The organism is Brevundimonas aurifodinae, from assembly GCF_040195595.1.
In the GTDB taxonomy this organism is placed as follows: Bacteria; Pseudomonadota; Alphaproteobacteria; order Caulobacterales; family Caulobacteraceae; genus Brevundimonas; species Brevundimonas aurifodinae.
The window spans coordinates 55202-275055 of the sequence record NZ_JBEGDD010000001.1 but is presented as its reverse complement, the minus strand read 5'-3'; the positions used below and the strand labels follow the sequence as shown (position 1 = coordinate 275055).

225 protein-coding genes, 1 tRNA gene, 2 pseudogenes and 1 riboswitch (2 of these 229 running past the window's edge) are annotated in these 219854 nt (G+C 69.2%); of the genes and pseudogenes, 111 read left to right on the top strand and 117 right to left on the bottom strand.

What is annotated here, in order from left to right; translation table 11 throughout:
* From ABN401_RS01435 to lpdA, 3 genes are all read left to right on the top strand, one after another.
* Positions 1-411, top strand: the 3' portion of a protein-coding gene (locus ABN401_RS01435) for a hypothetical protein (RefSeq protein WP_349683032.1). It extends 81 nt beyond the left edge of the window; only the last 411 of its 492 coding nucleotides appear in the window; the start codon falls outside the window, past its left edge; it ends in the stop codon at positions 409-411.
* 25 nt (positions 412-436) lie between these two features.
* The gene (locus ABN401_RS01430; RefSeq protein ID WP_349683031.1) at positions 437-943 is read left to right on the top strand and encodes a hypothetical protein; all 507 of its coding nucleotides are present in this window, start codon (positions 437-439) and stop codon (positions 941-943) included.
* Between the two features lie 292 nt (positions 944-1235).
* A complete protein-coding gene (lpdA, locus tag ABN401_RS01425; protein WP_349683030.1) occupies positions 1236-2666 on the top strand; it encodes a dihydrolipoyl dehydrogenase in 1431 nt (476 codons plus the stop codon).
* Here the strand turns inward: lpdA and ABN401_RS01420 are convergent.
* The 3 genes from ABN401_RS01420 to ABN401_RS01410 form a co-directional block, all read right to left on the bottom strand.
* Positions 2663-3613 (bottom strand): retroviral-like aspartic protease family protein, encoded by a 951-nt coding sequence (locus ABN401_RS01420; protein WP_349683029.1) that lies wholly within the window; start codon positions 3611-3613, stop codon positions 2663-2665. The genes lpdA and ABN401_RS01420 overlap by 4 nt on opposite strands.
* 383 nt (positions 3614-3996) lie before the next feature.
* Positions 3997-4884, bottom strand: coding sequence for an alpha/beta fold hydrolase (locus tag ABN401_RS01415; RefSeq protein ID WP_349683028.1), 888 nt, complete (start codon positions 4882-4884; stop codon positions 3997-3999).
* Between the two features lie 46 nt (positions 4885-4930).
* Positions 4931-5416, bottom strand: coding sequence for a Fur family transcriptional regulator (locus ABN401_RS01410; protein WP_349683027.1), 486 nt, complete (start codon positions 5414-5416; stop codon positions 4931-4933).
* A 118-nt stretch (positions 5417-5534) separates the two neighbouring features.
* On the opposite strand from ABN401_RS01410, the gene ABN401_RS01405 reads away from it, so the two are divergent.
* Complete coding sequence (locus ABN401_RS01405; protein WP_349683026.1) at positions 5535-6338, top strand: SapC family protein; 804 nt, start codon at positions 5535-5537, stop codon at positions 6336-6338.
* 72 nt (positions 6339-6410) lie between these two features.
* Here the strand turns inward: ABN401_RS01405 and ABN401_RS01400 are convergent, their stop codons facing one another.
* On the bottom strand, positions 6411-6818 hold the full coding sequence (locus ABN401_RS01400) for a MaoC family dehydratase (protein ID WP_349683025.1): 408 nt from the start codon (positions 6816-6818) through the stop codon (positions 6411-6413).
* A gap of 35 nt (positions 6819-6853) precedes the next feature.
* The gene (locus ABN401_RS01395; RefSeq protein ID WP_349683024.1) at positions 6854-7870 is read right to left on the bottom strand and encodes an NADP-dependent oxidoreductase; all 1017 of its coding nucleotides are present in this window, start codon (positions 7868-7870) and stop codon (positions 6854-6856) included.
* Positions 7871-8300: 430 nt separating this feature from the next.
* Here ABN401_RS01395 and ABN401_RS01390 point away from each other — a divergent pair, with 430 nt between their 5' ends.
* The 5 genes from ABN401_RS01390 to ABN401_RS01370 are packed head-to-tail and all read left to right on the top strand — an operon-like array spanning position 8301 to position 11628.
* Complete coding sequence (locus ABN401_RS01390) at positions 8301-8927, top strand: carbonic anhydrase (RefSeq protein ID WP_349683023.1); 627 nt, start codon at positions 8301-8303, stop codon at positions 8925-8927.
* A gap of 35 nt (positions 8928-8962) precedes the next feature.
* Positions 8963-9208 (top strand): type II toxin-antitoxin system Phd/YefM family antitoxin, encoded by a 246-nt coding sequence (locus ABN401_RS01385; RefSeq protein ID WP_349683022.1) that lies wholly within the window; start codon positions 8963-8965, stop codon positions 9206-9208.
* Positions 9205-9669, top strand: a complete 465-nt coding sequence (locus tag ABN401_RS01380; RefSeq protein WP_349683021.1) for a PIN domain-containing protein — start codon at positions 9205-9207, stop codon at positions 9667-9669. The genes ABN401_RS01385 and ABN401_RS01380 overlap by 4 nt, the downstream gene beginning before the upstream one ends.
* 1 nt (position 9670) lies before the next feature.
* Positions 9671-10315 (top strand): CDP-diacylglycerol--glycerol-3-phosphate 3-phosphatidyltransferase, encoded by a 645-nt coding sequence (gene pgsA, locus ABN401_RS01375; protein ID WP_349683020.1) that lies wholly within the window; start codon positions 9671-9673, stop codon positions 10313-10315.
* On the top strand, positions 10312-11628 hold the full coding sequence (locus ABN401_RS01370) for an SAM-dependent methyltransferase (RefSeq protein ID WP_349683019.1): 1317 nt from the start codon (positions 10312-10314) through the stop codon (positions 11626-11628). Before pgsA ends, ABN401_RS01370 begins: the two co-directional genes overlap by 4 nt.
* Positions 11629-11890: 262 nt before the next feature.
* On the opposite strand, the gene ABN401_RS01365 is transcribed toward ABN401_RS01370, so the two are convergent.
* A complete protein-coding gene (locus ABN401_RS01365) occupies positions 11891-13144 on the bottom strand; it encodes a UbiH/UbiF/VisC/COQ6 family ubiquinone biosynthesis hydroxylase (RefSeq protein ID WP_349683018.1) in 1254 nt (417 codons plus the stop codon).
* Between the two features lie 173 nt (positions 13145-13317).
* Between ABN401_RS01365 and ABN401_RS01360 the strand changes: the two genes are divergently transcribed.
* Entirely contained in the window at positions 13318-15726 is a 2409-nt protein-coding gene (locus tag ABN401_RS01360; protein ID WP_349683017.1) for an FtsK/SpoIIIE family DNA translocase, read from the top strand.
* Between the two features lie 4 nt (positions 15727-15730).
* Here ABN401_RS01360 and ABN401_RS01355 read toward each other — a convergent pair whose 3' ends face one another.
* Complete coding sequence (locus ABN401_RS01355) at positions 15731-16906, bottom strand: acetyl-CoA C-acetyltransferase (RefSeq protein WP_349683016.1); 1176 nt, start codon at positions 16904-16906, stop codon at positions 15731-15733.
* 187 nt (positions 16907-17093) lie between these two features.
* On the opposite strand from ABN401_RS01355, the gene trhA reads away from it, so the two are divergent.
* From trhA to ABN401_RS01340, 3 genes are all read left to right on the top strand, one after another.
* The gene (gene trhA, locus ABN401_RS01350; RefSeq protein WP_349683015.1) at positions 17094-17804 is read left to right on the top strand and encodes a PAQR family membrane homeostasis protein TrhA; all 711 of its coding nucleotides are present in this window, start codon (positions 17094-17096) and stop codon (positions 17802-17804) included.
* A gap of 89 nt (positions 17805-17893) precedes the next feature.
* Positions 17894-18541, top strand: a complete 648-nt coding sequence (gene phaR / locus ABN401_RS01345) for a polyhydroxyalkanoate synthesis repressor PhaR (RefSeq protein WP_349683014.1) — start codon at positions 17894-17896, stop codon at positions 18539-18541.
* 3 nt (positions 18542-18544) lie between these two features.
* Positions 18545-18886, top strand: a complete 342-nt coding sequence (locus ABN401_RS01340; protein WP_349683013.1) for a hypothetical protein — start codon at positions 18545-18547, stop codon at positions 18884-18886.
* Between the two features lie 185 nt (positions 18887-19071).
* On the opposite strand, the gene ABN401_RS01335 is transcribed toward ABN401_RS01340, so the two are convergent.
* Entirely contained in the window at positions 19072-19266 is a 195-nt protein-coding gene (locus ABN401_RS01335; RefSeq protein WP_349683012.1) for a DUF1674 domain-containing protein, read from the bottom strand.
* A gap of 50 nt (positions 19267-19316) precedes the next feature.
* On the opposite strand from ABN401_RS01335, the gene htpX reads away from it, so the two are divergent.
* The 3 genes from htpX (at position 19317) to ABN401_RS01320 (ending at position 22480) form a co-directional block, all read left to right on the top strand.
* Positions 19317-20270: a zinc metalloprotease HtpX gene (gene htpX, locus ABN401_RS01330; RefSeq protein WP_349683011.1), complete on the top strand. Its 954-nt coding sequence runs from the start codon at positions 19317-19319 to the stop codon at positions 20268-20270.
* A 379-nt stretch (positions 20271-20649) separates the two neighbouring features.
* Positions 20650-21876, top strand: coding sequence for an argininosuccinate synthase (locus ABN401_RS01325; RefSeq protein ID WP_349683010.1), 1227 nt, complete (start codon positions 20650-20652; stop codon positions 21874-21876).
* 91 nt (positions 21877-21967) lie between these two features.
* Positions 21968-22480 (top strand): hypothetical protein, encoded by a 513-nt coding sequence (locus ABN401_RS01320; RefSeq protein ID WP_349683009.1) that lies wholly within the window; start codon positions 21968-21970, stop codon positions 22478-22480.
* Between the two features lie 130 nt (positions 22481-22610).
* On the opposite strand, the gene ABN401_RS01315 is transcribed toward ABN401_RS01320, so the two are convergent.
* Complete coding sequence (locus ABN401_RS01315) at positions 22611-23393, bottom strand: SDR family NAD(P)-dependent oxidoreductase (RefSeq protein ID WP_349683008.1); 783 nt, start codon at positions 23391-23393, stop codon at positions 22611-22613.
* A 57-nt stretch (positions 23394-23450) separates the two neighbouring features.
* Between ABN401_RS01315 and ABN401_RS01310 the strand changes: the two genes are divergently transcribed.
* Positions 23451-23843 (top strand): YkvA family protein, encoded by a 393-nt coding sequence (locus tag ABN401_RS01310; RefSeq protein WP_349683007.1) that lies wholly within the window; start codon positions 23451-23453, stop codon positions 23841-23843.
* Here ABN401_RS01310 and ABN401_RS01305 read toward each other — a convergent pair.
* A complete protein-coding gene (locus ABN401_RS01305; protein ID WP_349683006.1) occupies positions 23840-24841 on the bottom strand; it encodes an NADPH:quinone oxidoreductase family protein in 1002 nt (333 codons plus the stop codon). The two genes, ABN401_RS01310 and ABN401_RS01305, sit on opposite strands and share 4 nt — an antisense overlap.
* A gap of 222 nt (positions 24842-25063) precedes the next feature.
* Here ABN401_RS01305 and ABN401_RS01300 point away from each other — a divergent pair, with 222 nt between their 5' ends.
* Positions 25064-25960, top strand: coding sequence for an isoaspartyl peptidase/L-asparaginase family protein (locus ABN401_RS01300; protein WP_349683005.1), 897 nt, complete (start codon positions 25064-25066; stop codon positions 25958-25960).
* Here the strand turns inward: ABN401_RS01300 and ABN401_RS01295 are convergent.
* The 4 genes from ABN401_RS01295 to ABN401_RS01280 form a co-directional block, all read right to left on the bottom strand.
* Positions 25916-26536 carry a hypothetical protein gene (locus ABN401_RS01295; protein WP_349683004.1) on the bottom strand — a complete coding sequence of 207 codons (621 nt, stop codon included), beginning with the start codon at positions 26534-26536 and terminating at the stop codon, positions 25916-25918. The two genes, ABN401_RS01300 and ABN401_RS01295, sit on opposite strands and share 45 nt — an antisense overlap.
* A 121-nt stretch (positions 26537-26657) precedes the next feature.
* Positions 26658-27278 carry an Eco29kI family restriction endonuclease gene (locus ABN401_RS01290; protein WP_349683003.1) on the bottom strand — a complete coding sequence of 207 codons (621 nt, stop codon included), beginning with the start codon at positions 27276-27278 and terminating at the stop codon, positions 26658-26660.
* Positions 27275-28438 (bottom strand): DNA cytosine methyltransferase, encoded by a 1164-nt coding sequence (locus ABN401_RS01285; protein WP_349683002.1) that lies wholly within the window; start codon positions 28436-28438, stop codon positions 27275-27277. The genes ABN401_RS01290 and ABN401_RS01285 overlap by 4 nt, the downstream gene beginning before the upstream one ends.
* A gap of 11 nt (positions 28439-28449) precedes the next feature.
* Positions 28450-28863: a very short patch repair endonuclease gene (locus ABN401_RS01280; RefSeq protein WP_349683001.1), complete on the bottom strand. Its 414-nt coding sequence runs from the start codon at positions 28861-28863 to the stop codon at positions 28450-28452.
* Positions 28864-28994: 131 nt separating this feature from the next.
* Here ABN401_RS01280 and ABN401_RS01275 point away from each other — a divergent pair, with 131 nt between their 5' ends.
* The gene (locus ABN401_RS01275; RefSeq protein ID WP_349683000.1) at positions 28995-31187 is read left to right on the top strand and encodes a Z1 domain-containing protein; all 2193 of its coding nucleotides are present in this window, start codon (positions 28995-28997) and stop codon (positions 31185-31187) included.
* Between the two features lie 23 nt (positions 31188-31210).
* Here the strand turns inward: ABN401_RS01275 and lepA are convergent, their stop codons facing one another.
* A complete protein-coding gene (gene lepA, locus ABN401_RS01270) occupies positions 31211-33019 on the bottom strand; it encodes a translation elongation factor 4 (RefSeq protein ID WP_349682999.1) in 1809 nt (602 codons plus the stop codon).
* A 235-nt stretch (positions 33020-33254) separates the two neighbouring features.
* Here lepA and ABN401_RS01265 point away from each other — a divergent pair, with 235 nt between their 5' ends.
* The 5 genes from ABN401_RS01265 to ABN401_RS01245 all read left to right on the top strand — a co-directional run bounded on the left by ABN401_RS01265 (position 33255) and on the right by ABN401_RS01245 (position 42415).
* Positions 33255-34364, top strand: a complete 1110-nt coding sequence (locus ABN401_RS01265) for an efflux RND transporter periplasmic adaptor subunit (protein ID WP_349682998.1) — start codon at positions 33255-33257, stop codon at positions 34362-34364.
* 3 nt (positions 34365-34367) lie between these two features.
* The gene (locus ABN401_RS01260; RefSeq protein WP_349682997.1) at positions 34368-37556 is read left to right on the top strand and encodes an efflux RND transporter permease subunit; all 3189 of its coding nucleotides are present in this window, start codon (positions 34368-34370) and stop codon (positions 37554-37556) included.
* 138 nt (positions 37557-37694) lie between these two features.
* On the top strand, positions 37695-40706 hold the full coding sequence (locus ABN401_RS01255; protein WP_349682996.1) for a 2-oxoglutarate dehydrogenase E1 component: 3012 nt from the start codon (positions 37695-37697) through the stop codon (positions 40704-40706).
* Between the two features lie 68 nt (positions 40707-40774).
* Positions 40775-42022 carry a 2-oxoglutarate dehydrogenase complex dihydrolipoyllysine-residue succinyltransferase gene (odhB, locus tag ABN401_RS01250; RefSeq protein ID WP_349682995.1) on the top strand — a complete coding sequence of 416 codons (1248 nt, stop codon included), beginning with the start codon at positions 40775-40777 and terminating at the stop codon, positions 42020-42022.
* Positions 42023-42415: a VOC family protein gene (locus ABN401_RS01245; protein ID WP_349682994.1), complete on the top strand. Its 393-nt coding sequence runs from the start codon at positions 42023-42025 to the stop codon at positions 42413-42415.
* Here ABN401_RS01245 and ABN401_RS01240 read toward each other — a convergent pair.
* Positions 42369-43598: a CaiB/BaiF CoA transferase family protein gene (locus ABN401_RS01240; protein WP_349682993.1), complete on the bottom strand. Its 1230-nt coding sequence runs from the start codon at positions 43596-43598 to the stop codon at positions 42369-42371. The two genes, ABN401_RS01245 and ABN401_RS01240, sit on opposite strands and share 47 nt — an antisense overlap.
* Positions 43599-43609: 11 nt before the next feature.
* Positions 43610-43876, bottom strand: a complete 267-nt coding sequence (locus ABN401_RS01235; RefSeq protein ID WP_349682992.1) for a DUF6356 family protein — start codon at positions 43874-43876, stop codon at positions 43610-43612.
* Between the two features lie 144 nt (positions 43877-44020).
* Here ABN401_RS01235 and ABN401_RS01230 point away from each other — a divergent pair, with 144 nt between their 5' ends.
* Together ABN401_RS01230 and ABN401_RS01225 are read left to right on the top strand one after the other, a co-directional pair.
* Complete coding sequence (locus ABN401_RS01230) at positions 44021-45844, top strand: cation:proton antiporter domain-containing protein (RefSeq protein ID WP_349682991.1); 1824 nt, start codon at positions 44021-44023, stop codon at positions 45842-45844.
* A gap of 193 nt (positions 45845-46037) precedes the next feature.
* Positions 46038-46694 (top strand): TetR/AcrR family transcriptional regulator, encoded by a 657-nt coding sequence (locus tag ABN401_RS01225; protein WP_349682990.1) that lies wholly within the window; start codon positions 46038-46040, stop codon positions 46692-46694.
* 4 nt (positions 46695-46698) lie between these two features.
* On the opposite strand, the gene ABN401_RS01220 is transcribed toward ABN401_RS01225, so the two are convergent.
* Positions 46699-47853: an aromatic ring-hydroxylating oxygenase subunit alpha gene (locus ABN401_RS01220; protein WP_349682989.1), complete on the bottom strand. Its 1155-nt coding sequence runs from the start codon at positions 47851-47853 to the stop codon at positions 46699-46701.
* Between the two features lie 93 nt (positions 47854-47946).
* On the opposite strand from ABN401_RS01220, the gene ABN401_RS01215 reads away from it, so the two are divergent.
* Both ABN401_RS01215 and ABN401_RS01210 read left to right on the top strand, forming a co-directional pair.
* Positions 47947-48534 (top strand): GNAT family N-acetyltransferase, encoded by a 588-nt coding sequence (locus ABN401_RS01215; RefSeq protein ID WP_349682988.1) that lies wholly within the window; start codon positions 47947-47949, stop codon positions 48532-48534.
* Positions 48535-48549: 15 nt separating this feature from the next.
* The gene (locus ABN401_RS01210; RefSeq protein ID WP_349682987.1) at positions 48550-50217 is read left to right on the top strand and encodes a putative bifunctional diguanylate cyclase/phosphodiesterase; all 1668 of its coding nucleotides are present in this window, start codon (positions 48550-48552) and stop codon (positions 50215-50217) included.
* Here ABN401_RS01210 and ABN401_RS01205 read toward each other — a convergent pair.
* Positions 50214-50780, bottom strand: a complete 567-nt coding sequence (locus ABN401_RS01205) for a YqgE/AlgH family protein (RefSeq protein WP_349682986.1) — start codon at positions 50778-50780, stop codon at positions 50214-50216. The two genes, ABN401_RS01210 and ABN401_RS01205, sit on opposite strands and share 4 nt — an antisense overlap.
* A 134-nt stretch (positions 50781-50914) precedes the next feature.
* Between ABN401_RS01205 and ABN401_RS01200 the strand changes: the two genes are divergently transcribed.
* The gene (locus ABN401_RS01200) at positions 50915-51400 is read left to right on the top strand and encodes a peroxiredoxin (protein WP_349682985.1); all 486 of its coding nucleotides are present in this window, start codon (positions 50915-50917) and stop codon (positions 51398-51400) included.
* Positions 51401-51548: 148 nt separating this feature from the next.
* Here the strand turns inward: ABN401_RS01200 and ABN401_RS01195 are convergent, their stop codons facing one another.
* Genes ABN401_RS01195 through ABN401_RS01175 form a run of 5 tightly spaced genes read right to left on the bottom strand, consistent with a single transcriptional unit; the run spans position 51549 to position 56219 of the window.
* On the bottom strand, positions 51549-53534 hold the full coding sequence (locus ABN401_RS01195) for an ATP-binding protein (RefSeq protein WP_349682984.1): 1986 nt from the start codon (positions 53532-53534) through the stop codon (positions 51549-51551).
* A 59-nt stretch (positions 53535-53593) separates the two neighbouring features.
* The gene (locus ABN401_RS01190) at positions 53594-54625 is read right to left on the bottom strand and encodes a quinone-dependent dihydroorotate dehydrogenase (protein ID WP_349682983.1); all 1032 of its coding nucleotides are present in this window, start codon (positions 54623-54625) and stop codon (positions 53594-53596) included.
* On the bottom strand, positions 54619-54930 hold the full coding sequence (locus ABN401_RS01185; protein WP_349682982.1) for a DUF952 domain-containing protein: 312 nt from the start codon (positions 54928-54930) through the stop codon (positions 54619-54621). Before ABN401_RS01185 ends, ABN401_RS01190 begins: the two co-directional genes overlap by 7 nt.
* Positions 54930-55442, bottom strand: coding sequence for a SixA phosphatase family protein (locus tag ABN401_RS01180; RefSeq protein ID WP_349682981.1), 513 nt, complete (start codon positions 55440-55442; stop codon positions 54930-54932). The genes ABN401_RS01185 and ABN401_RS01180 overlap by 1 nt, the downstream gene beginning before the upstream one ends.
* 9 nt (positions 55443-55451) lie before the next feature.
* Positions 55452-56219: a methyltransferase domain-containing protein gene (locus tag ABN401_RS01175; RefSeq protein WP_349682980.1), complete on the bottom strand. Its 768-nt coding sequence runs from the start codon at positions 56217-56219 to the stop codon at positions 55452-55454.
* 47 nt (positions 56220-56266) lie between these two features.
* Here ABN401_RS01175 and gloB point away from each other — a divergent pair, with 47 nt between their 5' ends.
* The 3 genes from gloB to ABN401_RS01160 all read left to right on the top strand — a co-directional run bounded on the left by gloB (position 56267) and on the right by ABN401_RS01160 (position 57861).
* Complete coding sequence (gloB, locus tag ABN401_RS01170; protein WP_349682979.1) at positions 56267-56995, top strand: hydroxyacylglutathione hydrolase; 729 nt, start codon at positions 56267-56269, stop codon at positions 56993-56995.
* 112 nt (positions 56996-57107) lie between these two features.
* Positions 57108-57521: an Hsp20 family protein gene (locus tag ABN401_RS01165; RefSeq protein WP_349682978.1), complete on the top strand. Its 414-nt coding sequence runs from the start codon at positions 57108-57110 to the stop codon at positions 57519-57521.
* A gap of 85 nt (positions 57522-57606) precedes the next feature.
* Entirely contained in the window at positions 57607-57861 is a 255-nt protein-coding gene (locus ABN401_RS01160; RefSeq protein ID WP_349682977.1) for a DUF1150 family protein, read from the top strand.
* 21 nt (positions 57862-57882) lie between these two features.
* Here ABN401_RS01160 and ptsN read toward each other — a convergent pair whose 3' ends face one another.
* From ptsN to ABN401_RS01120, 8 genes are all read right to left on the bottom strand, one after another.
* Entirely contained in the window at positions 57883-58347 is a 465-nt protein-coding gene (gene ptsN, locus ABN401_RS01155; RefSeq protein ID WP_349682976.1) for a PTS IIA-like nitrogen regulatory protein PtsN, read from the bottom strand.
* A 99-nt stretch (positions 58348-58446) separates the two neighbouring features.
* Positions 58447-59106 carry a ribosome hibernation-promoting factor, HPF/YfiA family gene (gene hpf, locus ABN401_RS01150; protein WP_349682975.1) on the bottom strand — a complete coding sequence of 220 codons (660 nt, stop codon included), beginning with the start codon at positions 59104-59106 and terminating at the stop codon, positions 58447-58449.
* A 181-nt stretch (positions 59107-59287) separates the two neighbouring features.
* The gene (gene rpoN / locus ABN401_RS01145; RefSeq protein ID WP_490424180.1) at positions 59288-60790 is read right to left on the bottom strand and encodes an RNA polymerase factor sigma-54; all 1503 of its coding nucleotides are present in this window, start codon (positions 60788-60790) and stop codon (positions 59288-59290) included.
* A gap of 110 nt (positions 60791-60900) precedes the next feature.
* On the bottom strand, positions 60901-61701 hold the full coding sequence (lptB, locus tag ABN401_RS01140; protein ID WP_349682973.1) for an LPS export ABC transporter ATP-binding protein: 801 nt from the start codon (positions 61699-61701) through the stop codon (positions 60901-60903).
* Between the two features lie 22 nt (positions 61702-61723).
* Positions 61724-62215, bottom strand: a complete 492-nt coding sequence (locus ABN401_RS01135; RefSeq protein WP_349682972.1) for an LptA/OstA family protein — start codon at positions 62213-62215, stop codon at positions 61724-61726.
* Between the two features lie 2 nt (positions 62216-62217).
* Positions 62218-62877 carry an LPS export ABC transporter periplasmic protein LptC gene (gene lptC, locus ABN401_RS01130; protein WP_349682971.1) on the bottom strand — a complete coding sequence of 220 codons (660 nt, stop codon included), beginning with the start codon at positions 62875-62877 and terminating at the stop codon, positions 62218-62220.
* Positions 62874-63494, bottom strand: coding sequence for a ribonuclease D (locus ABN401_RS01125; protein WP_349682970.1), 621 nt, complete (start codon positions 63492-63494; stop codon positions 62874-62876). Before ABN401_RS01125 ends, lptC begins: the two co-directional genes overlap by 4 nt.
* A gap of 118 nt (positions 63495-63612) precedes the next feature.
* Positions 63613-64071, bottom strand: a complete 459-nt coding sequence (locus tag ABN401_RS01120; protein WP_349682969.1) for a hypothetical protein — start codon at positions 64069-64071, stop codon at positions 63613-63615.
* Positions 64072-64227: 156 nt separating this feature from the next.
* Positions 64228-64403: riboswitch (yybP-ykoY riboswitch) on the top strand.
* A 94-nt stretch (positions 64404-64497) separates the two neighbouring features.
* Between ABN401_RS01120 and ABN401_RS01115 the strand changes: the two genes are divergently transcribed.
* Entirely contained in the window at positions 64498-65064 is a 567-nt protein-coding gene (locus tag ABN401_RS01115; protein ID WP_349683247.1) for a TMEM165/GDT1 family protein, read from the top strand.
* 7 nt (positions 65065-65071) lie between these two features.
* On the opposite strand, the gene ABN401_RS01110 is transcribed toward ABN401_RS01115, so the two are convergent.
* The 6 genes from ABN401_RS01110 to ABN401_RS01085 all read right to left on the bottom strand — a co-directional run bounded on the left by ABN401_RS01110 (position 65072) and on the right by ABN401_RS01085 (position 68789).
* Complete coding sequence (locus ABN401_RS01110) at positions 65072-65653, bottom strand: polysaccharide biosynthesis/export family protein (protein ID WP_349682968.1); 582 nt, start codon at positions 65651-65653, stop codon at positions 65072-65074.
* 87 nt (positions 65654-65740) lie between these two features.
* Positions 65741-66340 carry a class I SAM-dependent methyltransferase gene (locus ABN401_RS01105; RefSeq protein ID WP_349682967.1) on the bottom strand — a complete coding sequence of 200 codons (600 nt, stop codon included), beginning with the start codon at positions 66338-66340 and terminating at the stop codon, positions 65741-65743.
* On the bottom strand, positions 66337-66741 hold the full coding sequence (locus ABN401_RS01100; protein ID WP_349682966.1) for an alpha/beta fold hydrolase: 405 nt from the start codon (positions 66739-66741) through the stop codon (positions 66337-66339). The genes ABN401_RS01105 and ABN401_RS01100 overlap by 4 nt, the downstream gene beginning before the upstream one ends.
* Entirely contained in the window at positions 66729-67268 is a 540-nt protein-coding gene (locus ABN401_RS01095; RefSeq protein ID WP_349682965.1) for an alpha/beta fold hydrolase, read from the bottom strand. Before ABN401_RS01095 ends, ABN401_RS01100 begins: the two co-directional genes overlap by 13 nt.
* 64 nt (positions 67269-67332) lie before the next feature.
* Positions 67333-67800, bottom strand: coding sequence for a MaoC family dehydratase (locus ABN401_RS01090; RefSeq protein ID WP_349682964.1), 468 nt, complete (start codon positions 67798-67800; stop codon positions 67333-67335).
* Positions 67797-68789, bottom strand: a complete 993-nt coding sequence (locus ABN401_RS01085; protein ID WP_349682963.1) for a threonine ammonia-lyase — start codon at positions 68787-68789, stop codon at positions 67797-67799. Before ABN401_RS01085 ends, ABN401_RS01090 begins: the two co-directional genes overlap by 4 nt.
* Before the next feature lie 45 nt (positions 68790-68834).
* On the opposite strand from ABN401_RS01085, the gene glpK reads away from it, so the two are divergent.
* Positions 68835-70355: a glycerol kinase GlpK gene (gene glpK / locus ABN401_RS01080; RefSeq protein ID WP_349682962.1), complete on the top strand. Its 1521-nt coding sequence runs from the start codon at positions 68835-68837 to the stop codon at positions 70353-70355.
* On the top strand, positions 70352-71443 hold the full coding sequence (locus ABN401_RS01075) for a phosphotransferase family protein (RefSeq protein WP_349682961.1): 1092 nt from the start codon (positions 70352-70354) through the stop codon (positions 71441-71443). Before glpK ends, ABN401_RS01075 begins: the two co-directional genes overlap by 4 nt.
* Positions 71444-71595: 152 nt before the next feature.
* Here ABN401_RS01075 and ABN401_RS01070 read toward each other — a convergent pair whose 3' ends face one another.
* The gene (locus ABN401_RS01070) at positions 71596-73758 is read right to left on the bottom strand and encodes a primosomal protein N' (RefSeq protein ID WP_349682960.1); all 2163 of its coding nucleotides are present in this window, start codon (positions 73756-73758) and stop codon (positions 71596-71598) included.
* Positions 73759-73788: 30 nt separating this feature from the next.
* Here ABN401_RS01070 and fsa point away from each other — a divergent pair, with 30 nt between their 5' ends.
* From fsa to ABN401_RS01055, 3 genes are read left to right on the top strand one after another with little or no spacing between them, the layout of a single operon-like run.
* A complete protein-coding gene (gene fsa, locus ABN401_RS01065) occupies positions 73789-74442 on the top strand; it encodes a fructose-6-phosphate aldolase (RefSeq protein ID WP_349682959.1) in 654 nt (217 codons plus the stop codon).
* A gap of 37 nt (positions 74443-74479) precedes the next feature.
* Positions 74480-75205 (top strand): DUF484 family protein, encoded by a 726-nt coding sequence (locus ABN401_RS01060; protein WP_349682958.1) that lies wholly within the window; start codon positions 74480-74482, stop codon positions 75203-75205.
* A gap of 1 nt (position 75206) precedes the next feature.
* Positions 75207-76136, top strand: a complete 930-nt coding sequence (locus ABN401_RS01055; RefSeq protein ID WP_349682957.1) for a tyrosine recombinase XerC — start codon at positions 75207-75209, stop codon at positions 76134-76136.
* 1 nt (position 76137) lies between these two features.
* On the opposite strand, the gene ABN401_RS01050 is transcribed toward ABN401_RS01055, so the two are convergent.
* Positions 76138-76467, bottom strand: coding sequence for a hypothetical protein (locus ABN401_RS01050; RefSeq protein WP_349682956.1), 330 nt, complete (start codon positions 76465-76467; stop codon positions 76138-76140).
* A 111-nt stretch (positions 76468-76578) separates the two neighbouring features.
* On the opposite strand from ABN401_RS01050, the gene ABN401_RS01045 reads away from it, so the two are divergent.
* Both ABN401_RS01045 and ABN401_RS01040 read left to right on the top strand, forming a co-directional pair.
* Positions 76579-77343 (top strand): electron transfer flavoprotein subunit beta/FixA family protein, encoded by a 765-nt coding sequence (locus tag ABN401_RS01045; RefSeq protein ID WP_349682955.1) that lies wholly within the window; start codon positions 76579-76581, stop codon positions 77341-77343.
* Entirely contained in the window at positions 77344-78273 is a 930-nt protein-coding gene (locus ABN401_RS01040) for an electron transfer flavoprotein subunit alpha/FixB family protein (protein WP_349682954.1), read from the top strand. It abuts the gene before it with no gap.
* A gap of 45 nt (positions 78274-78318) precedes the next feature.
* On the opposite strand, the gene ABN401_RS01035 is transcribed toward ABN401_RS01040, so the two are convergent.
* Both ABN401_RS01035 and ABN401_RS01030 read right to left on the bottom strand, forming a co-directional pair.
* Positions 78319-78681: a DUF6481 family protein gene (locus ABN401_RS01035; RefSeq protein WP_349682953.1), complete on the bottom strand. Its 363-nt coding sequence runs from the start codon at positions 78679-78681 to the stop codon at positions 78319-78321.
* Positions 78682-78926: 245 nt separating this feature from the next.
* Entirely contained in the window at positions 78927-79112 is a 186-nt protein-coding gene (locus ABN401_RS01030; RefSeq protein WP_349682952.1) for a hypothetical protein, read from the bottom strand.
* A gap of 434 nt (positions 79113-79546) precedes the next feature.
* Between ABN401_RS01030 and ABN401_RS01025 the strand changes: the two genes are divergently transcribed.
* Complete coding sequence (locus ABN401_RS01025) at positions 79547-80698, top strand: cell wall hydrolase (protein WP_349682951.1); 1152 nt, start codon at positions 79547-79549, stop codon at positions 80696-80698.
* A gap of 16 nt (positions 80699-80714) precedes the next feature.
* On the opposite strand, the gene nadC is transcribed toward ABN401_RS01025, so the two are convergent.
* The 5 genes from nadC to nadA all read right to left on the bottom strand — a co-directional run bounded on the left by nadC (position 80715) and on the right by nadA (position 85586).
* Positions 80715-81584 (bottom strand): carboxylating nicotinate-nucleotide diphosphorylase, encoded by an 870-nt coding sequence (nadC, locus tag ABN401_RS01020; protein WP_349682950.1) that lies wholly within the window; start codon positions 81582-81584, stop codon positions 80715-80717.
* Positions 81581-83092: an L-aspartate oxidase gene (locus ABN401_RS01015; protein WP_349682949.1), complete on the bottom strand. Its 1512-nt coding sequence runs from the start codon at positions 83090-83092 to the stop codon at positions 81581-81583. The genes nadC and ABN401_RS01015 overlap by 4 nt, the downstream gene beginning before the upstream one ends.
* The gene (locus tag ABN401_RS01010; RefSeq protein ID WP_349682948.1) at positions 83089-83940 is read right to left on the bottom strand and encodes a metalloprotease; all 852 of its coding nucleotides are present in this window, start codon (positions 83938-83940) and stop codon (positions 83089-83091) included. The genes ABN401_RS01015 and ABN401_RS01010 overlap by 4 nt, the downstream gene beginning before the upstream one ends.
* Before the next feature lie 34 nt (positions 83941-83974).
* Entirely contained in the window at positions 83975-84430 is a 456-nt protein-coding gene (locus ABN401_RS01005) for a hypothetical protein (RefSeq protein WP_349682947.1), read from the bottom strand.
* 67 nt (positions 84431-84497) lie between these two features.
* On the bottom strand, positions 84498-85586 hold the full coding sequence (gene nadA / locus ABN401_RS01000; protein WP_349683246.1) for a quinolinate synthase NadA: 1089 nt from the start codon (positions 85584-85586) through the stop codon (positions 84498-84500).
* 158 nt (positions 85587-85744) lie between these two features.
* On the opposite strand from nadA, the gene motA reads away from it, so the two are divergent.
* The 5 genes from motA (at position 85745) to ABN401_RS00975 (ending at position 89839) form a co-directional block, all read left to right on the top strand.
* A complete protein-coding gene (motA, locus tag ABN401_RS00995) occupies positions 85745-86614 on the top strand; it encodes a flagellar motor stator protein MotA (RefSeq protein ID WP_349682946.1) in 870 nt (289 codons plus the stop codon).
* A gap of 157 nt (positions 86615-86771) precedes the next feature.
* Positions 86772-87056 carry a hypothetical protein gene (locus ABN401_RS00990; RefSeq protein ID WP_349682945.1) on the top strand — a complete coding sequence of 95 codons (285 nt, stop codon included), beginning with the start codon at positions 86772-86774 and terminating at the stop codon, positions 87054-87056.
* A 193-nt stretch (positions 87057-87249) separates the two neighbouring features.
* On the top strand, positions 87250-87528 hold the full coding sequence (locus tag ABN401_RS00985; protein ID WP_349682944.1) for a hypothetical protein: 279 nt from the start codon (positions 87250-87252) through the stop codon (positions 87526-87528).
* Positions 87529-87632: 104 nt separating this feature from the next.
* Entirely contained in the window at positions 87633-89384 is a 1752-nt protein-coding gene (gene mnmC2, locus ABN401_RS00980) for a tRNA (5-methylaminomethyl-2-thiouridine)(34)-methyltransferase MnmC2 (RefSeq protein ID WP_349682943.1), read from the top strand.
* Between the two features lie 41 nt (positions 89385-89425).
* Positions 89426-89839, top strand: a complete 414-nt coding sequence (locus ABN401_RS00975; RefSeq protein ID WP_349682942.1) for a hypothetical protein — start codon at positions 89426-89428, stop codon at positions 89837-89839.
* On the opposite strand, the gene scpA is transcribed toward ABN401_RS00975, so the two are convergent.
* The 6 genes from scpA to ABN401_RS00945 all read right to left on the bottom strand — a co-directional run bounded on the left by scpA (position 89836) and on the right by ABN401_RS00945 (position 97327).
* Entirely contained in the window at positions 89836-91980 is a 2145-nt protein-coding gene (scpA, locus tag ABN401_RS00970; RefSeq protein WP_349682941.1) for a methylmalonyl-CoA mutase, read from the bottom strand. The genes ABN401_RS00975 and scpA overlap by 4 nt on opposite strands.
* Positions 91981-92136: 156 nt before the next feature.
* The gene (locus ABN401_RS00965; protein WP_349682940.1) at positions 92137-93525 is read right to left on the bottom strand and encodes a methylmalonyl-CoA mutase family protein; all 1389 of its coding nucleotides are present in this window, start codon (positions 93523-93525) and stop codon (positions 92137-92139) included.
* 67 nt (positions 93526-93592) lie between these two features.
* The gene (locus ABN401_RS00960; protein WP_349682939.1) at positions 93593-94951 is read right to left on the bottom strand and encodes an amidohydrolase family protein; all 1359 of its coding nucleotides are present in this window, start codon (positions 94949-94951) and stop codon (positions 93593-93595) included.
* Entirely contained in the window at positions 94951-96432 is a 1482-nt protein-coding gene (locus ABN401_RS00955) for an amidohydrolase (protein WP_349682938.1), read from the bottom strand. The genes ABN401_RS00960 and ABN401_RS00955 overlap by 1 nt, the downstream gene beginning before the upstream one ends.
* Before the next feature lie 191 nt (positions 96433-96623).
* A tRNA-Ala gene (locus ABN401_RS00950) sits at positions 96624-96699 on the bottom strand.
* A gap of 160 nt (positions 96700-96859) precedes the next feature.
* Positions 96860-97327 carry a TIGR02300 family protein gene (locus ABN401_RS00945; protein WP_349682937.1) on the bottom strand — a complete coding sequence of 156 codons (468 nt, stop codon included), beginning with the start codon at positions 97325-97327 and terminating at the stop codon, positions 96860-96862.
* Positions 97328-97462: 135 nt separating this feature from the next.
* On the opposite strand from ABN401_RS00945, the gene aroA reads away from it, so the two are divergent.
* The 5 genes from aroA to mscL all read left to right on the top strand — a co-directional run bounded on the left by aroA (position 97463) and on the right by mscL (position 102285).
* Positions 97463-98776, top strand: coding sequence for a 3-phosphoshikimate 1-carboxyvinyltransferase (gene aroA / locus ABN401_RS00940; protein WP_432763508.1), 1314 nt, complete (start codon positions 97463-97465; stop codon positions 98774-98776).
* A gap of 37 nt (positions 98777-98813) precedes the next feature.
* The gene (locus ABN401_RS00935) at positions 98814-99470 is read left to right on the top strand and encodes a (d)CMP kinase (RefSeq protein WP_349682936.1); all 657 of its coding nucleotides are present in this window, start codon (positions 98814-98816) and stop codon (positions 99468-99470) included.
* Between the two features lie 148 nt (positions 99471-99618).
* The gene (gene rpsA / locus ABN401_RS00930; protein ID WP_349682935.1) at positions 99619-101322 is read left to right on the top strand and encodes a 30S ribosomal protein S1; all 1704 of its coding nucleotides are present in this window, start codon (positions 99619-99621) and stop codon (positions 101320-101322) included.
* A 250-nt stretch (positions 101323-101572) separates the two neighbouring features.
* Complete coding sequence (locus ABN401_RS00925) at positions 101573-101872, top strand: integration host factor subunit beta (protein ID WP_349682934.1); 300 nt, start codon at positions 101573-101575, stop codon at positions 101870-101872.
* Positions 101863-102285, top strand: a complete 423-nt coding sequence (gene mscL / locus ABN401_RS00920; RefSeq protein ID WP_349682933.1) for a large-conductance mechanosensitive channel protein MscL — start codon at positions 101863-101865, stop codon at positions 102283-102285. The genes ABN401_RS00925 and mscL overlap by 10 nt, the downstream gene beginning before the upstream one ends.
* Here the strand turns inward: mscL and ABN401_RS00915 are convergent.
* Together ABN401_RS00915 and ABN401_RS00910 are read right to left on the bottom strand one after the other, a co-directional pair.
* A complete protein-coding gene (locus ABN401_RS00915) occupies positions 102282-103400 on the bottom strand; it encodes an N-acetyltransferase (protein WP_349682932.1) in 1119 nt (372 codons plus the stop codon). The two genes, mscL and ABN401_RS00915, sit on opposite strands and share 4 nt — an antisense overlap.
* Before the next feature lie 112 nt (positions 103401-103512).
* Positions 103513-104259: an SAM-dependent methyltransferase gene (locus tag ABN401_RS00910; RefSeq protein WP_349682931.1), complete on the bottom strand. Its 747-nt coding sequence runs from the start codon at positions 104257-104259 to the stop codon at positions 103513-103515.
* A 121-nt stretch (positions 104260-104380) separates the two neighbouring features.
* Between ABN401_RS00910 and ABN401_RS00905 the strand changes: the two genes are divergently transcribed.
* Genes ABN401_RS00905 through ABN401_RS00890 form a run of 4 tightly spaced genes read left to right on the top strand, consistent with a single transcriptional unit; the run spans position 104381 to position 107382 of the window.
* Positions 104381-105004 (top strand): hypothetical protein, encoded by a 624-nt coding sequence (locus tag ABN401_RS00905; protein ID WP_349682930.1) that lies wholly within the window; start codon positions 104381-104383, stop codon positions 105002-105004.
* A gap of 3 nt (positions 105005-105007) precedes the next feature.
* Entirely contained in the window at positions 105008-105310 is a 303-nt protein-coding gene (locus ABN401_RS00900) for a winged helix-turn-helix domain-containing protein (protein WP_349682929.1), read from the top strand.
* Between the two features lie 45 nt (positions 105311-105355).
* Positions 105356-106135, top strand: a complete 780-nt coding sequence (locus ABN401_RS00895) for a tyrosine-protein phosphatase (RefSeq protein ID WP_349682928.1) — start codon at positions 105356-105358, stop codon at positions 106133-106135.
* Positions 106132-107382, top strand: a complete 1251-nt coding sequence (locus ABN401_RS00890) for an anthranilate synthase component I family protein (RefSeq protein ID WP_349682927.1) — start codon at positions 106132-106134, stop codon at positions 107380-107382. Before ABN401_RS00895 ends, ABN401_RS00890 begins: the two co-directional genes overlap by 4 nt.
* Here the strand turns inward: ABN401_RS00890 and ABN401_RS00885 are convergent.
* The 3 genes from ABN401_RS00885 to ABN401_RS00875 are packed head-to-tail and all read right to left on the bottom strand — an operon-like array spanning position 107379 to position 108888.
* The gene (locus ABN401_RS00885; protein ID WP_349682926.1) at positions 107379-107939 is read right to left on the bottom strand and encodes a TadE/TadG family type IV pilus assembly protein; all 561 of its coding nucleotides are present in this window, start codon (positions 107937-107939) and stop codon (positions 107379-107381) included. The two genes, ABN401_RS00890 and ABN401_RS00885, sit on opposite strands and share 4 nt — an antisense overlap.
* Positions 107932-108474, bottom strand: coding sequence for a TadE/TadG family type IV pilus assembly protein (locus ABN401_RS00880; RefSeq protein ID WP_349682925.1), 543 nt, complete (start codon positions 108472-108474; stop codon positions 107932-107934). Before ABN401_RS00880 ends, ABN401_RS00885 begins: the two co-directional genes overlap by 8 nt.
* Before the next feature lie 3 nt (positions 108475-108477).
* A complete protein-coding gene (locus tag ABN401_RS00875; RefSeq protein WP_349682924.1) occupies positions 108478-108888 on the bottom strand; it encodes a pilus assembly protein N-terminal domain-containing protein in 411 nt (136 codons plus the stop codon).
* Between the two features lie 328 nt (positions 108889-109216).
* Between ABN401_RS00875 and ABN401_RS00870 the strand changes: the two genes are divergently transcribed.
* From ABN401_RS00870 to ABN401_RS00830, 9 genes are all read left to right on the top strand, one after another.
* The gene (locus ABN401_RS00870; RefSeq protein WP_349682923.1) at positions 109217-109387 is read left to right on the top strand and encodes a Flp family type IVb pilin; all 171 of its coding nucleotides are present in this window, start codon (positions 109217-109219) and stop codon (positions 109385-109387) included.
* A gap of 110 nt (positions 109388-109497) precedes the next feature.
* Entirely contained in the window at positions 109498-110010 is a 513-nt protein-coding gene (locus tag ABN401_RS00865; RefSeq protein WP_349682922.1) for an A24 family peptidase, read from the top strand.
* A gap of 96 nt (positions 110011-110106) precedes the next feature.
* Complete coding sequence (gene cpaB, locus ABN401_RS00860; protein ID WP_349682921.1) at positions 110107-111030, top strand: Flp pilus assembly protein CpaB; 924 nt, start codon at positions 110107-110109, stop codon at positions 111028-111030.
* Positions 111031-111038: 8 nt separating this feature from the next.
* The gene (locus ABN401_RS00855; protein WP_349682920.1) at positions 111039-112598 is read left to right on the top strand and encodes a type II and III secretion system protein family protein; all 1560 of its coding nucleotides are present in this window, start codon (positions 111039-111041) and stop codon (positions 112596-112598) included.
* A gap of 8 nt (positions 112599-112606) precedes the next feature.
* Positions 112607-113278 carry a CpaD family pilus assembly protein gene (locus ABN401_RS00850; RefSeq protein WP_349682919.1) on the top strand — a complete coding sequence of 224 codons (672 nt, stop codon included), beginning with the start codon at positions 112607-112609 and terminating at the stop codon, positions 113276-113278.
* A gap of 6 nt (positions 113279-113284) precedes the next feature.
* On the top strand, positions 113285-114829 hold the full coding sequence (locus ABN401_RS00845) for a CpaE/TadZ family protein (protein ID WP_349682918.1): 1545 nt from the start codon (positions 113285-113287) through the stop codon (positions 114827-114829).
* A 3-nt stretch (positions 114830-114832) separates the two neighbouring features.
* On the top strand, positions 114833-116488 hold the full coding sequence (locus ABN401_RS00840) for a TadA family conjugal transfer-associated ATPase (RefSeq protein ID WP_349682917.1): 1656 nt from the start codon (positions 114833-114835) through the stop codon (positions 116486-116488).
* Between the two features lie 5 nt (positions 116489-116493).
* Positions 116494-117474 carry a type II secretion system F family protein gene (locus tag ABN401_RS00835; RefSeq protein ID WP_349682916.1) on the top strand — a complete coding sequence of 327 codons (981 nt, stop codon included), beginning with the start codon at positions 116494-116496 and terminating at the stop codon, positions 117472-117474.
* Between the two features lie 9 nt (positions 117475-117483).
* Entirely contained in the window at positions 117484-118485 is a 1002-nt protein-coding gene (locus ABN401_RS00830; protein WP_349682915.1) for a type II secretion system F family protein, read from the top strand.
* Between the two features lie 25 nt (positions 118486-118510).
* On the opposite strand, the gene ABN401_RS00825 is transcribed toward ABN401_RS00830, so the two are convergent.
* The 3 genes from ABN401_RS00825 to ABN401_RS00815 all read right to left on the bottom strand — a co-directional run bounded on the left by ABN401_RS00825 (position 118511) and on the right by ABN401_RS00815 (position 120820).
* Entirely contained in the window at positions 118511-118945 is a 435-nt protein-coding gene (locus ABN401_RS00825) for an SRPBCC family protein (RefSeq protein WP_349682914.1), read from the bottom strand.
* A gap of 55 nt (positions 118946-119000) precedes the next feature.
* Positions 119001-120290 carry an MFS transporter gene (locus ABN401_RS00820; protein ID WP_349682913.1) on the bottom strand — a complete coding sequence of 430 codons (1290 nt, stop codon included), beginning with the start codon at positions 120288-120290 and terminating at the stop codon, positions 119001-119003.
* Between the two features lie 182 nt (positions 120291-120472).
* Positions 120473-120820: a hypothetical protein gene (locus ABN401_RS00815; RefSeq protein WP_349682912.1), complete on the bottom strand. Its 348-nt coding sequence runs from the start codon at positions 120818-120820 to the stop codon at positions 120473-120475.
* A gap of 96 nt (positions 120821-120916) precedes the next feature.
* Between ABN401_RS00815 and ABN401_RS00810 the strand changes: the two genes are divergently transcribed.
* Positions 120917-122233: an amidohydrolase gene (locus ABN401_RS00810; RefSeq protein ID WP_349682911.1), complete on the top strand. Its 1317-nt coding sequence runs from the start codon at positions 120917-120919 to the stop codon at positions 122231-122233.
* Here ABN401_RS00810 and ABN401_RS00805 read toward each other — a convergent pair.
* The 6 genes from ABN401_RS00805 to rplU all read right to left on the bottom strand — a co-directional run bounded on the left by ABN401_RS00805 (position 122230) and on the right by rplU (position 127287).
* Entirely contained in the window at positions 122230-122415 is a 186-nt protein-coding gene (locus tag ABN401_RS00805; RefSeq protein ID WP_349682910.1) for a hypothetical protein, read from the bottom strand. The genes ABN401_RS00810 and ABN401_RS00805 overlap by 4 nt on opposite strands.
* A complete protein-coding gene (locus tag ABN401_RS00800) occupies positions 122412-123500 on the bottom strand; it encodes a PepSY-associated TM helix domain-containing protein (protein WP_349682909.1) in 1089 nt (362 codons plus the stop codon). The genes ABN401_RS00805 and ABN401_RS00800 overlap by 4 nt, the downstream gene beginning before the upstream one ends.
* Before the next feature lie 5 nt (positions 123501-123505).
* Positions 123506-125656: a TonB-dependent receptor gene (locus ABN401_RS00795; protein ID WP_349682908.1), complete on the bottom strand. Its 2151-nt coding sequence runs from the start codon at positions 125654-125656 to the stop codon at positions 123506-123508.
* 88 nt (positions 125657-125744) lie between these two features.
* Positions 125745-126293, bottom strand: a complete 549-nt coding sequence (locus ABN401_RS00790; protein ID WP_349682907.1) for a GNAT family N-acetyltransferase — start codon at positions 126291-126293, stop codon at positions 125745-125747.
* Positions 126294-126468: 175 nt separating this feature from the next.
* On the bottom strand, positions 126469-126753 hold the full coding sequence (gene rpmA / locus ABN401_RS00785; RefSeq protein WP_349682906.1) for a 50S ribosomal protein L27: 285 nt from the start codon (positions 126751-126753) through the stop codon (positions 126469-126471).
* A 27-nt stretch (positions 126754-126780) separates the two neighbouring features.
* The gene (rplU, locus tag ABN401_RS00780; RefSeq protein ID WP_349682905.1) at positions 126781-127287 is read right to left on the bottom strand and encodes a 50S ribosomal protein L21; all 507 of its coding nucleotides are present in this window, start codon (positions 127285-127287) and stop codon (positions 126781-126783) included.
* 153 nt (positions 127288-127440) lie between these two features.
* On the opposite strand from rplU, the gene uvrC reads away from it, so the two are divergent.
* On the top strand, positions 127441-129345 hold the full coding sequence (gene uvrC / locus ABN401_RS00775) for an excinuclease ABC subunit UvrC (protein ID WP_349682904.1): 1905 nt from the start codon (positions 127441-127443) through the stop codon (positions 129343-129345).
* A 181-nt stretch (positions 129346-129526) separates the two neighbouring features.
* Here uvrC and ABN401_RS00770 read toward each other — a convergent pair whose 3' ends face one another.
* Complete coding sequence (locus ABN401_RS00770; protein ID WP_349682903.1) at positions 129527-129871, bottom strand: GIY-YIG nuclease family protein; 345 nt, start codon at positions 129869-129871, stop codon at positions 129527-129529.
* Between the two features lie 306 nt (positions 129872-130177).
* Between ABN401_RS00770 and ABN401_RS00765 the strand changes: the two genes are divergently transcribed.
* Entirely contained in the window at positions 130178-130903 is a 726-nt protein-coding gene (locus ABN401_RS00765) for a hypothetical protein (RefSeq protein ID WP_349682902.1), read from the top strand.
* Positions 130904-130907: 4 nt separating this feature from the next.
* Here the strand turns inward: ABN401_RS00765 and clpB are convergent, their stop codons facing one another.
* Positions 130908-133496, bottom strand: a complete 2589-nt coding sequence (gene clpB, locus ABN401_RS00760; RefSeq protein WP_349682901.1) for an ATP-dependent chaperone ClpB — start codon at positions 133494-133496, stop codon at positions 130908-130910.
* A 175-nt stretch (positions 133497-133671) separates the two neighbouring features.
* Between clpB and ABN401_RS00755 the strand changes: the two genes are divergently transcribed.
* Positions 133672-134949 carry an ATP-binding protein gene (locus ABN401_RS00755; RefSeq protein ID WP_349682900.1) on the top strand — a complete coding sequence of 426 codons (1278 nt, stop codon included), beginning with the start codon at positions 133672-133674 and terminating at the stop codon, positions 134947-134949.
* 6 nt (positions 134950-134955) lie between these two features.
* On the opposite strand, the gene ABN401_RS00750 is transcribed toward ABN401_RS00755, so the two are convergent.
* Positions 134956-137199, bottom strand: a complete 2244-nt coding sequence (locus tag ABN401_RS00750) for a TonB-dependent receptor domain-containing protein (protein WP_349682899.1) — start codon at positions 137197-137199, stop codon at positions 134956-134958.
* Between the two features lie 298 nt (positions 137200-137497).
* Here ABN401_RS00750 and ABN401_RS00745 point away from each other — a divergent pair, with 298 nt between their 5' ends.
* The 5 genes from ABN401_RS00745 to ABN401_RS00725 all read left to right on the top strand — a co-directional run bounded on the left by ABN401_RS00745 (position 137498) and on the right by ABN401_RS00725 (position 142879).
* On the top strand, positions 137498-138133 hold the full coding sequence (locus ABN401_RS00745) for a LolA family protein (RefSeq protein ID WP_349682898.1): 636 nt from the start codon (positions 137498-137500) through the stop codon (positions 138131-138133).
* Positions 138134-138622: 489 nt separating this feature from the next.
* Complete coding sequence (locus ABN401_RS00740) at positions 138623-139582, top strand: DUF4167 domain-containing protein (RefSeq protein ID WP_349682897.1); 960 nt, start codon at positions 138623-138625, stop codon at positions 139580-139582.
* A gap of 83 nt (positions 139583-139665) precedes the next feature.
* Positions 139666-141003 carry a hybrid sensor histidine kinase/response regulator gene (locus tag ABN401_RS00735; RefSeq protein ID WP_349682896.1) on the top strand — a complete coding sequence of 446 codons (1338 nt, stop codon included), beginning with the start codon at positions 139666-139668 and terminating at the stop codon, positions 141001-141003.
* Entirely contained in the window at positions 141000-141680 is a 681-nt protein-coding gene (locus ABN401_RS00730; protein ID WP_349682895.1) for a DUF4893 domain-containing protein, read from the top strand. The genes ABN401_RS00735 and ABN401_RS00730 overlap by 4 nt, the downstream gene beginning before the upstream one ends.
* A complete protein-coding gene (locus ABN401_RS00725) occupies positions 141677-142879 on the top strand; it encodes an FAD-dependent oxidoreductase (RefSeq protein WP_349683244.1) in 1203 nt (400 codons plus the stop codon). The genes ABN401_RS00730 and ABN401_RS00725 overlap by 4 nt, the downstream gene beginning before the upstream one ends.
* On the opposite strand, the pseudogene ABN401_RS00720 reads toward ABN401_RS00725, so the two are convergent.
* A pseudogene (locus tag ABN401_RS00720) lies at positions 142876-143778 on the bottom strand (serine hydrolase domain-containing protein). The gene ABN401_RS00725 and the pseudogene ABN401_RS00720 overlap by 4 nt on opposite strands.
* Positions 143779-144083: 305 nt before the next feature.
* Complete coding sequence (locus tag ABN401_RS00715; RefSeq protein ID WP_349682894.1) at positions 144084-145373, bottom strand: bifunctional folylpolyglutamate synthase/dihydrofolate synthase; 1290 nt, start codon at positions 145371-145373, stop codon at positions 144084-144086.
* Between the two features lie 188 nt (positions 145374-145561).
* On the opposite strand from ABN401_RS00715, the gene ABN401_RS00710 reads away from it, so the two are divergent.
* Positions 145562-145960 (top strand): DoxX family protein, encoded by a 399-nt coding sequence (locus ABN401_RS00710; protein ID WP_349682893.1) that lies wholly within the window; start codon positions 145562-145564, stop codon positions 145958-145960.
* On the opposite strand, the gene accD is transcribed toward ABN401_RS00710, so the two are convergent.
* From accD to ABN401_RS00665, 9 genes are all read right to left on the bottom strand, one after another.
* The gene (gene accD, locus ABN401_RS00705; RefSeq protein ID WP_349682892.1) at positions 145948-146847 is read right to left on the bottom strand and encodes an acetyl-CoA carboxylase, carboxyltransferase subunit beta; all 900 of its coding nucleotides are present in this window, start codon (positions 146845-146847) and stop codon (positions 145948-145950) included. The genes ABN401_RS00710 and accD overlap by 13 nt on opposite strands.
* Before the next feature lie 10 nt (positions 146848-146857).
* Entirely contained in the window at positions 146858-147688 is an 831-nt protein-coding gene (gene trpA / locus ABN401_RS00700; protein WP_349682891.1) for a tryptophan synthase subunit alpha, read from the bottom strand.
* On the bottom strand, positions 147685-148125 hold the full coding sequence (locus ABN401_RS00695; protein ID WP_349682890.1) for a hypothetical protein: 441 nt from the start codon (positions 148123-148125) through the stop codon (positions 147685-147687). The genes trpA and ABN401_RS00695 overlap by 4 nt, the downstream gene beginning before the upstream one ends.
* Positions 148126-148127: 2 nt before the next feature.
* Positions 148128-149312 (bottom strand): tryptophan synthase subunit beta, encoded by a 1185-nt coding sequence (trpB, locus tag ABN401_RS00690; RefSeq protein ID WP_349683243.1) that lies wholly within the window; start codon positions 149310-149312, stop codon positions 148128-148130.
* Between the two features lie 97 nt (positions 149313-149409).
* The gene (locus ABN401_RS00685; RefSeq protein WP_349682889.1) at positions 149410-150042 is read right to left on the bottom strand and encodes a phosphoribosylanthranilate isomerase; all 633 of its coding nucleotides are present in this window, start codon (positions 150040-150042) and stop codon (positions 149410-149412) included.
* The gene (locus ABN401_RS00680; RefSeq protein WP_349682888.1) at positions 150039-150455 is read right to left on the bottom strand and encodes a type II toxin-antitoxin system VapC family toxin; all 417 of its coding nucleotides are present in this window, start codon (positions 150453-150455) and stop codon (positions 150039-150041) included. Before ABN401_RS00680 ends, ABN401_RS00685 begins: the two co-directional genes overlap by 4 nt.
* Entirely contained in the window at positions 150452-150703 is a 252-nt protein-coding gene (locus tag ABN401_RS00675; RefSeq protein WP_349682887.1) for a type II toxin-antitoxin system Phd/YefM family antitoxin, read from the bottom strand. Before ABN401_RS00675 ends, ABN401_RS00680 begins: the two co-directional genes overlap by 4 nt.
* A 188-nt stretch (positions 150704-150891) precedes the next feature.
* Positions 150892-151581 (bottom strand): pseudouridine synthase, encoded by a 690-nt coding sequence (locus ABN401_RS00670; RefSeq protein WP_349683242.1) that lies wholly within the window; start codon positions 151579-151581, stop codon positions 150892-150894.
* A 38-nt stretch (positions 151582-151619) separates the two neighbouring features.
* Positions 151620-152519 carry a class I SAM-dependent methyltransferase gene (locus ABN401_RS00665; protein ID WP_432763511.1) on the bottom strand — a complete coding sequence of 300 codons (900 nt, stop codon included), beginning with the start codon at positions 152517-152519 and terminating at the stop codon, positions 151620-151622.
* Between the two features lie 100 nt (positions 152520-152619).
* Here ABN401_RS00665 and ABN401_RS00660 point away from each other — a divergent pair, with 100 nt between their 5' ends.
* The 6 genes from ABN401_RS00660 (at position 152620) to ABN401_RS00635 (ending at position 156892) form a co-directional block, all read left to right on the top strand.
* Positions 152620-152874 carry a type II toxin-antitoxin system ParD family antitoxin gene (locus ABN401_RS00660; RefSeq protein ID WP_432763507.1) on the top strand — a complete coding sequence of 85 codons (255 nt, stop codon included), beginning with the start codon at positions 152620-152622 and terminating at the stop codon, positions 152872-152874.
* A complete protein-coding gene (locus tag ABN401_RS00655) occupies positions 152871-153191 on the top strand; it encodes a type II toxin-antitoxin system RelE/ParE family toxin (RefSeq protein WP_349682884.1) in 321 nt (106 codons plus the stop codon). Before ABN401_RS00660 ends, ABN401_RS00655 begins: the two co-directional genes overlap by 4 nt.
* On the top strand, positions 153188-153940 hold the full coding sequence (locus tag ABN401_RS00650; protein ID WP_349682883.1) for a DUF72 domain-containing protein: 753 nt from the start codon (positions 153188-153190) through the stop codon (positions 153938-153940). Before ABN401_RS00655 ends, ABN401_RS00650 begins: the two co-directional genes overlap by 4 nt.
* Positions 153941-154019: 79 nt before the next feature.
* Positions 154020-155078 carry an NAD(P)-dependent alcohol dehydrogenase gene (locus ABN401_RS00645; protein ID WP_349682882.1) on the top strand — a complete coding sequence of 353 codons (1059 nt, stop codon included), beginning with the start codon at positions 154020-154022 and terminating at the stop codon, positions 155076-155078.
* Between the two features lie 241 nt (positions 155079-155319).
* Positions 155320-156045, top strand: a complete 726-nt coding sequence (phbB, locus tag ABN401_RS00640; RefSeq protein WP_349682881.1) for an acetoacetyl-CoA reductase — start codon at positions 155320-155322, stop codon at positions 156043-156045.
* 49 nt (positions 156046-156094) lie between these two features.
* Positions 156095-156892, top strand: a complete 798-nt coding sequence (locus tag ABN401_RS00635; RefSeq protein WP_349682880.1) for a DUF4908 domain-containing protein — start codon at positions 156095-156097, stop codon at positions 156890-156892.
* A gap of 12 nt (positions 156893-156904) precedes the next feature.
* Here the strand turns inward: ABN401_RS00635 and ABN401_RS00630 are convergent, their stop codons facing one another.
* Positions 156905-158581, bottom strand: coding sequence for a thiamine pyrophosphate-binding protein (locus ABN401_RS00630; RefSeq protein ID WP_349682879.1), 1677 nt, complete (start codon positions 158579-158581; stop codon positions 156905-156907).
* Between the two features lie 93 nt (positions 158582-158674).
* On the opposite strand from ABN401_RS00630, the gene ABN401_RS00625 reads away from it, so the two are divergent.
* Together ABN401_RS00625 and ABN401_RS00620 are read left to right on the top strand one after the other, a co-directional pair.
* Positions 158675-158812, top strand: a complete 138-nt coding sequence (locus tag ABN401_RS00625; RefSeq protein ID WP_349682878.1) for an entericidin A/B family lipoprotein — start codon at positions 158675-158677, stop codon at positions 158810-158812.
* A 130-nt stretch (positions 158813-158942) separates the two neighbouring features.
* Positions 158943-159320, top strand: a complete 378-nt coding sequence (locus ABN401_RS00620; RefSeq protein WP_349682877.1) for a YidB family protein — start codon at positions 158943-158945, stop codon at positions 159318-159320.
* Positions 159321-159329: 9 nt separating this feature from the next.
* On the opposite strand, the gene ABN401_RS00615 is transcribed toward ABN401_RS00620, so the two are convergent.
* The gene (locus tag ABN401_RS00615) at positions 159330-160145 is read right to left on the bottom strand and encodes a potassium channel family protein (RefSeq protein WP_349682876.1); all 816 of its coding nucleotides are present in this window, start codon (positions 160143-160145) and stop codon (positions 159330-159332) included.
* Positions 160146-160202: 57 nt separating this feature from the next.
* Here ABN401_RS00615 and dapF point away from each other — a divergent pair, with 57 nt between their 5' ends.
* Positions 160203-161081, top strand: a complete 879-nt coding sequence (gene dapF / locus ABN401_RS00610) for a diaminopimelate epimerase (protein WP_432763506.1) — start codon at positions 160203-160205, stop codon at positions 161079-161081.
* Here dapF and purH read toward each other — a convergent pair.
* Positions 161053-162657 carry a bifunctional phosphoribosylaminoimidazolecarboxamide formyltransferase/IMP cyclohydrolase gene (gene purH, locus ABN401_RS00605; protein WP_349682874.1) on the bottom strand — a complete coding sequence of 535 codons (1605 nt, stop codon included), beginning with the start codon at positions 162655-162657 and terminating at the stop codon, positions 161053-161055. The two genes, dapF and purH, sit on opposite strands and share 29 nt — an antisense overlap.
* A 371-nt stretch (positions 162658-163028) precedes the next feature.
* Here purH and ABN401_RS00600 point away from each other — a divergent pair, with 371 nt between their 5' ends.
* Positions 163029-163364 carry a DUF2794 domain-containing protein gene (locus tag ABN401_RS00600; RefSeq protein WP_349682873.1) on the top strand — a complete coding sequence of 112 codons (336 nt, stop codon included), beginning with the start codon at positions 163029-163031 and terminating at the stop codon, positions 163362-163364.
* Between the two features lie 131 nt (positions 163365-163495).
* Here ABN401_RS00600 and ABN401_RS00595 read toward each other — a convergent pair whose 3' ends face one another.
* Positions 163496-164245, bottom strand: coding sequence for a Bax inhibitor-1/YccA family protein (locus tag ABN401_RS00595; RefSeq protein WP_349682872.1), 750 nt, complete (start codon positions 164243-164245; stop codon positions 163496-163498).
* 151 nt (positions 164246-164396) lie between these two features.
* Between ABN401_RS00595 and thpR the strand changes: the two genes are divergently transcribed.
* From thpR to ABN401_RS00570, 5 genes and pseudogenes are all read left to right on the top strand, one after another.
* Complete coding sequence (gene thpR, locus ABN401_RS00590; RefSeq protein ID WP_349682871.1) at positions 164397-164933, top strand: RNA 2',3'-cyclic phosphodiesterase; 537 nt, start codon at positions 164397-164399, stop codon at positions 164931-164933.
* On the top strand, positions 164930-165487 hold the full coding sequence (locus ABN401_RS00585; protein WP_349683241.1) for a GNAT family N-acetyltransferase: 558 nt from the start codon (positions 164930-164932) through the stop codon (positions 165485-165487). The genes thpR and ABN401_RS00585 overlap by 4 nt, the downstream gene beginning before the upstream one ends.
* A gap of 52 nt (positions 165488-165539) precedes the next feature.
* Complete coding sequence (locus ABN401_RS00580) at positions 165540-166067, top strand: lipocalin family protein (protein ID WP_349682870.1); 528 nt, start codon at positions 165540-165542, stop codon at positions 166065-166067.
* Positions 166068-166204: 137 nt separating this feature from the next.
* A pseudogene (locus ABN401_RS00575) lies at positions 166205-166671 on the top strand (MmcB family DNA repair protein); the annotation flags it as partial.
* A gap of 46 nt (positions 166672-166717) precedes the next feature.
* Positions 166718-169087, top strand: a complete 2370-nt coding sequence (locus ABN401_RS00570) for an NADP-dependent malic enzyme (RefSeq protein WP_349682869.1) — start codon at positions 166718-166720, stop codon at positions 169085-169087.
* A gap of 4 nt (positions 169088-169091) precedes the next feature.
* Here ABN401_RS00570 and ABN401_RS00565 read toward each other — a convergent pair whose 3' ends face one another.
* From ABN401_RS00565 to rdgB, 9 genes are all read right to left on the bottom strand, one after another.
* A complete protein-coding gene (locus tag ABN401_RS00565) occupies positions 169092-170774 on the bottom strand; it encodes an AmpG family muropeptide MFS transporter (RefSeq protein WP_349682868.1) in 1683 nt (560 codons plus the stop codon).
* A 51-nt stretch (positions 170775-170825) separates the two neighbouring features.
* Positions 170826-172355, bottom strand: coding sequence for a response regulator (locus ABN401_RS00560; RefSeq protein WP_349682867.1), 1530 nt, complete (start codon positions 172353-172355; stop codon positions 170826-170828).
* Positions 172356-172509: 154 nt separating this feature from the next.
* Complete coding sequence (locus ABN401_RS00555) at positions 172510-174087, bottom strand: YifB family Mg chelatase-like AAA ATPase (protein WP_349682866.1); 1578 nt, start codon at positions 174085-174087, stop codon at positions 172510-172512.
* A gap of 61 nt (positions 174088-174148) precedes the next feature.
* Complete coding sequence (gene gshB / locus ABN401_RS00550) at positions 174149-175099, bottom strand: glutathione synthase (protein ID WP_349682865.1); 951 nt, start codon at positions 175097-175099, stop codon at positions 174149-174151.
* A gap of 183 nt (positions 175100-175282) precedes the next feature.
* Entirely contained in the window at positions 175283-176098 is an 816-nt protein-coding gene (locus tag ABN401_RS00545) for a transglutaminase family protein (RefSeq protein WP_349682864.1), read from the bottom strand.
* Between the two features lie 51 nt (positions 176099-176149).
* Positions 176150-176557 (bottom strand): YraN family protein, encoded by a 408-nt coding sequence (locus tag ABN401_RS00540; protein WP_349682863.1) that lies wholly within the window; start codon positions 176555-176557, stop codon positions 176150-176152.
* Positions 176554-177429 carry a 16S rRNA (cytidine(1402)-2'-O)-methyltransferase gene (gene rsmI / locus ABN401_RS00535; RefSeq protein WP_349682862.1) on the bottom strand — a complete coding sequence of 292 codons (876 nt, stop codon included), beginning with the start codon at positions 177427-177429 and terminating at the stop codon, positions 176554-176556. The genes ABN401_RS00540 and rsmI overlap by 4 nt, the downstream gene beginning before the upstream one ends.
* Before the next feature lie 49 nt (positions 177430-177478).
* Positions 177479-178633 (bottom strand): radical SAM family heme chaperone HemW, encoded by a 1155-nt coding sequence (gene hemW, locus ABN401_RS00530; protein ID WP_349682861.1) that lies wholly within the window; start codon positions 178631-178633, stop codon positions 177479-177481.
* A complete protein-coding gene (gene rdgB / locus ABN401_RS00525; protein ID WP_349682860.1) occupies positions 178623-179228 on the bottom strand; it encodes an RdgB/HAM1 family non-canonical purine NTP pyrophosphatase in 606 nt (201 codons plus the stop codon). Before rdgB ends, hemW begins: the two co-directional genes overlap by 11 nt.
* A 661-nt stretch (positions 179229-179889) precedes the next feature.
* Here rdgB and ABN401_RS00520 point away from each other — a divergent pair.
* The 3 genes from ABN401_RS00520 to ABN401_RS00510 all read left to right on the top strand — a co-directional run bounded on the left by ABN401_RS00520 (position 179890) and on the right by ABN401_RS00510 (position 181415).
* Positions 179890-180534 carry a DUF2975 domain-containing protein gene (locus tag ABN401_RS00520; protein WP_349682859.1) on the top strand — a complete coding sequence of 215 codons (645 nt, stop codon included), beginning with the start codon at positions 179890-179892 and terminating at the stop codon, positions 180532-180534.
* Positions 180535-180610: 76 nt separating this feature from the next.
* On the top strand, positions 180611-180850 hold the full coding sequence (locus ABN401_RS00515) for a helix-turn-helix domain-containing protein (protein ID WP_349682858.1): 240 nt from the start codon (positions 180611-180613) through the stop codon (positions 180848-180850).
* A gap of 4 nt (positions 180851-180854) precedes the next feature.
* On the top strand, positions 180855-181415 hold the full coding sequence (locus ABN401_RS00510; protein ID WP_349682857.1) for a Smr/MutS family protein: 561 nt from the start codon (positions 180855-180857) through the stop codon (positions 181413-181415).
* Here the strand turns inward: ABN401_RS00510 and ABN401_RS00505 are convergent.
* On the bottom strand, positions 181396-182409 hold the full coding sequence (locus ABN401_RS00505) for an adenosine kinase (protein ID WP_349682856.1): 1014 nt from the start codon (positions 182407-182409) through the stop codon (positions 181396-181398). The two genes, ABN401_RS00510 and ABN401_RS00505, sit on opposite strands and share 20 nt — an antisense overlap.
* Before the next feature lie 80 nt (positions 182410-182489).
* Between ABN401_RS00505 and ABN401_RS00500 the strand changes: the two genes are divergently transcribed.
* Entirely contained in the window at positions 182490-183368 is an 879-nt protein-coding gene (locus tag ABN401_RS00500) for an ATP-grasp domain-containing protein (RefSeq protein ID WP_349682855.1), read from the top strand.
* Here the strand turns inward: ABN401_RS00500 and nth are convergent.
* Together nth and ABN401_RS00490 are read right to left on the bottom strand one after the other, a co-directional pair.
* Positions 183296-184141 (bottom strand): endonuclease III, encoded by an 846-nt coding sequence (gene nth / locus ABN401_RS00495; RefSeq protein ID WP_432763505.1) that lies wholly within the window; start codon positions 184139-184141, stop codon positions 183296-183298. The genes ABN401_RS00500 and nth overlap by 73 nt on opposite strands.
* Positions 184138-185412 carry a flavin monoamine oxidase family protein gene (locus tag ABN401_RS00490; protein ID WP_349682854.1) on the bottom strand — a complete coding sequence of 425 codons (1275 nt, stop codon included), beginning with the start codon at positions 185410-185412 and terminating at the stop codon, positions 184138-184140. The genes nth and ABN401_RS00490 overlap by 4 nt, the downstream gene beginning before the upstream one ends.
* A gap of 101 nt (positions 185413-185513) precedes the next feature.
* Here ABN401_RS00490 and ABN401_RS00485 point away from each other — a divergent pair, with 101 nt between their 5' ends.
* A complete protein-coding gene (locus ABN401_RS00485) occupies positions 185514-186269 on the top strand; it encodes a creatininase family protein (protein WP_349682853.1) in 756 nt (251 codons plus the stop codon).
* Between the two features lie 20 nt (positions 186270-186289).
* Complete coding sequence (locus ABN401_RS00480; RefSeq protein ID WP_349682852.1) at positions 186290-186793, top strand: phasin family protein; 504 nt, start codon at positions 186290-186292, stop codon at positions 186791-186793.
* Between the two features lie 2 nt (positions 186794-186795).
* On the opposite strand, the gene ABN401_RS00475 is transcribed toward ABN401_RS00480, so the two are convergent.
* From ABN401_RS00475 to tsaD, 3 genes are read right to left on the bottom strand one after another with little or no spacing between them, the layout of a single operon-like run.
* Complete coding sequence (locus tag ABN401_RS00475) at positions 186796-187173, bottom strand: Rieske (2Fe-2S) protein (protein WP_349682851.1); 378 nt, start codon at positions 187171-187173, stop codon at positions 186796-186798.
* Complete coding sequence (locus ABN401_RS00470) at positions 187170-188168, bottom strand: NAD(P)H-dependent glycerol-3-phosphate dehydrogenase (protein ID WP_349682850.1); 999 nt, start codon at positions 188166-188168, stop codon at positions 187170-187172. Before ABN401_RS00470 ends, ABN401_RS00475 begins: the two co-directional genes overlap by 4 nt.
* Before the next feature lie 14 nt (positions 188169-188182).
* The gene (tsaD, locus tag ABN401_RS00465; RefSeq protein WP_349683239.1) at positions 188183-189256 is read right to left on the bottom strand and encodes a tRNA (adenosine(37)-N6)-threonylcarbamoyltransferase complex transferase subunit TsaD; all 1074 of its coding nucleotides are present in this window, start codon (positions 189254-189256) and stop codon (positions 188183-188185) included.
* Between the two features lie 203 nt (positions 189257-189459).
* Here tsaD and hemC point away from each other — a divergent pair, with 203 nt between their 5' ends.
* The 5 genes from hemC to cckA all read left to right on the top strand — a co-directional run bounded on the left by hemC (position 189460) and on the right by cckA (position 194992).
* A complete protein-coding gene (gene hemC / locus ABN401_RS00460; RefSeq protein WP_349682849.1) occupies positions 189460-190395 on the top strand; it encodes a hydroxymethylbilane synthase in 936 nt (311 codons plus the stop codon).
* A 125-nt stretch (positions 190396-190520) separates the two neighbouring features.
* Positions 190521-190784 (top strand): flagellar biosynthesis protein FliQ, encoded by a 264-nt coding sequence (gene fliQ, locus ABN401_RS00455; RefSeq protein WP_229476371.1) that lies wholly within the window; start codon positions 190521-190523, stop codon positions 190782-190784.
* Positions 190785-190954: 170 nt separating this feature from the next.
* Positions 190955-191731, top strand: a complete 777-nt coding sequence (gene fliR / locus ABN401_RS00450; RefSeq protein WP_349682848.1) for a flagellar biosynthetic protein FliR — start codon at positions 190955-190957, stop codon at positions 191729-191731.
* On the top strand, positions 191724-192830 hold the full coding sequence (gene flhB, locus ABN401_RS00445) for a flagellar biosynthesis protein FlhB (RefSeq protein ID WP_349682847.1): 1107 nt from the start codon (positions 191724-191726) through the stop codon (positions 192828-192830). The genes fliR and flhB overlap by 8 nt, the downstream gene beginning before the upstream one ends.
* Positions 192831-192931: 101 nt before the next feature.
* Positions 192932-194992 carry a cell cycle histidine kinase CckA gene (gene cckA / locus ABN401_RS00440; RefSeq protein ID WP_432763504.1) on the top strand — a complete coding sequence of 687 codons (2061 nt, stop codon included), beginning with the start codon at positions 192932-192934 and terminating at the stop codon, positions 194990-194992.
* A 168-nt stretch (positions 194993-195160) separates the two neighbouring features.
* Here cckA and sucD read toward each other — a convergent pair whose 3' ends face one another.
* The 7 genes from sucD to ABN401_RS00405 form a co-directional block, all read right to left on the bottom strand.
* Positions 195161-196063 carry a succinate--CoA ligase subunit alpha gene (gene sucD, locus ABN401_RS00435; RefSeq protein ID WP_349682846.1) on the bottom strand — a complete coding sequence of 301 codons (903 nt, stop codon included), beginning with the start codon at positions 196061-196063 and terminating at the stop codon, positions 195161-195163.
* Positions 196064-196081: 18 nt separating this feature from the next.
* A complete protein-coding gene (locus ABN401_RS00430) occupies positions 196082-196507 on the bottom strand; it encodes a PIN domain-containing protein (protein WP_349682845.1) in 426 nt (141 codons plus the stop codon).
* Positions 196491-196754 (bottom strand): DUF6364 family protein, encoded by a 264-nt coding sequence (locus tag ABN401_RS00425; protein WP_349682844.1) that lies wholly within the window; start codon positions 196752-196754, stop codon positions 196491-196493. The genes ABN401_RS00430 and ABN401_RS00425 overlap by 17 nt, the downstream gene beginning before the upstream one ends.
* A 52-nt stretch (positions 196755-196806) precedes the next feature.
* Positions 196807-197397, bottom strand: coding sequence for a hypothetical protein (locus ABN401_RS00420; RefSeq protein ID WP_349682843.1), 591 nt, complete (start codon positions 197395-197397; stop codon positions 196807-196809).
* A complete protein-coding gene (gene sucC, locus ABN401_RS00415; protein WP_349682842.1) occupies positions 197397-198587 on the bottom strand; it encodes an ADP-forming succinate--CoA ligase subunit beta in 1191 nt (396 codons plus the stop codon). The genes ABN401_RS00420 and sucC overlap by 1 nt, the downstream gene beginning before the upstream one ends.
* An 81-nt stretch (positions 198588-198668) precedes the next feature.
* Positions 198669-199979, bottom strand: coding sequence for a spinster family MFS transporter (locus ABN401_RS00410; protein WP_349682841.1), 1311 nt, complete (start codon positions 199977-199979; stop codon positions 198669-198671).
* A 117-nt stretch (positions 199980-200096) separates the two neighbouring features.
* Complete coding sequence (locus ABN401_RS00405; RefSeq protein WP_349682840.1) at positions 200097-202307, bottom strand: TonB-dependent receptor; 2211 nt, start codon at positions 202305-202307, stop codon at positions 200097-200099.
* Positions 202308-202483: 176 nt separating this feature from the next.
* Between ABN401_RS00405 and ABN401_RS00400 the strand changes: the two genes are divergently transcribed.
* Positions 202484-203212 (top strand): TetR/AcrR family transcriptional regulator, encoded by a 729-nt coding sequence (locus ABN401_RS00400; RefSeq protein ID WP_349682839.1) that lies wholly within the window; start codon positions 202484-202486, stop codon positions 203210-203212.
* Here ABN401_RS00400 and ABN401_RS00395 read toward each other — a convergent pair.
* Positions 203199-203648 carry a DUF2141 domain-containing protein gene (locus ABN401_RS00395; RefSeq protein WP_349682838.1) on the bottom strand — a complete coding sequence of 150 codons (450 nt, stop codon included), beginning with the start codon at positions 203646-203648 and terminating at the stop codon, positions 203199-203201. The genes ABN401_RS00400 and ABN401_RS00395 overlap by 14 nt on opposite strands.
* Before the next feature lie 68 nt (positions 203649-203716).
* Here ABN401_RS00395 and ABN401_RS00390 point away from each other — a divergent pair, with 68 nt between their 5' ends.
* Positions 203717-204493 (top strand): LytTR family DNA-binding domain-containing protein, encoded by a 777-nt coding sequence (locus tag ABN401_RS00390; RefSeq protein WP_349682837.1) that lies wholly within the window; start codon positions 203717-203719, stop codon positions 204491-204493.
* 3 nt (positions 204494-204496) lie between these two features.
* On the opposite strand, the gene ABN401_RS00385 is transcribed toward ABN401_RS00390, so the two are convergent.
* Positions 204497-205963, bottom strand: coding sequence for a carotenoid oxygenase family protein (locus ABN401_RS00385; RefSeq protein ID WP_349682836.1), 1467 nt, complete (start codon positions 205961-205963; stop codon positions 204497-204499).
* A 22-nt stretch (positions 205964-205985) separates the two neighbouring features.
* Entirely contained in the window at positions 205986-206405 is a 420-nt protein-coding gene (locus ABN401_RS00380) for a DUF2141 domain-containing protein (RefSeq protein WP_349682835.1), read from the bottom strand.
* Positions 206406-206632: 227 nt separating this feature from the next.
* Here ABN401_RS00380 and ABN401_RS00375 point away from each other — a divergent pair, with 227 nt between their 5' ends.
* On the top strand, positions 206633-207259 hold the full coding sequence (locus tag ABN401_RS00375; protein WP_349682834.1) for a glutathione S-transferase family protein: 627 nt from the start codon (positions 206633-206635) through the stop codon (positions 207257-207259).
* Positions 207260-207302: 43 nt separating this feature from the next.
* Complete coding sequence (locus ABN401_RS00370) at positions 207303-207539, top strand: hypothetical protein (protein WP_349682833.1); 237 nt, start codon at positions 207303-207305, stop codon at positions 207537-207539.
* A gap of 6 nt (positions 207540-207545) precedes the next feature.
* Here ABN401_RS00370 and ABN401_RS00365 read toward each other — a convergent pair whose 3' ends face one another.
* Both ABN401_RS00365 and ABN401_RS00360 read right to left on the bottom strand, forming a co-directional pair.
* Entirely contained in the window at positions 207546-208478 is a 933-nt protein-coding gene (locus ABN401_RS00365) for a Gfo/Idh/MocA family protein (protein WP_349682832.1), read from the bottom strand.
* A gap of 17 nt (positions 208479-208495) precedes the next feature.
* Entirely contained in the window at positions 208496-209656 is a 1161-nt protein-coding gene (locus tag ABN401_RS00360; RefSeq protein ID WP_349682831.1) for a DegT/DnrJ/EryC1/StrS family aminotransferase, read from the bottom strand.
* Between the two features lie 157 nt (positions 209657-209813).
* Here ABN401_RS00360 and ABN401_RS00355 point away from each other — a divergent pair, with 157 nt between their 5' ends.
* Together ABN401_RS00355 and ABN401_RS00350 are read left to right on the top strand one after the other, a co-directional pair.
* Complete coding sequence (locus ABN401_RS00355; protein WP_349682830.1) at positions 209814-210335, top strand: D-glycero-alpha-D-manno-heptose-1,7-bisphosphate 7-phosphatase; 522 nt, start codon at positions 209814-209816, stop codon at positions 210333-210335.
* Positions 210336-210402: 67 nt separating this feature from the next.
* Positions 210403-211284 carry an alpha/beta fold hydrolase gene (locus tag ABN401_RS00350; RefSeq protein WP_349682829.1) on the top strand — a complete coding sequence of 294 codons (882 nt, stop codon included), beginning with the start codon at positions 210403-210405 and terminating at the stop codon, positions 211282-211284.
* Here the strand turns inward: ABN401_RS00350 and ABN401_RS00345 are convergent.
* Positions 211281-211928, bottom strand: coding sequence for a thiamine phosphate synthase (locus ABN401_RS00345; RefSeq protein WP_349682828.1), 648 nt, complete (start codon positions 211926-211928; stop codon positions 211281-211283). The two genes, ABN401_RS00350 and ABN401_RS00345, sit on opposite strands and share 4 nt — an antisense overlap.
* Here ABN401_RS00345 and ABN401_RS00340 point away from each other — a divergent pair.
* A complete protein-coding gene (locus tag ABN401_RS00340; protein ID WP_349682827.1) occupies positions 211927-212646 on the top strand; it encodes a YggS family pyridoxal phosphate-dependent enzyme in 720 nt (239 codons plus the stop codon). The genes ABN401_RS00345 and ABN401_RS00340 overlap by 2 nt on opposite strands.
* Positions 212647-212713: 67 nt before the next feature.
* On the top strand, positions 212714-213400 hold the full coding sequence (locus ABN401_RS00335) for a response regulator transcription factor (protein ID WP_349682826.1): 687 nt from the start codon (positions 212714-212716) through the stop codon (positions 213398-213400).
* A gap of 16 nt (positions 213401-213416) precedes the next feature.
* Here ABN401_RS00335 and ABN401_RS00330 read toward each other — a convergent pair whose 3' ends face one another.
* Positions 213417-214262 (bottom strand): hypothetical protein, encoded by an 846-nt coding sequence (locus ABN401_RS00330; protein ID WP_349682825.1) that lies wholly within the window; start codon positions 214260-214262, stop codon positions 213417-213419.
* Between the two features lie 88 nt (positions 214263-214350).
* Between ABN401_RS00330 and ABN401_RS00325 the strand changes: the two genes are divergently transcribed.
* Entirely contained in the window at positions 214351-215754 is a 1404-nt protein-coding gene (locus ABN401_RS00325; protein ID WP_349682824.1) for an SLC13 family permease, read from the top strand.
* A gap of 108 nt (positions 215755-215862) precedes the next feature.
* Here ABN401_RS00325 and xth read toward each other — a convergent pair whose 3' ends face one another.
* From xth to ABN401_RS00310, 3 genes are read right to left on the bottom strand one after another with little or no spacing between them, the layout of a single operon-like run.
* Positions 215863-216663, bottom strand: a complete 801-nt coding sequence (gene xth / locus ABN401_RS00320; RefSeq protein WP_349683237.1) for an exodeoxyribonuclease III — start codon at positions 216661-216663, stop codon at positions 215863-215865.
* Positions 216660-217544 carry a peptide chain release factor N(5)-glutamine methyltransferase gene (gene prmC / locus ABN401_RS00315; RefSeq protein WP_349682823.1) on the bottom strand — a complete coding sequence of 295 codons (885 nt, stop codon included), beginning with the start codon at positions 217542-217544 and terminating at the stop codon, positions 216660-216662. The genes xth and prmC overlap by 4 nt, the downstream gene beginning before the upstream one ends.
* Positions 217541-218320, bottom strand: coding sequence for an MOSC domain-containing protein (locus ABN401_RS00310; RefSeq protein ID WP_432763503.1), 780 nt, complete (start codon positions 218318-218320; stop codon positions 217541-217543). Before ABN401_RS00310 ends, prmC begins: the two co-directional genes overlap by 4 nt.
* A gap of 79 nt (positions 218321-218399) precedes the next feature.
* Between ABN401_RS00310 and ABN401_RS00305 the strand changes: the two genes are divergently transcribed.
* Both ABN401_RS00305 and ABN401_RS00300 read left to right on the top strand, forming a co-directional pair.
* Positions 218400-219659 carry a YihY/virulence factor BrkB family protein gene (locus tag ABN401_RS00305; RefSeq protein ID WP_349682821.1) on the top strand — a complete coding sequence of 420 codons (1260 nt, stop codon included), beginning with the start codon at positions 218400-218402 and terminating at the stop codon, positions 219657-219659.
* A 5-nt stretch (positions 219660-219664) separates the two neighbouring features.
* Positions 219665-219854, top strand: the 5' portion of a protein-coding gene (locus ABN401_RS00300; RefSeq protein ID WP_349682820.1) for a hypothetical protein. Its footprint extends 53 nt past the window's final position; the window shows 190 of its 243 coding nt (coding positions 1-190); its start codon is at positions 219665-219667; its stop codon lies beyond the right edge, outside the window.

The following is a 219854-nucleotide window of genomic DNA, read 5'->3' as shown; positions in this document are numbered from 1 at the left end:
CTGACGGCGGGAGGGTCCATGGCGGACGCGATCGCCGCGACGACCGCCGAGGCCGGGCGTCTGGGGTGGACGCTGCCCTCCCTCTGGCTCGGCTCGGTGGTCCTGTATCTGATCGCCGCCGTCCTGACAGCCGGAGGGATCGGGGCCGCTCCCGGCGCCTATTTCCTGGCCTTCGGCGCCGAGGTGATCCAGCGCCTGCTGCTCCAGACCACGCCCGACGCGGTCCTGGCCGACACCCCCACCCGGATCGCCGCGGCTCTGGAGCCCTTGAACCTGACCGTCGATCCGGGACCTCTTGCCCTCGCCGCCGCCCTTGCGGTCGGTCTGCTGGTGCTCATGACCGGGGTCTGGCGCGGCCAGAAGGGACAGGCCCTGACGCGGCACTGGACCCGGCCGCCGATCTACGCCTGATCCTTCCACCGTTCGCGAGGCACAGATGAAGTTCGTGCGCATCCTGCTGGTCCTGGCTGTGATCGCCTATGCCGGGTGGCTCGCCTGGCCGTTCCTGACACCTTTTTTCGAGGGTGCCCCGTTCGACGTGGCTCTGGAGCGGGCCCGGGGTCTGATCGAGGCGGGCGCCGGGGTTTCGGGCGCGGCCCTGTGGGTCGGAGCGGTGCTGCTGTATCTGATCGCCGCCGTGATGCTGGGGGCGGGCAATCCGCGCGCGGCCGTCGCCTATTTCCTGGGGTTCCTGGCCGACGCGGTCCTCAGGCTGGCGATCGATCGCTCCGGAGGCGCAGGGCCGGCCGAGGCCTCCCTTCAGGCCGACAGCTATGCCGGTGGCGAACTGGCCCAACGCTCGGCCGAGGCCATGGCCCCCACAGGCCTGCCGATCGACCCGACCTGGCTGATCCTGGGGGTTCTTCTGGTGGTCGGCCTGATCATCGTCGCCGTATCGCGACGGAGGGGTCGACGGCGCCTCCCCGGCCAGCTCGCCGGCTGAGACCGAAGCGCTCCTGCGTCCGAAACTGACGCAGCGTCCTGCTACACGTTCCTCTTCGGTCCAAGGGGTCTCTGCCGCTACTTGGAGTCTCCAACCAGGGACTCCAAACGAACTCGAGGAAAATCAATCGTCTGACATGGGAGTGAGAGTCACTCCCACCCCTGCTGCGCCACGCTCGACCCCGGGCGGAGGCATCCCCATATCGGTCGCGGCGGTTGACCCCGCCGGGTCAGGCGCTAGGACACCCAGCACCGATCCCCTCCCCCTGACCGCGCCTACCCCCGAGGTTTCCATGGCCGAACCCGCAACCGCCCCCGCTCAATACGATGTCGTCATCATCGGCGGCGGGCCGGGCGGCTACAACGCCGCCATCCGCGCGGGCCAGCTGGGCCTCAAGGTCGCCTGCGTCGAGATGCGCGAGACCCTGGGCGGCACCTGCCTGAACGTCGGGTGCATGCCGTCCAAGGCCCTGCTGCACGCGTCGGAACTGTTCGAGGCGGCGTCCAGGGACTTCGCGGGCATCGGCATCGAGGTGACGCCCAGGCTGAACCTGCCGGTCATGATGAAGCAGAAGCAGGACAGCGTGACCGCCCTGACCAAGGGCATCGAGTTCCTGTTCAAGAAGAACAAGGCCGACTGGATCAAGGGACGCGGCCGCATCGCCGGGCCGGGCACGGTCGAGGTCGAGGCCGCCGACGGGTCGAAGACGACACTCAAGGCCAGGGACATCGTCATCGCCACGGGCTCGGAGCCCACGCCCCTGCCCGGCGTCGACTTCGTCGAGGGCAAGGTGGTCGACTCGACCGGCGCCCTGGCCCTGCCCGCCGTGCCCGGGAAGCTGATCGTCGTCGGCGCCGGCATCATCGGTCTGGAGCTCGGCTCGGTCTGGCGGCGTCTCGGGGCCGAGGTGACGGTGGTCGAGTACCTGCCGCGCATCACCCCGGGCATGGACTCAGATCTGGCGACCGCCTTCCAGCGCGCCCTGACCAAACAGGGCATGACCTTCAAGCTGGGCTCGAAGGTGACGGGGTCCAAGGTCACGGACAAGGGCGTCGAACTGACCGTCGAACCGGCTGTTTCAGGCAAGGATGGGGGAGGCGCGGCCGAGACCCTGACCGGCGACGTCGTCCTGGTCGCCATCGGCCGTCGCCCCTATACGGCGGGCCTGGGGCTGGAGACCGTGGGGGTCGAGGTCGACAAGCGCGGCTTCGTCGTCGGCGACCACTTCAAGGTGGCTGACGGCGTCTGGGTCATCGGCGACGTGACCACCGGCCCCATGCTGGCGCACAAGGCCGAAGAGGACGCCGTCGCCGCCATCGAACTGATCGCGGGCAAGGCGGGTCACGTCGACTACAATCTGGTGCCCAGCGTGGTCTACACCTTCCCCGAGGTCGCCTGGGTCGGCAAGACCGAGGACCAGCTGAAGGCCGACGGCGTCGCCTACAAGTCGGGCAAATTCCCCTTCACCGCCAACAGCCGCGCCAAGATCAACCACGAGACCGACGGCTATGCCAAGGTCCTGGCCGACGCCACGACCGACCGTATCCTGGGCGTCCACATCATGGGGCCCCAGGCCGGCGAGATGATCGGCGAGGCTTGCGTGGCCATGGCCTTCGGTGGCGCTTCGGAAGACCTGGCGCGCACCAGCCACGCCCACCCCACCCGCTCCGAGGCCGTCAAACAGGCGGCCATGGGCGTCGAGGGCTGGACGATGCAGGCCTAACCCACCGCGGGAGGAGGCGCGAAGGCGGGACGGACCGGCCCGAAGGCGACGCGTTGCCGCCCATAGTCCAGCGTCACTCGCTGGAACCGGTAGAGCACGTCCGCGCCCAGAAGGATCGCGGGACGATCGCTGAGTCCCAGGGCGCCGAAGGCGTGCAGGTCGGCGAAAAGAAGAGGCGTCGCGCCCAGCTCACGTCCTCCGATGCTCAAGTCGCGAACCCGTCCCAGCCGCGCCCGAAGGGTCTGGCCGGTGACGCCGAACACATCGATCGAGCCGGCCGCGACCGCGACGCCCAGAGCGCTCAGAAGAGCCGGATTGCCGATCGAATACTGGGCACCGGAATCGACGAAGGCCTCGACCGGTCGCCCGTCGATCACCACGTTCAGCAGGATCAGCTGGCCGAAGCGACCGGCTCGCGCTCCCACCCGGATCTCCAGCCGGGTCGACGGCACGAAGGTCACCAGGCCGGGCGTCGAGCCATGGATCCGCACAGTGCGCCGAACCAGATCGAGTTCGAGGCGAAACCGCGACAGGATATCCAGCCCGATCAACCCGTCCGCGGCCAGATCGCCGCGCTGGAACACCGGCGCGACGACCTCATCGAAACGACGCCCTCCAAACGTCAGGCGGGGAATGACGACCGAGGATACCCCGTGCGCCGCCGTGACGCCGTGAACGATCAGCGGAGGGCCGGGCGAAAGCCTCAGGGATTGAGCCAGGTCCGCCGCGATGGCGCTGCGTTCGGCGCCGGTGTCCAGAACGAAGACCGCGCGTCGACTCCCCAGCCGAACCTCGGCGGCCATCCGGGTCAGGATGTTGACGGTCAGGGCCTCGGCCCCGGGCTCGGTCTGGGCGCGGGCGGTTGGCGCGAACAGCCCCGCGGTCGCAAGGCCCGCGATGGCCGAGCGACGGTGGATCGTGGCAGGGCCTGCGTCCCGTTCGCCCACGTTCGCTCCCTCCCTGGAGCCGTCGGGCCCAGGTTATCCCTGTGTCGCCGGGCCGCCTAGACCTTGATCAGCTGAGGAGGAATCGCTTCGCGATTCCGCCGATGCTGTGAATCAAGGTCCAGCGGTTTCCTGGGGCCTGATCCGACCGGAAAACCGCTCACACTTTTCCGGATCAGGCCCTGGGGGGAGCGGGTTACGGTTTCGTCATCCTCGCGTCCGGCCAGGCGTGACAGGCTATCGGCTCAGGACAGGAGGCGTCGATGCTCTCTCTTCTTGTGCGTGCCGCCGCGCTTCAAGCCGCGCCCGCGTCGACCCTTCTGGCGGAACGGGCGGGTCGAAACCTCGGGGCTCAGCCGCCCGGGTGCGACGACGGGACTGAACACCTAGACCGCCGCGTCGAACAGGGCGTCGCGCACCAGGTCGGCCCGGACCATGGGAAACAGGTGGTGGGTGCCGGGCACGGCCTCGGCGGTGACGTTGGCCAGGCCGCGCGGCCGGTCGGGCACCTGGCTGATGGATCCCGTCTCGGCCTTCAGGACCCGGACCGGGCCGCCGTAGTCCCGCATCGCCCGCCAGGGATCGTGGGCCTGGGACATATAGTTCGACGCCTCCCACTCCGGCGCGCAGGCGAGGCGAAAGCCGCCGTCCGGCGTGTCCAGCAAACCGTCGGACAGATAGTCGATCAGCACGGGATCGGGCCATCCCCGAAACGCCCCGCGCCCGCGATAGGCCTCCAGCGCCTGCTCGCGGCTGTCGAACAGCGCCCGGCGGCGGCGCGACGCGCGAACCAGCGGATACCGCTCGCTCAGCCGCCTCAACCCCGGCGCGCGCAGGACGATCGACGTCAGCCCGCCCCAGATGACCGGGTCGAACAGCACCAGCCGCGAGACCCGCTCCGGCGCGCGCGCCGCCGCCAGCAGCGAGGCCGTGCCCCCCATCGAATGCCCCGCCAGAACGACAGGCGGCCCGGGAAAGGCCTCCAGCAGGGCCAGCAGGTCGTCGCGATGATCGCTCCAGTCCCGGCGACCCACCGTCCGGGTCGGCAGCCGTGTGTGGCCATGGCCCCTCAGGTCCGGGGCCAGGATACGGAACGAGGCGGCCAGCGGGGCCAGGATGGAGCGATAGGTCGCCGCGTTGAAGCCGTTGGCGTGACTGAACACCAGATCGACAGGCCGCTTGTTGTCGCCGAAGTCCAGCACGGCCATCTCGCCGCCCCGCTGGGTCAGCGGCACCATCAGGCGGCGGGGCGGAAAAAGCCGGGCGGCGTCCATGCTCCAATCTAGGCGGCCCCGGCTCCGGCCGCCACCTCGCAGCGGCCTATGCGGCGATCCGGCAGGCGGCGCAGCGCCCGTGACCCTCGATCGTGGTCCGCTCCAGCGCATAGCCCGCCGTCTCGGCGGCCCGGCGCAGGGCCTCGCCCTCGGGCGGCGTGACCTCGACCGTCGCCCCGCAGCAATCACAGATCAGGAAGGCGGCGGCATGAGCCCGGTCCCCCACCGAACAGGCCACATAGGCGCTGATCGAGGCGATGCGGTGGGCCAGACCATTGCGCTCCAGGAACTCCAGCGCGCGATAGACGGTCGGCGGCTTGGCGGCGACGCCGTCGGGGCCATAGCGGGCGATCAGGTCGTAGGCCTTCACCGCCTCGCCCGCCTCCAGCAGCAGCTCCAGCACCCGGCGGCGCGGGGCCGTCAGCCGTTCGCCGCCCGAGACGCAGCGGCTCTCGGCTTCGTCCAGGGCCCGCACGATCTGTCCGGGGCTCATCCCGGGCTCGGCGTGGGCATGTCCGCAGGCGTTCGACATGCCCCAGAGCTAGGCTCTGCGGCGCCGTCCCGCAACCTGTTGGAGACCCCGTTTGCGACGCCTGCCCGGTTCGGCTAAGACGCCCCCCTTTCCCGACAACCCAGAGCGCTTTCGCCCCATGACCGACACCACCGCCGCCGCCAACGACCAGGCGCAGCTGGACGGCAACGTCCTGTTCTATTCCAAGCCCGAGCCGCTGTCGGCCGAGATGCACGGCGCGCTGGGCGTCAATCCGGTCGACAAGCCCTATGCCTTCGTCGGCAGCTCGCACGTCGTGCCGATGACCGTGACCGAGTTCGCGCCCGCCGCCCTGTCCTATCCGGTCGTCTTCCTGGGCGACAACAAGCTGCCCGTCGCCGTCATGGGCCTGCGCCAGGGTGAGAACCTGTACATCACCCCGTCGGGCGACTTCCGCCCCGAGGCCTATATCCCCGCCTATGTCCGCCGTTATCCGTTCGTCTTCGCCAACGATCAGCAGCAGCAGCGCATGATCCTGTGCATCGACCGCGGCGCCCCCTTCATCACCGAGGGCGGCCAGGCCCCGCTGTTCGTGGATGGCAAGCCTTCGGACTACGTCAACCAGGCGATGGAGTTCTGCAACAATTTCGAGCAGGAACGCGTCCGCACCGAGAGCTTCGTCAAGCTCTTGACCGATCTGGACCTGTTCGACGTCCGCGAGGCCGTGTTCACGCCGCGCGACGAGAACGGCAACGCCGGCGCGCCCCAGAAGCTGGCCGACTATTTCGCCGTCTCGGAAGAGAAGCTGAAGGCCCTGCCGGCCGAGAAGCTGGCCGAACTGCGCGACAACGGCGCCCTGGGCCAGATTTACGCCCACCTGATCTCGCTGCTGGGCTGGGACCGCCTGATCGCCCTGGCCTTCGACCGCGCCCGCACCACCGGCGAAGTCGCCGGCAACGCCTGATCCGAGGGTCTGGGGTCGAGGGTCGAGGGTCGAAGACGGTCTGCCTCGACCCTCGACCCTCGCATCTCGACCCTACCTCCTGACGAACAACCCCCGCGTCAGGCACGAGAAGACCAGCCGGCCGCCCTCGTCCAGCATGTCGTGCTGGGCGATGACGATGCCCTTCTCGTCGCCCACGGGGTCCTTGCCCATCACCGTCATCCGACCGCGCAGCAGCTCGCCCGCGGGCGGATTGCGCATGAAGCGCAGGCCGTCGACGGCCAGGACCTTGGACTGGGCCCAGCCCGCCGACTTGTCCGACGCCAGCCGGCTCCACAGCGCATAGGTCAGGGCGTCGGGGGCCCCATAGGCGCTGTCCCAGCCGGGCGCGAAATGCTCCACGAACAAGCCGATCGCCGTCTCGTCGACGGCGCAGGCCCCCAGCTGCAGGACCTGGCCGACCTCGAGATCCTCGAAATGGACGTGCAGCGGATCGCTCATGGGATCTCCTCGGGCGGACGGATCGCCCTTCGGCTTTACGGCTCCTCGGACACGCGCACCAGAAGCTTGCCGTCGTGGTCGCCCGTGAACAGCCGGTTCAGCGAGGTGACCGCGCCCTCCAGGCCGTTGTCGACATGGACCTTCCACTGCACCTTGCCCTCGGCCAGCCATGGCCCGACCTCGGCGACGAATTCCCTGGCGCGGGGGCTGTAGTCCATGACCAGGAAGCCCCGCACCGTCATCCGGTGGGTGATCAGACGGCTGAGGTCGGGCGAGGGCGGGCGCTTGGTGGCGTTATAGGCCGAGACCATGCCGCACACGGCCATGCGCGCGCCGATGTTCAGCCGGTTCCAGACCGCGATCATGATGTCGCCACCGACGTTCTCGAAATTCAGGTCGATGCCGTTCGGGGCCAGCCGGTCCAGCGCCGCGCCGACGTCCTCGTTCTTGTAGTCGACGGCCGCGTCGAACCCGAGCTCGCCCGTCAGCCAGGCGCATTTCTCGGGCCCGCCGGCGATGCCGATGACGCGCGCGCCCCTCTGCCTGGCGATCTGGCCGGCGATGGAGCCCACCGCCCCTGCGGCGGCCGACACCACCATCGTCTGGCCCGGCTGGGGCGCCAGCACATCGGTGACCCCGGCCCAGGCGGTCAGGCCGGTCATGCCCAGCACCGACATGTTCGCCGTCAGCGGCAGGCCGGGGAAGCGGTGCACCTTGCTGACGCCGCTGTCCGGCACCACGCCGTAATCGGCCCAGCCGCCCATGGCCGTCGTCACCACGTCGCCGACGGCAAAGCGCGCCGATTTCGACTGCTCGACCACGCCCAGGGTCAGACCGCGCATCACGTCGCCCAGGCCGACCGGCGGCAGATAGCCGACCGCGTCGTTCATCCAGGTCCGGTTGGTCGGGTCCAGCGACAGATAGACGGTCCGCACCAGCACCTGGCCCTCGGCCAGATCCGGCACCGGCGTCGAGACCAGCTCCAGATCGCTGTCCTGCACCAGGCCCTGCGGCCGCTGACGCAGCACCCACTGACGGTTCATCTGGCCCATGGTCGTCTCCGGTTGGTTTCTTTTGGATACGCGCATCATGCCCAGCCGCGCGGCGGGGTGAAAGGGGAAATCCGACCCGGCCAAAAGCGACTGTGGCGGCACGGGCGGAAAACACGGTGCGAACCGTCTGAACCGTCTGAAATCGGTGGGGCGGCGTGGGGTGACATCAATCGCAATCTGGCACGCGCCTGCGTCAGAATCGGACGTGGGAACGGGACGGCGGTGAGGGTCCAGATCAGGCGGCTGACCCTCGCGCCGCGGCAGCGGCCCCGGAAGACGCGTCGGTCAGGACAGGGCCGCGAACTGTTCGACGTTCGGGTGATCCGCAATCCCAGCAGCGTCGCTTCGGCCATGATGCCCAATCTCCACATTGGGGAAGCCGTCGACCCCCACTCTCCCCCCAGCGCCGCCGATTGCCTATACTCGCGGCATGTCGACCGATTCCACCGACCCCCTGATCTCCGGTTACCGTCGCTTCCGCGCCGACCACTGGCCCGCGGCCAAGGCGGAGTACGAGGCCCTGGCCGCCGACGGCCAGACGCCGCACACCCTGATCGTCGCCTGTTCCGACAGCCGCGCCGACCCGGCCCTGATCTTCGACGCCGCGCCGGGCCAGCTGTTCGTGGTCCGGAACGTCGCCAATCTGGTGCCGCCCTATGCGCCCGACGGCCAGCTGCACGGCGTCTCGGCGGCGCTGGAGTTCGGGGTCAAGGTGCTTCAGGTCTCGCGCATCGTCGTCATGGGTCACGCCCATTGCGGCGGCGTGGCGGCCATGCGCGACGGGGCGCCGGAGATCGTCCGGGACTTCGTCGAGCCCTGGATCGCCCAGGGCACCCCCGTCGTCCGCCGCGTCGCCGAGAGCGTCGCGCCCGATCAGGTCGAGGCCGCGACCGAGGAGGCCGTGGTGCGGCTGTCGCTCGACAACCTGCGGACCTTCCCCTGGATCGCCGAGCGAGAGGCCGACGGGCGTCTGGAGCTGACCGGCCTGCATTTCGGCATCGCCGAGGGGATGCTGCGTCGCCTGACGGCGGCAGCCCGGTTCGAACCTCTGGGCTGATTGCGAAAAGTAGTGAAATCCACTACAACACCGGTATGGAACGCTCGATCTCCGCCACCGAAGCCAACCGGGAGTTTTCTCGGCTGCTTGGCGAAGTTTCCGCAGGCCAGACATTCGTGGTGACCGCTCACGGCAAGCCGGTAGCGAAGATGGTTCCGGTCACCGCCGCACAAGTCCCTGACGATGAGCAGTCCAGGCGTGTTCATGCGCTGGTCGATGAACTTCTGGCCCTTCCGCTCCGCGCGCCCGGCCGCATCACGCGCGACGATGGGTACGAGTGAAGATCGCCATCGACACCAATGTCCTCGGGTATGCTGCGGGGATAGGAGAGGATGAGGCAAAGCGCGCCCGAGCCGCCTGGCTTCTGAAAGCGATCCCGGCTTTTCAACTGGTCATGCCCTCGCAGGTGGCTGGCGAGTTTTACAACATCCTGTGCCGCAAGGGCGGGCAGAAGCCCAAGATCGCCACCAAGATCGTCCTGGACTGGGCCGATACGCTCACCTTCGCCGCGCCCGGCCCCGGCACGATGCGCGAGGCGCTTCAAACCGCGTCGTTCCAGAACCTGCAGATCTGGGATTCCTTGATCCTCAATATCGCTTCCGAAGCCGGATGCCGCATCATGCTGTCGGAGGATTTACAGGATGGATTCATCTGCCGAAACGTGACGGTGGTGAACCCCTTCGCCGAGCGTCCTCATCCGTTGTTCGCCTCGGTGCTGGCCACCTTGCCTGAGAGCCCCTGACGTGCCCCACAGTCACCACGCCAACCCGATCCCCAACATCCTGACCGGCCTGCGCCTGGTCGCCGGGGTGGTGATGTTCCTGATCCTGGCCGGGGCGACCGGCGGGGTGCCCATCCTGTCGTCCTATCTCAGCCCCGAGGACCAGTTCGGCCTGTACCGGGCGGCCTTCTACATCTTCGTGGTGGCGGCCTCGACCGACTGGGTCGACGGCTATCTGGCGCGGCGCTGGAACGCCACGACCCGCTGGGGCGCGATTCTGGACCCCATCGCCGACAAGATCCTGGTGACGGGCGCCATCCTGGGCGTGCTGACGAGCGGCAGCGTGCCCCAGATCGCCATTCCCTGCGGCCTGATCCTGTTCCGCGAGTTCGCCGTCTCGGCCCTGCGCGAAACCATCGCCGGGCGGGTGACGCTGGAGGTCACGACCCTGGCCAAGTGGAAGACGACGGTCCAGCTGGTGGCCCTGGGCGCCCAGCTGTTCGCCCGGAACTGGGACGGCTTCGGGCTGGAGTTCGACTACCTGCCGTATTTCCAGCTGTTCGCCGACACCCTGATCTGGTTCGCCGCCATCGCCACGGTCTGGACCGGCTGGCAGTATTTCGACACCGCCCGCAAATCGCTGGCCGAGCCCGACGCCCGACCATGAGCGACGACCGCAGGGTCCAGGCCGCGCGCCGGATCGCCGCCCACATCGCCGGCCACCTCCAGGCCGACCTTTCGCTTCAGCTGTGGACCGGCGAGGTCCTGCCGCTGGGTCCGAACGCGCGCGACGACATCCGCATCGTCCTGGCCGATCCGGCGGCCGTGCGCCGGCTGGTGCTGAAGCCCGGACTGATGACCCTGTTCGAACTCTATGCGACCGGTGACGTCCGCATCGAGGGCGGCAGTCCGCTGGAAGCCGCCGACCGCTGGGACCACGGCCGCGCCGTCCATCTGCCGCGCCGCGTCGACAAGGCCCTGATCGCGCGCGAGCTGATCCCCTTCCTCATCGGCGGCAAGACGCGCGGCGTGGGCGACGCCGCCTTCGACGACACGGGCGAGGTCGGCCAGCGCCAGGACAAGGCGGCCCGGCGCGACAAGGACTTCATCTCGTTCCACTATGATGTCGGCAACGATTTCTACGGCCTCTTCCTGGATCCGGAGATGGTCTATTCCAGCGCCTGTTACGCCGACGACACGACCCCGCTGGAGGAGGCCCAGACGAGGAAGCTGGACCTGATCTGCAGGAAGCTGCGCCTCAGGCCCGGCCAGCGGCTGCTCGACGTCGGCTGCGGCTGGGGCGGCCTGTCCTGCTGGGCGGCCCAACACTATGGCGTCACCGTCCACGGCGTGACGCTGTCGGAGGAGCAGCTGGCCTTCGCCCGCGCCAAGGTCGAGCGGCTGGGCCTGTCGGACAGGATCACGCTCGAACTCCGCGACTATCGCGACCTCGACCTGTCGGATCACTTCGACGCCATCAGCCAGGTCGAGATGTTCGAGCACGTCGGCTTCGCCAACCACGACCGGCACTTCCTGGAGATGAAGCGCCTGCTGAAGCCCGGCGGCCTCTATTTCCACCAGGCCTCGGTGCGGCGCGGTGGCCGCGATCCGTCCAACATCGCCCCCCAGACGAACGCCACCCGCACGATCGGCCGTTTCATCTTCCCGGGCGGAGAGCTGGACACCATCGGCATGACGGTGACCAACCTCGGCCGGCTCGGCTTCGAGGTTCTGGACGTCGAGGACCTGCGCGAGCATTTCCAGCGCACCACCGCCGAATGGTCCCGCCGCCTGATGGCCCGCCGCGGCGAGGCCGTGGCCCTGGTCGGCGAAGAGCGGACCCGGCTGTGGCTGATCTTCTTCGCCATGTGCGCCAAGGGCTTCGAGCGCGGCTCCATCCTGGTCTATCAGACGGTCGCCCAGCGCCGCCGCGCCGGCCCCAGCGGCCTGCCCCTGGATCGCCGCAGCCTCTACGACTGATCCGAAGAAAGCGGTTCATCACAGCGGGCACTGCGGGGTCACGGAGGACACGGCGAGCCCCCTCCCCCCTCGGTCCCGTCTCGTTTCCGGCGATGTCTTGTTAAAGAGCGGCGGCGAAGCCGCCTTTACTGGCACGCGATGTCGGGAACATGCGGTCGGCGACCTCGGACGCCCCTCGGTCCCGCAGTGTCCTTCGTGCTTTCGCTGTGCTCGCTGTGATGAAACCCTCCGGACGGCCCCGCCGCCGAAACGACAGCACTAGTCAGACCCGCTCGCCTCTCAGCAGCCGGGGCAGGTCGCCCGTCGCCCCGCCGGCCTCGCCCATGAAGGCTTTCCGCAGGGGGGCGATCCGGTTGACGGCCGCCATGCCCAGGTCGCGCGCCAGTCGCACCGGGGCGATGTCGTTGGAAAACAGCCGCACGAACCCGTCGAACCCGGCCGCCAGGGCCACGGTGTCGAACCGGCGCCAGCGGGCATAGCGATCCAGCACCGTCTCCGAGCCGATGTCCTCGCCCAGCCGGGCCGCCTCGATCAGCACCTCGGCCAGGGCGGCGGTGTCCTTCAGCCCCATGTTCAGACCTTGTCCCGCGACCGGGTGCACCCCGTGGGCCGCGTCGCCGATCAAGGCGGCGCGCGGCGCGGTGAAGCGCGTCGCCAGTTCCAGCGACAGGGAATAGACGAAGCGCGGCCCCTCCGGCCGGGCCTGGCCCACGAACTCCCCAAACCGCCGCATCAGGTGCGAGCGGAAGGCGGCGTCGGAACAGTCGCGCAAAGCCTCCGCCGCCCGCGTCGTCTCGGTCCACACCAGGCTGGCGCGCTGCTCGGTCAGGGGCAGGATGGCGAAGGGCCCGTGCGGCAGGAAATACTCGTGCGCCACATTGCCGTGGTCGCGGTCCAGCCGCACCGTCGCGACCACGCCCGACTGGCCATAGCCCCAGCCCAGGGTGTCGATGCCTGCGGCCTTGCGGACGACCGAGTTCCGCCCCTCGGCCCCCACGACCAGCGGCGCGCTCAGCACGCGGCCGTCCTTCAGCGTCACGACCGCCACCGCGCCCGACGTCTCGACCGTGTCGACGGCCGCCGGAGCCAGCAGGTCGATGGCGCTCGCCGCGATCACCTCGGCCAGGGCCGCGCGGATACGTCGGTTCTCGACCATATAGCCCAGGGGCTCGCCGCCCGTGGCGTCGCCGACCTCCTCGGCGTCGAAGCGCAGATAGGCGGGCGAGGGAGCCTTGGACGCCGCCCCCGGACGGCGCCCGTCGGTCACCAGGATCCGGTCCATCCGGCAGGCGTGCGGCCGCAGCCGCTCGCCCAGCCCCAGGGCGTCCAGCATCCGGAAGGTCGACCAGGCGACGGCCGTCGACCGCCCGTCGAACGTCTCGGCCAGCTGAACCGGGAACGGCTGCGGATCGATCAGGGCGACCCGCAAGCCCCCGCTCGCCGCCGCCAGCGCGAAGGTCGCGCCCGCGAGGCCGGCGCCGGCGACGATGACGTCATGGGTGTGGGGAGGGGTCATGGCGCGAAGCTAAAGGGTCGAGGGTCGAGGGTCGAGGGTCGGACGTGTCGCGCCCCGGGAGTCGGCGGGAGGGCCTGTTCGACCCTCGAATCTCGACCCTCGACCCTCTCTTCCTAAACAGCCCCTTAACCCTGTCCGGCCGACACTGGCGGCCCGTCCGTCCGGAGCCGTCCATGTCCGCCGCCCTCGCCATCGGTCAGCGCGCCTACCAGAGCGCCCTCATCCTGTGGGACGCGCCCTTCGTGGTGCGTTTTCGCGGCGTGCTGCAGGCTCTGCTGGCGACCCTTCTGGTGGTGGCCCTGGTGTCGTGGAATCCGGCGGATCCCAGCCTGAACGCCGCGTCTTCGGCCGAGCCGACCAACTGGCTGGGATCGAACGGCGCCCTGTTCGCCGACCTGTTCATGCAGTCGATCGGCCTCGCCGCCTGGCCCGCCGCCGCCTTGACCGTCGCCTTCGGCCTCGCCGCCGCCATCGGCGACGCGATCCAGCAGCGGCTGAAGCCCACGCCGCTCAAGGCCCTGGCCGCGACCGGTGGCGTGCTGGCCCTGTCCGGCGCCCTGTCGGCGCTCGCCGAGCCGGGGGCCTGGCCGCTCGCCGCGGGCCTGGGCGGCCTGTGGGGCGACGCGGTCATCGGCCTGTTGCGATCCGCCTTCGCCGCCCTGGACCTGCCGGGGGGCTCCATCGTCGGCGGCCTGATCTTCGGGGGGCTGGGCCTGTGGGCCTGCGGCTTCGCGGTGGGGCTCAGAACGTCGGACTTCGGCGAGGGCGTCGCCTGGGCCTCGGGCCTGCGCCGTTCCGCTGCGCCGTCCGCGCCTTCGGCCGTTCGCCCCCGCCGTCCGACGCCGGAGCCCGAAGTCGCCTCGCCTCGCGCGGCCCGCCACCCTGCGCCCAAACTCGAACTCCCCGACTACGACGACGAGGCCGAGGCCCCCCTGCCGTGGGACGACACCCCGCCGGAGCCCGGCCCGCCGTCGGCCCGCGCCGCGCCCGAACCGCGCGTCGCCGCCCCCAAGCCCGCCAAACCGTCGAAGAAGGCCGTCGACGACGGTCAGGTCGCCTTCGACTTCGTCCGGCCCGAGGGCGATTTCGACCTGCCGCCGCTGGCCATGCTGGCCAAGCCCCAGGCCCGCGTCGGAACGATCGACGAGACGGCGCTGAAGCAGAACGCCAAGATGCTGGAGGGCGTGCTGGCCGAGTTCGGGGTCAAGGGCGTCATCGACCAGATCCGCCCCGGCCCGGTCGTCACACTGTACGAACTGGTCCCTGCGCCAGGCGTGAAGCACGGCCGCGTCGTGGCCCTGTCCGATGACATCGCCCGGTCCATGTCGGCCCGCGCCTGCCGCATCTCTGTGGTGCCGAACCGCAACGCCATCGGCATCGAACTGCCGAACCTGAAGCGCGAAACCGTCTATCTGCGCGATCTCCTGGCGAGCACGGAATACGGCAAGCCCGCCCACCTTCTGCCGCTCGCTCTGGGCGAGACCATCGGCGGCGAGCCCTATGTCGCCGACCTGGCGCGCATGCCGCACCTGCTGATCGCGGGCACCACCGGCTCGGGCAAGTCGGTCGGCGTCAACGCCATGATCCTGTCGATCCTGTACCGGCTCTCGCCGGCCGAATGCCGCTTCATCATGATCGACCCCAAGATGCTGGAGCTGTCGGTCTATGACGGCATCCCGCACCTGCTCGCCCCCGTCGTCACCGATCCCAAGAAGGCCGTCGTCGCGCTGAAATGGACCGTGCGAGAGATGGAGGACCGCTACCGCCGCATGTCCAAGCTCGGCGTCCGCAACGTCGCCAGCTACAACGAGCGCGCCAGGGAGGCCCAGGCCAAGGGCGAGCATTTCGAACGCACGGTCCAGACCGGCTTCGACGAGCAGGGCCGCCCGGTGTTCGAGAGCGAGAAGATTCGCCCCGAGCCCATGCCCTACCTCGTGGTCGTCATGGACGAGATGGCCGACCTGATGCTGGTCGCGGGCAAGGACGTCGAGGGCGCGGTCCAGCGCCTGGCCCAGATGGCGCGCGCCGCCGGCATCCACCTGATCATGGCCACCCAACGCCCCTCGGTCGACGTCATCACCGGCACCATCAAGGCGAACTTCCCGACCCGGATCTCCTTCCAGGTCACCTCCAAGATCGACAGCCGCACCATCCTGGGCGAGCAGGGCGGCGAGCAGCTGCTGGGCCAGGGCGACATGCTCTACATGGCCGGCGGCGGCCGCATCACCCGCCTGCACGGCCCCTTCGTGACGGACCAGGAGGTCGAGGAGGTCTGCAAGCACCTGCGGGCCCAGGCCGAGCCCGACTACCTCGACCTGATCACCGACGACCCGGACGGCGACGGCGACAGCGCCTTCGACGAAGGCGGCAACGGTGGTTCCGGCGACGACTTGTACGACCGCGCCGTGGCCGTGGTGACCCGCGACCGCAAGGCCTCGACCTCCTACGTCCAGCGCCGCCTGCAGATCGGCTACAACCGCGCCGCCTCCCTGATCGAGCGGATGGAACAGGAAGGCGTGGTCAGCCCCGCCAACCACGCCGGCAAGCGCGACATCCTGGCCGGTCCGCCCCCGATGGCCTGAGCCGTCAGGCGCGCTCGACGCACATGGCCACGCCCATGCCGCCGCCAATGCACAGGGTGGCCAGGCCCTTCGACAGGCCTTCGCGCTTCAGCTCGTGCAGCAGGGTGGTCAGGATGCGCGCGCCCGACGCGCCGATCGGGTGACCGATGGCGATGGCCCCGCCGTTGACGTTCACCCTGGCCGGGTCGAGGCCCAGTTCCTTGAGCACGCACAGGCTCTGGGCCGCGAAGGCCTCGTTGGATTCGACCCGGTCCAGGTCGGCGACGCTCCATCCGGCCTTTTCCAGCGCCTTCCTGGACGCGGGGATCGGGCCCGTGCCCATCACCGCCGGATCGACCCCGGCCGTGGCCCAGGACGCGATGCGGGCCAAGGGCTCCAGGCCCCGCGCCGCGGCGTCCTCGGCCGTCATCAGCACCAGGGCGGCGGCGCCGTCGTTCAGGCCGGAGGCGTTGGCGGCCGTGACCGTCCCGTCTTTCGTGAAGGCCGGGCGCAGCTTCTCCATGGAGTCCAGCGTCGCCCCGTGGCGGATGTATTCGTCCTTGTCGACGGTCACGTCGCCCTTCCTGCCCGCGATCACGACCGGCACGATCTCGGCGTCGAACTTTCCGCCCGTCTGGGCCGCCTCGGCCTTGTGCTGGCTGGCGAGGGCGAAGGCGTCCTGGTCGGCGCGGCTGATCTGCCATGTCTCGGCGATGTTCTCGGCGGTCTGGCCCATGTGATAGCCGTTGAAGGCGTCCCACAGGCCGTCCTTGATCATGGTGTCGGTGAACGACAGGTCGCCCATCTTCTGGCCGGAGCGCAGATGCTGGGCGTGCGGGGCCTGGCTCATGCTTTCCTGACCGCCCGCCACGATGACCCGGGCGTCGCCCACCGCGATCTGCTGATAGCCCAGCGCCACCGCCCGCAGGCCCGAACCGCAGATCTGGTTCAGGCTCCAGGCCGGCGTCTCCTTCGGAATCCCCGCGCCCATCGCCGCCTGACGCGCCGGGCCCTGGCCGGCGGCGGCCTGCAGCACATGACCCAGAATGACCTCGTCGACGTCGGCCGGATCGACGCCCGCCCGCTCCAGCGCCGCCCTGATGGCGATCTCGCCCAGCTTCGACGCGGGCAGGGACGACAGGGCCCCGAGGAAGGAGCCGACGGGCGTGCGGGCGGCGGAGACGATGACGACGTCGGTCATGGAGAGAGAGTCCTCGATAATTCAGGCCTCAACTAGCGCGACCGCGCGATAGGCCAACAAACAATTCGTGGCGTTTCTGCCGCATCGGCGCGGTTTCGTCACGTCCCTCGCCGTCGTTCAGGCGAAAGTCATCCTGATGGGGTCATATGCCGGGAACGACAGGCAGAACTGCCGAGTTGGTGCGATCATGCTGGACTTCTTCAAGCGTCACGCCCGTCGCCTCTGCACCCCGGATCAGATCGATCTGGAGGAGCACTATGAGTCCCGCTCCGAACACACCGCCGACCTGGTGGTCCACACCGTCGGCCTGACCCTGGCGGCGGTGGGCGGCGTCGTTCTGGCGGTCCTGTCGGCGATCTACGGCGGCGGCGGGGTGGTGTTCGCCACGGCCATCTACGCCCTGTGCCTGGTGGCCATGCTGACGGCCTCGACCGTCTACAACCTGACCCGGCCCTGCGCGGCCCGGCCGGTGCTGCGCCGGCTGGACGAGGCGGCCATCTTCCTGATGATCGCCGGCAGCTACACCCCCTTCACGACCCAGAGGTTCGAGGGCTGGTGGGCCATAGGCTTCACCCTGGTGGTCTGGACCATCGCCATCGCCGGCGTCGCCGCCAAGATGGTCGCGCCGCGCATCTCCGACGCCTTCTGGAGCGGGGTCTATGTGGTGTTCGGCTGGATCGCCGTGATCGCGCTCAAGCCCATGATCGACACCGTCCATCCCATCGCGCTCGGCCTGCTGGTGCTCGGCGGGCTGATCTACACGGCCGGGGTCTTCTTCTTCATCGCGCCCAAGCTCAAATACCGGCGCGCCATCTGGCATGGCTTCGTCGTGGCCGGTGCGGGGGTTCACTGGGCGGCGGTTCTGGTCGGGGTGGTGCTGGCTCCCAATCTGGCGTGATGAACCCGGCCTGACAAGAAACCGTCATGGGCACTGGCGCGGCGTGCCGCGCTGCGGGATAACCGGTCCACGACAACGAGGATGTGCCCGTGGCCGACAGTGCTCAACCCAACGGCAAGGCGAAGGACGGCGACCCCGTCGTCATCAAGAAATACGCCAACCGCCGCCTCTACAACACCGCCAGCTCCGCCTATGTCACGCTCGACGACCTGGCGCGCATGGTACGCGAGGGGACCGATTTCGTGGTCTTCGACGCCAAGACCAATGAGGATCTGACCCGCCAGATCCTGACCCAGATCATCTTCGAGGAAGAGAGCCGGGGCCAGGCCCTGCTGCCCGTCCAGTTCCTGCGCCAGCTGATCGGCTTCTACGGCGGGCAGATGGAGGGCGTCCTGCCCAGCTATCTGCAGATGTCGCTGGAGAACTTCACCCGCCAGCAGGAGGGTTTCCGCGAGCAGATGACCAAGGCCATGGGCGCCGCGCCCGGGGCCATGGGGGGCGCGATGCTGGGGGGCGGCATGCTGGAGGCGGCGGCCAAGCAGAACATGGCGATGTTCGAACAGGCGCTGAAGATGTTCCCCTTCCCCGCCTACGCTCGTCCGACCGAGGCTCCCGCTTCGTCGGCCGCGCCCACGGCCGCCCCGGCTCCGGCCGATCCTGCCCTGGACGAGATGCGTCGCCAGATGGACGAGATGAAGGCCCAGATCGACCGGCTGGCCGGCGCGCGCGGCGGCTGAGGCATGACCCGCGAGGTCGGCCCCGTCCCGCCCGTCGGCCCGCGCGACCGCCGCGAGGCCCAGCGCCGCGAGACCGAACGCCGGGCGGGCGCCACCGGCCGCGCCCTGGTGCCCCTGACGGACGCGGCGCGGACCGAACCGGCAAAGCCTGCCGACGACACGGCCCCGCTTGATCCCGGCGCCGCCTTCGCCGCCCAGCTGATGGGCCAGACCGGCCAGCGCCGGGGGCTGAAGGGTGGTCCGCCCGTGCTGGACGCCGCCCGCTCCAGCTATCTCGGCAATGAATACTCGGGCGAAAAGGACCGCCGCCCGCCCGCCGGCGTGGTCAAGAAGACCGAGGTCTGAAGCCCGGCGGTCTGAACCGCGGTCGATCTGGCCCGGGGCTTGCAGGGACGCGGGCTCCGATCCCTGCTCCGGACGCGTCCCATGCTCTCCGCCCCCCTCTTGTCGGCCGCCGCCCGCGCCTTCGACATCACCGTCGTCAGCCTGATCTTCGCGGTCCTGCTCTAGGCCGAGCCCGGCCAGCCGGCCTAGAAGTCGATGGCCAGGCCCTTCTTTTCCCAGTCTCCGTAACGGGTCGGTTCCGGCCCCCTCGGGCCTCCGTCCTCGGGCGGCAGGTCCTGAGCCGTCGCCGCCGCCCGGCGGGCCTCGGCCTCGGCCAAGGCGCGCTTTGCGGCGTCGGTCAGAACGCGCGGCGCGGGCTTGGGGGCGGAGTCGTCGGTCATGGGGCCTGCCTCTTGAGCGTCCGGGGATGCTCAACCACATAAGCGTCGTCATGAACCATCTGAAGACCTTCACCCTCATCGCCGTCCTGACCGCCCTGTTCGGCGGCATCGGTCTTGTGATTGGCGGGGCCAACGGCATGCTGATCGCGCTCGTCCTCGCGGGCGGCATGAACCTGTTCAGCTACTGGAACGCCGACAAGATCGTGCTGCGCATGTACCGGGCCCAGATGGTGGACGAGACCCACCCCGACGCCCGCATCCGCGCCTATGTGACCGACACGCTCGACATGGCCCGGCGCGCCGGCCTGCCCCGTCCCAAGGTCGCCATCATCCCCAATGACCAGCCCAACGCCTTCGCCACCGGACGCAACCCCGAGAACGCCGCCGTCTGCGCCACCACCGGCCTGCTCGACATGCTGACGAGGGAAGAGATCCGCGGCGTCATGGCCCACGAACTGGCCCATGTGAAGAACCGCGACACCTTGACCATGACGGTCACGGCGACGCTGGCCGGCGCCATCTCCGCTCTGGCCAACTTCGCCCTGTTCTTCGGGGCCGGCGACCGCGAGCGTCCGGGCGGCATCATCGGCGCGCTGGCCCTGATGCTGCTGGCCCCCATGGCAGCGGGTCTCGTCCAGATGGCGATCAGCCGGGCCCGCGAATACGAGGCCGACCGCGTCGGGGCCGAGATCGCCCAGGACCCCCAGGCCCTGGCCAGCGCCCTGCAGAAGATCGAGGGCTATTCGAAGCGGATCGTGAACCTGACCGCCGAGCGCAATCCGGCGTCGGGCCAGCTGTTCATCATCAACCCGCTGTCGGGCAGGGGGGCGGACAACCTGTTCTCGACCCACCCCAACACCGGCAACCGCGTCCGCGCCCTGATGGAACTCGGCACCAGGATGGGCATGACGCCCCGCGCCGCCTCGACCTTCGTCCCGACGTCGGCCCCGACCACCTCCGTCCCGCTGACGGGCGAGGCGCGTCCGCGCGGGCCGTGGGGCTGAGCTCCGTCGGCGGAGGGGGCAGAGCCGGAGAAAAAGGTTTCATCACAACGAGCACAGCGAAGGCACAACGAACACAACGAGACCGAGCGCGCGTCACGGTCGTCGATTGCTCATTTTTGCCAAAACGCCGGAAATGGACGCTTCGCGTCGATCAGAACCGGGCGGCGTGAGCCGCCATCCCGAATTTGGGTTTGTCCGGCTGAGCGATCGTCGCCCTCGCTACCACTCGGTCCCGTTGTGTCCGTTGTGCCTTCGCTGTGCTCGTTGTGATGAAACCCTTCGCCAGCGTCGCACGCGCTTCGATCCGGGAGAGGCTTGCGCTCGACGCGGCTTCGCCCTTTAAGCGCGCCGAACTCCGCTCCCCCAAGGACCCGCGCCCATGACCCTGCCGCCCGTCAAGAAGGTGGTCCTCGCCTATTCCGGCGGTCTGGACACCTCCATCATCCTCAAATGGCTCCAGACCGAGTACGGCGCCGAGGTGGTGACCTTCACCGCCGACCTGGGCCAGGGCGAGGAACTGGCCCCCGCCCGCGACAAGGCCCTGAAGATGGGCATCAAGCCCGAAAACATCTTCATCGACGACCTGCGCGAGGAGTTCGTGCGCGACTTCGTCTTCCCGATGTTCCGCGCCAACGCCCTGTATGAGGGCCAGTATCTGCTGGGCACCTCGATCGCCCGCCCGCTGATCGCCAAGCGCCAGATCGAGATCGCCCGCATGGTCGGCGCCGACGCGGTCTGTCACGGCGCGACCGGCAAGGGCAACGACCAGGTCCGCTTCGAGCTCGGCTACTATGCGCTGGAGCCCGACATCCGCGTCATCGCCCCCTGGCGCGAGTGGGAGTACCGCTCCCGCGAGGCCCTGCTGGACTTCGCCGAGAAGAACCAGATCCCCATCGCCAAGGACAAGCGCGGCGAGGCCCCCTTCAGCGTCGACGCCAACCTGTTGCACTCGTCCTCGGAGGGCAAGGTGCTGGAGGACCCGAACGTCGAGGCCCCCGAGTTCGTCCACCAGCGCACCATCAGCCCGGAGGACGCGCCGGACACCCCGCACGTCTTCACCATGACCTTCGAGAAGGGCGACGCCGTCGCCATCGACGGCGAGGCCATGTCGCCAGCGACGATCCTGACCAAACTCAACGAACTGGGCCACGACAACGGCGTCGGTCGCCTCGACCTGGTCGAGAACCGCTACGTCGGCATGAAGTCGCGCGGGGTCTATGAGACGCCGGGCGGCACCATCCTGCTGGCCGCCCACCGGGGCATCGAGTCGATCACGCTGGACCGCGGAGCCATGCACCTGAAGGACGAGCTGGCGGTCAAATACGCCCACCTGATCTACAACGGCTTCTGGTTCGCGCCGGAGCGCGAGATGCTCCAGGCCGCGATCGACCACAGCCAGCAGAAGGTCTCCGGCACGGTCCGCATCAAGCTCTACAAGGGCAATGTCAGCGTCATCGGTCGTGAGAGCCCCAACAGCCTCTACGATCAGGATCTGGTCACCTTCGAGGAGGGCGTCCAGGCCTATGACCACAACGACGCGGCCGGCTTCATCAAGCTGAACGCGCTGCGGCTGCGGGTGCTCGCCAAACGCGACCGGCGGGGGTGAGGACGGCACGCGCGGGGCCTTACCGCGATTTCACTTGAGCGGAACGGCGTTGGGGCGGACCTTGCCGCTCGAACAACTCGGAGCCCCCGCCATGATCCGCGTCCTCAGCCTCGCCGCCGCCCTCGCCGTCCTGCCCCTGTCGTCCGCCCTCGCGAGCGATCCCGAGACGGCGTCGGAACGCGCCATCGAAGCCGCCGCCGAAGCCTTCGAGGCGCGGATGGAGACCTTTGGCGACCGCGCCGAGCTCATCGCCGAGGACGAAAGCCTGTCTGAGGACGAACGCGACGCCCGCATCGCCGCCCTGTGGGCCGAATACGCGCCCGAGATCGGTCGCTTCACCGCCGAGATCAGCCGCCACGCCGGCGCGATCGCCCAGCAGGCCCTGGCCAACATCGACGTCGAGGCCCTGGTCGCCGACGCGCTGAATGACCCTGAGGTCCAGTCCGCCATCCAGGCCGGGCAGGGCATGGCCACCAACGGCGCCTGGGCCTCGCAGGATCCCGAGCACATGCAGACCTACGGCCTCGTCGCCCAATACGCGCTCGATCAAGCCGCCGAGGCCGTCACCGAGGCCGAGGCTGAAGCGCCCGAGGCTCCTCAGTAAATCCTCCCCCATTGGGGGAGGTGGCTGCGTAGCGAAGCGGAGCAGACGGAGGGGGCTTGCCGCAGACCCCGCCATTTGCGGATCTCCCCCTCCACCGCTTCGCGGTCCCCCTCCCCCTACGGGTGAGGATTTACCGCGGCGCCATCCGGATCGCGCCGTCCAGGCGGATGCACTCGCCGTTGATGTAGACGTTGCGCGCCAGTTCCAGCACCAGCGACGCATAGTCCGCCGGTGTGCCGAGGCGGCTGGGGAAGGGGATCTGGGCCGCCAGGGCGTCCTGGATCTTCTGGTCCATGCCCGCCATCATCGGCGTCCACATGATGCCCGGCAGGATGGTGTTCACCCGGATGCCTTCCTGGGCCAGGTCCCGCGCGATCGGCAGGGTCATGGCATAGACCCCGCCCTTGGACGCCGAATAGGCCGCCTGGCCCACCTGTCCGTCCTGCGCCGCGACCGAGGCGGTGTTGACGATCAGGCCGCGCTCTCCGTCGTCCATCTTGTCCAGGGTCACCATCCCCGCCGCCGACTGGCTCAGGACGCGGAAGGTGCCGAACAGATTGACCCGCACGGTGCGCTCGAACGGGGCCATGTCGTGGGCCTTGATCTCGCCGGTGTCCTTCTTGCGGCTCACGGTCTTCATGCCGGTGGCGATGCCGGCGCAGTTCACCGTCAGACGCTCCTGCCCATGGGCGGCGCGCGCCTTGTCGAAGCCGGCCGCCACCGAGGCGTCGTCGGTCACGTCGACCGCGCAAAAGACGCCGCCGATCTCGGCCGCCACGGCCTCGCCCTTGTCGGCGTTCATGTCGAACAGGGCGACCTTGATGCCCTGCGCCGCCAGGGCCCGCGCCGTGCCTTCGCCCAGGCCCGAGGCCCCGCCGGTCACCACCGCAGAAATGCCGCTGTCGAGTTTCATGGCGTTCGTCCCTATGTTTGTCTCTGAACCTGTCGAAGTCGGGGGGATTTAGCCGCCATGACCGCAAACGCAAAGCCGACGACGCCCGAACAGGCGATCGACCCCGACCGCGCCCTGCTGCCCGCCGTCCAGCGCGTCAACGAGACCCGCGTCCGCGAGGGCTTCTGGCCCAAGATGGGCCGTGTCGCCGCCCGCATCCCCTTCGCCGGCCAGGTCGTCAGCGTCTACTACGCCGCCCGCGACCCCCAGACGCCCCTGGCCGCCAAGGGCATCATGATGGGGGCGCTGGCCTATTTCGTCCTGCCGGTCGACGCCATTCCCGACGTCCTGGTCGGCATCGGCTTCACCGACGACGCAGCGGTCATCACCGCCGTGCTCGCCACCCTGGGCGCCAACATCAAGCGCCGCCACCGCGAAGCCGCCGAGCGCGCGCTGGACCGGCTGCGCTAACTTTCTACCGTCACCACCACCTTGCCCATCACCGTCCGGTCCGACAGGGCCTGGATCGCCTCGTGGGCGCGCTCCAGCGGGAAGGTGCGGCTCACGCGCGGCTTGATCTTCCTGTCGGCCCACATCTGCATCAGATCGGCCATGTTCGCCTTGTGCCCCGCCGGATCGCGCGCGACGGCCGCGCCCCAGAACACACCGACCACCGACACCGACTTCAGCAGGGTGAGATTGAGCGGAAACGACGGGATCCCTGCCGGGAAGCCGATCACCAGATACCGTCCGCACCAGTCCATCGCCCTCAGCGCCGGTTCGGCATAGTCGCCGCCCACGCCGTCGAACACCACGTCGGGCCCGTCGCGGCCCGAGGCCAGCTTCAGCTCGCCCGACAGCTCCTTCTGGGCCTGCTTGTCCATCGCGCCCGACGGATAGATCAGCCCGTTGTCGGCCCCCAGCTCCAGCGCGAACTGCACCTTGTCGTTGGTCGAGGCCGCCGCGATGACGTGCGCCCCCATGGCCTTGCCCAGTTCGACCGCCGCCGCGCCCACGCCGCCGGCCGCCCCCAGCACCAGCAGCGCCTCGCCCGCCTTCAGGCCCGCCCGGTCCTTCAGCGCGTAGTAGGATGTGCCATAGGTCAGCACCAGCGCCGCCGCCTCCTCGAAGCCCATGCCGTCGGGCATCTTGATGACGCTGTCGGCGCGCACCGCGATCCGCTCGACCAGCCCGCCCCATCCCGGCACGGCGATGACCCGGTCGCCCTTGAACAGGCCCTTCACGCCTTCGCCCACCGCCTCGATCACCCCCGCGACCTCGCCGCCGGGAGCGAAGGGACGCTCCGGCCGGAACTGGTATCTGTCCTCGATGATCAATGTGTCGGGGAAGTTGATGCCCACCGCCTTGACCTCGATCACCACCTCGCCCGCCCTGGGCGTGGGGTCCAGGATGTCCTCCACGACGAGCGACGAGGGACCACCGACGGTTTTCGACAAGACTGCGCGCATGAAGATATCCCCGATGCCGCCCCACATCTTCCGTGCACCCCGGCGAAGGCCGGGGTCCAGATCCAGATCCGCTGGATCGGGCGGCGCTTTCACGCGATATCCCAGCCGCCTTCATCTGTCATCTGGACCCCGGACGAAGTTCATCCTCGGGCTGGCCTCTGGCCAGACCCGGGGGCCGGGGTGCACGGTGAAAAGAAAAAGCTTGAGCCCGGAGAGACGACCATGGCCGCCCCCGCCCTCATCCTGCACGGCGGCGCCGGCGCGCGCCGCTCCCGCGACTATTCCGCCGAGATCGTCCACATGCGCCAGGTGGTCGATACCATCGCCGCCCGCCTTAACGACGGCCTGTCCGCCCTCGACGCCGTGGTCGAGGCGGTGGCCCTGCTGGAGGCGTCCGGCCTCTATGTCGCCGGGCGCGGCTCCTCGCCCAATCTCGCGGGCGAGTACGAACTGGACGCCAGCCTGATGGACGGCCGGACCCGCCGCGCGGGCGCCGTCGCCGCGCTGCAAGGCTATCGCAGCCCCATCCGCGTCGCCCGCGCCGTGATGGACCACACGCCCCACGTCCTGCTCGCCGGCTCCGGCGCCGCCCGCTTCGCCGCCGAACAGGGCCTCGAGCCCATCGACGACCCGGACACCTGGTTCACCCGCGCCGGCCAGGGCGAGGACAATCATCCTCCGGGGCACCCGCCCGGCAAAGCCTCCGCCCTCTCTCACGGCACCGTCGGCTGCTGCGCGCTGGACATCCACGGCCGCCTCGCCGCCGCCACCTCGACCGGCGGCGTCTTCGGAAAGCGGCCCGGCCGGGTGGGCGACACCCCCCTCCCCGCCGCCGGGGTCTGGGCCGACGACGGCGTCGCCGTCTCTTCGACGGGGCAGGGCGAGTATTTCATCCGCACCGCCGCCGCCGCCCGCGTCGGCTGGGCGGTCGAGGGCGGCGCTCCCCTCGATCAGGCCGCCCGCGCGGCCATCGACGGCATCGGCGCGCTGGGCGGCGACGGCGGCCTGATCGCTCTGGACCGCCACGGCCGCCACGCCGACCCCTTCAACAGCCAGGGCATGAAGCGTGCCTGGCTATCCCCCGACGGCGCCGTCGGGGTGGACGTATTCGGCCGCTGAGGCCAGGTCGCCGGCGGCCACCGCCGCCTCGATCGCGCGCAACCGGTCCAGCTCGGACAGGATGACCTCCAGCGCCGCCTGCTCCTGAGGCGAAGACCCCCGCGCCTCCTCCTGCATCGCCGGCTGGGCCGCCAGCCGCGCATAGGTCTCCGCCAGCCCGGCCAGAGCCTTCGCCTCGGCCCAAAGCCGCCCCTTCATCGCCCGCCCGGATGCCAGGGTCGCGACCTGCGCCAGGGCGGCGGGGTCGGCGGCGTCCCCGTCCATCTCGATTCCGGAAAACAGCCGCGCCGCCACCGCCTCGGGCGCATTGCGCCGCGCCTCTTCCAGCTCCGCCTCGCGGGCCAGCGCCTGCCCGATCGCCTGGGCGTCGCCCCAGTCGCGCTTGGTCGCCCCATGCTGGGTCACGCGCTTTCGGACCGCATGCTCCGACACCCGCCACTTGCGCGCCAGAAAGGGCGCCGTCGCCCCTTCCCGATACTCCTTGACGATCAGCTCCCACGTCTCGGTCGACAGCCGATAGTGGGCGGGCCGGTCGGCGGCGGGCGGTGTGGGCGGCAGGGTCGGGTTCATGGTCATGCGCCCCAGTCTGACACCACCGCCCATGCGGGCGCGTTCAGCCCGCCTCGTCAGGCGCGGCCGTTGATCCCACAGGCGAAATCGGCCCGAGCTTGGAGGATAGGCGAGAACAGCGAACGCCTCAGTCGTCCCCCTCGCCCTCCGGCGCAAGCGGCACGGCCTTGCCGGCCAGATAATCCCGCACCCGTTGCTCGAAGACCTCGACCCCCAGCGGATGCGCCGCCAGCATCTCGGCGAAGGTCCGCCCCGGATGCAGCACGTCCCACGGCGAGCGAAACTGCGTCGCCCGCCGCGCGCCCGGCGTCTTGTTGCCGAACCCGTCGATAACGACGTTCCAGACGGGCTGGAAGCTCTCGATCAGCATGTTCTCGCCCAGCGGAATCCAGATGTCGTCGACCACCAGGGCCCGGACCTTGAAGTCGCCCGACTCCAGATTCGTCGCCTGCTGGATCGAGCTGGCGTGCTGGCCCAGCCGGTCGCGCAGGGCCCGCTCCACGCCGGCGTTGGCCCCCAAGCCGCCCTTCCGCCCGCCCTTGGGAATGGCCTTGCCGACATAGATCGGCCGCCCGCCATCGGTGATCGGCGCATAGGCCGCAAACGGCCCGAAATAGTAGATCGCATAGACCCCCGCGCCGCTCAGGTCGCCAAGCTCCCCGAACCCCGCCATCGGCCGCCCCAGCAGCTCGACCTCGATGCTGCGTGCCAAGTTCAGCTTGTCCAGCGGATTGTACGGCTCCGTCACGCCGCGAACCTCAACCGCCGCGCCACGTCCCGCCCCACCATCTCCGCCAGCCTCACCGGCACCGCGTTCCCCAGCTGCCGCATCGTCTCCGTCCACGACCCGTGGAACACATAATCGTCGGGAAAGGTCTGCAGCCGCGCGCTTTCGCGCACCGTGAAGTACCGCACCTCGCCCGTCGGCTTCCTCAGCATGTTCTCCCCGCCCGGCACCCCGTGCACCCCGGCCTTCAGGGTCTTGGCCGGCTCGTCCAGCGGACTGCCCGTGTGCCCCGGATAGCTCCTCGCTCCCGCCTGGAACCGGTGGTTGGCCACCGCTCGCGCCCTGACCGTATCATGCTCGGGATCGGGCAGGTCGTGGATCGCGTCGCGCACCGTCTTCCACGCCTCGCCGACCGGCCGCGCCTCCATCCGCGCCGCCCGCGCGGTCAGGGCCTCGTTCTCCGGCCGGTCCTTCCGCGCCACCCGATGCCGGTCCCAGTACGACCCGTCCCGGTACTGGTCCCAGATCAGGGCCTCGGCCGAATGGGTCTGGATCGGGAAGCTCCACTCCAGGTCCAAGTCGTCACGGAAGCCGACGAACAGCACCCGCTCGCGCTTCTGCGGCACCCCGTGGTTTGCGGCGTTCAACAGCCGCGTCACCAGCCGATAGTTCAGCCCGCCCTTCGCCCCCGATGTGTGGTGCTGCTCCAACCGCGCCAGGTGATCGGCCCAGTCCTCGTCCGCCCGCGCCGTCACCTCGGGGTGGCGCATCTGCAGCTGGATGTACTGGAAATAGTTCTGGAAGCTGGCCCGCGTCAGCCCCTTCACATTCTCGAACACGAAGGCCTTGGGCCGCGCCTCGCGCACCGCGCGGATCGCCTGGGGGAACATGTCGCGCGCGTCGTCATAGGCCTTGTGCTTGCCGCCCATCGAAAACGGCTGGCACGGTGGCCCGCCCGAGATCAGGTCCAGCTTGCCTTCGTGCACGCCGAAATCCACCGTCCGCACGTCGCCCTGTTCCAGCGGCCAGTGGGCCACGACCGATCCGGCCCGCCTCTGGTTCTCGCGGATGGTGTCGCAGGCATAGACGTCGCGTTCGACCACCTGGACCGGATGGAAGCCGGCCCGGTGCAGCCCGATGCCCAGGCCGCCGGCGCCGGCGAACAGTTCGATGGATCGCATGGTCGCTCCGCTCATGCGCCCAAGAATGTTCTAATTCTGTTCTCGAGTGAACCCATGTCGCGCAGCTCGCATTCCCAGATCGTCATCACGTCCCACCCTGCCTCGGCCAGGGCGGCTTCCTTCCGCAGATCGCGCACCCGGTTCCCCTCCAGCTTGGGTCCCCAATAGTCCTGCCGCGATTTGGGCATCCGCGCCAGACGACAGCCGGGGTCCGGATGCCGATGCCAGAAACAGCCGTGCACGAAGATGACCCTGCGCCGTCCGGGAAAGACGAGGTCGGGCGTCCCGGGCAGGTCGCGACGATGCAGACGGAAGCGATAGCCCAAGCCGTGGATCAGGCGGCGGACGGCGAGCTCAGGGCCGGTGTTCTTTCCGCGAACGCGGGACATGCGTTCGGAGCGTGCTGCGGTCGTAAGCGAGTCCATCGACAGATAACGCCGAAAACAGGAATCCTGCGTGCGTCGCAATGCGCCGAGGGCTTCTTTCGAACCCATGGATGTCGCGACCGAATCGGGCGCCTTTGGGTTGTCTATTTTGGTCGTGCTCGGAGAGTGTCATGAACGATATAACATCGGGTGGCTTCTATGAACGGCTTAAGGCCGCGCGCCTCGCCTCCGGCTCAGCCGAAGGCACCGAACTCGAAGCCTGTGTGCAGAACACTGTCCAAGCCCTGTTGTCGTCCGAGACAGACGGACGACGCCCCGGAATGCTGCTTGGGAAAATCCAATCGGGTAAGACGCGCGCTTTCCTTGGGATTGTTGCTTCTGCCTTTGACAACGGATTCGATGTTGCCGTTGTACTTACGAAATGTACCAAGACACTAGCCCAGCAAACCGTAAACCGCATTTCAACAGAGTACAAAGAATTCAGAGACGCTGAGGAGCTCGCGGTTTACGACATTATGAATGTCCCTAATCTTACAGATTGGGAAATCGACGGCCATAAGCTCATATTTGTTGCCAAAAAAGAAGCCAACAATATGAAGCGTCTTCTTAAATTATTCTCTGAAACTCACCCCAAATTGGGAAGTAAGCGCGTCCTGATCGTGGATGATGAGGCTGATTTCGCCTCAATCCGATTCTCGAAGAACAAAGGAACAGGCGAGATTGAGCAAGGTCGTATAGCGGATCGGATCGACGAGCTCAGGCGTGATCTTCCAAATACAGCTGTCCTCCAAGTCACCGCCACTCCATACTCACTGTATCTTCAACCGGACGAATACGAACCCGCTCCGGGCAAGAATTTCACATTTGAACCAAAACGGCCCGCGTTTACACAACTTGTTCCAATTCATGACAGCTACGTCGGTGGAGACGAATACTTTGGGCAACATGATGAAGATGCCCCGGAGTTTTATCTCTGGCACGAGGTGCAAGAGGAGGAACTCACAGCCCTCAAAAAAGAAGATCGCAGGCGAATTCGGTCCGACGAGGCCCTGACCTGCAAAAGGACAGAGGCCTTACGACACGCAATTGTGGGGTTCGTGACAGCATCGGTGATTCGGCGAATGCAGCAGGCGGAAGCGGGCGATGCGCTAAAGCGATACTCAATGATCGTCCACGTCGAGACCGCTCGCGCTTCCCATGCTTGGCAGCACACAGTCTCCAAGGAAATCATCACAGGTATGGGCGATGCCGCGAAGTCGGGAGACGCCATATTCTCTGACTTGGTAGGGAGGGCCATCGACGACTTGTCTCGATCTATCGACGCCGGGGATTATCAGCTCCCACTTAGGGAACAAGTCATAATTAAAGTCAGAGAAGCCTTTCTGAAGGGTGGAGTAGTTACAGAAAGAGTCAACTCAGACAACGATGTCCAAGCGCTCTTAGATGAAAACGCTGAGCTAAAGCTGCGGACGCCGTTCAACGTGTTTATCGGAGGGCAGATTCTGGATAGGGGCATAACTGTCCCCAACCTACTGACGTTCTTCTATGGAAGATCACCAAAAAAAATGCAGCAAGACACTGTGCTCCAGCACGCGCGTATGTACGGCGCAAGGCCTCGCGCTGACCTTGCTGTAAGCCGGTTTTATACGACAGCTTCGAATTTCATCGCGCTTCGCCGAATCCACGAGTTCGACGCAGCGCTGCGCCATGCATTTGTGGTCGGCGCACATGAGCGAGGCGTGGCTTTCGTGATGAAGGATTCCAACGCACGTATCGTGCCCTGTGCGCCAAGTAAGATACTTGTTTCGAATATAGTCGCGTTGCGTCCAAACGGCGCGCTCGTGCCGTTTGGCTTTCAAACCAAGTCAAAGTCGGCCTTGGCAAAAATTGATGGAGCGGTATCAAAGCTTATCCCGTCAGACGCACTAAATGGATTGGGTCAGCCAGTAGAAATTGACTGCGAAGTAGCGGTTGGAATTCTCGACCTTCTCGAAAATGCGTTCGACTTTGAGACCGGGTACGAGTTCGACTGGGAGGCAGCGAGGGCGGCGATCGAGTATTATTCTCGGATAACCACTCCAGAACCGAAGCGGGGAAAATGCTGGCTTTTTGCCGGCACGGGCCGCGAATTGAGTAGGAAACGGGCAAGCGGCCGCTTCTCAGATGCCCCACTGTCCTATCAAGAGCGGACGGCCTTCCGCACGTTGCCAGGCTCGCTGCCAGTTCTTGCTGTTCTGCAACAGGAGGGGGGCGAGGACGCTGGCTGGCGCGGTGCGCCGTTTTGGTGGCCAGTCATCGTAGCGCCAGCGAAATCGATGCCGAGCATTTTTGCGACATCTGTCCGCGACGACCCTGACGACTAGACCATGGTCCTCTTGCTGGCCCCTCAATCCTCATCCATCTTCAGCGCCGCGATGAACGCTTCCTGCGGGATCTCGACCTTGCCGAACTGGCGCATGCGCTTCTTGCCGGCCTTCTGCTTCTCCAGCAGCTTTTTCTTGCGCGTCGCGTCGCCGCCGTAGCATTTGGACGTCACGTCCTTCCTCAGCGCGCGCACGGTCTCGCGGGCGATGATCTTGCCGCCGATGGCGGCCTGGATCGGGATGACGAACATGTGGGGCGGGATCAGCTCCTTCATCTTCTCGACCATGCCCCGGCCGCGCGTCTCGGCCCGGGCGCGGTGGACCAGCATGGACAGGGCGTCGACCGGCTCGGCGTTGACCAGGATCGACATCTTCACCAGGTCGCCGACCTTGTAGTCGGTCAGCTCGTAATCGAAGCTGGCATAGCCCTTCGAGATCGACTTCAGCCGGTCGTAGAAGTCGAAGACGACCTCGTTCAGCGGCAGCTCATAGACCACCAGCGCCCGCGTGCCGACGTAGCTGAGCTCGATCTGGCTGCCGCGCCGGTCCTGGCACAGCTTGATGACGCCGCCCAGGTACTCGTCGGGCGTCAGGATGGTGGCCTTGATCCACGGCTCGCTGATGGTCTCGATCTGCATCACGTCGGGCAGGTCGGCGGGGTTGTGCAGATCGATCTCGGTGCCGTCGCGCTTGCCGATCTTGTAGACGACCGAGGGGGCCGTCGCGATCAGGTCCAGGTTGAACTCGCGGCTCAGGCGCTCCTGGATGATCTCCAGATGCAGCAGACCGAGGAAGCCGCAGCGGAAGCCGAAGCCGAGCGCGGCGCTGGATTCCATCTCGAAGGTGAAGGAGGCGTCGTTCAGCCGCAGCTTGCCGATGGCGGCGCGCAGGTCCTCGAAATCGGCGGCGTCGACCGGGAACAGGCCGCAGAAGACCACGGACTGCACGTCCTTGAACCCTTTCAGGGGCTCGGCCGTGGGGCGTTTCTCGTCGGTGATGGTGTCGCCGACGGCGGCCTGGGCCACCTCCTTGATCTGGGCGGTGATGAAGCCGACCTCGCCGGGGCCCAGCTGGTCCACGGGGGTGTTCTTGGGCAGGAAGACGCCGACCCGGTCGACCAGATGGGTGGTGCCGTGCTGCATCATCTTGATGCGCTGGCCGGCCTTCAGCACGCCGTCGAACACCCGCACCAGCAGGACGACGCCCAGGTAGGGGTCGTACCAGGCGTCGACCAGCATGGCCTTCAGGGGGGCGTCGGGGTCGCCCTTGGGGGCCGGCAGGCGGGTGACGATGGCCTCCAGCACCTCCTCGATGCCGATGCCGGACTTGGCGCTGGCCAGCACCGCGTCCGACGCGTCGATGCCGATCACGTCCTCGATCTGCTGGCGGACCCGGTCGGGCTCGGCGGCGGGCAGGTCGATCTTGTTGAGGACCGGCACGATCTCGTGGTTGTTGTCGATGGCCTGGTAGACATTGGCCAGGGTCTGGGCCTCGACCCCCTGCGACGCGTCCACGACCAGCAAAGAGCCCTCGCACGCCGCCAGCGACCGGCTGACCTCATAGGCGAAGTCCACATGCCCCGGCGTGTCCATCAGGTTCAGGACATACTCCAGCCCGTCCCTGGCCTTGTAGTTCAGACGCACCGTCTGCGCCTTGATCGTGATCCCCCGCTCCTTCTCGATCTCCATCGAGTCCAAAACCTGAGCGCTCATCTCCCGCGCAGTCAGGCCGCCGGTAAACTGAATCAGTCTGTCGGACAGGGTCGATTTGCCGTGGTCGATATGGGCGACCACCGAAAAATTCCGGATGCGTTCAGTGGGGGGTGTCGTCATGGTGCGGCGCGGTTAGCATGGTGGTGGCCGTGCGCCAACGCGGCGAACAGGTCCGGGACGATTGGCCCACGCCAGGCCTCATTACTTCGTCGTAATGAGAGCTGCCGCGTTTGAGCCAAGGGACGTAACGCGGTATGAGGCCGCGCCGGTCATCCGGTGATGACATCGTGGCGCTCCCTCGCCACGCTCCAGAACAACAGGACCGCCCGTGGCCTCAACGTCCTCGACACTTCCCGTGCATCGCGCGCCGACGCTGATTGCCGTCTTGGCGCTGGCGCTGCTGACGGCCGCCTGCGGAGGATCCGAAGGCAAGGAAACGGACGCCGAGGCGCCGAACGCCGTCGGTCAGGCGGTCACGGCCGTGACGGTGACCTCGAGCGATCTGCCCAGGGTCATCAGCGCTTCGGGCACCGTCACCGCCTGGGAGGAAGTCCCTGTCGGGGCCGAGACCGGCGGTCTGGTCGCCACGGCCGTCTATGTCGACGAGGGCGAATATGTCCGGCAGGGCCAGCCCCTGGTTCAGTTGAACGACGCCCTTCTGAGAGCGCAGCTTCGACAGCAGCAGGCGGCGGTCCAGACGGCGGAGGCCAATCTGGCCCGCGATGAGGCGGCCCTGGCCCGGTCCCAGGAGCTGAAGGAGCGCGGGTTCCTGTCGCAGGCTTCGCTGGACACGGCCCTGGCCAACCAGCGCGCCTCTGCCGCCAATCTCGCTTCTGCGCGCGCTTCACTGTCCGAGACCCAGACGCGCGTGGACCAGGCGACCATCCGCGCGCCGGTCTCCGGGCTGATTTCCAGCCGCAGCGTCACGCGCGGCCAGATCGTCGCCGCGGGATCGGAACTGTTCCGCATGGTGCGTGACGGCCGTCTGGAGCTCGACGCCCGGATTCCGGAAGCCGAACTGGCCCTGGTCCGCGCCGGAATGCCCGCCACCATCATTTCGGATCAGGCCGGTCAGGCGTCGGGCGCGGTCCGGATCGTGACGCCCCAGGTCGATCCCGAGACGCGGCTGGGCGTCGCCCGCGTCGCCCTGTCCGGCGGCACGGCGCTGAAGCCCGGCATGTTCGCCCGGGCCGAGATCGACGCCGGCAGCCAGCCCTCGCTGACCGTCCCCGCCGCCGCCGTCGTGTTCCGCGAGAACCGCGCGGGCGTCTATGTTCTGGCGGCGGACTCGACCGTTCGCTTCCAGCCGATCACCGAGGGCGGGCGCAGCGAAGGCCGTGTGGCCATCGCCGCCGGTCTCGAGGCCGGTCAGCGTGTGGTGGTCGAAGGTGCCGGATTCCTGGGCGAGGGCGATCAGGTCCGCGTCGTTCAGGCCGCCGCCGCCGCGTCGGCCGAGGCGCGCTGAGCCATGAACTTCAACAACATCTCGTCCTGGTCGATCCGGAATCCGATCCCGGTCGTGCTGCTGTTCGTCGTGCTGACGGTCGCGGGCATCATCAGCTACGGCCGACTGCCCATCAACAACTTCCCCAATGTCGACCTTCCGATCGTGGCTGTGACGGTCGTCCAGTCCGGCGCGGCGCCGACGGAGCTGGAGACCCAGGTCACCCGCCTGATCGAGGACGCGGTGGCGGGTCTGGGCGAGGTCGACGACATCAACTCGGTCGTCAGCGATTCGGTGTCGACGACCTCGATCACCTTCAATCTGGGCGTCGACCTGGAAAAGGCGACGAACGATGTGCGCAACGCCGTCGCCGGTGTGCGCCAGAACCTGCCCGCCGACGTCCAGGAACCGATCGTCCAGCGCATCGAGTTCACCGCCATTCCGATCGTGACCTATGTGGTCCGGGCCCCGGGCATGAACCCGGAGGAGCTGAGCTGGTTCGTCGACAACACCATCGCCAAGCGCATGCTGTCGGTGGCCGGCGTCAGCCAGGTCAGTCGCGACGGGGGCGTCAATCGCGAGATCCGCGTCAAGCTGGATCCGGAGAAACTGGCCGCCCAGGGCGTCAGCGCCGCGGCGGTGTCGAACCAGCTGCGCGCGGCCAACATCAACCTGCCCGGTGGCCGGGGCGAGATCGGCGGCAACGAACAGGCGATCCGCACCCTGGGGTCCGCCCCCTCTGTCGAGGCTCTGGCGGAAACCCTGATCCCGGTCGGCGGTCGCACCGTGCGGCTGGGCGATCTCGGCGAGGTGACGGACGAATGGTCCGAGCCGCGCGGGCGCGCCCGCTTCAACGGCGAGGAGGTCGTGGCCTTCTCGATCAGCCGGTCGCTCGGTTCGTCCGAGCTCGACGTCTACGAGCGCACCAAGGAACAGGTCGAGGCGTTGGACGAGGAGCTGGCCAACGTCACCATCGAGGAGGTGACCAACACCACCCAGGACGTCATCAACAACTTCCATGCCTCGGTGGAGGCCCTGCTGCTGGGGGCCGGGCTGGCGGTTCTGGTGGTGCTGGTGTTCCTGCGCGACTGGCGCGCGACCCTGATCGCGGCGGTGGCCATGCCGCTGTCGCTGATCCCGACCTTTCTGGTCATGGACCTGACGGGGCAGTCGCTGAACGTCGTGACCCTGCTGGCCCTGTCTCTGACGATCGGCATCCTGGTCGACGACGCCATCGTCGAGATCGAGAACATCGTCCGCCATATCCGGGACGGCAAGGCCCCCTATCCGGCTGCCATCGAAGCCGCCGACGAGATCGGACTGGCGGTCATCGCCACGACGGCGACCCTGATCGCGGTGTTCGCCCCGACGGGCTTCATGCCCGGCGTCGTGGGCCAGTTCTTCAAGAGCTTCGCCATCGCGACCTGCGTCAGCGTCTTCTTCTCTCTGGTCGTGGCGCGCACCCTGACCCCCCTGATGGGCGCCTATATGCTGAAGGCGGATCAGGGCAAGGAGCACGGCGATCCTCGCTGGATGACCGCTTATCTGAAGCTCCTGCGGTGGGGTCTGGGCCACTCCGGGTCCGAGCGGCTGAAGGCCGACCGCGAACGCAAGACCGGCGGCTTCTTTCGGCGGCATTTCGTCTGGCGCGCCTTCGATCACCGCATGTGGGTGATGGGGCTGGGACTGCTGTTCTTCATCTTTTCGCTGTTTCTGGCCTCGCGCCTGCCGTTCGAGTTCATCCCGGTAGAGGACCTCTCGCGCTCGAACGTCACAGTCCAGCTGCCGCCTGGCGCGACCCTGGCAGAGACCGACGCAGCCGTGCAGCGCGTCACCGACGCCCTCAGCGCCCGCGAGGAAGTCCGCTCGGTCTATGCCTCGATCGGCTCAGCCACGACCAGTTTCGGCCCCGGCGGCGGCTCGTCCGCGGGCGAGGTTCGCCGGGCGTCGATCACGGTCAATCTGGTCAAGAAGAGCGAGCGAAGCATCCGCCAGCAGGCCTTCGAACAGGAAATGGGTCCGGTCCTGCGACAGATCCCCGGGGCCCGGGTCCAGTTCGGCCAGGAAGGCGGCGGCGGCGGCCAGGTCTCGATCTCTCTGGTCGGCGACGACGGCGACGTGCTGGAGGACGCCGCGGCGGCGGTCGAGCGCGAGATGCGATCCGTCCCTGGTCTGGCCAACGTCATCTCGACGGCGGCCCTGGTCCGGCCGGAGATCCTGATCACGCCCAAGGGCGACGTGGGGGCTCTGCAGGGCGTCTCGGCCTCGGACATCTCGTCGGTGGCGCGCGTGGCCACCCTGGGTGACGCGGACCAGCTGTTGCCCAAGTTCAATCTGGGCGACCGCCAGGTGCCGATCCGCGTCATGCTGACCGAACAGTCCCGGACCGATCTGGGCCTGCTCGAGAACCTGCAGGTGCCGACGGCGTCGGGAACGACAGTGCCGCTGGCGTCTGTAGCGGACATCAGCTTCGGGGCGGGCCCCAACCAGCTGACGCGTCTGGATCGACGCCGCGTCGCCAGCCTGACGGCCGAGCTGAACGGCATCACCCTGGGCCAGGCGTCCGAACGGGTGGATGCCCTTCCGGCGATGCAGAACCTGCCCGCGGGCGTCAGCCAGGCCGTGTCCGGCGAGCTGGAAAACCTTCAGGAGACGGCGTCGGGCTTCATCTTCGCCATCGTGACCGGCATCCTGCTGATGTATGTGGTCCTGGTCCTGCTTTTCAAAAGCTTCTTTCACCCGATCACCATCCTGGCGGCGCTTCCCGTGTCCTTCGGCGGGGCCTTCTTCCTGCTGCTGGTGACCGGAAAAGCCCTGTCCATGCCGGCCCTGATCGGCATCATCATGCTGACCGGGATCGCGGCCAAGAACTCCATCCTGCTCGTCGACTATGCGATCATCGCCATGCAGCGAGGCATGAACCGCTACGACGCCATCATCGACGCGGCTCACAAGCGCGCCCAGCCGATCATCATGACGACCCTGGCCATGGGTCTGGGCATGCTGCCGATCGCCATGGCCTTCGGCGAGGGCACGGAGTTCCGCTCGCCGATGGCGATCGCCGTGATCGGGGGGCTGATCACCTCGACGGCCCTGTCGCTGATCTTCATCCCGGCGGCGTTCAGCCTGATCGACGGGGTCAAGAGACGCCTGGAGCGTCAGCTGGAGCGTCGTTTCGGCGGACAGCATGCCACCGCCGAGCCTGCCGAGTAGTTTCGAGGCCAGAAAAGTCGGGTTCGGCCCTCGTTCGGTCATGACCCATAAGGAAACAGGGCCTATATGATCCGCGCCGGCCTCACGCGGATGTGACCGCTAACCAACCCCGAGGCCGATGTCGGGACGACGAACACGATGGCGGACGATGCCGGTCGGCTGAACCAGGTCTTTGCCGAGACCAGCTTTCTCTATGGCTCGAACGCCGCCTTCATCGAGGAGCTGCACGACAGATGGGCGGCCGATCCGTCCAGCGTGTCGGCCGAATGGCGCGGCTTCTTCGATCAGTTGAGGGATTCCGCCCAGTCGGTGAAGGCGGCCTCTTCGGCCGCGCCCTGGGGCCGTCCGGCGACGTCGGAACCGACCGAGGCCTCGGCGGTGTTCGATGGTCGCTGGCCCACGCCGAAAGCCGATCCCAAGGCCAGGCCTGCTCCGGTGGCTGCGGCTGCTCCCGGTTCGGCGGGAGTCTCCGCTGAGGAGGTTCGCGCCGCCGCCCACGACTCCATCCGCGTTCTGATGCTGATCCGCAGCTATCGCGTGCGCGGACATCTGGCGGCGACCCTGGATCCGCTGGGCATCGAACAGCCGGGCAGCAATCCCGAGCTGACGCCGGAGTTCTATGGCTTCACCGAGGCCGACATGGACCGGCCGATCTATCTGGACGGCGTGCTGGGCCTGCAGACCGGCACCATCCGCGAGGTCATGGCGATCCTGAAGCGGACCTACTGCGGCAATATCGGCATCCAGTTCATGCACATCGCCGAGCCGGAGGAGAAATCCTGGCTCCAGCAGCGGTTCGAGGGGCCCGACGCCTTCGAGAAGAACGGCTTCACCCAGCAGGGCAAGATCGCCATCCTGAACAAGCTGATCGAGGCCGAAGGCTTCGAGCGGTTCCTGCACAAGCGTTTCCCCGGCACCAAGCGGTTCGGCCTGGACGGTGCCGAGGCCATGGTCCCGGCCATGGAACAGATCATCAAGCGCGGCGGGGCCATGGGCGTCGACGAGATGGTGTTCGGCATGGCTCACCGGGGGCGGCTGAACATGCTGGCCGCCGTCATGGGCAAGCCCTACAAGGCGATCTTCCACGAGTTCCAGGGTGGCTCGTCGGTGCCGTCCGACATCGAGGGCTCGGGCGACGTCAAATACCACATGGGGGCCAGTTCGGACCGGTCGTTCGACGGCAACCGCGTCCACCTGTCCCTGACCGCCAACCCCTCGCACCTGGAGATCGTCAACCCGGTCGTGCTGGGCAAGGCGCGGGCCAAGCAGGCCTTTGACATCCGCGAGGCCAACAAGGGACTGCCGGAGGCGCAATGGGCGCTGGACCGGTCCAAGGTCATGCCGGTCCTGATCCACGGCGACGCCGCCTTCGCCGGTCAGGGCGTCGTGGCCGAATGCTTCGCCCTCATGGGGCTGAAGGGCTATCGCACCGGCGGCACCATGCATTTCGTGGTGAACAACCAGATCGGTTTCACCACCAGCCCTCGTAACAGCCGCTCGACCCCCTATCCGTCGGACGTGGCCCTGATGGTCCAGGCCCCGATCTTCCACGTCAACGGCGATGACCCGGAAGCGGTGGTGTTCGCCGCCAAGGTGGCCACCGAGTTCCGCCAGCTGTTCAAGAAGGACGTGGTGGTGGACATGTTCTGCTACCGCCGGTTCGGCCACAACGAGGGCGACGACCCGACCTTCACCCAGCCCCTGATGTACTCAAAGATCCGGGCCCAGCCTTCGACGCGCGAAATCTATGCCCGGCGGCTGATCGAGGAAGGCGTGCTGACCCAGGCCGACGTCGATGCCGAGGTCGCCCGCTTCGAACAATATCTGGACGAACAGTTCGAGGCCGGAAAGACCTTCCAGGCCGACAAGGCCGACTGGCTGGACGGTCAGTGGAAGGGCGTCGGTCTGCCGGAGGGTGACGAGCGCCGGGGCGAGACCGCCGTGCCCGAGGCCCGGCTGCGCGATCTCGGTCACCGCCTGACGACCGTCCCCAACGACATCGACGTCCACAAGACGCTCAAGCGCGTGCTCGAGGGGCGCCGCGAGACCATCGACAAGGGTCAGAACATCGACTGGGCGACCGCCGAGAGCCTGGCCTTCGCCTCGCTCGTCACCGAGGGCTTCCCGGTGCGCCTGTCGGGCCAGGATTCGGTGCGGGGCACCTTCTCCCAGCGCCATTCCGGCATCGTCGATCAGACGACCGAGGAGCGCTACGTCCCGCTCAACAACCTGAACGCCGACCAGCAGCAGTTCGAGGTGATCGATTCCGCCCTGTCCGAAGAGGCCGTGCTGGGCTTCGAATACGGCTACGCCCTGTCGGACCCCAACACCCTGGTGATGTGGGAGGCCCAGTTCGGCGACTTCGTGAACGGCGCCCAGGTGGTGATCGACCAGTTCATCTCGTCGGGCGAACGGAAGTGGCTACGGATGTGCGGCCTCGTGATGCTGCTGCCCCACGGCTACGAGGGCCAGGGCCCGGAGCATTCATCGGCGCGGCTGGAGCGGTTCCTGCAGCAGTGCGCCGAGGACAACATGCAGGTCGCCAACTGCACCACCCCGGCCAACTATTTCCACATCCTGCGCCGCCAGATGCACCGGCCGTTCAGGAAGCCCCTGATCCTGATGACGCCCAAGTCGCTGCTGCGGCACAAGAAGGCCGTCTCGACCCTGGCGGACATGGCGGAAGGCAGCTCGTTCCACCGGGTCCTGCACGACGACGCCCAGACGCGGCCCGAGGTCTCCGGCATCACGATCAAGGCGGACAAGGACATCCGCCGCGTCGTCCTGTGTTCTGGAAAGGTCTATTACGACCTTCTGGACGCCCGCGAGAAGAAGGTCGCGTCCGGTCAGGGCGGTGACGACGTCTATTTGTTGCGGCTGGAACAGTTCTATCCCTGGCCGATGAAGTCGCTGCTGACCGAACTGGCCCGCTTCCCCCAGGCCGAGGTGGTCTGGTGTCAGGAAGAGCCCAAGAACATGGGTGGCTGGACCTTCGTCGATCCTTGGCTGGAACTGACGCTCGAGAAGCTGGACGTGACGTCCAAACGCGCCCGCTATGTCGGCCGCCCGGCCTCGGCCTCGACCGCCGCGGGCCAGATGAGCCGCCATCTGAAGGAACTCGAGGCCTTCACGACCGAAGCTCTCGCCTGACGGCCTCTCACGCCTGACACACCGCTCGCCTATATACCGACCCGCCTGACACGAACCGGAACCGATCCATGGCCGACATCCTGACCCCCACGCTCGGAGAATCCGTCTCCGAAGCGACCATCGCCAAATGGTCCAAGAAGGTCGGCGACCCGGTCAGGAAGGACGAGATCCTGGTCGAGCTGGAGACCGACAAGGTCTCGCTGGAGGTCGTGTCGCCGTCGGACGGCAGCCTGGCCGAGATCAAGTTCGCCGAGGGCGACACGGTCACGCCGGGCGCGATCCTGGGTTCGGTGACCGAAGGCGCGGTCGCCGCCAAGCCCGCAGACGCCGCGCCGGCGGCCAAGGCCGAACCGGCCCCGGCGAAGCCTGATGCGCCCGCGCCGGGCTCGGCCAATGCCGGGTCCGCCGCCTACAAGGCACCCGCCGGCGACGCGGCGCTTTCGCCCTCGGTCCAGCGCATCGTGACCGAGAACAAGCTCGACCCGTCGGCTATCGCTCCGACCGGGCCCAAGGGCAATATCACCAAGGGCGACGCCCTGGCCGCGATCGGCGGGGCGCCGGCTCCGACCCCGGCGGCGGCGGCACCCGCTGCCTCTTCCGCCCCGCGCGCCGATCATCCGCGCGAGGAGCGGGTCAAGATGACCCGCCTGCGCCAGACCATCGCGCGCCGCCTGAAGGAATCCCAGAACACCGCCGCCCAGCTGACCACCTTCAACGAGGTGGACATGACGGCGGTCATGGCGCTGCGGAACCAGTACAAGGACGCCTTCGAAAAGGCCCACGGCGTCAAGCTGGGCTTCATGTCCTTCTTCACCAAGGCGGTGGTCGCGGCCCTGAAGGAGATCCCGGCGGTCAACGCCGAGATCGACGGCTCTGACATCATCTACAAGAACCACTACGACATCGGCGTGGCCGTCGGCACCGACAAGGGTCTGGTCGTGCCGGTCCTGCGCGACGCCGATCAGCTGACGCTGGCGGGGATCGAGAAGGGCATCGGGGCGCTGGGCAAGGCCGCCCGTGACGGCGACCTGACGCTGGACCAGCTGCAGGGCGGCACCTTCACCATCACCAACGGCGGCACCTACGGCTCGCTGATGTCGACGCCGATCCTGAACGCGCCGCAATCGGGCATCCTGGGCATGCACAACATCGTCCAGCGCCCGATGGCCGTGGACGGTCAGGTCGTGATCCGTCCGATGATGTATCTGGCGCTCAGCTACGATCACCGCATCGTCGACGGCAAGGAGGCGGTGACCTTCCTGGTGCGGGTGAAACAGCTGTTGGAAGATCCGGCGCGGGCGCTGCTGGACCTGTAGATGGCGCCGGCCTTCCATCTGTCGCTGTCTGTCGCAGACCTCGATCGGACGGAGGCCTTCTACACCGGCGCTCTGGGGGCTCGGGTCGGACGCCGGACGCGGGCCTGGATCGATGTTTGGCTTTTCGGCGCGCAGGTCACGGTCTACGCCCGACCCGGCGGCGTCTTGCCCTTGCCTCAGAGGGACACGCTCCATTTCGGAGCGACCCTGGCTTGGGACGACTGGGAAGTGCTCGCCGGCCGGCTGAACGAGGCCAAGGCGATCTTCAGGCTTTCCCCGACCGTCGATGACGCTCGGGGACAGGCCAAGATGATGCTGGTCGACCCAGACGGCTATCTGATCGAGATCAAGGCGTACCGCGATCCCGAGGCGGCGCTGAACCGACCGCTCTGATAGCGGAGGGTCGATCGAGCACCGAGCCGGTGCTGCTGCCGAGCGCCGGGGGTGGTGTGTCGTAGCGGATCGGGGTCGCCGATAGCCGGATCGGGTTGGCCACGGTTCGCACGGGGCCTGACAGGTCGTCGCGCGCCTGCGTGACCTCCAAGGCCCGCTCGATCGCCTGCGGCTCGGCGAAGACCTGTTCGACGGTGTTGATCGGCCCGCAGGGGACACCGGCCGTTTCCAGCGCCTGCATCAGCTCCGCCATGGTCCAGCCCGCCGTGACGGCCGAGATCGTGGCGGCCAGTTCGACGCGGTGTTCGATCCGTCCGGCGTTGGTGGAATAGCGCGCGTCCCCCGCCGGAGCGCCGGCGTCCAGCACGCCGCAAAGCGTCCGGAACTGTCCGTCGTTGCCGACCGCGATCACCACCATGCCGTCCGAACAGGGAAAGGGCTGATAGGGGACCAGGTTGGGGTGGGCGTTGCCCATGCGGGTGGGCGCGACACCGGAGACGAACCAGTTGGTCGCCTGATTGGCCAGCATGGCGGCCTGGACGTCGAACAGGGCGATGTCGATGTGCTGGCCCTGGCCCGTCGCGCGGGCGTGCAGCAGGGCCGCCAGGATGGCGTTGGAGGCATAGAGGCCGGTCGCCAGATCGACCACGGCGACGCCGACCTTCATCGGCTCGGCCCCCGGCGCGCCATCCGGCTGGCCGGTGATCGACATCAGCCCGCCCATGGCCTGGATCATGTAGTCGTATCCGGCCTGCTGGGCGCGCGGGCCGGTCTGGCCGAAGCCGGTGATGGAGCAATAGACGAGGCGCGGATTGATCGCCGCCAGGCTTTTGTAGTCCAGGCCGTATTTCGCCAGTCCGCCGACCTTGAAGTTCTCCACCAGCACGTCCGAGGTGCCCACCAGTCGCCGGATCGTGTCCGCGCCTTCCGCCGTCGCCATGTCCAGCTCGACCGACTTCTTGCCCCGGTTGGCGCACAGGAAATAGGCCGCGTCGCCGCGCGACCCGTCGACCTTCGTCGTGAACGGCGGGCCCCACGCCCGGGTGTCGTCGCCAATGCCCGGCCGTTCGATCTTGATGACCTCGGCCCCCAGGTCGGCCAGCATCTGGGTCGCCCAGGGGCCCGCCAGGACCCTCGACAGGTCGAGCACGCGAACGCCCGAGAGCGCCTGAGGCTGGGTCATGGGCGGGGGTCCTAGAGGCCGGGATCGAAGGCGCCGGCGTCGCGCATCCGGCATTCGCGGGCGATCTGCGCCCGATAGCCCAGGTCGTCCGCCATCCTCTTGATCTCGTCGGACACGGTCGTCTTGTGGACGCCCGGCACCATCGCATGGGCGAAGGCGCAGGCGGTCAGCCGGGCCAGTTTCAGGCCGAAGCGCGAGGCCGCGGCGGCGTGGTGCAGATAGGTCTCGCCCACCTCGCGCGGGTGGTCGGCGAACAGGCGGTTCAGGGTCCGGAGCATGAGGCCAGACTAGACCGGCGAAACGCTTCGCTCCAGTCGTCTCGCTATTCGCCTCGTGCGGGCTTGCGGCACGCCCGCCGAACGGTGACCATGGCTGGTCGGAGGGGCGTCAGACCACCGGCCTATCGACAACCGGGAGACGGCATGGCGGGCGCGCACGGGGGCGGCGGCGAATACAAGGACCTCGTCGTCTTCCTGGCGGCGGCGGGCGTCGTCGTGCCCCTGTTCAGCCGGTGGAAGATCAGCCCGGTGCTGGGTTTCCTGGCCGCCGGTGTCCTGCTGGGGCCGGACGGCTTGGGCCGGTTCTCCGACGTCGTGCCCTGGTTGGGGTTGCTGACGATCTCGGACGCCGAACAGCTGGCGCAACTGTCCGAGCTGGGCGTGGCCTTCCTGCTGTTCATGATCGGACTGGAGCTGTCGTGGGACCGGCTGCGGGCCATGCGGCGGCTGGTCTTTGGCCTGGGCATGAGCCAGATCGCCCTGTGCGCGGCGGTGCTGGCGGGCGGCTTCATGCTGATGGGTCAGCCCCTGGCCAGCGCGGCGGTCCTGGGTCTGGGCCTGTCGCTGTCGTCCACGGCGGTGGTCATGCCTGTCATGGCCGAGCGCAACCGCATGCGCGGCTCGGTCGGGCGCGCGACCTTCGCCACCCTGCTGGCCCAGGATCTCGCGGTCGCGCCCATTCTGGTGACCGTGACGGTGCTGGCGACGCTCGCCATGACGGGTGGCGATCTGGACCCCAGCACGATCGGACGCGCGCTTCTGACCCTGGCCCCTGCCGCCGCAGTCATCGCTCTCCTGGTGGTGGTGGGACGGCTGGGGTTGCGCCCCCTGTTCCGCTCGGTCGCCAAGAGTCGATCCAAGGGCGGCGGCGGCCGTCAGGAGCTGTTCGTCGCCCTGTGCCTGCTGATCGTCGTCGGGGCGGGCGTGGCGGCCGAGGCCGCGGGTCTGTCGATGAGCCTGGGGGCGCTGATCGCAGGCCTGCTGTTGGCCGAGACGGAGTATCGCCGCGAAATCGAGATCAACATCGAGCCCTTCAAGGGCCTGTTGCTGGGCGTCTTCTTCGTCGGGGTCGGCATCGGGCTGGATCTCGACGCCGTGGCCGCCAACCCGGTCGGGGTCTTCGGCCTGGCCCTGGCCCTGACGGCGGTGAAGGCCGGGCTGATCTTCGGCCTGGCCCGGCTTTGGGGCCTGTCGTGGCGCGCCGCGGTCGAGACCGCGCTGGTCCTGGGCCCGGCCGGGGAGTTCGCCTTCGTCATTCTGAACACCGGCCTGGTCGAGGGTATCGCCGACCCCGCCTTCACCCAGGCCGTCCTGGTCTCGGCCACCATCAGCATGTTCAGCGTGCCCCTGATGGCCATGCTGGGCCAGAAGCTGGCGGGCAAGGCTCCGGTCGCCACGGCCCTGATCCCGACAGAGGCGGAGCCCCGCGCGGGCGACGTTCTGATCGTCGGCTTCGGCCGCGTCGGTCGCCTGGTCGCCGAGATGCTGGCCGAGCACGGCCAGAGCTTCATCGCCGTGGACAGCGACGTCTCGACGGTGGCCGCGGCCAGGCGGGACGGCTTCAACGTCTCCTACGGCGACGCCGCGCGGCCGGAGATGCTGAAGCTGTGCGGAATCGACGAGACCCGCGCGGTCGTCGTCACCATGGATGCGCCCGGCAAGGTCGATGAGGTGGTCATCGCCGCCCGAGCCCTGCGCGCGGACCTCCCCGTCATCGCCCGCGCCCGCGATGACCGTCATGCCGCGCGGCTGTATGCCCTCGGCGTCACCGACGCCGTGCCCGAGACGACCGAGGCCAGTCTGCAACTGGCCGAGAACACCCTGGTCGACCTGGGCATACCCATGGGGCTGGTCCTGGCCTCGATCCATGAGCGGCGGGACAAGTTCCGCGCCGTCTTCCAGGAGGCCATCCCCGCAGACCGGCGCGATCGGCCCACACGGGCGCTGCGGGCCAGACTGCAGCCTTAACTCTGTCCACGACCCAATTTGGTCACGCTTTGCTGGTGAAAGCGGCGGCTCCTCCCGGGGCTTGGCCTTGCGAGGGCCGGCCGTGTGCGTCCGCCTTTGTGGATCGCCGCCGGTCTTCCTGCCTTTCCCCTGCCCCTCAACCGGCCTCGCGGCTCTTCCTCCGCGCGGCGTCAGTCACAGAGTATTCGTGTTCATGCGTGAGTCCGCGTCGACCGCCTCTTCCGTCGCCTCCACACCGTCCGGAGAGCCCCGGCTCAACCGGCGTCAGGCCGCCAAGGTGCGCACCCGCCAGAAGGTCCTGGACGCCGCGCGTAACCTGTTCGCCGAGCGCGGCTATGAACCCGCCACCATCCGCGACATCGCCAAGGGTGCCGGCATGTCGACGGGCGCGGTCTTCGCCAACTTCCAGGACAAGGCCGAGCTGTTCGAGGCCGTCCTGACCGAGGACATGGCGGGTCTGGCCGAAACCATGCAGAAGGGCGCCGGCGACGGCTCGACCCGTGATCGCCTGGTGAACGCCCTGTCGGCGGGCTATCACGGCTCGATCGACCAACTGCCGCTGTTCCAGGCCATCGTCGCCCGGTCCTGGTTCCAGCCGGTGGCCGCCGAGACCCGCCAGCGCGCCGCGACCCGCAGCCTGACCGACGTCATCGCCGGAATCCTCCGCCAGGGCGTCGCCGCCGGCGAGTTGAACCAGGACGCCGACGTGCCTCTGCTGACCGAGCTGACGTGGGACGCCTATCTGTCCAACTATCGCCGGGCCGCCTACGACGGCTGGACCGTGGACCAGCTGGCCCGGCACATCGGCCGCCAGGTCGACACCCTGCTGGCGGGCGTGGCGACCAAGTAACCCGCTAGCTCTTCCATCTCAACACGGCGGATTTCACAGGATTGACGAAGCCGCGGCCCTCGCCGCGGCTTTTCGTCCATTCGCGCTTCAGCTGCTGGTACCATTTGGCCTGGGTGTCGGCGTCGTCGATCCAGATCAGGGCGGGGTCATAGCGCAGCCCCTCGTTCTGCAGGTTCACCATCCCCCCGTCCTGCTTCAGGAAGGCGACCACGCCCATCCGCAGGAAAGGCTTGGCGATCCCGAACACCCAGTGGTCGGACCAGAAGATCTGGGTGATGCGCGTCTTGGTCTCCGTCACCGGCGTCAGGCAGGTCAGGGCCAGGACCTGCTTTTCCCCCACCAGAATATGCTCCCAGCGATAGCCGGGCAGGCGGAAGGTGATCTCGGTGGCCGGCGTGCCGCCCAGGATCTTGTAGGCTCGGCTGTTCGACGACGGCGCGTGGCGGACCATGGCGAAGCCCAGGTCACAGGGTTCGAACCGTTTGGACTTCTCGTGCATCGAATGCTCCGAGCGCCACCACCACTGCTGATGAACATAGGGGCCATGGGCGGGATCCATCAGGCCGACGACCGCATGGTCGATGTGACTGTCGAAATCCATCACCTCGACCAGCTTCGCTTCGCCGCCGACGACGCCGGGAAAGGTCGGGGGCGCATGGTCGGGCTCGGCCTCGGAGCGTGGGTCGGCGCGCAGGAAGACGAACACCATCCCCTGGCTCTCGGCCACGGGATAGGACCGCACCCGGATGCGGTCGGCCTCGAAGGCCTGGTCGTCGACCAGCGACGGAATGGCCGCGCAGACGCCGTCGGTGCGAAAACGCCAGCCGTGGTAGGGGCATTCCACGGTCTCGGTGCCGTCCCCGCCGGGATCGCCCTTGTCCACGATGCGGCCCGCCGACAGGGGGGCGGCCCGGTGCGGGCAGATGTCGCGCATGGCGAACAGACAGCCGGCCCGAGTCCTGCCGATCAAGACCGGCTCACCCAGAAGTTCGTGACGCTTCATCTCGCCCGGCCGCACATCGCGCGCGAGGGCCGCGAAATACCAGGTGTCGAGTACGAAGCCGCGACCGAAGCCCTGAGGCGGGGCCTTGGCGTCGGGTCCCGGATCGGCGCTCCGCGCTGTCCGGGATGACAAGGAGGTGGAGCTGTCTGCGGGCATGGCCGCCAGTCTAGGGCCTGACGCGCCGTCGCGAAACCATGCCCGCGGCGTCCTGCCGGAGACACGGCGCCCGACACGCGTTAGTCTTGGGCCATGGCCCTGCTGGACTGGATGACGGAGGCGACCGGTCCCGTAGTGGAGGGCGACGGCGTCCTGCTGCGTCCGCCGCGCGCCGGGGATTTCGCCGCCTGGGCCGATCTGCGCGACCGGTCGCGGGCCTATCTCCAGCCCTGGGAACCGGCCTGGCCCGAGGACGATTTGACGCGCGCCGCCTTTCGCCGCCGTCTGGCCCTCTATGCCCGCGAGATGGACCAGGGCCACGCCTGGCCTCTGTTCGTGCTCGATCCGAAGGGCAAGACATTGTACGGCGCGATCACCCTGTCGAACGTCCGGCGCGGCGTGGCCGAGACCGGGACGCTCGGCTACTGGATCGGCCAGCCCTATGCGGGGCGGGGGCTGGGCACGGCGGCGCTGCGCGCGATGGCGGGCTTCGCCTTCTCGTCCGCGCGGCTGCATCGGCTCGAAGCGGCCTGCCTGCCGGCCAACATCGGCTCGCGACGGGTTCTGGAAAAGGCCGGATTTCGCAAGGAAGGCGAGGCCCGGGCTTATCTTAAAATTAACGGCGTGTGGGCAGACCATCTTCTGTTCGGCCTGGTCTCTGACGAGTTCAAGGCGTCCTGAAGGAATGCCCGCGACGTGACCCCGCGATCCCGCAGCCTGACCTGGGACGCGACCACCGCGATCGAGGCGCTGGCCGCCGCCGACAGCGCCCTGTGGATCTGGACCCCCGCCGAGGACTCGCTGCGTCTGACGGGCGCGACGCGGTCCCTGGGTCTGGGCCCCCTGGCCCCCGATTGCTCGGGCGCGGCCTTCGTCGCCCTGGCTCTGCCGCAGGACCGGGCCCTGGCGGAGCGCATCCTGAAGCCGGCCGAAGAGGGTACAGAAGTCGCTGTCCGCCTGCGCATGCGCGGGTCCGAGACCTGCCTGTGGCGCGGGGTCTGGCTCGAGGATGGACTGCGCGCCGCCGGGATGGTCGCGCTGGAGACCAAGATTTCCGGGTCGGACAAGGACGAGCTGACTGGCCTGCTGGACCGCAAGGCCTTTCTGGCGCGCGTCGGCGAGGCCCTCACGGCCCCCGGCGAGTACGAGATGATCGTGGCCGACGTCGACCGGCTACGCCGGCTGAACGAGGCCCTGGGCCACGAGCGGACCGATCGGGTCATCTCCGCCCTTGGCTCGCGCATGGCCGCCGCTTTCTCCGACGCCGCCTCGTCGGCTCGCATCGGCGAGGATGAGTTCGCCATCATCGTGCCGCGGGGCATTGGCAATGCCGCCGACAGGCTACGGGATGCCCTGGAGCAGCCTCTGCGGGTCGCGGGCTTCGACATCTATCCGACCGTCTCGATCGGCTCGGTCGCCTGCGACGGGGGGCCCGACGCCGCCGACGCCGCCGAACTGCTGCGCCGGGTCGAGCTGGCCGTCGGATCGGCCAAGAAGCTGGGTCGGGGCGGGACCGCCGCCTATGGCCGGGCCCTGGAGAGCGACAGCCTCAGTCGTCTGGCGCTCGAGGCCGACCTCAGGAACGCCTTCGTGCGCGGCGAGATCGAGCCCTTCTTCCAGCCGATCGTGAACCTGAACACCGGGGCGGTGGCCGGGTTCGAGGCTCTGGCCCGATGGCGTCACCCCAAGCGGGGCCTGGTCCCGCCGGACGAGTTCCTGGGCCTGACCGACGAAATGGGCCTGATGAACGATCTGGGGCTGATGATGATGACCCAGTCCGCCCGGCAACTGGCCGAGTGGATCCAGCGCCACCCCACCGCCGGCAGCCTGTTCTGCAGCGTCAACCTGTCGGTCGGGGAGATCGAGCGACCCAATCTGGTCGAGGACGTGGCCCGCGTCATCGCGGAAACCGGCCTGCCGCGCGGCGCTCTTAAGCTGGAGGTCACGGAGGGCGACATCATGCGCGACACGGCGACCGCCGCCGTGATCCTGCAAAAGCTCAAGGACGCGGGCGCCTCCCTGGCGCTCGACGATTTCGGCACCGGGTTTTCGTCCCTGTCCTATCTGGCGCGGCTGCCGTTCGACACGCTCAAGATCGACCGCTATTTCGTCCTGACCATGGACAAGGACGAGGGCTCGGCCAAGATCGTCAAGTCGGTGGTCAATCTGGGCCGCGACCTGTCGCTGGAAGTGGTCGCCGAGGGCGTCGAGAACGCGGGCCTCGCCCGGCTGCTGCTTCAGGCTCAGTGCCATTACGGCCAGGGTTTCGGCTATGCGCCCGCCCTGCCGGCGCAGGAGGCCGAGGTCTATCTGAACGAGAGCCTTTCAGACGGCGCCGCCCCGCTGAAGGCGCGCTCGGGTTAGGCCCGGCCGCTCTGGCTTGACAGGCGGGCGGCGTCCACCCCCAGACCGGCCAGGGCCCGGGTCCACTTTGTGTCGAAATCGGTGTCGAACAGGACGTCCAGGTCCGCCTCTGCGGTCAGCCAGACGTTGTCGGCGATCTCCTCCTCCAGCTGCCCATCGCCCCAACCGGCATAGCCCAGGGCCAGCACCGCGCGGCGCGGGCCCATGGCCAGGTCGGTCATCGCCGCCAAGGCTTCGCGCGTTCCCGTCATGGCCAGGCCGTCGCCGAACGGCGTCGAGGAATCGGCGATCATCCAGTCGTCGGTGTGCAACACGAAGCCGCGCTCGCGCTCCACCGGACCGCCGATCAGCACGGGCCGGTCGTCACCGCCGACGCTGGGCGTCGCCAGCGTCTTGAGCACGGCCTTCAGATCCACGCCCGGCGCGGGCCGGTCGATCCGCAGGCCCATCGCATGGTCCGGCCCGTGGGCGCAGACCACGATGACGGCGTGTTCGAAGCGCGGGTCTCCGATGCCGGGCATGGCGACCAGCAGGCGACCTGTCAGGGATTGGAAGTCGGACATGGGTTGATGATCGGCATGAAGACGGCCTGGCGCAAGACGTTCAGGCGACGCGGGCTTGGCCTTGGTGCCCGCGCGGACTATCTGAACCACAGATGCCCTGAGCGTCCTACTCGACCCTTCCACCGGAGCCTGCCATGACCCTTCAGATCGGCGACAGCCTGCCGTCCGCCACCCTGATGACACCGACCCCGGACGGGCCCCGGCCGATCACGACGGACGAGGTGTTCAAGGGCAAGACCGTCGCCCTGTTCGCCGTCCCGGGGGCCTTCACCCCGACCTGTTCGGCGCGCCACCTGCCGGGGTACGTCGATCACAGGGACGCGCTGAAGGCGAAGGGCGTGGACACCATCGCCTGCCTGTCGGTGAACGATCCCTTCGTCATGGGGGCCTGGGCCGAAAGCCAGGCTGTCAGCGCCGACGATGTCCTGATGCTGGCCGACGGCAACGGCGAGTTCACCCGCGCCATCGACCTGACCATGGACGCCAGCCGGGGCGGCATGGGCCAGCGGTCCAAGCGCTATTCGATGCTGGTCAAGGACGGGGTCATCACCCAGCTGAACATCGAGGAGCCCGGTGTGTTCGAGGTCTCCTCGGCCGAGCATCTCATCGCGCAGATTTAAGGGACGCTACCGCTCACAAGGGCGCTACCGCTCGCGACGCGGTCGCTCGCTGCTTGAGCGCGGGTCGTTGCGCTACCGCTCGCGACGCGGTCGCTCGCTGCTTGAGCGCAGACTAAAGGACCGTCGCTGAGGTCGGGGTTCTCGGTGCTCAGGCGGCGGCGGTCGCGGGTGCCGTGTCCGCCTCGGTCGCGGCTTCGGCAAGGACATGGTTCAGCGCGCCCAGCAGGGTCGCCGGGGTCAGGGGCTTGGACACGAAGTAGTTCATGCCTGCCGCCATGCAGGCGGCGATGTCTTCCGGAGCGGTGTCGGCGGTGACGGCGATCACCGGGACTCCGGCGTTCGGCCCACCCCCGGCGCGCAGGCGCCGTGTGGTCTCGCGTCCGTCCAGCTCAGGCATGCGCACGTCCATGAAGATCACGTCGAAGACGCCCGTCTCGCACTGGGCCAGAGCCGCGAGTCCATCGGCGGCCGAAGCGATGTCGCAGCCCAGCGGCGCCAGGATCAGCTCGACCGCGCGGCGGTTGATGTCGTGATCGTCGACCACCAGGACGCGCAGGGGCCGGTCGTCGCCGTCCTCGTCGCCCACCGTCTCGACCTCCGCGATCGGCTCGGGCTCGGGCTCGGGCACCGCCACGACGACGGGCGTTGGAGGTGTCTCCGGGATCGCATCGACAGCCTTCTCGACGATGGCTTCTTCTCCGGCATCGATCTCGACCTTGGTGGTTCGCGCGGTCGGCTTGCGAGGGGTCAGGCTTCTGACGATGTCGCCGCGCGTGTCGTCGCCAAAAACACGAGGCGCGATCTTGTCGGTCTCGCCCTGCGGCAGGACCAGCGAGATGGTGAAGGAGGCCCCCTCGCCGGGCCGGCTGCGGGCCGTCAGGCGGCCGCCCATCAACTGGATCAGATCGCGACTGATCGACAGCCCCAGGCCGGTGCCGCCGTGCTGGGCGCTGACGCCCGCGGCGGTCTGATCGAAGGGGGTGAACAACCTTTCCAGCTGTTCGGGCGTCATCCCCGGGCCGGTGTCGGCGATCTCGATCAGGACGGCGTGCTCGGCCGGCTCCTCGGGCCATGCTGACAGACGCAGGGTCACAGAGCCCGTCGCGGTGAACTTCATGGCGTTGGAGACCAGATTGTTCAGCACCTGACGAAGCCGCATCGGGTCGCCCTTGACCGAGGCCGGCAAGGAGGCCGCCCCTTCGACCCGCAGCGACAGGCCCTTGGCGCGCGCCTCGCCCTGCCAGAACATCAGGGTCTGGGCGATCAGGCTGCGCAGGTTGAAGTCCACGCTCTCGACCGTCATGTGGCCGGACTCCAGCTTGGCGTGATCCAGCAGGTCGTCCAGCAGGGCCTTCATCATGATGCCGGCGTCGGTGATCAGGGCGGCCTGGGCGCGCGCCGGACCGGTCCCGGCCCCGCGCTCCAGTTCGGCCGCGCCAGTCATGATGGCGCTGATGGGCGTCCTCAGGTCGTGACCGATCGAGGCCAGGAAGACCTGTCTGCTGGCCATGATCCGCTCGGCCTCGGCGCGCTTGCGGTCCGCCTCGAGCCGGGCGGCCGTCTCGGCTTCGGCGGACTTGTTCATGCGGTCCCAGGTGGAGAGGCAATAGACGCCGAAGACGCAGAACGCGACCGTCGCCGCCATCAGGAAGGCGTGGGACGCGCCGTAATAGCTCATCCAGAACGGCACCGAGGCCATGTAAAGGAAGTGCGGCGTGATGGTCACCGCCAGCACGCGCCGCGACCGGGGCGAGTTGATGACGCCATAGATCGCGCCCGATGCGGCCAGAACAGCGGCGCAGACGCCCCCCATCGGTCCGCCCAGCCACCACAAGGGAATGGTCAGACTGCCGAAGGCGGCGGCGTTCAGAAACAGCATGAGATGGCCGAGCGCGTTCCGCCCCGCGCCCATCTGGTCGGTGCGTCCGCTGGTCACGGGGGCGAAAATCCACAGGTCCAGGGCCTGGACCAGGAAGTAGCCGACGCACCAAAGGGCCGAGATCTGCCACCCGAACACCGGCGTGAAGATCAGGGCCGTCGCCAGCCCCATCCCCAGTCGCTGGGTCAAGGCGCGACGACGGGCCCGGATCGCCGGAGCCCAGTCCGGCGTCGTGTCCGTATAGGATTGCGACATGCCCGTCCTCGAAATGAGGCGGCGGCCGCCTCGCATCGCGGGATGATGACCGGTTCGGCCTAACGCTCCGTCAACGTCCGGTTGGCGGCGGCCTCGGCCACGGAGGTGAAGCCGTCGGCGCGGAGCCGCGAGGCCAGGTCGCGCTTGATGCGTCCGATCAGTCCGACGCCGTCATAGATCAACGCCGAATAGACCTGGACGGCGCAAGCCCCGGCCCGAATGCGCCGATAGGCCTCCGCCCCGCTGTCGACCCCGCCGACCGCAATCAGAGGCAGGCGGCCAGCAGCGGCCTCGGCGGCGTGGATCAGGGCCTTATGTGCCTTTTCGCGCAGTGGCGCGCCGGAAAGGCCGCCCGCTTCGGCGCGGTCGGGCGAGGTCAGGCTCGGCGGCCGGTCCAGGGTCGTATTGGACACGATCAGGGCGTCGATCCGGTGCGCCAGGGCGGCCTCGACGATCATGGCGATCTCGGCGGGCGTCAGGTCAGGGGCGATCTTGAGGAAGACGGGCGCTGCGGTGGTCCGCGCCTCGGCCACCCGACCCAGCAGGTCGTCCAGCGCCTCGCGCCCCTGAAGCGCCCTGAGGCCCGGCGTATTGGGCGATGAGATGTTGACGGTGAAATAGTCCGACAGGCCCGCCAGCCTCCTCAGCCCGGCGACATAGTCGGCCGCCCGGTCCTCGGTATCCTTGTTGGCGCCGAGGTTGGCCCCGACCACGACGTCTGTGGGTCGATCCCGAAGGTGACCGGCGAAGACCTCCAGCCCCGCGTTGTTGAAGCCCATGCGATTGATGATCGCCCTGTCCTGCGACAGGCGAAACAGTCGGGGCCTCGGATTGCCGGGCTGGGCGCGCGGCGTCACCGACCCGGCCTCCACAAAGCCGAAGCCCAGACGCGCCAGGCCTCCAAGAGCCTCCGCGTTCTTGTCCAGGCCGGCGGCCAGGCCGATCGGGTTCGTCAGTCTCAGGCCCGCCACGCTGGTCGCCAGGATCGGGTCGTCCGGCGGCGAAGCAGGCAGGGGGGCGTGCTTCAGGGCTCCGATCGCAAGACCGTGGGCGGTTTCGGGGTCCAGGGTGCGGAGCAGAGCCGTCAGCATGCGAACGGCGCCGCCTCGATCACCGCCGTGGTCGGCATCGGGCCATAGATGTGCGGGAAGAGCGCCCCGCCGCGCGACGGCTCCCAGACGACAGCATCGCCCAAGGCTTCCAGATCGACGGTCAGGCGCATGAGGTCCGTTCGACCGGCGAAATGCTTTCTCGCCGTCTCGGCCAGCTGCGCGGCGGTCGACAGGTGGATGTAGCCGTCCGCCCGGTCGACCTCGGAGCCCAGGAAGACGCCCTCGGCCAGGGCGCGTCGCCATTCGGCGGCGTCCAGCAGCTTGTAGACGTAGCGATCCGCCATCAGTCGTCCGCCCCGCCGCCGAAGGCCTTGGGCGTCAGGAAGCCGTCATAGGCGCAGCGGCCCGCCACATCGACCTCGAACGCCGCAGCCGCCCCGGTCGGAAAGCCCCCGGCCAAACGATCCAGGATGGCCGGCGAGGCCGCGCTCTCGGTCAGATACTCCAGCGCCAGGGTATGGACCCCCGGGTTGTGGGCCATGACGAGCAGGCATCCGGCCTGGTCCTCGGCGTCCTCGACCAGACGCCGGATCGTGTCGGGCGAGGCATCGTAAAGGCGCGGTTCGATCCGGACCTCCACATCGCCGAGGGCTTCCTGCACCGCGTCCCAGCTCTGGCGCGTCCGAAGCGCGGGGCTGACCAGCGCCAGGTCGGGGCGGAGCTTTTTCTCGGCCAGCACCCGTCCCATGAGGGCGGCGTCGGCGGTCCCGCGCGCGGTCAGGGCGCGGTCGCGGTCGAGGCCGGAGACGGCGGCGCGCTCGGTCTTGGCGTGGCGCATCAGGATCAGGCGGTGCATGGCCCGCCGTTACAGGGGTTCGCGGCGCGCTTCCACCCCGTCGCCTGTCCGTGGCGTCCGGGTCGCCGGCTGGGGCCGCAGGGCCCCGGCCTCCACCCGAACGCGCGCGCCATGGCCCGAGGGGCGAATGCGCGCATAGGCCTGACGCGTGGCCTCCAGCAGGATCACGCCCGCGAAGCCTGGCGCGATCCGTCGCCCGACCTGTTCGAACCCGTCGGCCATGCCCATCAGCGGGGTCCACGGCGGGACATAGAGAGTCTGGGACCAGGCGGTCGGCTCCAGGCCCGCCGCCCGCACCAGTCGCTCCAGCTGGCCTCGGGTGAACGGTCGCCCGTGCCCGAACGGCGTCCCCTCCGCCCGCGCCCACATGCCGCCGCGCGCCGCCGCAGCCAGGATGATCCGCCCTGCCGGTGCCAGGGCCCGAACGGCCTCGGTCAGCAGCAGCGTCGGATCGTCTGCCTCTTCCAGTGCGTGGACCAGCAGGACGCGGTCGAACGACCCGGCCGCGAACGGCAGCCGTTTGTCGTCGACCAGCAGGGTGCGGTTCCGACCCGCCGACGGCCACAGCTCGACGCCCTGACCCGCAGGCATGGCGGCGATGACGCGTCGCGCGCCGACGAAGGCGTCCAGCCAGGGCGTCGCATAGCCGACGCCCAGGACGTCGCAGCCCTCGGCCTCGCCCCAGGCGTCCTCCAGCCGCTTGGCCAGCAGCCGGCGGACCAGGATGCCGCGGGGCTCGCCGTAGAAGGCGCGAAGATCTTCGATGGCGCGGCGCATGGTCCTGACTATATGGCGGAGACGCCCGCTTCACCAAGGATGACGCCATGCCCCTGACCGTTCACCTGTTCCCGGCCCGCGAGGACAACTACGCCTTCCTGGCCCGGGACGAGGCCACCGGTACTGTGGCCGCGATCGACACGCCGGATGCCCAGGTGATCCTGGATGCGATCCAGCGACTGGGCTGGGGCAGGCTGGACCGGATCATCAACACCCACTGGCACCCCGACCACACCGAGGGCAACGAACGGCTGAAGGCCGAGACAGGCTGCGACATCTGGGGGCCTGAGGAGGTGAAGAAGGTCGCGCTTCTGGATCATGTGGTCGAAGAGGGCGATGTGGTCCGTATCGGCGACACGACCCTGCACGTCACCGCCACGCCCGGTCACACCCTGGGCCACGTCGTCTTCCGCTCGGTGGAGGACCAGATCGCCTTCACAGGCGACACCCTGTTCACCCTGGGCTGCGGTCGCCTGTTCGAGGGCACGCCCGAGCAGATGTGGGACAGTTTGCAGCGCATCGCCGCCTGGCCCGACGAGACGGTGCTGTACGGCGCGCACGAATACACCGCCTCCAACGCCCGCTTCATGGTGACCGTCGATGACCGACCGGAGGCCCGCGCCCACGCCGAGGGCATTTTCACCAGGCGCGCCCTGGGCGAGGCCACGGTGCCGACGACGCTGGGGGTCGAGCGGCGGTTCAACCCCTATCTGACCGCGCGCGACGGGGCCGAGTTCGCCGCGAGGCGCGCCGCCAAGGACGGGTTCAAGGGCTGAAGGGTCCGCTCGCTTGTCGGGCGGCTCAGGGGCCCCCATATCCAGCCCGAGATCAAGGGTCCGCCACTTCCGGGGGCTCCTGGTCGATGTCGCTTCGATCAAGGACTGACTCATGACCGGACGCCCTGTGCTGTTCGACAGCCCCTTTCTGTTGGGCTTCGACCAGACCCGAGCCCTGATCGACCGCGCCGCCAAGGCCGCGGTCGAGAGCTATCCGCCCTACAATGTCGAGCAGACCGGCGCGCATGCCGTGCGCATCTCGCTGGCGGTGGCGGGCTTCACGCCGGACGATCTGGCCATCACTCTTGAGGGCCGCCAACTGACCATCGCCGGCAAGCGTGAGGGGGTGCCCGAGCAGTCCTTTCTGCATCGGGGAATCGCGGCGCGCGGGTTCGTTCGCAGTTTCGTCCTGGCGGATGGGCTGGAAGTTGAGGGTGCGACCCTGGAGCACGGCCTGCTCCACGTCGATCTGAAGCGACCCGAAGAAGCCGCCACGGTGCGGCGCATCCCCATCAGCCTCGGCTGATTTTCACGTTCCAAGGCGACGCTTCGACGCGCCGGCGAACCCGCCGGGCGCTCGGGCGTTCCCGATTTCGAAGGAGGCGGTCCTGATGACGCCCACGATGACGAAAGAAGACTTCCAGGGATTGGGCGCGCCCGACCTGGTCTATGTGCGCGAGATCAGCGCCGCCGATGTGCTGGCCGACACGCCCCTGGCGGACGCCAAGGGTCTGATGATCGACCCCGAGCAGACCCTGTATGCGGTGCATAGTGCCGACGGTGAGCGTCTGGCGGTCATGCTGGATCGCGAGACGGCCTTCGCGGCCGCGGTCGCGCACGAACTGGCCCCCGTCTCCGTCCACTAGGGGCGGGGCTTTCGTCGAAAGTCAGGCGGCGGTCGCGGTATCGTCGCGAACGAACAGGGCGTGAATCGCGTCCACGGTTCGGGCCTGACGCAGTTGCTCGCGCATTTCCGAGGATCTCAACGCGCGCGAGACGGCGGCCAGCGCCCGCAAATGCTCGGCGCCGTCTCGCGGCGGGGCGAAAAGGGCGAACATCAGATCGACGGGCCGGTCGTCCACGGCGTCATAGGCCACGGGTGTGTCGAGGCGCACGAAAACGGCGCGGACCCGATCGATACCCTCCAGTCGCGCGTGCGGCACGGCGACGCCGGAGCCCAGACCCGTGGACCCCAGGGTTTCGCGCTCGAGAAGGGCGTCGAACACCCGCGCTTCTTCCAGATCCAGGGCCTGGGCGGCCACGGAGGCGACGCTGTGCAGAGCCTGCCGCTTGGAAGACGCGCCGCTCTTCAGGACCACTCCGTCCCGGACCAGCAGTTCACCGATATCCATGATCGTCTCGACTCACACTCATACGAGGTTCAGCGGGCCCTTGAGGGGGGAGGCGATGGGCGCGGGCGGTCTAGCCCGATCCGCGCCCGTTTGAAAGGCTTATGCGCCAGAACCGTTTACAGAACCGTGTCCGTTCAACGACACGGTGCGTTCAGGGTCTATCCACCCCACATTGCCGTCCGGCCGACGATAGACCACCGACAGACCTCCGTGGGCGGCGTTCCGGAACATCAGGACAGGATAGCCGGTCATGTCGAGCTCCAGAACCGCGCGTCCGACCGTGATGGTACGGATTTCGGACTGGGTCTCGGCGATGACCATGCCCACCGGGGGAGGCCCGTCTTCGCCCGTGTCTCCGAACACGTCGTCCTCGACAGTATCCGGGTCGCGGAGGACGATGGATCGCGCAACGTCGCGCGCGGCGTTCTCGGTCTTCTCGGGGGACAGCCCCCTGGGGCCGATGTGGTGGTCCTTGAGCCGTCGCTTGTAGCGACGCACCCGCTTTTCGAGCTTCTCGAGACTGTCGGAAAAGGCGGCGTGGGCGTCACCGCCGTGGCCTGTGGTCACAAGGGCCTGGCCCGAAGCGAGGCGGACCCAGCAGTCCACCTTGAAGCCATGACCATCCTTGGAGACCACGACCTCGGCGTCCTGGCCGCCGCGTTCGAAGTATTTTCCGACTCCCTCTTCGAGTTCCTGGGAGATGCGCGAGCCTAACGCTTCGCCGACATCCACGTGCTTGCCGCTGACTTGGACTTGCATAGGAAGCAGAACGCGACCGCCCGACAAAAGTGTCAATCGGGAACGCCGATTTCACAGTCACGCTTTTGCGATCAGCCGCGATCTTAGGCCTGCGCTCAAGCAGCGAGCGACCGCGTCGCGAGCGTTAGCGCGCGAAACCTGCGCTCAAGCAGCGAGCCGCCGTGCGGCGAGCGTTAGCGCGCTAACCCGCCTTCAGCATCCGTCGCCGCTCGACCGAGGATGGAATCCGCAAGGCTTCCCGGTACTTGGCGACGGTTCGGCGCGCGATATCGATGCCGGCTTCTTTCAGGATCTCGACGATGCGGTCGTCGGACAGAACATCGCCGTCGCGGCCCTCGTGGTCGATCATCGACCTGATCCGATGGCGGACGGCCTCGGCCGAATGACTGGCCCCGCCGTCGGTCGCCTGAATGGCCGCGGTGAAGAAGAATTTCAGTTCGAACACTCCGCGCGGCGTCGAGACGTATTTGTTCGAGGTCACCCGGCTGACGGTCGATTCGTGCATTCCGATGGCGTCGGCCACGGTCTTCAGGTTGAGCGGCCGCAGGAACTCGACGCCGAACGCCAGAAAGGCGTCTTGCTGGCGGACGATCTCGGACCCGACCTTCAGGATGGTCTTGGCGCGCTGGTCCAGCGACTTGACCAGCCAGTTGGCCTGGGCCGCGCAGTCGGCGACGAAGGTCTTTTCCGCCTCCGTCCGCGCTCCGGCCGAGACCGAGGCGTGGTAGCGCTTGTCGACCAGCAGGCGGGGCAGGGTGTCGGAGTTCAGCTCGACCTTCCAGCCTCCGGCCGGGTCCGGGCGGACATGGACATCGGGGATCACCGTCTGGGCGATCTCGCCGGCGAAGCCCGCGCCTGGCCGGGGCGTAAGGGCCTTCAGCTCGGAGATCATCTCCGACAGGTCGTCGACGTCGACGCTGCACGCCTTTCGAAGAGCCCCGAGGTCCCGCCGGGCCAGGAGGTCGAGGTTGTCCAGCAGCGCCGCCATGGCCGGGTCGAAGCGGTTTCGCTCGATCAGCTGCAGCTTCAGGCATTCGGGGACGGAGCGCGCCATGACGCCAGTGGGCTCGAACCCGTGGCACACCGCCAGCACCGCCTCGATCCGCTCCAGGCCACAGCCCAGCCGATCGGCCAGTTCTTCCAGTTCGCCGCGCAGGTAGCCGCCGTCGTCGACGCCGTCGATCAGGGCCAGGGCGACGGCATGGTCGGCCGCCGAAAACCCCGCCGAAGACGCTTGCGCCTGCAGGTGCTCCCACAGGGTCGGATCGTGACGCTCGGGCCGCTCGCCGCCGTCGCCGTCGTTGAACGACCCGCCCTTGCCCGCCGCCGACCAGTCCGACAGCCCCGGCTGGGACGCCGCCTCGTCCGACAAACGGTCCGATGTGCGTTCTCCGGGCGTGGCGTCGCCATAGACGTCATCCTCGCGCGCATCGACCGTGGTCGCGCGATCGGAAACCTCGGCATCGGCGAAACTGAGTTCCGCCGCGTCCGCCGCCAGCTCTCGCGCCGGCTCGGGGGCGCTCTCCGGCTCCTCGCGCTGGAGCAGGGGGTTCTTCTCCAACTCGGCCTCGACGTATTCGTCCAGTTCCTGATTAGACAGCTGCAGCAGCTTGATCGCCTGCTGCAGCTGGGGCGTGATAACCAGCCCCTGGCCTTGCCGGATCTCGAGCCGCTGTCCGATCACGCGCTGACGTCCTCGCCGTCCGGCCATGGTGGCCCGGAACTTGCTGTCACGATGGCGCGAAGCGGTTAACGGCGTTCTAAGCGCGGGCGGGCGGCCCTGTCGTGCAGCCCTCAGCCGCGGCCGTAGAGATCGCCCAGATAGACGCGCCGGACCTCGGGGTCGTGGATGACCTCGTCGGCCGTGCCTTCGAACAGGACCTCGCCGTTCGAGATGATCGAGGCGCGGTCGATGATGTCGAGCGTCTCGCGGACGTTGTGGTCGGTGATCAGCACCCCGATGCCCTCCCCCGCCAGATAGCGGATGACCTGGCGGATGTCGGCGATGGCCAGGGGGTCGATGCCGGCGAAGGGTTCGTCCAGCAGCATGAAGCTGGGCCGGCCGGCCAGGGAGCGGGCGATCTCCACCCGCCGTCGCTCGCCACCCGACAGACCGGTGGCCGGCGCATGGCGCAGATGGCCGATGTTCAGGTCTTCCAGCAGCCGGGTGGTCTCGACCTCGATCGCCTTGCCCGAGTGGTTCAGCTCGACCACCGCCATGATGTTCTGTTCCACGGTCATGCCGCGGAAGATCGATGCTTCCTGCGCCAGATAGCCCAGCCCCATGCGGGCGCGCTGGTACATGGGCTGGGCAGTGATGTCCTCGCCGTCCAGCCAGATCGAGCCGCTGTCAGCCGGGATCAGGCCGGTGATCATGTAAAAGCACGTCGTCTTGCCGGCTCCGTTCGGCCCCAGCAACCCCGCCACCTCGCCCCTCTGGACGGTCAGGGAAACGTCGCGCACGACCTGGCGGGCTCCGAACGCCCGGGCGATGTTCTGGACCCGAAGGCCCTTGTCGGGCGCGGGCTCGGGCGACGAGGCCGGTTCGGCCTCGCGTTCCTTCAGGTTCAGGGCGGAGAGTTCCTTGCGCGCCATCCGGTGGATCTGGCCCGAGGGCTCAGTTCGCGCCTTGCGGATAGAAGACGCCCCGCACACGCCCGCCGTTCTGGCCGCCGCCGCCCTCGATGCGGGCCTGGCCCGTATCGACATTGTAGCTCAGGCGTGCGCCGGTCAGGACATTCTGGCCCTGGGTCAGGATGACGTCGCCCGTGACCACGACCGTGGCATCGGCGACGTTGTAGATCGCCCGGTCGCCCCGGATCGTTTCGGTCGGGGTGACGTAGTAGACGTCGCCCGAGGCCTCGATGCGGGTCAGGCCCCCTGAGGCGTCGCGCGCCCCCTCGATGGCGTTGGCCCTCAGGCGCGACTGGCCTTGCGTGATCTCGGCCCTGCCGCGCAAGGAGACGGCGGTGTTGGTCAGTTCACCGGTATCGGCGCCATAGCCGATCGGCTGGTTCGAGGTGTTCGGCCGCGTCTGGGCCATCGCGACGCCGCCCGCCGCGAGCGCGAGGGCGGCCGTGGCCGTCAGCAGGATCCTGGTCGTCGTCATGGTCATCCACCGGAGGCGGCGGCGATCGTGCCCCGCACCTTGTTATCGCCAGAGCCGCTGAACACGACCCGCTGGCCCTGTTCATATATCGCATAGGACGTCGCGGAAATGGTTCCAAGGGGGCCGCGACCCTCTACGCCCTTGTCGCCCGTCACGACACCGGTGGCGGTATCCACGACCGCCTCGGGCGTCGTCAGGACAAAGCCGGAACCGCCGTCCGAGATCCGCACGTTCGGGCCGATGGTCACCGACCGCTCGGCCTCGTTGTAGATGCCGGCGTCCGCCGTCATCTCCGTGACCTTGGCCCCGCCGAGGTTCAGTCTCAGGACGGGGCCGTTCAGCCGAAACCGCCCCGTCGCCGGATCGCGGACCGCGCCTTCCGCGCCGATGACGAAGCTGCGGCCCTCGGCGTCCTGGCCATGGAACATGGGGTTGTCCAGGCGGATGTCCCGCGCCTGGCTGGCCTCGCGCTCGACGCCCGACATCACCGTGCGGAACACCGTCCAGGTCAGGGCACCGCCCGCCAGAACCACGATCAGGATGGGCAGCAGGCGGCGATAGAGCCGGACCCGCTGTGACCGGGCGCGCCAACGCTCGGCCTCGGCCGCCAGTCGCGCCTCGTCGGCCGCCTTCCGGTCAGAGACGGGCCCGAGGTCGCTCATTTGGTCCAGGTGTGGGCGAAGACGTCGTCTTCGAAACCGGCCAGGTCCAGACGGGCCCGGGTCGGCAGGAAGTCGAAACAGGCCTGGGCGATCGCGGCCCGCCCCTCGCGCGCCAGCATTTCGTCCAGGCGGTGCTTGATGGCGTGCAGATGCAGCACATCGGAGGCGGCATACTCCAGCTGCGCCGTCGACAGCTCCGCTGCGCCCCAGTCTGAGGATTGCTGGGCCTTGGACAGGTCGATGCCCGCCAGTTCGCGCGCCACATCCTTCAGCCCGTGCCTGTCGGTATAGGTCCGCGCCAGCTTGGAGGCGATCTTGGTGCAATAGACCGGCCGGGTCTCGACACCGAGATGCAGCTCGACCATGGCGATGTCGAAGCGGCCGAAGTGAAAGATCTTCAGCACGCCCGGATCGGCCATCAGCCGTTTCAGGTTCGGGCAGTCGTATGCGGGCCGATTCAGCCGCACGACATGGGCGTCGCCGTCGCCGGCCGACAGCTGCACGACGCACAGGGGGTCGCGCCCCAGTCGCAGGCCCATGGTCTCGGAATCGACGGCGACCTCGGGCCCGAGGTCCAGGCCGTCGGGCAGGTCGCCTTCGTGAAACTGAACGGTCATGGCGCTTCCTAGCGCAGCCGGGGGGCGGAGGCGATAGGGCCGTCGATCGGCGAACCCTCAAGCGAAAAGGGGGCCCGGACGGTGTCCGGACCCCCAATGTCGTCGTTGCGGCGAAGACCTAGTGTCCGCCGTCGACCGGCGTGCAGACGGTGCCGTCGGTGCAGTCCGAGAAGTGGACCTGCGGCGGCTCGACCAGGATCTCCGACGGCCGCACATGGACCTCCGGACGCTGGACGTAGATCTGGGCCGGCGCGATGCGGATCGGCGGCGCGTCCACATAGACGGGCGGGCCCTGGATGTGGATGGTCGGGCCGGCGACGTGCACCGGACGGCCGACCACCCGGTAGCCGGGCGAGGCGACGTGGATCGCCGGGCCGGCGGGAATGTTGATGGGCGGGCCCCAGCCTCCAGGAGGCGTGTAGCCGCCACCCCCCGTCCAGGGGCCGTAGAAGTCGACGACGCGCGTGCAGGCGCAGGCGTCGCTACCGTGGTGCGGCGCTTCATGGCAGCCATGCCCGTCCGACGCGGGAGCGCCGGAGATCAGCATGGAGGCCACGATCGAGATAATCGGATCCATTGTCAGCTCCCCTCAAGTCCTTGCGAGACCTCACTTTTCCCCTCTCAGGCGAACCCTGGGAGGGGCAGGCGAGCCGCCTAACCAGCGTTATATTAACCATTCTGGACTGTCTACCGCCCGGGTCGCCTTGCCCTTTGGCGTGGCCCGGACTACACGGCGGCCGTCATCGGGGAGTAGTCGCCTGCACCGCTCAGCAGGGCCCGCGTCAACACACTTCCTCTCACCCGGAGAGGATGGCGCGGACGGTTTCGGATCTGAGGCTCTCTTCGCGACAGCCTCGTCCCTCAAGCAGCGAGACGCCGCGCGTCGAGCGTTAGGGACAAAAGAAACCTGACAAGACCGTTGGCTTCGCAGGGTTGATTCCACGCGGGGTCCGGCTGCGAACGCCACAGGTCCGCCCGCCGAGGCCCCGCGAGAGACTGCGTTCTGGACGCCCTGCTGATCTCCATCGGCCTCGTCTCCCTGGCGGAGATCGGGGACAAGACCATGTTGCTGGCGATCGCCCTGGCGGCGACCTGGCGACGACCCACGCCGGTCGTCCTGGGTATTCTGGCCGCGACCCTGGTCAATCACGCCTTCGCCGCCCTCGCCGGCACCCTGGCTGCTCAGTATCTGGACGGGCCGTGGATGCGTTGGGTCGTGGGGATCGCCTTTCTGGGCTTCGCGGTCTGGGCCCTGATCCCCGATACCCTGGACGTCGAGCAGGCCGATGCGGTCGAGATCACCAGCTGGGGCATCTTCTGGACGACGACCGCGGCCTTCTTCCTGGTCGAGATGGGCGACAAGACGCAGATCGCCACGGCCGGCCTGGCCATCCGCTTTGAGAACCTGCCGCTCGTCGTCGCGGGGTCGACCATCGGGATGATGCTGGTCAACGGTCCGGCGGTCTGGCTGGGTGAGGCGGCCGCCGAGCGCCTGCCGCTGCGCTACATCCGCATGGCCGCCGCCGCCGCCTTCGCCGCGACGGGTCTGTGGGTCCTGCTGGCGGGCTAGGGTCGGATCAGAAGAACCGTTCGCCGATACGGATGGTGTCGCCCGGCGCGACCTGTGTTCCGGTGGTCAGCGGGAACTGCTGTTCGCCCGCCGCGTCCGCCCGCTTGATATAGACCCGGCGCGTGTCGGCCCGATAGGTGAAGCCTCCCGCCGTGGCCACCGCGTTCAGGACCGTCAGATTGGCGGTGTAGGGATACTCTCCCGGCGTGTTCACCTCGCCCAGGATGTAGAAGGGCCGATAGTTCAGGACCTCGGCATTGACGCGCGGCTCGGTGATGTAGCCCTGACGCAGAGCGACGGCGATCGCCTCCTGAAGCTCTCCGATGGTCAGGCCCTGGGCCTGGACCTCGCCGATCAAGGGCAGGGAGATCTTGCCCGAGTTGCCGACCAGGAACTCACCGGTCAGGGCCTCTTCGCCAAAGACGTTGACCCGCACCTTGTCGGCCGGGCCCAGGCGATACTCCGGCACGATACGGACGACCTCGCTGCCCTCGGCGATGGCAACCGGGGTCGCGCCCGGGGCGGCGGCGCAGCCCGCGAGCACGAGGCTCATCATCAGGCCGATCAGCCAGGTCAGATATCCACGCATGCCACAATCCCCACGCTCTCCGGGTCTTCTACCGGTCTTGCGGTCTTCGATCCAGTCCGGCGATCGGCGTTCTGGGGCGCGGAGGCCTTATCTCAGGAAAATATGGGGCGGAGCGGTCGCGGCCTTGTCGGGCGCGAACCCTGCGGCCCCCAGGATGGCCTGGTAGGCGGCGGCACCCAGACTGGCGTGATACAGCCGTTCGCCCCGCCACTGACCCAGGCTGACGCCGGCCTCCCCGCCCTCGGTGAGAAGCACGGTCGAGGTCGCCGCCGCATGGTCCAGGATGCGTCCGAGCGCGACGCGCTGGTCGCCGGGGTTCAGGTGGAACAGGCTGTGCCAGACCAGGACGCCGTCGAAGACGCGGCCCAGATCGAAGGTCCGCATGTCGCCGACGATCCATTCCCCGGTCGGCAGCGTCCGGGCGGCGTGGGCGATCAAGCGGGGCGAGGCGTCCACGCCGGTCAGGTGAAGGCCGCGTTCCAGCAAGGCCGCGCCCATCGGCCAGCCCGAGCCGCAACCGACGTCCAGCACGCGGGCCCCGACCGGCAGGGCGGCGACGAACCGGTCCAGCGCCGCGACCTCGTCCAGCGACTTGCCCGGACCGCCGAGGGCGCGACCGCGATCGGCGATCCAGCCCTCGGCCTGTTCGTCATAAAGGCAGACGACGCGTCCGGCCGGGTCGGTCATTCCGCCAGGAAGACGTCCAGTTCGCGGTTGAAGGCCTCGGGCTGGTCGAGGAAGACGAAGTGGGCCGCCTCGTCGATGCGCGTCAGTTCCACACCCGGCAGGGTCGCGAACGACATGCTATAGATGCCGTCTGTCATCTCGGGCGTCATGCCCGGGAAGTCGAAGGCGACATAGACCACCTCGGTCGGCACGGTGATGTTCGCCAGCTCGGGCCGCAGATCGGTGACGATCAGCTCGCGATAGGCGTTGGACGAGACGGTGCGGTCGCTGGCCGCGGTGTCGGCCAGGATCATGGGTTCGGCGGCTTCGTCGCGGACCATGGCGGCGACGGTGGCGGCGGCCTGGGCGCGATAGGCGTCCTCGGGGCTGTTCAGCATCTGGCCGTGAATCATGTCTGCCATGGGCGCGACGCTCTCGGCGGTCGGATTGGTGCCGGGCTGGGCTGGGCGAACATGGCCCCCATGAAGGGCACCATGTCGACGACCATCAGCCGACCGACCGCGTCCGGATGGCGCGCCGCGAGCATCATGCCGATCGTGCCGCCCATCGAGTGGCCAACGACGGCGGGCTTCTCCAGTCCTTGCTCGGCGATATAGCGGGCGATCTCCTCGGCGACGGGCGCGGCGACCGGGCCTTCGGCGTTGCCCTCGACCGGGGCTCCGGCGAAGCCCTGGATGTGGATGCGATGCACCCGCCAGCCGCTGCCCAGATGATCGACCGTGCCCTGCCAGACCTTGGGCGAGGAGCTCAGGCCGGGGATCAGGATGATGTCGCGCACGCCGGGGCCGGCCTCGCCGTCGACGCGGACATGCATGCGGGTCGAGGCGAAGTCGGCGTGCTGATGGGCATGATCGCCGGCCTCGCGTGTCTGGGCGAGGGCGGGAGCGGTGAGACTGAGGGCGGCGGCGCAGACGAGGGCTTTGAACATGGCGAATTCTCCTGTGTGAGGCCCGTATGCGGCATTCACTTTGGAATGTAAAGTGCTTTCTCAGTTAGGCCGAGACCATCTGCATCCCGAGCCATTCCGCGATCAGGGCCGGCTTGTCGCCGCCCTCGATCTCGACGGTCAGTTCGTGTTTCAGCAGCCAGCGGACGACGCCCCCAGAATGACCTTTGTCTTCGGCCGACAGCAGCTTGAACCGTCCCCGCACCTTCGATCCGGCCGGCACGGGGGCCAGGAACCGCAGCTTGTCGAAGCCGTAGTTGACGCCCATCACCACGCCGTCCAGCGGCTTCACAGCGTCATAGGACATGGCCGAGGCGAGGCTGAGCGTGAGAAAGCCGTGCGCGATGGTGCCGCCGAACGGCGTGGCTTTAGCCGCCTCGGGATCGACGTGGATGAACTGCTCGTCCTCGGTGATCCTGGCGAAGGCGTCGATCCGCGCCTGGTCGATCTCGAACCAGCGGCTGACCCCGATTTCGGTGCCGATCAAGGACGGCAGGTCGGCGGGCTTGGTCATGCGGCGGCTCCGGTGAAGCGGTCTTCGATGATGGCGGCGAACAGGCCCGGATCGATGTTGCCGCCGGACAGGACGATGGCGGTGGTCCGGCCTCGAGTTTCGATCTTGCCGGCCAGCACTGCGGCCAGGGCCGCCGCCCCGCCTGGCTCGACCACCAGCTTCAGCGTGCGAAAGGCGTAGCGCACGGCTTCCGCCGCCTCGGCGTCGCTGATGGTCAGGGCACCCTTCAGGACCCGCTGATTGATCGGAAACGTCAGCTCACCCGGGATCGGCGTCTGCAGGGCGTCGCAGATCGACGGCGGTCCCCTGGGATGGCCGACGCGCTCACCGGCCTTCAGGGATCGTGCCGTGTCATCATAATTCTCGGGCTCGACGGCCCAGCTCTCGGTCGCGGGGCTCTGCGCCTCCAGCACCAGATTGATGCCGGCCATCAGCCCGCCGCCGGAGCAGCAACAGACCAGCTGGTCGATCGGCCCGTCCGCCTGGTCGAGGATTTCCAGCGCTGTCGTCCCCTGTCCCTCGATGATGAAGGGATCATCGAAGGGCGGCACCAGAATCGCGTTCTTGTCGCGCGCCAGCTGGGCCCCGATCTCCTCGCGGCTTTCGGTCCAGCGATCGTACAGCCGCACCTCGCCGCCGAACGACTTCACGCCCGCGACCTTGATGGCCGGACTGTCGGCCGGCATCACGATGGTCGCAGCCGTGCCTACCATCCGCGCGGCCGCCGCCACGCCCTGGGCGTGGTTGCCCGACGAAAAGGCCACGACACCGCGTCCCCGCTCCTCGTCGGTCAGGCGGCTGATGCGGTTGTAGGCCCCCCGGAACTTGAACGCCCCGGCGACCTGCATCGTCTCGGCCTTCAACAGGATGCGCCCGCCCATGCGTTCGTTCAGGTCGGGGCTTTCGATCAGGGGGGTGCGAACGGCCGCGCCCTGGATCTGGCGGGCGGCGTCGACGACGCCTTGATAGGAAGCGGTGCGGTCGGCCATGGACGGCGGATTAGCGCATCGTTCGATCCTGCGTAAGGTGGAGCCATGACGAACCCCGCGACGACCTGCATCCTCGCCATCGACCAGGGCACCACCTCCACCCGCGCCATCGCCTTCGAGGTCAGGGAGGATGGGGGTCTGCACCCGGTCGCCCTCAGTCAGATCGAACTGGCCCAGCACTTCCCGGCCTCGGGCTGGGTCGAGCATGACGCCGCCGAGATCTGGACGGCCACCCTCCAGACCTGCCGCGAGGTGATCCGCAAGGCCGGCGGGGTGGGCCGGTTCTCGGCCATCGGCATCACCAATCAGCGCGAGACGGCCGTCGTCTGGGACGCCGCGACCGGAGAGCCCCTGCACCGCGCCATCATCTGGCAGGACAGACGAACGGCCGACGTCACCGCCGGGCTGGCGGCCGGGGGCCACGAGGCTGAGGTCCAGGCCGCGACCGGCCTGATCCTCGACCCCTATTTCTCGGCGACCAAGTTCGCCTGGCTGCTGGACGCGGTCCCCGGCTCCCGCGAGCGCGCCACTCGCCGCGAGGTCCTGCTCGGCACCATCGAGACCTGGCTGATCTGGAAACTGACCGGGGGCGCGAGCCACGTCACCGACGCCACGAACGCCAGCCGCACCTCGCTGATGGACCTTAAGGACCGGGTCTGGCGCGACGACCTGTGCGGGCTGTTCCGCGTGCCGCGCCAAGTCCTGGCTGAAATACGCGACTGCGCAGGGCTGCTGGGAACCACCGACCCGGCCCTGCTGGGACTGGCCCTGCCCATCACGGGGTCGGCGGGCGACCAGCAGGCGGCGCTGGTCGGCCATGGCGCGCTGACGGCGGGCGACGCCAAGATCACCTACGGCACGGGGGCCTTCCTCGTCGCCAACGTCGGAACGGCTCCGGTGGCCTCGACCCGGCGGCTGCTCGGCACCCTGGGCTATGCGGTCGGTGAGGATGCCGCCTATGCGCTGGAGGGCTCCATCTTCTCGGCCGGGGCGGCCATCCAGTGGCTCAGGGATGGCGTCGGAATGATCGCCGACAGCCGCGCCTCCGAGGCCATGGCGCAAGGGCTGAAGAACAACGGCGGCGTCTATCTGGTGCCCGGCTTCACGGGTCTGGGCGCGCCCTGGTGGGAGCCGGAGGTGCGCGGCGCGCTGATCGGTCTGACGAGGGATTCGACCCCCGCCCATTTCGTCCGGGCGGGGCTGGAGGCGCTGGCCTACCAGACCCGTGACCTGCTGGACGCCCTCGCCGCCGACGGCGCGCCGCGTCTGAAGGTGCTCAAGGTCGACGGCGGGGTTACGGCCAACGCCTTCGCCATGCAGTTCGTCGCCGACATCTGCAAGGTCACCGTCGAGCGCCCCGCCTTTCAGGAAATGACGGCGCTGGGCGCGGCGCGGCTCGCGGCCCTGGGGGCCGGGCTGATCGACGATCTGGAGCCGCGCGGAGACGAGGCACCCGCCGTCTGGACGCCGCTCATGCAGCCCGCCGAACGCGAGCGGCTGCTCGGGGGCTGGCGCCGCGCCGTCCGCGCCGCCATTGTCGCGGCGCCAGAATCCGGAAAAGCATGACTGACGCTCTCGACGATCCGCAATCGACCTTCTCCGGCACCCGCGAGGTCGATCCCCGCTATCGCCTCGACGAGGCCGCGCTCGACGCCTGGATGGCCGCCAACGTCGATGGCTACGCAGGCCCCCTGACGGTGCGCCAGTTCAAGGGGGGTCAGTCGAACCCGACCTATGAACTGACCACGCCCTCGGCCGCCTATGTGCTGCGTCGCAAGCCGCCGGGCGTTCTGCTGCCCTCGGCCCACGCCGTGGACCGCGAGTTCACAGTGATCTCGGCGCTGGCCGCCCAGGGATTCCCGGTCGCCCGGCCCCACGCCCTGTGCCTGGACGAGGGTGTCATTGGCTCGATCTTCTACGTCATGGACAAGGTCGAGGGGCGGGTCTTGTGGGACCTGAAGCTGCCCGGCATGACGCCCGAGCAGCGCCGCGCCATCTATGACGCCCAGGTCGACACCCTGGCGGCCCTGCACAGCTTCGAGCCCGATCAGATCGGCCTGTCGGGCTACGGCAAGCCGGGCAACTATTTCGCGCGCCAGGTCGGCCGCTGGACCAAACAGTATCAGGCGTCCCAGACCCATCCGATCCCGGACATGGACCGGCTGATCGCCTTCCTGCCCCAGGGCCTGCCGCCCGAAGGCCCGACCCGGATCGTCCACGGCGACTTCCGCCTCGACAACATGATCCTGGCCCCCGAGTCAGACGAGAATGGCGCGCCCCAGGTCCGCGCGGTACTGGACTGGGAGCTATCGACGCTCGGCGATCCCCTGGCGGATTTCTCGTATCTGCTGATCGCCTGGGCCATTCCCGCGACCCTGCGCAACGGCCTGGCGGGCGCGGACCTCAAGGATCTCGGCATCCCCTCGGTCGAGGAGACGGTCGCCCGCTATGCCGAAAAGTCGGGTTCAGCCCCGCCCGCCAACCTGGACTGGTTGTTCGCCTACAACCTGTTCCGGCTGGCGGCCATCTGCCAGGGCATCGCCGGGCGCGTCCGCGACGGCACGGCCGCCTCAGCCCACGCCAAGACCATGGCCGCCCAGGTCGAGCCCCTGGCCGCCGGAGCTTGGGCGTTCGCGAAGAAGGCGGGGGCGTAGGTCACCTGTTTCCGCTCATCCCCGCGAAAGCGGGGACCCAGTGATTTTGGAGCTCCCGAAGGTGCCGATTGGTTTCGACCCCGGATCGACCCGGCGCGCCTCACTTAAGAACTGGGTCCCCGCTTTCGCGGGGACGAGCGGAAGGGTTGAGGTCACAGAAAACTATACGGATCGACATCCACGCTCAGCCGAACGGACCCCGGCACCTTCACACGGCTCAGCCAGGCCCGCAGGAAGCCCTGAAGGTCCACGTCTCGGTCGGCCCGGACCAGCAGCCGCTTCCTCCGCCGTCCGCGCACCAGCGCCAGGGGCGCGTCGGCCGGGCCATAGACCTCCAGCCGCTCGGCATTGGGAATGACGGCCGCAAGGGCGCCGGCGACCCGCTCCACTGCGGCCGCGTCCTCGCCCGACAGGATGATCGCGGCCAGACGGCCGTGGGGGGGCAGGGACGCCGCTTCCCGCTCGGCCATCTCGGCCTCGATGAAGGCGTCGCGGTCGCCGGCGGCCAGCGCCATCAGCACCGGATGATCCGGCGTCCAGGTCTGGAGCAGGGCCCGCCCCGGCCGATCCGCGCGGCCCGCCCGCCCCGTCGCCTGGGTCAGCAGCTGGAATGTTCGCTCGGCCGCGCGCAGGTCGCCGCCGCGCAGGCCCAGGTCCGCGTCCACCACCCCCACCAGCGTCAGACGCGGAAAATTGTGCCCCTTGGCCGCCGCCTGGGTGGCGACCAGGATGTCGATCTCGCCGTCCGTCATTCGCTGGATCAGGGCCCGCGCCGCCCGCGCGTCCGGCACGGTGTCGGAGCTGAACACCGCCGTCCGCGCGTCCGGAAACAGGGACCGCGCCTCCTCCTCGACCCGCTCCACGCCGGGTCCGACCGAGACCAGGGTGTCCTCCGCCCCGCAGGCCGGACAGTGTTTCGGGCGCGGCGTCGAAAAGCCGGTCAGGTGGCAGACCAGCCGCCCCGTATAGCGATGCTCGACCAGCCAGCTGTCGGTGTCGGGCGCCGTCAGCCGGTGGCCGCATGCCCGGCACAGGACGACCGGCGCATAGCCGCGGCGGTTCAGAAACAGCAGCACCTGCTCGCCCGCCTGAAGCGTCTCGGCCATCGCCTCCTTCAGCGGCGGCGACAGCCACTGATCGCGCTCGGGCGGGGCTTCACGCAGGTCCAGCAGGCGGATGTCCGGCAGGGTCGCCGCCCCGTGTCTCCGCCCCAGCTTCAGCCAGCCGTATCGCCCCTGCCGCGCGTTCCATAGCGTCTCCAGCGACGGCGTGGCCGAGGCCAGGACCACTGTCGCTTCCTCGATCCGGGCCCGCGCCACCGCCAGGTCGCGGCCGTGATAGACGAGGCCGTCCTCCTGCTTGAACGAGCCGTCGTGCTCCTCGTCGACGATCAGCAGTCGCAGCTTCGGGAACGGCAGGAACAGGGCTGACCGGGCCCCGACGACGATGTTGCAGCGGCCCGCGGCGACCGCCTCCCACACCTGTCGCCGACGCGGCGGGGCGACGCCCGAATGCCACTCGGCGGGGGCGGCACCGAACCGGGTGGTAATTCGCACGATCAGGTCCTGGGTCAGGGCGATCTCGGGCAGCAGGATCAGGACCTGCGCCGTCGGATCGGCCCGCAGCGTTCTCGCCACCGCTTCCAGATAGGCCTCGGTCTTGCCCGACCCCGTGACCCCGTCCAGCAGGAAGGCCGAATAGCCGCCCTTCGCCGTCGCGGCCGACACGGACTCGGCCGCCGCCGCCTGATCGGGGTTCAACTCCGCCGGTCGGTGGTCAGGGTTCGGCGGATCGAAGGCAGCGACGGCGGCGATCTCGACGACCTCCAGCACGCCCTCGTCGATCAATCCCTTGACCACGCCCGACGAGACGCCTGCGGCCCGCGCCAGGTCCACCGCCGTCATCGCCCGCTCGCCCAGAGCCTCCAGCACCGTGGTCCGGGCCGCCGTCGGGCGGGCCGGCTGCCGCTCGCCGACGCGGCGGACCCGACGCTCCGGCCGGGGGGCGGGGTTGCGCAGACCCTTCAGCGCCATGGCCGCCATCTCGCCCGGCGGGCTGAGCGTCCAGCGCGCGGCCCATTCGACGAAATCCAGCGTGCCCCCCGGTACGGGCGGATCGGTCAGCCGTTGCTCGACCGCCTTCAGTCGCCGGTTGGAGCCCGTCGTCTCGCGCACCTCGGCCACCACGCCGCGCATCAGCCGGGGCCCCAGTGGCACGGCCACCTGGTCGCCGCGCGCCAGCACCATCGCTTCAGGCACCTCATAGTCGAAGGCCTCGTCCACCGGCAGGGGAATCAGGACCGAGGCGACTTTCACCGGGCCGTCCGCTCGGGTAGACACCGCGCCATGAAACTGTTCCTCGACACTGCGGACGTCGCCGTCATCCGCGAGATGCTGCCCACCGGAATCGTGGACGGCGTCACCACCAATCCGTCGCTGATCGCCAGGTCGGGTCGCGTCATCGCCGAGGTCATCGCCGAGATTTGCGCCCTGGTCGAGGGCCCGATTTCCGCCGAGGCCGTGGCGACCGACTTTGAGACCATGGTCAAGGAAGGCGACAAGCTGGCCGCCATCGCCCCGAATGTCGTCGTCAAACTGCCCCTGACCTGGGACGGGCTGCGCGCGGCGCGGGCGTTCTCGGACAAGGGCATCAAGACCAATGTGACCCTGTGCTTTTCGGTAGCCCAGGCGATGCTGGCCGCCAAGGCGGGCGCGACCTTCGTCTCGCCCTTCGTCGGGCGGCTGGACGACCACGGGGCCGACGGGGGCGAACTGATCGAGGCCATCCGCGTCCTTTACGACACCCACGGCTTCGAGACCCGGATTCTGGCGGCTTCGCTGCGCCATCCGGCCCATGTCGAGGCCGCGGCCCTGGCGGGTGCCGACGCCGCGACCCTCCCGGCCGACACCTTCAAGGCCTTGGTCAAGCACCCGTTAACCGACAAGGGGCTTGATGCCTTCCTGGCCGACTGGGGCAAGACCGGCCAGTCCATTCTCTGATTCGCGGCCCGGCGCCCTCCGGGAGGAGCGCCTTCGCGTGACCACACAGGACCAGACCGCCGACCTGTTCGCAGACCCTCTAGATCGGGAGGGGGAGCCGCATTGGCCCGACGTCCGCGCCTGGCTGCAGGCCAACCCCCAGACCCTGCTGGATGACCGGTCGCTGCTGGAGGAGATCGGCCTGACGGTGCGCGGCAAGAACGTGGTCGAGTTCGGCCGCGCCGCCCTGACCAGGCTGGAAGCCGCCGCCGAGCGCGAGGCGGATGCGCGAAAGCGGATCGAGGACGTGGCCCGCGCCAACTTCGCCGCCCAGACCCAGACCCATGTCGCGGCGCTGGACCTGATGGAGGCGCGCAACCACTCCGACCTCGCCCGTCGCCTCGACGCCGTCGCGGTGGCCCGCTTCGGCCTCAGCGCCGCCGCCGTGGCGATCGAGAAGCCGGGTGGCGTGCCGTTCGGCTGGCGTCCGTTGGAGGCCGGCGGCGTCGACGGCCTGCTGGGCGACCACGGCCTGACCTGGCTGGGGCCGATGTTCCCGGACCTCGACCTGTTCGGCCCGGCGGCCGAAGAGGTAAGGTCAGTCGCCCTGATCCGCATGTCCCTGCATCTGGGGGGCGAACGGGGCGAGCAAGCGCGGCCGGGGCTGGCCGCCTTCGGATCGCCCGAGGCCGAAGGCTTCACCGCCGGCATGGGCTGCGAACTGGTGGCCTTCGTCGCCGGGGTGGTGGCGCGGACCGCCGAGCGCTGGCCGGTCCTCGGCTGAGATGACGGCGTCCGAGGCGGCAGCTGGTGAGGGGTTGGGGGCCTGGCTGGAGCATCTGGCCCACGAGCGCCGCCTGTCGCCCCGGACGCTGGAGGCCTATGGCCACATCGGCCGGACCTGGCTGGCGTTTCTGGAGCGACACCGGGGCGAGCCGCAGCGGCTGTCGGACCTGGGTACGGTCACCGCCGCCGAGGTCCGGGCGCATCTGGCGGAACGGCGCGGGGGCGAGACGCCGCTGAGCGCCCGATCGCTCAGCCAGACCCTGTCGGCCATCCGCACCTTCCACGGCTTTCTGGACCGGCGCTGCGGCGTGCCCACGCCCCAGTTGGCCCTCGTCCGGGGCCCGCGCGTCAAGCCGTCCCTGCCGCGCCCGATCAGCGCCGACCAGGCCCGGGGCCTGCTGGCCGAGCCCGCGCTGGACCCGGAGGCCGAGCCCTGGGAGGCGCTGAGGGACGCGGCGGTGCTAAGCCTGCTCTACGGCTGCGGTCTGCGGATCTCGGAGGCGCTGAGCCTGACCCGCGCCGACGCGCCCCTCCCCGAAACCCTCCGCATCACCGGCAAGGGCGGCAAGACGCGGCAGGTGCCCGTCCTGCCCGCCATGCGTCAGGCGGTGGACCGCGCCGTGGCCGCCCAGCCCTTCCTGCTGGAGCCGACCGACGCCCTGTTCCGAGCGAGGCGCGGCGGACCCCTGTCGGCGCGGCACGTCCAGGCCACGGTCCAGCGGCTGAGGGGGCGGCTCGGCCTGCCCGCCTCGGCCACGCCCCACGCCTTGCGCCACAGTTTCGCGACACATCTGCTGGGCGCCGGCGCGGATCTGCGCAGCATTCAGGAGCTGTTGGGCCACGCCAGCCTGTCGACGACGCAGAAGTACACCGCCGTCGACGCCGCCCATCTGCTGGGGGCCTATGCGTTAGCGCATCCAAGGGCGTGACCTAGCGGTTCAGTTCTTCGCGCTGGCGTTCGATGGCGGCGTCGCGGGCGTCGCTTTCGGCGGCGAGGCGTTCCTCGATCGCCAGGAGCTCGCGATTGGCCGCGTTGGACGCCTCTTCGCGGCTGACGCCTTCGGGACGGCCGGTGATGTCGGGCAGATAGATCGGCGTCAGGCAGCGGCGTTCCTCGGGATACCACCAGCGCCCGTCGCGCGCGCACGCCTCCTGGGGATCGACCCAGAAGCGCTGGACCAGCACCAGACCGCCGACCAGAACCCCGAAGATGGCGAAGAACAGGATCGCCAGGCGGCGCGTGGTCAGAAAACGGTTCATCGCTGGGTTCGCTCTCGCTGCGGCGACCGATCACGCCGCGTTACATTGACAGGCCGTGTCGCCCGTTCCATTCCCTGCCGCAACATTCCGGCGATCCTAGGACTGCACGACATGAAGGTTCTCGTCCCCGTCAAACGGGTGATCGACTATAACGTCAAGGCCCGCGTCAAGGCGGACCAGACCGGCGTCGACCTGGCCAACGTCAAGATGAGCATGAACCCCTTCGACGAAATCGCCGTCGAGGAGGCCGTGCGCCTGAAGGAAGGCAAGGAGCATCACGCGGCGGGCACGGCGAGCGAGATCGTCGTCGTCTCCATCGGCGTGACCCAGGCCCAGGAAACGATCCGCACCGCGCTCGCCATGGGCGCGGACCGCGGCATCCTGATCCAGTCCGACGCCGACCTTGAGCCCCTGGCGGTCGCCAAGCTGCTGGCCGCCGTGGTCGCGGAGGAAAAGCCGGACCTGGTCCTGATGGGCAAGCAGTCCATCGACGGCGACAACAACGCGGTGGGCCAGATGCTGGCGGCCCTGCTGGACTGGCCCCAGGCGACCTTCGCCGCGAAGATCGAGATCGCGGGTGGCGCGGCCAAGGTCACGCGCGAGGTCGACGGCGGCAACCAGACCCTGTCGGCCCCCCTGCCGGCGGTGGTGACGGTGGACCTGCGGCTGAACACCCCGCGCTATGCGTCGCTTCCCAACATCATGAAGGCCAAGAAGAAGGAGATCGCCATGAAAGCGGTCGCCGACTACGGCGTCGACGTCGCGCCGCGCCTGACGGTCAGGAAGGTCACCGCCCCGGCGACCCGCTCGGCCGGGATCAAGGTGGCCGACGCCGCCGAACTGGTTTCCAAGCTCAAGACCGTGGGAGCGCTGTAAATGGCCGTCCTCGTCATCGCCGATCACGACGGTTCGGCCGTCCGCGACACCACCCACAAGACCGTGACGGCCGCCCTGGCCCTGGGCGGAGACGTCGACGTCCTGGTCGTCGGCCAGGGCGCGAAGGCCGCCGCCGACAGCGCCGCCAGGATCGCGGGCGTCAGGAAGGTGCTGCTGGCCGAGAGCGGCGAGCTGGGTCACACCCTGGCCGAGGCCGTGACCGCCACGGTCGTGGGTCTGGCGGACGGCTATGACGCCGTGCTGGCCCCCGCCTCGATGGACGGCAAGAACTATATGCCGCGCATCGCCGCCAAGCTGGACGTCGCGCCGATCTCGGACATCGTCGAGGTAGTGTCGGCCGACACGTTCGTGCGCCCGATCTATGCGGGCAACGCGCTGGAGACGATCCAGACCTCGGACGCCAAGAAGGTCATCACCGTGCGTCCGACCGCCTTCGCGCCGGCGGCCGAGGGCGGCTCGGCCCCGGTCGAGACCGTGTCAGGCACCGACGCGGGCAAGGCGTCCTTCGTCGGCGAGGAGATGGTCAAGTCGGATCGCCCCGAGCTGGGTGCCGCCAAGATCGTCGTGTCCGGCGGACGGGCCTTGGGCTCGGCCGAGGAGTTCCACGCGGTCATGGACCCGCTGGCCGACAAGCTGGGCGCCGCCGTGGGCGCCAGCCGCGCCGCCGTCGACGCTGGCTATGCGCCCAACGACTATCAGGTCGGCCAGACCGGCAAGGTGGTGGCTCCGGCGCTCTACATCGCCATCGGCATCTCGGGCGCGATCCAGCACCTGGCGGGGATGAAGGATTCCAAGGTCATCGTCGCCATCAACAAGGACGCCGACGCGCCGATCTTCCAGGTCGCGGACTACGGCATCGTCGGTGACTACAAGACCGTGGTGCCCGAGCTGATGAACGCCCTGGGCTGAGACGGACAGGCGCGGTGACGGCGCGGGCCGTCACCGTTCATCCGCTCAGCGGCTGCGGGCCTTGCGGGCGGCGTAGCGGGCGTCACGGGCGGCCTTCTGCTCTTCCTTGGTGAGCTGCTTGCGCTCCTTGCGGGCGGCGCGCTTCTCGGCCTCGACGGCTTCCTCGGCCTCGCGCTCGGCGGCCAGACGCGCGGCCTCCTTCTCGGCCTTCTCTCGCCGGATCTCGGCCTTCTCGGCCTCGAGCTTCTGGCGCGCCTCCTCCTTCTCGGCCGCGCGCTTGGCTGCCAGCTTGTCGAATTCGGGATCGGGCGCGGCCGGCTTGGGCTTGAACTTGGCCAGGAGCGCCTTTTTGGCCTCCTGCTGGGTCGTGATGCGATCTGCGAAGCCGGTCTGTTTCAGGTCTCTCATGCGGGAGTTCGGTCGTCCTTGTTGCAAGCGGGGCGGTGTGAAAGCGGAACGTCGCCGGGGCGGCGATGGGGTGGCGCGAAGGCGGTCGCCGTGGGCAAAGCCGAAACGGCGTCGAAAATCAAGGTCAGGTGACGGCAAACACGGGCCCGAGACCCGTTCCGCCGCCGACTGTCGCCTTCAGGTGCGCGTTCGCGTCGGACAGATGGGGACAACCGAACCCATCGCCAACCCGGCAGCGGGCCCTGTCAGTCCGGCTTGGTCGCCTGACCGACCGCCGCGCCGGCCGCGCCGCCCACGGCCGCACCGACGGGACCGGCCACAACCGCGCCGGCGACGGCGCCGGTCGCGGCCCGCTGCTCGATGGTCTGGCCACAGGCGGCCAGGGCGGAGGCGGAGAGAATGAGGGCGATGGGGACGATCAGACGGCGCATGGCGGGGTTCCTCAAGCGGAGCGGTGGACTGCCACGGTGAACGCGACCGTCGGGCGCGGGTTCCGGTACGGCCACCACCCTGAGATCAGGGTCGGGACTTGATGCATGCGAATACAATATCCGAGGGCCGCTAGAACAACAGCGGATCAGCCAAGTGGCCGCCAAAGTTCCGCAAGTGCAAACGGATACGGCTTTCGCGCCAAATGCCCACCACCGCGACACGACCGCGTCGTCTCTCGACTCTGCGACAACTCGCGCCAGGTCCGGATTGCTGCGTTGCAGCACAATCTTGCGAATCAAACACATTGATGCCACATTAACGGGGATAAAGGCCCACCTCCGGAGGTCAGGCGTTCGCCGACCTCCGTTCTTCGCGAAGGACTGGATGTGGCGGGTTGCGCGCCCGGTCCTTTCGCAGACGACCCGGGGGCGACATGTCCGCCCTGCTGAACAGGACGACGCCTTTGCTTGATCCCGCTCCCACGCGCACCGACGCGCGCCCCGACCATGTGGCCCGGCTTCGGCCCACCACGGCGGCGGCGATGTTTGGCGGATTGCTGGGACTGGCGATAGGGTGCGCCTATCTGGGCGGCACCGTGGCCAAGGCAACGACGGTGCGGGCCCAGGCCGAGCGGCTGGAGGGCGCCACTGCCGCCGGCTTCACTGAGGAGGCCCTGGCCGCCGCCGCCGGGGGGCTGGACGCCAGCGCCCTGACCATCGCGCGCCGCCACGACCCCTATATCGTCGCCGGTTCGGCTCAGCGCGACCGTCAGGCCGAGCTGCTGACGGCCCGTCTGGAACAACTTCGCGGCGGCGACGCGCGCGCCGATCTGCGTCGCGCCAGCCTGAGCACCCTGGCCGACAGCGCCCGCCCCTTCCGCCTGTCCAACGCCCTGGACGCCTCGCGCGATCTCGAATGCCTGACCCAGGCCGCTTACTTTGAGGCGCGCGGCGAAGGCTCGGACGGCATGCGGGCCGTGGTCCAGGTGGTCCTGAACCGTGCCCGTCACGGGGCCTTCCCCAACAGCGTCTGCGGCGTGGTGTTCCAGGGTTCGAACCGCCGGGTCGGCTGCCAGTTCAGCTTCACCTGCGACGGCTCCCTGCGGGGCCGCCCCAACCAGGCGGCCTGGAACCGGGCGCGCGACATCGCCTCGGCCGCCCTGTCCGGCGCGGTCTATGCCGGCGTCGGCAACGCCACCCATTTCCACACCACGGCCGTGTCGCCGCGCTGGAGAAACAGCCTGGTGCGCGTGAACCAGGTCGGCAGCCACGTCTTCTACCGCTTCGGCGGACGCGCCGGGTCCTCGACGGCCTTCCGCTATGCGGTCAATTCCTCGACGGGGGCCGAGGTTCAGCGGACCGTCCACGCGGGCATCGATCCGGCCAACTCCCTGCGTCAGGCGGGTCAGGCGATCGCCTATACCGCGCTGCTGGCCCAGGAAGGGCGCACGGAGGACGACGCGCCGACCACGGCTCCCGTCGCCCAGGCCGTCGCGCCCGCTGCTGCCGCTCCGGCTCCGGCCGTGGTGCCCGCGCCGGTCGCAGAAGCCGTGGACAGCGCTTCGGTCGACACGCCCACGGCCTGAGCCGCGCGCGACGCCGTCAGACCGCGTCGAGACCGATATCGAGGACCGGGGCGGAGTGCGTCAGCGCGCCGACCGAAATGACGTCCACGCCGGTCTCGGCGATGGCGCGGACCGTCGACAGGTCGACCCCGCCGGAGGCTTCCAGCACCACGCTGTGACCGGCCTGCACGCGCCGCCGGACCGCCTCGGCCAAGTCGGCGCGTGTGAAATTATCCAGCATGATGACGTCGGGACCTGCGCCCTGGGCGACCAGGGCCAGGGCCTCGTCGAGCTGGGTCAGGCCGTCGACCTCCAGCTCGATCTTCATCAGATGGCCGACATGGGCGCGGGCGGCCCGAACCGCTGCGGTGACGCCACCGCAGACGGCGACGTGGTTGTCCTTGATCAGCACCGCGTCATCCAGCCCGAAGCGGTGATTGACCCCGCCGCCGCAACGCACGGCGTGCTTTTCCAGCGCGCGCAGGCCGGGCGTGGTCTTGCGGGTATCTGCGATGCGCGCGCCTGTGCCCGTGACAGCACCGACATAGGCCCGCGTCAGGGTGGCCACGCCGCAGAGACGGCCCACGAGGTTCAGCGCCGTTCGCTCGGCCGACAGGAAGGCGCGGGCGTCGGCCTCGACCTCGGCCAGGATCGCTCCGGCCTCAAAGGCGTCGCCGTCGGACAATCGCAGGTTGATCCGAGCCGCCGGGTCCATCTCCATGATGGCCAGCCGGACGCAGTCGATCCCCGCCAGGACGCCGGGCTTGCGGGCCGCGAATACGGCCATCATGCGCGATCCCGCGGGGATGCAGGCGGCGGCGGTGACGTCTCCCGCCCGTCCCAGGTCCTCAGCCAGTGTGGCCTGGACGATCGGTCGGATCAGGGTGTCGGGCGGGCCGGGGATCACGCGGCGGCCTTCAGGGATGTCGCCGCCCGTCTCAGCCGGGTGTGGGTCGGGACGGGCGCGGTCTGCGGGAAGTCGCTGCGATAATGGCCCCCCCGGCTCTCGCGCCGGGCCAGGGCCGCGTCGGCGATCAGGCGGGCGGCGACCAGGGCGGGGGGCGCGCCGTGGGCGGCCTCCAGTCGGTCGATCAGCTGCACGAGACGCGTCAGGCCGACGGCGTCGCGCACGACGCCGCAGTCGGCGCTCATGGCGGCGCGCAGTTCCGCGAGGGCGGCGTCTGGCAGGTCCTCGACGATCGGCCCGATCCGCAGCGCTCCGACGCCGATCGCCGCCTGTTCGGCCGCCGCCCGGCCCGTGCGACGACCGAAGGCCGCCGCCTCCAGCAGGGAGTTGGACGCCAGTCGATTGGCCCCGTGTACCCCCGTCGCGGCGCATTCGCCGACGGCGAACAGGCCAGGCAGGCTGGTGCGGCCGTCCGGATCGGCGACGATCCCGCCCATGTGATAGTGGGCCGCCGGGGCCACGGGGATGGGGCTGAGGCGCGGGTCCAGCCCTGCCGCCATACAGGCCGCGAAGACCGCCGGAAACGCCTGGGGGAAATGGTCGCCGATGGCCGCGCGGCAGTCGAGAAACACGCCACGTCCTTCCGCGACGCCAGCGTGGACGGCCCGGGCGACAATGTCGCGGGCCTTGAGGTCGGCGTCGGGTTCGGGCCCGAGCAGATAGCGGCCCTCGGCGTCGATCAGCCGGGCCCCGTCGCCGCGCAGGGCCTCGGTCGCCAGCGGCATGGGGTCCAGGCCGACGTCGATGGCGGTGGGGTGGAACTGAACGAACTCGGGGTCGAGGATCTCGGCCCCCGCCGCCCAGGCCAGGGCCAGACCCTCGCCCTTGAGCGCCATGGGGGTGGTGGTGCGTCCGAACAGGCCGCCCGCGCCGCCGGTGGCCAGGACCACGGCGGAGGCGAGGACCTCGATCAGGTCTCCGTCCTTCTCGATCACCGCGCCGCGTACCCGGCCGGTCGCGTCCTGGATCAGGGTCCGCAGGCGCGCGCCCTCCCAGACGGTGACGTGGTCGGCCACGCGGGCGGCGTCGACCAGGGCCGACAGGATGGCCCGTCCCGCGCCGTCGCCACCGACCCGGGCGACCCGGGCGCGGGAATGGGCCGCCTCCAGGCTGACGGCGAAGTCGCCGGCGGCGTCGCGGTCGAAGGGCGCGCCCAGCGAGGCCAGCCACTCGACCGTGGAGCGGCCGTCGGCGGTCAGGGCCTGCGCGGCCGCGTGATCGACCAGACCGGCGCCGGCGGCCTCGGTGTCCTTGAGGTGAAGCGCGGGCGCGTCGTCGGCGGACAGGGCGGCGGCCACGCCCCCCTGGGCCCAGGCGCTGGAGGCGGCCTCCAGCAGAGGCGCGGGGCTGACGACCAGCACCGGTCGCGGCGCGGCCGACAGGGCGGCGGACAGGCCCGCCAGCCCGCCGCCGATGATCAGCGGCCCGTCATGGACGATCCGGCTCATCGCTCGAAGCCGATGAAGCGGGCGGCGATGTCGAGGGCTCCATCGACGGAGCCGTCCGACAGGGGGAGGAGCACGCCGAGCGCCGTGGCCGCGCACAGGGCGGCGGTGACCAGGAACAGGCCCAGCGACTGGCCCGCCTCGCCCCAGCTCAGCACCCGCTCGCCCGGCCGCCACGCGCCCCGGCGCAGCGAGCCCAGCACGGCGATGCCGAGGAAAATCGCCAGGATGTAGCGGCCGGTGGAGAAGCCCCACCAGACCACCAGCGCCCCGATCAGGATCAGGGCGGCCTTCTCGACCATGGGATCGATGCGGGCCAGGACCGGGCCGAGCGCCTTGGACCCGTCCAGCGGCGGGGCGGGGGCCAGGTTCACCAGATTGATCATGGCGATGAAGAAGGCCCCCAGCATCCAGGCCGGGTCCCCGGTGACGAACCACAGACCGACCGCCGGGATCACGGCCAGGAGCCCAAAGGCGGGGCCCGCCAGCGACACAAGCACCCCGTCCCACTCGGTCTTCGGATTGCGCTGCCCGCGCGCGAGACCGCCGAGGAAGGGGATGATGTAGATCTTGGCCGGGCCCATGCCGAGCCGGTTCATCGCCAGGACGTGGCCGTATTCATGCACGAACAGGCCGAAGATCGCGGCGACCGCCACGACCCAGCTGCCGGTCGTCCACCAGATCAGACCGCCCAGAAGCAGGGTCGAGACCACCGCCCAGGGCAGACTCTGGCCCTTGTCCACGACCGGCGCGCCGGGGGTGGAGGATGTAATGGTCGCGGTGGGCTCAGCGATCACCGGCGTCGGCGCGGGCCGCCCGTCGCGTGAGCCCCAGGGGCCGATATCGCTCATGATCGATCAAGCCCTTGCCTAGGGTCAGCCCCGGTCATCGGGACAAATTCGCCGAATAGTCGGCCGAGATGAACACGATGGCCGTGTCATCCGACGTCGATAGAACCCCTGTCCAGAATCTGTCGCTTCCACTGTGCTGCAGGACGAAGGCGTCGGCACCATAGCTGTCGTACGACGTGCCCCTGACCTCGCATTCGATACGGAGTTCCGCTCCGTTCTGCGTGCCGATGCAGTCCTGATAGGCGAGGCCGACATCCTCTCCTTCATCGTTCTGTTGGTACTGAAGGGCGGCGAGGGTGATGGCATAGCGCCCTGAGGAAAGCGGGCGCGACTCCGCGAAGCCGCTCAGGGTGCTGACGGTCGCGTTGGCCCAGAGATCGTGAGACTGGAACACGAAGCGTCCGCTGAATGACGGGGACTGAGCGGCGGCCGGAGAGGCGGCCAATCCGGCCGCCAGAAGCAGTCCGGCGATCTTGAAGCGGCTCTTCATCATCATCTCCAGGAATGGCCCGGCGCACGCTCGCCGAAGGGCCGGTTCAGAACCAGGCAGGCGGAATTCAGATCAGCTCCACCGGTACATGATGGCGCGCCTTGATCATGTCGTAGCGGGCGGGGACTGCGGGCGGCGGCAGGTCGATCATGCGCTGGACGGCCCGGGCGGCCCTGGGAATCATGTCTTCGGGCACCGTGACCTCGAACGTCATGTCGCGCAGGCAGTCGCGGATGTTCGTGAGCGTGATGCGCTTCATATAGGGGCACAGGTTGCACGGGCCGATGAAGTCGACCTCGGGCACGTCGCCCTTGATGTTGGCCGCCATCGAGCATTCGGTGATCAGCACCACCTGGCGCGGCTTCTTGGCCATGACGTAGTCGGTCATGGCGGCGGTCGAGCCGGCGAAGTCGGCGGCACCCAGCACGTCCTCAGGGCATTCCGGGTGGGCAAGGATCTCGGCGCCCGGATAAGCCTGCCGCATCGCATGGATGTCGTCGGCCTTGAACCGCTCGTGGACGATGCAGCGTCCCTTCCAGGCGATGATGCCGACGGTGGTCTGGGCCGCCACGTTTCGCGCCAAGAACTCGTCGGGGATCAGGATGACGCGGTCGACGCCCCATTCCCTGGCCGCCCATTCGACGACTTGAACCGCATTGGCCGAGGTGCAGCAGATATCGGTCTCGGCCTTCACGTCGGCGGTGGTGTTGACATAGGTCACGACCGGCAGGCCGGGATAGCGCTGCTTGATAAGACGCACATCGGCGCCCGTGATGGCCTCGGCCAGAGAGCACCCCGCCTTCAGGTCGGGGATCAGCACGGTCTTATCGGGGCTCAGGATCTTGGACGTCTCGGCCATGAAGTGGACGCCCGCCTGGACGATCACCTTCGCATCCGACCGGGCCGCTTCCTTGGCGAGGCCCAGGCTGTCGCCGACATAGTCGCCGACGCCGTGATAGATCTCGGGCGTCATGTAGTTGTGGGCCAGGATGACGGCGTCACGATCCTTCTTCAGCGCGTTGATCTCGCTGATCAGGCGCGCCTGGTCGGGCCACTCCATCGGAGTGACGTGGCTCTTGACCTTCTCCCAGACCGGAGCGGTCTCCTGGGCGATGGCCCGATCCAGCTGCAAGGTGACGCCCACAACGGCCTCCAGACCCTTATGCTCAAAGTTAGCATAACCCCGAGCAATATAGGCCGATGACGGAGGGGTGCAAGGCCGTCACCGTGACGCGGGCGGCTCCCGGCCGACAGCAAGCCGCCGTTAAGCATTAACGGCCATGTTTGCGGCTCCTCTCGCGTCCCGGGCTCCTCATGTTCCAGATCATCGGCATCGTCCTGCTCTTCGGCATGGTGTTCGGCGGCTACACCATCGCCGGCGGCAAGATGGGGGTCATCCTGCACTCCCTGCCCTATGAGATGATGATGATCGGCGGCGCGGCGATCGCGGCCCTGGTGATGTCCAACGCGCCTTCGACGCTGAAGGGCGTCGGCGGCGGGTTCGCGCGGGTGTTCGCCGGACCCAAGTGGAAGAAGCAGGACTACAAGGACCTGCTGAGCCTGCTGTTCCAGCTGACCAAGACGATGAAGTCCAAGGGCGTGATCGCCCTGGAAAGCCACATCGAGAAGCCCGCCGAGAGCACCATCTTCCAGAAATACCCCAAGGTGCTGAAGGACCATTTCGCCACCGACTTCATCTGCGACACCCTGCGGATGATGACCATGAACCTGGAGGATCCTCACCAGATCGAGGACGCCATGGAAAAGCAGCTGGAGAAGCACCACCACGAGGCGTTGGAACCCGCCCACGCCCTGCAGAACATGGCCGACGCCCTGCCCGCCCTGGGCATCGTCGCGGCCGTGCTGGGGGTCATCAAGACCATGGCCGCCATCACCGAGCCGCCGGAAGTGCTGGGCGGCATGATCGGCGGCGCCCTGGTCGGCACCTTCCTTGGGGTGTTCCTGGCCTATGGTCTGGTCGGGCCGCTGGCCGCGCGCCTGACCGGAATCACCAACGCGGACGGCTCCTACTACAAGATCATCCAGTCGGTGCTGGTGGCGCACCTGCACGGCAACGCCGCCCAGATCTCGGTCGAGATCGGCCGGGGAGACATCCCCTCCTCGGCCCAGCCGTCGTTCGCCGAAATGGAAGAGGCTCTCTCCGCCGCGCCGACCGAGGCCTGACGGACGGCGCACAAGGACGATCACGGCGGCTCACGTCGCCGTGTAACCTCGTGATCGTTCCCGCCGAAGCCCCGGATGCGTCCAGGGTCCAACCGGGCCGAGGGCGATCTTCCATGGCCGGACACCGTCCGGACCGACCAATCCAGAGGGGTTCCCCATGTCCAACCGCAACCTGATCGCCGTGGTCGCCGCCTCGGCCGCCGCCCTGGCCCTGGCCGCCTGTCAGCCGGCCGCCGAAGAAAAGACCGAAGACGCCATGGCTCCGGCCGAAGGCGCCATGGCGCCCGCCGCTGACGGCGCGATGGCCCCGGCTGCCGATGCGATGGCTCCGGCCGCCGATGGCGCGATGGCGCCCGCCGCCGACGCCATGGCTCCCGCCGCCGACGGCGCGATGGCTCCGGCCGCCGACGCGATGGCGCCGGCCGAGAAGCCCGCCGCCTAAGCGACGCCTCCAGGACCGGGCCGCCTCGCGCGGCCCGGCTCCCTTCAGAGCACGCGCGAGGGTTACCCACGGCGCGGACACGAGCGATCACGAACGCGTGAGGAATTCGCTTGCGATTCCGCTCACGATCTCGTTATGTCGCCGTGACGGGGATTCATGACCCCGTTTGAACCCCTTCTGAAGGATACACATCATGCGCATCGTCGCTCTGATCGCCGCTTCGGCCGCCGCTCTGGCCCTGGCCGCCTGCCAACCCGCCGCCGAAGAAACCGCTGCTGACGCCTCGGCCGACGCCGCTGCCGCCGCCGACACCGCCACGGACGCCGCCGCGACCGCCGACGCCGCCGCCGCTGACGCCGCTGCCGCCGCTGGCGACGCCGCTGCCGCCGCTGGTGCCGCCCCCGCCGCCGACGCCGCCATGGCCCCGGCCGCCGACGCGATGGCCCCGGCTGCTGAAAAGCCCGCCGCCTAAGACCTTTCGGTCTTCAGTCGCTTCGACGGGCTCACGCCCGTCGGGAGAAGGGGTCGCCTCGGCGGCCCCTTTTTCTTTGCCCGCTCTCCTGCTTAGGACCCGTCATGAGCGGTGACCGCGATCCTCGACTGGTCTGGACCGATGCGGGCGAACCCCGCTCTGGCCGGTTCGATGACGTCTATTTCTCCGCCGAGGACGGGCTTGCGGAAAGTCGTGCGGTGTTCCTCAGGGGCTGCGACCTGCCGAATGCCTGGCACGGTCGCGACCACTTCACAGTGGCCGAACTGGGGTTCGGGACCGGGCTGAACATCGTCGCCCTGCTGGACCTGTGGAAACGGACTCGGCCAGAGGGTGCCCGCCTGACCCTCTTTTCCATTGAGGCCTACCCCCTCGGTGTCCAGGAGGCCCGGCGCGCCCTGGCGCAATGGCCGGAGGTGGCCGAGGCTCGCGACGCTCTGCTGGCAAACTGGCCGCCGCCGACGCCCGGGTTCCACCGAATCGATCTGCCCACTTTCGATGCCGTGCTCGATCTTGCGATGGGCGATGCCGCGTGGGCTCTGGATCAGTGGACCGGCCGGGCCGACGCCTGGTTCCTGGACGGTTTCGCACCGTCGACCAATCCACAGATGTGGTCCGACGCCGTGCTGGACGGGATCGCCGCCCGGTCCGCGCCGGACGCCCGCCTGGCGACCTTCACCGTCGCCGGGGCCGTGCGACGGGGATTGGCCGAGCGAGGATTCACCGTCGACAAACGCCCCGGCCACGGCAGGAAGCGCGAGCGGCTGGAGGGACGCAGGCCCGGTCCCGCCCCCGGCGCGCGTCCCCGGCCGAGGGTGGCGGTGATCGGGGCGGGCATCGCGGGGGCCTCCGTGGTGCGCGCGCTGACGGCCGAAGGAATCCGGCCCGTTGTGATCGAGGCCGAGGGGCCGGGGGCCGGGGCCTCCGGCTTTCCGGCGGCCCTGGTCACTCCACGCTTCGACCTGGGGGATGGAGCGATCGCCGCCCTGTTCGCCCAGGCCCTGGAGCGGGCGGGGGGCCTGTATCGCGCGATACCGGGGGCCGTGGTCGCCGAGGGTGTGCGCCAGCGGCCCGCCACAGACCGGGACACCGGCCGCTTCGCCCGCATCGCCGATCAGCCGATCTGGCCGCGGGAATCCATGACGCTTCAGGATGACGGCTCCCTGGCCATGGCGGAGGCCCTGACCGTGCATCCGGCGATGATCCTAGGGGACTGGCTTCAGGGCGTCGAACGGCTGGCCTGGCGGATTGGGGACATCCGGGCGGATGGTGATGGCTGGATCGTCACGGCCGGGAAGGGCCAAACGCTCCGGGCCGACGCCGTGGTGCTCGCCGCGGGCTGGGGCGTGAGCCCACTGGCGCAGGATCTCGCCCTGTCGCCGGTGCGCGGCCAGGCGGACTGGGTTCAGGCCCCCTCGCCCGAGGCCGAGGCCTGGGGCGGCTATGTCGCGCCGACGCCCGACGGCTTCCTGTTCGGGGCCACCCATGACCGGAGCGACGTCGGAACCGAGGTCCGCGCAGCCGACACGCAGCGGAATCTGGCCTCACTGGCCACCCGGTCGCCCGACCTGGCTGCGGCGGCTGTGGCGGGCCCGGGTCAGGCCCGCGCGGCGGTGCGGGCCACGACGCGAGACCGGCTGCCCCTGACCGGGGCGGTCGGTGATCGACCGGGACTGTTCGTCCTGGGCGGACTGGGCTCGCGGGGGTTCTGCCTGGCACCGCTGCTGGCCGAACATGTGGCGGCCCTGATCCTGGATCGGCCTTCGCCCCTGCCCAGGGCCGTGGTTGAACGAGTGTCGCCGGCGCGTCCGGCCGCGCGGACCGTCCCGGAACCTTGACCCCGGGGCGGGGCTTTCGCAGGGTGACCCCGGAGGTTCCCATGACCATCACCCGCGCCCGTCTCGCCAGTCTGATCCTTGCGGCCACTGGCGTGGCCGTCGCTGCGTGCGCCCCGACCGACGGGGCCGCGCCCGTGCCCGGACAGGGCAGCGGCCAGGTCTGTTTCTTCCCGCGTCAGGTGACCAACTTCCGCTTCGCCGACGCCGACACCGTCTATGTTCGGTCGGCCCGCCGCGACGTCTATCGCCTGGCGACCACGGGCTGCCTGGACGGCGAGGCCTCCATATCGATCGCCCTCTTGCCCTTGGGCGGGGGCTCGCGCCTGTGTCCCGGCGACCGGGTCGATATCGTCCTGTCGTCGAACACGATCGGCCAGAACCCCTGCCGGGCCCGGGTCGAGGACCGTTTGACCGAGGCCGAGGTCGAGGCCCTGCCGGATCGCGACCGACCCTAGGCCCTTTGGGCGTAGCCCAGACGCGCGTTCAGCCGGTTGATCAGGTCGATGGCGGTCTCGGCGATGACGGAGCCGGGCGGATAGACGGCGGCCGCCCCCATGTCGATCAGGGTCTGGACGTCGGACGGCGGAATCACCCCCCCGATGGTGATCATGATGTCCGGCCGCCCCAGCTGCTCCAGCTCCGCCTTCAGCTCGGGCAGGAAGGTCAGGTGCCCGGCCGCCAGCGACGAGGCGCCCACGACGTGGACGTTCTTGTCAACCGCGTCCTTCGCGGCCTCAGCCGGCGTCTGGAACAGGGGCCCGGCGGTGACGTCGAAGCCGAGGTCGCCATAGGCGGTGGCGACGACCTTCTGGCCCCGGTCGTGACCGTCCTGGCCCAGTTTGGCGATCAGAATGCGCGGCGGCCCGCCGTCGTTCTCGACGAAGGCGGCGACCATGTCGCGAGCTCTGGAGACGCGGGCGTCGGACCCGGCGGCCCGGCCATAGACCCCCGAGACGGTTTCGACCGTGGCGACGTGGCGACCGAAGGCGGCCTCCAGCGCGTCGGACATCTCGCCGACCGTCGCATGGGCCCGGGCGGCGCGGACGCACAGTTCGAGCAGGTTTTCAGTCCCGCGCGCGCCTTCGGTCAGGGCCGACAGGGCCGCCTGGACCGCCGCCTCGTCGCGCTCGGCGCGCAGGCGCTGCAGCTTCTCGATCTGGCGGACGCGGACCTCGGCGTTGTCGACCTTCAGCACCGGGATGTCGTCGGGCGTGTCCGACAGATAGCGGTTGACCCCCACCACCGTCTGCTGGCTCGTGTCGATCCGGGCCTGGGTGCGGGCGGCGGCCTCCTCGATGCGGCGTTTGGGCAGTCCGGCCTCGATGGCCTTGGCCATGCCGCCCAGTGAGGCGACCTCGGCCATGTGGGCTCGGGCCCGCTCGGCCAGATCGTGGGTCAGGCGCTCGACGAAGAAGCTGCCGCCCCACGGGTCGATGACCCGCGTCAGGCCGGTCTCAAGCTGGAGCAGCAGCTGGGTGTTCCTCGCGATCCGGGCCGAGAAGTCGGTCGGCAGGGCCAGGGCCTCGTCCAGAGAGTTGGTGTGCAGCGACTGGGTCTGGCCCCCCGCCGCCGCCATGGCCTCGACCATGGTGCGGGGGACGTTGTTGAACACATCTTGTGCGGCGAGGCTCCACCCCGATGTCTGGCAGTGGGCGCGAAGGGACAGGCTGCGCGGGTCCCTGGGCGCGAACTCGGCCTGGACCGCTTCGGCCCATAGCAGGCGGCTGGCCCTCAGCTTGGCCACCTCCATGAAGTAGTCCATTCCGACGGCCCAGAAGAAGCTCAGGCGCGGCGCGAACCGGTCCACGTCCATGCCCGCCGCCACGCCCGCGCGGATGTATTCCAGCCCGTCGGCCAGGGTGTAGGCCAGCTCCAGATCGGCGGACGCCCCGGCCTCCTGCATGTGGTAGCCGCTGATGGAGATGGAGTTGAACTTCGGCGTTTCCTTCGCCGTCCACTCGAAGATGTCCGACACGATCCGCATCGAGGGCGCCGGCGGATAGATGTAGGTGTTGCGGACCATGAACTCCTTGAGGATGTCGTTCTGGATGGTGCCGGTCAGGGCGGCGTGCCCCACGCCCTGCTCCTCGGCCGCGACGACGTAGAGGGCGAGGACCGGCAGGACGGCACCGTTCATGGTCATCGACACCGACATCTGGTCCAGCGGGATGCCGTCGAACAGGGTCCGCATGTCCAGGATGGAATCGATCGCGACGCCCGCCATGCCGACGTCGCCCGCCACGCGCGGATGATCGGAATCGTAACCCCGGTGGGTGGCCAGGTCGAAGGCGATCGACAGCCCCTTCTGACCCGCCGCGAGGTTCCTCCGATAGAAGGCGTTCGACGCCTCGGCGGTGGAGAAGCCCGCGTACTGGCGGATGGTCCAGGGGTTGGACGCATACATGGTCGGATAGGGCCCGCGCACATAGGGCGCGAAGCCGGGCAGACCGTCGGCGTGGGCGACGCCTTCGAGCCCGTCGGGGCCATAGGCGGGGGCAATATCGATGCCCTCGGGCGTCGGGACGGCGGTGCCCGTGGGGGCGTCAAGCGGCGACAGGTCGAGCGAAGCGCGGGTCAGGTCGGGATGCTCAGACATCGGCCCCTCCCCCTGCTCCGCTCATCCCGGCGAAAGCCGGGACCCAGTCCTTGAGTAGAGCAGGATGGGTCGATTGATGGCTGCGGCGCCGCCCCGCCGCCCGTGCTCCCAAAGCACTGGGTCCCGGCTTTCGCCGGGATGAGCGGAAGAAATAGGTCATGCTACCTCTCCCTCGAAGGTCTCAGCCCAGCGGACGGGGGTCAGGAGCCTGCAGCGGTCGCCGTCGCCGGGAGCTGAAGGCGGCGGAGCGTCCTCGACCGAGACTGGCCGGACGTCGGCGTCCACGAACTTCGTGACCCCCACCAGATGCACCCCTCCGTCCTGATAGGTCTTCAGCAGAGCCTCGCGGCTCCGCGCCACGCGTTGCTGGATCGCGCCGCCATGGAGTGAGGCGATCAGGCCGCCTTCGCGCTCGATCTTCTGGAACTCGGCCCAGCCGACCTCGGCGAGATCGCGGGTTCGGTGGTCAAGGAACCAGGATCCAGCGGCCGGATCGGCGACGCGGCCGAGACGCGCCTCCTCCATCAGGACCAGCTGAGTGTTCCTCGCCTGCCGCCGGGCGAAGGCGTCGGGACGACCGCGCGCGCGGGAAAAGCCGTCCAGCACCACGGCCTCGGCCCCACCGACGGCACCGGCGAACCCGGCGGCGGTCAGGCGCAGCAGGTTGGGCCAGGGGTCGGTCGCGGCCAGCATCCGCCGTGAGGACCGCGCCTCGATGACGGCGGGCGTCTCGTGGCCCAAGGCACGGCTGAGCGAGCGCCACATCAGCCGGAGCGCCCGGACCCTGGCCAGGCTGTCGAAATACTCGGCGTCGACGCTGACCCCCAGCACCGTGCCCCCCAGCGCGCGCTCGACGGACAGGCCCGCGTCTACGGCCGCGCGGACATAGGTCGCGGCGGCGGCGGCGGCGAAGCCCAGCTCCTGCCCCGCCGACCCGCCGGCCTCGTGCGCCGCGCGGCCCGTGGCGAGGAAAAAGGTCGCTTCCGGATAGGCCCCGGCATGGCGGGCGGCGGTGTTGGCGGCCAGCTCGACGTGGGCCGCGATGGGCCGTGGTGATCCACCGGCCGTGGCGAAGGCGGTCAGGGGGTCCATGTGAAACAGCAGCCGGGCGCGGGGCGACCCCTTGGCGGCGACGGCCAGGGCGTTGGCGGCGTCCGGCCCGTCGATCCCGGCGTGAAGCGCGACCGGGGCCAGTTCCATCGACACGCCGTTCAGGGCGCGGGACAGGGGCTCGGAGTCAGACAGCACCGCGCCCGCCAGGATGACCGACGCCGCCCCGCCTTCGAGGTCGGTCAGGACGGCGGCGTTGACGGCTTCGGGGTCGTCGCCTTCGACCAGGGTCCGCAGGTCCCAGGGGCGGCCGTCGGCGCCGACGGCGCGGGGCGCGAAGACAGCGTCTGCCGCATTGGCGCGGCCATAGAGTGGACGGATCGTCAGGCCGTCGGCGTCGAGGTGGACCAGCCCCTCCAGCGCCCTGCCCTTCAATGCCTTTTCCGCCTCCGCGCGCCAGTCGGTCGGCGTTGGGATGGGGAAGGGCTGGGTCAAGGCGGGCTCCAGGAAATGGCGAGGCGGCCCTTTTGCGACCGCCCGGCCGTCTCGTCCAGAGCGGGCGCTAGTTCCCGTAGGCCAGCGGCAAGCCACCCGCCGGACGGCCGCCGTTGCGATAGCGGTCGCGCAGCAGGATCTGACGGCTATTCAGGGTCTGCTCCTGGCCATTGATGAACTGGGCCGTGACCGAGCTCAGCGGCTCCAGCGGGTCGCCGTCCCAGACCACCACATCGGCGGCGGCCCCGGCACGCAGCTCTCCGAATTGTCCGCCCATACCGAAGATGCGCGCCGGATTGACCGTCAGGGCCGCGATGGCCGCCTCGAACGGCAGGCCGTGCGAGACGGCGTTGCCGGCGTTGAAGCGGGCCTCGCGCGCGCGGTGGACGCCATTGCCCTTGATGGCGATGACCACGCCCGCCGCGTTCAGGACGGCCGCGTTTTCCATCCTCGCCGCCCGGGTCTCGAGGCTGCCGGGCAGGTTGTCGATGGGGTTGAGCAGAACCGGCACGTCGGCCGCCGCGATCTGTGACGCGACCAGCCAGCCCTCGTCGGCGCCGTCCAGGATCAGGTCGATGTCCTCCTCATCGGCCAGACGCAGCACCTGCAGGATGTCGGCGGCGCGGCGCACGGTGACTATCAGAGGCATGTCGCCGTTGGCCACGGGGATCAGGGCCTCCAGATCGGCCCGCGACAGCGACAGGTCGCGCACAGCCGCCCGGTCATAGGCCGCGCGGTTGCGGGCATAGAGGCGGACCTCGGCCAGCGTCTCCTTGAACTGGACGAACTGGGCGCCGCGCGCGCCCCCCGCGATGCCGGCCCCGGCCTCGCCGAAGGGGGCCACCATGGCGATGCGCGGCCGCACCAGGATGTCGGTTCCGGCCGCCAGATGGATCACCGAGGCCTGTCCGGCGAACAGGCTGGGCGACTGAAGGCCCGCCGAGCCGACCCCGGCGAAGTCCGAGTCGTCGACGTGGTGAGAATGGCCGTCGCCGCCGCCCGAGCCGGGATGGTTGGGGATCACCACCGCGCGGGTGATGCCACCCAGCCGGGCGACCGGCAGGGTGAAGGACCAGGGGTCGAGGCCGTAGCTGACGTCGAACGAGGCCGAAATGGTGTTGGCGCTGTTTGACAGATCGTCCGAGCCGCCGACCGAGGAGATCTCCGACGCGCCGAGACCGGCGTCTACGGCGACCAGACCGGGCGTGACGACCGCCCCTTGGGCGTCGATCACACGGGCGCCGGACGGGGCGGCACCCGTTCCGACCGAGACGATGCGGCCGTTCTGGATGACCACCGTGCCGTTCTCGATGACCGAGGTCCCGGTCAGGACCCGCCCGCCTGTGATGGCGGTCAGGTCCTGTGCGAGCGTCGGGGCGGCGGCCAGGGTGGCGGCCGTGGCGAGGAGCGAGATGAGGCGGCGCATCAGCGGGCTCCCGGAGCGATGTTGGCGGCGGCGATGCCGAAGCCGGGCTGGCCCAGCTCGAAGTCGGACAGGGGCTGGTAGCGCGGGTCCATGCGGTCGAAGGTCAGGGCTCCGTCGATGAAGACCTGGTCGGCGCGGGCATAGACGCTGAAGGGGTTGGCGCTCCAGATCACGACGTCGGCGCGCTTGCCGGGTTCCAGCGAGCCGGTCTCGTCGGCGATGCCGATCGAGCGGGCGGCGTTGGAGGTGATCCAGCTGATGGCCCGCTCTTCGGAGATATTGATGCCCGCCCGGCGTCCGGCGGCGACGGCGGCGGCCACTTCCTGGTTCAGGCGCTGGGTCAGCTGGGCGTCGTCGGAATGGATGACGGCGCAGGAGCCGGGGGCCTGGTCGACCAGGGCGGCGTTCTCCTCGACCCCATCCAGGGCCTCCATCTTGAAGCCCCACCAGCCGGTCCACATGTCGGCGCAGATGCCCGCCTCGGCCAGCTGCGGCGCCAGCTTGTAGGCCTCGATGGCGTGGTGGAAAGCGGTGATGCGGAAGCCGAACTCGTCAGCGATGTCCATCATCACGGCCATCTCGTCGGCACGATAGCAGTGATTCTGGACCATGATCGAGCCGTCCAGCACGCCCGCCAGGGTCTCGTTCTGCAGGTTGCGGGTCGGCGGGCTGCCCTCGCCGGTCTCGCGCCACTTGTCCCATTTGTCGCGATAGTCCTGGGCCGCGATGAAGGCCGCGCGATAGCCGGCGACATTGCCCATGCCCGTCGCCGGGCTCTGGTTGCGGCCGCCGTAGACGCGCGACGGATTCTCGCCGCAGGCCATCTTCACGCCGTAGGGCGCCTCGGGGAATTTCATACCCTGCATGGTCACCGAGGGAATGTTGCGGACCGTGACCGACCGCCCGCCGAACAGGTTGGCCGATCCAGGCAGGATCATCAGGGTCGTTACGCCGCCCGCCCGGGCGGTGTTGAAGCCGGGGTCCTGGGGCCAGATGGAGTGTTCGGCCCAGACCTGGGCGGTGTTCGGGCTGGTCGCCTCGTTGCCGTCGCTCATGCCGGTCACGCCCGGCGAGGGATAGACGCCGAGGTGGCTGTGCACATCGATGATGCCCGGCGTCACGAACCGGCCGCGCGCATCAACCACGCGGTGGCCGCCGGGGACCGGGGTGTCGGCCCCGCCGACGACGGCGACGCGGCCATCGGTGACGATGACGACGCCGTTCTCGATCCGCTGATCGGTGCCGGTGAAGACCGTGGCGCCCACGATGGCCATGTTCTCGCGCGGCAGGGGCGCATAGGTCGAGGGGAAGGGATCGGGATTGGCGGCGTAGTCGAGGCCGGCCGGCAGGGCGCGCGCCTGACGCGAGGGACTCTGGGCCTGCCCGGACCCGGACCCGTCCTCGGTGGTGGCGCAGGCGGACAGCGCGAACGCGCAGGCGACCACGGCGAGGCTGGGCCCCCGCAAGGAACGACGGAACATGAAAACCCTCCCCTGTCGCGCCACGCCGCGCGGAACCGGAGGATTACAAGGGCTTCAAAACCCGTCCGTCAAAGGCGGAAACATTACAAGTCTGTAAGAAGCGGAAGTCCGGGCGTCCGGCGCGCCCTCGGGCCGGGTCGGGACCGCGCAAGCAAAGGGGGCCAGCAGTCGCCTGCTGGCCCCCTGGAAACTGGTGGAGCTTAGCGGAGTCGAACCGCTGACCTCTTGCATGCCATGCAAGCGCTCTACCAACTGAGCTAAAGCCCCGAACCTTTCGGCCCGATCGGCCGGGGAAACACTGCCCCCCGGCGAGGCGGCGGAAACTATGTCAGGCCCTATTGGCGATCAAGCCCGCCTGAACCATTTATTTTCGCCGCCTTGAAGGGTCACCGGAGCGGCTCGAAAGCCGCCCCGGCGAACGGTTCGATCAGTCGTCGTCCTTGCCTTTCTTGACCACGTCTTCGTCGAAGGCGTCGTCGTCCTCGTCCTCGATGAAGGGCACGGAATCGTCGTCGTCGTCGTCGGCCAGGACATCGTCGTCGTCATCGCCGTCGCTGGCGCCCATGCCGGGGGCGTCGGGGGCGTCGGCGGCGTCGTCGTCCTCGTCGTCCGGCGTCAGGATCGGCTCGTGGCCCTCCTGGTCGATCTCGGGGGTGGCGACGGCCTCGTCCTCGTCATCCTCGTCGTCGGTCGCCTTCTTCTCGACGACCTGATCCTCGGCCTCGTCGGCCGGGTAGCCTCCGGGACGACCGCGCCGGCTGCGCAGCTTGATGGCCTCTTCAGGATCGAATTCGGTGTCGCATTTGGGGCAGTGGGCAGGGCGACGGCCCAGGTCGTAGAACTTCGCCTGGCAGTTCGGACAGACCTGCTTGGCGCCAAGTTTGGGATCGGCCACGGGGGTGGAGCCTTTGGCTGGTGGGGTGGGATTTCGGGCGCGTCCCTTGCCACCCCCCGGGGCCGCTGTCAAAAGCCCTGTTCGGCCTGACCGCGAGGTCGGCGATCCCCTCAGCCAGCCCGGAGCCCGACGCGGGTGAGCGACGCCCCCCATCTGACCGCGCGTCGTGCCGGCCCCCTGACCGGAACCGTGCGGGCCCCCGGCGACAAGTCGATGTCCCACCGCTCCATGATCCTGGGGGCGATGGCGACGGGCGTGACCGAGGTCGAGGGCCTGCTGGAAGGCGACGATGTCATCGCCACCGCCCGCGCCGCCGAGGCGTTCGGCGCGACGGTGGAGCGCCTCGGTCCCGGCCGCTGGCGGGTGATCGGCCGGGGCGGCCTCGCCTCGCCTTCGGGCGTCATCGACTGCGGCAACGCCGGGACCGGGGTGCGGCTCCTGATGGGAGCGGCGGCGGGATATGGCCTGACCGCGACCTTCGACGGCGATGCCTCTCTGCGCGGGCGGCCCATGGGGCGGGTGACGGATCATCTGGAGCGGATGGGTGCGCGGTTCGACTGGAGCGGCAAGCCGGGCCTCCTGCCCGCCACCCTGAACGGCGGCGGCCTGACGGCGATCGACCATGTGCAGACGGTGGCCTCTGCCCAGGTCAAGTCGGCGATCCTGCTGGCCGGGTTGAACGCCGACGGCGTCACCTCGGTCACCGAGCCCGAGCGGAGCCGCGATCACACCGAGCGGATGCTCCGCGCCTTCGGCGTGACGGTCGATGTCCAGGAGCAGGGCGGAGGCTGGATCATCCGGCTGGCGGGCGGTCAGCGGCTGACGGGCACCGCCGTCGCCGTTCCGGGCGATCCTTCGTCGGCGGCCTTTCCGCTGGCGGCCGGACTGATCGTCCCCGGGTCGTCGGTGACGGTCGAAGGCGTGATGCTGAACCTCTTGCGAACCGGCTTGTTCGAGACCTGGCGCGAGATGGGGGCGGACCTGACCATCGCCAACCGGCGCGTGGCCGGCGGCGAGGACGTGGGCGACATCACGGCGCGGCACTCCGTTCTGAAGGGCGTCGTGGTGCCGGAGACGCGCGCCGCCGCCATGATCGACGAATACCCGATCCTGGCCGCCACGGCCGCCTTCGCCGAGGGGGTCACCGTCATGCGCGGCGTGGGCGAGATGCGCGTCAAGGAGAGCGACCGCATCCGGTTGATGGTCGACGGGCTGCGCGCCTGCGGCGTTGCGGTCGAGGAGGAGCCGGAGGGCTTCATCGTCACCGGCGGTCGCGTGCCGGGCGGCGCGACCGTCCACACCGCCCACGACCACCGCATCGCCATGAGCCACCTGGTGCTGGGGCTGGGGGCCGAGAACGCCGTGACAGTCGACGAGCCGGAGATGATCGCGACCAGCTTTCCGGGGTTCGTCGAGATGATGCGAGGACTGGGCGGGGACGTCGCATGAGGCGTCCAGTGCGCCGCCGTGCTAGCGATACTGGGTCATGACCCGCTCTCTCGTCATTGCCGTCGATGGACCCGCCGCCTCGGGTAAGGGGACCATCGCCTCGCGCCTCGCAGCGCATTACGGCCTGCCGTTCCTCGATACGGGCCTTCTGTACCGCGCCGTCGGACTGGGCGTGATCTCCGGTGGGGGTGATTTGGGCGATGCGGCGGCGGCGGAAGCGGCGGCCCGGGCCCTGGCTCCCGACCGGTTGTCCGATGCTGACGCCCTGACCAGCGGAGATGCGGGCGAAGCGGCCAGCCGGGTCGCCGGCTATCCCGGCGTCCGCGCCGCCCTGCTGGACCTGCAACAGGCCTTCGCCCGCCAGCCCGCCGGTGCCGTGCTGGACGGTCGTGACATCGGCACAGTGATCGCCCCGGACGCCGTCGCCAAGCTGTTCGTCACCGCCACCCCCGAGGTCCGCGCGCGCCGGCGCTGGCGTCAGTTGAACGAGCGCGGCGACCTCATCGCCTATGAGGCCATGCTGGCCGACATCCTGCGGCGCGACGAGCGGGACGCCGGACGGGGCGCGGCCCCCATGGTCCAGGCTCCGGACGCGGTCTTGCTCGATACGACCGAGATGGATATAGAGGCGGCCTTCGATGCGGCCCGCCGTATCGTCGAGGCGGCGCGCGCGAAATACGGCCTTTCGGCCTGATCGCAAATCCAACGCGCCATCCTCGGCCTCCGCGGGCGTTCTGGCACCGATCGCCTCGCCTTCGACGACCTGATTACCCTTGAAACATTCACCTCGCGCGGGGCCGTTCGGTCGCGCGCCACAGCCCTATCGGAAACACCAGAGCTTCATGTCTGATACCCTCAACCCCATGCGCGACGATTTCTCGGCGCTGCTCGACGAACAACTGCAAGGCCGCGATCTCGGCGAAGGCCAGGTCGTGCACGGCCGCGTCGTCGGCATCGAAAAAGACATCATCATCATCGACGTCGGCCTGAAGACCGAGGGCCGCATCCCGGCCCGCGAGTTCGGCATCGGCGAAGGCGCCGTGATCCCCAAGCTGGGCGATGACGTCGAAGTCTATCTGGAGCGCGTCGAGAACGCCCTGGGCGAAGCGGTCATCAGCCGTGACAAGGCCCGCCGCGAGGAAGCCTGGACGCGTCTGGAAGTCGTGTTCGCCGACGGCCATCCGGTCAACGGCACCATCGTGGGCCGCGTGAAGGGTGGCTTCACCGTCGACCTGGGCGGCGCCTCGGCCTTCCTGCCCGGCTCCCAGGTCGACATCCGTCCGGTGCGCGACGTCGGCCCGCTGATGGGCAAGGAACAGCCGTTCCAGATCCTGAAGATGGACCGCCCGCGCGGCAACATCGTCGTCTCGCGTCGCGCTATCCTGGAAGAGGCCCGCGCCGAACAGCGCACCGAGCTGGTCGGCCAGCTGCAAGAGGGCGAAGTCCGCGACGGCGTCGTCAAGAACATCACCGACTACGGCGCGTTCGTGGACCTGGGCGGCATCGACGGCCTGCTGCACGTCACCGACATGAGCTGGAAGCGCGTCTCGCACCCGTCGCAAGTCCTGGCGGTCGGCGACACGGTCAAGGTCCAGATCGTCAAGATCAATCCGGACACCCAGCGCATCAGCCTGGGCATGAAGCAGCTGCAGTCGGATCCGTGGGACGGCGTCGAAGCCAAATACCCGCCGGGCGCCAAATATACCGGCCGCATCACCAACATCACCGACTACGGCGCGTTTGTTGAGCTGGAAGCCGGGGTCGAGGGCCTGGTGCACGTCTCGGAAATGTCCTGGACCAAGAAGAACGTTCACCCGGGCAAGATCGTCTCGACCTCGCAGGAAGTCGATGTGGTCGTGCTGGATGTCGACGCCTCCAAGCGCCGCATCTCGCTGGGCCTGAAGCAGGCCCAGGACAATCCGTGGGACGCCTTCGTGGCCAACAACCCGATCGGCTCCACCGTCGAGGGCGAGGTCAAGAACGCCACCGAGTTCGGCCTGTTCATCGGCCTGGACAACGACATCGACGGCATGGTGCACCTGTCCGACCTGGACTGGAACGTCTCGGGCGAAGAGGCCATCCAGCGCTATCGCAAGGGCGAGATGGTCAAGGCCAAGGTGCTGGACGTCGACGTCGAGAAGGAACGCGTCTCGCTGGGCATCAAGCAGCTGGGCGGCGATCCGGTCGGCGACGGCGACACCTACAAGAAGGGCCAGACCGTCACCGTGACCGTCACCTCCATCGAGACGGGCGGCATCGAGGTCAAGTTCGGCGAGGACGACGCCCCGGTGTCCAGCTTCGTGCGCAAGTCGGACCTGAGCCGCGACCGCAACGAGCAGCGTCCGGAGCGCTTCGCCGTGGGCGACCGCGTCGATGCCCAGATCACCGGCGTCGACAAGGCGACGCGTCGCGTTTCCGTCTCGATCAAGGCCCTGGAAATGGCCGACGAGAAGGAAGCCATCGAACAGTTCGGATCCTCGGATTCGGGCGCCTCGCTGGGCGACATCCTGGGGGCCGCCCTGCGCGAAAAGGCCGGCAAGGAGTAGTCGAACCCGAGGGTTCGAATTCAAGGCACTGATCCGGTGACGGATATTGTAGGCGGCCGGAGCGATCCGGCCGCCTCTTTCTTTGCTCGCGGAATCCGTATGCGGTTTGTGGAATTAACGCTCTTTGGCCGCCCCAATCCGTCGATCAGGCCTTTTTCGCCCGGCGGGCGAAGGCTAGGGTGCCCTGGCAACCGGATTGAAGTTGCACCCGTATATGCTCTCCAGAGCAGGAAAGGGCGGGGGCCTGGACATGATCAAGTCTGAGCTGATCGAGAAGCTGGCGGCCGAGAACACGCATCTGACGCATGCCGAGGTCGAACGGGTCGTCAATGTCGTTCTGGGTCGAATGACCGAGGCGATGTCGGACGGCGGACGCGTGGAGCTTCGCGGCTTCGGGGCGTTCTCGGTGCGGTCGCGGCCGGCGCGGGCCGGGCGGAATCCTCGTACGGGCGAGACCGTCGACGTCCCCGCCAAGAGCGTTCCCTTCTTCAAGAGCGGCAAGGAGCTGCGCGAGCGGTTGAACGCCGGTGGCGACGCCTCATGGGCCTGATCTCCGAGTTCAAGGCGTTCGCCGCCCGGGGCAACGTCGTCGATCTGGCCGTGGGCGTCATCATCGGCGCGGCCTTCGGCAAGATCGTCACCAGCCTGGTCGAACAGGTCGTCATGCCGCCGATCGGCCTGGCGCTCGGCGGGATCGACTTCTCGAACCTGAAGTGGGTGCTGGCCCCCGAGGATTCGACGACCGAAGCCGTCGAAGAGGTCGCCATTCAGTACGGCGCCTTCATCAACACCGTGATCCAGTTCCTGATCGTGGCCTTCGTCGTGTTCCTGATGGTCAGGGCCATCAACAACCTGCGCCGCGCCGAAGCCGCCAAGCCCGATCCCGCTCCGGCAGCCCCCACGCCGGCCGAGGCGCTGCTGGCCGAAATCCGCGACGAACTGAAGGCCCGGCCCCGGGTCTAGGCCGCTTCGCTGAGGGTCGACGCGACCGGGATGGGCCGCAGGCAGACGCCGTAGTCGCCGTCGAACGGGGTCGGGGCCCAGGTCTCGACTCCCTCGACACCGGGTTCGAACCGGGCGTGGCAGTGACCCCAGCCCCCCTCGCGGCGCGCCGTCTGGGCCAGCGGACCGAGGCGACGCAGGAGGTCAGCGTTGACCACTTGAATCCGGACCTTGGCGGCCCCCAGGCCGCGAGCATTGGCCAGCAGGGCTTCCATCAGGGCCGGGATGGCGCCGGGCTCATCGCGCAGGGCGACCAGGTCCACGATCTCCAGCACCGGCGGCTCGATGACGTTGACCTTGGCCATGACCGCCATGGCATAGCCGACGATCGCCTTGCCGCGGTTGAAGGACAGGATGACGGGATCGAGCGTGCGATCCGGGTCGGCGAGCCGCCAGCGCAGCGTCTCGGGGCTGCGGTCGGCGACGATCCTGCCCTCGCTCTTCAACGCCTGCCAGAAGTCGGCGAACCGCGACCGGTCCGCGAAGTCCGTCAGGATCGCCACGCCGGGCGGAAGCGACAGCGGCTCGGGGGTCGCCAGGCGCGGGTTCATCAGACGTTCGCGCGACGGGTCGATCAGGCGCGGCGCGCGACGGTCGACCTCGCGCCACAGCCGGCCACGGGCGCAGGTCAGGGGATCGATGCGCCAGGCGAGCTTCGTCGCATGGGTCGTCTCCGGCCAGGGGTTGAGCTTGTAGCGGGGATACAGCGGGGATGATCTGGGATTGGCGTTCAGGGTGTAGAGCGCGAACAGTCCTTTCTGCTCGGCGAAGGCTCGCAGCAACATGCGGCTGTGGCCCCGGGCGCGCGGCCGCACGATGATCGAAAAGCCGCTGGTGCCATGCAGGACGGCGTCGTCTCGCCAGAAACGCTGGACGAAGTTGCCCGTGAAACCGTCGACCGCGCCCTGATCCGACTCCAGGATCCAGCCGGCGGGGGCATCGACCTCCGACCGCGCCGGATTGCCGTTCAGCCAGCGCCAGCCCGCCGGCGACCGCGTCGGCCAGCCGACCGACCGGTGCAGGGCGTTCACTGTCTCGAGATACTCGTCCTGAACGGGGCGGACCGAATGGGCCATTGTCGTGCTCCACAGCGGGACCCTCCCGCGTTGCGGTGGACGACGAAGCACGAAAGGCGCCAGTTCGCTACCATGGGTTGTTCGTGGGCGGGCGCGCGGATTTGGCTCGCGATCAGCCCTTTCGGAAAAGATACAGCCCGAAACCCAAGTAGGGCCGACCGAAATCGAAGGTCGCCTTGATCTGGTCCGCCCGCAACTTCAGCGCGTCGAGGCCTTCGACGCCGGGGTTGGCGTCCAGCCAGGCGCGGACGCGGGCGTCGGCGGAGGCGAAGAAGCTGTCCCACAGGGGCTGAGGCGAGAGTTCGGCGCAAACGCATTCCAGTCCCGCAGACCGCGCCGCGACCTTCCACCCCTCGTCGGAGGCGTAGATTCCGGACAGCCCGACGACCTGACGCAGGGGCGCCGGCGGCTCGGCCGTCCACACCAGGTCACCCCACAGCACGAAGCCCGGGCTTGCCAGTCGTTGCGCCAGGACCTGGAATATGCCGGACGCCGTGGTCACGGTCGGCCCTCCGATCCGCGTCGTTCCCATCGCCACCATCATGTCGGCCGGCGCGAGGGCGTCCAGCACCTCCGGGGCCTGTCCGCGAACGACGCTCAGTCGATCCGTCAGGCCTTCGGCACGGGCCCGTGCCCCGATGTGCGAGACCATCACCGGATCACGCTCGATCGCATGCACATGATATCCGAAGCGTCGCGCCAGTGCCGCCGACACGCCCCCGGTCCCGGCCCCGATGTCCAGAACCTTGGCACCCGGCGGCAGGTCGGTTCGGGCGGCCGCGGCCTCTACCGCCTCCATCGAGACGGGGTTGGCGACGTCGAGGCCGACGTAGGCGATGTGGTGATAGTCGGGGGCCATGCCCCCTCATAACGAGCGCTGTGGAAATGGTCTCGAGAAAGTGCTTTACATTGCAAAGTATATGCAGGATAGGTGGAGTCACGGAGCGGCATCCCTGCCCACTGATCCTGGAGACACACTGATGACCGACACCAAGGACGAGATCACCGACATCGCCTGGCTGCGTGGCCTGGCCGAAGAGGGAACCCGCACACCGATCCGGGGCGCGTCCATCCTTTTCGCAGCCGGGATGATCTACGGCTTCGCCAGCCTGGCCCACGGGGCCGTGGAGGCGGGGCTCGTCGAGGTGGGAACAGAGGCCTTCGGCTGGATCTGGGGCGTCGCGGTCCTTGCCTTCCTCGCCGCCCTCGTGGTCCTGATCGGACGACTGAAGAGCCAGGGCGGGGTGGAGACCGCCGCCAACCGGGCGTTCGGCATCGTCTGGGCGGCCCTGGGCTGGGGCATCTTCAGCCTGTTCACCTCGCTGATCCTGAGCGATCTGTCGCGCCAGGGCGCGTCCAGCATGGCGGACTGGGCCCTGGTCATCCCCTCCATCATCATGGCCTTCTATGGCGTCGGCTGGGCGGTGACGGCCACCATGGTCCGCTCCCGGCCTCTGTGGGTCCTCGCCCTCGCGTCCTTCGCCGCGGCGCCGGCTTTGGCGGTCCTGTCGGGCAGCCCGGCCCAGTACCTCGCCTATGCCGCAGCCCTGTTCGGCCTGGTGGCGGTGCCCGGCTTCTTTCTCATGCGCGCGGCCAAGGGCTGAGCCATGGCCGACGATTTCGACATCGGGCGGATCGACGACGTGATCCATGGTCGGGTGAGGCTGGGGATCATGGCGATCCTGTCGGGGGTGGAGACCGCCGATTTCGCCACCCTGAAGACGCGGCTTCAGGCCACCGACGGCAATCTGTCGGTGCATCTCAGAAAGCTCGAGGAGGCCGGGTTCGTCGCCGTGACCAAGCGCTTCGTCGGGCGAAAGCCGCTGACGGAGGCGGCCATGACCCCGGACGGTCGCAAGGCCTTCGTCGCCTATCTGGACGCCATGGCGGGACTGGTCTCGCCGCGCTGATCGGTCCCCCTCGCCCGGCGTCCCGCGCGCCCCTATAGGAGGGGCATGGCCGCCCGCATCCACGTCTTCGACGCCCTCGACAACTTCCGCGACTACGGCGGATACGGCACGGCCGCCGGGGCTCTGCTGCGCGCGGACCGGCTGTACCGTTCGGCCCACCACGCAGGCCTGTCGGACGCCGATCTGGAGCGGCTCGCGGTCATCGACTTCGGCACGGTCGTCGACCTGCGCCGCCCGGTCGAGCGGCGCCGTCAGCCGTCCAGACGTCCCGAGGGCTTCAGCGGCGTGGTGATCGAGAGCGATCTGGACGAAGCCGGGGAGGCCCCGCACATCACCTTCCTGAAGACCGCCGACCTGACGCCAGACAGCGGCCGGCGCTTCATGACCGAGACCTATCGCCAACTGCCCTTCGCCCCGGCCCACCTCGACCTGTTCGCACGCTATTTCCGCGCCCTGGCCGACAGCGACCGTCCCGTGCTGATTCACTGCGCGGCGGGCAAGGACCGGACCGGGATACTGGCGGCCCTGACGCATCATCTGCTGGGCGTGACCGACGACGATCTGATGGCGGACTATCTGTTGACCAACACCGCCGTCGACCTGAAGGCGCGGGCTCCCGGCATCGCCGAACAGCTGAAGGCCCTCACCGGGCGGACGGCGTCCCACGACGCGGTGGTGGCCTTCATGGGGGTGGAGGCGGACTATCTGCACGCCGCGATCGCCGCCATGACGGAGCGACACGGATCGGTGGACGGCTATTTGGACCAGGCGCTCGGCGTGGACGCGGCCCTGCGGGACCGGATCGGGGAGCGTCTCGCGGCGTGAGCTCCGACGCGCCTATCGGCTGGATCGAGCCTCTGGATGTCGCGGCCGGGCTGAGGGCGCGGGACGGCGCGCTGTGCCTGCTCTCGGACGGTGGGCCCAACGGGCGATACTCCTATGTCGCGGCGGAACCGGATCGGGTTCGGGTCGAGCCGATGGGGCCGGACGGGCTCGGCGCGGCCGTCGCGACAGGCATGGACCGCAACGTCGTCGGCGTCGTCGCCTACGACTGGGGCGCCCGCCCGGCCACTGGCGCGCGGGAAACGGCCTGGCCGGATCTGATCCTGGCCCGCTATCCGACCATGCTGGTCTTCGATCATCTCGAACGGCGCGTCCGGATTCGCGGCGACACCGCGCGAGCCGGCCGATGGCTGGCCGAGGCGCGACCGCCCGCCCCTTCGGCTCCCCCTGCGGAGGCCTTCGTCGAGGATGCCGCCGACGACCGCTATCGCGCCGCCGTCGCCGACGTCGTCGTCCGCATCGGTGACGGCGAGCTGTTCCAGGCCAATGTCGCGCGCGGCTGGTCGGGGCGGCTGCGGGACGACGCCGATCCGTTAGACGTGTTCGCGCGTCTGGCCGGCGGTCCCGCGCCCTATGGGGCCTGGTGGCGGATCGGGGACCGCGCGCTGGTGTCGAACTCGCCCGAGCTGTTCGTGACGTTCGATCCTGGCGACCATCGGGTCGAGACCCGTCCCATCAAGGGCACCCGGGCGCGATCGGCCGATCCCGCCGAGGACGCCGCCCGCGCCGCCGAGCTGATCGCCAGCGAGAAGGACCGGGCCGAGAACCTGATGATCGTCGACCTGATGCGCAACGACCTGGCCCGGGTCTCGGAACCCGGCAGCGTCGTGGTCGAGCGGCTGTTCGCCCTGGAGAGTTTCGCCACCGTCCATCATCTGGTGTCCACGGTCACGGCCCGGGCGCGGCCCGGGGTCGGCCCCGGTCATGTGCTGCAGGCGATCTTCCCGCCCGGCTCGGTCACCGGGGCCCCCAAGCACCAAGCCATGAAGGTGATCGCCGGGCATGAGCCGCCGCGCGGTCCGTGGTGCGGCAGCCTGTTCATGATCGACGAGGTCGGACGGATGACGGCCTCGGTCCTGATCCGGACGATCGCCCTGTGGCGCGAGGCGGATCGCTGGCGGTTCCGGACACAGGCGGGGGCGGGGATCACCGCCGACAGCGACCCCCAGGCCGAGCTGGAAGAGACCGAGGCCAAGATCGTGGCGATCCGACGCGCCCTTCTGGGTTAGCAGTCGGCGCAGGGAATCTGGTCGGTCAGGCGCGGCCGCAGATAATGCCGGCCCTGGAAACGGGTGGCGTTGGGCAGCAGGGTGTCGAGCGGCGACTGATAGTCATAGGCCGCCTCGCCCATGATGATCATCTCGCCGTTGCCGATCAGTCCGGCGGGCACCGTCTGGACGCCGGTCAGGGGCGTCATGCCGCGGGCGCGGCTCCAGGTCACGCGCGCCACGCCGGTGTTGTCGCGGGTGATGGCGGTCACCCTGATGTCGAGCGGGGCTTCCGGAAACGGCTGCATGATCAGCGAGCCGATATCCATGATGGCGTCGATCTCGTCGCGCGACATGGCGGGCGCGCGGGCGACCATGTCGGCGACCTGCGACGTCGTGTGCACTGTCCGCTTCTGCGCCATATAGGCTTGGCTGAACTCCGCCAGGCCGAAATAGCAGACGATCAGGACCGGCACGACCAGGGCGAATTCGACGGCGGCCACGCCCCGCGCGTCGCCCCCGAACCGGGCCAGCCAGGCACGGCCGCCGTTCGTGACGCGACGCAGGGCCTCAGCCATCGAAGGGCTCGTTGCGGAAGGCGGTGGTGATCGAGATCACGGCGGTCCCCGAATCCAGCCGCGTCAGGGCCTGGGACAGCAAGGGCGTGATGACCGGCTGTTCGTACCAGACCCGGACCAGCATCAGGTCGCCGGCCGCGCCGGGATCGAATTCCCCATCTCCCTCCGCCAGCTCGCCGTCCGCCGTCGGATCGGGGGGATTGGGGTCGCGGAACTGGGGGATGACGCGAACGTCAACCGTCGCGCGGGTTTCGCAGTCGCCGGAGAAGACGCTCATGCCCTGACACAGGGCGGTCTTGAACTGAGCGGACGAGATCGCGCCGCCCTGGGCCTGGCCCGTGCGGACCAGGCGGCTGGCCTGCTGGACGGCGGATTCGGCCATCGAGTCCACCAGGAAGATGATCCCCAGCTCCAGGATGGCGAAGATGACGAAGAAGAAGGGCAGGGCGACGATGGCGAACTCGATCGCCGTCGCGCCTTCGCGCGGCGCGCGGCGTCTCCGACGCATCCAGCGATGGCGAACCGGAGCGGCCATGGCTCAGGGCGTGGGGGCGGCGGCCGCGCCGGTGTTGCGAACCGACGGCGAGCATGAGGCGGCACAGGCCATCTCCGTCGCCTGGGCCCCGCGCCAGACCCGCACCGAGCCGGTCGAGCCACCCGTCACCACGATCTCGCCCTGGAACAGGGTTCGGCCGATGGCGTCCACGGCGATGACCTCGGTCACGCCATAGCCCTTGCCGGTGACGAACAGGGTGTTGGCGTCGACGACGGTCACGTCGGCGATGGCCGGATTGCCGACGATGACGGACGCGGCCGAACCGTTCAGCCCGATGCGGCTGGACCGGTCGATCTCGACGTTCAGTGACTGGGCCTGGGCGACGCCGGCGGCGACCAGCATGGCCATGCCGGCGGCGACGGCGGGAACGAGGCGGGCGAGGCGTCCGACCATGGGGCGTGTCCTTGTCTCTCTCGCAGGCGCGCGAGGCGAGCGCGCAAGATCGACCCGAAGTGTCTACAAAGTCTGAAAGCGCCGGCTTCGATCAATACGCTTCGCCCTGATTAATCGTCATCAACACATGGCGGGAAACAGCCATCCATGGTCAGTGTTCGCGCGGTCGATTTCCCTCTTTCGTAGTGAAGATCGCAGTAACCACGACTTCTGACGTGGCCTTAACCGGTTCGGGTCCATGGTCGCCCTGCGTTTGGGGGACAAGCGGGCGACCGAGCCTCCCAGCCATCGTTGCTCGCTTAGCCAGTTTCACCTGAGAGGAAGTCACATGACCAAGTTCATCACCAAGTTCGTCAAGGACGAGTCGGGCGCCACCGCCATCGAGTACGGCCTGATCGCCGCCCTGATCGCCGTCATCATCATCACGGCCGTCGGCCTGGTCGGCACCCGCCTGAGCCTGGTGTTCGACCGTATCGCGACCTCGCTGACCCTCACCTAAGGTCGCGTTCAGTCTTGAAGTCGGAGGGCCGGCGCGGAAACGCGCCGGCCCTTTGCTTTCGCGAGCCCTCGCACACCCCGAATTAACGCGTCCCGATCCAAGGTTCCCGCATGGACGTCCTGACCCTCGCCCTCCTGAGCATCCTGCCCGCGCTCGTCATCGTCGCCGGCCTGATGGACCTGACGACGATGCGGATCCCGAACTGGATTTCGGGTGCGCTGATCGTGGCCTTCTTCCCGGTCGCCCTGATCGTCGGCCTGCCGCTCGGCACGGTCGGGCTCCACGCCCTGATCGCCGTCGCGGCCCTGTTGCTGGGAATGGCGCTGTTCGCCCTCAGGATCATCGGTGGCGGCGACGCCAAGCTGATGGCCGCCGCCTGTCTGTGGCTGGGCCTGGTGGGATCGGGCATGTTCCTGCTGTGGACGGGCGTCGTCGGCGGCTTCTTCTGCCTGGGCATCCTGGCCGCGAGGGCCTACCTGGCGCCCTATCTGCGCGGCGCGCCGCCGTGGGTCGCCACCCTGATGAGCCCACGCGGCGACATTCCCTATGGCGTGGCGATCTGCGCCGGAGCCCTGATGGCCTTTCCTTCCAGCGCGATGCTGGCGGTCGCCGCCGCCGTCTGATCCGCTTAGGCCGGCGTTAACCCGCGCCCTGCATGGTCGTTAACGGTAGGCCCCGCACACCCTGAGTCGTGCGCCGGGCCGCGCCGGAGACCGTCGATGAAGCCCGCCCGTATCGCCGTCATCTGCATCGCCGCCGTGTCCGCCATCGGCCTGGCGCTCGTCGTGCGCGCCATGGGTTCGTCCTCGGGCGAGCCGACCGCCATGGCCGCGGCCGAGGCCCCCGCCCAGCCCATGGCCAAGGTCCTGGTCGCCGCGCGCGACCTGGCCCCCGGTCAGCGTCTGACCGACGCCGACCTGGAATGGAAGGACTGGCCCGCCGCCGAGGTCAATCCGGCGTTCATCACCGACGGCTCCGTGCCGGTTCCCACCGCCCCCGACGAGGCCGACGCGGAAAAGGCGGAAGAGACCAAGCCGGACGACAGCACCGTCGCCCGGGTCACCCGCGCCGCGACCAGCATGGCCACCGGCGGGGCCAAGGCCGACTATTTCGGCTCGGTCGTGCGTGAACCCATTCTGGCCGGCGAACCGATCATCGGCCGCAAGATCGTGCGCGCCGGAGACAGCGGATACATGGCCGCCTATCTGGAGCCCGGCATGCGGGCCATGGCCATCGGCGTGAGCGTCGAATCCGCGGCCGGCGGATTCATCCTGCCCGGCGACCGGGTCGACGTGATCCTCACCGCCGAGCTCCAGGACAACAGTCCCGATGGCGGCGGTCAGACGCGGCATGCCTCGTCCATCGTGCTTCAGAACGTCAAGGTCCTGGCCGTCGACCAGTCGACCCGCGCCGACGACGACCAGCAGGCGGTGGTCGGCGCGACCGCCACCCTCGAAGTCTCCCCCGGCGATTCCGAAGCCCTGGCCCTGGCCCGCGCGGCGGGCGAGCTGTCCCTGGTCCTGCGTTCCTATGCCGACACCGCCGGGCCGTCCGGCCGCGTGGCCGCGCCGCGCGCTCAACGCGCCGACACCTCGGTCCGCATCTTCCGCGGCGGCGAACCCGAAGTGGTGAGCGTCCCATGAAGGCGTCCATGACGATCTCGATGAAACCGATCCTCGCCGCCGCCTGCGCGGCCCTGATGGTCGCCGCGCCGGTCGCCACGCCGGCCCTCGCGCAGTCCCATGGCGCGACCCAGACGGTCGCGGCCGGGTCGGGCCCGCGCCTGATCAACCTGCCCCGGGGCACCTCCTTCGCCGTCGATCTGCCGGCCGACGCGCGCGACGTGATCGTCTCGAACCCGGCGGTGGCCGAAGCCAATGTCCATTCGCCGCGCCGGATCACCGTGATCGGCATCGCGCCCGGAGAGACCGACGCCGTCTTCCTGGACGCCGCCGGCCGGTCGATCCTGACGCTGCGGGTCCGGGTGGACGCCGGCGTTTCGGCGCTCCAGGACACGCTCAGCCGCGTCGCCCCCGGCTCCCAGGTGCGGGCGGAGGCCGTCAACGACAGCATCATCCTGACCGGTCTGGTCACCAGCGCCGCCGAGTCCGAGCGCATCGCGTCGGTCGCCCGCGCCTTCGTGTCGGTGCCGGAGAAGGTGCTGAACCTGACCACCATCGCCGCGTCGGACCAGGTCACCCTCCGTGTCCGGATCGTCGAAGTCCAGAGGAACGCCATCAAGCAGCTGGGCTTCGACACCAACGCGGTGCTCGGCCGCGTCGGAGAGGCGCAGTTCCTGCTGGGCCAGGTCGCCAGCTTCGGCATCAACGGCTCTCTGCTCGGCGGGTTGGCGGCCAGCGCCGTGCGCGACACGACCCAGCAGCCGCAGCTGGTGATTCCCTGCGCCGCCGGCGTGCAAGGCACCTGCTATGGCGTCATCGACGGCCCGAACAACCGCTACAACATCGAGAACTGGGACACCGCCACCGCGCGCGAGACCGTCGGCGACGACGGGCTCAACCAGGGCGAGGCGACCATCAAGGCGTTCGAGCGCGTGGGCCTGCTGCGGACCCTGGCCGAGCCCAATCTGACCTCGGTCAACGGCGAGAGCGCCAGTTTCCTGGCCGGCGGAGAGTTCCCGGTCCCGACCGGCCGCGACCGCGACGGCAACGTCACCATCGAGTTCAAGCCCTATGGCGTCAGCCTGGCGTTTCGCCCGATCGTCCTGTCCGAAGGCCGCATCTCGCTGCAGATCTCGGCCGAGGTGTCGGAACTGACCCAGGCGGGCGGCATCACCCTGGGAGCCGGGACGGACAATCCGCTCAACATCGCGGGCCTGAACGTTCGCCGCGTCCAGAACACCGTCGAAATGCCGTCGGGCGGCTCCATGATGATCGCGGGCCTGCTGCAGGAATCCAGCCGCCAGGCCATCGACAGCTTCCCCGGCCTGGGCGGTCTGCCGATCCTGGGCCAGCTGTTCCGCTCGCGCGACTATGTCTCGGGCGAGACCGAGCTGGTCGTGATCGTCGAGCCCTTCATCGTCACCCCCACCTCGCGCGACCGGATGCAGACGCCCGCCGACGGGCTGCGCATCGCCTCGGACGCCCAGACGATCTTCTTTGGCCAGCTGAACCAGGCCTATGGCTCGCCGGCTCCGGGCGCGACGACCGCCCCCGCCTGGTCCGGCCCTGTCGGCTATGTGATCGAATGAGCGCCCCGATGATCCGCACCCTGATGCTCGCCGCCGTCTGCGCCGCCGCCCTGTCCGGCTGCGTCGGCCTGCCCGCCGAAGGCACCGGACCCGTGCCCCTGACCCCGACGTCGCGCTACGCCCTGGCGGTCGAGCCGGGCGTCGAACGCATCGCCCTGGCGGTCCACGACGCGGGTCCGTCGGCCAATCAGGCCCGGGCGCTCCAGGACTTCGCCTATCGCTTTTCGGCCGAGGGCGCGCCCGTGCTGCGGGTCGAGGCGCCCTCCGGCGACGACCCCGTGGCCGGCGAGATGGCCTGGAGCGTCAGGAACGCGCTCGAGGCCGCCGGCGTCCCCGGACATCAGGTCCAGGTCGTCACCTATATCGCGCCCGACCCGCGCGCGCCGGTCCTGGTCGGCTTCGACACCGTGCGGGCGTCGGTGCCCCGGTGCGGCACGGAGTGGACCAATCTGGCGCGCACCGCCAACAATGCCGGCCATTCCAACTTCGGCTGCTCTGTGAACGCCAATCTGGCGGCGCAGATCGCCAATCCGCGCGACATCACGACGCCGCGCGCCATGACCCCGCCCGACTCCGGTCGGCGCGCGGTCGTGCTCGACAAATACCGCCAGGGAGAACAGACGGCGGCTGTCATCGAAACCCTGCTCGAGAACGGTCAGGTTTCGGATGCTGTGGACTGACGGCTGATGACGAATGCGTTCGCCTCGCGACCCTATGACCCGCTGGACGACGAGTTCGACGCCGAACTGGACGTCGTTCCCACGCCCGCGCCCCTGGCGGACGGCGACATAAACCCGCGCGAGCCGCTGCAATTCACCGCGCCCGGCGGCCATGATCCCAGTCAAGCCCCCGCGATGCCGGGGGGATCTGTGGTCGCCCATCCGGGCGGCCTGCCCGTGGCCCAGGGGGGGCTGCCCGCCGGGGCCGGCTACAATCCGGTCGGCGATCTGGTTGCGGGCGCCTCGGCGGCGATCGCGCCCCACGCCTTCCAGTCCGGGCTGCAGAACGAAGTCACCATTCCGCGCATCGCCATCCACGTCTTCGCCGAGCGTCAGGATACACTGGCGGCGGCCGAGCGGGCCGGACAGGACCGGCGCATGGCCCGGGCCACCACCCAGATCCGGGTCGGCGGCGTCCCGGCCGCCGTCGACGCCTACAACCACGAGCCGACCCCGCCGCTGATCATCGTGGAATGCATGCAGGACCCGGGTGCCCTGCTGTGGCAGGTCGATCGCCTGGCCGAGGTCTGCGACGCCGGCACCAAGGTCGTGGTGATCGGCGCCACCAACGACATCATCCTGTTCCGGGAACTGATGAAGCGCGGCGTCAGCGAATATCTGGTCGCGCCCGTTCAGCCGCTGCAACTGATCGCCGCCATCGGTGGGCTGTTCTCCGACCCCGCCCAGCCCTTCGTCGGCCGGTCCATCGCCTTCGTAGGGGCGCGCGGCGGCGCGGGCTCGTCGTCGGTGGCGCACAACACCGCCTACGCCATGTCCGAGAAGATCGGAGCCAACACGGTCATCGTCGATTATGACCTGCCGTTCGGCACCGCCGGCCTGGACTTCAACCAGGATCCGCTGTCCGGCGTCGCGGATGCCTTGGGCCAGCCCGATCGTCTGGATCCGGTGCTTCTGGACCGGATGATGGTCCGCTGCACCGACAAGCTGTCGCTGTTCGCCGCGCCCGCCACCCTGGACACCGACTGGGACATCAGCCCCGAGGCGTTCGAGGAGGTCACGACCCAGATCCGGGGCACGGCGCCCTTCATCGTGCTGGATCTCCCGCACATCTGGACCGGCTGGATGCGCCGCACCCTGATCGCCGCCGATGAGGTGGTGGTGGTGGCCACGCCGGACCTGGCGTCGCTGCGCAATGCCAAGAACATGATCGACCTGATCCGCTCGGGTCGGCCGAACGACGCGCCTCCGCGGCTGGTGTTGAACCAGGTCGGCGTGCCGGGACGGCCCGAGATCCCGGCCAAGGATTTCGGCTCGGCCCTGGGGGTTCATCCCAGCCTGTCGATCCCGTTCGACGCCAAGCTGTTCGGCGCGGCGGCCAACAACGGCCAGATGATTCTGGACGCCGGCGCCAAGTCCAAGGCGGCCGAGGCCTTCCAGCTGCTGGCCCAGATCGTGTCGCGGCGCGAGCTGCCGCAGCTCGCCGCGCCCGGGAAGGCCCCCAAGGGCGAGAGCAAGTCCCTGTTCTCGGGCCTGTTCAAGAAGAAGGCCTGATCGGTGTTCGGCAAGCGCACAGCCCAGCCCGGCGGGGGCGTGGAGACGGCCCCCCGGCCCGCGCCTGCTGCCGCGCCTGCGCCTGAGACCACCGCATTCGTCTCGCCCGAGCCCATGGCCCCGCCCCAGCCGGCGCAGGGCCAGCAGACACAGGCGTTCTCCTATACCGCCGAGACCGGGCCTTCCGAGGGCGGTTTCGCGCGCGGCGGCCGCCCCGCCTCGGCCGGTACCTCGCCCGCCGCCGACCGTCTGGACGCCCTGGCCTCCCGGCCCAAGCCAAAGCCCGCCCCGCCCCCGGGCGCCTCGGCTGGACCGGGCCCCAAGGCCACGCCGGGCTTCGAGCAGCTGAAGAAAGCCCAGGCGGTCGCCGAGATCGTCCGAGAACAGAGCGATTATTACCACGCCACGAAGACGACCATCTTCAACGCGCTGATGAACACCATCGACCTGGCCCAGCTGGCCCAGCTGGACACCAAGGCCGCGTCAGAGGAAATCCGCGACATCGTCGCCGAACTGGTGGCGATCAAGAACGTCTCCATGTCGGTCGCCGAGCAGGAGCATCTGGTCCAGGACATCGTCAACGACGTCCTCGGCTACGGCCCGCTGGAGCCCCTGCTGAGCCGCGACGACATCGCCGACATCATGGTCAACGGTGCCGGCCGCGTCTTCATCGAGGTCAACGGCAAGGTCCAGCTGACCAACGTCCGTTTCCGCGACAACGCCCAGCTGATGAACATCTGTCAGCGGATCGTGTCCCAGGTCGGCCGCCGCGTCGACGAGAGCTCGCCCATCTGCGACGCCCGCCTGCCGGATGGTTCGCGCGTCAACGTCATCGCCCCGCCGCTGGCGATCGACGGCGCGACCCTGACCATCCGGAAGTTCAAGAAAGACAAGCTGACGATGAAGAACCTGGTGGAGTACGCCTCCATCAGTCCGGAAGGGGCCCGCGTCCTGGGCGTCATCGGCGCCTGCCGATGCAACCTCGTGATCTCGGGCGGCACGGGCTCGGGCAAGACCACCCTGCTGAACACCCTGACGGCCTTCATCGACCCGACCGAACGCGTCATCACCTGCGAGGACGCCGCCGAACTGCAGCTGCAGCAGCCCCACGTCGTGCGTCTGGAGACCCGGCCGCCGAACCTGGAAGGTCAGGGCATGATCACCATGCGCGACCTGGTCAAGAACTGCCTGCGGATGCGCCCCGAACGGATCATCGTCGGCGAGGTGCGCGGCCCCGAAGCCTTCGACCTGCTCCAGGCCATGAACACCGGCCACGACGGCTCCATGGGCACGCTGCACGCCAACAGCCCGCGCGAAGCCATCAGCCGGATGGAATCGATGATCACCATGGGCGGCTACGGCCTGCCGTCCAAGACCATCCGTGAGATGATCGTCGGCTCGGTGGACGTCATCATCCAGGCGGCGCGCCTGCGCGATGGCTCGCGCCGCATCACCCACATCACCGAGGTCGTCGGTCTGGAAGGCGACGTGATCGTGACCCAGGACCTGTTCGTCTACGAGATCACCGGCGAGGACGAGAACGGCAAGATCGTCGGCCGTCACCGCTCGACCGGCATCGCCCGCCCCCGCTTCTGGGACCGCGCCCGCTACTACGGCCTGGAGCGCGAGCTGGCCGAGGCCCTGGACGCGGCGGAGTAGAGACGATGCTGCCCGTTCTCGCCGCCATCCTGGCCTTCATCACCATCGGCGGACTGGGCTGGGTCTTCGTCGGCGGAGACGATTCCTCGGCCCAGGCGGTCAAGCGCGCCGAGGCCATGGGCATGGGCCAGTCCAAGGCGGCCCGCGTCAAGGCCGCCAAGACCGAGGCCAACACCCCGGAGGCCCGGCGCAAGGCCATCGAGACCCAGCTGAAGGAGGCCGAGCGCAAGGAGCGCAAGGCCCGCATGACCATGGCCGCGCGTCTCCGGCACGCCGGCTTGACGATCAGCATCCGGACCTTCTGGATCATCAGCGGCGGCCTGGCCTTGGTCGCGACCCTGGTCGCCTTCGTCTTCGGCCTGAACATCTTCGTCGCCCTGGGCGCGGGCCTGGTGGCCGGCATCGGCCTGCCGCGCTGGATCGTCGGCTTCATCGGCACCGGCCGGATGAAGAAGTTCGGCCTGGAGTTCCCCAACGCCGTCGACGTCATCGTGCGCGGCATCAAGTCGGGCCTGCCGGTCCACGACTGCTTCAAGATCATCGCCAAGGAGAGCCCCGCGCCCCTTGGGCCCGAGTTCACCAAACTGGTCGAGGGGCTGGGCGTCGGCCTGACCCTGCCCCAGGCGCTGGAGAAGATGTACGAGCGCATTCCGACGCCGGAACTGAAGTTCTTCACCATCGTCATCGCCATTCAGCAGAAGACCGGCGGCAACCTGGCCGAGGCGCTGGGCAATCTGTCGGCGGTGCTCCGTGCCCGGCGCATGATGCGCGAGAAGGTCAAGGCCCTGTCGTCCGAGGCCCTGGCCTCGGCCGGGATCATCGGCTCTCTGCCGCCCGTGGTCATGGCCCTCGTGGGCCTGACGACGCCCGCCTATATGGCGCTGATGTTCACCGATATCCGGGGACAGATCATGCTTCTGGGGTCCGCCATCTGGATGGGCCTCGGCATCTTCGTGATGAAGCGCATGATCTCGTTCAAGATCTAGGAACCGGACATGGGCCTGATCGAAGCCATCGTCGAACCCAGGAACCTGCTCAGCCTCGCCGTGGGCGTGCTGGTGTTCGCCACCCTGATGACCCTGCTCAGCGCGATGACGGGCGGTGTGCAGCTGGACAAGCGGATGCAGGCCGTCTCGACCCGCCGCGACGAGCTGAAGCGCCGCTCGCGCGCCGCCATCGCGGGTGGTCAGGGCGGGCTGCGCCACACCGACGACGGCTTCAAGAAGCGCATCGTCGACCGGCTGAACCTGTCCAAGCTGCTGGAGGACCCCAAGGTCGCAGAACAGATGAGCCAGGCCGGCTTTCGCGGGCCGCGCCCGGTCACGACCTTCTACTTCTTCCGCTTCGCCACGCCGATCTTCTTTCTGCTGTTCAGCGCCATCTACCTGTTCTTCATCAACGACTTCGGCCTGCCGCCGATCACCAAGCTGCCGATGATCATGGGCGCGACGGTGCTGGGATTCTATGGACCCAACCTGTTCATCCAGAACCGGATCACCAAGCGCCGCCAGTCGATCATGCAGGGGTTTCCCGACGCGCTCGACCTGCTGCTGATCTGCGTCGAGGCCGGCATGTCGATCGAGGCCGCGATCGTGAAGGTCAGCCAGGAAATCGGCACCAACTCGGTCGAACTGGCCGAGGAACTGGCCTTGCTTTCGGCCGAGCTCAGCTATCTGCCCGAGCGCCGCATGGCCTATGAGGGCCTGGCCAAGCGAACCAACCACCCCGGCGTCCGCGCCGTCGCCACCGCCATGGTCCAGGCCGAGCAGTACGGCACGCCCCTGGCCTCGGCGCTGCGGACCATGGCCAAGGAGAACCGCGAGCTGCGCCTGTCGGCCGCGGAGAAGAAGGCCGCGGCCCTGCCGGCCCAGCTGACCGTGCCGATGATCCTGTTCTTCCTGCCGGTGCTGTTCGTCGTCATCCTGGGCCCGGCCATCATCCAGATCCAGGATCAGATGAAGACGCCCGACGGCCAGCAGGCCACGGCCTCGAACTGATCGCCCGGGCGGCGCGCGAGAAGCCTCAGCCCCGCTCGGCCTCTGCCCGCAAGCCCTCGGCCACCGCCTCGCACGCCCGGCGCAGCACCAGCCGGTTCTTCTCGTGAAAGCCCTCGCCTCTGAATCCCGAGAAGATGAAGCCGTTCGAGACGATGCAGCTGCGCGTGTCCAGCTGCTCGATCTCGTAATAGCGCAGGACGTTGAACAGCCAGCCCCGCTTCTCGCTGAGGATCAACTGCGCCTCGGGCTGCCATTCGCCGACCGCCAGGGTTGCGCGCCGTTCGCCCAGGTCGGGGATCGCCTCGGTCAGGGTCAGGGCGCCGCCGAAACCGATCCGGCCCTCGACCTGGGTTTCGACCGGATTCCAGCGGTCCCAGCCCGGCAGGTCGGCGATCACGCCCCAGATCCGCTCGGCGCTCTCGCGCACGCCCACCCGCTTCTCGATCCTGAAGATGCTCATGCCAGCGATGTCGCAATCCGGCGGGCGCGATGCAAGCCGGGCCGTTGGTCGCGGCTCAGCGGCCGCCTTCCGGCCCGGGCTGGGAGGCGGGCGGCGTCTCGGGGGACGGTGTGTCGATGCTCAGCGGATTGGGGTCGCGGCGCAGGGTCGCGCTGAACAGGGCCATCACCGTGGCGGCGGCCAGCAGCAGGGCGTTCGCCCCGAACGGCGCGGCCTCGCCCAGGCCGTACAGGGCCACCCCAGCCACCGGCGGCACCAGGAAGCTGAGCCCCGCCAGCGACATCATCAGTCCGGCCACAGCCCCCTGTTCATGCGGCCCCACCGCCAGGGACGACCCCGCGGTGAAGCCCGGCCGCGCGAAGCCGACGCCCATCGACACGGCGGCATAGCCCACGACCACGCCGAAATAGCCGGGCGCGACCATGCTCAGCAGATTGCCCGCCAGGGCCAGCCCCGCCCCCCACCGCATCAGGGCCAGCGGCTGCATCTTCAAGAGCGGGATCAGCCCCCACTGGACCATCAGGGTCGCCGCGGCGCCCGCGAACATGGCCACCCCGATGAAGGCCTGGGCCTGACCGGCGGGCAGTCCGGTCTCGGCCATCTCATCGATGATGTGAAAGCCCAGGACGGCGATGTTCACCGCCTGGGCGCTGGTGACCAAGAGGCCGTACAGCAGGAAGTCACGAACTCTCGGGTCGCGCCAGAGCCCCTTGCCGGCATCACTCCCCCGCGCGGTCGGCCGGCGCGCCACGTCGCCGGACGGCAGCTTCTTCCACACGACCAACAGGACGATCAGCCCGATCAGGGCAAAGGCGTACATGGGTCCCGCCAGACCCACGATCGGCAGGACCAGGAAGGGCGACAGCACCGGCCCGACCACCGTGCCCAGGCCCTGGGCCGAGGCCAGCAGCGACATGGCCTGGGTGCGCTGCCCGGGGCTGGTCCGGTCGGCCACATAGGCCTGGGACGCGATGGGCGCGGCCGAGCCGAGCACGCCATAAACGGTGCGCGCCACCGCCATCAGCACAAAGGCCGTGATCGGGGCCAGCCAGCCCTCCAGCCCGAAGGTGGCGCCCAGGCCGAACCCAGCCATGGACACGACGAAGCCGGTGAGGCCGATCAGGATGACGTTCTTCCTCCCCGCCCGGTCCGACAGCCGCGCCCAGAACGGCGAAGCCACGGTCCACATCAGGGCCGAGATGGCGAAGGCGGCGGCCACCAAGGTGTCGGCCAGACCGAACGCCCGCCCGATGTTCGGCAGCACCGACTGCAGCCCCATGTTTCCCGCCGCCGCGATCAGGCTGACGACGAACAGGATCACGAAGGCAGGCGAGGTGGGGGACATGGGGCAGAGATACTCCAATCCTCCCCCATTGGGGGAGGGGGACCACGAAGTGGTGGTGGGGGCCCACCGCGAATGGCGACGTCTGGTCGAGGCCCCCTCCGTCTCCTCCGCTTCGCTCCGGATTCTTGAGGATCGGCTCGTATACGAGCCGACCGCAAGCCCCCAACGGGGGAGGATTTCGCCTACTCCACCACCCTCAGCGTGGCCTTCAACCGCCGCCCGTCGTCCAGGCCCAGCCGCGCCTTGACCTCGAACAGGTCGGCGCCGGCCGGCACGATCAGCATCTGCTTGGGCTCCATCGCATTGACCGCGATCACCGCGCCCTTGGGGCAGATATCGAAACAGCCTGTCTCGATCACGGCCAGCTCGGCCTTTCGGCCCTTGCCGTCGCCCGGCCTGAGATATTTCTTCAGCGCCTTCTTCAGCGTCTTGTCGCCGTCGGGGCCGAAGCCGCCGTCCAGCTTCTTCTGGCATTTCCTGCAGACCAGGACGACGTCCTTCCAGCGGGTCTTCGAGGTCTTGATGGCCATGGCCGAGACATCGGCTGCGTCGGGTCGATCCGCAAGCGGCTTGCGTCGGCGTGACGCCCCAGCCCATCATCGGCACGTTCATTCAGGGGCTCCGACATGATCCGCATCGCCACCCTCGCCGCGCTGATGGCGCTGACGGCCGCTCCGGCCCTGGCCCAGACGGTCACCGCCGACGAGGTCCGCGCCGCGGCGGACGGCGTCCACGCCGACGTCATCGCCTGGCGCCGCGACCTGCACCAGAACCCGGAGCTGGGCCTTGCCGAGACCCGCACCGCCGCGTTCGTCGCCGAGCGGCTGCGCGGTTTCGGCTTCGACGAGGTGCGCGAGGGCGTGGGGCGCACGGGCGTCGTCGGCGTCCTGCGCGGCACGGGTGAGGGGCCGCAGCGGGTCGTGGCGCTCCGGGCCGACATGGACGCCCTGCCGGTGCTGGAGGCCACGGGTCTGCCCTTCGCCTCGACCGCCACCGGCACCTATCTGGGTCAGACCGTGCCGGTCGCCCACGCGTGCGGCCATGACGCCCACGTCGCCATGCTGCTGGGGGCCGCCGAAATCCTCAGCGAGATGAAGGAGCGGTTCTCCGGCACCATCGTCTTCCTGTTCCAGCCCGCCGAGGAGGGCGTTCCTCCCGGAGAGGAACTGGGCGGGGCGCGGCTGATGATCCAGGCCGGCGCGCTGGAGGATCCCAAGGTCGAGGCCATCTTCGGCCTGCACGTCGTGCCGGGTCGCCCCGGCACCATCTTCTATCGCCCCGAAGGCTTCATGGCCGCGTCGGACCGCGTCGACATCACCCTGACCGGTCGCCAGACCCACGGGGCCTGGCCCTGGCGCGGCATCGACGTCATCGCCGTGGCCGCCAATGTGATCCAGACGGTCAACACCCTGACGGCCCGCACGGTCGACCCGACCACCACCCCCACCGTCTTCACCATCGCCACGGTGGACGCAGGCGTCCGCTACAACATCATCCCGGAAACGGCGGCGATGTCGGGCACATTGCGCACCTTCGACCGCGACCAGCGCGCCGCCCTTGTGGAGCGTGCCGAGGCGGCTATCGGCCATGTCGCCCAGGCCTATGGGGCCACGGCCGAGTTCTCCGTCACCGAGAACGCCGCCCTGGTCTACAACGACGCGCCCCTCTCGGCCTGGCTGGCCCCGGTGCTGGCCGAGGCGGCGGGTGAGGCCAATGTCAATCCGGCCACCCCGGCGACGACGGTGGCCGAGGACTTCTCCTATTTCCAGACCGAGGTGCCTGGCGTCTTCTATCACCTGGGCGGCACCGCCGACGGCGTCGATCCGGCCATGGCCCCGCCGAACCATTCGCCCCAGTTCGACGTCAACGAGGACGTCCTGGTCGTCGGCGTCCGCGCGCATGTGCTGAGCGCCCTGCGGTTCTTGGAGCGGGAGGGCGCCTAGGCTTTCGAGGCCCGGATCCGGGCCCAGACGATCGCCACGACCGCCGTGCCCACAAGGGCCGCGCCCAGGCCGTCCCACAGGCCGTCGGCCAGCAGCGCTCCGACCAGCCCGGTCAGGCCCACGACGAACAAGACCAGGGGCCGGGCGAAGACCTCGATCAGGCTCTGGCGGTGGGTCTTCATGCCCGCCCGCGCCTGCGCCGCGCGATCCACAGATACAGCCCCGACCCCAGGATCACGATGGTGATCAGGTCCAGCGTCGCCCACACCAGCTTCAGGCCCATCCCGCCATAGTCGCCGAAATGCAGCGGCTGGGACAGGCCCAGCGTCGTCACATACCAGGGCGGCTCGGCCACCGCCGCCAGCTGACCCGTCCGCACATCGATCAGGGCCGGCGTGGTCAGGTGCCGGGTCAGGGGCGTGTCGCCGTGGAAGAAGACGGCATAGTGGTGATCGGTCGTATATTCCGTGCCCGGAAAGGCGACGAACTGCAGGGTCCTGCCGGGCAGGGCCGCCCTCGCCCGCTCGACCGCCGCGTCCAGCGAGGCGCGCTGGCCCACCGGCGCGGGCGCGCCATAGGTCCGCGCCAGATCGGCCAGGGCCGTGTCCTTCCACACCGCCAGGATCGGCGTCGCCAGGGTGTTCACCACCCCCGTCAGCCCCACCACCAGCACCCAGGCCGCCGTCGTCGCCCCCGCCAGATTGTGCCAGTCCAGCCAGCGGGTCCGCGCCGTCCTGTTGAGCCTCAGCGTCCCGTAGGGCAGCCGGCGCATGAAGGGGGCGTAGAGTACGATGCCCGACACCGTCGCCGCCACCAGCATCAGCCCCATCAGGCCCAGGAACAGCATCCCCGGCAGGCCCAGGAACATGTCGGTGTGCAGCTGGAGCAGGAACTCGACCAAGGGGTGACCCGCCACCAGGGGCGCGGCCTCGCCGCTGGTCCGGTCGATCGGCTGGAAATTATACTGACCCGCCGGCGCGTCCGGCGCGCGGCTGGTGACGTTCACCACCGGCCGGTCCTCGTCGAAGCTGAGGAAGGCGGGCACGTCGCCGGGATGACGCGCCAGCGCCGTGGTCATGACCGCGTCCAGGCTCAGGACCTCGCCCGGCCGGGCCGGTTGCCACGGTTCGTCCAGCAGCCAGTGGTTCAGCTCGTGGCTGAACACCAGCGGCAGGCCGGTGAGGCACAGCATCAGCAGGAACAGGGTCGAGATCAGGCTCGACCAGGTGTGGACGACCGACCAGGCGCGGATCGTGTCGGGCTTCATCCCGATCAGAACTCCGTCGATACCGCGAACCGCAGGGTGCGCGGGGCCCCCAGCGTCAGATAGTTGGCCCCGGGAAATCCGCCCACGGCGACCCACTGGTTCTCGTCCGTCAGGTTTTCGATCCGGGCCCGGACGGTCAGCGGACGGCCAGCGACCTCGAAGCCGTAGCGCGCGCCCGCGTCCAGCCGCGTCCAGGCGTCCAGCTCGACCGCATTGGCCGCATCGACCGGCTGCTCGCCAGTGTAGACGACCCGGCCTTCCAGCGTCAGGCCCTCGACCTGGGGCACGTCCCATTCGACGTTGACGTTGGCCTGCCACTCGGGCGTGCCGATCGGGCGACGGCCGTCCAGGGCCCCGCCCGAAGTCCGAGTCAGTTCCGCGTCCAGCCAGGTCCAGCCCCCGATCAGGCGCAGACCTTCGCGCGGCTCTCCGTACCAGGACACTTCCAGCCCGGTGTTCTCCTGCTCGCCGTTGGCGCCGAACACGCCGTTCTCGACGAAGGCGCTGGGCTGGGTGATGCGGAACAGGCTGACGGCCCCGCCGAACCGGCCGACGTCGTATTTCAGACCTGCCTCGATCTGCTCGCCCCGGAAGGGGGCCAGGGCCTCGCCTGCATTGGTCACCGGCACCCCGCCGCTGACCGCTGGGGCGATCTGGCCGGGCACCAGGGCCTCGGCGTAGTTGGCGAAGACCGAGATGAACTCGCTGGGTTTATAGATCACGGCGAAGACCGGCGTCGTCGCGTCGCCCTCATAGGCCGACAACGGAGCACCGGTGTTGTAATCATAGGACCGGGTCTCGATCGTCTGGTGACGCACGCCCACGGTGGCCAGCAGCCGGCCGTCGAGGACGCTCATCATATCTGCGACGGCAAAACTCGCGTTGTCGACTCGCTCGGTCACGCCGGGATCGTCCAGGTCGCCACCGACGAAGAAGTCCGCCGCCGGCGGGGCGACGTCGACGGGATTGTACAGGTCGCTGGCAAAGCCCGCGAAGCTGGAGAAGGTATAGGCGTTTTCGGACCGCGACCGGACCTGGGAAGCCGAGGCCACCAGCCGGTGATCGACCCCGCCCGTGGTGATCTCGGCGCGCACGCCGACGTCGCCGGACCACACCGTGTCCTCGCGCGTGTTGTCGAAGCGATAGGCGCTCAGCGAGCCATTCGGGGCGGCCGTGGGGTTGGCCAGGCGGTTCTCCTCCTCGCCGCGCCGCCCGCCGATCGCGGCCCAGGCGGTGACGGTGTCGGACAGGTCGAACTCGCCGCGCGCCACGCCGAACAGCTGACGCTCGTCGGTGAAGGTCCAGGGCTGGGCGACGTTCGCCTCGGCGTCCGGCGCGCGCGGCACGGCGCCGGAGGGCGTCACCGTCGGGCGCGGCGCATCGATGCGGTGGTCCTGATAGCCGACGTCGGCCGAGAACCGCGCGCGGTCCCCGCGCCGGTCCAGCCCCACGCCGATGGCCGTCAGCTTGCGCTCCTCGTCCTCGATCCCGGCCTCGCCGTCGCGGCGGACCAGGTTCAGCCGCGCCCCGTATTCACCGCCCAGGCCGAAGCGACGGGCCACGTCGGCGGCCAGATAGAGCTCGCTCGCCCCCTCCAGCCCCGCGGTCAGCCGGGTGAGGGGCGCGTTCGGCGCACGCTTGGGCGTCAGGTTGAAGGCCCCGCCGATGCCGCTGCCGCCCGCCGCCGCCCCGTTCAGGAAGGCGGTCGCACCGTGGAAGACCTCGACCCGCTCCAGGAACTCGGCCGCCACGAACTGCCGCGGCAGGATGCCGTACAGCCCGTTCAGGGTCATGTCGTCCGAGAACACCGGGAAGCCCCGGATGACGTACAGCTCCTGAAAGTTGCCGAACCCCTTGGACACCCGCACGGCCGGATCGTTCTGAAGCACGTCGCCGACGCTGCGGGCCTGCTGGTTCCTCGCCAGTTCCTCGGTGTAAGCGGTAAAGACAAACGGGGTGTCCAGCGTCTCCAGATTGCCGAACAGCCCGACCCGGCCGCCACGCGCCACCTGTCCGCCCGGATAGGGCGAGGTCAGGGTGACCTGCGAGCCGGTGACGATCACCTCCTCCAGTTGCGCCGCCTCGCCGTCCTGGGCGGAGGCCCCGCCGGTCAGGGCGAGACTGGAGGCGGCGGCGAGGAGGGCGGTGCGGAACATGGGGACGCTCGACAGTGCGAATGAGAACGCGTCGCATTATAGCGTCATCACCTCACTTGCAAGCCGTTCTCAGGTCGCGGCTTCGCGCTCACGCCAGCCAGACCATCATCCGCGTGTCCACCGGTCCGCCCCGGGCTCGGCTGAACCGCTTCTTGGTCTCGCCGGTATAGAGAAACCCCGCCTTTTCCAGCACCCGACCCGACGCCGGATTATCGGCGAAATGGCCGGCCAGCAGGGCCCGGCGCTTCCACCGCTTGCCCGCCCAGACCAAGGCCCCTTCCAGGGCCTCGGTGGCGAAACCCCGCCCCCAGAAGGGCCGCCCGATCCAGTAGCCGGTCTCGGGCGCGCTGCGTTCCAGCCGACCCTCGCCGTCCTCGAACAGGCCCAGGACGCCGACGGGCCCCAGATCCTCGTGCTCGATCAGGAAGGTGTTGGCCCGCGCCGGATCCTGTCCCGCGACCTGGGCCACGAAGGCCTCGGCGTCGCCCTGGCCAAAGGGATGCGGCATGCGGCAGGTCATCCGCGCGATGTCGGGGTCGTTGGCCAGCCGCGCGATCGCGGGGACGTCCAGAGGTCCGGGGGCGCGCAGCAACAGCCGCCGCGTCTCCAGAACCGGAGAGGTTTCGATCACGCACATGGGCCGCCTCGCCTGATGACGTGTCCGCCTCCTTGGGGGAGGGCTCGGGCGGACGTCGAGGCGGGGAACGCGAACGGGGAGCCTGGTGATCCAGACTCCCCGCGGAATATTTCCCTTGGTCCGGATCGGCTGCAGTCCTTGAGAGGAGCAACGCGATCCGAAGGCCGGTTTCGCGTTACTCGGCGGCGAGCGCCTGCTGGTCGTCGTTCGCCGGAAGAATCGAGACGTAACAACGGCCGCCACGTTTGGTGGTGAATTTCACCGAGCCGTGGGCCGTGGCGAACAGGGTGTGGTCGCGGCCCAGGCCGACGTTCTCACCGGGGTGGAAGGTGGTGCCGCGCTGGCGGACCAGGATGTTGCCGGCCAGCACGCGCTCGCCGCCGAACTTCTTCACGCCCAGGCGCTTGGACTCGGAGTCGCGACCGTTGCGCGACGAACCACCGGATTTCTTGTGTGCCATGGGAAGGCTCCCGTTCTCGTACTGATCTTAGGCTTCGTCGGTCGAAGCGGCGGTTTCGGTCTTGGGCGCGGCCTTCTTGGCCGGAGCCTTCTTGGCGGCGGCCTTGGGAGCCTCGGCCTCGACCGGGGCGGCTTCCACGCGGGGAGCCAGGCCTCGGGCGCGGGCGTTGATCTCGGCCTTGGTCATCAGCTCGACCTTGCCGTCCCACTTGGCCTTCTCGCCGGCGCCTTCGATGCCGGTGATGCGCAGGACCGATTCCATCTGGCGATGGCCGTTCGTGCGGCGATAGCCCTGGCGGCGGGTCTTCTTGAAGATCTTGATCTTCTCGCCCTTGCGGGTCTCGATCAGGGTCGCGGCCACCGAGGCACCGTCGATCAGGGGCGCGCCGACGGTCACGCCCTTGTCGCCGCCCAGCATCAGGACGCTGCCCAGGCTCAGGACGTCGCCCGCCTCGCCGGCGAGCTTCTCGACCACGATGGTGTCGCCCGGTTGAACCCGGTACTGCTTGCCGCCGGTTTTGATCACCGCGTACATATTGAGGCCTCGGCTTAACGCGAAAAAGAATGCGCCCGCCGGGTGACCCCGCGGGCGAAGAGCGGCGACATAGACGGCAGGGCCCGAGGAGTCAACGCGAAAGCCCGCCATCCGGCGCGTGACGCGGCCGACGGCCCCCCTATATTGCATCCGATGACCCCGGAGCCGCCCACCCTTGAAACCAGCCTGCCGCTGGTCGCCGCCGACCTGATCCGCGACGAGGCCCGGCGTGCGCCCGACAAGCCCGGCGTCTATCGCATGTATGGCGAGGACGGGACCTGCCTGTACGTCGGCAAGGCCAAGTCCATCAAGAAGCGCATCCTCCAGTACGCCCAGGGCCGGTTCCACACCCAGCGCATCGGCCTGATGGTGTCCCTGACCCGGTCGATGGAGCTGGTGGTCACGGCGTCGGAGACCGAGGCGCTGCTGCTGGAATCCAACTTCATCAAGAAGCTGAAGCCCCGGTTCAACGTGGTGCTGCGCGACGATAAATCCTTCGCCGAACTGATGATCCGAAAGGACCACCGCGCGCCCCAGGTCCGAAAGCATCGCGGCGCCCACACCACCGACGGCGACTATTTCGGCCCCTTCGCCTCGACCTGGGCGGTCAACCGCACCCTGACGACCCTGCAGAAGGCCTTCCTGCTGCGGTCGTGCTCGGACAGTGTCTACGAGACCCGCACGCGGCCCTGCATGCTGCATCAGATCAAACGCTGCTCCGCCCCCTGCACCGGCCTGATCAGCCTGGAGGACTACGGCGACCTGGTCGAGGAGGCCTCGCTGTTCCTGCGCGGGAAGTCGCGCGCCGTCATCGGCCGCCTGTCGCAGGAGATGACCGAGGCCGCCGAGCGCATGGACTTCGAACAGGCCGCCCGCGTGCGCGACCGCATCCGCGCCCTGTCGGCCATCGCCATGGAAAACTCCGTCAACGCCGACGGCGTGGCCGAGGCCGACGTCTTTGCCCTGTTCTCGGAGGGCGGCCAGGCCTGCGTTCAGGTGTTTTTCTATCGCTCGGGCCAGAACTGGGGCGGCCGGGCCTATTTCCCGCGCGTGGACAAGTCGGATACCGACCCGGAGATCCTCGCCGCCTTCCTGGGCCAGTTCTACGAGGACAAGCCCGTCCCCCGCCTGATTCTGTCCAACGTCCGCCCGCATGAGCTGGAACTGCTGGAAGAGGCCTTTTCGATGAAGGCGCGGCTGGTCGACGGCCGCCGGGTCGTTTCGATCGAGCGACCGATGCGCGGCGACCGCAAGGGCCTGGTCGACCACGCCCTGACCAATGCCCGAGAGGCCCTGGGTCGCAAGATGGCCGAGGGCTCGGCCCAGGGCAAAATCCTGGATGAAGTCTGCGAGGCCTTCGGTCTGGAGAGCCGGCCCGAGCGGATCGAGGTCTATGACAACGCCCACATTCAGGGCTCGAACGCTGTCGGCGGCATGATCGTGGCGGGGCCGGAGGGCTTCCAGAAGTCGCAGTACCGAAAGTTCAACATCAAGGACACGGACCTGGCCCCCGGCGACGACTACGGCATGATGCGCGAGGTCATGCGCCGGCGCTTCTCCCGCCTGGTCAGGGACGAGGAGGAAGGCACCGAGGAAGTAATGCGCCCCGACCTGCTGCTGATCGACGGCGGGGCGGGGCAGCTGGCCGAGGTCCAGGCGGTGCTGGCCGATCTGGGGCTGGACGACATCCTGGCCATCGGCGTGGCCAAGGGGCCGGACCGGGACGCCGGGCTGGAGCGGTTCTTCGCGCCCGGCAAGCCACCCTTCATGCTGCCGCTGAAATCGCCGGCCCTCTACTACATCCAGCGCCTGCGCGACGAGGCCCACCGCTTCGCCAACGGGGCCCACGCCAGGCGCCGCTCCATGGACATCAAGAAGAACCCGCTGGACGAGATCGAGGGCGTCGGCCCGGGCCGCAAGCGCGCCCTGCTGCACGCCTTCGGCTCGGCCAAGGGGGTGGGGCGGGCCTCGGTCGTCGATCTGGAGAAGGTCGAAGGCATCAATCGCGCCCTGGCCGAACGCATCCACGGCTTCTTCCACCCCGAGACGCGGCGCTAGGATGGGCCCGACCGCGCACCGTGACACAGGCGGCGGCTGACCGAACCGGCGCGGGACAGCCTGGTTGGACGGACCACGCGACGGCTCACGCCGACTGCAGCATCCGCCTTCTCCCAGCGGGGGAAGGGCGCCGCGAAGCGACGGCGTGGAGACCAGAGGCCCTCGTGGAGACGTGGGGGTCTCAGTCGTCTTCGGGCGGTGGGGTCCAGTTCGGATCGTTGACGGGGTACCAGTCGGCCGCGAGGTCCAGCCATTCGGGATTGGCGTCCTCGATCAGCTTGAGCTTCCAGTCGCGGTTCCATTTCTTCAGCCGCCGTTCGCGCCGGATCGCCTCGACGACCCACTGATGCTGCTCGTACCAGACCAGGTGAACGCAGCCGTGCTCGGCGGAGTAGCCGTCCGGATGGGCGCCGGTCTTGTGATGCCAGACCCGCGCGTGGAGGTTCGAACTCGACCCGATATAGACCCAGCCGTTCCGCCCGCTGGCCATGATGTAGGTCGCGATGAAGGTCCGGTGCGTCCCCATCCGCACAACCTATCCGCACCCCTTCCTCTCGTCATCCTCCGGCGAAGCGCAGCGGAGACCGGGGGACGCAGCGGCGCCGAAGGCGATCTGTTCAGGCACGATGTCAGCCGTCTGCGTCCGCGACAGTTTCGCGCTCCCGCGCGCCGCTGCGTCCCCCAGTCTGCCCCGCGAAGGCGCGGCTTGCCGGAGGATGACGAAAGAGGGAAGGCAACGTAATCAGGGACTATGGAGATCAAAGGCGATTGTCAGATCCTTGTCTTTGTTCGCCCATCGACAACGGCTCGATCCACGACGCTGGAAGCGAGAATGAAATCGTTCCTCAAGTCAGGCGACGGAACAGAGCCTCTAGATAGCAAGGTGTTTTCCGCTTTCCACGGTCAGGGACAGATCGCTGACTATCTGTTGTGGAATCGAGCTTTCATTGCCGAAATGAAGGCTGTGCACGGCTACCCAGCGGCACGCATGAGCCGCCTAGTCATCGAGGAACTGAGAAAAGAGCCAAGGGCTGTGGTTTTTGGAACGGTCGGCGTCCACCGCATCTTCGCAGAACGTCCCGGCGGGTTAGAAGCCAATAGACAGCTAGTAAAAATTGGCGGGCGTCCCATCCGGAAGCTGCTTCAGCAAGCGAATCCCCAGGTCGCCGCAACGCGAGAAAAGCTCAGCCTTCCACAGTCAGCGGGGCTAGCGATCATCCTCGTGGACAGCACTCAGAAGATTGAAGCCTCAGTCGCGGCCTATGCTGTGCGAGACGCTCTGCAAGCAGAGCAACCCGCACTCGATGAGATTGATTTCGTATGGGTTTCGATGGAATCACACGAGCTCAGACTGCCGAATGGCCAAACCGGTTTTCCAGAACTATGCATCTGGCGAGCAGACGGTATAGCCGCATCGGATCGCTACAAAATCGGACAAATGCTTGATGGCTGGGCACACTTCAACGGCTGCGCCCTCGAGTGTCTTGACCACACTGCTGGATGGGAAACGATGCGTCCGGTTGGCGAAGGCTGGCCGCTTTCTCTCGGTCTGGAGTAGGCGTCTAATGCACCCGCGCCTTCCCGATTTCCAGCCCGTCCGCGCCCGCTGACACGGCGATCACCGAGCCGTCCTCCAGCTCTCCGGCCAGCAGCTTCTTGGCCACCCTGTCGACCAGGTCCTTCTGAATCACGCGCTTCAGAGGGCGCGCGCCGTAGACGGGGTCGTAGCCCTTGTCCGCCAGCCAGGCGAGGGCGCCGTCGTCGATTGACAGGGTCAACCGGCGGTCGGCCATCAGCTTTTCCAGGCGGGCCAGCTGGATGCGGACGATGCCGGCCATCTGGTCGCGGCCCAGGCGCCGGAACAGGATGATCTCGTCGATGCGGTTCAGGAACTCGGGCCGGAAATGGGCGCGGACGGCCTCCATGACGAAGGGGCGCACGGCCTCGACGTCGTCGCCCTCGCCCTGATCGGCGAGCGCCGCCGAGCCGAGGTTGGAGGTCATGATCAGCAGGGTGTTCTTGAAGTCGACCACGCGGCCTTGCCCGTCCGTCAGGCGGCCGTCGTCCAGCACCTGCAGCAGGACGTTGAAGACGTCGGGGTGGGCCTTTTCCACCTCGTCGAACAGGACGACCTGATAGGGGCGCCGCCGCACGGCCTCGGTCAGGGCGCCGCCCTCGTCATAGCCGACATAGCCCGGAGGGGCGCCGATCAGGCGGCTGACCGAGTGCTTCTCCATGTATTCCGACATGTCCATGCGGGTGATGGCGGTCTCGTCGTCGAACAGGAAGGCGGCCAGCGCCTTGGTCAGCTCGGTCTTGCCGACGCCGGTGGGGCCCAGGAACAGGAAACTGCCAAGCGGCCGGTTGGGGTCGTTCAGGCCCGCGCGCGCCCGGCGGACGGCGTCGGCGACGGCCTCCAGCGCCGCGTCCTGACCGACGACCCGGCCACGCAGGGCGTCCTCCATCGACAGCAGCTTCTCGCGCTCGCCCTCCAGCATCTTGTCGACGGGGACGCCGGTCCAGCGGCTGACGACGGCGGCGATCTGTTCGGCGTCGACGACCTCGGGCGTCAGGGGGCCGCCGCCGGAGTTCTCATCAGCCTCGGCCTGTGCCAGCTGTTTCTCGATCTGGGGGATCTGGCCATAGGCGATCTCCGACGCGCGGCCAAGGTCGCCGTTCCTCTGGGCCGCCGCCAGTTCGGCGCGCAGGCGGTCGAGCGTCTCGCGCAGCTGGGCACCCTGGCCGACCTTGTCCTTCTCGGCCTTCCAGCGGGCGGTCAGGTCGTCGGACTGGGTCTGGAGGTCGACGATCTCGTCGTCGAGGCGATCCAGCCGCTGGCGAGAGGCGGCGTCGGTCTCCTTCTTCAGGGCCTCGCGCTCGATCTTGAGCTGGACCAGGCGGCGGTCGATCTCGTCCAGGCTCTCGGGCTTGCTGTCGACCGCCATGCGGACGCGCGACCCCGCCTCGTCGATCAGGTCGATGGCCTTGTCGGGCAGGAAGCGGTCGGTGATGTAGCGATTGCTCAGCGTGGCGGCGGCGACGATGGCGCTGTCCGAGATACGGACCCCGTGGTGGACCTCGTACTTCTCCTTGAGGCCGCGCAGGATGGAGACGGTGTCCTCGACCGACGGCTCGTCGATGAAGACCGACTGGAAGCGACGGGCCAGGGCGGCGTCCTTCTCGATATATTTGCGGTATTCATCCAGCGTCGTGGCGCCGACGCAGTGCAGCTCGCCGCGGGCCAGGGCGGGTTTCAGCAGGTTGGAGGCGTCCATGGCGCCATCCGTTTTGCCTGCGCCGACCAGGGTGTGCATCTCGTCGATGAAGAGGATGATCTGGCCTTCCGCGGCCGTGACCTCGCCCAGCACGGCCTTCAGCCGTTCCTCGAACTCGCCGCGGTATTTCGCCCCGGCGATCAGGGAGCCCATGTCGAGCGCCATGACGGTCTTGTCCTTCAGGCTCTCGGGCACGTCGCCGTTGACGATGCGCAGCGCCAGGCCCTCGACGATGGCGGTCTTGCCGACGCCGGGCTCGCCGATCAGGACGGGGTTGTTCTTGGTGCGCCGGGCCAGGACCTGGATGGTGCGGCGGATCTCCTCGTCCCTGCCGATGACGGGGTCGATCTTCTGGTCCCGCGCCGCCTGGGTCAGGTCACGAGCATAGCGTTTCAGGGCGTCATAGGCGTCCTCGGCCCCGGCGGAGTCGGCGGTCTTGCCCTTCCGGACATCGGCGACGGCGGCGTCGAGCTTGTCGGCGGTGACGCCCGACGCTTTCAGGGCGTCGCCGGCCGGGCCGCCTTCGCGGGCGATGGCCGACAGGATGCGTTCGGTGGTGACGAAGGCGTCGCCGGCCTTCTTGGCGGCCTCCTCGGCCTTCGCGAAGACGCGGGCGGTGGCACCGTCCAGATAGAGCTGGCCGGTCGCGCTCTCGACCTGGGGGCGCTTCTTCAGCAGGGCTTCGGCCCCCTCGGCGGCCTTGGCCGGATCGCCGCCGGCAGCGGTGATGAGGTTCCGCGCCAGGCCGTCGCGTTCTTCCAGGAGGACCTTGAGCAGGTGCTCGGGGGCGAACTGCTGGTGCTTTCTGGCAAGCGCCAGGGTTTGGGCCGACTGGACGGCCTGTTTGGCGCGGTCGGAATAGAGGTCGAGATTCATTCGGGTGGCCTATCGCTCGGCGCGCGGCGCCTCGCTGCTTGAGGCCGGTCTCGACCGCCTTGCAAGCGCCGCGCCGCAGGTTCCGCGATGAGGTGGGCGTGTCGGGCGGGGGACACAAGAGCGAAGGGCACGACCCTTGCGGCGGCGGCCTCGAACTCGCTCCAGGAGACCCCTTTTGTCCCGTTTCGAAACCCGGCCCGCGCCTTCCGTCCTTCTGGTCGGCGATGCCCGCATGGCCTTTCCAGTGGCCAGGGCGCTGGACAAGGCCGGGGCGCAGGTGTTCGCCGGCGTGTCGGTGTCGTCGAACTATCTGGAATGGTCCCGGCATCTGGCCGGTTCGTTCCGCCATCCGCCGCTGGAACCCGGCACGGACGAAGCCCTGCCCGTGATCCTGGACTGGCTGGACCAGAGGGGCGGCGTCACAGCCATTCAGCCAGTCAGCGAGGCGGGCTCGCGGCTGATGTCGCGGCACCGGTCGGCGTTTCAGGCGCGGGGGCGGCTGATCATGCCGGAGGCCGTCACTGTCGCGGCCTGTATGGACAAGACCGGCCTGTTTCGCCTGTGCGAGCGGTTGGGCGTGGCGCTGGCACCCTTCCGGCGGGTGACGGGCCTTGCCGAGGCGCGGGCCGCCGCCCGGGCGCTCGGCTTTCCCGTGATCGTCAAGCCGTCGGTGGTCGATGCCGAACTGTTCGGGCGAAAGGCGCTGATCGTGCCGGACGAGCCCAGGCTGGCGGCCCTGATGCCCGCCTGGCCCGAGATCCATCCCGAACTGATCGTGCAGCGCTATGTCACCGGGCCGCGCCACAGCGTCATCTTCACCGCTGACCGGGGGCGGCTGCTGGGAGCGGTCGAGATCCGGGCGGCGCGGACCCACGAACACGACGGCACCGGCTACACCACCTATGGCGTCACGGTCGCGCCCACGCCCCGCGTGCGCGAGGGGGTCGAGCGGCTGGTTCGGGCCCTGGATTACTCATCGACCGGGTGCGCCCAGTTCGTGGTCGATCCGCGCTCGGGCGACCTGACCTTCATGGAGATCAATCCCCGCGTCAGCCTGGCGCGGATCGCCGAGCACGCCGGCCTGCCGCACAGCGTCTGGGGGCTGGAGCTGGCACTGGGACGGCGGATCGCCGGCTGGACGGATCCTTGGTCGGCGCGAACGGACGTCCGCTACGTCTGGACCAAGGGCGACCTGAACCTGATGATGAAGCGGTTCGCGGACGGGGCGGTGGGGCCGGTCGAGGCCGCCCGGAAACTGGCCCGGATCGGGCTGGACGCGGCGACCTGCGTCCACGCCATCTTCGACCCACTGGACCCCGCGCCGGCGATCGGCGTCTACGCCAACCGCTGGATCAAACGGTACCGCGACCATGCGGAATATGATCCCGCCTGGGCGAGGACGCGGTTTCCCGAAGCTTTCGAGGCGGCGGCCCCCCTGCGCGACGCCGCCTGAGGCGGATCAGCCCCCGGTCGGACCCGACGAGAAGTCGAACTGTTCCGGCTGGCGGCGGGGGGCGTTGCCGAGCGTCCAGGTCAGGCCGATGTAGAAGGCCGTCAGGTTGATGTCCTGGTTGAACCGCTCGCGGAAGGCCGGGGTCTCGAACACCGTGTCGTTGTTGAAGGTGCCCAGCACGTCGCGGCCGGTGAAGTTGAACGACAGATGGTCGGTCAGTTTCCTGCGATAGCCGATGTTCAGCATGCCGCCCGCCTCGCGCGTGCCCTGCGCCAGCAGCTGCTCGCCCTGCCAGAAGCCCGAGACCTGGATGAAGTCGTCGGTCGTCGGCTGCCAGCTGAGGCTCAGCCGGCCGCTGGCGAAGGTCCCCTCACGGTTGCCGCCGCCCGGGATGCCGGTCGAATCGATCTCCTGGCGGAACAGGTTGACGGCGCCGCTGTAGCGCAGGGTCTCGGTGAAGCGGCCGTTGGCGGTGACCTCGACCCCCGTGTCACGGCGCGAGCCCAGGTTCTCGGGCCGGGTCAGCAGAACGCCGCCTCCGATGTCGCGGGCGACGTCGGTGAAGGCGCCCGAGGTGTCCCGCAGATAGGCGGTGGCCATGTAGAAGGTCTGGCCCTGACGCAGCTGCCACATGACCTCGAAGGCGTCGGTCTCCTGGGGGGCCAGGTCCGGGTTGCCGGACCGCAGGTTCAGCGGGTCCTGGAAGGCCACGAAGGGGTTCAGCTGCTGGGGCTGGGGCCGCTGGATGCGCCGCGAATAGCTGGCGCGCACGGTCTGGGCTTCCGACAGCTTGTACTGGAGGTGGGCGGTCGGATAGGCCTTGAAATAGTCCTGGCTCGCCGAGACGCCGCCGGTCAGGTCGGTGATTTCCACCTCGGCCTGTTCCAGACGCAGCCCCAGCTGGGCCGAGAACTGTTCGGTCAGGGGGCGCTCCCAGGTGGCGTACCAGGCGTGGACCGTCTGTTCGGCCTCGAAGCGGTTGGAGAAGTTCGGAACCACAGCCAGGCCCGCCTCGGACGGGCCGCGCGAGAAGACGAAGTCCTGTTCCGGTTGCTGAATGTTCAGCTCATAGCCGAGACGCAGCTGCCCCCCTTCGGCGAACGGCCGGACATAGGCGCTGGTCAGGCCCAGGGTGGTCTGGTCGGTCTGCTGCTCGGTCAGCTCATAGAGGTCGGGGGTGACCGGCAGGGCGAAGCGCGACAGGGTCAGGCCGCCGGATTCATTGCCGTTCTCGTCATAGCGCAGCTCGTTGGACCACTCATGGCCCGCGTCGTCGAAGCGGTGCAGCAGGCGGGCGGTCGCCCCCCAGTTCACGAAGTCGAAGTCCACCGAGCCGTCGCGGCGATAGCGGCTGGTGGGCGTGCCGGCGGCGTCACGGGTCTCGAACAGGCCGACCACGTCGCCCTCGCCCGAGAAGGCGACGCCGCGCAGTTCGCCGGTCAGCTGGGTCTTGTCGGTCAGGCGGTATTCGGCGGTGACGCGGCCAAAGGCGCCCGACTGGTCGTTCTCGACCTCCTGATCGGTCGTCGAGGTCGAGATCAGGGCGCCGGTCGTCGGGTTGAACTGTTCCCGGATGCGCTCGAACGAGACACTGACCGGATCGGCGCGATAGCTGACGTCGCCCGACAGGGTCAGCCGGTCCTCCTGGATCGAGCCCGAAGCCCCGGCGTTCCAGCGGCCATCGTCGCCGACGTTGGCGCGGATCGAGCCGGTGGTCTGGCGACCCGGGCGCGGCGCCGTCGACTTGGTGATCAGATTGATGACGCCGCCGGACCCCTCAGGGCTGTAGGCCGCCGACGGATTGGTCATGACCTCGATGCGGGCGTACTGGTCGGCCGGCAGCTGCTGGATGGCCTGGCCCCGCCCGGCGCCCGATAGAATGCCCGAGGGGCGTCCATCGACCAGGATGGTGACGTTGCCGTCGCCCCTCAACGAGACATTGCCTTCGGGATCGACATCGACGGACGGCACGTTGCGCAGCGCGTCGGCCAGACTGCCGGTCGTGGCCTGCAGGTCGTTGGCCAGGCTGTAGCTGACCGAGTCGATCGAGGTCCGGGTATCCTCGGCCCGGGCCGTGACGACGACGTCGGCGACGGTGTCGCTGTCGGGCTCCGGCTCCGCTTGCGCCGGCGGCGGGGCGGGCGCCGTCTGCTGCGGGGCCGGCGTCGCCGGGGCGGTCTGGGCGAGGGCGGGCCCGCCGACGGCGGCCAGGGCAGCGCCGGCCATCAGGACGGTCTTCAATCGGATCATGCGTACAGCCCCCGGCGCAACGCGCGCCCTGTCGATCGCCGCCGTATCAAGCTCGCTCGACGCTCCCTAGTTACTTCGCCGTCATGAATCTCCGCGTGATTTCATAATGTTACGCGCCTGCAATGTTCGTGGCGGGATCGCGGCGCGCAAGGGGTTCGCGCGCGCGACGGAACCTCGAAGCCTGAACGAGGCTTCATCCCGCCGCCGGAATATGGTCAGGGTCGGGCCATGCCCGCGCCGTCCTGGCCCCCTAGACCAGCGGCATAGAAACGGCTCCCGCATGGGAGGAAGGAACAAGATGACGCTTTCGCGCAGAGACCTCGGCTTCGGCATCGCCGCCCTGGCGACCGTCGCGGCCCTGCCCGCCTCGGCCCAGACAGGCCTGGGCCAGGCCGATCGGGCCACCCTGGCCCAGGCCCAGACCTATCTTCAGAACCTGACCGCCGCCCAGGGCACCTTCGTGGAGACCGGTGCCGGAGGCCAGCGCCGTCAGGGCCGCTTCTATCTGCAGCGCCCGGGCCGGATGCGGTTCGAATACACCGACCCCGCCGGCCTGCTGGTCGTGGCGGATGGATCCAACGTCAAACGCTATGATCCGCGGCTGAACGTGTTCCGCCAGGTGCCGCTGGGCGCGACGCCGCTGTCGACCTTCCTGGCGCGCAATGTGCGCTTCGACCAGGGCGTCTCGATCAACCGCGTCACCCGAATGCAGTCGGGCGCCTTCGCCATCACCGCGCGTGACGCCCGCCGGCCCAACGACGGCTCGGTCATCCTGGCCTTCGCGGGCAATCCGCTGCGGCTGCAGGAGTGGACGATCACGGACGCGCAGGGGTCCCGGACCCGGACCCAACTGACCACCCTGACGCCGACGTCCGGCCTCGACGCCGGCCTTTTCCGCCTGGCCGACCCGACTCGTCGACCGGGCCGGAATTGACGGATTCACGACTCGTTGACCGTGTTCGGATCAACACAGGCAAGGCATTGATCGCAGAATTTGACTCATTTCTCGCGGCGTGACACTTTGGACACAGGACGGCCGCGCCGTCCGCTCGCCTTCGGACCTCATCCCCTCCCGGTGGCGGCGAGAGAGACAAGCCTTCCCGCCCTCCGACCCCGTGTCGGAGGGCTTTTTTCACGCCGGAGATCGACCCGCGCGAAACCCCTTGGAAAGCCACGCGTGCCGCGCTAAGTCAGGTCTGTCTCCCACTCAACCGCACCTTCCCGGTCCGCTCCCTGGACCAGTGACGCGCGGCCGGGACGCGCGTGAAGGCCCGGATGGTTCGGGCGCACCACGACGGGCGACAACCGGTCTTTTCGATCATCGCCAACGGGGATGGGCCCCGAGCACGAGCCGAGACCGGACCAGGAACCACGGCCCCTTCCCCCGCTCAGCGCCGGGGACGCCGACCAGCACGGACGTTCGATGAGAGATTTCAAGGGCATGAAGCGCCAGCGCGGCCGCAACCGGAAGCCCGGCGGCGGCAATGCGAACGCGGCCAATCCGAACCGTTCGTGGGATTCCCAAGGCCCCGAGAACATCAAGGTCCGGGGCAACGCCCAGACCGTATACGAACGCTATCAGCAGCTGGCGCGCGACGCCTCCTCGGCGGGCGACCGGGTCCTGGCGGAGAACTATCAACAGCATGCCGAACACTATTTCCGGGTCCTGAGGGCGCTCCAGCCGCAGCGGCCGGTGTCGGAGATCGCCGCGCGCGAACTGTCCAACCAGGGCTTCGACATCGACTTCGAGGACGAGACCGGGGCTCAGGCCGCCGCCTTCCTGGCCGCCCAGCAGGCCGCCGAACGCGACGCCCGGCCCCAGAACGACGGCTCCGGCGAGGCGCCGCGCGAACCGCGTGAGCCCCGCGAATGGCGCGACCGCGACGCGCCGCGCGACACCAACCAGAACCGCGACCAGAACCGCGACGGCCAACCCCGTGATGGCCAGTCTCGCGATGGAGAGCCCCGCGCCGACGGCGAGGCCGGTCAGGGCGGGCGGCGCGAGACCCGCCGCGAACGCTGGGAGCGTCGCCGCGAAGAGCGCAACCGCCGCTTCCAGGCCGAAGGCGGCATCGGCGACGCCCCCGAGGAACGCGATCAGGGCGACGGACCGGAAGGCTCCGACGCGTCCGAACCGTCTCCGGCCGAAGCCACGGCCGCTGAAACGCCTGCGCGCGAGGCCCCCGCTCGCGAGGCTCGCCCCGCGCGCCGCACCCGCACGCCCCGCGCCGAGGAACCGTCGGACGAAGGCGGCAGCGCCCTGCCCGGCTTCCTGACCCGGTCCGCCGCGCCCGCCGCCCCGACACCGGCCGACGATGCCGGCGAGGCCCCGGCCCCGAAGAAGCGCGCGCCGCGCCGCAAGGTCGAGCCCGTCGAGGACTGATCGCTCGCGCCACCTTGGCGCGAGCGATTTACCCTAATGCAACTCTTGCATGTTGTGATCTGTCCCTCGGGAGGGCTCACACGATGCTGTTCACGCTGCTGATTGTCTCCATGGCCCTGGCGGCCGGCTGGGCCGGGGTTCGGCTGTGGCTGGATGCGCGGCATCAGGCCGCCGGATTGGCGGTCCGAAACGCCGACCTGGAGGCCCGCGTCGCTGATCGCACCCAGGCCCTGACCCAGGCGCTCGCGGCCGCCGACGACAGGGCCGCCGCGCTCCAGGCCGCGAACGACGCCAAGTCCGACTTCCTCGCCGGTCTCTCGCATGAGTTGCGCACACCGCTGAACGCGGTCCTGGGCTTCGCCGAACTGCTTCGCATGAACGCCGAGGCCGAGCCCCTGACCCGGCGCCAGGGCCAGGCGGTCGATCAGATCCATGCCTCGGGCCGTCATCTGCTGGCTCTGGTCGACGAGGTGCTGGATCTGGCGCGGATCGAGGCGGGGCGGCTCAGCCTGTCGATCGAGCGGGTCGACCCCCAGCTGGTGGTGCGACAGGTGTGCGATCTGGTCCGGCCCCAGGCCGAGGCGGCCGGCATCACCCTGCGCGCTCCCGATCCGACCGCCGGTCTGGGCGTCGTCGCCGACCGCACGCGGCTGCGTCAGGTGCTGCTGAACCTCCTGACCAACGCCATCAAATACAACCGTCCGGGCGGTCATGTGCTGGTGGAGCTGCGCCAGGGCCCGGACGGCGTCGCCCTGGCGGTCCACGACACCGGCATCGGCCTGCCCGCCGACCGCATGGCCGAACTGTTTCAGCCCTTCAGCCGACTGGGCCGCGAGGACGGCGACACCCCCGGCACGGGCGTCGGCCTGGCCGTGTCGCGTCGTCTGGCCGAGGCCATGGGCGGACGGCTGGAGGCCTCCAGCGCCGAGGGTGAAGGCGCAAGCTTCACCCTGCACCTGCCGCTGGCCCGCGATCCGGCACCGATCGTGGTCGCCTCGCCGATGTCGACGGACGCCCTGCCCGAGGCGGTGATGCTCTATGTCGAGGACAACCCCTCCAACATCGCCCTGATGCGCCATGTCATCCAGGCACTGGGGCCGATCGAGCTGCACATCGCCGAGACCGGGCACGAGGGCCTGGCCCTGGCGCGCGACCTGCGCCCTGACGTGATCGTGCTGGACATCAACCTGCCCGGCCTGTCGGGGTTCGAGCTGAAGGCGCGTCTGGACGGCGACCCGCTGACGCGCGGCATCCCGGTCATGGCCCTGTCGGCGGGGGCCATGCCGGCCGACGTGCGGCGCGGACGCGAGGCGGGCTTTCGCGACTATCTGACCAAGCCTCTGGACATCCGCGCCTTCGCCAAGGCGCTGGATCGGGCCCTGGGCGCGGCCGACGACGCGGAGCGCCCTCGCGCCGCTTGACGCCTCCCGTCGGCTGGGGCTCCCTCTCGGTCATGCGTATCCTTGCCTGTGCCCTGTCCGCCCTGATCGTCGCGTCCTGCGCCTCAATCGCGCCGCCGCCGCCGCCCCCGCCGCCGCCCGGAAGCGGCGGTCAGGCGGTGCTGAGGGACTGGCGCGGCATCGTCACGGCGATCGATCGCGACCGCTACGCCCGGCGCGAGGCCGCCTGGCGGCTGGCGCTGGAGCAGGCGCGGCGGCAGGTGGGCTCGGGCGACCTCGACAGCGTGGGCGACCTGATCGACCCGGGCGCCGTGCGCGGCGACGTCACGCCTCCGGTCGGCGACTATCGCTGCCGGACCGTCAAGCTGGGGTCGCAGGGCGGCGAGGCGGGCCTGGGCTATGTCGTCTACGGCTGGTTCGCCTGCCGGATCGAACAGACCCCGCGCGGGCTGAAGTTCTCCAAGCTGACCGGGTCGCAGCGCCCCAGCGGCCTGCTGTTCCCCGAGACCGACCGCCAGATGGTGATGCTGGGCTCCATGAGCCTGTCGACCGAGCCGCCCGCCAACTCCTATGGCCAGCGCCCGGACCGCGACCTGCTCGCCGTGCTGGAGCGGATCGGACCGCAGCGGTGGCGGCTGGTCCTGCCGTGGCCGCAGTATGAGTCCAACCTCGACCTGATCGAACTGGTCCCCGCCTGAGCCCCCTGCGCGACATCGCCGTCGTCGGGGCCGGGCCGACGGGGCTGGCCCTGGCCCTGCTGCTGAAACGGCGGGGGCACAACGTCGTCGTTCACGAACGCTTCGCCCAAACCCGGCCGATCGGGGCGGGCTTCATGCTGCAGCCGACGGGGCTGCATGTGCTGGACCGGCTGGGCCTGACCGGGCGGGTGGCGGCCCTGGGTCAACCGTTGAACCATATCTTCGGACGCGAGGCGCGGCGGGGCCGGGTGGTGCTGGACGTCAAATATTCGGACCTGGCCACGCCCCGCCCCGACGGACTGAACGCGCTGGGCGTCCACCGGGCGGCCATCTTCCATGTGCTGCACGACGCCTGTCTGGCCGAGGGCGTCGACTTCGTCACAGACCGCGAGATCACGAGCGCCTCGGACGGGCGGATCGTCGACGCCGGGGGCACGGCCAGCGCCGCCTTCGACCTGGTCGTCGACGCCTCGGGCGCGCGCTCGCCGATCGCGCGGGATCTGTTGACGCGCCAGGGCGGACGGCGTTCGGAGCTGGCCTGGGGCGCCGTCTGGGGCACGGTGCCCTGGCCCGGCGCGCCGTTCGACGAAGGCGCGCTGGAACAGGTCTATCGCGGGGCCTCGCGCATGATCGGGGTCCTGCCCTGCGGCTCCCGTCCCGACGGCCCCGACCGGCTGGCGACCTTCTTCTGGAGCCTGAAGCCCGACGACCATCCCGCCTGGGTCGCGGCCGGGATCGATCGCTGGAAGGCCGAGGTGCTCAGCCTGTGGCCCCAGATCGGTCCGGTCCTCGACGCCATCCCGGACGCCGATGCCCTGACCCTGGCGCGTTACGGCCACCACACCCTGTCGCTGCCGGTGGCGGACCGGCTGGCGGTGCTCGGCGATGCGGCTCATTCCACCAGCCCCCAGCTGGGTCAGGGGGTCAATATGGGGCTGCTGGACGCCCTGACCCTGGCCGAGGCCCTCGACACCCACGCCGATCTGGACGAGGCCCTGATAGCCTACGCCCGTATCCGGCGCTGGCATGTGCGGCTGTATCAGGCGCTCAGCTGGGGCTTCACCCCCTTCTACCAGGCCGACGGCAAGGTCCTGCCCTGGGTCCGCGACCATCTGCTGGGCAAGGCCGCGCGCCTGCCGTTCGCCGCGCGGATGCTGGCGGCGACCGTCTCGGGCCTGCTGCTGGACCCGCGGCGCTAGAGGGCGGCCTTCAGGGTGGTCAGGAAGGCCAGCCGTTCGTCGGACCGCTCCCGGCTGGTCGCCGCGGGCCAGGCCGACAGGAAGACGACCACCAGCCGCCGCTCGGGATCGACGTGGATCATCTGGCCGAAGATGCCCGCGGCCTCGAACTGGGCCCCCTCGGCCCGGGTCCACCATTGCGCCCCATAGCCCCGGTCGCTCTCGGGAAAGTCGACCATCTGAGCCGTCGCCCGCTCGAACCAGCGGCGGTCGGCGATCTGTCCGCCGGGCACCGCGCCGCGCTCCAAGGCCATCAGCCCGACCCGGCCCCAGTCGCGCAACCGGGCCGAGACGCAGCAGCCCCCGGCCTCCTTGCCCTGGGCGTCGAGCATCCAGAAGGCCGGGCCCTCCATGCCCGCCGGATCCCAGACCTTCTCCTTCAAATACTCCGCCAGCGGCCGCCCCGTCGCCCGTGCGATCAGCACCCCGATCAGATTGGTCTCGCCGGTGTTGTAGTGCCACCGCTCGCCCGGCGGATGCTCGCGCGGCAGGCCTCACAGATAGGACACCGTCGCGTCCAGGTCCGCGGGCGGCGGCGTCAGATAGAAGCGCGCCACGTCCGAACTGGCGTCGGCATAGTCCTCGTTCCAGCGCGCACCCGAGGTCATTGTCAGGACGTGGGCGATCTGCACCCCGTCATAGGCGCCGCCCGCCAGTTCGGGGATGTAGTCGGTTACCAGATCATAGGGGCTGCGGATCGATCCGTCGGCCAGGGCCGCCCCGACCAGGGTCGAGGTCAGGGACTTGGTCATCGAGAAACTGTCCCAGTGATCCTCAGCCGTCAGCCCCAGCCCATAGCGTTCCAGCCTCACCCGCCCGTCCTGGATCACCAGCAGACCCGCGACCCGCTGCGCCTGCATGAAGGCGGTCGAATCGATCGCCAGCGGCTCGCCCTGCGGCAGGGGACGCGGGGTCGGCGACGGCTCGATCCGGGCATGGGGGATCAGCTCGGGCATGCGCCGCAGATCCTGCTCGCGCCGCTCGGCGGGCCAGAACAGCACCTGCAGGTCGGCCGGCAGGGGCGGCGGCGTCTGGGCGATCGCCGGGGCGGAAAGCCCAAGGGTGGCGATGACGAGGCCAAGCAGGGAGCGACGGATCATGAAGGAACCTCCAAGGCCCGAAGCTTCTGCCGTTCTCGACCCGAATGTCAAGCGACCTTTACGTCTCAGCTCGGCCAGGTCGCCGGGTCGGCCCCCAGGACCTCGCCCGCCAGATACAGGGAGCCGCAGATCACCACCCGACCCGCGCCCAGGCTGAGCGCCCGCGCCAGGGCCGACCGCACCGAGGGCGCGGCCTGGGCCCCCAGGCCATGCCCGCGCGCCACCGCCGCCAGGGCCTCGGGCTCGGCCGCCGCCCCGTCGAAGCCGACGGTGAAGATGTGGGCCCCGCTGTCCTTCAGGGCCTCGAAGAAGCCGCCGTGATCCTTGTTGGCCAGCATGCCGACGATCAGGGCCAGCGGCCGGGGCGCGCGCGCCTGGCGCTCCGCCAGGCTCTGGGCCAGGGCCCGGGCGGCGTGCGGATTGTGCCCCCCGTCCAGCCACAGCTCGGCCCCCCCCTGCTCGCCGGCGGCCTTGGCGCGCGCGCCATAGGGACCCGCCGTCAACCGTTGCATCCGGGCGGGCCAGCGCGCCGCCGCGATGCCCTCGGCGATCGCCGTCTCGGGCAGGTCCAGTTCCAGGGCGACGGCGGCCGCCAGACCCGCATTGGCGATCTGGTGCGGCCCGATCAAGGCGGGCGCGGGCAGGTCCAGGAACCGCTCGGTGTTCTGGAACACCATGCCGCCCCGCTCGCCCCAGGCGTCGAAGTCGGTGCCCATGACGGTCAGCGGCGTATGCACCGCCGCCGCCCGCGCCTCGATCACCGCCATGGCCGTCTCGGACTGGCGCGCCACGATGCCCCGCGCCCCGGCCTTGAGGATCCCCGCTTTCTCGCCCGCGATCCCGGCGATGTCGGTGCCCAGGAACTCGGCGTGGTCCAGATCGACCGGCGCGATCACGCTCAGCAGGGGCCGCTCGATGACGTTGGTCGCGTCCAGGCTCCCGCCCAGGCCCACCTCGACGATGGCCAGATCGGCGGGCGTCTTTGACATGGCGACGAAGGCGGCGGCCGTGGCGCTCTCGAAAACGGTCGTCTCCACGCCCCGCACCGCCTCGATCCGGTCCAGGATGCGCGACAGGGCCTCGTCGGAGATCAGCTCTCCGGCCAGCCGGATGCGCTCGTTGAACCGCACCAGATGCGGCGAGGTATAGACGTGGACACGCAACCCCGCCGCCTCGGCCATCGCCCGCAGGAAGGCCACGGTCGATCCCTTGCCGTTGGTCCCCGCCACATGGATCACCGGCGGCAGGCTGAGCTGCGGCTGCCCCAGCACGGCGCACAGCGTCCGCATCCGGTCCAGCGACAGGTCGATCTTCTGGGGGTGGCGCGCGCGCAGCCGGGCGGAGACGGGGTCCATGATGTCTTCTATCCTACCCTCTCCCGGAGGGAGAGGGGTTGAGGCTCGGAGAGCGAAGCCCGAAAGGGTGAGGGGATCTGCCCTCACCGGCTCCCTCCGTAACCCCTCACCCTTTCGCGTCTCCAATCGCTGCGCTCCTGGACGCTCAAGCCCTCTCCCACTGGGAGAGGGAAGCGGTATGACAAGCCATGCCCATCCGCACCGTCCTCCGCCCGATCGTCGCCACCGCCTTTCTCGCGGCCGGTGTCCTTCATCTGCTGACACCCGCCCCGTTCCTCGGCATCACGCCCGGCTGGGTGCCGGTCGCCCCGACCGTCATCGCCCTGACCGGCCTTGCCGAGATCGCCGGAGCCGTCGGCCTGACGGTCCCGCGCCTGCGCCGGGCGGCCGGCCTCGGCCTGGCGCTGTATGCCGTCTGCGTCTTCCCGGCCAACATCCAGCACGCGATCGACGATCTGGCGCGCGCCGAGCCCCTGCTCGGCTGGGCCTATCATGGTCCCCGGCTACTGCTTCAGCCGGTGATCGTCTGGCTGTGCCTGTGGGTCGGCGAGGTGACGACCTGGCCGTGGCGGCGTCAGGCCGCCTGACGCCGTCCATCCATCAGCATCGACAGGATCCGGCCCAGAGTCTCGGGCAGGTCGGCGCGGGGGACCACGCGGTCGACCATGCCCTTTTCCTGCAGATACTCCGACCGCTGGAAGCCCGGCGGCAGTTTCTCGCGGATGGTCGTCTCGATCACGCGCGGCCCGGCGAACCCGATCAGGGCCCCCGGCTCGGCCAGATGCACATCGCCCAGCATGGCGTATGACGCCGTCACGCCCCCCGTGGTCGGGTCTGTCAGGACCACGACATAGGGCAGCTGCGCCGCCTTCAGCTCCTGGACCGCCAGGGTGGTGCGGGCCATCTGCATCAGGCTCAGCGCGCCCTCCTGCATCCGCGCTCCACCGGCGGCGGTGAAGCAGACCAGCGGCACGCCGCGCGCGACGGCCGCCTTGGCCGCCGCGATGAAGCCCTCGCCCGCCGCCATGCCCAGCGACCCGCCCATGAAGGCGAAGTCCTGAACGACCGCCACGGCCGGGGTGCCGTCGATGTCGCCATAGCCGATGGACATGGCGTCCTTCAGGCCGGTGGCCTTCCTCGCCGCGATCAGCCGCTCGCGATACGGCTTGCCGTCCGAGAACTTCAACGGGTCCTCGGCCACCTCTGGGCTGGCGATCGGCTCATAGCTGCCGCCATCGAAGGTGTAGCCCAGCCGCTGGGTGGCATTGATACGCATGTGGCGGCCGGACGGCGTGACCCACAGGGCCGCCTCCAGGTCGGGGCGATACAGCATGTCGCCCGAATCCGGATCCTTGACCCACAGATTGTCTGGCGTGTCGCGCCGGCTGACGATCTTGCGAACGCCCGGGGCGAAGCGGCTCAGCCAGCCGCCGCGTTTCTCTTGAGGAACCTTGGGAGGGGTCTTGTCGGCCATCGGCGCGCTCTTAGACGGTTTCTGTGACCCGCGCACCCCGCACGGCGTCGCCCAGGGCCCGAACCTTGGCCAGCACGCGCGCCGGGGCGGGCTCTCCGGCCTCCAGCGCCGCCGCCACCTCGTCGACCAGCACGGAGCCGGCCACCACCGCGTCGGCGACCCGGGCGATCTCGGCCGCGCGTTCCGGCGTCTTGACCCCGAACCCGACCGCGACCGGCAGGCCCGAGGCGCGGCGCACTCGTTCCACCGCCGGGGCGACCGACGCAGACTGCGCCTCCTTGACGCCTGTCACGCCCGCGACCGAGACATAGTAGACGAAGCCCGAGGTCCGCCGCGCGATCACCTCCAGCCGCGCATCGTCCGACGTCGGCGTGGCCAGCCGGATCAGCGACAGCTGTTCGGCGTCCAGCGCGTCGCTCAGGGGATCGGCCTCTTCCGGCGGACAATCGACGATGATGACCCCGTCCACGCCGGCCGCCGCCGCGTCGTACGCGAAGGCGGCATAGCCATAGGTCTCCAGCGGGTTGAGATAGCCCATGAGGATCAGGGGGGTCTCCGCATCGCCGTCGCGGAAGGCGCGCGCGAGATCCAGCGTCCCCCTCAGCGTCAACCCGGCCTTGAGGCCCCGCAGCGCCGCGCGCTGGATCGGGGGGCCCTCGGCCATCGGATCGCTGAAAGGAAAGCCCAGTTCGATGATGTCGGCCCCCGCGGCGGGCAGGCCACGCAGGATCTCAAGCGCCTCATCGCGTGAGGGATCGCCTGCCATGACATAGGCGACGAACCCCGCCCGGCCCTCGGCCTTCAGGGCGGCGAAGCGCGCATCGATGCGGCCGGTCGTCATTGGGGGGTCGCCGGGGTCGCGGGCGTCCCGGCCGGCGGCTGGGGCGCGCAGATGTCGCCGGGGATGGTGCCCAGCGCCAGATAGGCCGGAGCCGCCGGGGCCGGGACCTGCCGGTCGTCGGCGAAAGCCTGCAGTTGGAAGGCGTCGCAGCCTCCGCCCTCGCGACGGCGCACATAGACCACCCGGTTGTCGTCGCCGTGTGCCGCGTTCCAGCCCTGGGCGGCGAAGGCGGCGTTCCAGACGTCGGCGACGGCCGCCGCCGCCGCCTGGGTCGTGACGAAACAGCTGGCCAGCTGGGTCAGGGCCGGCCGGCCCCCGCAGGTCGGATCGGCCGCCAGGCCCTCGACCGCCGGAACGTCGACGTCCAGCGCCGGCGCCTGGGTCGGGGTCGCCGCCTGGCCCGCCAGCAGGGCCGCCATCAGGATCGAAACGCTCATGCTCACAACTCCACGCCCAGATGCTTCGCCACGGCGAAGATGTCCTTGTCGCCCCGCCCGCACATGTTCAGCACCACGTCGCCGTCCTTGCCGATCTCGGCGGCGATCTCGCCGATGCGCGCCAGGGCGTGGCTCGGCTCCAGCGCCGGAATGATGCCTTCCAGCTGCGAGCACAGCTGGAACTGTTCCAGCGCCTCGACGTCCGTCGCAGACCGGTACTCGGCCCGGCCGATGTCCTTCAGCCAGGCGTGCTCGGGCCCGATGCCGGGATAGTCCAGCCCGGCGGAGATCGAGTGGCCCTCCAGGATCTGACCGTCCTCGTCCTGAAGCAGATAGGTGCGGTTGCCGTGCAGCACGCCCGGCCGCCCGCCCTGCAGCGAGGCCGCGTGGTCCGGCCCGTCAAGCCCGCGCCCGGCCGCCTCGACCCCGATCAGGCGCACGCCCGCGTCCTCGATGAAGGGGTGGAACAGGCCGATGGCGTTCGATCCCCCGCCGATGGCCGCGACCAGGGCGTCGGGCAGCTTGCCGCGCCGGGCCTGCATCTGGACCTTTGCCTCGCGCCCGATCACCGACTGGAAGTCGCGGACCATCGTCGGATAGGGGTGCGGCCCCGCCGCCGTGCCGATCAGATAGTAGGTGTCGGCGACATTGGTGACCCAGTCGCGCAGGGCCTCGTTCATCGCGTCCTTGAGCGTGCCGCGCCCGCTGGTCACCGGAATGACCTCGGCGCCCAGCAGTTTCATGCGGAACACGTTGGGCGACTGCCGCTCCACGTCCGCCGCGCCCATATAGACCACGCATTGAAGGCCGAAGCGGGCGCAGACCGTCGCCGTCGCCACGCCATGCTGGCCGGCGCCGGTCTCGGCGATGATCCGCTTCTTGCCCATCCGCATGGCCAGCAGGATCTGGCCCATGCAATTGTTGATCTTGTGCGCGCCCGTGTGGTTCAGCTCGTCGCGCTTGAACCAGATCTTGGCCCCGCCATGATGCTCGGTCAGACGCTCGGCGAAATACAGCGGGCTGGGCCGACCGACGTAGTGGGTCAGGAAGTCATCCAGCTCGGCCTGAAAGCTCGGGTCCGCCTTGCAGGCCTCATAGGCCCGGTTCAGCTCCAGCACGAGCGGCATCAGGGTCTCGGCCACGAACCGCCCGCCATAGGGGCCGAAGCGGCCGTCGGCGTCGGGCATGCCATATCTGTTGGGAATGGCCTGGTTGGGAATGATGGCGTTCACGGACGTCAGCCTCGGGTGGGGCAGGGGCCGAAATGCGGCCGGGCGGAAACGATCAGGCCACGGCCTTCAGAAAGGCCGCGATCCGGGCGGCGTCCTTAACACCCGGCGCGCTTTCCACGCCAGAGGACACATCCAGCAGGGGCGCGCCGCTGATCGCCGCAGCCTGGGTCGCATTGTCGGGGTTCAGCCCACCCGCCAGAAACCAGTCCCGCCGGAACGACCGCCCTTGCATCATCGCCCAGTCGAACGACGCCCCGACCCCGCCGGGCAGGTCCGAACCCTCGGGCGGCCGGGCGTCGAACATCAGGTGATCGACGTGATCTTCCCAGTCCGCGGCGGCGTCGAGGTCGCCTGCGTCCCGGACCGGCAGCACCCTGATGATCCCCGCCCCGGTCAGCGTCCGCGCCTGATGCGCCCGCTGGACGGTCTCGCGCCCGTGCAGCTGAATGTAGTCGGGCCTGAGGTGCGCCCCGATCCGGCTCAGCAGGTCGTCGTCGGCATCGACCGTCACCGCCACGATCTTCGCCCGCCCCCGCGCCCGCTCGAACAGCGGCCGCGCGTCCTCCGGCGAGATGTCGCGCGGGCTCTTGCCAAAGAACACCGCCCCGACGAAGGCCGCGCCGTGATCCAGCGCCGCGTCCAGCGTGTCGGCCGTCGTCAGGCCGCAGATTTTCACGCGGGTCATGCCTCCACGACCTGAAGACCCGCCTCGCGGGCGGCTCGAGCGAGCTCGATATCAAACGTGAACATGGCCGCTCCCAGTCGTTCCGCGATGACCAGATGCAGGGCGTCGGGCGCGCGCAGCTTCCCGTCCATTATGATCCGGGTGCGCGCAGACTGATGATCGGACGGGCGCAAGGCCGTCGCGCCGCCTATGCGATCGGTGAACTCGTCGATGGCGTGATCCAGCACCGGGATGAGCGCCACCGAGAGTTCGCCGCGGCGCGCCTTGGCGCGAATCGCGCCGCTGAACTCGGCCACCGTCCAATCGCTGACGAGCCAGTCGTCGCCTTGCTGGATCCGGCGCTGGGCCCGCTCGGACTCAGGCTCCACGGTCAGCGCCGCGACCAGAACGCTCGTATCGAGATAGACGGTCAATACCGGTAGTCGTCGCGCATGGCCTTGACGGTGTCCCTCAGCCCGGAGGTCGGCGTTCGTCCCGCCTCTCTGAGGCGTCTCATCCAGTCTCCGTCGATGGGTTGAGCGGATCGAGCCTCCGGTTCGATCGGGACGACCCGCGCCACCGCGCGGCCGCGCCGGGTGATGACGACGGCTTCGCCTTCCAGCATCCGATTGATCAGGCGCGGAAGCTGATCCTTCGCCTGCGCCATGGAATATTCGCTCATGACCGAAACATAGCCATCTAGATGGCCATTGTCGAGATCACCCTCTGCATAGCTCGGCGTCCGGGTCGCTGCCGCCTCGCACCTCCGCCGCCACGATCCGGCTGGCGATGACGGAGTAGGTGATGCCGTTGCCGCCCAAGCCCATGGTAGAAGCGGAGCCGTAAATTGCCTCGAGCGTCGCGGTTGCGTCAGGCGAAGATGGCGGCGACCTCGGCCTCGGTCGCGCGCCGCCACGCTCCGGGCTCCAGATCGGCCGGAAGCGCCAGCCCGCCCAGCCGTTCGCGGTGCAGGGCCTCGACGTGGTTGCCCACCGCCGCGAACATCCGCCGCACCTGATGATACCGCCCCTCGGTCACGGTCAGCCGCGCCTCGGTCGCCGTGATCGGCTCCAGCACCGCCGGGGCCAGCGGCTTGTCCTCGCCCTCCAGCACCAGGGTCCCCGAGGCGAACAGCGCGCCCTCCGTCCCGACCAGGGGCCGCGCCAGGGTCGCGTGATAGACCTTGGCCACATGGCGCTTGGGGCTGATGACCCGGTGCAGCAGGTCGCCGTCGTCGGTCAGCAGCAACAGGCCGCTCGTCTGCTTGTCCAGCCGGCCGATGGTCGAGATCGACGGGTCGCGCCGCCGCCAGCGGTCGGGCAGGACGTCATAGACCAGCGCCCCGTCCTCCTTGTGTGAACAGGTCATGCCCAGGGGCTTGTTCAGGATCAGCACCAGCCCCGGCGGCGGATCGACCGGCCGCCCGTCGATCACCATCCGCTCGGCCAGATCCGGCGTCACCGGAATGCGCCGGCTGACATCGGTCAGATCGACCCCGTCCAGCACGATCCCGCCGACCTTGCCCAGCCGCGCGATCTCGGCCCGCGAGCCATAGCCCATGGAGGACAGCAGCTTGTCGACCCGGGCGGTGGGGGTCTTCACTTGACGGCCTCGAACAGCTTGTAGCCGCCCCGGTCGGCGACCGGCCGAACCCGCTTGAAGGCCGCGTTCAGCTCGGCCTCATAGGGCAGGTGACGGTTGGCCACGAGCCACAGCACCCCGCCGGTCTTCAGCATCCCGGCCGCCTTGCGGCTGAAGGCCTGACCCAGCCGCCGATCCTCGGCCCCGCCGTCGTGGAAGGGCGGGTTGGAGACCACGAAGGCCAGATCGCCGCTGTCCGCAAGCGTCCGCGCATCGGCCCATTGAAAGGTCGCGCGCGGGTCATCGACGTTTCGCCTCGCGGCCTCGATCGCACGCCGATCCAGGTCGACCAGCCGCAGCGACGTGACGCCCGGGGCTCGCAAGACCACCGTCGCCAGGGCCCCATAGCCGCACCCCAGGTCCGCCCCTGCGCCCTTCAGCTCCGGCATATGGGCCGCCAGCAAGGCCGAGCCTGCATCGATCCGGTCCCAGGCGAAAACGCCGGGCTGCGACCACGCCTCCAGCCCCTCGACCTTTTGCAGCGCGCCGGCCGCGATCGCCGCGTCCAGCCCCATCACCGCGTCCGGCTTCACCACGACACAGCGCCGATGATGCGCCTTGGCGCTCTCGCCGACCTCCAGACCGAAGCCTTCCAGCTCCTTCCTAAGCCGCGACCCGCCCCGGTCCTTGGGCGCCATGACGTCCAGCCGTCCGCCCACCTTCAGCACCCGCAGCCCCTGCGCCAGGACATAGCGGCGCTCCAGCACCCCTGGTGGCGCATAGATCATCGCCGCCTCGACCGAACCATCGGCGAGACTTTCCAGCGCGGTCGAACCGGGGATCAGGGGCGAGGTCTGGGTGGCGTCGCCGGGCGGGTCGAACGCCAGCGGCGGCCGGCCATAGAGCAGGGTGATCATCGGCGGGTGATAGCGGGTCGCGGCGGGGGGCGAAACCTTCGCCGCCTCGACAGGGTTGCCAAGGTTTGCCATGATCAACCCGACGACACGGAGTTCGCAGATGGCCACGATGAACATCTCCCTGCCCGATCCGATGAAGGCCTGGGTCGAGGAACAATCCAGGGACGGCCGATATGCCAACGCCAGCGACTATGTCCGGGACCTGATCCGGCGCGATCAGGTCAAGGCGGAAAAGATCGCCAACATGCAGCGCTTGATCGACGAGGGCCGCGCGTCGGGCGTCAGCGATCGGACCATGGCGGACATCAAGGCGGAAGCCCTCGCCCGTATCGCGAAGCGGAACGCCGCTGCGTGAAGCGTCACCGCACGTCTCGCGAGGCTGACGAGGATCTCATCGCCATCTACGAACAGGGCTACGATCGCTTTGGACCCCGACAGGCCGGTCGGTATCTGGATGAGCTGGAGAGAGTGTTCGTAACGCTCGTGGATTTCCCGGGGCTTGGCCGCCTTCGGACGGAGCATCACCCAGCAGTGCGGATCTTTCCGTTCAACGCCCACGTCCTCGTCTATGAGGCGGACGATGACGGCGTGCTCATCGTCCGAGTCCGGCACGGGCGCGAAGACTGGCGAAGCGACCCGCGAGGGTCGGAAACCGAGCGGAAGCAATCATGACCCACCCCATCCGTGTCGGCGTCGGCGGCTGGACCTATGAGCCGTGGCGCGGCGACTTCTACCCCCTCGACCTGACCCAGAAGCGCGAGCTGGAGTTCGCCAGCCGGGCGCTCAGCTCCATCGAGATCAACGGCACCTACTATTCGACCTTCAAGCCCGACAGCTGGATGAAGTGGCGCGACGAGACGCCCGACGGCTTCGTCTTCTCGGTCAAGGCCAGCCGCTACTGCACCAACCGCAAGGTGCTGGCCGACATGGGCGAGTCCATGGACCGCTTCCTGGGCCAGGGGCTGACGGCGCTGGGCGACAAGCTGGGCCCCATCAACTGGCAGTTCATGGGCACGAAGAAATTCGACGCCGAGGATTTCGAAGGCTTCCTCAAGCTGCTGCCTCAGGAACGCGAAGGGGTTCGCCTGCGTCACGCCCTGGAGGTCCGCAATCCCACCTTCGACACACCCGCCTTCTACGATCTGGCGGCGAAGTACGGCGCGGCCATCGTCTATGCCGAGGACGACGAGGCCCCCGAATGGCCCCGCATCGACCAGCCGACCGCGGACTTCACATACGCCCGCCTGATGTCCAGCCGCGAGGACGAGCCGACCGGCATGACCTCGGCCGAGCTCGACGCTGTCGCCGCCCGGACCCGCGCCTGGGCGAAGCGGGGCGAGGTCTTCGCCTATTTCATCGCCGGGGCGAAGGTGCGCAATCCTGCGGCCGCCCAGGCCCTGATCGGCAAGCTGGCCGGTTAATCTCGGCACGCCGGTTGCCACGGGGCGGGCCCGGCCACATTTACGCCGTCACGTCCCCGCCAGCCGAGAGAATGCCCCCATGCCGATCGCCACACGCGCCTTCGCCGCCGTCGCCGCCGACAAGCCGCTGGAGCCCTACAGCTTCGACCGGCGCGACCCCGGCCCGGACGACGTGGCCATCGACGTCCATTTCTGCGGCGTCTGCCACTCCGACCTGCACGTCGCCACCAACGACCTGGGCAACACCCGCTATCCCATCGTGCCGGGCCATGAGGTCGCGGGCGTCGTGTCCGCCGTCGGCGCGAACGTCACCCGCTTCAAGGTCGGCGACCGCGTCGGCGTCGGCTGCATGGTCGACAGCTGCCGTGTCTGCGAGCCCTGCAAGATGGGCGAGGAACAGTACTGCGTCCCCGGCATGACCCAGACCTATGGCTCGCCCGACCCAAAGGGCGCGCCCGTCAACCAGACGATTACACAGGGCGGCTATTCCGACCACATCACCGTCGATCAGGCCTACGTCCTGTCCATCCCGGATTCGATCCCGCTGGAGGCCGCTGCCCCCCTGCTGTGCGCCGGCATCACGACCTATTCGCCGCTGAAGGAATGGAAGATCGGCCCGGGCTCGAAGGTCGCCGTCGTCGGCCTGGGTGGTCTCGGACACATGGCGGTGAAGCAGGCGGCGGCGCTCGGGGCCGAGGTCACCGTGCTGTCGACCTCGGACCGCAAGAAGGCCGACGCCGAGCGGATGGGGGCGAAGCACTTCCTGATCAACTCCGACAAGGCGGCCATGCAGGCGGCCGGCGAGACGTTCGACCTCATCATCAACACCGTTTCAGCGACGCATGAGATCGCCAGCCACATCCAGCTCCTGGCGCGCGACGGCACCATGGTCATGCTGGGCCTGACCACCGAGGGCCTGCCGGTCTATGCCCTGCCTCTGCTGTGGCGTCGCCGCCGCATCGCCGGCTCGCTGATCGGCGGCATCCGCGAGACCCAGGAGATGCTCGACTTCTGCGCCGAGCACGGCATCGCGTCGGACGTCGAGGTCATCGCCCCGTCGGAGATCAACACCGCCTACGAGCGGATGGGCCGCTCGGACGTACGGTACCGGTTCGTGCTGGACATGGCCCGGCTCTGATCCTCACCCGCGCAGCGGGGGAGGGGGACCGCCGCGCGCTTGCGCGGGGGTGGAGGGGGCGGCTCCAGACGCGATGTGCGCGTCCGCCCCCTCCACCACGCTTCGCGCGGTCCCCCTCCCCCGTTTCGCTTCGCTGCACGGTGGAGGATTTCCTACCCTCGACCCTCGACCCTCCGCCCGCTACACCTTGTCTCGAACAGGCCCCGCACCAGACGGGTCCGTCAGGGACAGGAAACGACAGATGGCGCGCGTGGCATTGGTCACCGGGGGCACCCGGGGCATCGGCAAGGCGATCGTTCAACGATTGAAGGAAGACGGCATGGCCGTCGCCGCCGGCTATTCCGGCAACACCGAAGCCGCCGAGGCCACGGCCCGCGAGCTGGGCGTCATGGTGGTCAAGGGCAACGTCGGCTCGTTCGAGGACTGCCAGCGCGCCGTGGCCGAGGTCGAGGCCGAGCTCGGCCCGATCGACACCCTGATCAACAACGCCGGCATCACCCGCGACGGCTTCTTTCACAAGATGAGCCACGACCAGTGGTCCGACGTCATCCGGGTCAACATGGACAGCGTGTTCAACATGACACGGCAGGTGATCAACGGCATGCGCGACCGGGGCTTCGGCCGGATCGTCAACATCTCCTCGATCAACGGCCAGAAGGGCCAGATCGGCCAGGCCAACTATTCGGCCGCCAAGGCCGGGATGATCGGCTTCACCAAGGCCCTGGCGCTTGAAAACGCTCGCAAAGGCGTCACCGTCAACTGTATCGCGCCCGGCTATATCGACACCGAGATGGTCGGCGCGATGGACCAGAAGGTGCTGGACTCGATCATCGCCCAGATCCCCGTGGGCCGCCTGGGCAAGGGCGAGGAGATCGCCGACATGGTGTCCTGGCTGGCGGGCGAGCGTGCCGGATATGTCACAGGCTGCACCCTGTCGCTGAACGGCGGTCAGTATCTGGTCGGCTAGGTCGCCGTCTGCCCAAAATCCGCCCCGCGTCCGGCGCAACGCTGGGTCCATGAGATGCACGGTCAGGGTCGAGGCGGCGCGATCGCCGCTCCCGGCGGCGATGGCGTTCGCCGTCGCCGCGCTGGCGGCCCCGATTCTGATCGCCCTGCCCACCCCTTCCGAAGCCCAGGTGCGGGGCAACGCCCAGGCCGAGGCCAGCCGCGCCCTCGCCATACGCCCCTCCCGCGCGGGCCAGCCGCCGTCGGGCCGATACGTCTCCGAGAGCGGCGAGGCCTTCATCTTCGACGGAACCGGGGCGCTTCCGCTGTTCCGTTTCGAGCGCCGGGCCGAGACCTGGGTGCTGCGCCCCACGCCCGCCCCGCGCGGCGATGTCATCTACAGGAACGACAGCGGGACCCAGATCCTGCGCGTCACCCACGGCGGCGGCATCACCCTGTACACCGTCCGCGCGCCGGGCGGCTCTCCGGCCTCGATCACGGGTGGCGCCGAGCCTTTGACCCTGCCGACCCTGGGGCCGGTGCGTTTGTTCAGCCTGATGAACCAGCGCGGCAGCCTGGTCAGCCAGGCCCTGGGGCGTCTCGTCGTCATCAATCTGACAGGCGAGCAGTCCGAGGCCCTGATGGTCGACGCCCTGGTGGTGACGACCGAGGCGGTCATCCGCATGGCGCGGTCGCCGACCTTCCGCGGGTCCCTCGGCGACCTGCGCAGCATCACCCTGGTGGAGGGCCGCCGCGCCTCGGTCACCTTCCGCGACGGCGACCTGCGGGTGATCGTCAATCCGGACCAGAGCCTGGCCGGTCGTCCCTCGTCCTCGACCATCATCCGCGCCGTCGCCGACGGGGGCTGAGAGGGGCCCCGATCAGCCCGCCCGCAGGCCGCTGATGGTCCGGTTGGGCGCGATGTCCTCGGCCGAGGTGATCAGGTGCACCAGCGCCGGCACACCGCCGGACCCCGCCGCTTCGCGCGCCGCTTCTAGCGCCCGGGCAAAGTCCTCGGTCCGCTCGCAGCGCACGCCGAAAGCCCCGAACGCCCGCGCATAGGCCACGAAGTCCGGATTCTTCAGGTCCGTCGCCACCACCCGGCCGGGATAGTGGCCCTCCTGGTGCATCCGAATGGTGCCATAGGTGCCGTTATCGACCACGATCACCACGACGTTGATCCCGTGCTGCACGGCCGTGGCCAGTTCCTGACCGGTCATCAGGAAGTCGCCGTCGCCCGCGACGCAGACGACTTCTTGATCGGGATGGATCGACTTGGCCGCGATCGCCGCCGGATAGCCGTAGCCCATGGCTCCGGAGGTCGGAGCCAGCTGGGTCCGGCAGGCGCGGTGTCGATAGAAGCGGTGCAGCCAGGCGGCGAAGTTTCCCGCGCCGTTGGTCACGATGGCGTCGGCCGGCAAGGCCTCGCCCAGATGCGCCATGCACTCGGCCATATTGACCGCGCCCGTCACCGCCACCGGCGTCGAAAAGGCCTGATAGTGGTCGTGCGCCGCCCGTGCCTGATCGTGCCAGGTCCGCCCCGGCTCCAGCGTGGCCAGGGCCTCGGCCGCCAGACTGTTGTCGGCCACGGCGCTCATCAGCGTCGGCCAGACCCGCCCCAGCTCCTCGGCGCCGGGATGGATATGGACCAGGGTCAGCGCCGTGTGCGCCCGATCGAACAAGGTGTAGCCCTGGGTGGGGTTCTCCCCCAGCCGCGCGCCGATGGCGATCAGCAGGTCGGCGTCCCGCGCCCGCTTCATCAACTCCGGATTGCACCCCAGCCCCAGGTCGCCGGCATAGTTCGTCCGGGCGTTCGACAGGATGTCCTTTCGCCGGAACGACAGGGCGACCGGCAGGCCCAGACGCTCGGACCAGTCGCCGATCACGGCCGCCGCCTCGTCGGTCCAGCCCGACCCCCCCAGCACCAGCAGCGGCCGCTCGGCCCAGGCCAGCCGCGCGCCCAGGTCGGCCAGGAACCCCGCGTCCAACCCCGCCTTCGCCGGCACCACCGCCCGTACGGGCTCGGGCCCGCCGTCGGCATGCAGCAGGTCCTCGGGCAGGCCGATCACCACCGGCCCCATCCGCCCCTGCAGCGCCGTGGCGAAGGCCCGCTCGACGATCTCGACCGTCCGCTCCGGGCTCTCGATCTCGGTCGCCCATTTGGCCAGGCCGCCGAACACCTCGCGGTAATCGACCTCCTGAAAGGCGCCCCGGCCCCGGTCCGACAGGGCGATCTGGCCCACGAACAGGATCATCGGCGTCGAATCCTGATGCGCCGTGTGCACCCCGATGGAGGCATGGGTCGCCCCCGGCCCCCGTGTGACCATGCAGACGCCGGGCCGCCCCGTCAGCTTGCCATACGCCTCGGCCATGTTCGCCGCGCCCGCCTCATGCCGGCACGTCACCACCTCGATCCCGGGGTGATCCACCAGGGCGTCCAGCACCGCCAGATAGCTCTCGCCCGGCACGCAGAAGACCCGCGTCACCCCGTTCAGGACCAGGGTCTCGACGAGGCGACGGGCGGCGGTTCCGGGGGGCTGAAGTCGGGTCTGTGTCATGATCAGCGCACTAGCAGACGCGACCACCCGGGGCCATGGAACCGTATGGCGACGCTTCGAGTTATCGGAGCTTCGCCATTTGGAGTTTCCACCATGAAGAAGATCGTCACCCTGTCCCTGATCGCCGCCGCCATGGCCGTGTCGGCCTGCAACACCGTCGCCGGCGTCGGCCGCGACGTCCAGGCCGTCGGCGGCGCCGTCGCCTCGGGCGCCGAAGAAGCCAAAAACTGATCCTTCGACCCCGGCCGATCGATCTGGAAAGCCCGCCGCGCCCCGGCGGGCTTTTTCGTCTTCACCCTATCGCGACATGACTGCGTCACCGTAACGCGCCAGTCTGATCCCTCACCGGCGGAGAGCGATCATGGGACTGATGGACAGCGTGCTGAACGGCCTGGGCGATCAGGCGGCGGGCGGTCTGGGCGACCTGCTGCAGAGCCAGGGCGGCGTCGCCGGCTTGGCCGAACGCTTCGGCGGGGCGGGTCTGGCCGACACGATCCAGTCCTGGATCGGCACCGGGGCCAACGCCAATATCACCCCGGAACAGATCGCCCAGGTGCTGGGCTCCGGCCCCATCGCCGACTTCGCCGCACGCCTGGGCATCTCGCCCGAACAGGCGTCCGAGACCCTGGCCGGCCTCCTGCCCGAGGCGGTCGATCGGCTGACGCCGGGCGGTCAGGTTCCGGGTAGCCAGAGCGGGGGCGGAATCGCCGACCTCATCGGCGGCTTCCTGCGGCGCTGAACCGGTCGATCAACGGCCCTCGTCGGGGATGCACAGGATGTTGCCGCACGCCTTGCAGTGGACCGCGTCCGGATCGTGGACCTGCAGGCCGCAGCGTTCGCACGGAAACTTGACCTTGTGCGGCCGCAGCAGGGCCTGACCCAGCCGCACGAACAGCGTCACCCCCGCCAGCATGATGACGATCGACACGATCCGCCCCCAGGGTCCGGGCAGCAGGACGTCGCCGTATCCGGTCGTGGTCAGGCTGGTCACGGTGAAATACAGGGCGTCGATCCACCCCGACAGCCCCTCGGTCTTGCCCAGGAAGGCGGTGTAGACGAACCCCGTCGCCACGAAGACGAAGGTGACCAGCGCGGTCAGGGCCTTGGTCACCCCCTCCACCTCGGTATCGTCGTAGCGCCGGCCGATCGTGCGCCAGAAGAAGTCGGAGTTGATCAGGGTCCAGAGCCTGAGCACCCGCAGGAAGCCCAGATTGAACAGCCAGGCCGGGAACAGCAGGGTCGCCAGGATGAAGATATCGACCCAGACGATCGGCCGTCTCAGCCAGTCCTTGATGTCCGAATAGCAAAGCGCCCGCGCCGCCAGGTCCGCCGCCAGCAGGGCCGCGATCAGATAGTCGATGACGTAGAAGGCCAGGGGCTGGTCGCGCAACAGGGGCGCGGCGATGAAGAAGGCGATGATCAGCAGATCGACCACCAGCACCGCCAGCCGGAACCGTACCGCCGTCTTCGAGCCGCCATGGTACAGCGCCCTCAGCCGCGCTCTCAGTCGCCACCCCGGGCGGTCCGATCCATTGCCCTGCGGGGTCGTGTCGGTGGTGGCCATGCCCTGTCCTAACGCGCGTCGCTCGCCTTCGGAACCGCCCGGCCCTATATGCCGCGCATGAGCGGGCGTCCCTTCGTCAAGATGAATGGCTGCGGCAACGACTTCGTCGTGGTCGACGCCCTGTCGCGCCCCTTCGCCCCCGATGCGGAACAGGTCCGCGCCCTGTCGGACCGCCGCACAGGCCAGGGATTCGACCAGCTGATCGCCATCGAACCGTCGCGGCCGGAACAGCCGACCGCCGACGCCTTCATGCGCGTCTGGAACGCCGACGGCGGGGCGGTCCAGACCTGCGGCAACGCCCTTCGCTGCATCGGCTGGATGCTGATGGAGGCCTCAGGCACCGACAGCGTCGTCATCGACACCCTGGGCGGCCCCACCGTGGCCCGCCGCGCCGGTCCCGATCGCATCACCGTCGACATGGGCCCGCCCCGTCTCGACTGGACCCAGATCCCCCTGTCCGAAGAAATGGACACCCGCGGCATCGAGCTTCAGATCGGCCCGATCGACGCGCCGCTGATCCACACCCCCGGGGCGGTCTCGATGGGCAATCCGCACGTCGTCTTCTTCACCGACCGGCTGGACGACGCCTTCGTCACCGGCTCCGGCTCCCTGATCGAGCATCACCCCCTGTTCCCGGAGGGCGTCAACGTCGGCTTCGCCCATGTGCTGGCACCCGACCGCATCCGGCTGCGGGTCTGGGAACGCGGCGCGGGCCTGACGAAAGCGTGTGGAACGGGGGCCTGCGCCGCCCTGGTCGCGGCGCACCGCCGGGGCCTGACCGGCCGCCGGGCCACCGTCGTCGTCGACGGCGGCGAGCTCGACATCGACTGGGACGAAACCACCGGCCACGTCCTCATGACCGGTCCCGTGGAGGTCGAACGGACGGGGACGCTGTCGGTCTATGCGATCAGTGGCGGAATACCCGCACGCCGGTGAACGCCATCGCCAGGTTCAGCTCGTCCGCCGCCGCGATCACCTCGTCGTCCCGGATCGATCCGCCCGGCTGGATGATCGCCGTCGCCCCCGCCTGCGCCGCCTCGATCAGGCCGTCCGCGAAGGGGAAGAAGGCCTCGGACGCGCAGGCGGAACCCTGGGCCAGCGAGTGCGCCAGCCCCTTGGCCTCGCCCGCCTCGCGCGCCCGGATGGCAGCGATGCGCGCACTGTCGCGCCGGTTCATCTGGCCCGCGCCGATGCCGGCGGTCTGGCCGTCCTTGGCATAGACGATGGCGTTGGACTTGACGTGCTTGGCCACGGTGAGGGCGAACAGCATGTCCTCGACCTCCTGCGGCGTCGGCTGGCGCCGCGTGACGATCTTCAGGTCGGCGGGGGCGATGCGGCTGACGTCGCGGGACTGCACCAGGAAGCCCCCCGCCACCGAGCGGAACACCTCTCCGGCCGCCAGCGGATCAGGCAGGCCGTCGGTCAGCAGCAGGCGCAGGTTCTTCTTGGCGGCGAAGGCGGCGCGCGCCTCCTCATCCGCACCCGGCGCGATGACCACCTCGGTGAAGATGTCGGTGATGGCCCGGGCGTCGGCGCCGGTGAGTCCACGGTTGACGGCGATCACCCCGCCAAAGGCCGAGACGGCGTCGCCCTCGAGCGCGCGTTGATAGGCGTCGGCCAGATCGCGACCCACGGCCACCCCGCACGGATTGGCGTGCTTGACGATGACGCAGGCCGGGGCCTCGAACTCGGCGACCAGCTCATAGGCCGCGTCGGCATCGGCGATGTTGTTGTAGCCCAGCTCCTTGCCCTGGACCTGCTCGGCGCGGGCCACGCCGGGCCGAACCTCTCCCGTGCGATAGAAGGCCCCGGTCTGGTGCGGGTTCTCGCCGTATCGCAGCGTCTGGGCCAGCGAACCGGCCATCGACTTCCGCGCCGGGGCCCCGTCCTCGACCTGGCCCGCGAACCAGCCGGACACCGCCGCGTCATAGGCCGCCGTCCGCGCGAAGGCCCGCGCCGCCAGCCGCTTCCTCAGCGCCAGCGAGGTCGTCCCGTCGGCCTTCACCGCCGCCACGATCTCCGCGATCGAGGCCGCGTCGACCGCCACCGCGACATAGCCATGGTTCTTGGCCCCCGAGCGGATCATGGCCGGCCCGCCGATGTCGATGTTCTCGACCGCGCTGGCGAAATCGCCACCGCCCGCAATCGTTGACTCGAACGGATAGAGGTCGATCCAGACGATATCGATGGGGCCGATCCCGTGGGCCTCCATCGCCGCCCTGTGCTCACCGGCGTCGCGCACGCCCAGCAGGCCGCCGTGGACCACCGGGTGCAGGGTCTTGACCCGCCCGTCCATCATCTCCGGAAAGCCGGTCAGATCGGCCACATCCTTCACCGGCAGGCCGAACCCCGCGATCGCCGCCCGCGTGCCGCCGGTCGAGATCAGCTCCACCCCCGCCGCGTGCAGGGCCCGCGCCGCCGCTTCAAGCCCCCCCTTGTCGGACAGGGAGATCAGCGCCCGGACCGGACGGACGGCGTCGGGGGCGGGCGGAAAGTCGGGGGCGGCGGGCATGGCGGGCTTCCGAAGCGGGGAGAGGGAGGGGCGCGCGGCCCTTAGCATCCCGCGCGGCGGCCCGTCACCTGACCCCCGGACAGCAAAACGCCCGCCGTGCCGGAGGGGGGGGAGGAGGCAGGGCGGGCGTCTCGCTTTGGAGGAAGCGTCGGCCCGGCGGAGCCCTTCGTGGACTCATCCAGGGGGGCTGGGGGGGCTGTTCAGGATCCGGGACGCTTCCGAACTCCGTCAGGCCGACACTGGATATCTCGCGCCCACATCTGTTCGCCGAAGGACCGAAACGGGGCCTTTTCGTGTCGTGGCGAATTTTCCGTTCACGGTGGCTTCTGGGCGCGCTGGCGTTTGTTTCCCGGCCGCCTAGACTGGCCGCGATGAGCCTCGATCCCTCGCCTCCTGTCGGCGCGTCCGCCTCGGTCTTCTTCGACCGGCGCGAGCTCGATCCGATCCTGCGTGTCTACGGCCGCATGGTGGCCCAGGGCGAGTGGCGCGACTACGCCATCCTGGGGGGCCGGGACGCCGCCGAGTTCGCCGTGTTCCGCCGGTCGGGCGACGCCCCGGCCTACCGCATCGAGAAGCGCCCGGCGCTACAGACCCGCCAGGGCCAGTGGGCCGTCATCGGCGAGGGTGGCCAGGTCCTGCGCCGCGGCCGCGACCTGCCCCAGGTCCTGCGCGTCTTCGACAGCCGCAGGTTCCAGGTCGTCGAATAGAAAAAGGGCCCCGGCGTCACCGCCGAGGCCCTTCCTTCTCATGGCCTACGCTCGCCTCGCGGAGGCTCGCGACTTGAGGCCCGTTCTTGGTCGCCTATCCTCGCCTCGCGGAGGCTCGCGACTTGAGGCCGCTATTCCCGGTTGCCGCCCATGAAGGCCAGCAGGAACTGGAACAGGTTCACGAAGTTGATGAACAGGCTCAGCGCGCCGAAGCCGGTCGCCACGCCCAGCGCCGCGCGATCGCCGCCCAGGGCATAGTAGGTCATCTTCAGCCGCTGGGTGTCATAGGCGATCAGGCCCGAGAAGATCAGCACGCCCAGCGCCGAGATGATCAGGTAGAAGGTCCCGGACTGCAGGAAGATGTTGACGATCGAGGCGATGATCAGGCCGATCACGCCCATGATCAGGAAGCTGCCCATGCCCGACAGGTCCTTCTTGGTCGTGTAGCCGACCAGCGACAGGCCGCCGAACGCCGCCGCCGTCACGAAGAAGGTCGAGGCCAGGCTGCCGCCCGTATAGCGCAGGAACAGCACGCCCATGCCCGCGCCGATCGAGGCGACCACGGCCCAGTAGAGCATGTTCACGCCGCGCGCCGTCGGGTTCTTCATGAAGAACATCGAGCCGAACAGCAGCACCAGCGGCAGGAACTGGATCACCATGCCCAGCACCGTCAGCCCCAGACGGCCGTCGGCGGTCCGCGCGAACAGAAGCTGCTGCACGGGCTCGTAGGTGCCGGTCACGAAGGCCAGGGCGCCCGCGACGGCGAGGCCGAGGGCCAGCTTGTTGTAGACGCCCAGCATGAAGCTGCGCAGTCCGGCGTCCACGGCCATATCGGCCGGGGCGGACGCCGGGGTCGAGAAACCGTTTCTGAAATCGCTCATCGCGAGTGTGATCTCCATAAGGGGCCGGGGCGAAGGCCTTCGGTCCGTGTAACATGTAATATCGTGCAGGCGTGTCTCTGACGCAAGGGAATGGACGCCGCAGGGGTTCCCGCCCTTTCGCCGAAAGCGGCCGACCGCTACCACCTGACGCATGCTCCGGCTGTTCACCGCCCTCCCCATCCCCTTCGACGTCGCCGAGACCCTGGCGCGGCGCCAGTCGGGCCTGCCCGGCGCGCGCTGGCGAACGGCCGAACAGCTGCACCTGACCCTGGCCTTTTACGGCGAGGTCGACGAACGCCGCGCCGACGACCTGGCGGCCGAGCTGTCGCGCATCCCCGGCGGCCCCCTCGACATCGCGCTGAAGGGCGTCGGCACTTTCGGCGATGCGTTCCGCAGCCACGCCGTCTGGGCGGGCGTCGAGCCGAGCGAGAAACTGACCGTGCTGGCCGGCCGCTGCCGCGCCGCCGCCGAACGCGCCGGAATCCGCACCGAGCCCCGGACCTATCGGCCCCATGTCACCCTGGCCTATCTGAAGACCCAGACCGACCCTGCCCGCGTCGGGGCCTGGATAACCAACCACAATCTGCTGGCCAGCCCGCCGATCCGCATCGACCGCTTCGGCCTCTATTCCAGCGTCCTGACCGACACCGGCAGCCACTACGACCTCGAACGGGAGTATCCCCTCTGACCGCTCCCGGCCCCCTCCTTTCCGGACCCGTCCTCCAGACCGCCCGACTGACGCTGCGCCCCACGGCGATGGAGGACTTCCCGCGCTGGGCCGAACAGATGGCCCATCCCTCCTCGCGCTTCATCGGTGGCCCCCAGGCCCCCGAGGTCGCCTGGCGCGGCTTCATGGCCATGGCCGGCGCCTGGACCCTGACCGGCGTGGCCATGTTCTCCCTGATCGAGCGGGACACCGGCCTGTGGCTGGGCCGGATCGGGCCCTGGACGCCCCTGGGCTGGCCCGGCACCGAGGTCGGCTGGGGCCTGCATCCCGACGCCATGGGCAAGGGCTATGCGAAGGAGGCCGCCGTGGCCTGCATCGACTACGCCTTCGACGTCCTGGGCTGGACCGAGGTCATCCACTGCATCGACCCCGACAACACTCCGTCCCGGAACCTGGCCATCGCGCTGGGCTCCACCAACCTCGGCCCCGCCACCCTGCCGCCGCCCTTCCAGGACCACCCCGTCGATCGCTGGGGCCAGAGCCGCGAGGCCTGGCGGGCTCGCCGGGCTGCCTGAGAGCAACCGCGGCGCGCCTTGGTCCGTATCTCCCCACCATGGGAGAGACCGCATGATCCGCCACCTGATCGCCGCCACGACCGCCACGGCCCTGTTCGCAGCAGCCGCCGGACCAGCCCTGGCCCAGGCCAGCGCCGTCGATCTCGACCGCTTCGACGGCCGCTGGTTCGAGATCGCCCGCAACCCCAACGGCATGCAGCGCGACTGCAGCCGCGCCCAGATCGACTTCAACCCGTCCGCGCCCGGCCGCTACGCCATCCTGGTCACCTGCACCCGCCGGCCCAGCGGGGATGTGGAGACCCTGCGCGCCAACGCCCGCGTCACCGACACCGCGACCAACGCCAAATTCCGCTTCAGCCTGGCGGGCCTGCTCAGCTTCGGCGGCCTGGCGTCCCAGCAGTACTGGGTGTGGGATCACGCCCCGGACTACAGCTGGGCCATCATGGGCCTGCCCGACAAGTCCAGCTGGTGGGTCTGGCACCGCAGCCAGAGCCCGGCTGCCTCGGTGCGGACATCCACCCTCGCCCGCGCCCGCGCCCTCGGCTTCAACACGACCAACGCCGTCCACACCGGACGATAAACCTGGGGGCACGCATCCTGGGGGCCGCGCCCCCAGACCCCCGGCTGCGCCTAACGCTCGCGACGCGGTCGCTCGCTGCTTGAGCCGCGATTGGCCACCTCGCTTGCTCCCGGAACACAAGCGGAACATAGTGGGTCATGCCCGCCGCCGCCGTTCATCTCGAACTGGTCTTCAGCCGTCCCGAGACCACGCTGTCGGTTACGCGCGGGGCGGCGCGGCTGCTGGCGGACATGGGCTATGCGCCCCTCTTGGAGGTCGGCCTGCCGAACGGCCGTCGCGCCGACGTCATGGCCTTGGGTCGCAAGGGCGAGATCGTCATCGTCGAAGTCAAGTCGGGGCCAGAGGATTACCGCGTCGACCGCAAATGGCCCGAGTATCTGCCCTTCTGCGACGCCTTCTTCTTCGCCGTGGGGCCGGAGTTTCCGCAGGACCTGCTGCCCGGCCACCCCGGCCTGATCGTCGCCGACGGCTTCGGCGGCGCCGTGATCCGCGAAGCCCCGGCGACGCCCCTGGCCCCCGCCCGCCGCAAGGCCCTGACCATCGCCTTCGGCCGCCTGGCCGCGATGCGGGCGATGCGGGAATAGGTCGAGGTCGGTTGTCCCTCCCGGCCCGCCCCGCTACGACGGTCGGGCCGCCAGCCGAGAGCCTTCATGCCCGACCAGACCGACAAACAGACCTTCTCCGACCAGGAGGCGCTGGATTTCCACCGCCTGCCCCTGCCGGGCAAGATCTCCATGGCCCCGATCAAGCCCATGGCGACCCAGCGCGATCTGTCGCTGGCCTATTCGCCCGGCGTCGCCGTGCCGGTGCGGGCGATCGCCGAGGACGCCGACCGGGCCTATGACTACACCTCCAAGGGCAATCTGGTCGCCGTGATCTCGAACGGCACAGCCATCCTGGGCCTGGGCAACCTGGGCCACATGGCGTCCAAGCCGGTGATGGAGGGCAAGGCCGTCCTGTTCAAACGGTTCGCCGACGTCGACAGCTTCGACGTCGAGGTCAAGACCACAGACCCGGACGAGTTCATCACCGTGGTCAAGAACATCGGCGACACCTGGGGCGGCATCAATCTGGAGGACATCAAGTCCCCCGAATGCTTCGTCATCGAGTCGGAGCTTCAGGACCTGCTGGACATCCCCGTCTTCCACGACGACCAGCACGGCACGGCCATCATCTCGACCGCCGGCCTGATCAACGCCTGCCACATCACCGGCAAGAAGCTGGAAGACATCAAGGTCGTGCTGGCGGGCGCCGGCGCCGCCGGACTGTCGTCGATCGGCCTGATGAAGGCCGTCGGCGTGCGGCCCGAAAACACCGTCATCTGCGACCGCGACGGCGTGGTCTACAAGGGTCGTCCCGAGGGCATGGACCAGTGGAAGGCGGCTCACGCCACCGACACGCCGCTGCGCACCCTGGCCGAGGCCATGGTCGGGGCCGACGTGGTGCTGGGCCTCTCGGCCAAGGGCGCGATCACCAAGGAGATGGTGGCCTCCATGGCCCCCAATCCGATCATCTTCGCCATGGCCAATCCCGACCCGGAGATCACGCCCGAGGACGTCAAGTCGATCCGCTCCGACGCCATCATCGCCACGGGCCGGTCCGACTACGTCAACCAGGTCAACAACGTCCTGGGCTTTCCCTACATCTTCCGGGGCGCGCTCGACGTGCGGGCCCGCCGCGTCAATCACGAGATGAAGATCGCCTGCGCCCACGCCCTCGCCCAGCTGGCCCGCGAGGACGTGCCCGACGAGGTCGCCGTCGCCTATCGCGGCAGGAAGCTCAAGTTCGGCCCCGACTACATCATCCCGACGCCCTTCGATCCGCGCCTGATCTGGTACATCCCGCCCTTCGTCGCCCAGGCGGCGATGGACACCGGCGTCGCCCGGGTCCGCATCGACGACATGGACGCCTATCGCGCCCGCCTGCGCGAGCGGGTCGATCCCTCCGCCGCCCTGATGCAGAAGATCAGTTCGGCCGTGCGCGCCGCGCCGAACAAGCGCGTGGTCTTCGCCGAGGGCGAGGAATCGACCGTCATCCGCGCCGCCTGGGCCTTCAAACAGGCCGAGCTGGGCACGCCGATCCTGATCGGCCGCGAGGAGCTGATCCACCGGAACGCCGCCGAGGCGGGCCTGAACTTCGACGAGATGGGCATCCAGATCGTCAATGCCCGGGTCTCGGACATGAACGAGGCCTACACCGACTGGCTGTACGAAAAGCTTCAGCGGCGCGGTTACCTGCGCCGCGACGTCCAGCGGATGATCAACCAGGACCGAAACTACTTCGCCGCCGCCATGGTGGCGCGCGGCCAGGCCGACGCCATGGTCACCGGCACGACCCGCAACTTCAACATGGTGCTGAAAGAGGTCCGCCGGGTTCTGGACGTCAAGGGCGACAGCCTGATCGGCCTGTCGATCGTGCTCGCCAAGGGCCGGACCCTGTTCATCGCCGACACCTCGATCCACGAACTGCCCTCGGCCGAGGAGCTGGCCGACATCGCCATCCAGGCCGCCGCCACCGTGCGCCGTCTGGGCCGCACCCCGCGCGTGGCCTTCCTCAGCTACTCCACCTTCGGCAATCCGCCCGGAGAGCGCGGCGAGAAGGTGCGCGAGGCCATCCGCATCCTGGACCAGAAGGGCGTCGATTTCGAATACGAGGGCGAGATGCCGCCAGAGCTGGCCCTGGCCCCCGAGCAGCGCGCCAACTACCCCTTCATGCGCCTCAGTCGCGAGGCCAACATCCTGGTCATGCCCGCGCTGCACTCGGCGGCCATCTCGACGCAGCTGGTCCAGGCTCTGGGCGGGGCGACCGTGATCGGGCCGCTTCTGGTCGGGCTGGAGCGGTCGGTCCAGATCGTGTCCCTGGGCGCCTCGGTCTCCGAGATCATCACCGCCGCCACCTTCGCCGCCTACGAGGAGGGCGTCACCGTCGAGTTCGAACCCGAGGACGAGACCGCCGCCCCCCACCCCAGCCCCGCCGCCGAACGATCGATGGCGGCGACGGCGGTGCCGCCGACGGTGTGACCGGTCAGGCGGCGGGGGCCTTCCTCGCCTCCAGTCCCAGCCGGACCCATTCGATCAGGACGAAGACGATGGCCGCTACGCCCAGCCAGGCCGCGATGATGAACATCGGGGCATAGCCCTGGGCCTCGACCAGCTCGCCCAGGGCCCCGCGCCCCAGGGTGCCGATCAGCAGGGCCAGCGAGATGAAGACCGCGAACTGCACCGCGCCGAAGGTCTTGTTCGACAGGGCCGACAGGTAGGCGACGAAGGCTGCGCCCGCGAAGCCGCCGGCGACGTTCTCGCCCGCGATCACCACCATCAGCCGTGACAGGGGCTCGCCGATCTGAAAAGCGCCGAACAGACCGTAAAGGCCCGTCGCCGACATGAAGGCCCCGACATTGGGCGCGCCCTGCGCCAGGTCCACGAACAGCAGATTGGTCGCCGACGTCAGGATCGCCCCGAGCAGCAGGCTCCACATCCGGCCGATGGCCAGGAGCGCCCAGCCGCCGAGCGCGATGCCGACGATGGTCATGACCACGCCAAACGTCTTGGACGCCAGCGCCACCTCGGCATTCGTATGCCCCAGCGCCCCGCCCTCGGTGCCCATGTAAAACGGAAAGGCGAACGGACCCCACACCCCGTCGGTGATCCGATAGGTCAGGATCAGGCACAGCACGACCACAGCGCCCCAGCCCAGCCGTCCCATCAGCTCGACCAGCGGGGCGAGGATGGCGTCGTACAGAGTGTCGGCCAGCTTCGGTGCCGCCGCGCCCTCGGCTGCCGTCGCCGCCCGGCCCTTCCAGACGATCAGGCCCGCGAGGGCGGCAGGCAGGATCACGGTCGCGGCCACGATCCACGGGCCCCAGGTGGCGGTGAAGTCCCTCGCGCTCGGTGCCGGCGTCACGGTCAGGGCCTCGACCATGAACTGGATCAGCATGAAGGCCGCCCAGCCCCAGGCCAGCAGCGTCGCCGCCAGCACGGCCAGCCTCAGTGTCGGCGATCCGCGGCGCTCCCGCGCGACCGAGGCCTGCGAGGTCGGCGTCGGCTCCGGCGCGATCAGGGTGCCGATCAGGCCCAGCCCCATCAGCAGGCCCGCCGTGGCGAACACGCCGGGCCACCCCATCGCCTCGGCCAGCAGCAGGGCCCCGGCTCCGCCCGCGAGGGCGGCGGTCCGATAACCCAGCTGATAGATCGTCGACAGAAGATCGATGGGCACGCGCTCATCGGCGACCTCGATCCGCCAGGCGTCGATCACGATGTCCTGGGTCGCAAAAGCGAAGGCTCCCAGCGCGGCTCCCAGCGCTAGGGGACCGAGCACGCCGCTCTCGGGTCGCGACAGGGCGACGAGGCCGAGCGAGATGGCAATGACCACCTGAAGGCATAGCAGCCAACTGCGTCGGCGGCCGAAGCGGGCGCCGATCACCGGCGGGATCCAGCTGACCACCGGGGACCACAGGAAACGGAAGGCCCCGAACAGGCCGATCCAGCTGAGGATGCCGATAGTCGCGATCGACACCTGGGCCTCGGTCAGCCAGGCGTTCAGGGTGCCGATCAGCATGGCGAACGGCAGACCCGCCGAAAAGCCGAGCAGCAGCATGGCGAGGGTCCGACGCTCGCGGAACGCCGCCTTCAGCACGGCCAGGCCCTTGGGCTTCAGGTCGGTCGCGGCGACCTCGGTGGCCGGATCGCTGGAAGTCGGGGTGGTCATCGTCGGAACGGCCTCATGTCTCGGCGGCCGCCGGTCTGATGCCGACTGGCCTTAAGCGGCTGCGACCTTGGCGCGGATGTCTCCGGCCGTCCAGCGGGCCAGCGAGGCTCGCAGCGCGTCGAGCTCCAGGGGCTTGACCAGGTGATCGTTCATCCCGGCCTCGAGGCAGGCCCTGCGGTCCTCCTCGAAGGCATTAGCGGTCAGGGCGACGATGGGCGTGCGGTCGCCGGTGGCGCGGATGGCCCGGGTCGCGGCCGGTCCATCCATCCCGGGCATCCGCATGTCCATGAAGACCAGGTCATAGCGGGCGCGCTTCAGGGCCTGGACCGCCTCCTCGCCCGTTCCGGCGGTCTCGACGACACAGCCCTCGCGACGCAACAGGGTCTTGGCCAGCAGCGCCCCGACCGGATTGTCCTCGGCCAGAAGGACGCGGGTCCCGGCGAACCGCACCGGCAGGACGCGGTCGTCCTCCGGCGGGGCGGCGCGACAGCCGGCCGGCACCGGGTCGCCCGCCGAGGCCGCCGCCAGAACCCGCTCCACCAGGGACGCCCGGCGCAGGGGCTTGATCAGATAGCCGTGGAAGCCGGCGCCGCGATAGCGCGCGATCAGGTCGCGCTCGGACGGCTTGAGCAGGATCACCGCCCTGCCGGACGACGGAGCCAGGACCATCGGCTGGCCCGCGCCTGCGGCTTCGGCATGGTCGATCAGGCTGACAGGCGCGACCTCGTCGGTGGGCCTTCCCCCGCTCGCGGCGACCTGGGCCCGAGCGGCCTCGAGGACGAAGGGATCGGGCGAGCGGACGGCCACGAACATCCCCTCCAGGGGCCGGGACCGGGGGGCGACGTCCGGAGCCGCCGCGAAGGAGGCCTGAAAACGGAACCGCGAACCGCCGCGCCCGTCCTGGCCGGGACGGTCGGCGACGGTGACCTTGCCGCCCATGGCCTCGGCCAGACGCCGGACGACAGCCAGCCCCAGGCCCGCGCCATCGTGCCGGGTGGCGTCCGAGGCATCGACATGGCCGAACTCCTCGAAAATCCGGTTCCGGGCGGATGCCGGCACGCCGGGCCCGGTGTCATCCACGATGAAGGCCAGTGCGGGCTTCCGATCCGTGCCGCCGGCCCGTTCCACGGCGATGCGAACGCCGCCGGTCTCGGTGAACTTGACGGCGTTGCCCGCCAGATTGAACAGCACCTGCCGCAGACGACCCTCGTCGGCCATGACGTCGATCGCCTCGGGCGCGACCGACCAGACGATCTCCAGCCCCTTGTCGTGCGCCCGGGGACTGATGAGCTCGGCCACGCCCCGGACCAGGCCCTCCAGGTCCACGGGCGCCAGATCGAATTCCAGCTTGCCGGCCTCCAGCCGGGCGTAGTCGAGCAGATCGTTGACCAGGCCCAGCAGATGCTCGGCCGATTGCTGGGCGGCCTCGGCATAGGCGCGCTGGGCCCCGTCCAGTCGCGTGCGGGTCAACAGGCCCAGCATGCCGATCACGCCGTTCAACGGGGTGCGCATCTCGTGGCTCATCAGCCGCAGGAAGGGATCGGCCGCCCCCACGGCCTCACCGTTCGGCGAACCGGCCATGGCCGCCTTCGCGATCGCCGTCTTCGACGCTGGTCCGCCCGTTCGCCGCGCCATGCGCTTCTCCCCGTTCACGGCCATCGTGGCGAACAGGGCTTAAGGACGGTTCAAGTCACAGGGTTTCCAGAACCTTCCCGAGCGAGACCCGGCCCCGCCTCTACCACGCCGGAACCCCCATCCGGCCGCCGTCCTGGCGTTCGAAATCGGCCTGGGCCCCGACCGTCGACCGACGATAGATCAGGGCCTCGGCGATATGACGGCGCAGGACGCCGGTCGCCCCTTCCAGATCGGCGATGGTGCGGGCCAGACGCAGGGTCCGGGTCCAGCCCCGGGCCGTCAGACCCCCGGCCTCGCCCGCCCGCATCAGCAGGGCGCGTCCCGCCTCGTCGGGCCGGGCGAACCGGTCCAGGGTTTCGCCAGTCGCCCGGGCGTTGAGGGCCTGGAGCGGATCGAGCCCCGCCTCGCGCACCCGCTCCTCTTGCATGGCGCGGGCGACGGCGACGCGGGCGGCGGCCTCGGCCGTGCCTTCGGCGGGGGACGGCAGGGCCATGTCGGCGGCCGTCACCGGCGGGGTCTCCACGGTCAGATCGATGCGATCGAACATCGGGCCCGAGATGCGGTTCTGATAGTCCCTCTGGCAGCGAGGCGCCTTGCCGCACGCCCCCTTGCCCGCGCCACCGAGCCCGCAGCGGCAGGGGTTCATGGCCGCGACCAGCTGGAACCGGGCCGGATAACGGACATGGGCATTGGCGCGGGCCACCACGATCTCGCCGGTCTCCAGCGGGGCGCGCAGGCTGTCCAGCGCCTGGGCCGAATACTCCGGCAGTTCGTCCAGGAACAGCACGCCGTTGTGCGCCAGCGACGCCTCGCCCGGCTTGGCGCGAAGACCTCCGCCGGTCAGGGCCGCCATGGAGGCGGAATGATGGGGGCTGCGGAACGGCCGGTCCCGGGTCAGGGCGCCGCGTTCGATCAGACCGGCGACCGACCAGATCATGGAGGTTTCCAGCAGCTCCTGCGGCGTCAGCGGCGGCAACAGGCCGGGCAGGCGCTGGGCCATCATCGACTTGCCCGACCCCGGCGGGCCGACGAACAGAAGGTTGTGGCCACCGGCGGCCGCCACCTCCAGCGCCCGCTTGGCGCTTTCCTGGCCCTTGACCTCGCGCAGGTCGGGAACGGCGACGCCCGACCGCACGGGCCCCGGCTCGGGACCGCGCAGGACCTGGGTGCCCTTGAAATGATTGATCAGCCCGATCAGCGAGCGGGGAGCCAGGATCGAGACCTCTCCGGCCCAGGCGGCCTCGGACCCGTTGGCTTCCGGCACGATCAGTCCCAGCCCCATGGCCGAGGCCGCCACCGCCGCCGGCAGGGTTCCGCCGACCGGCTGGATACGCCCGTCCAGCCCCAGCTCGCCCAGCGCCGCCCATCCGCTCAGGGCGTCGGGCGGAACCACGCCCAGCGCCGCCAGCAGGGCCAGGGCGATCGGCAGGTCGAAATGACTGCCTTCCTTGGGCAGGTCGGCGGGCGCCAGATTGGCGATGATCCGCTTGGGCGGCAGGGCCAGGCCGATCCCGGCGAAGGCCCCGCGCACCCGCTCGCGGCTTTCGGCCACCGCCTTGTCCGGCAGGCCCACGATCGAAAAGATGGTCGGGCCGTCGTTGCCGACCAGCTGAACCTGCACGTCGACGCGCCGCGCTTCCACGCCCTCGAAGGCCACCGTCGCTATACTGGCCAGCATGGGCACTCTCCCTGGACAGAAGAGAACGAACCATGAACCCGCGCGATTTGCAAGAGCGGCGTTATGCGCTCGGAATGCGCTTGGCCTCGATTGCGTCCCACAGGACGGCGGCGGCGTCGATGCCGGTGAACTGCTTCAGCTGCACGGCCCCTGTCGGCGAGGTCACATTGATCTCGGTCAGATAGTCTCCGATCACGTCGATGCCGACGAACATCAGGCCCCGCGCCTTGAGCTCCGGGCCGATGATGGCGCAGATCTCGCGGTCGCGATCGGTCAGGTCCACAGGGGCGGCGGTGCCACCCACCCGCAGGTTGGACCGCACCTGACCCTCGGCCGGGACGCGGTTGATCGCGCCGACGGGTTCGCCCTCGATCAGGATGATGCGCTTGTCGCCCTTGGAGACCGCCGGGATGAATTTCTGGATCACCAGGGGATCGCGGCTGGCGGCGGCATGGATTTCGATCAGGGCCTCCAGGTTCGGATCGCCCGCCTTCAGCCGCACCACGCCAGACCCCGCCGCGCCGTGAAGGGGCTTCAGCACCACGTCGCCGTGTCGTTCGTGGAAGTCGACCAGGGCGACCGGGTCGGCGCTGATCAGGGTCGGCGGCTGGACGCCCGCGAACCGGGTGGCGAACAGCTTCTCCGGTGCCGAGCGCACCTCGGCCGGATCATTCACGACCAAGGTGCGCGGATGGACCGTCTCCAGCAGATAGGTCGCCGTCACATAAGCCATGTCGAAGGGCGGGTCCTGACGCATCAGGATCACGTCGACGTCGCGCCCCAGGTCAAGGCGGACCTCGTCGCCGAAGCTGACATGGTCGCCGACCACGGGACGCAGGGTGACCGGCCGGGCCCGGCAGAACAGGTCGCCGTCCTCCAGGGCCAGGGTGCGGAAATCGTAGACCCAGAGCCTATGGCCGCGCGCCTGCGCCTCCATCGCCAGGAAGAAAGTGGTGTCGCCGTCGATATTGACCCCCTCGATCGGGTCCATCTGGATGGCGACGTTCAGCATGGAAGGCATTCCTTAGGGGCGCTGACGGTTGGCGCGCGCCGTGTCACGGCCTGAGCGCGAACGCGCCCGATCCCGCAGGTAATGGGCGGCGGAAGGTGTCTGCGCAAGAACCAGGGAGGCTTGAGATGACCCATGGCCACCTCCACGCCTGGCCCTCGGCCGTCGGCTGTCGGCTGTCGGCTGTCAGTTCAGCCGCATCCGCAGCCGCTCCATGGCCACCTGATGCACGGGCGCCTCCTGTCCCGCCACGGCGCGGGCCCGGGCCAGGGCGTCGAGCGCGCCGTTGAGGGCCCCCTGTTTCTCTCGCGCGGCGGCCACGTCCAGCCAGGGCCGGTGATCCTCGGGGTCCAGCAGGGCGCGGCGCACCGCCGATCGCTCCGCCGACTGGAAGTCCCCGGCCCGGATGGCCCGGCTGAACAGCACGTTCTGCAGCCGGATCAGGGCCTGACGGTCGCTGACCGGAGCCATCAGGACATCCAGGCGGTCCGCGACATGGGGCGTCAGCCCGGCGAGCAGGGCCCGGCGCGTCAGTTCGGACGGCATCACCACGCGGCCCTGACTGAAGGGGTCCAGCGCCACAGGCCCCGCCGGCGTCTCGACCCGCAGCAGGAAATGGTTAGGGAAATCGACGCCCTGGGCCTTCACGCCCGCCCGCCGCGCGGCATCCAGATAGAAGACCGACAGGGCCGCCGACAGGCCCCGCCGACGCTCGGCCACATCGATCACATCGGTGTTGCCCGGATCGTCATAGGCCAGCAGGTCGCCGTTCAGCCGCAGGTCGGAGGCCATGGTCTCGGCCAGGGCGTCGTCGGGGCCTTCGCTCAGGATCCGTTCGGCCAGACGGTCGGCCGCGGCATCGGCCAGCCTCCGCGCCGGCCGCTCGTCGCGAAACGGTGAGTCGTGGATGGCGCAGGCGATGGCGGTGTCGAGCAGCAAAAAGGCGTCGTCATCGACGGTCCCGGCCTCCCGCAGCTGATCTTCGGCCTCCTCGCGCGTCACGACGTCCCCCGACGACCGGTCCCAAGGCTTTCGGAGCGAAAACCTGTGGCACTACAGGCCTCGACGATGACGCGGAAACCGGCCGGGTGAAAGCGTCACCGTGTCGATCCGCAACACCAAGCCCCTCAGACCGGGTCTTTGGCGCAACACCCGTTCGCCGGCGAGCCGCAGCCGTTCGCGCTGACCGGCCTGCAGGGCGAGGTCGGCGGCCTCGGCGGTGGCGCGGCGCTTGACCTCCACCACCGCGAGGGTCCGGCCGCGTTGCGCCAGGATGTCGATCTCGGCTCCGGGCACCTTGAGCCGAAACGCCAGGATGCGGTAGCCCTTGGCCATCAGCCAGACGGCGGCGATCCATTCCGCCGCGTGCCCTTGGCGGAACGACCGGCCGCCCGACGCCACGCGCCGCGCCGACCGAGGACGCGCAGGCTTGGGCGGACGCGCAAGGCGGGGCGGCGTCATCCCCGCCCCTGAAGCTCCAGCGCGCGGCGATAGAGCGGCTTTCGGGGCAGGTCGAGCGCCCGCGAGACTTCCGAGGCCGCCTCGCCGGGCGCCAGCCGGGTCAGGGCCTCGGTCAGGGCGACGTCGGCGTCAGCGGCGCTGGCCACCTCGGTCTCGCCGGGGCCGATGACCACGACGATCTCGCCCTTGGGCGCATCCAGGGCCGGATGGACGGCGAGGTCCGGCAGAGGTCCGCGCACGCAGGTCTCGTAGAGCTTGGTCAGCTCACGACACACGGCGGCCGGGCGGGGGCCGAGCACGGCGGCCATGTCGGTCAGACTGGCGCGCAGCCGGGGGCCGCTTTCGAAAGCCACGAGGGTCTGACGCGCGGCCTTCAGCTCGGTCAGGGCCGCGATCCGGCCCGCCGACTTCGGCGGCAGGAAACCCACGAACGTCACCTGATCCGCGGGCAGGCCCGACAGGACCAGCGCCGCCAAGAGGCTGGAGGCCCCGGGGATCGGGTGGACCGGCTGCCCGGCCGCGATCACCGCCCGGGCGACGACGAAGCCCGGGTCCGACACCACCGGCGTGCCGGCATCGGACACCAGGGCGACCACACCACCTTCGGCGATCCGCGCGATCGCCAGGTCTGCGGCGTGGCCGGAGGCATGGTCATCGCAGCGTTCCAGCCGGGCCTTCAGGCCATAGGCGGCCAGCAGCTTGGCCGTGACCCGGGTGTCTTCGGCCAGCACCAGGTCGGCGGCCGCCAGCACGTCGAGCGCGCGCAGCGTCATGTCGCGCAGGTTCCCGATCGGCGTGGAGACCAGATACAGTCCCGCCGACACCGGCCGAGGCGGTGGGGCGGTCGGCGGAAAGAGCGAGGGCTCGGTCATCGACGGAAGGTGACAGCGGCGGTGCCGGGCCACAATGGCGGGTCGCATCTCACGTCAGGAGGGCTTTCAGCACGGCGTCCAGCACCGGCCGTCCCCGCGCCGTCGCGATCAGACGGTCCCCGCGCGTCTCGACCATGCCGTCGGCCAGTAGGTCGGCGATCCGGCCATCCTCGAGCCCCAGCCCCAGAGGCACGAGGTCGAGCAGGGCCACGCCCTCGACCGTTCGCATCCCCAGCAGAACCCGCTCTTCGGCCGCCGCCTCGGCGTCCAGCGTTTCCCGCTCAGACCAGGGCGCGCCGCCGGCGACCCCCTCGACATAGGCGGCGATCCGCCGGTGGGCGACCGTCGCCGTGCGCGCGCCGTCCAGGGTCAGCCGCCCATGCGCCCCGGGCCCGACGCCGACATAGTCCCCGCCACGCCAGACATGCAGATTGTGCGCCGACCGGGCGACCTCGCCCCGGGCGTGGTTGGACACCTCATAGGCCTCGAAGCCCGCCGCCCCCAGCTGGTCCTGGGTGGCCTCGTAAAGGTCGGCCGCCCGGTCCTCGTCGGGCGGGATCAGGGTGCCGCGCGCGAAGGCCCGGCCGAACGCCGTGGTCGGCTCGATGGTCAGCTGATACGGCGAGACGTGCTCGAACCCCATGGCCACCGCGTCCAGAAGCGCTGCGCGCCACGCCTCGACGGTCTGATCCGGCAGGGCATAGATCAGGTCGATGGACATCCGGTCGAAGACACGCCCGGCGATCTGAATGGCGCGGCGCGCCTCGGCCGCCGAGTGGTTCCGCCCCAGGAAGGTCAGCTCGCGGTCGTCCAGCGACTGGACCCCGAGCGACAGCCTGTTCACCCCGGCGTCCGCCAGGGCCGCGAAATGGACGGCCTCCGCATCGGTCGGGTTGGCCTCCAGCGTGATCTCGACCGTCCCGGTCACAGGGAAAAGCCGCTGGGCCGCCTCGATCAGCGCCGCCACGTCCTCGGGCCGCATCAGCGACGGCGTGCCGCCCCCGAAAAAGATCGAGGCCAGAGGCCGGCCCCCCAGCACCGCCGCCTGGGCCGTCAGATCGGTCAGAATCGCCCGGACCAGCACCGCCTGTTCCTCGCGCCAGCCCCGGTCCTTGACGACGTTGAAATCGCAATAGGGGCAGATGCGGGCGCAGTAGGGCCAGTGGACATAGACGGCGACGCCGTCCGGCCGGTCAGGAGTCAATGAGGGCGGCCTTCAGCTGTTCGAAGGCCCGGGCGCGGTGGCTGAGACCGTCCTTCAGGCCCGGCTCCATCTCGGCGAAGGTCTGGGAATGGCCCTCGGGGATGAAGATCGGGTCATAGCCGAAGCCCCGATCGCCCCGGGACGGAAAGGTCAACTGCCCGTCGACGCGGCCTTCGACCACGACGCACGGCCCGTCCGGCCAGGCGACGGCGAGCGCCGAGGTGAAGAAGGCGCTGCGATCGGTGGCACCTAAATCCTCCAGCCGCGCCTCGATCTTGCGCATCGCCAGGCCGAAGTCGCGTTCCGGCCCGCCCCAGCGGGCCGAGAAGATGCCGGGCGCGCCGTCCAGCGCCACGACGGACAGTCCCGAATCGTCCGCCAGACTGACCTCGCCCGAGAAGGCGGCCGCGTGCCGGGCCTTGAGCATGGCGTTGCCGACAAATGTGGTCTCGGTTTCGGCCGGTTCGGGCAGATTCAGCTCGCCTGCCGTGACCACGGTGTAATGTCCGTCCAGAAGCGCGTGGATTTCGCGCGCCTTTCCGGCGTTGTGGGTCGCGGCGACGAGCCGCATCCCCTTGATAAGCTTGAGATTCACGCAGTCTCCCGGATCTGAAACATTCCATTGCCGAAGTTTAATATCGTTAAACGATATGTAACGTGCAAACCGAGCTTGCACGGCCTATCTATGTTCTCACGAACGGAGGCCACAACGTTCCACGGTTTGATCGAAACGAGCAAATCGAACCCAAGTGGCAGAGAAAGCGGGCAACAAATGACCCGCCCTCAGGATCGAAAGAAGAGAACGATGAACACCCTGAACGCCTCGCTGATGATGGACAAGGTCGGCACCGTCCTGGTCAACGCCGCCCTGCTCGCCGCCCTGCCGACCGCGCTGGTCGCCATCCTGGTGCAGTCCTTCTAAAGAGGGGTCGCTATCGCTCGCAACGCGGTTGCTCGCTACTTGAGCGACGATTGCCTGTGATCGACCCCGCCCGACCGTCGCTCAAGCAGTGAGGCTCCGCGAGCCGAACGTTGGCGACAGGCAAAGTGGCTCAAGCAGCGAGGCTCCGCGAGCCGAGCGGTAGCCGCCCAAGAAAGACAGTGGCTCAAGCAGCAAGGGACCGCGTCCCGAGCGATAGCCACCCAAGTAAGAAGGCACTTTTCCATTGACCTGGAACGCGATGTATAGAGCCGCGTCGGGGTTCGCCGGACCCCGCGCGGCCGTCGCGGCCTGATCCCCCGGCGAGAGATCGCCGATGCCCTCCGACCGATCCCATCCCGAACGATCCGACCGGCCGACGCCGGGACTGGCCGGGATCCGCGCCCTGGGACGGGCGATCCCGTTCCGCATTTCCTTCAAGACGCCGTTCAAGACCCTGGGCCCCGGCTCTGTCTCCAGCCTGCTGAAGATCGCGCTGGACGTGGCCTATGTGCTGCTGATGGTCATCACCGCCGTCCTGCTGCTGGTTTTCCTCGCCTCGATCTTCGTTCCCATCGCCAATCTGAACATCACAGTGTCGAATGATTCCGGGGGCCGTCAGCAACCGTTGACGCGGCCCCTGCTGCTGTTCGGCGTCGGCGCCCTGACGTCCTATTTCGGCGGGTTCCTGCTGATCCTGCGGAACCTGAGGATGATTTTCCGGACCCTGACCATCGGCGACCCGTTCCAGCCCGACAATGTGCGCCGTCTGCGTCAGGTCGGGCTGATCCTGGCCGTCGTCACCGGCGGGGTCTGGCTGGCGCAAGGGGTCGTCGCCGCGCGACTGGCGCCCGGCGTCATGGAGCGACAGGGGTTCGGCGAACTGCTGACCCCGATTTTCTCGGTCCTGGTCGTCTTCGTGCTGGCCGAGGTCTTCCGCGAGGGCGCGCGCCTTCGCCGCGAGTCGGAGCTGACCATATGAGGGGCTTGGCCACCAGATCCCGCGCTCAGCCAGCGAGCCGCCGCGCGGCGAGCGTTAGCGCAAGAAGGACCCGCTGATGGCCATCCGGATTCAGCTGGACCGTCTGCTGGTCGAGCGGCGCATGTCGCTGACCGAGCTCGCCGACCGGGTCGGGGTCACGGTCGCCAATCTGTCGATCCTGAAGACGGGCAAGGCGCGGGCGGTGCGCTTCACCACCCTGTATGCCCTGTGCCGCGAGCTGGAGTGCCAGCCGGGCGACATCCTGACCTATGAGCCCGGTCCGCCCGAGCCCGACCTCGACGACGACGAGACCTGAAGGCGTGGCCCGGCGTCCACCGCCAGACCTGTCCGTCGAAGACCGCCGCCTGTGGGCCCGCGTCTCAGGCTCGGTCACCCCGGCGCGGGTGCGCAAGGCCCTGAGGATCGCCGCCGAGGCCCCCGCCGCGGTCGAGGTCCGGGAGGCGCGGCCGATCCTCGCTCACCCGTCGAAGCCCCCCGCCACGCCAAAGACGCCCCCCTCCGCGACCGTCAGCGCGGTCCTCGCTCACGGCGCGCCGGAGCCGCTGGAGCCCCGCCGCCAGCGCCGCCTGTCGCGCGAACGCGATCCCATCGAGGCGACGATCGACCTGCACGGCTTCGGCCGTTTCGACGCGGAGGACCAGCTGAGGGCGTTCCTGAACGGGGCCCAGGCGCGCGGCTACAGGGCCGTTCTGGTCGTGACCGGACAGGGGCGACGCGGTGGCGGTGTGATCCGCGCCTCGATCCAGGAATGGCTGCAGTCCCACGCCCTGCGCGGCGTGGTGTCCGGCTTCGCCTCGGCCCACCGTCGCCACGGCGGCGACGGGGCCTTCTACGTCACCCTCAGGCCGCGTGGAGCCTGAGGCCCTTCTGCTCGGCCAGTTCGTGCAGGGAGGTCATGGGGCGCGGACCCCAGTGGCCGATCACCTCGGCCGCCGCCAGCGATCCGAGCGCGCCCGCGTCGGCCAGCGACAGGCCGCGCGCCAGACCCAGCAGGAAGCCCGCCGCGTACTGGTCGCCCGCGCCGGTGGTGTCGACGACGCGATCCACGGCAAAGGCCTGGACCACCGCCCGCTCGGCGCCCCGGATAACCACCGAGCCGTGCTCGCCGCGCGTCACGGCCGCCACATCGACGATGGCCGCCAGTCGCTCGGCCGCCGCGTCGAAGTCCTCAGTCTCGAACAGGGCCAGGAGCTCGACCTCATTGGCCAGGACGATGTCGGCCGAAGCTTCGATGAAGGCCAGCAGCTCGGTGCGCCAGCGGCCGACGACGAAGGCGTCGGACAGGGTGATGGCGACCTTGCGGCCCGCCGCGTGAGCGGCAGCGGCGGCGGCTTCAAAGGCGGCCCGCGCCGGGGCCGGGTCGAACAGATATCCTTCGAGATAGACGATGGCGCTGTCGCCGATCAGGGCGGCGTCGATGTCGGCGACCGTCAGCTGATTGGCGGCGCCCAGGAAGGTGGACATGGTCCTCTGGCCGTCCGGCGTGACGTTGATCAGGCAGCGACCGGTGCCGGCCCCGCCTTCCAGCGCGGGGGTGTCGAAGTGGACGCCGGCAGCCCGGATGTCGTGGGTGAAGACCCCGCCGAGTTGATCGTCGGCGACCTTGCCCAGATAGGCCGCGCGCCCGCCGAACGAGCCGACGCCCGCCACGGTGTTCCCCGCCGATCCGCCCGACGCCTCGACGCCCGCCGCCATGGCGTCGTACAGCGCCGCGCTTTGGTCCTCATCGACCAGGGACATGGAGCCGGGCGTCAGGCCCTGGGCGGTCAGGAAGGCGGGCTCGCACGGGGCCAGCACATCGACGATGGCGTTGCCGACGGCGCAGACGTCGTATTCGGGGGCGGTTTGGGTCATGGCGCGCCCCTTAGCGGCCCGACGGAGCCGACGCCAGCCCATGCTTGCCCCCGCCGGCGAACCCTGTATGGCCAGCGCCCATGACCAAGATCGCCGTCCTGACCCCTGCCGCCGACGACGGCACCTATGGCCCCCACTGGCCCCAGGTGCTGGAGCGGCTGGGCGCCGCGCTGGCGACCGTCGATGTGACCGTCGTGCCGACGTCCTGGAGCGACCACGTCGAGGATTGCCGGCGGCTGCTCGACTATCCGCTGGTTCTGAGCGTCCTGACCTGGGGCTATCACCAGAGGCACTCGGACTGGCTGAAGGCGCTGGCGGTCTGGGAGACGGCGGGGGTCCGGATCGCCAACCCGGCCTCGGTCCTGGCGTGGAACTCGGACAAGGCCTATCTGAAGCGGCTGGAGGCGGCGGGCGTCGCCATTCCGCCTACCCTGTGGACCGACCGGGTCACCCCCGACCAGGTCGAGGCCGCCTTCGCCCGGTTCGGGACAGACACCCTGATCGTGAAGCCGACGGTCTCGGCCGGAGCCTGGAAGACGACCAAGGTCTCGCGCGGCGAAGCCTTGATCGACCCGCCGCCCGGCGCGGCCATGATCCAGCCTTTCCTGCCGGAGCTCGTCGCCGAGGGCGAACTGTCGCTGCTGTTCTTCGGCGGCCGCTTCAGCCATGCGGTCAACAAGACCGCCAAGGCCGGGGATTTCCGCATCCAGTCCCAGTACGGCGGCCGCTACCAGACCGTAGGCGAACCGCCCGCGGCCGCGCTCGCCCTGGCCGAACGGGTGCTGGGCGCGATCAAAGAGCCGCTGCTCTATGCCCGGATCGACATGGTCCAGGCCTCGGACAGCCGCTGGCTGCTGATGGAGGCAGAGCTGATCGAACCGGACTTCTATCTGTCCGAAGCCCCCGACCGGGGCTTGCTCTTCGCAGAGGCGGTCCGCGCGCGGCTCGACGAAGGCTGAGCCGCCTCTCCGTTCGCCGCCATCAGGCCCCGTGACGGACACAGGTCGGAGATGATGCACCCCGCGCAGTTGGGCTTTCGCGCCGTGCAGGTGTAGCGGCCGTGAAGGATCAGCCAGTGATGCGCCTTGGCCAGGAAGGCCTCGGGCACCACGGCGTGCAGCTGGTCCTCGACCTTGTCGGCGGTCGGGGCGGTGGCGAGGCCCAGCCGGTGCGCGACACGGAACACATGGGTGTCGACCGCGATGGCGGGCTCGATGCCCAGCTCGTTCAGCACCACACTGGCGGTCTTTCGCCCCACGCCGGGCAGGGCCTGAAGGTCGGCGCGATTCAGCGGGGTCACCCCACCGTGCTGCTCGACGATGAGGCGACTTAGCGCGATGACGTTCTTCGCCTTGTTTCGATACAGGCCGATCGAGGCGATGAAGGGGGTCAGGCCCTCCTCGCCGAGCGCCAGCATGGCCTCTGGCGTGTCGGCCACGGCGAACAGTTTTTCGGTCGCCTTGTTGACCGAGACGTCCGTGGCCTGGGCCGACAGGGCGACGGCGACCACCAGCGTATAGGGGTCCTGAAACCGCAGCTCGGTCCTGGGCTCTGGCATGACGCGGGCCAGGCGGGCGAAGATATCCTCCACCCGATCCTCGTCCGGGGGCCAGGCGAAGATGGGCACCGGCGCGCCGGTCATGACCGAGCCGGGCTTGCGGGCGAGCGGATTGGCGACGGCGCGCTTGGCGACAGGCTTTCTGGCCTTGGGCGTGGCGATCGGCGTCTTCATGCCTCGGCCTCGACGGGGCGGGTCTGAACGCCGAGTCGGGCCAGGGTATCGTCCGCCGCCCGTTCGCCCTCCATCCAGGCCCCGTGGGCGGTGCCGTAGAACCGTTCGGCCGTGGCCTCTCCCGCGACGAACAGCCGTCCCGCCACCGGCGCGCGCAGCCGGGCGCGGTCGCCGGATCGGCCGACGAGAGCGTGAGAATAGGCTCCGAGCGACCAGGGATCGTGGCCCCAGCCGGACACGGCGGCCGGCGCGGCGCGGCGGCGCAGGCCGGACCCGAGGATGTCGACCAGACCCTGAAGCGCGAAATCGAACATCGCGTCCTGTCCCTCCCGCTCCAGCCCCCAGGCCAGATCGCCGCCCAGATAGGTCTCGACCATCGGCCGACCGAAGGGCCTGAGATGATGGCGGCCGACCTCGACGGTGTCGCTGGGCCCCCACAGGCGGCCATCGACGGGCAGGTCGCGGGCGTCGGTCAGGGCGATGTGGACCTTGGACGCAAGGCCGAGCGGCAGGCCCGAGGCGGCGTCCAGCAGGTCGGCGGGCTCCGGGGTAATGCGGATGGCACCCGCCGTCAGGACCGAGGTCGGGACCGTCAGGATGACAGCGTCGGCCTGGACCGTTCCGGCCGAGGTGCGCAGGACGGCGCGGGGCCCGCCGACATCGATCGTCTGGACCGCGCAGCCCAGCCGGACCGGCAGGTCGGCACCGAAGCCCGCGATGGCGGCCCCGTAACCCTCGACCACTCGGATGTTGGCGGAGGACTCGCTGTAGCGGGCGAAATCCAGCAGCGAGACGCGCGAGAAAGGTGCGCCGTTCAGGGCCGAGGAGATGGCCTCCAGCCGCGCGTTCCACACGCCGCCGGGCTCGAGCGCCTCTGCGACCGGCCGATCGACCTTCTTGGCGGCGAGGGCGTCGACGCGGGCCTCGAAAGCCTCATAGGCGTCCGAAAAGGCCGCGCGCTCGGCCGGGGCCGCGTCCAGCATCGGGGCCTCGGCGCTCCAGGGCGGTGGTGTCCGGTCCAGGGTCCAGCCGGCCTCGGCTATGGGTTGGACCAGCATGTTCTCGTCGGCCGAATGCAGCCAGCCGCAGCCCAGATCGAGCCCGTGACCGTCCCAGCCGACGGTGTGGGCCCGCCCGCCGATCCGATCGCGGGCCTCCAGCACAACGACGGAGACGCCCGCCCGCGCCAGGCGTCTGGCGGCGGCGATCCCTGCGGCTCCCGCTCCGATCACGGCGACGTCGATGGAGGCGGGCAGGGTTGCGGCGGTCACGGCCGGATCAATGCGACTTTGGGCCGGGCGCGCAAGTCGCCATCGACGCGCAGGGGCGACGGGGCGTAGGAAGGCCGCTCGTTCCCCGACCGAGAGTTCCCATGCTGATCGCCTACTCCGCCTGGCCCGAGATCGACGCCCGCCTGAAGACGACCAAGACCGTCGTGGTGCCGATCGGCTCCAACGAGCAACACGGGCCCACGGGCCTGTTGGGCACCGACTGGATGTGCCCCGAGATCATCGCCCATGCGGCGGAGAAGGCCGACGACAGCCTGGTGGTCGCGCCGACCTTCAACATCGGCATGGCCCAGCATCATCTGGCCTTCGCGGGCACCATCAGCCTGCGGCCCTCGACCTTCATGGCGGCGATCACCGACTGGGTCAGTTCGCTGAGCCGTCACGGCTTCGAGCGCATCTATTTCCTCAACGGCCACGGCGGGAACGTCGCCACGATCGAGGCGACCTTCTCGGAGCTCTATGCCGAATGGAGCTTCGTCGAGGAGGAGCCGCCCTATGTGCTCAAGCTGCGGAACTGGTGGGACCTGCCGGGCGTGAACGGCCTGTGCAACGCCATCTTCCCCACCGGCCACGGCATGCACGCGACCCCATCCGAGATCGCCGTGACCCAGGCGGCGTATCCGGACCGGATCAAGAGTGCGGAGTACTCGCCGAAGATCGCCCCCAGCGGCCCGATCCGCGACGCGCTCGACTACCGCGCCCGCTTCCCCGACGGCCGGATCGGCTCGGACCCCGGCCAGGCCAGCCCGGAAAAGGGCCAGCGGATCATCGACGCTGCCGTGCCCGCCCTGCTGAAGGATGTGGCGGCCTTCGCCGATGAGGTCTTGCCCGGCCGGTGAAAGCGGCCCAAGCCGGTGACATGACCATGCTCGACAAGTCCCTGCGGGCCGGAAAGCGCGCCGTCCGCAACGCCCAGACCGCCACCACCAACGCCGACCACGGCGGCGAGATGATGCGCGCCGCCTCCGACGTCATCGCCGCCAGGATGGCGATCATGGCGGAGGGCTTCGCCAACCCGATGAAGGCCGACGTCCGCGAGATGTCGCTGATGGGCACCGAGAAGATGGAGGCCATGAGCGCCTCGGCCGCCGCCGTCGCGGGCACCCTGGGCGATCTCGCCGCCCGCACGTCGAAATCCGCCATGGACGAGATGGGCCACGCCGCCCGCGCTGCGTCCGCCATGGCCGCAGCGAAGACGCCCCAGGGTGCCGCCTCGGCCCAGATGAGCTATGCCATGGGCTGGTGGAGCCGGGCCTCGACCCAGATGCTCAGCCTGAACACCGAACTGCTGAAGGCCCAGGCCGACGCCCTGAAGCCGATCCACGCGGCGGCGACGGCGAACGCGCGGCGGCTGAAAAAGTAGACTCAGACGGTCCGGATCACGCCGCCATCGGCGGTGACCGGCCACGGTGTCAGCTTTCCGCCGGCGCAGGGGCCACCGACGCAGGCCCCGCTGAGGGGCTCGAACACCGCGCCGTGCCAGCCGCACAGGATCAGCGATCCGTCCGGCGTCAGATAACGGTCCAGCTCGACCGCGATGGGGAAGCCCTGATGCGGGCATCGATCGACCCAGCCGGCGACACCGCCGTCCTTTCGCACCACGAAGCCATGGAAATAGGCCTCGCCGATCTGGAGGACGAAGCCGCGCGAGCCGGGCTCGGCGATGTCCTCAAGGGCGCACAGAGCGACCCCCGGCGGCGTGGTCCAGACACGCTTTCGGTCCGTCGGGGCCGGGTCGCTCATCCCTGTTCGGACTTCAGCGGGCGCGACAGCAGGGCGTCGATCAGGCCCTCGACGGTGGTCTCTCCGGCCAAAAGGGCCGCGACCCCCTCACAGATCGGCATCTCCACCCCCGCCCGCGCCGCCAGTTCGCGCACGGCAGGCGCGCTCTCGTAGCCCTCGGCTACCGACCGCTTGCCGGCGAGCGCCTGTTCGACCGTCTGGCCCTGACCGAGCGCAAGGCCCAGGCTCATGTTCCGCGATTGGGGGCTGGAGCAGGTCAGGACCAGGTCGCCGAGGCCGCACAGGCCCGCCACCGTCTGGGGCTCGGCCCCAAGGGCGACGCCCAGCCGGGTCATCTCGGCGAAGCCCCGGGTGATCAGGGCGGCGTGGGCGCTGCGGCCCAGACCGCGCCCTTCGGATAGCCCACAGGCGATGGCCAGGACGTTCTTGATCGCGCCGCCGACCTCGGCCCCGATCAGGTCGGTCGCCAGATAGGGCCGGAAGCCCGGGGCCGACAGGGTCCACATCAGTTCCTCGCCGAGCGCCGCGTCTTCGCAGGCGAGCGTCACGGCCGTCGGCAGGCCGCGCGACACGTCGGCGGCGAAACTGGGGCCCGACAGGACGGCGGCGGGCGCGTCCGGCAGAGTCTCGGCCAGGACCTGGGTCATCAGCTTCAGCGAGCCCCGCTCGATCCCCTTGGAGCACAGCAGGATCGGCGCGCCGGGTTTGGCATGGGGCTGGAAGGCGGCCAGGGTGGACCGCATGAACTGGGCGGGCGGGACGGCCAGGATCAGGTCGCAGTCGGCCAGGTCGGCGAAGTCCGGCGTCACGGAGACGCGCGCGTCCAGTTCGACGCCCGGCAGGAAGGCCTCGTTGATGCGCCGGGCGCGGATGCTGTCGACCACCTCCGGCTCGCGGGCCTGAAGCACGACATCCAGCCCGGCCCGCGCGCAGACCAGGGCCAGGGCCGTACCCCAGGCCCCCGCGCCGATCACCCCCGCCTTGCGAAACTCCATGGAAGACGGCCCCCTCAAGCCTTCGCGCCTTTTCGACCCGTCGGATGGACAGGGTCGGCGATCGCCCGCGCTTCGTCCAGCGGCCATCGCGGCCGCGCCGGCGCGTCGATGTCCGAAATGAGACCGAGCCGCAAGCGCTCTGCCCCCGCCAGGGCGATCATGGCGGCGTTGTCCGTGCAATAGACGAGTGGCGGGGCGACGAAGGCGAAACTGCGCCGCGCCGCCGCCTCTTCCAGCACCCGGCGAACGGTCCTGTTGGCCGCCACGCCACCCGCGACCACCAGCGTCCTCGCCTCATGCCGCTCGGCGTAGTCGGCCATGGCCCGGTCGGTGCGTTCCGAAAGCTGGCGGGCGATGGCGCTCTGGACCGCGTCGGCCAGATCGGCCCGGTCCTGATCGGTCTCCAGGCTCTGGGCGATCCGCGACGCCGCCGTCTTCAGGCCGCTGAAGGAGAAGTCGCAGTCCTTGCGGCCCAGGAGCGCCCGGGGCAGATCGAAGCGCGGACCGTCGCCGGTCGCCGCCAGCCGCTCCAGCGCCGGACCGCCCGGATAGCCCAGCCCCATGGCCTTGGCGATCTTGTCGAAGGCCTCTCCGGCCGCATCGTCGATGGTGGTCCCCAGCCGGCTCATGTCGCCGATTCCGCGCACCTCCAGCAGCTGGCAATGCCCGCCCGACACCAGCAGCAGCAGGAAGGGATAATCGACCCGCGCCCCCAGCCGGGCCGAGACCGCGTGCCCCTCCAGATGGTTGACCGCGACGAAGGGCAAGCCCCGCGCCAGGGCCACCGCCTTGCCGAACCCGAGCCCGACCATGACCCCGCCGACCAGGCCGGGTCCGGCGGTGGCGCCCACGCCGTCCAGGTCCCCATAATCGATCCGCGCTTCGGCCATGGCGCGGGCGGCGACGCCTTCGATCATCTCGACGTGGCTGCGCGCCGCGATCTCGGGCACGACGCCGCCATAGGCTGCGTGATCCTCGATCTGGCTGTGAATCACAGAGGAGAGCACCTCGGTCGACCCGTCGGCCGCCAGACGCACCACCGAGGCCGCCGTCTCGTCGCAGCTGGTCTCCAGGCCGAGAACGGTCAGGGCGCTATCGCTCGCGACGCGGTCGCTCGCTGCTTGAGCGCGAACGGAGTCTGGGGCGCTATCGCTCGCGACGCGGTCGCTCGCTGCTTGAGCGCGAGCGCGATCGGAAAACGCCTTTCCGGCGTCGCCGGCGCTGCTAAGGTCGCCTGAGTTCTCCACCGGCGTCAGGTAACGACCCGGCCCCCCTGACGCAACGGACCCGAATGCCCACCATCCGAATCGGCACCCGCCGCTCCGCCCTCGCCCTGGCCCAATCCGGCATGATGCAGCGGGCCATCGCCGCCGCCATGGCCCTGCCGATCGAGGAGGTGGTGCTGGTCGAGATCGTCACCACCGGCGACCAGATCCAGGACCGGCGACTGATGGAGGTCGGCGGCAAGGCCCTGTTCACCAAGGAGATCGAGGAGGCGTTGCTGGACGGCCGCGTCGATATCGCCGTCCATTCCATGAAGGACGTGCCCGCCGAACAGCCGCCCGGCCTGACCATCGCCGCCATTCCCGAACGGGAGGATGCCCGCGACGCCTTCATCAGCCGCGACTTCGACGGACTGGAAGCGTTGCCCCAGGGAGGCCGCCTCGGCACCGCGTCCCTGCGTCGCCAGGCCCAGGCCCTGGCGCTTCGACCCGACCTGCAGATCGAGATGCTGAGGGGCAATATCGACACCCGCCTGCGTCGCGCGGCCGAGGGCGATTTCGACGCCATCCTGCTGGCGGCGTCGGGCCTGAACCGGCTGGGTCGATCCGAAGCGGTGCGCGGCTTTCTGTCCATCGACGCCTTCCTGCCGGCCCCGGGTCAGGGGGCCCTGGCGCTGCAGACGCGCGAGGGCGACACCGATCATGCCTGGGTCCGGGCGATGAACCACGGTCCCACCGCCCTGTGCGTGGCCGCTGAGCGCGGGGCCATGGTGGCGCTGGAGGGGTCCTGCCGCACGGCGGTCGGCGCGCACGGCGTGATCCAGGGCGACACCCTGACCCTGACCACCGAAATGCTGGCCCCGGACGGCACCGCCCGCTGGCGCCGCAGCGGCCAGATCAGCGGCCTGGGCGGCGCGGACGCCATGGACCGGGCCCGGGACCTGGGTCTGACGCTGGGCCACGAGGTCCACGCCGCGGCGGGCGACCAGAGCGTGGCGGTCTGATCGCCCTTTCGTCCAGCCAAGGGCGGGCCGGGTAACACCGCATTAACCACGCTCCCGGCATTTTCTGCCGAGTATCCGGCGGCGGGCCTCAAGCGGGCCAGGGCCGGAAGATTGGTGGAGTGGGCATGAGCGGCGCGGAAGTACTGGATGTGGGCCGCGACGCCCTGTGGCTGACCATCCAGCTGTGCGCGCCGGTTCTGCTGGTGGGCCTGGTCGTTGGCGTCGGCATCGGGCTGTTCCAGGCCCTGACCCAGATCCAGGAACAGTCCCTGGTCTATGCGCCCAAGATCATCGCCATCTTCATATCGCTGCTGCTGTTCCTGCCGCTGATGGGGGGCTTGCTCGGGGCCTTCATGCGCCAGATCGCCGCCCGCATCTCGGGCATGTGACGCGCGTGCCCATCACGCTCGTCATCCTCGGACTTGATCCGAGGATCGGATTGTCCACCGGCAGGACAGAAAGCCGGACGGGTCATGCCTCCAACCCCCTGCACTCTGGCGCGGCACGTCCGATCCTCGGGTCAAGCCCGAGGATGACGGCCTAGAGCGGGGGAGGGTCCATGGAGCCCTACGCCACCGCCGATCAGGTCTGGGCCGGCGGCCTGGTCTTCGCCCGGGTGGGCGCGGTCCTGCTCAGCCTTCCGGGCATCGGCGAGAGCTATGTGCCGCCGCGCATCCGGTTGTCGCTGGCGCTGGTCGTGGCCCTGGCCATCTGGCCGATCGTCGGCGGAGCCCTGCCGCCCCTGCCCGCCAGCCTGGGCTCGGCCGTCGGCTGGGTGATCCGCGAGGTCATCACCGGCCTGGCCATCGGCGCCGTGCTGCGCGCCTTCACCGCCGCGCTCGCCGTGGCCGGCGAGATCGTCTCGCTGCAGACCACGCTCAGCTTCGCCCAGACCACCAATCCCCTTCAGGCCCAGCCGGGCACCACGATCGCGGCCTTCCTGATGCTGCTGGGGACGGTGCTTGTCTTCGCCACCAACACCCATCACCTTTTCATCGCCGGGCTGGTGGGGTCATATGAGCTGATCGCCCCGGTGCGGCCGCTGGTCACCGGCGACTTCACCGAACTGGCCGTGAGGACGATCGGCGACAGCTTCCTGCTGGGCGTGCAGCTGGCCGCGCCGGTGATCGTCTTCGCCCTGATCTTCAACCTTGCCAGCGGCCTCGTGGGCCGGGTTATGCCGGCGTTCCAGATCTTCTTCGCCGCCGCCCCCCTGAGCGTGATCCTGGGACTGTCGGTCTTCGCCCTGTCGCTGGGCGTGCTCGGAACGGTCTTCATCGACCGCTACCGGACCCTGGCCAATCTGTTCGTCTCGTCCGGAGGCGGCGTTGGCTGAGGACACCGATCCCGAGTCGAAAACCGAAGAGGCCACCCCGCGAAAACTCGAGGAGGCCAGACGCAAGGGCGACGTCGCCAAGTCCATGGACGTCGCCCCGGCCCTGAGCCTCATGGGCGCCGCCGCCGTCATCCTGATGGCCGGGGGATGGTTCGCGACCTCCATGGCCGAGACCCTTTTGCCCTTCATCGCCCAGCCGCATGCCCTGATCGGGGGGCTGGAGGCGGGAGCGGGGATCGAGCTGGCAACCCGGGCCCTGTGGTCGATGACCCCGTTCCTGGCGGCGGTGATGGTGGCCACCATCATCGGCGGGATCTCGGGCACGGTGCTGCAGACCAACGGCCTGATCTTCTCCGCCGAGAAGCTGAAGCCCAAGCTGGAGAAGATCAGCCCGCTGAAGGGCTTCAAGCGCATCTTCGGGCCCGACGGCCTGATGCAGTTCGTCCAGACCCTGATCAAGCTGATCGCTGTGTGCGTGGTCTGCTGGATGGTGCTGAAACCGCACATGCGCGAGTTCGAGAACATGGCCGCCATGCACCCGGCGACCATCCTGCCGCTGGCGCGCGACCTGGCCATCGCCCTGATGGCCTCGACCCTCGTCCTCCTGGGCCTGACCGCCGGTGGAGATATCCTGTGGCAGCGGATGCGCTTCGCCAAGCGGATGCGGATGTCCAAGGAGGAGCTGAAGGAAGATTACAAACAATCCGAGGGCGATCCGCATATCAAGGCCAAGCTGAAGCAGATCCGGATGCAGCGCAGCCGCCAGCGAATGATGGCCAACGTCCCCAAGGCCACGGTGATCGTGACCAACCCGACCCACTATTCCGTCGCCCTGCGCTACGAGCCCGATCAGGGCGACGCCGCGCCCATCTGTCTGGCCAAGGGCGTCGACGCGGTGGCCTTGCGCATCCGCGAGGTGGCGCGCGATCATTCCCTGCCGATCGTCGAGAACGTGCCCCTGGCCCGCGCCCTCTATGCCGCCGTCGACATCGACGAGACGATCCCCCGCGAGCATTTCGAGGCGGCGGCCAAGGTGATCGGCTTCGTGATGCAGAAGCGAACAGGGTCGAGGGCCGGGGGTCGAGGGTCGAGGGGATGAGTGGTTCGACGCCGGGTTCGAAGCCCGCTTTCGACCCTCGACCCTCGACCCTCGTATCTGCCCTATACTGCGCCACTGATTCGCTCCGGGAGCCGCGCTCCGTGACCTCGTCCCCCCGCCGTTTCGACCTGTCCCTGGTGCTGATGGCGCTGGGATTCACCGTGGCCATCGCGGCCTTGGCCTGGCCCGCCTTCCAGGCCGGACCGGTGACGACACCGCACATGATCCTGATGATCGCCGTGGCGGCCGTGGCTATGTTGGGCCTGTTCGCCTTCGGTCGGCAGGAGGCGCGCCGTCCCGCTCGCCCGGACGGCGACGTGGCGGTCGAGATGCTGGATGCCCTGGCCGAGCCGGCGGCTCTCGTCTGGGCCTCCGGTCAGGTCCTGGCCTTCAACGGGGCCTGGGCCTCGCAGAACGGAGCGACCACGGCCCTGCCACGCGGCTCTTCGGCCCAGGCTCTCTACATGGCTTTCGCCCAGGCCCGGTCAGGCCATCAGGGACGCGCCATCGTCACCATCGGCGAGCGCGAGCTCGAGGTGCTGATCGCCCAGGCGGGGCCCGGCCGCTTCCTGGTGCGGGAGGCGCCGGAGGCCGCCCTGACCCATTCCGCGACCTCCACCGCCGCGCCGGCAGCGACCAATGGCTATGTCGCCGCCGCCGGAGAGGGGCGCGCCATGGCGGCGGGAGCGCCGTTCGGCTCGGCCGTGATCGGCGGCGAGGACCTGTTCGCCGACCATGCAGAGGAGGCCAATCCGGCACTGGCGGTGCTGACCGGCCCGGCGGCGGCGAGAAACGCCGCCTTCGGCCATCTGTTCGACCCGGCGGGCGTGGCGGAAGCCCGGAAACGGCTGGCCGAGGGGTCGTCGGGCCCGATCGAACTGGTGGCCCGGGCTCACCCGGATCGCAGCCTGCACCTGTATGTCGCGCCCGAGGGCGACAAGCGCCGGGTCTGGCTGTTCGACGTCTCGACCCAGAAGTCGATGGAGCTCCAGCTGTCGCAGGCCCAGAAGATGCAGGCCGTGGGCCAGCTGGCCGGCGGCGTGGCCCACGACTTCAACAACCTGCTGACGGCCATCCAGCTGCAGCTGTCCGAGTTGCTGGAGCGGCACCCGGTCGGCGATCCGTCCTATGAGGGGCTGAACCAGATCCGCCAGACCGGCATCCGGGCCGCCGATCTGGTCAGGAAGCTGCTGGCGTTCTCCAGGAAATCGACGGTCCGGCGCGAGCGGCTGGACCTGGGCGAACTGGTCGGGGAGTTCGCCGTCCTGCTGCGGCGGCTGCTGCGCGAGGACGTGCGGCTGGAGACCGACTACGGCCGCGACCTGCCGGTGGTGCTCGCCGACAAGTCGCAGCTGGAGACGGCGGTGATGAACCTGGCCGTCAACGCAAGGGACGCCATGCGCGGCGTGGTCGCGCCCGGCGACGCGGTCGTGACCATCCGCACCCGCCGCCTGACGCAAGGCCAGGCCCGCGAGATGGGCTGGCTGGACGCGCCCGCCGAGGACGGAGCCCTGATCGAGGTGTCCGACACGGGCCCCGGCGTGCCCCCGGCCCTGCTGGACAAGATTTTCGAGCCGTTCTTCACCACCAAGGCGGTCAACGAGGGCACCGGCATGGGGCTGGCCACCGTCTATGGCATCGTCCAGCAGGCGGGCGGCCATATCGCCGTGGCCAACATCGAGGGGGCGGGCGCCGCCTTCCGCATCTTCCTGCCCGCCGCTACGGCCCAGGAGCTGACCGAGGTCGCCCCGGTCGAAGCCAAGGTCAAGGCCGCGCCGCGCGACCTGTCCGGCAACGGCCGCATCCTGTTCGTGGAGGACGAGGCCGCCGTGCGTGGCATCGCCGCCCGGCTGCTGCGCCAGCGCGGCTATGAGGTGATCGAGGCCGCCGACGGCGAGGAGGCCCTGGCCCTGGCCGAAGAGTGGTCTGGCCAGATCGACATGCTGATCAGTGACGTCATCATGCCGGGACTGGACGGGCCGTCCCTGCTGAAGAAGGCCCGGCCCTATCTGGGAGACGCACCGGTCATGTTCATCTCGGGCTATGCCGAGAGCGACTTCTCCGACCTGCTCCAGGACGAGGCCGGGGTGTCGTTTCTGCCAAAGCCGCTGGACATCAAGACCCTGGCCGAGCGGGTCAAGCAGCAGTTGCAGGGGGGATAAGGCGGAGTTTCTCCCTCCCCCTGCGGGGGAGGGCAGGCGCGCAGCGCCGGGTGGGGGCGGCCGAGCGATACAAAGGCGATGTCGGAGTCAGTCTCAGCGGGCCGCCCCCACCCGGTCTCCGCTGCGCTCCGACCACCCTCCCCCGCAGGGGGAGGGAGAACGAAGGCCTCAGCCCTTCAGCACTTCCACCAGGGTCGTGCCCAGACGCGCGGGCGAGGGCGAGACCCTGATGCCGGCGGCTTCCATGGCCGCGATCTTGGATTCCGCATCGCCCTTGCCGCCCGAGACGACCGCGCCGGCGTGGCCCATGGTGCGGCCCTTGGGGGCGGTGCGTCCGGCGATGAAGCCGGCCATGGGTTTTTTCCGACCCTTCTTCGCTTCGTCGATCAGGAACTGGGCGGCGTCTTCCTCGGCGCCGCCGCCGATCTCGCCGATCATGATGATCGATTGGGTGGCCTCGTCGGCGAGGAACAGCTCCAGCACGTCGATGAACTCGGTGCCCTTGACCGGGTCGCCGCCGATGCCGACGGCGGTCGTCTGGCCCAGGCCCTCGTTGGTGGTCTGGAACACCGCCTCATAGGTCAGGGTGCCCGAGCGCGAGACGATGCCGACATTGCCCTTCTTGAAGATCGAGCCCGGCATGATGCCGATCTTGCACTCTTCCGGGGTCAGGACGCCGGGGCAGTTGGGGCCCAGCAGGCGCGAGGAGGAGCGGTCCAGCCGCGCCTTGGCCCGCACCATGTCCAGCACCGGAATGCCCTCGGTGATGCAGGTGATGAAGGGCACCTCGGCCTCGATGGCCTCGATGATGGCGTCGGCCGCGCCCGCGGGCGGCACATAGATGACCGAGGCGGTCGCGCCGGTGGCGTCCTTGGCCTCGGCCACCGAGGCATAGATCGGCAGGCTCTCGCCGTTCGACCCGGTCCAGGTCTGGCCACCCTTGGTGGGGTGGACCCCGCCGACCATCCGGGTGCCGTAATAGGCCAGCGCCTGTTCGGTGTGGAAGCCGCCGGTCTTGCCGGTCAGGCCCTGGACGATGATCTTGGTGTCGCGATTGACAAGGATGGACATGGGGGCTCGCTTTTGAAGTCAGGCGGGGAGGAAGGGATTTTCGACGCGGACCGACCCATAGGTCTGACCGTGATTGAGGTCTTCGGAATACAGGACGCGCGCGCCGATCCGCTCGGCCGCGGCGATGATCGCACCATCCCAATAGGACAACTGGTAGCGGCGAGCGTGATCGATGCCCGCCACCACAACGTCGGACGTGATCGGTTGGCAGGGTTTCATCGCGACCACGCGGACCCATTCGCGGGCCTTGACCGACGAAAGCGGCGGCGCGCCCTTACGAGTGGCGTTGTTATAGAACTCGGCGAGCACCTGGCCCGAGGTGCAGTAGTCCTCGGTCAGCACGATCTCGCGCGCCCGCTCCCACCGATGACCGGCATGGTCGCGCCCCAGGGCGGCGTAGAGCAGGATGTTGGTGTCGAGGAAGACCTCAGTATTCGCGATCAAACCGAGGTTCCCCGCTGTAGGTCTCTTCGCGGGTCGGGGGGCGCCAACCCTGGCCTCCGCGGCCCTCTGATTCGTCGATCAACTTGAGCAACGCCTCGCGGGCCTCGTCCTTGGAGGTTTCCTGCTCGACGAGCCGCGTGAGGAAGCCGCGCACCATCTCGTTGACGCTGGTCCGCTTCATGGCCGCGAGCACCCGGACCTTGTCGAGCAGGTCGTCGTCGATGGCGAGGGTGAGATTACGGGTCACTTCGGGTGATTACACGGGTTATGTGTGGCACACAATCCGTGTAACTCACGCTCTAATGCGGCCGGGCGCCTAGGTCTGACGTCAAGAACACTGCGGTGCCTGTGAAACCGGTCTGGACGGCCGCTGGACTTCCCTCCGGGAAATAGGAGGTCTGAAGATTGCCAGCCCCCGGCAATGCGCTGCTGAGGTCCCACTGAACGATCCGGCCATAGGATTGATCAAGACGGATGCGCGATTCCGCGCTGCTCAGACTAGAGGCCTGTTGGTCTGGTATCCCGAACGCCGCGTCGAAGTCCCAGATTGCACAGGTCCCATATCGGGCGGTTTCGTCCTGAGCAATCTCGGCCGTCAGGACGTTCACGGTCGCAAACAGATTGTCTCTACGCAGAATAGTTGTCTCGCTAGTCGCTTCTGCTTCCGAGGCGCGGTCTTGGTCCAGTTGCGTGACCGCCGCCAACTCTGGGTTGGCGTCCGCAGCCGAAAGGGACCATCCCCCCTGCTCAAAGCCGGATATCATCGCAGCCGGGTCTAAGCGGTGCGGTAAGCAAAACTGTTGAAACGCCGCCAATCTCGGATCGGGACCCAACACTTCCTTTACTGGCGCAGCGGCGGTCAGGAGCAAGACCGCAAGACTGGCGAGCATCACCCCACCGCCGCGACGATCTTCTGGGCGGCGTCGTCGAGGTCGTCGGCGGCCGTGATGGCCAGGCCGCTCTCGTTCAGGATCTTCTTGCCCAGATCGACATTGGTGCCTTCCAGACGGACGACCAGCGGCACCTTCAGGCCCACTTCCTTGACGGCCGCGACCACGCCCTCGGCGATCACGTCGCACTTCATGATGCCGCCGAAGATATTGACCAGGATGCCCTGGACGGCCGGGTCGGCGGTGATGATCTTGAAGGCCGCCGCGACCTTTTCCTTGGACGCGCCGCCGCCGACGTCGCAGAAGTTGGCGGGTTCCTTGCCGTACAGCTTGATGATGTCCATCGTCGCCATGGCCAGGCCCGCGCCGTTCACCATGCAGCCGATGTTGCCGTCCAGCGCGACATAGGCGAGGTCCCATTCCGAGGCCTCGATCTCCTTGGCGTCTTCCTCGGTCTCGTCGCGCAGTTCCTTGATGTCCGGATGGCGGAACAGGGCGTTGCCGTCGAAGCTGACCTTGGCGTCCAGCACGCGCAGGCGGCCGTCGGTCATGACGATGAGGGGGTTCACCTCCAGCATGGCCATGTCGGTCTCGACGAAGGCCTTGTACATGACGGGGAACAGGGTCTTGCCGTCCTCGGCGGCCTGACCGTCAAGCTGGAAGGCCGCGTTCAGCTTGGCCACGTCGGCGTCGGTGACGCCGGCTTCCGGGTCGATGACGATGGTCTGGATCTTCTCGGGCGTGTCGTGGGCGACGGCCTCGATGTCCATGCCGCCCTCGGTCGAGACGACGAAGGCGATGCGGCCGTACTGACGGTCGACCAGCAGGGAGCAATACAGCTCACGGTCGATGTCGGCGCCGTCCTCGATATAGAGGCGGTTGACCTGCTTGCCGGCGTCACCGGTCTGGGCAGTCACAAGGGTGTTGCCCAGCATCTCCCTGGCGTGGGCGACGACCTCCTCGATGGACTTGGCCAGGCGCACGCCGCCCTTGGCGTCGGCACCCAGTTCCTTGAACTTGCCCTTGCCGCGCCCGCCGGCGTGGATCTGGGATTTCACGACATAGAGCGGCCCGGGCAGCTGGCGGGCGGCGGCCTCGGCCTGATCGACCGAGGTGATGGCGACGCCCTCGGCGACCGGCGCGCCAAAGCCCTTCAGGACCTGCTTGCCCTGGTATTCGTGGATGTTCATGGGGGACCGCCGGTCGCTAGGGAGGAGGGAGTGCGGCGCTTATAGGCGGGCGCCCTTCGCAGGCGCAACCATGACCCGGCCTCAATCCACCCAGTCACGCCTCAGGCTGCGGGCCGAGATGAACAGCAGGATCGCCGCCAGCCCATAGAACCACTGGCCGACATAAAGCGAATACCGCAGCGCCTCCTCGCCGAAGCGGGGCGTCAGATACTCCGACACCGCGCCCAGCAGATAGATGCCCAGGCCGATGCCCACGAGGTTGTTGATCAACAGGAAGCTGGCCGAGGCGGTCGAGCGCATGTGCGACGGCACCAGGTGCTGGACGGCCGTGATGAGCGGCCCCAGCCAGGCCAGGCTGAGCGCCTGGGGGATCAGGAACAAGAGGAAAGCTGTTCGTTTGTCCTCGACGTTCATGGCCAGGAAGAACAGGGGCACGGCGATAATGAAACCGACGGCGGGCACCAGGGGATAGGCGCTGCGCTTGACCCCCCGACCCAGCTTGTCGGCCAGCCAGCCGCCCAGCCAGATGCCGATGGTGCCGCCGAAGAAGGCGATGCCGGCCATGTACCAGGCCCGTTCCGCGCCCTCCATGCCCATGCTGCGCTGGAAGAAGCTGGGCAGCCAGAAGGCCGCACCGTAGCCATAGACCGAAGAACAGGCCGCCCCGAAGCCGAGGAACCAGAAGCTGGGCTTCTTCAGCAGAATGGCCCAGACCTCGCCGAACGACGCCGCCTTCTGGGCCGGGGCGGGGGTGGCGATGACGCCCTCGGGCACCGGCTCGCGGTCGAAGCGGCCACGCTCGGGGTCCTTAATGGTCAGCTTGACGATCGGGGCCAGCAGCACACCCGCCAGACCCAGGACGATGAAGGCCGCGCGCCAATCGATCGCGGCGGCCAGCAGCCCGCCGAACAGATAGCCCAGAGCCGTGCCGATCGAGACGCCGAAGGAATAGACCGCGAGCGCCCGGGCCCGCTGGGCCTTGGGGAAATAGTCCGCGACCAGCGAATAGGACGGTGCCACACCGCCCGCCTCGCCCACGCCCACGCCCATGCGCGCGCCGAACAGGAAGGTGAAGCCGGTCGCCAGGCCGCACAGGGCGGTGAAGCCGGACCAGACGGCGAGCGAGGTTGCGATGATAGAAGTGCGGCTGATCCGGTCGGCCAGCCAGGCGATCGGCAGGGCCAGGGTGGAATAGACGACGGCGAAGGCCGGTCCGCCGAGCAACCCGAGCTGGCTGTCGGTGAAGTTCATCTCGGCCTGGATGTAGGGCGCCAGGATGGCCAGCACCTGCCGGTCGATGAAGTTGAAGGTGTAGACCACCGTCAGCAGGCCCAGGACGTAGACCCGGTAGGCCGGGCGCTCGAGCGGCGTCGGCGCAGCTGCGGTGGTCATGGGGCGTCCTCCGGAAGTCTTCTTGTCTTGGACCGACCGTAGCGGGGCCGGGGCCGGCTGCAAAAGAAAAAGGCGGCGGTCGTTTCCGAACCGCCGCCTCTTGTCACTCCAGCGTGATCAGTACCGGAATGTCAGCTGCGCGGACCAGGTACGCGGCGGGCCGTAGAAGGCCGAGATCGAGTTGTTGAAGGTCGCGCCGGCGAAATTGTAGCCGCCGATGCGGTATTCCTCGTCGGTCAGATTGCGACCGAAGACGCCGACCTGATAGCGGCCGTTCGGAGCCGACCAGATCGCCGACAGATCGACCAGGGTGTAGGCTCCCTGATCCAGCACCGGGTCGGGCGCGTCGAACAGGCTGAACTCGCTGCGGTAGGACAGGGACGGCGTGATCGTCAGCTCGCCGCCGGCAAGCTGGCCTGCCCAGGTGACGCCCCAGTATCCCGACCACTCCGGCGAGTTCTGCGGCGAACGCACGTTCGAGATGTCGACCGGCGTGCCGGTCACCAGGGTGATGAATTCGTCGAACTCGTTCTTCAGATAGCCGATGGAGAAGTTGGAAGTCAGGCTGTCTGTCAGAAGAACCGAGCCTTCCAGTTCAAAGCCGTAGATCGTGGCCTGGCCGACGTTGTCCACGACCGAGGCGATGCCGGTCGCCGGCGGGGTGGCCGTCTGCTGGGTCGTGATCTGGAGGTCTTCGTAGTCGGAGTAGAAGACTGCGGAGGCGAACGACAGGCGGCGATCGAAGGCCGTGCCCTTCAGGCCCAACTCATAGGCCGTGACCGTCTCAGGATCGTAGCCGTTCACCGTCTGGGGCACAAGGAACGCGTCGCCGCGCATGTCCCAGCCGCCCGACTTGAAGCCCTGGCCGATCGAGGCGTAGCCCGTCAGCTCCTCGGTCAGGTCATAGGACACACTGACACGCGGCGTGAACTGCTCGAAGCTGTCCTCGGCCGTGTAGTTCGTCCGGGTCTGCAGGATCGGCCGGGCCGTGCCGCCGGTCAGAGGCGTGCGGGTGGCGCCGAGATAGAAGAAGCGCTGAACGCCGGCATCCTTGTCGTCGCGGGTGTAGCGTCCGCCCACAGAGGCGCTGAGGCGGTCGGTGAAATCGAAGCTGAAGTCGGCATAGGCCGAAAAGGACTCGGTGTTCACATAACCCGCCGCCGCGATGGCCACACCCAGGTTACCGGCGATGGTGTCGAATACGCCCGAGCTCTCGCCGTCCAGCCAGTAGAGACCTGCGACGCCCGACCAGCGATCGCCGTTCAGGATGGCCTGGAACTCCTGGGTGAACTGTTCGTCGGCATAGATCGCGGGAACGTCCAGCGTCGGCAGAGGCGACTGGTCGAAATCGATGACGGTGGCCGTGTCGCCACTGCGCCAGGCCGAGATCGACTTCAGCGTCAGCAGGTCGTTGACGACATACTCCGCGGTGAAGGACGTGCCCTCGGTCACGACGTTCTGTTCACCCTGAATCCCGGCGTTGGTGTCATAGACGCTGGCCGGCGGTGTGAATCCGCCGGTGGTCGAGTTCACCTCGCGGTGGCCGTGGCGCGGGTTCGAATCGTCCTCGACCCGGTCGTGAGCGAGGCGGAAGAACAGCCGATCCGAAGGCGTCCATTCGGCGCTGGCGCGGAAGGCGGTGACGTCCCTGTCGTACTGGTCCTCGCCCGTGTTCAGGTTCTCGCCGTAGCCGTCGCGGTCATAGCTGGCGAAGGCACCGCCGATCGACAGCTGGTCGCTCAGCGGTACGTCGCCGGCGATCATGAAATCGCGCTGGTTGTAGCTGCCGAGGGTTCCGCGCGCGATGAAATCGGGCTCATTGCCCAGGCGGCGCGTCACATATTTTATCGCGCCGCCGATGGTGTTGCGGCCGTACAACGTGCCCTGGGGCCCGCGCAGGACTTCGATCCGCTCGACGTCGAAGATGTCGAGCACCGCGCCCTGGGGCCGGGCGACGTAGACGTCGTCGATGTAGAGGCCGACGCCCGGCTCGAATCCCCACAGCGGATCCTGCTGTCCGATCCCCCGGATGAAGCTGATGAGCGTGGAGTTGGAGCCTCGGGCCACCTGAACCGTCGCATTCGGCGTCTGCTGCTGCAGGGCGGTGATGTCGGCGGCCCCCGTCTGCTCCAGACGCTCCGACGAAAGGGCCGAGACAGCGATCGGCACGTCCTTCAACTGCTCGTCGCGACGGCGTGCGGTGACGACGATCTCGTCCAGCGCCGTAGCCTGTTCCTGAGCGGGCGCGACGTCCTGCGCCATCACCATGGTGCTGGCCGCGCTCCATGCGGCTCCAGCCAGCAGCACGCTCTTCATCACTCGTGTCATCGAAAACCCCTTGCCTGACATGTTTCCAGAGACGCTTTTATTCAGCGTTCAATGATTTTCGGGGAACCTGACGAGGTTTGTTCCCGGTGTCAAACGGCCGCGCTTGCCGCAGCGGCATCCGGTCACCGCCTGTGGCGCCGTTGCACCGACGGCTCGGACAGGACTAGCTTCGCCGCATGAGCAAGCTGGAAACCGTTCCACCGGCCCCCGCCAGACGCGGACGGCCGCCCAAGCTGAAAGCCGAGGCGGCCGGCGACACGCGCGGCCTGATCCTGGACGCGGCCGAGGACCTGTTCTCCAAGCACGGCTTCTATGGCGTCACCATCCGCGAGGTGGCGCGCGAGGCGGGCGTGGATACGGCCCTGGTCCACTACTATTTCGGAGCCAAGCGGGGGCTTTTCGACGCGGTCTTCCTGCGCCGGGCCGAGGTGTGGAACAACGAGCGGGTCGACGCCGTCAACCGCTACGCGCTGGCGCATTCCAGCAAGGATGGGCCGGGAGCGATGACGCTGGAGGGCCTGCTGCGCGCCTTTCTGGAGCCGCCGTTCCAGTGGTCGCTGAAAGGCGGGCCGGGGTGGAAGCACTATTCCGCCCTGGTGGCCCAGACCAACGCCAACCCCACCTTCGGTGGCGAGACCATGGCTCGCTATTTCGATCCCGCCATCCGGCGGCTGATCGAGCTGGTCAAGGTGGTGATGCCCCAGGCGCGCGAGGTCGATCTGTACTGGGCCTATCACAACCTGTCGGGGGCCCTGACGCTGACGCTGGGCGAAACCGGGCGGCTGGACCGGCTGTCCGGAGGCCTTTGCCGATCCGGTGACCTGGAGACCGCCTGCGACTATCTGGTGCGGTTCGCGGCGGCTGGCTTTCGCGCGGTCTGCCCGCCCGATCTTAGCGCAGGGTGATCGCTTGCTGGGTGCCGGCCACCGGCAGGTCGAAGGCAGCGGCGTCGAAGGCCGGCGGTCCAAACCGGCCCCGCGCGTCGCGCGAGAAGCCATAGGCCTCCTTGGGCAGACCGATCGGCCACAGGGTCAGCTCGCCGTTGCTGTCCGCGTCATGGAAGGCCCCTACGGCATAGCGGCCCGGGGGCAGCCCGGTCAGAGTCACGGTCGTGGCCCCTCCGGGTGCCGGGATGATACGGCTCATCACCGGATTGCGGCTCGCGCGAAAATCGGCGGCGTTGCCGTAGACCGCGATCGCGATCGACCCTCCCGCCCCCTGGGTGCGCAGCGTCAGACGCAGGTCTGCGGCCTCGGCAGAGACGGCGGTCATAGCCGCGATGGCTGCCGCGACGACGGCAGCGATTGCGGTCGCCGGGCCCGGTCGGATTGCAGTTTTCATCGAAACGCCTTCTCGTGGTCGCACCGCCCCGCTTCACCGAAACACCAGACCGAGCGCCCCGTCCAGCCATGACCACCGCCGCGGTCTCCCACAATCGACGGTCACCCTCTCTGGCACGGTTCGCCCGAGGCATGGCGGTGGCGGCGGCGGCGGGCGTGGTCCTGGCCCTGACCGGCGCCTTTGGCATGTCGAACACCACAGTCTGGATCCGGCTCGCCTACTGGGTGCCGGTGATGCTGGCAGGCGCTGTCTGGGGGGAGGTCTGTTCGCGGCTGATCGACCGGTGGATCGATATGGACGAGAGGCCGTGGCTGGCCGTCGCGGCGCTGACGGGCTCCATCACCGGGCCCGTGGCGATCCTTGTCTGGTTCGTGACGGGGCTGGTGTTCGAAGGTCAGGTCTATCCGCTGAGCACCTTGCCGCTGATGGTCGGGCCGGTGCTGATCGTCACCGCCAGCGTAAGCGCCATCAACGTCTTCCTGGGCAAGGCGCAGCCAGTCCAGACCCATGCCGCCGCCGTCGGAGCTCCCGCCGCGCGCTTTCCCGATCGCCTGCCGCCGCGCCTGAGGGGAGCCACGATCCGCGCCGTCCAGGCCGAGGACCACTATCTGCGCATCCATACCGATCGGGGATCGGACCTGATCCTGATGCGGCTGTCGGACGCCCTGGACGAGCTGGAAGGTCTGGAGGGGTCCCAGACCCATCGCAGCTGGTGGGTCGCCAGAGACGCGGTGCGCGATGTCGCCCGTGGCGACGGCCGGGCGACGCTGACGCTGGAGGGCGGCGTCGTCGCACCGGTGAGCCGCCGCTATGCAAAGGCGCTGCGCGACGCGGGCTGGTATTAAGGTCTAGCCCCTCCACGCCCCGTGAAACCCCGCCGGCAGGGCGACGTCGGCCCGCCAGGTCGCCACCGGCCCAGCCTCGACAGCCGCCACATCGAAGACGTGCAGTTCGGTGACGCCCTCGGCCAGGTTGATCGACGGGGCGACCAGCCAGGCGTCGCGCTCGGTGGTCGTTCCCGGCTTGGGCACGAACACGGCCTCTTCCATGATCTGGGTGTCGTCGAAGGCGAAGGCGTGGCTGCGGCCGGTCTTCCAGTCCTGGATCGCCAGACCGTTCGGCAGCGGACGCGCGCCGCGTTCGCCCGCGACGTGGACGCTGAGGCTGCGTTCCAACCCAGCGCGGCGCGGATCGCCCTTGGGGAACTCGGCGGCGACGCCTGAAGAGGCAAGATCGGCGCGGCCGTCCGGATGGAGCGTGACCAGCTTCAGCACGCTGGGGGACCCCGGAACCACGCCACGTCCGGCGACCAGGACGCGCGCGCCCTCGACGGCGAAGGTGACGTCGTCGTTGGCGGCCACGTCGAAGCGGATCGTGCCGTCCCCCTCGGTCCAGCCGTCGCCCAGATGGAAGAAGCTGAAGGTCGGCAGCTCATAGACCCGGGTGGCGCTCAGGTCCGCCTTGTCGACCACCAGGACCTGGGTGCCCATCTCGGGACGCCAGTCGAACTGGGTCAGGACCGGCATCTGGTTCCGCGCGAAGACCCACGGCTGAAGCACGAAGATCAGGTGGCGCTCGGTCGCGGTGAAGTCGTGCAGATAGCTGGCGCGCGGCAGGCGGATCACCTGGGCGTCGATCAGTTCGCCGGACCCTTCCAGATGCCAAACGATGGCGCGATCGCCGCTGGTGCCGACGTTCCAGATCGTGCCGTCGGGCGCGCGACGGGGGTGCGCCTGGAACGGCATCCCCTTCAGGTCGTCGCGCAGGGTGACGAAGCGTTCGGTCGCCAGGGTGGCGGCGTCCATCTGAAACGGCGATCCCCCCTCCCACAGCGCCCAGACCTTGTCGCCGTGAACGAGGACAGAGGTGTTGGCGGCATTGGCGTCGTCGTTGGAGCCCAGTCGCGCCCGGGGATCGCCAGCCGTGCCGAAGCCGGGGGTCACGACGGCGTCGAGCTCGGTCTCGGTCCGTCGCTTCGGGGTGTCGGCGAAGCGGGCGGCCAGGGTGATGGAGCCGTCCTGAATGTCGAACGACCGCACCAGACCGTCGCCGTCGAACCAGTGGGTGGCCGAGCCGCCCGGCCGCCGGAACTTGCCGGGACCGTTACGGAACAGCGTGCCCTCCAGCCCGGCGGGGGGCCGCCCGTGCACCAGACGCATGGCACGGGGCGAGACGTCGGCGTCCAGGTCGGCGGTGGCCAGGGCCCAGGGAGCGGCGGCGTCCTGGGCGATGGCGGCCCATACTGTCTCCGGCGTGGCGACGGCGGCTGACAGGGCGGCGGCACTCATCAGGAAGTGGCGGCGAGAAGGGTTCATGGCGGTGTCCCTGGTCCCTGGCCTAGCGGATCGAAATGGTCTGAGTGGTGTCACCCTGGACGATGAAGCGGGCGCGATCCCATCCGGCGGGCCCCATGTTGCCGACCGCGTTGTTCGAGAAGGCGTACGGTTCGGTCGGCATGCCGAAGGGATTGGCGTCCATGCGGCCGTTGCCGTTGACGTCGTGAAACGCCTTGATGCCGTATTCGCCGGGTTCCAGGCCCTCGAAGCTGGCCGTGCGCTGTCCAGCCGCCACGTCAATACGGGCCCCGCGGATGGGCTGACCTCCGCTGTAGGTCGAGGCATCGTACAGGGCGACCATAACGGCACCGGTCTGGGCGGCGGGCTCGAAGGTCACGGTCAAGGCACCGGTGGGCTCGGCGAGGACGGGGGCGGCGACGCCCAGCGACAGGGCGGCGATCAGGGACAGGGTGCGGATCATGGTGGGGCTCCGGGTTTCTCAGAGAGGAGACCGACCACCGGCCTCCGATGCCCAGACGGTGCCCCTAGCCCCGCAGCACCGCCACCGGACTTGCGGCGGCGACCGCCCGGATTTCGTGAATGGCACCCGCTGTCCGTTGGCGAAGCGCGAACGACCGCGCGGCGTGGCCCCGCTTGCGGGCGCGGTCGGGCGGGCGCACTCTGGCTTCGCAGACCGGAGGCCGTCGGATGTCCGAAGAGATCGTCTTCTACACAAACCCCATGTCGCGGGGCCGCATCGTGCGCTGGATGCTGGAGGAAGTCGGTCAGCCCTACCGGACCGAGGTGCTGGACTACGGCACCACCATGAAGGCGCCGGCGTATCTGGCGATCAATCCAATGGGCAAGGTGCCCGCGATCCGGCATCGGGGCGTGACCGTGACGGAGTGCGCGGCGATCTGCGCCTGTCTGGCCGACGCCTTTCCGCAGGCCGGACTGGCTCCTGCGCTCGATGACCCGGCGCGCGGGACCTATCTGCGCTGGATGTTCTTCGCGGCCGGTCCAATGGAGGCGGCGGTGACGGCCAAATCGCTGGGCTGGCAGGCGCCGCCGGAGCGTCAGGGCATGGTGGGTTACGGCAATTTCGACCAGATGGTCGACGCGCTGGAGACCGCGATCGAAGCCGGGCCCTTCATCCTGGGCGAGCGGTTCAGCGCGGCGGACGTCTATGTCGGATCTCAGATCGGTTGGGGGCTGCAGTTCAAGACCCTGCCGGAACGGCCGACGTTCGCCGCCTATGCCGCACGGATCCAGGCGCGCCCAGCGGCGGTTCGTGCGGCGGAACTGGACAACGCACTGGTCCCCAACCCCGCCTGATGCGTTGAAACTCTCAGTGGCCTATCCCGAAAGGAACACGACCATGATCAAACGCCCGTTTGTCACACTCACGATCGCAGGCCTCGCCTTCGCTGCGACCGGTTGCGCCATGACGCCCCGCGACGGCGCGCCGCGCGGCTATGCGGCGGATCTGGAGAGGCTGCGTGCGGATTGCACGGCGCGCGAAGGCATTCTGGTGCCGACGTCGTCAAGCACCGGCCGAGCCGAGACAGACTATGTCTGCGAACTGCGCGGTCCGGCGACCCGGCTGCGCGACTGACCGGCGTCAGCCCTCGCCGAGGCAGCGCAGGGCGACCTCGAGATTTCTCAGTCCGTCCTCGCCGGTGACGGCGGGGGCGGTACCCGTGCGGATCGCGTGCGCGAAGGATTCCAGTTCCTTCTTAAGCGGTTCATTGGGCCAGGAGTTGACCGCGCGGGTCTGGTAGCTGCCATCCGGCTGCTGGCCGAAATATTCGGTGACCTGGCGGGTCATCAGGTCGGCGACGACGAACTTGCCCTGGGTCGCCACCTGCAGCGTCCGGACCTTGTAGGGCGTGACCCAGTTGGTGGTGATGTGGGCGATCACCCCATTGTCCATGCGGAACTGGAGCAAGGCCGTGTCCTCGCGCTCGGCGCGGGTGCGGGCCAACTGGGGCTGGACCTCGGCGACCTCCGACCCCGTCAGGTGGCGGATGATGTCGATGTCGTGGACCGCCAGGTCGATCACCACACCGACCTCGCCCATGCGAGGCGGGAAGGGGCCGACGCGGGTGATCTGGATCGAGATGACCTGTTCGTCGGCGATGGCGCGCTTGACCGCCTCGACCGCCGGATTGAACCGCTCGACCTGACCGACCATCAGCACGCGGTCGTTGGCCTTGGCCGCGTCGATCATGCGGCGGGCATCGGCGACGGTCGCCGCGATGGGCTTTTCGACCAGGACGTGGACGCCCTTTTCCAGCAGGGCGACGCCGAGGTCGGCGTGGGTGCGGTTGGGCGTCGAGACCACCGCGGCATCCAGACCGGCGTCGACGAAGGCCTGGGCCGTGCTGACGGCGGTCGCCTCATAGACCTCGGCCACGCCCTGGGCGGTGACGGCGTCCATGTCGAAGAGGGTCGTCAGGTCGAAGTCGCGGATGTCGGACAGGACCCGCGCATGGTTTCGACCCATGACGCCGACACCGGCGACGCCGACTTTCAGGGGGGTGGGGTGGCTCATTGGATCAACCCCAGAGATCAGGAACGGAACGAGGCGACGGCCGCGACGATCCGGTCCTGGGTCGCCTCGTCCAGATCGGAGTGCATCGGCAGGCTGATCACGACCTCCTTCTTGGCCTCGGTCACCGGCAGGCCGCCCGGCCCGCGTGGATGATGCTCATAGGCCGGCTGGAGGTGGCAGGGGATCGGATAGTAGACGGCGCTGGGCACGCCCTGGTCTTTCAGATGCGCGGCCAGGCCGTCGCGGTTCGGGTGCTCGATCGTATACTGGGCCCAGTTGGAGACGTTGCCCGCCGGGACATGGGGCACCGCCGCGACGTGGGGCGCGAGCAGGTCGTTGTAGCGGGCGGCGATGCGATTGCGCCATACGATCTCATCGGGGAAGACCTTCAGCTTCTCGATCAGGACGGCGGCCTGGACGGTGTCGAGGCGGCTGTTCATGCCCACGCGCATGTTCAGATATTTGGTGTCGTGCTCGAAGGTGCGACCCACCAGATCCTTGGCCACGGCCTTGCCGTGGACGCGGTAGCTGTCGATCTCCTGCGCCAGATCGTCGTCGTTCGTCAGCACCGCTCCGCCGTCGCCGTAGCAGCCCAGCGGCTTGGCCGGAAAGAAGCTGGCGGTGGTGACATCGGCCCATTTCAGCGGATGAGCGCCGTCCAGGGTGCAGCCGAAGCCTTGCGCCGAATCCGAGATCAGCTTGAGCCCGTGCGCGTCGCAGATGGCCCGTATCGCCGGATAGTCGGCGGGCTGGCCGAACAGGTCGACGGCGATGACGACTTTCGGTTTCAACCGGCCTTCCGCGATTGTCGCCTCGATGGCGGCCTCCAGATGGGCCGGGCTCATGTTGTAGGTGCGGTGGTCGATATCGATGAAGACCGGTGTGGCCCCCAGCCAGGGCACGACCTCGGCGGTGGCGCAGAAGGTGAAGCTGGGCACGAAGACGGCATCGCCCGGCCGGATGCCCCAAGCCATCAGGGGCAGGACCAGCGCCTCGGTGCCATTGGCGCAGGACAGGGCGTGCTTGGCCTGTCCGAAGTCGGCCAGCATGCTCTCGAACTCGCGGACCTGGGGGCCCATGACATAGGCCCCACCCTCGACAGCGGCCATGACGGCGGCCTCGATCTTGCCGCCCAGACGGCGACGCTGGGCCTGCAGATCGATGAAGGCGATGCTCATGCGGGAATGCCTCTTTGCGGACGGCGCAACCGTCGAAGGGTGGGCGGCGTCTAACCGAACGCGACGGACCTGCCAAACGGCAGGGGGTCACATCGCGTTGCGCCTTGCAACGGGGGCTTCTATCGAGACGCTCGCCCACCGCCGGAGTGCCCTCGCCTTGTCGCCTGCCCAAAGTCCCGTCCCCGCCGTCTTCCTGGACCGCGACGGCGTCCTGATCGTCGACAGCGGCTATCCGCATCTGGAGGAGCATCTGGTCCTGATCCCGGGCGCGGCCGACGCCGTGCGACGGCTGAACGCCCTGGGCTATCTGGTGGTGATCGTCACCAACCAGTCCGGCGTCGCGCGCGGCCTGTTCAGCGAAGACCAGATGAAGGCCTTCAACGCCCTGCTGGTGCGGCGTCTGGCCGCGAGGGGCGCCCGGATCGGGGCGGTCTACGCCTGTCCCTTCCACGCGGACGCCGAGAACGAGCGGTGGCGGCACCCCGACCACCCCGATCGCAAGCCCAATCCCGGCATGATCCTGAGGGCGGCGAGCGATCACGGCATCGACCTGAACCGGTCCTTCCTGATCGGCGACCGCCAGAGCGACCTGGAAGCGGCCCGGCGCGCGGGCGTGTCCGGCTTCCTGTTCGAGACGGGCAATCTGGACGATTTCGTCCGCGACCTGCTGGGCGGCTGATCGCAATTCTTAGGCCGTTGAAATACGATGGTCTCGACGCGGGGGCGTCGCTGCCCGGAGCCTGGATTTGACCGAAGCCCATCCGTTCTCGGAGCGACGCTGGACCGCGTCGGACGGTCTGTCGCTGTTCGCGCGGGACTATGCCGGCTCCGATGGCCCGGCCCGGCTGCCGGTCATCGCCATCCACGGCCTGACGCGCAACTCGGCTGATTTCGAGCATATCGCCGGGCTGATCGCCCGCAGCGGACGGCGGGTGCTGGCGCTCGACGTGCGGGGCCGCGGACGCTCGGACCGGGCGGGCGATCCCATGACCTATCAGCCGCCGGTCTATGCGAAGGACGTGCTCGCCCTGCTCGAGGCCGCCGGGATCGAGCGCGCGGTCTTTCTCGGCACCTCCATGGGCGGGCTGATCACCATGGCGGTGACGGCGCTGAAGAGCCGCGTCGTGGCCGCCGCCATCCTGAACGACATCGGACCCGAGGTCGCGCCCGAGGGCCTGGCGCGGATCGCCGCCTATTCCGGAAAGCCCGTCGAGACCCCGACCTGGGCCGCCGCCGCCGCCTATGCCCGCGAGATCAACGGCGTGGCCTTCCCCCACTATGGCGACGCCGACTGGGACGCCTTCGCCCGGCGCACCTTCCGCGAAGGGACGGAGGGCGCGCCGGTGCTCAACTACGATCCGGACATCGCGGTGCCGATCAAGGCGGCGGGGGCCAAGGCCCTGGCGCCGAACCTGTGGCCGTATTTCCGGCGTCTGGCGAGGAAGCGCCCGACCCTGCTGATCCGGGGCGCGACCTCGGACCTGTTGTCGGCCGCGATCGCCGAAAAGATGCAGAAGGCGGCCCCGACGATGCACTACGCCCAGGTGGCCGGCGTCGGTCACGCGCCGATGCTGGACGAACCCGAGGCCAAGGCCGCCATCTTCGAGTTCCTGCGCGACCTGCCTTAGGGAGCGAAGGCGGCGATCACCCCGTCGATGGCGGCGACACCCGCACAACCGGTCCCCGCCAGCTCGGCGATTCGTTCGGCCGCGATCCCGCCCAGCGCCAGGACCGGTGTCGGTCCGGCGCCGGCCGCAAGTATCGCCTCGACACCGAGAGCGGGTCTGCTCGCCGACGCGCCGCCGGCCGGGAAGATCGGCGACAGGATCACCGCGTCCAGGTCGCGGGCCGCCAGCGCCGCCCCGACCGAATGGGCGGCCCCGGTCAGGATCCAGTCCGGACGCCGTCCTGACAGGGCATAGGCCGCAGAAAGAGCGGCCTCGGGCAGATGCAGACCGTCGGCCTCGATCCGGTCCGCCAGATCGGCGTCGCGCCCGATCAGCAGGGTCATGCCCCGTTCCCGGGTCACCGCGCGCAGACGCCGGGCCTCGTTCAGGGCCTCGTCCCTGCCGAAACCGCGAAAGACCACGCCCGATCCCGGCGGCATTCGGGCCGCCGTCTCCCAGGGGCGCGGGGTCCGCTCCGGGTCGGTGAAGAACAGCAGCGGCGGGACCCGCGACGGCCTGCCCCCCCTGACAGCCTGCGCCGTCCGGGCTAGAGCCTGAGCCTCGGCCCACAGGCGGGCCCCCTCCGTATGCGACGCATCCCCCATGGCCGCCTCTTCCCCCGCTTCGACCGCGCCGTCCACTCCCGAAGACCTGTCGCGCCGACTGGCGGGGATCCGGGCGCGGATGACGGCCGCCGCGGGCGCCGTGGGCCGCGACCCGGCCTCGGTCACCCTGACCGCCGTGTCCAAGACGCAGCCGCCGGAGGCCATCGAGGCCGCCCTGGCGGCCGGACTGCGAGTCTTCGGCGAGAACCGGGTGCAGGAGGCGCAAGGCCGCTGGACCGAGTTCCGGCCCCGATTGCCCGATCTGGAGCTGCGGCTGATCGGGCCGCTGCAGTCCAACAAGGCAGTGGACGCGGTCGCCCTGTTCGATGTGATCGAGACGCTGGATCGCGAGAAACTGGTCGGGGCGCTCGCCGCCGCCCAGGACAAGGTCGGTCGCCGACCGCGCGTCCTGGTTCAGGTGAATACCGGCGAGGAAGAGCAAAAGGCCGGGGTCGCGCCCCGGGACGCCGACGCTCTGATCGCGTCGGCTCGCGCGGCAGGGCTGGATGTTCAGGGTCTGATGGCGATTCCTCCCGCCGACGAGGAGCCGGTCCTGCATTTCGCCCTGCTGGCGAAGATCGCGGCGAGGAACGACCTGCGGGTGCTGTCGATGGGGATGAGCGGAGACTACGAGGCGGCGATTCGGCTGGGAGCGACGCATGTTCGGGTCGGATCGGCCCTGTTCGGGGAACGAAAGGCCGATCCCGCGCTCTTCTAGACGCTGAATTTCAAACGGTTTCGCCTCATGCCTTGGCTTGAGGCGTTCGCCTCGCCATCTTGGGACCATGCCCGCAGCCAAAACCCTCCTGATCATCGACGACGACGACGACCTGCGCGAGGCCCTGGCCGAGCAGCTGGCGCTCCACGAGGAGTTCCGCACCGTCCAGGCCGCGACCGCCACGGAGGGCGTGCGGCTGGGCCGCGAAATCCGGGCCGATCTGATCCTGCTGGACGTCGACCTGCCCGATATGGACGGCCGCGAGGCCTGTCGCCTGCTACGGAAAGACGGGGTCTCGACCCCCGTCATCATGCTGACCGCCCAGGATTCCGACGCCGACACCGTGCTGGGGCTCGATTCCGGGGCCAATGACTACGTCACCAAACCCTTCCGCTTCGCCGTGCTGCTGGCCCGCATCCGCGCCCACCTGCGCAGCCACGAACAGTCCGAGGACGCCGTCTTCCAGATCGGCCCCTATGAGTTCCGTCCCGCCGGCAAGATGCTGATGGACGCCAATGGCAAGAAGGTCCGGCTGACGGAGAAGGAAACCAACATCCTGAAATACCTCTACCGGGCCGGGGCCAAGCCGGTGTCGCGCGAGGAGCTGCTGACGGAGGTCTGGGGCTACAACGCCGGGGTCACGACCCACACCCTGGAAACTCACATCTATCGCCTGCGCCAGAAGATCGAGCCCGAACCGGGCCTGGCGCGGCTGTTGCTGACCGATTCCGGCGGATACCGTCTTCAGCCCTGACGAACGGCCGCAGGCGTCAGCCGCCGATACGCCATTCCGACAGGGTTTCGCCCCCCGCGGTCTCGAACGCCACCCGGTCCAAACGCACAGCGGCGATGCAGACCGGACGCTGATCCGGCCCGGCGGCCCGACAGCGAATGGCGCGGCCGTCCGGAAAGGACCCGACCCGACCCTCGAGCCGCAACCGATAACCGTTCGTCGGGGCCGCAACCGTTTCGGCGTCGCCTTCCGGCCGAACCGAGAATCCGTAAGCCCGGCCGTTGCGCCGCTCCAGCCGCGAGCCGTCGGCGTCGAACACGGCGGCCAAGCCGACGGTCTGGGGCGACGGCGCGGGCGGTCCACTCGCCAGCGGATCGCTGGCCAGGGCCGGGCAGCCACCGTCCTCCATCCAGGGACGCGGGATCCAGAAGCCCTCGACGGCTTCCCACCCGTCATCGCCGGCCCCCGCGATCAGGGCCGACCGGGTCCAGTCGCCCGGCGTCATCGACAGCTGGATGGCTCTCCGCTCGGGGGCCCAGGACCAGCGGGCGAGGCCCTCGGCCTGGCCCTCGACGACGGGCTCGGGCCCTCGGCAACCGAAGGCCGTCGTCACCGAGAAGGGCTTTCCGACCAAGGCGTCTGTGCCTTGGGGAGTCACCCCGGACGCATAGTTGGAGGCCGCCCGACGCAGCCCGTCCAGCAGAGCCCGGCGATCCAGGGTCAGCGAGGCGGGGACGATCCGGGGTGGCGGTGCCGGCTCGACGAGGGGCGTCGCCTCGACAGGAGCCTCGGCCCGCTCCGGGCGATCGCAGGCGGAGACGAGGAGCCCGGACGCCGCCAGCACGACGAGCGGGCGGCGAAGCAGATCGACCGAACCGTTCATGACGGTGTTCTAGCACGCGGATCGGTCAAATGCAGGGCGAGGCGCGGAAAAGGTTGACCTTCCTGGCACGGGAGGGTCTGCAAGGACCATGAGTTTCGATCAGATCGCCGCCCTGACCGTCCTCGTCGCTGTGGTCGCAGCGCTGGTGCATGGCAAGCTGCGCGCCGACGTCGTAGCCCTGACCGGAGCGGCCGTCCTGCTGATGCTGGGGGTGGTCCGCCCTGTGGAGGTGCAGGGCGCCTTCGCCAGTCCGGCGGTCATCGCCCTGGCCGGTCTGTTTGTCATCGCCTACGCCATCGAGCTGTCGGGCCTGCTGGCCTTTCTGATCCGGCAGGCGACGCGGCTGACCCAGAGACTGGGCGCACGAGGCATCTGGCTGGTGATCGGCCTGTGTGGCTCGGTGGGCGGCTTCCTGAACAACACCCCGGTGGTCGTGCTGGCCGCGCCGGTGGTGCGCGACATGGCGTTGTCGCTGAACCAGTCGCCCAAACGCTATCTGATGCCGCTGAGTTATATCGTGGTCATGGGCGGCCTGCTGACTCTGATCGGCACCTCGACGAACCTGCTGGTCAACGACATGGCGCGCAACGCCGGCCAGCCGGTCTTCGGCCTGTTCGACATCACCGGCGTCGGCCTGATCATCGGCCTGACCGGGGCCGCGTACCTGTATCTGGTCGGGGCCCGGCAACTGGACGGCGTGGCCACCGCCGACGAGGCCGAGATGGCGCGCATCCGGGCGGAGGAGGAAGAGCGCGCCCGCCCGACGGAGGCCCCCAAGGGTCGCCGTCGCTGGTTCAGCCTGCCCCTGCTGGGCGAGGCACGGAACCAGCCGGACGGGTCAGGGGACGGGGTCCTGGGCGATGTGGACCTGTTCGACAAGGGCAAGGAGCGCCCGCTGGAGCTGAAGCGGGCGTTGGCCTCGATCGCGGTGTTCACCGCTGTGATCTTCGTCGCCGCGACGGGCCTGGCCCCCATCGCCGCCAGCGCCTTCGCCGGGGCGGTCATGCTGATCCTGCTGCGGGTCATCAGCGCCGAGGAGGCCTATGCCGGGCTCAGGCCCGAGATCCTGCTGCTGATCGCGGGCATGGTCGTGGTCGGCATGGCCATCGAGGTGACCGGACTGGCCGAAGCCGGCGCCAACTCCCTGATCGGCGTGATCGAGCCCCTGGGGCCGCTGGGCGCGCTGATCATCTTCTACGGCGTGACCCTGTTCGCCACCGAGCTGTTGTCCAATGCGACGGTGGCCGTGCTGATCACGCCGATCGCCGTGGCGCTGGCCGACGCCCTCGGGGTCGACGCCCGGCCCTTCCTGGTGGCGGTGATGATGGCCGCCTCGGCCGCCTTCGCCACCCCGTTCGGCTATCAGACCAATGTCTTGGTCTTCCAGATGGGCAACTACACCTACATGGACTTCGTGCGGGTCGGCATTCCGCTGAACCTGATCACCTGGGCGGCGGGATGCATCGCCATCCCGACCTTCTTTCCGTTCTAGAGCATTCGCCAGCGAAGTGGACACCGGTTCGCGGCAAAGAATGTGAAAAAACAAAGAGCTAGACCAATCGTCTTGCGCCAACTCATGTGACGATTGGTCTAGAGCCGATCAGACGTCCAGATCGACCGTGATCGGGCAGTGGTCCGAGGGCTGTTCCCACGCCCGGACCGGTTCGTGGATGGTGGCCGAGCCCGCCACCACCGCCGGCGTCAGGCCGGGCGAGGTCCAGATGTGGTCCAGGCGCAGACCGCGATTCGACTTTCTAAAATCCTGGGCACGATAGCTCCACCAGCTGGCCAGTTTCTGCGGCTCGGGGAAGGCGTCGCGGATCACGTCGGCGAAACCGCCCGCCGCCTGGAGCCGGTTCAGCGTCTCGACCTCGACCGGAGTGTGGCTGACCACCTTGGACATATAGCGGTGATTCCAGACGTCGTACTCGGAGGGCGCGATGTTGAAATCTCCGCACATCAGAAGCGGCCGCGACTGGTCCAGGCCTCGCGCCGTCTCCGTCAGCCGCGCGTAGAAGTCCATCTTGTGATCGAACTTGGGGTTCAGCACCCGGTCGGGCACATCGCCGCCGGCCGGGATGTAGAAGTTCTGGACGTCCACGCCAGCGACCCGCGCCGAGACGCAGCGCGCGTGGCCCAGCTTGCAGGCGTCGAAGGTCTGGCTTTGCTCGATCGGCAGACGGCTGGCGATGGCGACCCCGTGCCAGCCCTTCTGGCCCGCGACCTTCAGATGCGGCAGGCCCATCTCCGCGAAAGCGTTACGCGGAAACTGGTCCTCCAGGCATTTGATCTCCTGCAGGCACAGGACGTCGGTGCCGCTCTCGGCCACGAAGCGCGCGACCTGGTCGATGCGCAGGCGGACGGAGTTGATGTTCCAGGTGGCGACGCGCACTCGGCTCAGCCTTGCCCAATTGGCGTGGTGCGAGGGTCGGGGCCGTTGGTGACGACGCGATCGCGATCGCCCAGATCCTTGACCACCTTGACGTCGGCGAAGCCCGCGGCCTCGAATAGGGCCTTGACGGCCGCACCCTGATCCCAGCCGATCTCTACGGCGAAGGTGCCGCCGGGCTTGAGGATTCGCATGATCTCGGGCGCGAGGTCGCGATAGGCCTGGAGGCCGTCGGGGCCACCGTCCAGGGCGAGGACCGGGTCGTGGTCGCGCACCTCGGGGTCCAGGCCCGGAATGTCGTCGGACGGGATATAGGGCGGGTTGGAGACCACCAGATCGAAGCTGTGATCTCCGAACCCGGCCGCCCATTCGGTGCGCAGGAAGGTCGCGCGGCCGTCGAGATCGAGGCTGGCGGCGTTGTCGCGGGCCACGGCCAGGGCCTCGAACGAGATGTCGGTGCCGACGCCGTGCGCGCCCGGTCGCTCGGTCAGGACCGCCAGCAGGATGGCGCCCGACCCGGTGCCCAGGTCGATCAGGTTGAAGCCCTGCGCCGGCTCGAAGGCCAGCAGGGCGACGTCCAGCAGGGTCTCGGTGTCGGGCCGGGGGCTGAGCACGTCGGGCGTAACGTTCAGCATGATCTTCCAGAAGCCCTTGCGCCCCAGGATGCGCGACACCGGCTCACGCCGCAGGCGGCGCGCGACGAAGCCGTCCAGCACGGCCAGTTGATCGGCGCTGACCGCCCGATACGGATCGGTCAGGATGTCCAGACGGGTCGCGCCGGTCGCGGCCTCCAGCAACAGGCGGGCGTCGATCGCCGGGCTGTCGATCCGCTGGGCCCTCAGGGCCGCTTGCGCCGATTTCCAGGCGGTCAGGAGGGTCGGGGTCTCGCTCATTCAATCCAGTCCACGGGCCAGTCCACAGGGTCGCCGACGGCTAAACGGCCCGTCGTCTCGACCGAAAGATAGAGGCCGCAGAAGGCATGGCCATAGAGGCGCATCAGGTCGCCGACCAGATCGGCATCGCGATCGCCCGTCGCCGGATCGACGTCGACGGCGACGCAGCGCCGGATCGGCTTGATGGCGCGGAGGCCCGCCTCGCCCAGCCGCAGGCAACGACCGGCGACGTCGTTCTCGATCCAGGGGGCCCAGCCCTCGACATGGACATTGGCCCGGAACCGCAGCGGGTCGAGGGTCCGGCCGATCCGCTCGCCGAGGTCGCGCACGCTGGCGAGGTTCAGCACCGATACGGCACCCTTCGGATCGTCCATGAAGCGGTGGCCCCGGCCGTCCAGCACGCGCAGCGGCGCGGTCGCCTCCTCGCCCAGCGCCGTCGTCAGCCAGGCCTCAAGGGCCCGGTCGCCCGCCGCGTCGCCCAGGAGCACGACGATCGGATCGAGCCCCGGCGCGGTCAGGCTCAGCGCGCCCGTGGCCTCGTCCCAGCGACTGGTCACGCGCGCCACGGCCGGGATGCGGGCCAGGACGGCGAACCGCATCTTGGAAATGTGGGCCGGAGCCAGGGGGTCGAAGCCCGACGGCCCGATCTCCACCGCATACAGGCGATCGCCCGGAAAGGCGGCCCCGGCCTCCAGCCGCGCTCCGCTCATCGGCTCGGGCGTCAGGCCCTTGACCGGATGGCGGTAGAGGCCGGCGATGTGGGCGGGGGCGGTCACCAAGGTTCCGTGCCCCAGGCGTTCGTTTCAGGCAAGGTGCCCCGGAACAGCCCCTCGCGCCGAACCGTTGATGCCGCCAATGACCGAACCCGCCCGCCGCTCCGCCTTGTCCAGCCTCTGGAAGTTCGCGGGCGCGACGGTGGCGGGGCTGGCCGCCGGGGCGGGAGCTGCCCATCTGATCTACAGCCAGGGGCACAAATACGGGCTGGAGCTGCGCGCGCCCCGACCCGAGCCCCTGCCGCCCCGCCCCCCGACGCCCGAAGACCACGAGGCCCGCGAGCCCGGCCGAGGTCGCATCGCGCGCCATCCCCACGAGATTCCGCACAAGGGCTGGACCGACATCGGCTGGCGGGTCGGGGGGTCCTATTTCGGCGACCGGGTCGGCTTCGTGTCGGGCGGGGTGACGTTCTTCATCCTGCTGTCGCTGTTCCCGACGCTCGGCGCCTTCGTGACCATCTATGGGCTGTTCGCCGATCCGGCCGACGCGTGGTCGCGGCTGGCCTTCCTCTACTCGGTCCTGCCCTCGAATGTGGCGAGCTTCCTGGGAGCGGAGATGGCGCGGCTGGCGGCGGGTTCGACCCGGGACCTGACCTTCACCCTGGTCTGGACCCTGGCCCTGTCTCTGTGGACCGCCAACAACGGGATCAAGACCCTCTTCTACGGGCTGAACGTCGCCTACCATGAGGTCGAGCGGCGCAATATCGTCCGCTACAACCTGATCTGCTTCGCCTTCACCCTGACCGGGCTGGCGGCCGTCCTGGTCACCGCGGGACTGGTGGTCGGGGTGCCCGTGGTGCTGGGCGTGTTCGGCCTGACCGACGAGTGGCAGGCGCTGGCTCCGCTCCGGTGGCCGTTGCTGTTCATGATCTATGTCGGGGCCCTGGCGGTGATCTACCGGTTCGGACCCTGCCGACAGAGCGCGCGCTGGCGCTGGCTGACGCCCGGGGCCCTGTTCGCGGCGATGCTGAGCGTGATCGTCTCGTTCGTCTTCAGCTGGTTCCTGACCACCTTTGTGAGGCTGGATTCCTACGGTCCGCTGGCGACGGCCATGGCGTTCCTGCTCTGGACCTGGATTTCGGTGCAGGTGATCCTGATGGGGGCCGAGCTGAACGCCGAGATCGAGCACCAGACCGCCCACGACACCACCACGGGCGAGCCCATGCCCATCGGCGAACGCGGCGCGGTCATGGCCGACACCGTCGGGCCGCGCCGGGGGAATCCGGCCGCCCTGGCATTCACCCTGCGCCACGCCGAGGCTCTGGCCGACCGGCTGGGACGACGTCGCAACCGGACCGAACGGACGCCGGGCTCGCACGGCGACGGTTCCGGCCCTATCTAGAGGACATGAACACCTTTCGACTGACCACCATCGAACGCGCCTACGAACTGGCCAAGAGCGGCGCCTGCCGCACCGTCGGCGACATCAAGGCCCGGCTCCAGGCCGAGGGCTACGAGGGGGTCAAGGACCGGCTGTACGGAGCGTCCATGACCGGCGCGCTCAGGAAACTCTGCGCCGAGAACTATGTCGCGCCGG

Excerpts from the sequence above, each read along its gene's own strand:
- ABN401_RS01430 (WP_349683031.1), top strand. The coding sequence starts at position 437 with ATGAAGTTCGTGCGCATCCTGCTGGTCCTGGCTGTGATCGCCTATGCC.
- lpdA (WP_349683030.1), top strand. The coding sequence starts at position 1,236 with ATGGCCGAACCCGCAACCGCCCCCGCTCAATACGATGTCGTCATCATC.
- ABN401_RS01415 (WP_349683028.1), bottom strand. The coding sequence starts at position 4,884 with ATGGACGCCGCCCGGCTTTTTCCGCCCCGCCGCCTGATGGTGCCGCTG.
- ABN401_RS01410 (WP_349683027.1), bottom strand. The coding sequence starts at position 5,416 with ATGTCGAACGCCTGCGGACATGCCCACGCCGAGCCCGGGATGAGCCCC.
- ABN401_RS01405 (WP_349683026.1), top strand. The coding sequence starts at position 5,535 with ATGACCGACACCACCGCCGCCGCCAACGACCAGGCGCAGCTGGACGGC.
- ABN401_RS01400 (WP_349683025.1), bottom strand. The coding sequence starts at position 6,818 with ATGAGCGATCCGCTGCACGTCCATTTCGAGGATCTCGAGGTCGGCCAG.
- ABN401_RS01395 (WP_349683024.1), bottom strand. The coding sequence starts at position 7,870 with ATGGGCCAGATGAACCGTCAGTGGGTGCTGCGTCAGCGGCCGCAGGGC.
- ABN401_RS01390 (WP_349683023.1), top strand. The coding sequence starts at position 8,301 with ATGTCGACCGATTCCACCGACCCCCTGATCTCCGGTTACCGTCGCTTC.
- ABN401_RS01385 (WP_349683022.1), top strand. The coding sequence starts at position 8,963 with ATGGAACGCTCGATCTCCGCCACCGAAGCCAACCGGGAGTTTTCTCGG.
- ABN401_RS01370 (WP_349683019.1), top strand. The coding sequence starts at position 10,312 with ATGAGCGACGACCGCAGGGTCCAGGCCGCGCGCCGGATCGCCGCCCAC.
- ABN401_RS01365 (WP_349683018.1), bottom strand. The coding sequence starts at position 13,144 with ATGACCCCTCCCCACACCCATGACGTCATCGTCGCCGGCGCCGGCCTC.
- ABN401_RS01360 (WP_349683017.1), top strand. The coding sequence starts at position 13,318 with ATGTCCGCCGCCCTCGCCATCGGTCAGCGCGCCTACCAGAGCGCCCTC.
- ABN401_RS01355 (WP_349683016.1), bottom strand. The coding sequence starts at position 16,906 with ATGACCGACGTCGTCATCGTCTCCGCCGCCCGCACGCCCGTCGGCTCC.
- trhA (WP_349683015.1), top strand. The coding sequence starts at position 17,094 with ATGCTGGACTTCTTCAAGCGTCACGCCCGTCGCCTCTGCACCCCGGAT.
- ABN401_RS01340 (WP_349683013.1), top strand. The coding sequence starts at position 18,545 with ATGACCCGCGAGGTCGGCCCCGTCCCGCCCGTCGGCCCGCGCGACCGC.
- ABN401_RS01335 (WP_349683012.1), bottom strand. The coding sequence starts at position 19,266 with ATGACCGACGACTCCGCCCCCAAGCCCGCGCCGCGCGTTCTGACCGAC.
- htpX (WP_349683011.1), top strand. The coding sequence starts at position 19,317 with ATGAACCATCTGAAGACCTTCACCCTCATCGCCGTCCTGACCGCCCTG.
- ABN401_RS01325 (WP_349683010.1), top strand. The coding sequence starts at position 20,650 with ATGACCCTGCCGCCCGTCAAGAAGGTGGTCCTCGCCTATTCCGGCGGT.
- ABN401_RS01320 (WP_349683009.1), top strand. The coding sequence starts at position 21,968 with ATGATCCGCGTCCTCAGCCTCGCCGCCGCCCTCGCCGTCCTGCCCCTG.
- ABN401_RS01315 (WP_349683008.1), bottom strand. The coding sequence starts at position 23,393 with ATGAAACTCGACAGCGGCATTTCTGCGGTGGTGACCGGCGGGGCCTCG.
- ABN401_RS01310 (WP_349683007.1), top strand. The coding sequence starts at position 23,451 with ATGACCGCAAACGCAAAGCCGACGACGCCCGAACAGGCGATCGACCCC.
- ABN401_RS01305 (WP_349683006.1), bottom strand. The coding sequence starts at position 24,841 with ATGCGCGCAGTCTTGTCGAAAACCGTCGGTGGTCCCTCGTCGCTCGTC.
- ABN401_RS01300 (WP_349683005.1), top strand. The coding sequence starts at position 25,064 with ATGGCCGCCCCCGCCCTCATCCTGCACGGCGGCGCCGGCGCGCGCCGC.
- ABN401_RS01295 (WP_349683004.1), bottom strand. The coding sequence starts at position 26,536 with ATGACCATGAACCCGACCCTGCCGCCCACACCGCCCGCCGCCGACCGG.
- ABN401_RS01285 (WP_349683002.1), bottom strand. The coding sequence starts at position 28,438 with ATGCGATCCATCGAACTGTTCGCCGGCGCCGGCGGCCTGGGCATCGGG.
- ABN401_RS01280 (WP_349683001.1), bottom strand. The coding sequence starts at position 28,863 with ATGGACTCGCTTACGACCGCAGCACGCTCCGAACGCATGTCCCGCGTT.
- ABN401_RS01275 (WP_349683000.1), top strand. The coding sequence starts at position 28,995 with ATGAACGATATAACATCGGGTGGCTTCTATGAACGGCTTAAGGCCGCG.
- lepA (WP_349682999.1), bottom strand. The coding sequence starts at position 33,019 with ATGACGACACCCCCCACTGAACGCATCCGGAATTTTTCGGTGGTCGCC.
- ABN401_RS01260 (WP_349682997.1), top strand. The coding sequence starts at position 34,368 with ATGAACTTCAACAACATCTCGTCCTGGTCGATCCGGAATCCGATCCCG.
- ABN401_RS01255 (WP_349682996.1), top strand. The coding sequence starts at position 37,695 with ATGGCGGACGATGCCGGTCGGCTGAACCAGGTCTTTGCCGAGACCAGC.
- odhB (WP_349682995.1), top strand. The coding sequence starts at position 40,775 with ATGGCCGACATCCTGACCCCCACGCTCGGAGAATCCGTCTCCGAAGCG.
- ABN401_RS01245 (WP_349682994.1), top strand. The coding sequence starts at position 42,023 with ATGGCGCCGGCCTTCCATCTGTCGCTGTCTGTCGCAGACCTCGATCGG.
- ABN401_RS01240 (WP_349682993.1), bottom strand. The coding sequence starts at position 43,598 with ATGACCCAGCCTCAGGCGCTCTCGGGCGTTCGCGTGCTCGACCTGTCG.
- ABN401_RS01235 (WP_349682992.1), bottom strand. The coding sequence starts at position 43,876 with ATGCTCCGGACCCTGAACCGCCTGTTCGCCGACCACCCGCGCGAGGTG.
- ABN401_RS01230 (WP_349682991.1), top strand. The coding sequence starts at position 44,021 with ATGGCGGGCGCGCACGGGGGCGGCGGCGAATACAAGGACCTCGTCGTC.
- ABN401_RS01225 (WP_349682990.1), top strand. The coding sequence starts at position 46,038 with ATGCGTGAGTCCGCGTCGACCGCCTCTTCCGTCGCCTCCACACCGTCC.
- ABN401_RS01220 (WP_349682989.1), bottom strand. The coding sequence starts at position 47,853 with ATGCCCGCAGACAGCTCCACCTCCTTGTCATCCCGGACAGCGCGGAGC.
- ABN401_RS01215 (WP_349682988.1), top strand. The coding sequence starts at position 47,947 with ATGGCCCTGCTGGACTGGATGACGGAGGCGACCGGTCCCGTAGTGGAG.
- ABN401_RS01205 (WP_349682986.1), bottom strand. The coding sequence starts at position 50,780 with ATGTCCGACTTCCAATCCCTGACAGGTCGCCTGCTGGTCGCCATGCCC.
- ABN401_RS01200 (WP_349682985.1), top strand. The coding sequence starts at position 50,915 with ATGACCCTTCAGATCGGCGACAGCCTGCCGTCCGCCACCCTGATGACA.
- ABN401_RS01195 (WP_349682984.1), bottom strand. The coding sequence starts at position 53,534 with ATGTCGCAATCCTATACGGACACGACGCCGGACTGGGCTCCGGCGATC.
- ABN401_RS01190 (WP_349682983.1), bottom strand. The coding sequence starts at position 54,625 with ATGCTGACGGCTCTGCTCCGCACCCTGGACCCCGAAACCGCCCACGGT.
- ABN401_RS01185 (WP_349682982.1), bottom strand. The coding sequence starts at position 54,930 with ATGGCGGATCGCTACGTCTACAAGCTGCTGGACGCCGCCGAATGGCGA.
- ABN401_RS01180 (WP_349682981.1), bottom strand. The coding sequence starts at position 55,442 with ATGCACCGCCTGATCCTGATGCGCCACGCCAAGACCGAGCGCGCCGCC.
- ABN401_RS01175 (WP_349682980.1), bottom strand. The coding sequence starts at position 56,219 with ATGCGCCGCGCCATCGAAGATCTTCGCGCCTTCTACGGCGAGCCCCGC.
- gloB (WP_349682979.1), top strand. The coding sequence starts at position 56,267 with ATGCCCCTGACCGTTCACCTGTTCCCGGCCCGCGAGGACAACTACGCC.
- ABN401_RS01165 (WP_349682978.1), top strand. The coding sequence starts at position 57,108 with ATGACCGGACGCCCTGTGCTGTTCGACAGCCCCTTTCTGTTGGGCTTC.
- ABN401_RS01160 (WP_349682977.1), top strand. The coding sequence starts at position 57,607 with ATGACGCCCACGATGACGAAAGAAGACTTCCAGGGATTGGGCGCGCCC.
- ptsN (WP_349682976.1), bottom strand. The coding sequence starts at position 58,347 with ATGGATATCGGTGAACTGCTGGTCCGGGACGGAGTGGTCCTGAAGAGC.
- hpf (WP_349682975.1), bottom strand. The coding sequence starts at position 59,106 with ATGCAAGTCCAAGTCAGCGGCAAGCACGTGGATGTCGGCGAAGCGTTA.
- lptB (WP_349682973.1), bottom strand. The coding sequence starts at position 61,701 with ATGGCGCGCAAGGAACTCTCCGCCCTGAACCTGAAGGAACGCGAGGCC.
- ABN401_RS01135 (WP_349682972.1), bottom strand. The coding sequence starts at position 62,215 with ATGACGACGACCAGGATCCTGCTGACGGCCACGGCCGCCCTCGCGCTC.
- lptC (WP_349682971.1), bottom strand. The coding sequence starts at position 62,877 with ATGAGCGACCTCGGGCCCGTCTCTGACCGGAAGGCGGCCGACGAGGCG.
- ABN401_RS01125 (WP_349682970.1), bottom strand. The coding sequence starts at position 63,494 with ATGACCGTTCAGTTTCACGAAGGCGACCTGCCCGACGGCCTGGACCTC.
- ABN401_RS01120 (WP_349682969.1), bottom strand. The coding sequence starts at position 64,071 with ATGGATCCGATTATCTCGATCGTGGCCTCCATGCTGATCTCCGGCGCT.
- ABN401_RS01110 (WP_349682968.1), bottom strand. The coding sequence starts at position 65,653 with ATGCGTGGATATCTGACCTGGCTGATCGGCCTGATGATGAGCCTCGTG.
- ABN401_RS01105 (WP_349682967.1), bottom strand. The coding sequence starts at position 66,340 with ATGACCGACCCGGCCGGACGCGTCGTCTGCCTTTATGACGAACAGGCC.
- ABN401_RS01100 (WP_349682966.1), bottom strand. The coding sequence starts at position 66,741 with ATGGCAGACATGATTCACGGCCAGATGCTGAACAGCCCCGAGGACGCC.
- ABN401_RS01095 (WP_349682965.1), bottom strand. The coding sequence starts at position 67,268 with ATGTTCAAAGCCCTCGTCTGCGCCGCCGCCCTCAGTCTCACCGCTCCC.
- ABN401_RS01090 (WP_349682964.1), bottom strand. The coding sequence starts at position 67,800 with ATGACCAAGCCCGCCGACCTGCCGTCCTTGATCGGCACCGAAATCGGG.
- ABN401_RS01085 (WP_349682963.1), bottom strand. The coding sequence starts at position 68,789 with ATGGCCGACCGCACCGCTTCCTATCAAGGCGTCGTCGACGCCGCCCGC.
- glpK (WP_349682962.1), top strand. The coding sequence starts at position 68,835 with ATGACGAACCCCGCGACGACCTGCATCCTCGCCATCGACCAGGGCACC.
- ABN401_RS01075 (WP_349682961.1), top strand. The coding sequence starts at position 70,352 with ATGACTGACGCTCTCGACGATCCGCAATCGACCTTCTCCGGCACCCGC.
- fsa (WP_349682959.1), top strand. The coding sequence starts at position 73,789 with ATGAAACTGTTCCTCGACACTGCGGACGTCGCCGTCATCCGCGAGATG.
- ABN401_RS01055 (WP_349682957.1), top strand. The coding sequence starts at position 75,207 with ATGACGGCGTCCGAGGCGGCAGCTGGTGAGGGGTTGGGGGCCTGGCTG.
- ABN401_RS01050 (WP_349682956.1), bottom strand. The coding sequence starts at position 76,467 with ATGAACCGTTTTCTGACCACGCGCCGCCTGGCGATCCTGTTCTTCGCC.
- ABN401_RS01045 (WP_349682955.1), top strand. The coding sequence starts at position 76,579 with ATGAAGGTTCTCGTCCCCGTCAAACGGGTGATCGACTATAACGTCAAG.
- ABN401_RS01040 (WP_349682954.1), top strand. The coding sequence starts at position 77,344 with ATGGCCGTCCTCGTCATCGCCGATCACGACGGTTCGGCCGTCCGCGAC.
- ABN401_RS01035 (WP_349682953.1), bottom strand. The coding sequence starts at position 78,681 with ATGAGAGACCTGAAACAGACCGGCTTCGCAGATCGCATCACGACCCAG.
- ABN401_RS01030 (WP_349682952.1), bottom strand. The coding sequence starts at position 79,112 with ATGCGCCGTCTGATCGTCCCCATCGCCCTCATTCTCTCCGCCTCCGCC.
- ABN401_RS01025 (WP_349682951.1), top strand. The coding sequence starts at position 79,547 with ATGTCCGCCCTGCTGAACAGGACGACGCCTTTGCTTGATCCCGCTCCC.
- ABN401_RS01015 (WP_349682949.1), bottom strand. The coding sequence starts at position 83,092 with ATGAGCCGGATCGTCCATGACGGGCCGCTGATCATCGGCGGCGGGCTG.
- ABN401_RS01010 (WP_349682948.1), bottom strand. The coding sequence starts at position 83,940 with ATGAGCGATATCGGCCCCTGGGGCTCACGCGACGGGCGGCCCGCGCCG.
- ABN401_RS01005 (WP_349682947.1), bottom strand. The coding sequence starts at position 84,430 with ATGAAGAGCCGCTTCAAGATCGCCGGACTGCTTCTGGCGGCCGGATTG.
- motA (WP_349682946.1), top strand. The coding sequence starts at position 85,745 with ATGTTCCAGATCATCGGCATCGTCCTGCTCTTCGGCATGGTGTTCGGC.
- ABN401_RS00990 (WP_349682945.1), top strand. The coding sequence starts at position 86,772 with ATGTCCAACCGCAACCTGATCGCCGTGGTCGCCGCCTCGGCCGCCGCC.
- ABN401_RS00985 (WP_349682944.1), top strand. The coding sequence starts at position 87,250 with ATGCGCATCGTCGCTCTGATCGCCGCTTCGGCCGCCGCTCTGGCCCTG.
- mnmC2 (WP_349682943.1), top strand. The coding sequence starts at position 87,633 with ATGAGCGGTGACCGCGATCCTCGACTGGTCTGGACCGATGCGGGCGAA.
- ABN401_RS00975 (WP_349682942.1), top strand. The coding sequence starts at position 89,426 with ATGACCATCACCCGCGCCCGTCTCGCCAGTCTGATCCTTGCGGCCACT.
- scpA (WP_349682941.1), bottom strand. The coding sequence starts at position 91,980 with ATGTCTGAGCATCCCGACCTGACCCGCGCTTCGCTCGACCTGTCGCCG.
- ABN401_RS00960 (WP_349682939.1), bottom strand. The coding sequence starts at position 94,951 with ATGCGCCGCCTCATCTCGCTCCTCGCCACGGCCGCCACCCTGGCCGCC.
- ABN401_RS00955 (WP_349682938.1), bottom strand. The coding sequence starts at position 96,432 with ATGTTCCGTCGTTCCTTGCGGGGGCCCAGCCTCGCCGTGGTCGCCTGC.
- ABN401_RS00935 (WP_349682936.1), top strand. The coding sequence starts at position 98,814 with ATGACCCGCTCTCTCGTCATTGCCGTCGATGGACCCGCCGCCTCGGGT.
- rpsA (WP_349682935.1), top strand. The coding sequence starts at position 99,619 with ATGTCTGATACCCTCAACCCCATGCGCGACGATTTCTCGGCGCTGCTC.
- ABN401_RS00925 (WP_349682934.1), top strand. The coding sequence starts at position 101,573 with ATGATCAAGTCTGAGCTGATCGAGAAGCTGGCGGCCGAGAACACGCAT.
- mscL (WP_349682933.1), top strand. The coding sequence starts at position 101,863 with ATGGGCCTGATCTCCGAGTTCAAGGCGTTCGCCGCCCGGGGCAACGTC.
- ABN401_RS00915 (WP_349682932.1), bottom strand. The coding sequence starts at position 103,400 with ATGGCCCATTCGGTCCGCCCCGTTCAGGACGAGTATCTCGAGACAGTG.
- ABN401_RS00910 (WP_349682931.1), bottom strand. The coding sequence starts at position 104,259 with ATGGCCCCCGACTATCACCACATCGCCTACGTCGGCCTCGACGTCGCC.
- ABN401_RS00905 (WP_349682930.1), top strand. The coding sequence starts at position 104,381 with ATGACCGACACCAAGGACGAGATCACCGACATCGCCTGGCTGCGTGGC.
- ABN401_RS00900 (WP_349682929.1), top strand. The coding sequence starts at position 105,008 with ATGGCCGACGATTTCGACATCGGGCGGATCGACGACGTGATCCATGGT.
- ABN401_RS00895 (WP_349682928.1), top strand. The coding sequence starts at position 105,356 with ATGGCCGCCCGCATCCACGTCTTCGACGCCCTCGACAACTTCCGCGAC.
- ABN401_RS00885 (WP_349682926.1), bottom strand. The coding sequence starts at position 107,939 with ATGGCTGAGGCCCTGCGTCGCGTCACGAACGGCGGCCGTGCCTGGCTG.
- ABN401_RS00880 (WP_349682925.1), bottom strand. The coding sequence starts at position 108,474 with ATGGCCGCTCCGGTTCGCCATCGCTGGATGCGTCGGAGACGCCGCGCG.
- ABN401_RS00875 (WP_349682924.1), bottom strand. The coding sequence starts at position 108,888 with ATGGTCGGACGCCTCGCCCGCCTCGTTCCCGCCGTCGCCGCCGGCATG.
- ABN401_RS00870 (WP_349682923.1), top strand. The coding sequence starts at position 109,217 with ATGACCAAGTTCATCACCAAGTTCGTCAAGGACGAGTCGGGCGCCACC.
- ABN401_RS00865 (WP_349682922.1), top strand. The coding sequence starts at position 109,498 with ATGGACGTCCTGACCCTCGCCCTCCTGAGCATCCTGCCCGCGCTCGTC.
- cpaB (WP_349682921.1), top strand. The coding sequence starts at position 110,107 with ATGAAGCCCGCCCGTATCGCCGTCATCTGCATCGCCGCCGTGTCCGCC.
- ABN401_RS00855 (WP_349682920.1), top strand. The coding sequence starts at position 111,039 with ATGACGATCTCGATGAAACCGATCCTCGCCGCCGCCTGCGCGGCCCTG.
- ABN401_RS00850 (WP_349682919.1), top strand. The coding sequence starts at position 112,607 with ATGATCCGCACCCTGATGCTCGCCGCCGTCTGCGCCGCCGCCCTGTCC.
- ABN401_RS00845 (WP_349682918.1), top strand. The coding sequence starts at position 113,285 with ATGACGAATGCGTTCGCCTCGCGACCCTATGACCCGCTGGACGACGAG.
- ABN401_RS00835 (WP_349682916.1), top strand. The coding sequence starts at position 116,494 with ATGCTGCCCGTTCTCGCCGCCATCCTGGCCTTCATCACCATCGGCGGA.
- ABN401_RS00830 (WP_349682915.1), top strand. The coding sequence starts at position 117,484 with ATGGGCCTGATCGAAGCCATCGTCGAACCCAGGAACCTGCTCAGCCTC.
- ABN401_RS00825 (WP_349682914.1), bottom strand. The coding sequence starts at position 118,945 with ATGAGCATCTTCAGGATCGAGAAGCGGGTGGGCGTGCGCGAGAGCGCC.
- ABN401_RS00820 (WP_349682913.1), bottom strand. The coding sequence starts at position 120,290 with ATGTCCCCCACCTCGCCTGCCTTCGTGATCCTGTTCGTCGTCAGCCTG.
- ABN401_RS00815 (WP_349682912.1), bottom strand. The coding sequence starts at position 120,820 with ATGGCCATCAAGACCTCGAAGACCCGCTGGAAGGACGTCGTCCTGGTC.
- ABN401_RS00810 (WP_349682911.1), top strand. The coding sequence starts at position 120,917 with ATGATCCGCATCGCCACCCTCGCCGCGCTGATGGCGCTGACGGCCGCT.
- ABN401_RS00805 (WP_349682910.1), bottom strand. The coding sequence starts at position 122,415 with ATGAAGACCCACCGCCAGAGCCTGATCGAGGTCTTCGCCCGGCCCCTG.
- ABN401_RS00800 (WP_349682909.1), bottom strand. The coding sequence starts at position 123,500 with ATGAAGCCCGACACGATCCGCGCCTGGTCGGTCGTCCACACCTGGTCG.
- ABN401_RS00795 (WP_349682908.1), bottom strand. The coding sequence starts at position 125,656 with ATGTTCCGCACCGCCCTCCTCGCCGCCGCCTCCAGTCTCGCCCTGACC.
- ABN401_RS00790 (WP_349682907.1), bottom strand. The coding sequence starts at position 126,293 with ATGTGCGTGATCGAAACCTCTCCGGTTCTGGAGACGCGGCGGCTGTTG.
- rpmA (WP_349682906.1), bottom strand. The coding sequence starts at position 126,753 with ATGGCACACAAGAAATCCGGTGGTTCGTCGCGCAACGGTCGCGACTCC.
- rplU (WP_349682905.1), bottom strand. The coding sequence starts at position 127,287 with ATGTACGCGGTGATCAAAACCGGCGGCAAGCAGTACCGGGTTCAACCG.
- uvrC (WP_349682904.1), top strand. The coding sequence starts at position 127,441 with ATGACCCCGGAGCCGCCCACCCTTGAAACCAGCCTGCCGCTGGTCGCC.
- ABN401_RS00770 (WP_349682903.1), bottom strand. The coding sequence starts at position 129,871 with ATGGGGACGCACCGGACCTTCATCGCGACCTACATCATGGCCAGCGGG.
- ABN401_RS00765 (WP_349682902.1), top strand. The coding sequence starts at position 130,178 with ATGAAATCGTTCCTCAAGTCAGGCGACGGAACAGAGCCTCTAGATAGC.
- clpB (WP_349682901.1), bottom strand. The coding sequence starts at position 133,496 with ATGAATCTCGACCTCTATTCCGACCGCGCCAAACAGGCCGTCCAGTCG.
- ABN401_RS00750 (WP_349682899.1), bottom strand. The coding sequence starts at position 137,199 with ATGATCCGATTGAAGACCGTCCTGATGGCCGGCGCTGCCCTGGCCGCC.
- ABN401_RS00745 (WP_349682898.1), top strand. The coding sequence starts at position 137,498 with ATGACGCTTTCGCGCAGAGACCTCGGCTTCGGCATCGCCGCCCTGGCG.
- ABN401_RS00740 (WP_349682897.1), top strand. The coding sequence starts at position 138,623 with ATGAGAGATTTCAAGGGCATGAAGCGCCAGCGCGGCCGCAACCGGAAG.
- ABN401_RS00735 (WP_349682896.1), top strand. The coding sequence starts at position 139,666 with ATGCTGTTCACGCTGCTGATTGTCTCCATGGCCCTGGCGGCCGGCTGG.
- ABN401_RS00715 (WP_349682894.1), bottom strand. The coding sequence starts at position 145,373 with ATGGACCCCGTCTCCGCCCGGCTGCGCGCGCGCCACCCCCAGAAGATC.
- ABN401_RS00710 (WP_349682893.1), top strand. The coding sequence starts at position 145,562 with ATGCCCATCCGCACCGTCCTCCGCCCGATCGTCGCCACCGCCTTTCTC.
- accD (WP_349682892.1), bottom strand. The coding sequence starts at position 146,847 with ATGGCCGACAAGACCCCTCCCAAGGTTCCTCAAGAGAAACGCGGCGGC.
- trpA (WP_349682891.1), bottom strand. The coding sequence starts at position 147,688 with ATGACGACCGGCCGCATCGATGCGCGCTTCGCCGCCCTGAAGGCCGAG.
- ABN401_RS00695 (WP_349682890.1), bottom strand. The coding sequence starts at position 148,125 with ATGAGCGTTTCGATCCTGATGGCGGCCCTGCTGGCGGGCCAGGCGGCG.
- trpB (WP_349683243.1), bottom strand. The coding sequence starts at position 149,312 with ATGCCCGACGCCGACGGCCGCTTCGGCCCCTATGGCGGGCGGTTCGTG.
- ABN401_RS00685 (WP_349682889.1), bottom strand. The coding sequence starts at position 150,042 with ATGACCCGCGTGAAAATCTGCGGCCTGACGACGGCCGACACGCTGGAC.
- ABN401_RS00675 (WP_349682887.1), bottom strand. The coding sequence starts at position 150,703 with ATGAGCGAATATTCCATGGCGCAGGCGAAGGATCAGCTTCCGCGCCTG.
- ABN401_RS00670 (WP_349683242.1), bottom strand. The coding sequence starts at position 151,581 with ATGGGCTATGGCTCGCGGGCCGAGATCGCGCGGCTGGGCAAGGTCGGC.
- ABN401_RS00665 (WP_432763511.1), bottom strand. The coding sequence starts at position 152,519 with ATGATCACCCTGCTCTATGGCCGGCCGCCGCTGGCGTTCGACCCGCCC.
- ABN401_RS00660 (WP_432763507.1), top strand. The coding sequence starts at position 152,620 with ATGGCCACGATGAACATCTCCCTGCCCGATCCGATGAAGGCCTGGGTC.
- ABN401_RS00650 (WP_349682883.1), top strand. The coding sequence starts at position 153,188 with ATGACCCACCCCATCCGTGTCGGCGTCGGCGGCTGGACCTATGAGCCG.
- ABN401_RS00645 (WP_349682882.1), top strand. The coding sequence starts at position 154,020 with ATGCCGATCGCCACACGCGCCTTCGCCGCCGTCGCCGCCGACAAGCCG.
- phbB (WP_349682881.1), top strand. The coding sequence starts at position 155,320 with ATGGCGCGCGTGGCATTGGTCACCGGGGGCACCCGGGGCATCGGCAAG.
- ABN401_RS00635 (WP_349682880.1), top strand. The coding sequence starts at position 156,095 with ATGAGATGCACGGTCAGGGTCGAGGCGGCGCGATCGCCGCTCCCGGCG.
- ABN401_RS00630 (WP_349682879.1), bottom strand. The coding sequence starts at position 158,581 with ATGACACAGACCCGACTTCAGCCCCCCGGAACCGCCGCCCGTCGCCTC.
- ABN401_RS00625 (WP_349682878.1), top strand. The coding sequence starts at position 158,675 with ATGAAGAAGATCGTCACCCTGTCCCTGATCGCCGCCGCCATGGCCGTG.
- ABN401_RS00620 (WP_349682877.1), top strand. The coding sequence starts at position 158,943 with ATGGGACTGATGGACAGCGTGCTGAACGGCCTGGGCGATCAGGCGGCG.
- ABN401_RS00615 (WP_349682876.1), bottom strand. The coding sequence starts at position 160,145 with ATGGCCACCACCGACACGACCCCGCAGGGCAATGGATCGGACCGCCCG.
- dapF (WP_432763506.1), top strand. The coding sequence starts at position 160,203 with ATGAGCGGGCGTCCCTTCGTCAAGATGAATGGCTGCGGCAACGACTTC.
- purH (WP_349682874.1), bottom strand. The coding sequence starts at position 162,657 with ATGCCCGCCGCCCCCGACTTTCCGCCCGCCCCCGACGCCGTCCGTCCG.
- ABN401_RS00600 (WP_349682873.1), top strand. The coding sequence starts at position 163,029 with ATGAGCCTCGATCCCTCGCCTCCTGTCGGCGCGTCCGCCTCGGTCTTC.
- ABN401_RS00595 (WP_349682872.1), bottom strand. The coding sequence starts at position 164,245 with ATGAGCGATTTCAGAAACGGTTTCTCGACCCCGGCGTCCGCCCCGGCC.
- thpR (WP_349682871.1), top strand. The coding sequence starts at position 164,397 with ATGCTCCGGCTGTTCACCGCCCTCCCCATCCCCTTCGACGTCGCCGAG.
- ABN401_RS00580 (WP_349682870.1), top strand. The coding sequence starts at position 165,540 with ATGATCCGCCACCTGATCGCCGCCACGACCGCCACGGCCCTGTTCGCA.
- ABN401_RS00570 (WP_349682869.1), top strand. The coding sequence starts at position 166,718 with ATGCCCGACCAGACCGACAAACAGACCTTCTCCGACCAGGAGGCGCTG.
- ABN401_RS00565 (WP_349682868.1), bottom strand. The coding sequence starts at position 170,774 with ATGACCACCCCGACTTCCAGCGATCCGGCCACCGAGGTCGCCGCGACC.
- ABN401_RS00560 (WP_349682867.1), bottom strand. The coding sequence starts at position 172,355 with ATGGCCGGTTCGCCGAACGGTGAGGCCGTGGGGGCGGCCGATCCCTTC.
- ABN401_RS00555 (WP_349682866.1), bottom strand. The coding sequence starts at position 174,087 with ATGCTGGCCAGTATAGCGACGGTGGCCTTCGAGGGCGTGGAAGCGCGG.
- gshB (WP_349682865.1), bottom strand. The coding sequence starts at position 175,099 with ATGCTGAACGTCGCCATCCAGATGGACCCGATCGAGGGGGTCAATATC.
- ABN401_RS00540 (WP_349682863.1), bottom strand. The coding sequence starts at position 176,557 with ATGACGCCGCCCCGCCTTGCGCGTCCGCCCAAGCCTGCGCGTCCTCGG.
- rsmI (WP_349682862.1), bottom strand. The coding sequence starts at position 177,429 with ATGACCGAGCCCTCGCTCTTTCCGCCGACCGCCCCACCGCCTCGGCCG.
- ABN401_RS00520 (WP_349682859.1), top strand. The coding sequence starts at position 179,890 with ATGCCCTCCGACCGATCCCATCCCGAACGATCCGACCGGCCGACGCCG.
- ABN401_RS00515 (WP_349682858.1), top strand. The coding sequence starts at position 180,611 with ATGGCCATCCGGATTCAGCTGGACCGTCTGCTGGTCGAGCGGCGCATG.
- ABN401_RS00505 (WP_349682856.1), bottom strand. The coding sequence starts at position 182,409 with ATGACCCAAACCGCCCCCGAATACGACGTCTGCGCCGTCGGCAACGCC.
- ABN401_RS00500 (WP_349682855.1), top strand. The coding sequence starts at position 182,490 with ATGACCAAGATCGCCGTCCTGACCCCTGCCGCCGACGACGGCACCTAT.
- nth (WP_432763505.1), bottom strand. The coding sequence starts at position 184,141 with ATGAAGACGCCGATCGCCACGCCCAAGGCCAGAAAGCCTGTCGCCAAG.
- ABN401_RS00485 (WP_349682853.1), top strand. The coding sequence starts at position 185,514 with ATGCTGATCGCCTACTCCGCCTGGCCCGAGATCGACGCCCGCCTGAAG.
- ABN401_RS00480 (WP_349682852.1), top strand. The coding sequence starts at position 186,290 with ATGACCATGCTCGACAAGTCCCTGCGGGCCGGAAAGCGCGCCGTCCGC.
- ABN401_RS00475 (WP_349682851.1), bottom strand. The coding sequence starts at position 187,173 with ATGAGCGACCCGGCCCCGACGGACCGAAAGCGTGTCTGGACCACGCCG.
- ABN401_RS00470 (WP_349682850.1), bottom strand. The coding sequence starts at position 188,168 with ATGGAGTTTCGCAAGGCGGGGGTGATCGGCGCGGGGGCCTGGGGTACG.
- hemC (WP_349682849.1), top strand. The coding sequence starts at position 189,460 with ATGCCCACCATCCGAATCGGCACCCGCCGCTCCGCCCTCGCCCTGGCC.
- fliQ (WP_229476371.1), top strand. The coding sequence starts at position 190,521 with ATGAGCGGCGCGGAAGTACTGGATGTGGGCCGCGACGCCCTGTGGCTG.
- fliR (WP_349682848.1), top strand. The coding sequence starts at position 190,955 with ATGGAGCCCTACGCCACCGCCGATCAGGTCTGGGCCGGCGGCCTGGTC.
- sucD (WP_349682846.1), bottom strand. The coding sequence starts at position 196,063 with ATGTCCATCCTTGTCAATCGCGACACCAAGATCATCGTCCAGGGCCTG.
- ABN401_RS00420 (WP_349682843.1), bottom strand. The coding sequence starts at position 197,397 with ATGCTCGCCAGTCTTGCGGTCTTGCTCCTGACCGCCGCTGCGCCAGTA.
- sucC (WP_349682842.1), bottom strand. The coding sequence starts at position 198,587 with ATGAACATCCACGAATACCAGGGCAAGCAGGTCCTGAAGGGCTTTGGC.
- ABN401_RS00410 (WP_349682841.1), bottom strand. The coding sequence starts at position 199,979 with ATGACCACCGCAGCTGCGCCGACGCCGCTCGAGCGCCCGGCCTACCGG.
- ABN401_RS00405 (WP_349682840.1), bottom strand. The coding sequence starts at position 202,307 with ATGACACGAGTGATGAAGAGCGTGCTGCTGGCTGGAGCCGCATGGAGC.
- ABN401_RS00400 (WP_349682839.1), top strand. The coding sequence starts at position 202,484 with ATGAGCAAGCTGGAAACCGTTCCACCGGCCCCCGCCAGACGCGGACGG.
- ABN401_RS00395 (WP_349682838.1), bottom strand. The coding sequence starts at position 203,648 with ATGAAAACTGCAATCCGACCGGGCCCGGCGACCGCAATCGCTGCCGTC.
- ABN401_RS00390 (WP_349682837.1), top strand. The coding sequence starts at position 203,717 with ATGACCACCGCCGCGGTCTCCCACAATCGACGGTCACCCTCTCTGGCA.
- ABN401_RS00385 (WP_349682836.1), bottom strand. The coding sequence starts at position 205,963 with ATGAACCCTTCTCGCCGCCACTTCCTGATGAGTGCCGCCGCCCTGTCA.
- ABN401_RS00380 (WP_349682835.1), bottom strand. The coding sequence starts at position 206,405 with ATGATCCGCACCCTGTCCCTGATCGCCGCCCTGTCGCTGGGCGTCGCC.
- ABN401_RS00375 (WP_349682834.1), top strand. The coding sequence starts at position 206,633 with ATGTCCGAAGAGATCGTCTTCTACACAAACCCCATGTCGCGGGGCCGC.
- ABN401_RS00370 (WP_349682833.1), top strand. The coding sequence starts at position 207,303 with ATGATCAAACGCCCGTTTGTCACACTCACGATCGCAGGCCTCGCCTTC.
- ABN401_RS00365 (WP_349682832.1), bottom strand. The coding sequence starts at position 208,478 with ATGAGCCACCCCACCCCCCTGAAAGTCGGCGTCGCCGGTGTCGGCGTC.
- ABN401_RS00360 (WP_349682831.1), bottom strand. The coding sequence starts at position 209,656 with ATGAGCATCGCCTTCATCGATCTGCAGGCCCAGCGTCGCCGTCTGGGC.
- ABN401_RS00340 (WP_349682827.1), top strand. The coding sequence starts at position 211,927 with ATGGCCGCCTCTTCCCCCGCTTCGACCGCGCCGTCCACTCCCGAAGAC.
- ABN401_RS00345 (WP_349682828.1), bottom strand. The coding sequence starts at position 211,928 with ATGGGGGATGCGTCGCATACGGAGGGGGCCCGCCTGTGGGCCGAGGCT.
- ABN401_RS00335 (WP_349682826.1), top strand. The coding sequence starts at position 212,714 with ATGCCCGCAGCCAAAACCCTCCTGATCATCGACGACGACGACGACCTG.
- ABN401_RS00330 (WP_349682825.1), bottom strand. The coding sequence starts at position 214,262 with ATGAACGGTTCGGTCGATCTGCTTCGCCGCCCGCTCGTCGTGCTGGCG.
- ABN401_RS00325 (WP_349682824.1), top strand. The coding sequence starts at position 214,351 with ATGAGTTTCGATCAGATCGCCGCCCTGACCGTCCTCGTCGCTGTGGTC.
- prmC (WP_349682823.1), bottom strand. The coding sequence starts at position 217,544 with ATGAGCGAGACCCCGACCCTCCTGACCGCCTGGAAATCGGCGCAAGCG.
- ABN401_RS00305 (WP_349682821.1), top strand. The coding sequence starts at position 218,400 with ATGACCGAACCCGCCCGCCGCTCCGCCTTGTCCAGCCTCTGGAAGTTC.